Here is a 230,686-nt window from a genome sequence, read left to right as displayed (position 1 = left end):
TCTGATCATGAAAAGTTACTATACCTTCCTGAGGATTGCAAAACCGCACTACATAAGAAGAACTGACACAAGTAGCACTATGTGTAATCACAGATTTATAACGACAATAACCATCATATTTAGGTTTTTCTCCATTTTTTATTTGATTTGATCGTAATAAAGCTAACCTTTCCGACGAACAATAACATTTATAAGCCATACCATGTTGAATCATATAATTTATTACACTATTATAGCGATGAAATCGATTAGTTTGAAAATAAGGACCTTCGTCCCAATTTAAACCAAGCCAATTCATACCCGAAATAATCAACTCAACAGCATCATTTACAGAACGTTGTAAATCAGAGTCTTCTATACGCAACAAAAACTTACCGCCTTGTTTACGAGCAAATAACCAAGAATATAAAGCAGTACGAATATTTCCAATATGTATAGAACCTGTAGGACTAGGCGCGAATCGAGTTTTAATATCCATAAAGATCACATATCTAATTATGTATAACCATGTAAAACTTATGTAAATTATACAAACATTAAATTTGATTTCAAATTAATAAAATATAATTAAAAACTCTATTTTTATAAAAATCCGTTGACTCATATCAATGAATCCATATAATTCAATTCAACAGAAAAGGTGATTAGCTCAGTTGGTAGAGCATCTCCCTTACAAGGAGAGGGTCGGCGGTTCGAATCCGCCATCACCTATTTATTTTTTAATTTTATTGGGTCGTTAGCTCAGAAGGTAGAGCAGTTGACTTTTAATCAATTGGTCGCAGGTTCGAATCCTGCACGACCCAACAATCGATTATTTTCATTATCATATCAACAATATTATTAATCAACTATCAAATTAATAATATTTCAACCCCCCTAACTTTAGGTTACACATTCTCACATAATACATGCATCTCATAATGCAGCACAAAAAACACATCTTCTGAGGAGGTAATAAAATATTCATTTAATCAATCTAATCTAGAAATCTTGAAAATTTATCTAAAGATGTTTCAATGACACACGCTATTTTAGTTTTAACAATACCTATTGTTTCATATCATTTAATTACTCAAATAATACTACTTAGTTGAATCCCAATAGCAGGATCAATTAAATCCTGAACATTTTTCAAATTATCTGGGTTTTTAAAAAAATAATATATATTATTAGCTATAATTGGTCCTACATTTTTTACATTAGATAATGACTGTAAATCAGCAGCAACCACATTTTCAATATTTCTATATACAACGGCTAAATTATTAGCTACTATTTCACCTACACCATGAATGCTTAATGCATAAATAAAACGAGCCAAAGTAATTTTTTTAGAATTCTCAATAGCTCTTAATAAACGTTCAGTATATTCTATCCCACATCCTTCTAAACAAAGTAACTTATTTTTATTTAAACGAAAAAAATCAACCGGAGTAGATATCAACTGTCGACTAACTAATTGTTCAATAACTCTATTTCCCATACCACAAATATTCATTGCTTTTCTGGAAACAAAATGTTCTAGTGTTGCTTTTCTTTGAGCAAGACATGCTAATCCGGACGTACAGCGCAATACTGATTGATGATACCATGTTCTAATAGTAGATCCACATACCGGGCAAACCTTCGGTAATTCTATAACTTTTACATGATTAGCAGCACGTTCTGACAAAACTACTTCTAAAATTTTAGGAATAACATCGCCAGATCTTTGTATACGAACTGTATCACCAATCATTAATCCCAGTCTCTTAACTTCATTTATATTATAAATATTTACTTTTCTTATTGTAACATCAGAAAGTATAATAGGTTTCAAATAAGCTATTGGCGTAATAATACCTGTTCGCCCAACCTGGAAAATAACATTTTCCACCTTAGTACACCTTATATCCATAGGAAATTTATAAGCAAACGCCCAATTAGGGGCTTTAAAACTACAACCTAATTTAGCCTGATATTTACAGTTGTTTACTTTAACAACTATTCCATCAATATTAAACTCTAAATCAGCTCGTATTTTTTTTATATAAGAATAATACTCTAATACTTTGTCAACTCCTCTAACTAAACAAATATGATTACTAATTGGTAACCCCCAGTTCTTACATAACTGCAATCGTTTCAAATGACTATCTGGTAACTCTTGCCCTCCAGAATAATCGCTGATACCATAACAATAAAAACTCAATGGACGTTTAGCTGTGATACTAGGATCTAAGTGACGCAATGAACCAGAAGCAGCGTTTCTTGCATTAGAAAAAGGTTTATTACCTTGTTGCGTTGTTATTCTATTCAATTTCAAAAAACATAACTTAGATATAAATACTTCTCCTCTGATCTCTAATAAATATGGTAGACTATAATGGTTATTAGTATCAATTTTTAAATACATGGGTACCGAACTAATAGTGCTTATATTCTTGGTAATATCCTCCCCAATTCTTCCATCACCTCGAGTTGCCGCACAAATCAATTTCCCTTCTTTATATAATAAACTAGCCGCTACTCCATCTATTTTCAGCTCACAACAATATGACATAATGTGATTATCATTAAGTTTAATTTTTGTTCGTTTATCAAATAAAAACAATTGAGATGCGTCAACAATACTATTTAAAGACAACATTGGCGCCTTATGCCGTATTTTATTAAAATTTTGTTGCAAAACACCCCCTATACATTGAGTAGGAGAATTTTCTGTAATCAAATGTGGATAAATTTTTTCTAACTGATTTAATTCTGCTAATATTGCATCATATTTTTCATCAGATACTGCAGATTCATTTTTTGTGTAATATAAAAATTCCCAATGATGTAACTTTTTTCTTAAGTTTTTTATTTTTTGTTTAACAAATTTCATAATATGTGGTATCTCAACGATATAAGTTTTTAATAATTAATCTACACTCAAAATGATTCTTTACATTTATATGCGATTAACAGTTTATGATACTAATGTTTTAGACATATGATTATCTATTGTAACTGATTACTTAAATATCAATAATATTCAATTAACTGTCATAAATTATTTATATCTTAAAAACATGATATCAATATTATTGATATTAATTAAATATACGTACATGTAAAATAATATGTAATAATTAATTAACTTCTAATATTTATATCAGGGTGCAAAAGTTCATATTTTATTTAATCCAGACTATCTTTAATAAGATATTCAACTTCAAAACAAACATATTATATAATGACACATGACGACTGAGGAAAATTAAGCATGTATAAAATTTATCAAGATAATTCTTACACTATCGGTCATACTCCATTAGTCCGGCTTAATAACATTGGTAATGGTTATATTATGGCTAAGATCGAATCTAGAAATCCTAGCTTTAGTGTTAAATGTCGTATTGGCGCTAACATGATTTGGGATGCAGAAAAAAAAAATTTACTGCAACCAAACACAAAACTTATAGAAGCAACCAGCGGTAACACCGGAATTGCTCTAGCTTATGTCGCGGCTGCACGACATTACAAATTAACCTTAACCATGCCAGAAAATATGAGTATCGAACGCCTTAAATTAATTAAAGCTTTAGGGGCTAAAATTATATTAACAGCAGGACACAATGGAATGAAAGGAGCTATCGCCAAAGCAGAAGAGATTGCAGCTTCTGATCCTAAACGTTATTTATTATTAAAACAATTTAATAACCCTGCAAATCCAGAAATTCATGAAAAAACCACAGGACCTGAAATTTGGAACGATTCTAATGGAAAAATAGACATATTTGTAGCCGGAGTTGGCACAGGAGGCACTATCACAGGAGTTGGAAGATTTTTTAAACATACAAAAAAAAATAAAAAAATTATTATTGTTGCAGTAGAACCAAAAGATTCTCCAATAATTACACAGACATTATCCGGACAAAGTATAAAACCAGCACCGCATAAAATCCAAGGTATCGGTGCTGGTTTTATTCCAAAAAATCTTGATTTAACTGTAATTGATCACGTAGAAACAGTAAGTATAGATGCAGCTATTAGCTATGCTAAGCATTTAATGGAAAAAGAAGGAATTTTAGCTGGTATTTCTTCAGGTGCTGCACTAGCAGCAGCAATAGAATTACAAAAAAATAAAGCTTACGCTACCAAAAATATAGTGGTTGTACTCCCATCATCTGCTGAACGATATTTAAGTACCGTATTATTCTCAAACCTATAACAATAGAAATCTATTTTTCTATTAATGTTAAATAACGTAGAAAACGCTTGTTTAAAGTGTTTTCTATGTTTGTTTTACACAGATAAAACGTTATATATTTTTTTATTCTTTAAGAAATTTATAAAAACATTGAATTAATTACATTATGTAAATAGAATACTATATTTTCTAATATCCTAAAAATTTTAAGAATTTATGAAAAAATATCTTTAGTTCATATTCTATTTTGAATGTGATATACATAAAAGAAGGAATAAAAAAAATTAGAAATAATTTAATATAATATTTTCACTCGCCTACATTCATAAAAAAAAGTTTCAATTTAATAAATTCGAGTGAAACGTTATTTTCATCATGTTATTTTAATTAAATGGAGATAAAAATGTATCAAAAAGAAATTATAATTACTGCTGCCAATGGTTTGCATACTCGGCCAGCTACTCAATTTGTAAAAGAAGCAAAAAACTTTAATTCTGAAATTACAGTAATATCTAATGGAAAAAAAGCAAATGCTAAAAGTTTATTTAAACTACAAACACTAGGTTTAAGTAAAGGATCTATAATTGTCATTTCCGCTAATGGTACAGATGCCGAGCAAGCAGTACAACATTTAATTAAATTCATTGCTGAACTTAAATAATACAAAACATTAACCAATCAATTACAGATATAAACTATTTATGACTCTAATGCAGGTAGAATTATGATTTCAGGAATCTCAGTATCACCTGGCATCGCCTTCGGAAAAGCGTTGCTATTACAAGAAAAAAAAATTCTCATTAATTCAAAAAAAATTAACATTGATACCATTGATCGAGAAATCAATCGGTTTCTTTCCGGACGCGCTGAAACATCCAAACAATTAAAAAAAATTAAAGAGAAAGTAAAAAAACAATTAAACACAAAAAAAGAAGCTATTTTTGAAGGCCATATTATATTACTAGAAGATGAAGAACTTGAACAAGATATTATCACTCTTATCAAAGAAGAGCTATTTAGTGCCGATGCTGCCGTACATTCAGTAATTGAAGCTCAAGCAAAAGCCTTAGAACAACTAGAAGACGAATACTTAAAAGAACGTTCTACTGATGTACGAGACATTGGAAATCGCTTATTAAAGAATATTCTAGGCATCCCAATTGTTGATTTAAATGCTATTAATGAAGAAGTAATCATTATTGCAGTAGATCTTAGCCCATCAGAAACTGCTCAATTAAATTTAAAAAAAGTGTTAGGATTTATTACTGATGCTGGTGGCAATACCTCACATACCTCTATTATGGCGCGTTCTTTAGAATTACCAGCTATTGTAGGAACTGGTGTTATCACAAAACAAGTTTCTAATGGAGACTTTATAATACTCGATGCTTTAAATAATAAAATTTACATTAATCCAACTCCAAAAACTATTGAAAATCTCAACGCATTAAAAAAGAAATATATTTCTGAAAAATATGAACTAACCAAATTAAAGAATCTCCCAACTATTACTCTTGATGGACATCAAGTGCAAATATGCGCCAATATTGGTACGATACATGATATAATTAGAGCTAAAAAACATGGAGCTGCAGGCATAGGATTATATAGAACTGAATTTTTATTTATGAATCGTAATACATTACCTACAGAAGAAGAACAATTTAAAGCTTATAAAAATGCAGCCGAATCAATGATTAACAAAGCAGTAGTTATACGTATCATGGATATTGGAGGTGATAAAAATTTACCATACATGCATCTCCCACACGAAGAAAACCCATTCCTTGGATGGCGCGCAATTCGCATTATGTTAGATAGAAAAGATATATTACATACTCAATTACGTGCTATCTTACGAGCTTCTTTTTTTGGGAAATTACGCATAATGTATCCTATGATTATCTCGGTAGAAGAAATAAAAGCTTTAAACACAGAATTAAATTTTTTAAAAACACAACTTCGCAAAGAAAATAAAAAATTTGACGAAAATATTAAAGTAGGTATTATGATTGAAACTCCTGCTTCTGCAATCATAGCTCATCATTTAATTAAAGAAGTAGATTTTTTTAGTATTGGAACTAATGATTTAACTCAATATACTCTTGCAGTAGATCGCGGCAACAAATTAATTTCTCATCTATATAATCCTATATCTCCGTCTATTTTAATATTGATTAAACAAGTCATCGAAGCCTCACATGCTGAAGGAAAATGGACAGCTATGTGCGGAGAAATGGCAGGAGATGAAAGAACTACCCTGCTACTATTGGGAATGGGGCTAGATGAATTCAGTATGAGCTCTATATCTATTCCACGTATCAAAAAAATAATCCGTAGCTCATATTATCACGATGCAAAAAAAATAGCACAAAAAGCACTAAATTATTCCACCACAGAATCATTAATACATTTACTTGCAAATATGCACAAATTGAATGACAATCAAAAATGATAACATCATGTTCCATTGAAACAATAAACATTATAAATGTACAATTTTAAACACCAAAATATTTATAATTTCTATAAATTATTATCGATTACATGATTATCAAAAAAAAATCAAACCTACGTCTATGCACACATTTAACAAATACATAAAATAATTTATATAATATATATAAATATATATCTTTACTATACAGATACAAAATATATTAAAAATTTTTATTTCACTCTCTCTATATAACCTTACAGAATTTCTCACAATCTGCTGAAATAGACACTTTAAAAATCACAAACTTATGGATAAAACCAATATTTACATACACAACGCTAAAATATAAAAACCACTAATCATTTACCCTTATATCAATACAACATATATAAATTAATAGTATATTAATCTATACTCATCCATCCTACACATCCTATATAATGCACAAGATATCAAAAAATCACAATAGTATCTCTCCTGAGTATATTCGTGCATTACGACCACTTAAATAACAACATACGCCACATTCTGGAACACCAAAAATGTCCTTAATTCCTAAAATTATAGTCAATAAATCTTGATGCCAACCTAAAGGTTCTACACTCAATTGCCAATAATAACCATGTAAACTAACATTAACAATCTTAGCCGGTAATGGATATAACACATTAGATTCCTTGCTAATATCCATTTCCCATGGACGAAAAAACAATTCTACTTTTCCTTGCAAAGCAGGCATATATGGTAAAGCCCAATGATAAGACCCAATAAACAATTCCGATCCACACACTACCCCTTGAATACAATTAACTTCGCTTAAAAACTCTAAAACAAAACGAGTCGCCGGAAGACACCAAATATCTTTAGGAGTACCTATTTGCTCAATGATTCCTCTATTCATAACTACTATTCTATTAGCCACTTCCATAGCTTCTTCTTGATCATGAGTGACAAAAACACTAGTGAACTTAAATTCATTATGTAGCGTACGAATCCAACGACGTAATTCTTTTCGCACTTGAGTATCTAATGCGCCAAATGGTTCGTCTAATAGCAAAATTTCTGGTTCAATTGCTAAAGAACGAGCTAAAGCTACACGTTGCTTTTGCCCCCCAGAAAGCTGCATAGGGTATCTATTTGCTAAATGTCCCAGTTGTACCATATTTAATAATTGTGTAACTTTTTTACTAATTAGATTAGAACTTGGACGATTACGACGTGGTAGCATTCTTATACCAAAAGAAATATTATCTGATACTGTCATATGACGAAACAAAGCATAATTTTGAAAAACAAAACCAACACGACGATCACGTGCATTAAGTTGACTTACATCTTTACCTCTAAAACGTAAAACACCGCTATTATGATGTTCTAACCCAGCAATAATACGCAATAATGTTGTTTTACCAGAACCAGATGGCCCTAATAACGCTATTACTTCTCCAGATTCGATATGTAAAGAAATATTAGTCAATATTTTATCATGACCAAAAAACTTAGTGATTCCATCTATCTCAATACTCATGTATTATCCTGAATCCATAATATTAATTAATATATTTTAAACGACTTTGTAAATAATTCTTTATAAACAACATAATAATTGAAATGAAAGCTAATAACGATGCAGCAACAAATGCACCTACAATGTTATAATCGTGATATAATAATTCTACATATAATGATAAAGTATATGTTTCACCACGTATTAACCCCGATACTATAGATACCGCTCCAAACTCACCAATAGCGCGAGCATTAGTAAGAATAGCTCCATATAATAAAGCCCAACGAATATTTGGAAAAGTAACATAACGAAACATCATCCAACCAGATGCTCCAAGAAGTATCGCTGCCTCATCTTCCTGTTTTCCTTGATTAATCATTACAGGAACCAGCTCATGTACTACAAAAGGACAAGTAACAAAAATAGTAACTAATACTAATCCTATCCATGTAAATATTATTTGTATATCATATAAATTAAGCCAATTTACTATTATATTATTATTCGTATAAAATAATAAATATAATAAACCAGCAATTACAGGAGAAACAGCAATAGGTATATTTAAAGAAATATATAACAACTGTCTTCCATAAAATTTAAAACGAGTTACTAACCAAGCTATTAACACACCAAAAAATACATTAATAGGTACCGTAAATAACGCTACAACAATTGTTAAAAAAACGGCATGTACCATTTCTGAATTTATTAAATTTATTATCACTATTTTAAAACCTTCTGAAAAAGCAGCCACAAAAATCATAATTAAAGGCACTAACAATAATATTATCGAAATAAACATAGTTACAATAATTAAAATCCATTGATTCCATTTAATATTATTGTTATAGCTATTACTATTTCTATTAACACAATGCTTTAATATGCTTATCATTAAGACCCTTTAAACCTTCGGCTTATTCGTAATTGAAATATATTAGTAAGAAATAATAATAATAGAGAAATAATTAAAATTACAGAAGCAACAGCACTAGCTGCTGGATAATCAAATTCCTGCAAACGAATAAAAATAATTAACGATATAACTTCATTCTTCCAGGCAATATTTCCCGCTATAAAAATTACCGCACCAAATTCACCTAAACTACGTACAAACGATAACACTACACCAGATAACCAAGCCGGCGCCAATTCTGGAAAAATTACATTATAAAAAATTTGCCAATAATCCGCTCCAAGAGTTTCTGCTACCTCTTCATATTCTACAGTACATTCCTCCAACACCGGTTGTACAGTTCGCACTACGAATGGAATACTAGTAAAAATCATCGCAATAGATATTCCTATCCACGTATAAGATACTGTAATACCTACTCTAGACAACCAGTTACCATACCAACCTGATGTTGAAAACAATGTCGCCAAAGTTAACCCTGCTACTGCTGTAGGTAAAGCAAAAGGCAAATCCATTAATGCATCTAATAATTTTTGACCAGGAAATTGATATCTAGTTACCACCCATGATACTAACATACCAAAAATAGCATTAAATAATGTTGCTGATCCAGCAGCTAATAAAGTGATTTTATAAGAGACTAATAATGCTGGGTCCGTAATTACATCCCAATATTGAGATAAGCTCATATGAGCGAGTTGCATAATCAAAGCACTTAAAGGTAATAATATAACTAAACAAACAAATAACAAACTACTGCCAAATGCTATTCCGAACCCAGGTAACGTATATTTAACTGAAAAAAATAACATTAACGACGTCCTATTGATAACAATTGATCCAATTCACCACCACGCTTAAAGTGCGTGTTCATAATAGTATTCCAATTACCACATTCTTGATCCTCTATTCTAAATAATTGAGCCTCAAAAGATCTATTCTGATATACTTTCATAATATCGGCTATGTTTACACGATATCCAAACTTAGTAATAATCTTCTGCGCTGAAGGAGTATAAAGATAAGCTAAATAAGCACGCGCTATATCCTCCGTGCCATTGCGAATAACATTTTTATCTATCCAAGTTACTGGGAATTCAACTAAAATATTCGGTGTCGGCATAATAACCTCATAATTATCAGACCCATACTGCCTTTGAACTAACTTTATTTCGGATTCAAAATTAATTAATACATCTCCTTGCTTACGATCAACAAAAGTAGAGGTCGCAGCACGTCCTCCAGTATCAAACACTATTACATTTTTTAAAAATTTTTCCATCCAAACTCGAGTTTGCAATATATTTCCGTCATTATTTTTCAAAAACACATTCCAAGCAGCTAAATAAGTATAACGTCCATTACCAGAAGTTTTGGGATTAGGAAATACTATTTTCAACCCTTCATTAGTTAAATCATACCAATTATAAATTCCTTTTGGGTTTCCTCGTCGCACCAAGAAAGCCATGGTAGAATAAAATGGTGAACTACGATGTGGCAACCTATTCTGCCAATCTTCAGGAATCAAGTGTCCGCGTTCATATAAAATTTGTACATCTATTACTTGATTATAAGTGACTACATCTGCACGCAGACCTTGTAATATAGCCATAGCTTGTCTGGTAGATCCTGCATGAGATTGACGAATAACCAATGTATCTTCAGGACACTTATCCTTCCAATATTTAATAAAATCAGAATTAATTTCTATAAATAATTCTCTAGATACATCATACGAACTATTTAATAAAATCCTTCCATAGACTGGAATATGAAAAACATAACACAATAACACTATTATTTTAATGAATTTTAAAATAATATGTATAATAATTATATATCTACACACAAACACATCCGTCCAAATAGAAATTATTCTTTCAGTTAAAATAATATCTCATATAATATACATATAATTGCAACATAGCCCGTCCATAAATTTTATATTTACATATGAATTTTTGTAACTAATTATTAATATATAAATAATATCTTTTATTGTACAAATTAACTTTAATACCGCTGAATTATTAATTAATGAAAATTTATGTTTTTCACATATTACAAAAAAATAAATCACTATAAATATAGTAGTTTATTTAATAATTTTTATTAAATAAATATCATCCGTACTATTATCTACAAAAGAACTACCATATTCAATATTATAATTTACAATAACATAGAAATAGAATATTATTCTATTTCTTTTTAAGATACATAAAATAATATTTTATAAAATTAATAGATAATTAAAAAATGATTCTATATAGCATATATAGAATCATCAATACCATCAAAACATCGAATTATAATTATTAATTATTATAATTATAACTAAAATCTTTTTATTATAAAAAAATAATTATTTTCTGCACATAACCCCATTAATATAATTAATTGCTTTTTATATAATTAAACAACTCTAATTACAACTAGAGTTAAATTTGTATGATAATTACGATCTAAAAATATACTCTTTTAAAATAAAAATCGCTGTTATAAATAAATTTAAACATTATCACGCTATTAATTAATTCTGTTTTACATAATCATGTAAATTTTTACGTACCAAAGATCATATAATACAAAAAATAAAATATTAAATTGTCCATATGATTTTAAACAAAAATTATATAGTATAAAATATATACTGTAACATCTATGATTACATATTATAATATGCAATCATATAATATATACATTATTATCTACCCCTAAAAATTAATAATTATACTAATTGAATATTAAAAATACTACCACATCATCGTGATCTTTATAATTATTCCAATCAAAAATTACATCTAAATATTAATTACTATTAATTATAATAAATTTACTATTCTAATAAAAAATTGAATATAAAAAATTATATTTTATATACTAATTAACAAATCATTTTTTAAATATATACAGTCTCTACATATCATATTGTGATGTATAATACAAAATTATAGATAATACATATCTGTTTCCAATAAAACACATTTTTATAAATATAAAATATATGATTGCATAATATTTAATGATAAATAAATTATATTTTATAAATTTAAACTAATTTTAAATATCATGAACACCATTCAACTATAACATCACACAGAGTCAACAATGAATCAATTAAACAGTTAAAAATTTTCTGAAGTTGTAAAGAACAACGTGAATATTGATATCATTTATTACTGCAATCCAAACAATGCTATCATTCTCCATTTATTACTTACCTTTTGAAAAGAATTCTTTTTAATTCTTATGGCACATCGCTTAAATATACTTTAGAATATCTTAAAGAGGGGAATGATAGTGTTGATCCTCATACAATTGATACGAGCAATACATTAATAACTAATATTAACGCTAATGTTTTAGACAATGTTTTAAACGCATTTCTATAGAAGTAGAAATAAATTACCCCCCTTCCAAAAAGAAGTTATAATAATAAAAGTATCGTAAACTCATAAAAGTCTATCTACAACCAGATACAAAAGAGCATTTCATTATTATTATTTTTATTAAAATTTCTAATAATTATTCTTATTAAATAAACACTAAGACAATAGAAAAAATTAGAAATATCTCATCTCCGGATTAATTTAATAATTTTTATTCCCCTTGACTCAAAAGTACGTGTACGCTAAATTATATATACCTTTAGTTGTTTCAATTGTAGGGCTCATTTATAATTGGCATAATAGATTTCATTTATTCAGCAAATAAAAATTTTTATAACTACCCTGGATATGTGGATAATAAATACGAATTATCTTAACCATAAACACTATTGTTTTAATAATATCATTATAAACTTTAATTATAATGCAACTAAAAACCCATAGACATAAACAAATATAATTATATAACCATTGCTATTTAAATAACAAAAAATCATTAAACTTTCATGCACAGCCTATCAAATATAGAATATTTCCTTTTAGAAATAAAATTTTATAAAAAACCTATTTCCGTATATCAATCAATTTTTTTATAACATAATCTAATAAAATGAGCATATAAAAAAATTAACTTCATGTATTCAAAAATTCTCTAGGAATCAACAGAAAAATTTTCTTTTAATTAAAATATTCAACATAGGAACACACTTTATGTTATCAGAAAGAATATTAGCTAATGCTATACGTATATTAAGCATAGACGCCATACAACGAGCTAATTCTGGACATCCAGGATGTCCCATGGGGATGGCCGATATCGCTGAAGTACTATGGAGAGACTACTTAAATCATAACCCTAACAATCCAAATTGGATTAATAGAGATCGATTTGTTTTATCTAATGGACACGGGTCAATGTTACTTTATAGCGTACTACACTTAACTGGATACAACATATCTATAGAAGATCTAAAAAATTTTAGACAATTACATTCTAAAACACCGGGCCATCCAGAATACGGACACACTGAGGGAGTTGAAGTTACAACAGGTCCATTAGGACAAGGTCTCGCTAATGCTGTAGGATTCGCCATTGCTGAACGCACACTAGCAGCTCAATTCAATCGCGCGCAATTTAATATCATTAACCATTATACCTATGTATTTTTAGGAGACGGATGCATGATGGAAGGTATTTCACATGAAGCTTGCGCGTTAGCCGGAACTATGAAACTAAATAAATTAATTATGTTTTATGATAATAACGGAATCTCTATAGACGGAGATGTAACAGAATGGTTTACGGATAATACTGCCATGCGCTTTGAATCTTATGGATGGCATGTAATACGTAATATAGATGGCCATAATAGAAACGCGATTAAAGTTGCGATTGATCAAGCCAAAGCCATATTAGACAAACCATCGTTATTAATATGCAATACTATTATTGCTTTTGGAGCTCCAAATAAAAGCGGAACACACAACGCCCACGGCGCACCATTAGGAGAAGAAGAAGTTGCCGCCACTCGAAAAGCACTTCATTGGAATGAGCCTCAATTTATTATACCAAAAGAAATATATAAACTATGGAATGCTACTATACTAGGTCAAACAAAAGAAGATACTTGGCAACAACTATTTTATAAATACGAAATCACTTATCCTAATTTAGCAAAAGAACTAATAAGACGAATACAACGAAAATTACCTGATAATTGGCATAAAAAAACACAAAAATTCATTACAAATTTACAAATGAATCCTCAAAACATTGCTACACGTCACGCTTCTCAAATTGTAATTGAATCCTTTTCTAAAAAATTACCAGAACTTTTTGGTGGATCAGCAGATTTAACACCTAGCAATTTAACCACTTGCTCTCAATCTTCTTCTATTATAAAAAATCCTGCCGGAAATTACATTCATTATGGTGTACGCGAATTTGGAATGACTGCAATTGCAAATGGAATTGCTCATTACGGAACCTTTTTACCCTACACTGCTACATTTTTAACATTTGTTGAGTATGCACGTAATGCTGTTCGTATGGCAGCATTAATGAATAGCCACCATATCATGATTTATACTCATGATTCTATTGGATTAGGGGAAGACGGCCCGACTCATCAACCTATAGAACAATTAGCCAATTTACGCATGACTCCAAATCTAATAGTATGGCGTCCCTGTGATCAAGTAGAAACAGCTGTCGCCTGGAAAGCAGCAATCGAACATCACGGACCAACCGCACTGATTTTATCAAGACAAAATCTCATGCAACAAGAACGCACAGAAACTCAAATTAATAACATTGCTCGTGGGGGATACATTCTTAAAGACTGTCAAAATATCCCTGAATTAATTATAATTGCTACTGGATCAGAAATAACATTAGCAATAAATTCATACTATCGCTTAACTGAAGAGGGCTACAAAATACGAGTTATTTCTTTACCTTCTACTAACATATTTGATCGGCAAGATAAATCATACCGTGAATACATATTACCAAATGCAGTAATTAATAGAATAGCTATTGAAGCTAGCAGTATTGATTATTGGTATAAATATGTTGGATTATATGGTGAAATTATCGGCATGAATACATTTGGAAAATCAGCTCCATCAAATCAATTATTTAAATTTTTTGACTTTACTGTAGATTATATAATCAAAAAATCATATAAACTATTAAAAAATCTTAAATAAACAGGCAATCAAAAACATGCAGTTTCATAAACAAATTTTATATGCTTATAAATATGAATAATTTATTATTTCAATATCACATATGATTGAATGTATATTCAATCATATGTGATATTGAACTTGCGATACCGTACTAAGCACAACTATTGTAATTAGGAAAATACTACATGAATGATTCACCGCTAATAACACTAGCTCAAAAATTAATTCAGCAACCTTCAGTAAACCCCAAACATCATATTTGTCATGAAATTATTACAAATTATTTACAAAAACTAGGTTTTAATATAGAACTAATGCATTTTAATGATACTCTTAATCTTTGGGCATTTCATAGTTGTAAAAGAAATCAAAAACGCACATTATTATTTATCGGGCATACTGATGTGGTAGATCCTGGAGATCTGCAGTGTTGGAATTACCCCCCGTTTTCAGGATTAATCAATGATAATACATTAAATGGAAGAGGTACAGTGGATATGAAAGGCGCGTTAGCAGCTATGTTAGTAGCGGCTAACAATTTCATCACTCAAAATTCTAATTACCAAGGACGACTTGCGTTTCTCATCACTTCTGACGAAGAAGGAACTGGTATCAACGGAACCACAAAAGTTGTAGATACTCTAATAATGCGCAACGAACACATAGATTATTGCATAGTAGGTGAACCATCTAGTCAACAACAATTAGGCGATGTTATAAAAAATGGAAGACGCGGTTCACTTACTGCGAAATTAACAATACACGGGACACAAGGACATGTAGCGTATCCTCAATTTTCTAAAAATCCAATACATTTAGTTATTCCAGCATTATCAAATCTCTTAAAAACTACATGGGACAAAGAAATAAGTAGATTATTTCCTCCTACTGCTGTTCAAATTAGCAATATTTATACTAATAACAATAATAATAGCAATAATGTCATACCTCAAAACGTTATACTAAACTGTAATTTTCGATTTAATGACAAATGTCCTATTAATAAAATTAAAAAGTATACGAATGAAATATTCAGACACCATACTTTAAATTATCATGTTGATTGGAAACTTTCTGCAGAACCTTATTTTAGCAAACCTGGAAAATTAACTAATGTTGTAATCAATGCAGTGAAATATTATCAAAAATTTACACCTCGCTTAGAAACTACAGGCGGTACTTCTGATGGACGCTTTATTGCTAAGATGGGAGCAGAAGTCATAGAATTAGGCGCACGTAATCATACTATTCATAAAATCAACGAGTATATCGATCTAATCGATTTAAAATTACTTCATTCTATATATCAAAAGATCATAGAAGATATACTACTAACACATGATTAATATTAATCTCATAATATATCACAAAAATGCTAAGATTGGTTGTGTATAATCATCATTATATAATTATCGTTTTTATACAATACTCTGCGCACATCCAAAGATAAAGGTATACAAGATGCAGATTTAACTCCAAAATTAATCTTCAATGTTAATCAAACAAGATTCATGCAATATATCTGTAGATAAGACTGATGGAGGACATATATTCAATTGCTTACCTACTTTTTGAGTACTAGAATTAAATTTTTTGATAACAGGGACAACATAGTCATCATATGATATGGGTAATATAACATCCAAATCTTCTGGTAAATTTAATTCAGCCAAGGGTGTAGTATTTAAATACCCTAAATTACCATTAAGTCTACAACGATCTTCCTGATATGGTCCAAAAGAACAACCTGACAATAATATCACACACAAAAAAATCTCTAAAAAATTAAAATAATCACCCTTATATAAGGGGTTACTTGTAATTTCATTTAACATGAAATAATCCTGCATTAATTAAAGCTTTCTTTAACACATTACGATGTACTTCAGATAAAGAGGTCATAGGTAAACGTAAAGTATAATGTGATATCAATCCTAATTCCTTACAAGCCCACTTCACTGGTATAGGATTAGAATCAATAAATAATGCTTGGTGCACAGGTATCAATTTACGGTTAATATGTTGCGCATGTGAAAAATCATTTTCATTTGCTAATTTACACAACTCAGCCATTTCCTTTGCCGCGACATTTGCTGTAACAGAAATTACCCCCGAACCCCCCAATTTCATAAAATCTAATGCGCTTACATCATCTCCACTTAATAACATAAAATCTTCATGCACTAATTGTTTTAATTGATTTACTCGACTTAAATTTCCTGTTGCTTCTTTAATACCGACTATATTTTTTATCTTTGCTAAACGAGAAACAGTTACAGGCAACATATCACAACCAGTGCGTATCGGAACATTATATAATATCTGTGGTAATTCTGTACTTTCCGAGATAGCTTTGAAATGTTGAAATAACCCTTCTTGATTAGGACGATTATAATAAGGAGTGACACTTAAACAAGCTGCTATATTACTACCATTAAATTTATTGGTTAATGCAACAGCTTCTACAGTCGAATTTGCACCAGTACCTGCTATAACAGGCAATCTACCATCGCTAAACTCTAAAGTCCACATCACTACGTCAACGTGTTCTTCATGTGTAAGCCCAGACATTTCTCCAGTTGTACCGACAGAAACAATAGCTGATGTACCACTAGCCACATGATGATCAACAAGTTTCTTTAAACTCATTCTATCTACAGCACCTGTTAAATCCATGGGGGTAATTAATGCTACTATACTTCCCGTAAACATGAGCTATTATCTCCAAATAATAAAACTACAAAACATTTTTATTCAATAAAAAGTAACTATTAAAAAATAATAAAAAAATTAAATAAAATATTAACTATTCTCTACATATTATAAATATAAAATTTACAATTTTATAATTATATAACAAACATGAACAAATTAATTCAGCTGTATATCCTTAAGAAGGATATACAGCTCTATATCACATTCTATATTTATGCGGTGAATACAGATACCTTTTACTGCTGTTTAACATTTTAAATTAATTAAAAACCATTTTCATTATATTTTTGATTATTAAGTAAATTATGATTCTTTAAAAAATGTTTAAACGCACAATAACACTTAAAACAAAATTTTTACTTCTTTATATTAAACTCTAATTTTTTATCATTATTATATTACAAATGTAAAATATTTTTATTAAATAATTCAATTATATTCTATACAAAATGAAAAATAGTATTAAAATTAATTGTAAGTTAGTCAATTTATATAATATAATTAATAATTAAAGGAATATTAATATGAAGTTATTACAACCTGGAGATATAGCACCACCATTTAATTTACCTAACCAAAATGGTATTTTTATTACTCTTAATTCTTTTACAGGAAAAAAAGTTCTTATTTATTTCTATCCTAAAGCCATGACACCAGGTTGTACTATACAAGCATGTAAATTACGAAACAATATGAATATATTCAAAAAAGTGGGTATAGAAATTATAGGAATTAGTAACGATGAACCAGAAAAACTTTTAAAATTTTCTCAAAAAGAAACGTTAAATTTCACTTTACTTTCTGATGAAAATAATCAAATTACCAAGAAATTTGGAGTATGGGGAGAAAAAAAATTTATGGGGAAAACATATAAAGGCATACATCGTATCAGTTTTTTAATAAACCAAACTGGTACTGTCGAACAAGTATTTAAATGTTTTACACCCACTGATCATCATAAGATTATATTAAACTATATAAATGATACACAATAAACACATAAGCATACACATACTTACATCTACATCTCCTGTAGATTAGAAAAAATATATAAAAAAGATGCTATTAATTTTTAATAACATAATCTAAATTAGACAAACTATTATGGAAAAATATATAACGAATAAATTGAAAAAATCATAAAATTTTGTAACACTATTTCAATGCATATTATTTTTTAGTAAAATCTGCGAACAATTTTTTTAAATAAACATTTTGTAAATTACATAAAGATTTTTATATGTCATTTCGTTCCAAATGTTTTATCACCGGCATCACCAAATCCTGGTATAATATACCCGTGTTTATCAATTTTTTGATCTATAGAAGCCAAATATAATTCAATATCTGAATGTTTTTTTTCCAAAGCTTCGATTCCTTCTGGAGCTGCTACTATTGATAAAACTTTTATATTATTACATCCAAATTTTTTTAATAAATCAACAGTAGCAATTATAGATCCACCAGTAGCTAACATAGGATCTAATACCATAGCTATACGTGCATGAATATTAGAAACAAATTTATGAAAATATGGAATTGGCTCAAGAGTAATTTTATTACGATACATCCCTATTATACTGATACGAGCATTAGGAAGATGTTCTAACACACCATTCATCATACCCAATCCAGCTCGTAAAATTGGTACCACTGTTATTTTTTTTCCTTTAATACGTGAAATTTCAACTAACCCACACCATCCTTTAATAGTTACTATTTCCATCTCTAAATCATCGGTAGCTACATAAGCTAATAAACTTCCTAATTCTGAAGATAATTCTCTAAAACGTTTAGTGCTAATATCACAAGTGCGCATTAATCCTAATTTGTGCTGTACTAATGGATGTTTTATCTCAACTATTTTCATATCAATTTCATTCTCCATAAAATCAAATACTCAACCTTGAGAAATTACACTTTATAATTACAATTTATAATAATATCCTATATTTATTGGATAAATATAGGATATTATTAAATTGATTTTTTTGTAGAATCTTTTTCATAACATAAAAAACCACATAGATACATTAAATTATTTATTTTTAATACATATACAATCAAGTTTAAATACTAAAACGATAGAATATAATTTATTTGTGCTATTACTATTATTTAAATCAATAAATATTTACAATAAATTATAATGACAATGTGTAGATCCAAATTCAATTAATATAAAAACCATCAATTAACCTATCAAAAAATATAAATACCTATTATTAATATTTAATATAATTTTAGCAATTATTAAAAACCTATATATTTATATATAACATTAACTATATCAACATAAAACATAATAAATAACTTAAAAAATATTAAATAATTAATTCCTACACCATATCAATTAATCATCTTAAAAATAACTAATTCTTATTAATTTAAATCTAATACTTTTAAATCAAAAATAATATTTCTCATAACAAAATATATACTACAATAATATATTTCTAATAAAACAAACAATTCTTTATAATTAAATAAAAATATATACTTTATAGAAAATTTATAATATTATGACTAAAAATGTTTCATTAAAACTATTTCAACAAATTGCTAATTATTTTCATGAAAAAAAAAAAATACACATTATCAAATGGATATTATTAATCAGTTTTATGATGTTATTTGCTAGGTTAATCTACGCTTCTATAAATGCTTGGAATTATTATAAATACAATCATAATAACCCTATTATACTAAAAGATAAAATATAATTATACCTCTAACGCTTACTATATTTAATTTATAACAATTTACTTCTAAACAGAAACACCCATTTGCAAAATATTTTAAAGTAAAGATATGAAAATATGCAAAAAATAACCATAATAAAAAATATACATATATTTTAATTATTTATATAGATGTCATTACATATCCATTATTAAGGCAACATTACCATCAACACACTCTTAATATAATCAGATTTTAAATTATAAAAATGATCGTTTCATCATAATAAAATCGATAACAGATTGAACACCATAACCTGTTTTCAAATTAGTAAAAGACCATGGCAGTTTTTTACGCATATGATTTGTATCTCGAGCCATGATTTCCAATGATGCTCCTACATACTCAGCTAAATCAATTTTATTAATTATTAAAAAATCAGAACGTGTAATACCTGGTCCACCTTTCCTAGGTATCTTATCACCTGCAGCTACATCAATAACATACAAATTCAAATCTGATAATTCCGGGCTAAAAGTGGCACTTAAATTATCTCCACCACTTTCAATAAAAATAATGTCCAAATTCTTAAATTTACATGTTAATTCTTCCACAGCTAATAAATTCATAGAAGCATCTTCACGAATAGCAGTATGCGGACATCCTCCAGTCTCTACACCGACAATACGATCAGCCGATAAAACATTTGCATCTGTCAAAATACGCTGATCTTCTTTAGTATAAATATCATTTGTCACTACTGCTAATTGATAATTAGCCTTCATACTTTTACATAACACTTCAAGCAACGCAGTCTTACCTGACCCTACCGGACCACCTACCCCTATACGAAATGGTTTACTATGTTGATAGTGTAACAAAATATATTCCTAAAATCAAAATTAACTTTCATATAATATATGATACTACATACATTTCTACTGAAATCAAGTAATTTAAGAACGGAATAATCGCGAATATTGTGTCTCATGGCAAGAAGATGCGATAGATTGCAATGGAAAACTACTTCCTAATTCATGATCTGTTATCATATGTGCTTTTTTCCAAGCATTCGGCAAAAACTCTATTAAATATCTCAATAGTCTCTGAGCAGTTTTTTGACCAAAAGGTATCAACTTCAACCCCACCATTACAGAAGATTCTAACATATTATAAGCATATCCTAATGCCAAATGTTTTAAGGGAATACCCCACATACATCCTAACCATGATAAAGATGCTAAACCACTCTGTTCTAAAGCTGATAACCAAATTTTATCATCAATAAGTGGATACCATTGTTGTATTATTTTAGTTAATGCCTTTCCACGCTGTTGTTCTTCTAATCTAAACTCTCGAGTATCACGATATGACAATATTTGTGATACACATTTTGAAAAACTCATTTCATCTTTAATTTTAGTATAATAATAACAACGTTTAAGCATAGGCCACTCTAAATAGACCAATGGTCCATCAATCCATTGTTGTTGCCAATCAATAAAAGCGTCTATAGAATTCACCCATTTATATTCAATAGCCGATTCTAAACCTCGTGAATAAGCAAAACCTCCCAAGGGGAAATTAGAACTAATTAATTGCATTAAAGACAATAATGTATTAACGTTGTTAGTAGTATACATAGTGCCCATTTTAATACAAATCACCAATAAACTATTAAAAAATTATTTTTATTTAAATTCTTTTAAGTAAAAAACATCATAAATTTAGCTCAATTTTCTACTCCATGATATATTACATATATAATCAATTTTATAAAAAATATATTTCATTAGGATAAATAATACGACCTTATAATATACAGACTATCAAAACACATACAAAAAAATACAAAAATTCAAACCAAGTCCTCACATTTTTTATACTATAAATATCTATCCAATAAATGTACTGTGAACGCAATACCCATAATACCCTCACATGCATAACTTTTATCATACAACACAACTGCAAAAAAAAATTGACTAAATATCACTCAACATTATACATTATATTACAGTTTATTATTATTATCAAACTTACCAGTACCTATAATTATATTATTGTCTAACAATCAAAAAGACAATTTTCAGCATCTAACTACTGCACAATATTTTACATGTCATATATATTAAGAAATAATACTATTTCATATTAAAACAAAAAATAACGTTGCGTCATTGGTAATACAGATGCAGGATCACAAGTTAATAACTCTCCATTTGCGCGTACTTGATAAGTTTGTGAATCTACTTCAATAATTGGTTGCCAAGAATTATTAATCATGTGCTTTTTTTGAATATTTCTACATTTACAAACTTCACCAATCAAACTAACCAACTGCAAACAATTTATCAATTCTGAATTATACGCAACATGAGATACAAATGTCATACGTGTAGAATGTTTTGCACTACCACGTGCTCCAAACATTAATCGATAATGCACTGGTTGTGGAGTAGGTATAGAAGCATTAGGATCTCCCATAACAGAAGCAACAATCATACCACCTTTTATTATTAATTCTGGCTTAACTCCAAAAAAAGCAGGAGACCACAATATTAAATCCGCTAATTTTCCAATTTCAACAGAACCAACTTCATGAGAAATGCCATGAGTTATTGCTGGATTAATAGTATACTTAGCTATATATCTTTTTATACGAGTATTATCATTATATTTATCATCACCTAATAATGAACCACGCTGTAATTTCATTTTGTGTGCTGTCTGCCAAGTACGCAAAATAACTTCTCCAACTCGCCCCATAGCCTGAGAATCAGAAGAAATCATGGACAAAGCTCCAAGATCATGTAGTACATCTTCAGCTGCAATTGTCTCCCTACGAATTCTAGATTCTGAAAATGCCATATCCTCAGGAATATTGGGATCAAGATGATGACACACCATCATCATATCTAAATGTTCATCTATCGTATTAACAGTGTAAGGCATGGTAGGGTTAGTAGACGATGGCAACACATTATTAAATCCACACATACGTATAATATCCGGAGAATGCCCACCACCTGCACCCTCAGTATGATAAGCATGGATCGTCCTATCCTTAATCGCAGATACAGTATCCTCAAGAAATCCTGATTCATTTAAAGTATCAGTATGAATAGAAACCTGCACATCAAACCGATCAGCCACATCCAAACAACAATCAATAACAGCAGGCGTTGCTCCCCAATCTTCATGCACCTTTAAACCAATCGCCCCAGCAATTATTTGCTCTTCTAAAGCATCAGGTAAAGAAGCGCTACCTTTACCGGTAAGCCCAACATTAATAGGTAAAGTATCCGCTACCTGCAGCATACGAGATAAAAACCAAGGGCCTGGAGTACAAGTTGTTGCATTACTCCCTGTTGTTGGACCAGTACCCCCTCCAATAAATGTAGTAACTCCAGAACACAGCGCTTCTTCTGCTTGTTGAGGGCAAATAAAATGAACATGAGAATCAATACCTCCAGCTGTAACAATTTTCCCTTCTGCTGCTATTACTTCTGTACCTGGTCCAATATATATCGTTACATCTGGTTGCACATCTGGATTTCCTGCTTTTCCAATACCTGATATACGACCATTATTTATACCAATATCTGCTTTTACTATCCCCCAATAATCAATAATCATTGCATTAGTTAATACTAAATCAACACAATTTGCACTACTCATTTGCCCTTGACCCATACCATCTCGTATGACCTTACCTCCCCCAAATTTCACTTCTTCTCCGTAAACAGTAAAATCCTTTTCTATCTTTATCCACAATTCAGTATCTGCTAAACGTACAGAATCACCAACAGTTGGGCCAAATAAAGAAGCATAATCATATCTAGATAATATCGTATTCATAATTAATTTCATTCACCCATAATTTCTTTACAAAATCCATAAATTTTACATGCTCCTGCATACTTTACAAGTTCTACAGTCCTAGACTGTCCTGGTTCAAAACGTACTGCTGTTCCCGAGGGAATATTTAAGCGAAAACCACGAACAATAGCTCGATTAAATTTTAAAGCAGAATTAACCTCATAAAAATGAAAATGTGAACCAATTTGTATAGGTCTGTCTCCATAATTCACAACAGTTACCAACACCCGCTCCCTTCCAACATTTAATTCTATTTTTCCACAAGAAAAACGTAATTCACCTGGAATCATATTATTTCTATCTTCACTAATTCATTATCAAATTATTGGATCATGTATCGTCACCAATTTAGTTCCATCAGTAAAAGTAGCTTCTACTTGTATATTAGTGATCATTTCAGGTATTCCCGTCATAACATCATCCCTAGTCAACACATTTTTACCTATATCCATCAATTCAGCAACAGTTTTCCCTTCGCGAGCACCCTCTAAAATTATAGAACTAATCAGTGCTATTGCTTCTGGATAATTTAATTTTAATCCACGATTACGACGTCTTTCCGCTAATAATGCTGCTATAAATAACAATAATTTATCTTTTTCACGGGGTAATAACTTCATATAAATAAATATTCCTTATTTATGTCGACCAAATGCGAGGTACAGTAACTTCTCTCCCAATTATAACAGGACGTATAGTATACCAAATACAATGCAACAAACTTTTTAAGTATTGATTATCATTACCTAATAATCGTACTACAAGAATCTCATCCAACAACGTAGCGCCTCCAATTTGAAAATGTTTAACCGATGTAATTAGTTTGCGTACTTTATTTAATATCTCTTCATCTGATGGAATAGCGAAAAGTAAAGCACTTATTTGAAATCCACCTAATTTAATAACACAATTTAATTTGTTTATTCGCAAACGTTCTTGTAAACCAACAGAATTATATAAAAAAACATTCAAACAAATATCTACTTCTTCTGGATAAACATCTGCACCCAATGACACATTTCCAAAATGTAACATTTCAAAAGATATAACTTTAGATCCTTGTTCTATAATAAAAGTAGTATCTACTTTTGCTTTTGTTTTAGGAAAAAAAATACTGCTCTGCGGAACCCATTCAAAAGCAGTATTACCTTCCAACTTAAACGTATTTTTCTGTACTGCACACATTCCGTTACTGCTATAAAATTTAGCAGCACCAGGTGTCGTTAACAATGCACGACTCCCTGATTCTAATTGAACGTCTAACATCAATTTATCTCCTCCAACTAATCCACCAGGAGGATGCAATAAATATACGTGCGGAGTATTATCATTATCTGAATAAAAACTTTTTTTCACGTAAAATGGACCAACATGTTTACATTTTGTCAGTACACTACGTCCCTTACGCACGGCAAAATTTAACTCTAACTCCCCTAACCAACCTTCAAATAATTTCTGATATAATTCAGTGCTCATTAAAATCTAATATAAAATATTTTTAAAAACTACAACAACAAATCCATCTACATATAAAAATCATTATTACAATAAAACACTATACCTAATTCTATCAAAAACAACAACATAACTTAAACAATTCGTATATATATATATATATATATTTAAAACATTATAAATCCATATAAATAACAGTCCATATAATATATATCTCAGTATAGACAACACTTACTCTTAATCCTCATTGTTTCAATTTTTTATCAATAATACATACAAAAAAAATCAAACAATCTTAAAAAATCACTATATAATACAAATCTTTCTCAACTGTTTATTTTATAGACGACATAAATATACAAACCTTAACATTTAAACTTATATGTTTATTCCCATTCAATAGTAGCTGGAGGTTTAGAAGAGATATCGTACACTACACGAGATACCTCCTCAACTTCATTAACAATACGATTAGATACCTTATTTAAAAAATCATAAGATAAATAAACCCAATGTGCTGTCATAAAATCTACAGTTTCTACCGCGCGCAGTGCTATCACCCATTTATATTTACGTCGATCACCTTGTATCCCTACTGAATATATAGGTAAAAACACTGCAAAAGCCTGACTAACTTTGTAATACAAATTATCACGCTTCAACTCCTCAATAAAAATAAAATCTACTTTACGTAAAATGTCGCAATATTCCTTTTTTACCTCACCTAATATTCTAACAGCTAAACCAGGACCTGGAAATGGATAACGATAAACTATATCATAAGGCAAACCTAAATCTACCCCAATGTTACGAACTTCATCTTTAAATAAATTTCTTATAGGCTCCAATAACCGAATACCCATAATTCCAAAAAAACCACCTACATTATGATGTGATTTAATTACATTTTTACCAGAAGAAAAGGTCCTACCAGATTCAATAACATCTGAATATATCGTGCCTTGAGCTAACCATTTCACTCCTACTAAACCACGAATTTGTTCTTCAAACACTTCTGTAAAAACCCTTCCAATTACTTTTCTTTTTTCCTCTGGATCAACAACTCCAATTAAAGCATTTAAAAATTGTTGTTCTTTAGATACATAAATAACATCCAAATTATAATTTTTAGCACATACATCTCTAATCCTGTTAAATTCATAATTTAATAACAATCCATTATCAATAAAAATACAAATAAATTGACGGCCAATTGCACGTCGTAGTAACAAAGCTGTAACAAGAGAATCAATCCCACCTGACAAACCAAGCACTACTTTATCCTTACCCACTTTCATCCGAATATCCATAACAACATTATTTATAATATTAGTTATTTTCCAAGAAGATTGACAACGACAGATACATGTAATAAAACGCTCCAAAATAAATTTTCCTTTTTTAGTATGAGTAACTTCCGGATGAAATTGTACACCATATAAACGACGATCTTCATTGGCCATAATAGCAACTTGATTATATTTATTAACACCAATAATACTAAAACCTTTAGGAACAGTAGTAATAACATCTCCATGACTCATCCATACATCAAGCGTTAAACGCCCTGTCACACCATCAACACAATCATAAATGTCATTTATAAGAACATTTTCAGAAAGAATTGTTATCTGAGAACAACCAAATTCACGCTGTACAATTGCATGTGTTACTTGCCCACCCAATTGCAACGACATAATCTGCATACCATAACAAATACCAAATATAGGTACACCTAATTGAAAAAAAAATTCAGGAATATACGGAGCATGCCTTTCGTTAACACTATGAGGCCCTCCAGAAAGAATAATACCTTTAGGATTAAAGGCAAATACTTGGGATTCACTAATATTCCACGAACAAAGTTCAGAATATACCCCCAGTTCACGAATTCTTCTCAATAGCAACTGAGTATATTGAGATCCGAAATCTATCACTAAAATACGATGGTCATTGTATTTTATACTATATCTTTTCCTTCGATTTACATTCATCATTCATTAATTAACCACATGTTTAGTGACTAATAACACCGACTACACCACGTGAATAACATATTTATTTATACATACGTAACATTTTCATCATTAATCATCTTACACGATAATTGGGTGATTCTTTTGTTATCATTACATCGTGCACATGACTTTCTCTCATACCAGAAGGACTAACACGCACAAATTTAACCTGTGTTCTTAAATCATTAATAGTAACGCAACCTGTTAAACCCATACAAGAACGTACGCCTCCCATTAATTGATGTATAATTGCCTCCAAATTTCCTTTATAAGGAACACGTCCTTCTATACCTTCCGGTACCAATTTATGACTAATAACAGAATCCTGTTCTTGAAAGTATCGATCAGCAGAACCTTGATACATAGCTCCTAAAGATCCCATACCCCGATAAGTTTTAAAAGACCTACCTTGATAAAATTCTATATCTCCTGGCGATTCCTCTGTACCTGCTAGTAACGAACCAATCATTACACAATGCGCGCCAGCCGCTATCGCTTTAGCAATATCCCCCGAAAAACGAATGCCTCCATCCGCAATGACTGGAACACTCATATTTTTTAATGCTTCCGCTACATCAGAAATAGCTGTAATTTGAGGAATTCCTACACCAGTAATGATACGAGTAGTGCAAATAGAACCAGGCCCAATACCGACTTTCACTGCACTAGCACCAGATTTTACCAGCGCTAAAGCCCCCTCTTTCGTAACAACATTACCCCCTATGATAGACAAATCAGGATACATATTTCGAATAGTTTTAATACAATCTAAAACCCTATCTGAATGTCCATGAGAAGAATCAATAAGCAATACATCTAAACCAACAGCAACCAATCCTTCAACACGTTCTTTATAATCATTTCCTACCCCAATAGCAGCACCAACACATAATCTTCCATAATCATCTTTGCAAGCATGTGGCTTACGTTTTGCTTTTTCAAAATCTTTTGCCGTAATCATACCTTTAAGATGAAATAAAGAATCAATCAATAAAATTTTTTCTACTCTCTTATCATGCATTTTACTCAATACTATTTCCCTATTTTCTTCTTCTCGTACTGTAACTAAACGTTCTTTAGGAGTCATAACAGAAAACACTAAATTTGATAAATTGTTAACAAATCTAACATCACGACTTGTAACAATACCCACCAATTCATTCGTATTCATAACAACTGGATAACCAGCAAACCCATTACAAGCAGTTAACTCTTTCACTTGCAGCAAGGTCGTATCAGGAGTAACACACTTTGGATTAGTTACCACTCCACTCTCATAACGTTTAACTCTACGTACTTCATTAATTTGTTTCTCTACGGACATATTTCTATGAATAAAACCTAAACCACCCTCCTGAGCTAAAGCAATGGCCAAATCTGATTCAGTCACCGTATCCATTGCTGACGATACAATAGGAATATTTAAAGCAACAGAACTAGTAAGCGAACTTTTTAAAACCGTTTCCGTAGGAAGTACTTTTGAACAAGACGGAACGATTAAGACATCATCAAAAGTTAAAGCCTCTTTAATACAACGTAACATGAAATTATCTAACATAACGAATAACTAAATAAATTACACCACTATACACTACAGTATAGTTCCATCATTATACTTTAAGACTATCCAAATATAACACACAATACCTTAACCAATCTCGCCCATATTAATATTAAAACTCACCATTAACTCAACCCACAACCAAATAATCAAGACCAACACCTTAAGCTCATTAAATCACATTATGTATAATACAATATCTAAAAATGTCATTTTTAGCATAAATTATGTAATTAATCAAGTTTTAACATGTAAGTTGCAAAAATTTATCATGACAAATTCTATCAAAGTTATACATATTGATATGATAATCATCAACAAATATATTGTTATATATAAAGTTTATATAAAAAAATTATATTTTTGACCTGATAACAAGCTATTATATTAATAATATCTTTATATTTGATAATTTTAAATTTAATTGAATAGTAGTTTTATTATATTTTTATAACTTATTTATGCTCTTGTCAAAAAATAACTTAATTACACTAAAATTAAAAGTAGATTAATTACATTAAAAAGCTTACTATATGACAAATAATTTATATTATCATACTAAAAGTTTTATTTTTTTTATTATTAAAAATCAAAAAAGACGCTAAATATAATTTTATTAAGTTATAAAAATGAGTAATACTGATGTTTTCACTAAACAACATCATTTAATTAAAATTACATCTCATGCAGATGTAGTGTTGATTGGTGCTGGAATCATGAGTGCAACTTTTGGTATGTTTTTAAGAATTCTTGAGCCAACTTGGAAGATTCATATATATGAACGTCTTCACAAACCAGCACAAGAAAGCTCTAATGTATGGAACAATGCTGGCACTGGACATGCAGCATTTTGTGAACTCAATTACACTCAATATAACCACAAAGATTACTCCATTGACATCTCAAAAGCTATTGCCGTTAATGAAGCATTTGAAATATCACGGCAATTTTGGGCATATTTAGTACAAACACAAGTAATTAAGTGTCCCAGTTCTTTTATCAATAGTGTCCCACACATGAGTTTTGTATGGGGTGAAGAAAATGTTTATTTTTTAAAAAAACGTTTTCAAGCATTGCAAAGCAGTATTTTATTTAGTGGTATGGTTTTTTCTGAAGATCTACAGCAAATTCATCAGTGGATTCCTCTTGTTGTTAACGGTCGTAACACATCTCAAAAAATAGCAGCTACTCGCATGGAGATGGGTACGGATGTTAATTTTGGAGCACTTACTCAACAGTTATTGAACAAATTAAAAAAAAGTTTAAATTTTAATATGTATGTACAACATGACGTTGAATGCATAAAACATAATAACGACACAACTTGGAATGTACATATAATTGATCAACAATCTAAACAAAGAAAATGTATTCACACAAATTATGTCTTTGTAGGAGCAGGAGGAAGATCCCTTAGCCTGTTACAATCTTCTGATGTTCCAGAAATTAGTGGATATGCTGGATTTCCAGTAGGAGGCCAATTTTTAGTCACAAAAAACCCAAAAATAGTGACACAACATTTAGCTAAAGTATACGGGAAAGCATCCATTAACACACCCCCAATGTCAGTTCCTCATATGGATACTAGAATATTAAATGGTGATAAAATTTTATTATTCGGTCCATTTGCTACTTTTAGTAGTAAATTTTTGAAATATGGGTCATGGTTAGATCTATTTCATTCTTTCAATAAACACAATTTTATTCCAATGCTTCAAGCTGGAATAGATAATTTTGATTTACTTAAATATTTAATTCATCAATTAACTATGTCAGATATGAAACGTATTGACGAACTTAAAAAATATTATCCAACAGTTAATCCATCAGATTGGACTTTAATAAAAGCAGGACAACGTGTTCAAATTATTAAAAAAAATAATAAAAACAGAGGCATACTACAATTTGGAACAGAAGTAGTCAGTTCTAATGATCGTACTTTATCAGCACTCCTTGGCGCATCTCCAGGGGCATCTACTGTAGTGTCAATAATACTAGAGCTTTTAGATACGATGTTCAATGATAAAATTGATAGTGATACATGGAAAAATAAACTTATAAATATGATCCCATCATATCCTAATAATTTAAACAATAATATTATTTTAGTAAATAAAATTAGACGCTATACTTGCAATATTTTGAAATTAAATTACATAGAAGCAACAGATCATCAGCACCCAACGTGCTGATTTATTAGATAAATACTAATTTATGATTAATTGTATGCTTATATATTTTTACTTATTAAGAAATGGATTAATAGTATCCTTAAAACGTACATGTAATAAAACACCTGGAATATTTAGCATACAATAAAAATAATTTTTTAAATATCGTTTATAATCAACAGGTAATTTACTAACATGAGTACCATGGATTATTAGAGTTAGTGGTTCGTGTTTACCAATATGAACATATTTAGGTTTAATTCTACTACCATATAAAAATGGAGGAGGATACTTAGATATAGCTGCATGCATTATACGAATCAAACGTGCTGTATTAATAATTTTTGTAGCACGAAAAAAAGGATATGTTTTTTCAATTGATTGAAATAATGTTTTCATGCCATTTCCGTATAATGCTGAAATAAAATATATTTGAGTAAAATTAACAAAATTTATTTTTTCATATAATTCATTCTTAGTTTTATTACGTAAATTTGGAGATATTTTATCCCATTTATTAAAAACGATGATTAAAGATTTACCATTATTTACAATAAATCGTAATAAAGATAAATCCTGATCAGATATCCCCACATTTACATCTCCTATGAACAACAGGAGCGGGACGGTCTTAATAATCTGCAATGTCTTTACAATAGAAATTTGCTCTGCTGTATTCTTTATTTTTTTCCTTTTTCTCACACCTGCGGTATCAACCAATATATATTGTTGATCATTATATATTATAGGCACATACACACAATTTCGAGTAGTTCCTGGTGTACTGCAGGTAATCATTCGATTTTTCCCTAACATATGATTAACAAAAGTAGATTTACCGGAATTAGGTCGGCCTACAACAGCTAATGTAATAGTAGGATCTGTTTTATCCCAAAAAGAACCTATATTGCTATGATAAATAACATTATTTACATTGATTTCAGATGTATTATTTCTGTGAAAAAATATATTTTTTGAAACAAATGAAGATATTTTTTCTAATAAATTATCCATTCCATGTCCATGAATTGCAGAAATAAAAATAACATTTTTTATACCAAAAGAATAGTAATCCCATATCATGGTATGTATATGGTATGGGATATCATCAATTTTATTAATGATAACAAATATAATTTTTTTTAATTTTTTTAAAAAATTTACAATATCATAATTTATAGACGACTCTACAGATTGTCTATCCATCATAAATAGTACAATATCAGCTTCTTTTATTGCGAGAGTTGTTTGATAGGTTACATGATTTTCAATACTTTCTATGTGTATATTATATAATTCGTCAATACCTCCAGTATCAACAAGAATACATTTACATTGTTTATATAACATATAACCATATTGTCGATCTCGTGTTAATCCTGGATAATTAGATATTAAAGCATCATGCGTACGTGTTAATTTATTAAACAATGTAGACTTACCTACATTCTTCTGCCCAACTATTGTAATAACAGGTAACATTATTTAATCATCTATAAATAACATATGTACATATTTACCTGCGATAATTTCAATATTATATGCATAATACGGTTATTCCTATATTTTAAGTAATTTATTTATAAAAAAAACAATATAACTCGCTGAAATAACAATTTTTTTTATAATCAGTAATTATAACGCAATAGAAAAAAAATAGCTTTATAATATTTAAAATTATATATAGTCATTTAATATTTATAACTTTATTAATATCCATATAATCTTATTTTTTCTGAAATAATTGACACTCATATTATACTTACTTATGATAAACAAGTTTATGCGTAGCATGTAATATATGCTTTAATCTTGCGGACACCGCGTGGTGTTGTAATATTTCTTGAGTTCCTAATTGTAAATCTTTTAGAATAATCGTTTTTTCAAGAGCATTCTTCTCACTCATGATTAATACCACTTGTGTCTTATATTTATTAGCATAATAAAATTGTTTTTTTATACTACCACCTCCATGATGTACCATTAATCGTATAGATGGCAACATTGAACGAATATGTTCAGATAGTAGCATTGAATGTTTTTGAGAATTACGCCCTAAACTAATCAAATATACATCAATGTATATATTTTTATTCAAAATAGTGCTGTCATTAATTTTCTGTAGCAACAATATCACACGTTCTAACCCTATAGAAAATCCTACTGCAGGCATCGAATGTCCTCCTAATTCCTGCACTAATTCATCATAACGGCCACCAGCACAGATAGTCTTTTTTACTCCTAAACTATTAGTAACCCATTCAAAAACTGTTCTGTTATAATAATCTAAACCACGTACTAAATACGGATTAACTGCATACGGAATCCCTAAGAAATCTAACAGTTGACATAATTCAGAAAAATGAACATGTGAAGCATCATCTAAATAATCACTTAACATAGGAGCATGTAGCAATAATTCTTTAATCTTGCTATTTTTAGTATCTAATATTCGCATTGGATTGGAATATAAACGACGTAAAGCATTATGATCTAAATTTTTTAAATTTTTTTCTAAAAAAGTTATTAATCTTTTACGATAATTTATTCTAGATGATAATGAACCAATTGAATTTAATTCCAACGATAAATGATGATTGATTCCCAATTTCTTCCAACAACGAGTAGTAATTAAAATTAATTCAGCATCTATATCAGGTCCTATTTGACCAAAAGCTTCAGCACTAAACTGATGAAATTGTCTATAACGCCCCCTTTGAGGACGTTCATAACGAAACATTGGTCCAAGATACCATAGACGCTGCTCTTGATGATAAAACAATCCATGCTTGATGCCCGCTCGAACACATCCAGATGTTCCTTCTGGACGTAATGTTAAATTATTACCGTTTCGATCATTAAAATTATACATTTCCTTCTCTATTACGTCTGTAATTTCCCCAATTGAACGTTTAAACAAATCTGTATTTTCAACAATAGGAAACCGGATTTCCTTATATCCATAACTTTCTAATATAGTTATAAGCACATTTTCTATATACTGCCATATGACCGTATCTTTTGGCAAATAATCATGCATACCACGAATAGATTGGATATTTTTTTTCATATTTAATCCGTCATATTTTTAATCATTTATTCATTGTATGTGACACAGGATGACTATTTTCACTTAACAACTTAGATTTAGCTCGAATACGACGTTCTAATTCTTCAACTATTGATATGTTATCACAACGTTTTTTTTGTCGTATACCATCTTCATATATACCACTTTTATTATGTGCGCCAGCAACTCCAATCGTTGATTTCAATGCTTCTCCTGGTCCATTAACTACACATCCAATAATAGATACATCCATAGGTGTTGTAATATCACTTACTTTTTCTTCTAAAGCATTCACTACATTGATCACATTAAATTCTTGTCGCGCACATCCCGGGCAAGCTATAAAATTAATACCATGAGCACGAATCTTTAAAGCTCTTAAAATATCAAATGCCACCTTTACCTCTTCTACAGGATCTGTAGCTAACGATACTCGTATTGTATCTCCAATACCTTCATTTAATAAAAAACCTAAAGCTATTGCAGATTTTACCGTACCATTACGTAAAGCTCCAGCTTCAGTAAGACCTATATGTAGAGGTTGATCTATTTTTGATGCTAATGCACGATATGCTTTCATTGTTATTTGTACATCAGAAGATTTAACACTGACTTTAAATTGATGAAAATTTAGTTTATCTAAAATATCTACCTGCCTCATTGCTGATTCTAATAAGACATATTCTGTTGGATTACCATCATATTTTTTTTGTAAATCACGTTCAAGAGAACCAGAATTTACACCAATTCGAATAGATATATTTTTATCTTGAGCGCAATGCACTACAGCTCGAATACGTTTATCATTCCCGATGTTACCAGGATTGATACGTAAACATTCTGCTCCGTACTCAGCTGCTTTTAATGCAATACGATAATCAAAATGAATATCTGCTACTAGTGGAACATTGGTTATTTGTCGTTTAATTACTCTGAAAGCTTCAGCTGCATCCATAGTAGGTATTGATATTCGAACGATATCCACTCCCGCCTTTTTTAAGGCATTGATTTGAGTAATTGTCTCTAATACATTTGTGGTACGAGTGTTTACCATAGATTGAACCGCAATAGGCGCTCCATCTCCAATAGGAACATTACCAATATAAATGCGTGTAGATTTTCGACGAACAATATTCGTAATCTTATTCATATTTTCTCCGGTATTTTCATGTTTTAAAAACATAAATACATGACTATATAAAACATAAGTATATATAATCATATACTTATGTTGCAAACAATTATATTTATTTAAATTTATTTGTTATATAAAGTAAGGATGTTGTGTGATTTTCTCACAGAAAATTATAATTTTTACAAGTTTCGATACATACTACGTACGATACACACAATTATTATCGGATTCATTATTTTAATTTTAGTATAAACAAGATCAAAACCACATACATTGAAAATATTATATATACCTGTTTTATTAATTTATCTCATGATATTTGATCAGTGTTATCTATTTTTTCACAAAAAAACGTATTACAACAATGCATACGGTTAATTACTTCTCCTGTCAATTGTCCACAGGCAGCATTAATATCCACGCCTCTTATTTTTCGTATAATGGTTACTATATTATGTTGTAATAGAACCTTAAGAAATGAATGTATACGAATGCGAGAACTACATGTGTATTGTATATTTGGAATTGGATTCCATGGAATTAAATTAATTTTACAAGGAATACCTTGAAGTTGTTTCGCTAATTGATGAGCATGTAAAACATCGTCATTAATATGATTTAATAACACATATTCTATTGTTACTCGGCTATGATTATATTTATTTTTTTTCACATAATTACGCACCGCTTCTAATATACTATTAATATTATACTTTTTATTAATTGGCATTATCTTATTTCTAATAACATCATTTGGAGCGTGTAAAGATATAGCTAACGGTATATCAATCATATCTTTTAGTTTTTTTATACCTGGAACGACACCAGCAGTAGAAAGAATAACATGTCGTTTCGATAATCCAAACCCAAAATCATCTAATATAAGTTTTATCGCTGACACAACATTAATAATATTTAATAAAGGTTCTCCCATCCCCATAAACACTACATGAGTAATAGGAAATCTATTTGTTATTTCTTTTTTTCTATTAAGAGTAATATATTGTGCTGCTCTCCAAACTTGACCAATAATCTCTGATATTTGCAAATTTCTATTAAAACCCTGTTGAGCTGTTCCACAAAAACTACATCCTAAAGGACATCCAATTTGAGATGAAACACATAATGTAGTTCTTATATTTTCAGGAATATAAACTGTCTCAATTTGTTGTTCATCAATTTTCATAGCCCATTTAATCGTACCATCTAAAGATAATTGCTCTGTTGTAATTATTGGAGCACGAATTTCTGCCACTTGATTCAATTTTTTTTGCAAAGATTTACTTAAATTTGTCATCTGATTAAAATCATCACAATAATAATGATATACCCATCTCATCACCTGATAAGCACGGAAAGATTTTTCGCCTAATTTAGAAAAAAAAATTAGTAGTTCTTCTTTGCTCATATTAAGGAGATTAACCTTTTTTGGATACATAATAAAACATCTTTCACTATCTTAGTATTTCACGTAAAACAAACTATCTTCCACCTTCTATTGGCATGAATTTAACAGGAAAAAAATTAAACCAGCATATTATTTTCATGCTTAAAGCTCTTTTTTAACAAACAAACACTTATTTTTTATTCATAAATGCTAAAATATCTATACGTACTGATCATTTAAATATCAAAAAAATAAGAAATCTCACGTGCAGCAGATTGCTTAGAATCTGACCCATGAATAGCATTTTTAGTACAATTGTACCCGTAATCAGATCTAATTGTACCAGCTAATGCATGCATGGGATCGGTAGCGCCCATAATTTCTCTATTACGTTGTATTGAATTATGGCCTGCTAATATTTGTACAAATATTAAACCCGAAATCATAAAATTTATTAAATTTTCAAAAAAAGGTTTATTTTGGTGCTCACAATAAAACTCAGAAGCTTGTGTATATGTTAATTGTAACATTTTAGCTCCTATCACCATAAAACCAGCAGTTTCAAATCTATTAATTATAGATCCAATTATATTTTTAGCAACTGCATCTGGTTTAATGATTGATAATGTATTTTCTTTAGAAGATATCAACATTGCCATTAATTCCTATTTATATTATTACACAAAAAATAAAAATCACTTACCTTAAATAATATCACTGTATCTTATTTACATTGTACAAAATCTATGTTATAAATGAAGTATTATTCCTTAAATCAAAATAATAAAAATACATTAATCAATTACATCATACCCATATTTTATAACGAAACATTTTTTAACTATTAATTATATGAGTTGAACGATTTTTATCCATAAAATCTTACTATTTACAATATAAATAAAACAAATATTCAGTATTAATTTAAATAAAATATCTAAATATATGTGAAATATCACTAACTACCAAAATATTCAATAATAAAAATATAAAAAATAAAATAATGACCATCTAATATATCAAAGATAACCCTTAAAAACATCACTTTTTTTATTTATATAATCGAACAACATAAATAAAATTATCAAATTCTTTATAGATACATTGTTTGGTATGCGCAAATTCACGTATAAAATAAATCATTTTATTTTTCTATAAAAATTATAATAAATTTAGCATAGCGTTTAACTTCATCACGGTAGTAGTTATATGATGAATGGCATATTCTATTTCTTCCTCGGTTGTAAAGCGCCCTATAGAAAATCTAATAGAATTATATGCTAATTCACTATTTCTTCCCAAAGCTTGTAATACATGTGATGGATTTAAGGCACCAGAAGTACAAGCAGAACCAGAAGATAATGCAAAATCTTTCAATGCAATCATTAATGTTTCACCATCAATATTACTGAAACTAATATTTAATAATGTACCTACACTATGATCTAAATCACCATTAATTAATATTCCCTCAATTTGTTGTAAACCTTGCCATAAACGATCTCTCATTTTTTTTAAATAAATCATTTCTGTTACCATTGTTTCTTTAGCTAAACGATACGCTTCAGCCATTCCAACAATTTGATGAACCGGCAATGTACCAGCACGTATGCCGTATTCATGTCCGCCGCCATGTATTTGAGCAGTAATACAAATTTTTGGATCTCTATGTTGTCGTATATATAAACCACCAATACCTTTTGGGCCATATAATTTATGACCGTTAAAAGACATTAAATCTACTGGTAAAACAGATAAATCAACATGTAATTTACCAACACTTTGAGTTGCGTCTACGTGAAATATTATGTCATGTAGACGACATAATTTCCCAATCTTGGTAATATCTTGGATTACACCAATTTCATTATTTACATGCATAATAGATAATAAAATTGTATTATCTCGTAATGCATCACTAATTTGATCAAAATCTATTAATCCATTAGGTTTTGGAATTATACGAGTAATTTCAAAACCTTTATTTTCAAGATACTGACAGGTATCTAACACCGATTTATGTTCTGTCATACTAGTAATAATATGCTTACCCTTATTACAATAAGCTTGAGCTATCCCCTTAATAGCTAAATTTACTGATTCAGTAGCTCCTGAAGTAAAAATGATTTCATGTGGTTCAGCTCCTATCAACTGAGCAATTTGTTTACGAGATATATCTACCGCTTCTTCTGCTTTCCAACCATAATAATGAGAACGAGAAGACGAATTACCAAATATGCCATCTAGGGTAAGATATTTTACCATTTTTTCTACTACTCTGGGATCCACAGGAGTAGTAGCAGCATAATCAAAATATATTGGCAACTTCATCTAATACACTCCAAAATAAAAAATTCGTTCTAACATAGAAAATGTAAAAATATTATATAATCAACACCATTTATATAATATAAAAAAATTAAATATTCTAAATATATATCTATTCTTAAGTTGTATGTATATCTTGCATAAACACATTGTGCTATATGATTATTATTTGTTACTATAGAAAACATTAAAATTTACTTTATATTTTATATTATTGTACACACTTACTTTAGATGTAAACGAACACATACTCTACTGCATTATTTAATTAAATATACTTCTTATGTTATAAACACGTTGCAAACCATTTAATTTAGTTAATTTAAAGAAGACACAATTTATGTTATCATTATATGCACATTTCTCTACATACGATATATTTTTCAACAAAATTAATATAATAATAAACCATCAACAATATTAATATTGTTTGTGACAGCAAAAAAATAATTATTATAAACACCATTTTCATCAAAAATGAATATATCCTTCTAATAAAAAATTAAAGATGATTGTAAACCATATACATAATACACAACTATTTACCAAAATAACTATATAAAGTTCTTAATTTCAATTAAGTTTAAAAATTGAATTGTTTATTTTCATTAGTATACATATCATTATATTTATAATAAAAAATATTTTTATTTATAATAATAAATTTCAAAGATCTTTAGTGATCATTATTTAGACGTATACATTATATAATAAACACATAGATGCTATGTCTATGTTACTGTAAAAAATATAATTTTATAATGAATAGTCAATTTTTATATATGTTATATTTTATTCTAATTTATAATAAATTACCGGATGAATAATGTATGCACCCCTTGCTTAATATCGCTATTCAAGCTATAAGAAAGGCAGGAAGCTTTATCGTGAAACAATATGAATTTTTTAATAAAAACTGTATACAATCCAGTCATGCTAACGATTTTATTGCCAAAATAAATGAAGAAACATATTATATTATTACAACAATCATTCGAAAATTTTACCCCTTACATACTATTCTTACTACATGGAATAAACACAAAGTTAACGATCTACAACATAAAAAAAGTATTTGTTGGTTAATTGGATCTATAGATAATGATATTAATTTTATTAAACAATTTCCTTTCTTTGCATTATCTATTGCTGTTTTCTTTAAAGGACATATCGAAATAGAAGTAATATATGATCCTATCCATAATGATTTATTTAGCGCATGTCGTGGAAAAGGAGCTTATCTTAATGGTTATCGGATTCGTGTAAGTACCACTAAGAATTTATACAAAGCTATTATTGCTATATCTTGTTCTCGTGAAAAACAACATATGATTGCTGATCTACTTAAGAAATTCAGCAACCAATGTATATATTTTCGTTATACTGGAGCAACTGTTTTAGATTTAGCCTACGTTGCGGTTGGACGGGTAGATGGATGTGTTGCTATTTTTTTGAGCAATATTAACTACAATAATGATTTAATTATCGGTACCTTAATCATTCGTGAATCAGGAGGTTTAATTATTGATTTTACCGGAACCAATAACTATCTATTATCTGGAAATATAATTGCAGGTAACATGAAAATAATTAGGACTATTCTACCAATTATACAATGAACTCAATAAAATACCTCAATCAGATCAATGAATTTTCTTTATTTCAAAAAACACAAGTTTTACATAATAAACATTATGTACTCTACTTATAGTGATATTATGTAACTGATTTTTCATAATATTGATTATATATCGGATACTGTGCGCATATACGCAAGACTTTGATTTTTGTAGACAAAATAATTTCATTGTTATCGATATGATTCAATATATCACAGATCCAATGGGACAACTTTTGCGCATCATTTTCATTAAAATTACGTCTAGTTATGGCTGATGTTCCAATACGTATACCAGATGTAATATAAGGATTTCTAAAATCATTTGGTATGTTATTTTTATTAACAATGATATTAGCTCGTTCTAAAGCTATACTCGCATCTCTTCCGGTGATATTTTTATTGCTTAAATCTAATAAAAAAAGATGATTACAAGTTGTACCAGAGATTACCTTAAATTCTCGTAATAAAAATTCCTTCACCATTATCTTAGCATTTTGCACAACTTTTTTCTGATATAACTTAAAAGATGGATCCATAGCTTCTTTTAAAGCAATTGCTTTAGCTGCAATAACATGCATTAAAGGCCCTCCTTGAGAACCGGGAAAAACTGAAGCATCTAGTTTTTTATACAATTCAGAATTACCCCCGCTAGCTAAAATTAAACCACCTCTGGGTCCTGCTAATGTCTTATGAGTGGTGGCAGTTACTACATGTGCATGTGGTAATGGATTTGGATATATACCTGCTGCAACTAATCCCGCGACATGAGCCATATCAATAAATAAATATGCTTGAACTGCATCAGCAATTTGACGCATTTTAGACCAATTTACAACACCAGAATATGCGGAAAATCCTCCTACAATCATCCTCGGTTTATGTTTTGAGGCTAAATAATATAATTTTTCATAATCAATGTAACCAGTTTCGTCAACACCGTAAAATATAGACTTATACAATTTTCCTGAAAAATTTACTGGCGAACCATGCGTCAAATGTCCTCCATGATTTAGATGCATACCTAAAATCATATCTCCAGGGTGCAATAAAGCATTATAAACAGAAAAATTAGCTTGAGATCCAGAATGCGGTTGTACATTTGCATAATCTGCAGAAAATAGTTTTTTAGCTCGTTTAATACCTAATTCTTCGATTAGATCAATATTTTCACATCCTCCATAGTAACGTTTCTTTGGATAGCCTTCAGCATATTTATTCGTAAGTTGCGAACCTTGTGCATTCATAACCTGAGGGCTAACATAATTTTCAGATGCTATCAACTCAATATGTTCTTCTTGTCTGACGATTTCTTTTTTTATTATTTCCCATAATTCAACATCATAATTTGTATATATGGACATATATAACCGCCTATTTTTAATCAATCAAAATACATTATATGTATAAAACATAAAATTATTTCAATTACAATAAAACAATATTTTTAAAAATTTTAAACAAACAAATGCAATTAATAACCCCTCTTTTTCATAAAATAATCTTAAAATTATTGTGTATTTTTATATGCTTAAAAATATTTAAAAATATGATCATATAATAATATCTTATTATATGAAAATAATTTCTATTAAAAAAAATTAAACATTATATACCAATACATAACACAAAAAATTATATATAAATATACGATTCAACTACACAATCAATATTATTAATATTTTATAATAAGATAAAAGCTTAACGTTGACGCTCAAAGAATTTATTCAATTGATAAGTACATTCTCGCTCTAATACTCCGGTGGTCAAAGACACATAATGATTATTCATGGGATGATAGAGTGTATTTTTTAGCCATGATCTTCTTCTAGTTTTTTTATTTTTTGCTCCACAAACTAATCGATAAATACGAGCATGAATGATTGCTCCAATACACATCATACATGGCTCTAAAGTAACATATAGAGTAGTACCTAATAATCGGTAATTACCTAAAACCCCTCCTCCCATACGCAACGCTATAATTTCTGCATGAGCACTTGGATCATGATGTATAATAGAAGAATTCCACCCACAACTTATAATTTTTCCATCTCGAACTAAAATAGCTCCTACTGATATTTCTCCAATAATTTCAGCATATTTAGCTAATGTAATAGCATAACGCATCCATATTACATCTATATTTTCTATGTCATACATACAATTTTCTCTGTCTCACACCTAATAAATATAACAATACAAATGGGATAAATAATCTTTTCGAGTTTATATTTAGATATTCATTTTGTGTCACAGTACAATACCAGAATCATTTATAATTATGTAATCAATTAATGTTTATCCATATTATGTACGTCCTATTTGATTTATCGTTCCAATACAACAAGCGCACACGCATATGATCTGGTATCAGATAAAGTAATATGCATTTTCTTTAATGATAATTCATTAGCTAATAACGCTGCATACGAGAACAAATGCAATATCGGTTTTCCTAGTTTATCATTAAAAACTTCAATTTGCCTAAATGCTACTCCTTGACCCATTCCAGTACCAAATGCTTTAGATACTGCCTCTTTTGCGGCAAAACGTTTTGCTAAAAAATGTACAGAATTTTTTTTATATTTATATATTTTCCATTCTGATTCACTTAGCACTCGGTTGGCTAGTTTATCTCCGCTATGTGTTATTATTTTTTTTATTTTCTTAATATCAACAATATCTATACCAATTCCATGAATCACTATTAACCCCTTCTTGAGTCTTGTATTAATCTCTTCATCTCCTGAATGGCTTTAGATAATCCACAAAACATTGATCGACTCATTATAGCATGTCCTATATTTAATTCTTGTATTCCTGGTAGTATCGCAATAGATTGTACATTATGATAATTAAGGCCGTGTCCAGCATTAACTTTTAAACCACTATCTACAGCATATTGCACACTTTTTTTAATACGTTTATATTCTAAATCTTGAGTCGTAGGATCTATAGCATTAGAATACATACCAGTATGTATTTCTATATAAGACGCACCGATGTTGTATGCAGCATCAACTTGTTGTTCATTAGGATCAATAAACAATGAAACCCTAATTCCAACCTCAGTAAGCTTAAATATCATATTTTGCAATTTATTTGTTTTCTCAGTTACATCTAAACCACCCTCTGTTGTAAGTTCTTGACGTCTTTCAGGTACTAAACAACAATAATGTGGTTTTAAAATACATGCCACATTAACCATCTCCTCTGTTGGTGCTATTTCCAAATTCATAGCTGTTTGTATAGTACCACGTAACATCTTAACGTCACGATCTGTAATATGACGACGATCTTCTCTTAAATGCACAGTAATACTATCTGCTCCCGATTGTTCTGCAATAAATGCGGCATATACAGGATCAGGATATACTGTATTTCTTGCATTACGTAGTGTTGCAACATGATCGATATTTACACCTAACAATAAATTAGACATTATAATATACTCGTAAATGTAGTATTTATTACTTACTAAATATATAGTATATATATTTAAGCATATCTTTCTTTTATTTCTAAAAAATCAAAACATATTACATTGCGATGTTATCTATTAAAATATTAACATAATATATAAAAATGTTATTTTTGTTAAAAACTATAAATTTTTTACATAATTCTTAATGGTTGAATGCATTTCTCAAGATTTATAATGTAACTGCATAAAAACATTACTACAGCCATATAAATTTAATTTACAATAAACATTGTAATATAAATTACACCTACTATTTTAGAAATATTAATCATAAATTTTAGCAATTATTATTATTTGTTAAATAACACAAAAATCATATTGTTAAGAACAATAACACAATACAACTAATATTTACAACACTAAAGTAAAAATGTACAATCATGTTACATATAATTTACATAATTTTTTAAAGAATATAAGTAATTAGTAATTTATCTCATCAATTGGATATTAATACTTATAAAATCGTACTTTAAAAAAATAAGTACGATTTTATTTAACAACCACATATTTCTCTGTTCAATTAATCCATTGCATTAGCTTTAAATTATTCTTGTATATCTAAATATATACATATCAAAATTATAATAAATAATAATCTTATCAAATCATCTACTATCGTTATATTCTAATATTTTTAAAACTTTTTCCGCTGCATTTTGTTCAGCTCTACGTCGACTAGAACCGCGTCCAATAATTGGCTGTATTAATTCACTGACTTGACAATTTATGCTGAATTTTTGATTATGTGCCTCTCCAACTATTTGATTAACCCAGTATACAGGTAGCGGCAAACGACGATGTTGCATATATTCTTGTAAACGAGTTTTTGGATCTTTTTGTTTATCATAAGGATCTATTTGATTTAAACGAATTCTGTACCAATTAATAATTAACATTTCAACAGTTTGAATATCACTATCTAAAAAAATACCACCTATTAACGCTTCTATTGTATTAGCTAAAATAGATTCGCGTCGATACCCACCGCTTTTTAATTCCCCTTGTCCTAATTTTAAATAATTTCCTAAATCAAATTCTCGAGCCAATGTCGCCAAAGTATTTTCACGCACTAAACTTGCACGCATTCTACTCATTCCTCCTTCGGTAATACAAGGAAACTTATGATATAAAATATTAGTAATCACATAATTTAATATAGCGTCTCCCAAAAATTCTAGTCTTTCATTATGTTGCGCACTAGAACTTTTATGAGTAAGTGCCTGTAATAATAAATCACACCGAATAAAAATGTAACCAAGTTTTTTCTGAAGTGTTTCAACAAACATGATATTGATCGTGTCATACATTATACATTATAATGCATACAATAGAATTACCTTTTATTAAAAATAAATTTAAAAACAAAATTTATTAAAACAATATAATAAAAAATAAATTTTTTATTTATAAACATCAAACATAAATATTTTATTCTATATTACCAATTCTATCGAGTTGTATGGCTATTGGCCAAGTTGTGTCTTTTTGTTTTTTTATATTCATCCAAATTATTGTTGCTTTTCCTATTATATTGCGTTCAGGAACAAATCCCCAGTAACGACTATCTGAGCTGTTATCCCTATTATCTCCCATTACAAAATACTCATCTGTAGGCACCACCCATTCAGATACTAAATTTTTTGTATGTTGATCGTACATTTTTATTAAGTTTTGATCACCCGGTGGTATCATCGTTAATATATTATGTGCCACACCATTCAATGATTCCGTAGTTCGAATTAATCGAATGCCATGAGAACATGTTTGATTCGGTCTTATTTGAAGAAAAGTAGACTCGACCTTTCCATTTGTATCGCTATTAAATACTTGCACAAAATTACTAGGAATAATATTATCATAGGCAATAGGTAACTGTTGTATATATGTAGTCCCGTTGCCACTGTTAGGATATATTGTTAACTGTTTAGTGATAATATTGTAGATTACTTTATCTCCTGGTTCTCCAATAACTCGTTTAATATAATTTAACGCTGGGTTTTTAGGATACTTAAAAACTATTATATCCCCACGTTTTGGATGACCAACATTAATTAATGTTGTTTGAGTAATAGGATTTTTAATACCATATATGAATTTCTTTACCAAAATAAAATCTCCTATTAATAAAGTTGGCATCATAGATCCAGATGGTATTCGGAATGGTTCAAAAACAAATGATCGTATTATAAATACTAACAATAATACAGGAAAAATTGAGGAAATAAATTCAGAAATTTCTGAAAAATATGAAATTATTAATGAATAAGTATTATTTGGTTGTTGATAAATATTATTTGATTTTTGAAAGAATATTTTTTTATGTCTATAATGATTACACATTATTATACGTAGTTTTTTTACACCCCAGAAAATACCTGATACTCCCGTAATAATTGCTAAGATCAAAGAAAATGTGCTCATCATATAAATACAATCCTTTAGTTATTTTTGTTGTTATTAACATCAAATATTGCTAAAAAAACAGTATGCGGTAAATTAATATTACCTATTTCTTTCATGCGTTTTTTTCCTTCTTTTTGTTTATATAATAATTTTTTCTTTCGGGTTATATCGCCTCCGTGACATTTGGCTAAAACATTTTTTCGCAATTGCTTTACAATATTACGTGATATTATTTGTTTACCGACAATCGCTTGAATCACAATATCGAATTGTTGCCTAGGAATTAATTTCTGTAATTTATTCACCAATACATGACCAAGATATATAGATCTTTCTTGATGTGCAATTACTGCTAATGCATCAATACGTTTTTTATTAATTAATACTTCTATACAGACTATATTTGACACTTGAAAACGACTAAACTTATATTCAAATGAAGCATATCCATGAGATGCCGATTTTATTCGATCAAAAAAATCTAACATTATTTCAGACATAGGTAATTCGTAAGTTAGCAAAACTTGGGTATTATGGTACACCATAGAAATTTGAGTACCTCTTTTTTCAATACATAAAGAAATAATTTCTCCAAGACATTTTTTTGGAAATAATATATTACATAAAACAATAGGTTCGCGTATTTCTTTAATTTTCGTTAAAGAAAGCAATTTTGATGGACTATCTACATATATTGTTTGGTTATCAATGGTTAATATTTCGTACACCACCACTGGAGCCGTAACAATTAAATCCAGCGAATATTCACGTCTTAACCTTTCTTGTATAATTTCCATATGCAATAATCCAAGAAATCCGCAGCGAAAACCCAACCCTAAAAACTCTGATCTTTCTGGTTCATAAAATAAAGAAGCATCGTTTAAACTAAGCTTATACATAGCATCATGAAAAATTTTTTGATTTTTAGAACCGATAGGAAATAATCCTGCATACACATAAGGCTGAAGTTTTTTAAATCCATGACAGACGCTATTTGCAGGACAAGTTGACAAAGTCAATGTATCTCCCACAGAAGTTTTTCGTATAATATTTTTGTTAGCACAAACTAACCATCCTACTTCCCCGCAAGCTAACATGTCACGTTTTACTTGTTTTGGAGTGAATATGCCTATTTGATCAACAATATATTTTTGACCTGTATTCATAGATTGCAATACATCACCTTTATATAATTTTCCATTTTTAATACATATTAATGATACGACACCTAAATATTTATTAAACCAAGAATCAATAATTAATGCTTGCAAAGGAGCGGATAAATTTCCTTGAGGATGAGGAATATTATGAATCAAACATTCTAATAATTCTGGAATACCATAACCAGTTTTAGCCGAGCATTGTATTGCATCATCCGCATCAATACCAACGATGTTTTTGATTTCTTGAGATACTCGGTCAGGATCTGCTGTTGATAAATCAATTTTATTTAATGCCACAATAACCTTTAGATTCATTTCTGTAGCAATTTGATAATTAGCCATAGTTTGTGCTTCAACCCCCTGAGTAGCATCTACTACTAACAAAGCACCTTCACATGCCGCTAAAGATCGAGACACCTCATAAGCAAAATCAACATGTCCAGGAGTATCAATAAGATTTAATTGGTATGAGTGACCATTTTTAGACATGTAATTGAGCGTTACATTTTGAGATTTTATAGTAATACCACGTTCTCGTTCCAATTCCATAGAGTCTAATACTTGAGATGTCATTTCACGCACATCTAATCCACCACAAATTTGAATAAATCGATCAGATAATGTTGATTTCCCATGATCAATATGCGCAATAATAGAAAAATTACGTATGTATTTAATCATAACTAATATTAATTGAATACAAAAAATAAATTTAATTAGTATAAATTGTAATCAATTAGTGTATAATAAGATGCTATGAATAGATAGAAAAATAGATTGTATTATTAAACTTAGGACCGATTTGTAAACATTACTCACAATATATACAATAAGACATAGAATATTCGTCATATTAAACAATTAGAGCTTAATTACATAAACAGTGAATAACTCATATATATATATATATTTTTTTTAGTGTAGATACATTGTTATATGTTCAAATAACACTTATACTAAAACCAAAAAATATTAACATAATCACTGATATTCACTTGATCTCATAAATTTCAGTAGTCAATAAAATTAAAAATAATAATTAACAAAGATCTATTTACACGATGATGAATGCGTAACACATTATACATATGGAAATATACAATGATAAAAGAATTAACTTGGCAGTATTTTTTATCAAAGGAAAAAAAACTATCATATTTTAAGAATATATTATTTATTGTGGAGGAACGCAAAAAAAAGGGAATCATAGTTTATCCACAAAAAAAAGATATTTTCAATGTGTTTCGTTTTACTAGTTTTAAATCCGTTAAAGTTGTTATTATCGGGCAAGATCCTTATCACGGACCAGGTCAAGCACACGGACTTGCTTTTTCTGTATTACCCGGCGTTTCATTGCCTCCTACCTTACGAAATATATATAAAGAACTCAGATCTGATATACCTAACTTTACAACACCAAATCATGGTTTTTTAAAAAGTTGGGCGCAGGAAGGAGTATTATTACTTAATAGTATTTTAACTGTCGAAGCAGGGAAAAGTTGTTCTCACGCTAATATTGGATGGGAACTTTTTACAGATAAAACAATACATACATTAAATCTTTATAAAGAAAAGATTATATTTATGTTATGGGGAAGATATGCTCAGAAAAAAGGAAACATCATTAATCGAAAAAAACATCATATTTTAAGCACATCACACCCGTCCCCTATGTCAGCTCAACATGGATTTTTAGGATGTCGTCATTTTTCTAAAGCTAATATGTTTTTATTACAACAAAACAAACAAACTATCAACTGGCAACCTAAAATAGGTGACTAAAAAAATCAACAAAAACTAAAATTTTTCATACAAGTATTACTCTTATGTATTAGAATAATAATAACTTACTCTATTGTTATATATTTACATTCTTTTATATTTTATATTTTTAACACAATATTTATGTATTGTAATATATATATTATAAACTAATAATTTATAATATATATATTAAAAGATAATTTATACTTTAATAATTAATTAGCAAAATAATTTTAATTAATTAATAAATTATATTTATTCTATTTTTATAACAATATCATGACACCCTACCACGTTTCATTTAAGTTTCAATCATAACTTACCAGACGACTTTACGTGTAACATAAACACATGAAATACATACAGTAAAAAATATATTCATATCAGAATTTTATATCAATTATATATAGTATTTATTTTATGTTGAACATTTAATTTGTGATACAGTCACCATAGCAGGTCGAATTAATCTACCGTTAAGAATATATCCTTTTTGAATAATTGTTAATACCTGATTTGGTTGTTGATCTTCAGATTCTACCATGGATATTGCCTGATGTATCTCAGGATTAAATGGAACATAAATTTCATGTATGGATTGCAATCCAAATTTACCTACAGTATCTAAAAATGATTTTAATGTCAGTGTAATACCCTCTATTACAGTAGTAAATAAAGCATTAGAATTATCTGAAATATTCAGCAGCGTACGTTCCAAATTATCAATAACTGGTAATAATTCAAAAATAAATCGTTCTAATCCAAATTTATGTATTTTTTCTATTTCTTGAGCATTACGTCGACGAATATTTTCTATTTCCGCTGTAAGACGCAATACAGTATTACGTTCATGTTCTTGAAGTTGAGCTAATTTTATTTTTAAATTAATAATTTGATTATTTTTTGGATCAGTAATGTTATCTGTTGTGGAAACAGATTCTAATAATTCTTCGTTTTTGTTTTTTTCATCTTTTGAAATATGCTCATCAACATTATTTTTCATATTATTGTCTATCATAAATTTTCTCCTTCGTTTCTTGATTATATGTTTTATAATTCAGTTATTATAAGGATGAACAACAAGTATTCAAGACATCATTTATGACGCATAAAGTTATAACAAAAACAGAAAGGATTCAATAACAACATGATTTCTTCCATTTTTAATACTATTGGCATTATAGGATACTCTCGTTATCCGAAAGCTATACATACATATAATATTTTATATCATTGGTTATGCGATAAAGGGGTTACAGTAATAATTGAACATCATGTTGCTAAATTATTAAACGCACAAACAACAATTGTAGGTGATTTAAATGATATAGGTAATTACGCAGATCTAGCTATAGTTATAGGTGGAGATGGAAACATGTTAAGAGCTGCAAATATTCTAGCAAGATATAATATTAAAGTTATTGGTATTAATCGTGGCACTCTTGGTTTTCTTACTGACTTAGATCCTAATTCAGCATTGATAGAATTATCTGACGTTTTATCAGGTCATTTTATTAATGAAAAACGTTTTTTATTAGATGTGACAGTACAAAGTTATAATAACATTAATAAAATAGGTAGTGCTATTAACGAAGTTATTTTACATACAAACACAATTAGACGTATGATTGAATTTGAGTTATATATTGATGATAATTTTATTTTTTCCCAAAGATCTGACGGATTGATTATCTCTACTCCGACTGGATCAACTGCATATGCTTTATCCGCTGGAGGACCTATTCTTAGCCCGGCAATAGATGCTATGGTATTAGTGCCGATATGTCCTCATACTTTGTCATCCCGCCCAATTGTGATTAACAGTAAAAGTATAATCTGTTTAAAATTTTCTAAAACAACATCTGAATTTAAAATAGGATATGATAATCAAACTCCTATTTTTGTGCATAAAGAAGAAGAAATTTTTATTCAACGTAGCAACTATTATCTTGATTTAATTCATCCTAATAACTATAACTATTTCAAAACACTGAATATTAAACTTGGTTGGTCGAAAAGCATTTCTAAAAAAAAATGATGTAATAACAAAATAATATTATTATTAATTATAAAAAATCAACAGATATGATTAAATAATAATTATATAAATATTATTTTATACTATAAACAGCAAGAAAATTAAGTAGGAATTATGTATTTTAAAGTTTTATACAACACGTTAAAAACCATCGTTATTGCAATAACGATGGTTTTTAACGTGAGTTGTGCTGTATTGCAATATGCACCCCAATCTTTTAATATCAAACAAGGTAATTATCTAAATGAACAAGATGTTAAAAAAATTCATATTGGCATGACAAAATTAGATATTTCTTTCAGTATTGGAGCGCCAACATTACAAGGATTATTAGAGCCAAATATATGGTATTATATTTTTTACCATCGTAGCGGTAAAAAAATAATAGAGCATCAAATTTTAGAACTAAAATTTGATGCTCATGATATTTTAACAACTATCAACAAAAAATAATAATTAACTCTTAAATTACAAAATTATTCATAACTAATATAATTTTCAGAATCATGTTCTATCGAACATAAATATAAAACATACATTATGTACGTGCATATCCTTTATATTATTAAAAGTAATAATAATACTTACCAGTTTTTATACAATTATCTATATCATGTACCGTATACTGCGTAAGCTCTTGCAACGAACGATTGGATTATTGTTTGGTATTTTTTTTTAAAAGAAAGATTAAAAATCTTTTCAATAAATATTGATTTAAACTCATAATCAGAAGTATATTCAATTCTACTAATAGAAGAAGTAATAGGAATAAATTTCCAACACCCATAAAATGATTTGAACGGCCCTGTTATTAAAAAAATTTTAATACTTTTATTATTTATAATAAAATTATGAGTCACTAATGAACTAACAATTCCGTTTGTAACTATACTCATTTCAGCAATTAATTCATTATTATTTTGTCTGAAAATTTTTATCGAATTGCATCCAGGAAGAAATTGAGCATAAGAATCAATATCATTCACTAAATGAAACATCTGTTCAACACTATATGGAACTGAAACAAAATATTCGATTTGCGACATATAAACCAATTCTTACAGATTTTTTAATCTTATGTTTATATTAGTAATTAACTATACAGAACATGACATTTGATTGTACCATAAAATAGATAATATATAATACTTAACGATATATTTATTTTTAAACGATAAAAATAAAAAATTTTCTTAAAAATTTATTATGAATCAATTAATTTTAAAAAAAATTACACAAAATAAACGTGTATACCATGAATATTTCATTGAAAAACAACTTGAATCTGGGATTGCATTATTAGGATGGGAGGTAAAATCTGCACGCTCTAATACAGTAACTATTGATAACAGTTACATATCATTTTGTAATCAAGAAGCGTATATTTATAATTCTATATTTCAACCAAATATCACTCAATTCTATAACGAGACACAGCATTCAATTCGTATACGTAAATTATTATTAAAAAAACACGAACTATTATTTTTAACAGAAAAAATTAACCAACAAGGATACACTGTAATTATTTTGGATTTACATTGGAAAAATTCTTGGATTAAAGCAAATATTGGGGTTGTTAAAGGGAAAAAAAAACATGATAAAAGAAATATAATACATATGAAAAAATGGAAAAAAGAAAAAATACATATCTTAAAACATAGAAAATAAATAATACTTGCATATACAGTATTGTGATGATAAGATACCTTATATTTAATACGAAAATGGGGCTGATTTTGGATTCGACAGAATACCTTATTATTTACAGTGCATGTCGAGGTGAGGTAGGCCTCGTAAAACAACCTCAAAAAAATAACTGCAAATAGTACATACAATGAATCTGCTGATTTAGCAGCGTGATCAGATTAATACCCTGAAGATTCCCTCTCTAGTTTTAATGTTCACTCTTAAACATTAAAACAAATAAATAAGAGAGGTCATACAAATAAGAGCGCACGCATGACTTGCTTCTAGCCATGCGTTAAATGTATAAAGAAGCTAGTTGACTTAGTGATTGGTCTTAGTATATCTAAGTTAACAAAATACAGTATAAGACCTAAACATGTAGGTAACTGCAAATAAAAAGAATTTTGGACGCGGGTTCGAATCCCGCCAGCTCCACCGCAATTTTAGACCTGTAATTAATATAGCAATTAAATTGAATGCTAAAAGATACTTATTGTTTTGTATGTTTAATCACAAATATATAAAGTGAATAAAAATAAAATTGATAATGAATAAAGTTTATATTCTGGTTTGTTTGTATATTTTTTATAATTTATTATTTAACACATATGCAATTATTTTCTTACTGTTCCGCTCAAACATCAATCTAATAAAATAATGTTTATTTTCTTATTGTTATCATTAAATACAAATACATCTATAATATGTAATTAAGTTTTTGAGAATAAAGAATGAAATTATATGGACTATTTATATTTATTTATTGCTATTCTTTCAGAAGTTATTGCTACTGCTTCCTTAAAAGCATCTGAAGGATTTAGCAAACTATATCCTGCTATTGTAGTAGTAATTGGTTATACTCTTTCTTTTATATTATTATCTTTAGTATTACAAACAATACCAATGGGTATTGCATATTCTTGTTGGGCTGGGCTTGGTATTATTTTTATTACCGTAGCAGGATATATATTTTATGATCAAAAATTAGACCATTTAGCTATTATTGGTATCGCTTTAATTATTATCGGTGTTATATTAATCAATGTATTTTCTAAAACAATAGAACACTAATTATATAAATTTTTAGGTTTAAAAAATAATTTTTATAATTTATATATTTGTAAAGATATATAAAAATCTAAATTAGAGATATTGTGTTTCATACATGAATGATAATACCAAGTGTTATTTATAAATAACTTACTTTTGTACTCTACAAATAAAAACATTTATTATAAATACAATACAAAAAAATATGATCTCATTACTACCTATTGTAATCTTCATTATTCCATAATTCATTCATTTGTAAACATTTTACTACTGAAAATTATTATCTATAAATTTCACATAGATCATGTGCGTATCATATGATACAGTATTGAATATATAATCAGTGAGAATTTAATAAAAAAATCAAAATTATTTCAAAAAAATTTAAAATCTCCGATGTTTATTCTTTTCTCTCTAGATATAATACTTATTTTGTTCATTAGAACATTAATTTTATATTGAAATTGCCAGTATATTTAAATATATATTATTAAAATTCAGATAAAATATTTTATTTATTATGATAAGAAGTAAAAAATATAATAAATCGGATACATACGATAGTCATCAAAAATTTCTTATGGAATTACCTAAAATTATTCAAAAAATAGATCATTTTAAAATTTTATATAGTCCTAAGGAATTTAGCGATGAATTACTATACTCTATTTCCAAAGCATATAATCATATCTGTTTAGTAACACTTTATTTAGACGGAGATCAAGGAGGAAAAAAAATCATTGATGCTTTACTGCAAGTCAAAAAACTTCGTCCACAAATTAAAATTAAAATTTTAGTAGATTGGCATCGTGCACAGAGAAATCGCATTGGTTCATCTAAAGAATACACAAATATGGATTGGTACGCAGATATCGTTAAAAAATATCCCAATACTGAAATAGCAATATATGGAATACCAATTAATATAAATGAAATATTAGGAGTACTACATTTAAAGGGGTGTATTATTGATGATAAAATATTATATAGCGGAGCCAATTTAAGTGATGAGTATTTACATATAAACACTAAATATCGATATGATCGATATCATGTAATACGCAATCAACAATTATCTGATAGTATGTTAAATTATATTGATGAAGCTCTATTATCTTCAAAAGCAACTAATAATTTAGGATATGAACATTCTTTAAAGAAATTAAGCAAAAATAGGAACAGAATTCGTTTACTACGTCGTAATTTACGAAAGATTTGTTATTGTTATCATGGCAATGCCGAATTTAACGAATTAGCAATTGCTCCATTAGTTGGTTTGGGTAAAAATAGCACACTCAATCAAACAATTTACCATTTGATTTGTTCAACAAAAAATAAAATTATATTGTGTACACCTTATTTTAATATTTCTAATGCGTTGATTCGTACCTTCATTTGTCTGTTGAATCAAGGCATAAAAATGGAAATTATTGTAGGAGACAAAATTGCTAATGATTTTTATGTTCCTGCACATCAGCCATTTACATTAATGAGTTCTTTGCCATATTTATATGAATTAAATTTACGTTATTTTTTAAAAAAGTTGCAAAAATACATTGATAATAAACAATTAACCGTACGTATGTGGAGAGAAGGCAATAATGGATATCACGTTAAAGGTATTTGGATAGATGATGAGTGGCAGTTACTTACAGGAAATAATTTAAATCTTAGAGCTATAAGATTCGATCTAGAAAATGCCTTACTTATACATGATCCATGCAAAGCATTGCTTCAGCAAAAGAACAAAGAATTAAATAATATTCGTACACATACAAACATCATTACACATTACGCATCATTGCAACAAATATCTGATTACCCCACAAGGGTAAGACAATTACTTTACAGAATGCATAAAATTAGATTTGATCGGTTAATTATTCGTATTTTATAATAAACAAAAAGATATGTATTTCTTATCTTTATATTTCTAAAAAATTCATATATATAATTCCACTATTTAAAAATCTCAGGTATTGCGAAGTTAAGTTCTCACGGGTCATTAGTATCGGTTAGCTTAACGCCTCACAACGCTTACACACCCGACCTATCAACGTCATCGTCTTTAACGTCCCTTCAGGAGGACTTTATTAATCCTCAGGGAAGACTCATCTTGAGGCAAGCTTCCCGCTTAGATGCTTTCAGCGGTTATCTTTTCCGCACATAGCTACCGGGCAATGCCATTGGCATGACAACCCGAACACCAGTGGTGCGTCCACTCCGGTCCTCTCGTACTAGGAGCAGCCCCTCTCAATCTTCCAACGCCCACGGCAGATAGGGACCGAACTGTCTCACGACGTTCTAAACCCAGCTCGCGTACCACTTTAAATGGCGAACAGCCATACCCTTGGGACCTACTGCAGCCCCAGGATGTGATGAGCCGACATCGAGGTGCCAAACACCGCCGTCGATATGAACTCTTGGGCGGTATTAGCCTGTTATCCCCGGAGTACCTTTTATCCGTTGAGCGATGGCCTTTCCATACAGAACCACCGGATCACTAAGACCTGCTTTCGCATCTGCTCGAATTGTCATTCTCGCAGTTAAGCTAGCTTATGCCTTTGCACTAACCTCACGATGTCCAACCGTGATTAGCTAACCTTTGTGCTCCTCCGTTACTCTTTGGGAGGAGACCGCCCCAGTCAAACTACCTACCAGACACTGTCCTTAATCCGGATAACGGATCTAAGTTAGAACATCAAATATTAAAGGGTGGTATTTCAAGGATGGCTCTATAAAAGCTAGCGCTTTTACTTCGTCGCCTCCCACCTATCCTACACATCAAGATTTAATATTCAGTATCAAGCTATAGTAAAGGTTCACGGGGTCTTTCCGTCTTGCCGCGGGTACGCCGCATCTTCACGGCGAATTCAATTTCACTGAGTCTCGGGTGGAGACAGTCTGGCCATCATTACGCCATTCGTGCAGGTCGGAACTTACCCGACAAGGAATTTCGCTACCTTAGGACCGTTATAGTTACGGCCGCCGTTTACCGAGGCTTCGATCAAGAGCTTTTCTTTTTTCAAAACAAGATAACCCTCTCAATTAACCTTCCGGCACCGGGCAGGCGTCACACCGTATACGTCCACTTTCGTGTTTGCACAGTGCTGTGTTTTTAATAAACAGTTGCAGCCAGCTGGTATCTTCGACTGGTTTCAGCTCCAAAAGCAACATTTAGTTGTTCTTTCACTTACATGCCAGCGTGCCTTCTCCCGAAGTTACGGCACTATTTTGCCTAGTTCCTTCACCCGAGTTCTCTCAAGCGCCTGAGTATTCTCTACCTAACCACCTGTGTCGGTTTATGGTACGATTAGATATAATCTGAAGCTTAGAGGTTTTTCCTGGAAGCATAGCATCAATTCCTTTGCCATGAATATGGCTAGTCATTACGCCTCGGCGTAAGAAAGAATGGTTTTCCCAGATCTTTCCGCTTACACGCTTAAACCGAGACTACCGATCCTCGGCGAACCTAGCTTTCTTCGTTACCCCATCGCAATTACATCTAGTACAGGAATATTAACCTGTTTTCCATCAGCTACGCCTATTGGCCTCACCTTAGGGGTCGACTTACCCTGCCCCGATTAACGTTGGACAGGAACCCTTAGTTTTTCGGCGAGCAGGTTTTTCACCTGCTTTATCGTTACTTATGTCAGCATTCGCACTTCTGATACCTCCAGCATGCTTTACAACACACCTTCTCAGGCTTACAGAACGCTCCCCTACCCAATAAATTTTTATGCTTAAAATTTTTATAAACTCAAAAAAATATCTAATCATAAAATATTTATTGCCGCAGCTTCGGTGCATGATTTAGCCCCGTTACATCTTCCGCGCAAGCCGACTCGACCAGTGAGCTATTACGCTTTCTTTAAATGATGGCTGCTTCTAAGCCAACATCCTGGCTGTCTAAGCCTTCTCACATCGTTTCCCACTTAATCATGACTTAGGGACCTTAGCTGGCGATCTGGGTTGTTTCCCTCTCCACGACGAATGTTAGCACCCGCCGTGTGTCTCCCGTAATAACATTCTTTGGTATTCGTAGTTTGCATCGATTTGGTAGTCTGGGATGGACCCTTAGTCGAAACAGTGCTCTACCCCCAAAGATGAATTTACGAGGCGCTACCTAAATAGCTTTCGGGGAGAACCAGCTATCTCCCGGTTTGATTGGCCTTTCACCCCTAACCACAAATCATCCGCTAATTTTTCAACATTAGTCGGTTCGGTCCTCCAGTTAGTGTTACCTAACCTTCAACCTGTTCATGGTTAGATCACCGGGTTTCGGGTCTATATCCTGCAACTTAACGCCCAGTTAAGACTCGGTTTCCCTACGGCTCCCTTATTCAGAGTTAACCTTGCTACAGAATATAAGTCGCTGACCCATTATACAAAAGGTACGCAGTCACGCAATAAACAATAATTTACGCTCCTACTGCTTGTACGTACACGGTTTCAGGTTCTATTTCACTCCCCTCACCGGGGTTCTTTTCGCCTTTCCCTCACGGTACTGGTTCACTATCGGTCAGTCAAGAGTATTTAGCCTTGGAGGATGGTCCCCCCATCTTCAGACAAGATATCACGTGTCTCGCCCTACTCTTTGAATCATTATAACTAATATATTTTCAGATACGAGGCTATCACTCTATACTGCTAATTTTTCCAAATTATTCTCCTAATATATTAGAAATATTACATAATTCTGGGCTGATCCCTGTTCGCTCGCCACTACTAAGGGAATCTCAAATTGATTTTTATTCCTCAGAGTACTAAGATGTTTCAGTTCCTCTGGTTTGCTTCATTCAGCTATGAATTTACTGAATGATAATGCACAATTTAAATTGCATTAGGTTTCCCCATTCGGAAATTACCGGTTAAAACGCTTCACATCAGCTCACCGATACTTTTCGCAGATCAGCACGTCCTTCATCGCCTTTGACTGCCAAGGCATCCACCGTGTACGCTTAAATTACTTAACTTCGCAATCCTCAGATTTCTAATTTTTTATTATATAAATTATACATATTTAAAACATAACAACACTAATCTTTATTATATTTCATAATAACATAATTTACATTTATATTGATCACTTTACACATATATAAATAAAACCGTTATCAAATCATATTTTTTAGAGATATAAAATTATAAAACTTATACTTATAAATAAATACATATAGTATAACGTTTATACCAACACTACTAAAATATGATTTTAAGTTTTTTCCTGATTGTTAAAGAACAAAAATACCAAATTTTCATTTATAAATATAATAATAAATTACCACTATAAAACCCTACACTCATAATGTCCCCTAGGGGCTTCGAACCCCTGTTGCCGCCGTGAAAGGGCAGTGTCCTAGACCTCTAGACGAAGGGGACCAAGCTCTCTAGTAACAAAAAAATTAAAACTTGGTATTTATAAATACAACAATAATATTTTAATCGTCCAAAAACATGTTAGACAATTTATGTGGGCACTGTGCTCATATTATTTGATAAGTAAGGAGGTGATCCAACCGCAGGTTCCCCTACGGTTACCTTGTTACGACTTCACCCCAGTCATGAATCACAAAGTGGTAAGTGCCCTCCCGAAGGTTAAACTACTTGCTTCTTTTGCAACCCACTTCCATGGTGTGACGGGCGGTGTGTACAAGGCCCGGGAACGTATTCACCGTGACATTCTGATCCACGATTACTAGCGATTCCGACTTCATGGAGTCGAGTTGCAGACTCCAATCCGGACTAAGACGTACTTTGTGAGGTTTGCTTGCTCTCGCGAGTTTGCTTCTCTTTGTATACGCCATTGTAGCACGTTTGTAGCCCTACTCATAAGGGCCATGATGACTTGACGTCATCCTCACCTTCCTCCGGTTTATCACCGGCAGTCTCCTTTGAGTTCCCGACTTCACTCGTTGGCAACAAAGGATAAGGGTTGCGCTCGTTGCGGGACTTAACCCAACATTTCACAACACGAGCTGACGACAGCCATGCAGCACCTGTCTCAAAGTTCCCGAAGGCACTCACATATTTCTATGTAATTCTTTGGATGTCAAGAGTAGGTAAGGTTCTTCGTGTTGCATCGAATTAAACCACATGCTCCACCGCTTGTGCGGGCCCCCGTCAATTCATTTGAGTTTTAACCTTGCGGTCGTACTCCCCAGGCGGTCGATTTAACGCGTTAGCTCCGAAAGTCACAGATCAAAGTCTACAACCTTCAAATCGACATCGTTTACGGCATGGACTACCAGGGTATCTAATCCTGTTTGCTCCCCATGCTTTCGTACCTGAGTGTCAGTTTTCGTCCAGGGGGTCGCCTTCGCCACTGGTATTCCTCCAGATCTCTACGCATTTCACCGCTACACCTGGAATTCTACCCCCCTCTACGAAACTCTAGCTTGCCAGTTTCAAATGCAGTTCCTAAGTTAAGCTCAGGGATTTCACATCTGACTTAACAAACCACCTACGTACTCTTTACGCCCAGTAATTCCGATTAACGCTCGCACCCTCCGTATTACCGCGGCTGCTGGCACGGAGTTAGCCGGTGCTTCTTACATGGGTAACGTCAATTAATATTGATATTAGCAATATTAAATTCTTCCCCATTGAAAGTGCTTTACAACCCGAAGGCCTTCTTCACACACACGGTATAGCTGCATCAGGGTTTCCCCCATTGTGCAATATTCCCCACTGCTGCCTCCCGTAGGAGTCTGGACCGTGTCTCAGTTCCAGTGTGGCTGATCGTCCTCTCAGACCAGCTAAGGATCGCAGCCTAGGTGGGCCATTACCCCACCTACTAGCTAATCCTATCTGGGTTCATCCGATGGTATAAGGCCCTCCTTCCTTTATAAAGGAAAGTCCCCTACTTTGGTCTTAAACGACTTTATGCGGTATTAGCTATCGTTTCCAATAGTTATCCCCCTCCATCAGGCAGATCCCCAGACTTTACTCACCCGTTTGCCGCTCGCCAGTCAGACCAGCATAGAATGCTGGTCTCTGTTGCCGCTCGACTTGCATGTGTTAAGCTTACCGTCAGCGTTCAATCTGAGCCATGATCAAACTCTTCAATTTAAATCAGTTTCCATTTATAAAAAATAAACGATTAATTTTTATATCTCACTACCATTCAATCATTTTCTTCATTTTTTATAAACAATATTATACTACATCTTATACTTGCCTAAGTGCCCACATAAATTATCTAAAGAATCCAATTTGTTAAAGAACTATGTTACTCAACTATATAAACTCATACTATTCTACAGTAAAACAAATATATCATTATCATTGATTTGATCTGATGTCAATAGTATTTATACCATTTCTATAATTTGATAGTTTTATTTCAAAATATTTAATTATATTTTCATAATTATGCAATGATGATAAATAATTTTACATCTTAAAAAATGATATATAACAATATTATAATTATGTTACCATATGTAATATTTGCTACACTGCATAAATATCGTAGTTTAATTATTATTATGAGGACATTATGACACAATCATCATTGTTAATTCGTCGTGTACTAATTAGTGTATTTGACAAATCCAATGTTTTAGAATTTGCTCAATCATTAGTCCAACGGGGTATTGAATTATTATCAACTGAGGGTACAGCTCGAATATTATCTGATGCTGGACTACCAGTACGTAAAATTTCCGATTATACCAAACTACCTGAAATAATGAACGGACGAATCAAAACATTACATCACAAAATATACGCCGGAATTCTTGGTAGAAGAGGATTAGATGATACTGTCATGCATCAATATAATATTCAACCAATTGATATGGTAGTGGTGAATTTTTACTCATTTACTTCTGAGCTTATAAAAAACAAAAAATACTCTCAAGAAGAAATATTAGAATATATCGATATCAGTGGCCCAAGTATGGTGAGAGCAGCTGCAAAAAATTATAAAAATGTAGCCATTGTAGTCAACAATAATAACTATAAAAAAATTTTAGATGAAATCAATCGTTGCAACGGATTACTCAGTTTCAAAACTCGTTTTTATTTAGCTGCAAAAGCATTTCAATATGTTACTGAATATGATAATGCCATTTCTGATTATTTTAATCATCAATTAAAAAATAATTACAACACATCCATTACTAATAATCACAATAATACTCAAGTTCATCATTATTTTCCTAAAAATTTAACCTTTATGAATCTTAAATTTATAAAAAAACAAGACATGCGTTATGGAGAAAATCCACATCAACGAGCAGCGTTTTATGTAGATACATATACGAAACACACAGGAACTATTGCTTCTGCTCAACAATTACAAGGAAAACCATTATCTTATAACAATGTTATAGATATGGACACAGCTTTAGAATGTGTAAAAATGTTCAACGCACCAACCTGTGTAATTGTAAAACACACTAATCCATGTGGCGTAGCTACATCTGATACTATTAGTTCCGCGTATGCTAAAGCTTATCAAGCAGATCCTATTTCTGCATTCGGAGGAATCATTGCTTTTAATCGATCTTTAGATAAAGATACAGCTCAAGCCATTATTAAACAACAATTTGTAGAAGCAATTATTGCCCCAAATATTAATCAAGATTGTCTCAATATTTTATCTATTAAAAAAGATATACGAATACTACAGTGTGGTATGTGGTCCCCAAGAATATCAGATATAGATTGTAAACGAGTTAATGGTGGATTATTAGTACAAGATTACGATATTATGATGAATTCAAAATACTTAGAAATAGTTACTACTTGCCAGCCAACAAAAGAAGCTATGAAAGATGCACTATTCTGTTGGAAAATAGTTAAATTTGTCAAATCTAATGCAATTGTTTGCGCTAAAAATCATCAAACTACTGGCATCGGAACCGGGCAAATGAATCGAGTACATGCAGTAAAAATAGCTACCTCTTTCAAAAAACAACAATGTACATTGAATATGAAAGGATCAGTGATGGCATCTGATGCTTTTTTCCCCTTTTCTGATGCGATACATATCGCATCAGAAAAGGGGATTAATTGCATCATACAGCCAGGAGGATCTATTCGAGATCAGGAAATCATTAATACTGCTAACCAATATGGTATTGCGATGATTTTTACACATATCCGACATTTTAGGCATTAATTATTTAAAAATTGTTACATATCCCCTGAGAAACATATAAATAGAAACGTTTTAGTAACCAAACAATGAACATTCACAAAAAATAATAAAGAATTCTCATTAATTCAAATATCATATTTGATTAAAAATCACAGTTCATATCATTAATAAACGATAAATAATGCAGTAAAACAGTTATTAGTTCCTTTTTTATATTTATACTGTATTTGACTATATTTTTAATGTACTTAGGCTCATTGTGTTTTTTTATAAAAAATAAAAATTTTTAATACAATTATAGTATCTCTTGAAACTTTCAAATATGAAAATATATATATAAAATATAAGTCAAATCACTCTGTATCAAATCATATAATAATATACCATATTAAATGCAAAACATAATGATTCCAATAGACAACCTAACATAAATTTATTTTAAAGGAGTTGCATTTAATAATTCAGTTAAATTTGCTGATGCTTCATCCGCTGTAATTTGAACAGAAATATTTGTTTTTATAGATTGTTGTTCTGTTTCACTTTTATTACTAACATGACGACGACACATACGTTCCTGATGATAAGAATAACCCGTTCCAGCCGGAATCAATCTACCAACTATAACATTTTCTTTCAGACCACGCAACTCATCTCTCTTTCCAGCTACAGATGATTCTGTTAATACACGAGTTGTTTCCTGAAAAGACGCCGCAGAAATAAATGACTCAGTGGCTAATGATGCCTTAGTGATACCTAATAAATTACGTATAAAACTTACCTTGACTTTTCCTTCATTTTCTAGTTTTCTATTGGCAATTTTAATACGTGAATATTCTACCTGTTCACCTACTAAAAAATCAGAACTTCCTGATCGAATCACAGTAGCTTTTCGTAACATTTGACGTACAATAACTTCAATATGTTTATCATTAATTCTTACTCCCTGTAAACGATAAACATCTTGTACTTCATTTACAATATAACGAGTTACTGCATGTACTCCACGTAATCTTAAAATATCATGCGGAGATTCCGGGCCATCAGAAATAACATCTCCACGATCTACGTATTCACCTTCGAAAACATTAAGGTGACGCCATTTTGGAATCATTTCCTCATAAACATCACCACAATCGTCCATGGGAGATATCATTAAACGACGTTTACCTTTAGTTTCCTTTCCAAAAGAAACTATCCCACTAATTTCCGCTAAAATTGCTGATTCCTTTGGGCGACGTGCTTCAAAAAGATCAGCAACACGAGGTAAACCACCAGTAATATCTTTAGTACCACTACTTTCATGCGATAATCTCGCCAATACATCTCCAGAAATAATTCTGGATCCATCAACTAATTGAATAACACTTTTACCAGGTAAAAAATATTGGACAGGAACATCTGTCCCTGGAATAAAAATATCATAACCATTAACATCTACTATTTTTAATGTAGGTCTTAAATCTTTAGCTCCACTCACACGCTCAGAAGTATCTAATATCACAATAGAGGTTAATCCTGTGAGTTCATCCGTTTGTTTAAAAATACTCTGTCCATCTATCATGTCAATGAATCGAATAAATCCACTTACCTCCGCAATCACCGGCATAGTATGTGGATCCCAATAAGCTACTATTTCTCCGTGAGTTACTTCTTCACCATTTCTCTTAGTTATTATAGCTCCATAAGGTACTTTATAGCTCTCTTTAGTTCGAAAAAATTGGTCAACAATTTTTAACTCAGTATTACGAGATGTAACTACTAATTTTCCTTCTCCATTTATCACAGATTTTATATTTTTAAAATTAATAGTACCCTTATTTTTAACTTGAATACTTGATTCTAAAACAGAGCGAGAGGCTGCTCCACCAATATGAAAAGTACGCATAGTTAATTGAGTACCTGGCTCTCCAATAGATTGAGCGGCAATAACACCAACCGCTTCCCCTTTATTTACAAGTTGACCTCGAGCCAAATCTCTACCATAACATTTAGAACATACACCAAAATCAGTATCACAAGTTACAACAGATCGTACTTTGACAGTATCAACTGAATGTTCATCTAAAATATCACACCAGTATTCATCTAATAAAGTATTACGCGCAATTAATACTTTATTATTTTCATTAGACTCTAAGATATCTTCCGCCAAAACTCTACCTAATACACGTTCTCGCAATGGTTCTTTTACATCTCCGCCTTCAATAACAGGACTCATTACGATACCATAAAATGTATTACAATCATCTTGTGTAATTACTAAGTCTTGTGCTACATCTACTAAACGACGTGTTAAATAACCAGAATTAGCTGTTTTTAAAGCAGTATCAGCTAATCCTTTACGCGCTCCATGTGTAGAAATAAAATACTGTAATACATTTAGTCCTTCCCTAAAATTTGCAGTGATAGGTGTCTCAATAATTGATCCATCTGGTTTTGCCATTAAACCACGCATACCAGCAAGTTGTCGGATTTGTGCTGCCGATCCACGAGCCCCAGAATCTGCCATCATAAAAATATTATTGAATGACGCCTGAGTTTCTAATTGTCCATTTCTATTCATCACTGTTTCAGTGGCTAAATTATCCATCATTGCTTGAGCAACACGTTCGTTAGCCGCGGCCCAAATGTCAATAACCTTATTATAACGTTCTCCAGCTGTCACTAATCCGGTTTGGAATTGTTCCTGTATTTCAGCTACCTCAGATTCTGCTTCATCGATTATATCAGCTTTTTTTACAGGAATAATCATATCATCAATACCAACAGAAGCTCCAGAACGAGCAGCATACGCAAAACCAGTATACATAATTTGATCAGCTAAGATAACAGTAGCTTTTAATCCTAGCAAACGATAGCAACTATTCAACATTGTAGATATAGCTTTCTTCCCTAATACTTGGTTAACCAATATAAATGGCAACCCTTTAGGAACGATCATCCAAAATATAGCACGTCCTATTGTACTATTTACAAGATTCCTTTTTTCTAGGCACTCTCCATTTTTATCATATTCATATTCAGTAATACGTATTTTAATACGAGCATGTAACTCAGCCACACCTAAACGATACAGATATTCCGCTTCTTTTGGGCCAGTTAATATCATCCCCTCACCTTTAGAATTTGCACGTTCACGAGTCATATAATACAAACCTAATACCACATCTTGTGATGGTACAATAATAGGCTCTCCATTAGCAGGAGATAAAATATTATTGGTGGACATCATTAAAGCCCTAGCTTCTAATTGGGCCTCTAAAGTTAACGGTACATGCACTGCCATTTGATCTCCATCAAAATCAGCGTTATAAGCAGCGCAAACTAATGGATGCAATTGAATAGCTTTTCCTTCTACTAATACCGGTTCAAAAGCTTGAATTCCTAATCTATGTAATGTAGGAGCACGATTTAACATAACTGGATGCTCTCTAATTACATTATCCAGGATATCCCATACCACAGATTCTTCTCGATCTACCATTTTTTTAGCGGCTTTAATAGTACTAGCAAATCCTTGCAGCTCTAATTTTCCATAAATAAATGGTTTAAATAATTCTAACGCCATTTTTTTAGGTAATCCACATTGGTGCAATTTTAAATATGGCCCAACAGTAATCACTGAACGACCAGAATAATCAACACGTTTTCCTAAAAGATTCTGACGAAATCTACCTTGTTTACCTTTAATCATATCAGCTAAAGATTTCAAAGGACGTTTATTGGAACCAGTAATTGCACGACCTCTACGCCCATTATCTAATAAAGCATCTACCGCCTCTTGCAGCATTCTTTTTTCATTACGTACTATAATGTCTGGAGCAGATAAATCTAGTAACCGTTTTAATCTGTTATTTCTATTAATAACACGACGATACAAATCGTTTAAATCAGAAGTAGCAAAACGTCCTCCATCTAAAGGAACTAATGGTCTTAAATCTGGAGGTAACACTGGCAATACATTTAATATCATCCATTCAGGCTTATTTTCAGAATAAATAAATGATTCAATTAATTTTATACGTTTTGTTATTTTTTTACGTTTGGTCTCAGAATTACTGTCTTCTAATATTTCCCGTAAGAATTCGCATTCATTTTTTAAATTTATATTTTTTAATAAAATTTGAATAGCTTCAGCTCCCATTTTGGCTTCAAATTCATCTCCAAATTCCTCCAATGCATCTAAATACTCTTCTTCAGTTAATATCTGACGGCATTCAAGATTAGTCATGCCACTTTCAACGACCACATAAGATTCAAAATATAAAACACGTTCTATATCACGTAACGGCATATCCAATAATAAACCAATACGTGATGGTAAAGATTTCAGAAACCAAATATGAGCAGTAGGAGATGCCAATTCAATATGTCCCATACGTTCACGTCTTACTTTGCTTTGCGTTACTTCTACTCCACATTTCTCACAAACCACCCCACGATGTTTTAGACGCTTATATTTACCACACAAGCACTCATAATCTTTAATAGGCCCAAAAATGCGTGCGCAAAACAAACCATCTCGTTCAGGTTTAAAAGTACGATAATTAATAGTTTCTGGTTTTTTTACTTCACCAAAAGACCAAGATCTAATCATGTCTGGAGAAGCAAGTGCAATTTTAATAGCATTAAATTCTTCTATTTGCGTATGTTGTTGTATATTAAAAAATCTAAGTAAATCTTTCACAGAAGAGCCTTTATTAGAGTTATACCTGTTGCATACATAAATACTATATAATTAAATACAATATATTCATATATATATATCACTTAAAAATATTAATCTTCTAGTTCAATATTAATTGCCAAAGAACGAATTTCTTTTAATAATACATTAAAAGACTCAGGCATCCCAGGTTCCATTGTATGATTTCCATCAACAATATTTTTATACATTTTAGTACGTCCATTTACATCATCTGATTTTACAGTTAACATTTCTTGCAAAGTATATGATGCACCATACGCTTCTAACGCCCATACTTCCATTTCACCAAAACGTTGACCACCAAATTGAGCTTTTCCGCCTAACGGTTGTTGAGTCACTAAACTATAGGATCCAGTAGAACGTGCATGCATTTTATCATCTACTAGATGATTTAATTTCAACATATACATATAACCTACAGTAACTTGTCTTTCGAATACTTCTCCTGTACATCCATCAAATAATGTAATCTGACCAGAAGTAGGTAAACCAGATAATTGTAAAAGGTCTTTAATTTCCTTTTCTGTAGCACCATCGAATACTGGAGTAGCAATAGGCATGCCTTTTTTTAAATTATTAGCTAACTGTAGTATTTCTACGTCCGAAAATTTACTAAGATCAACACGTTGACGTGATCCTTCTCCTAAATTATATGCTTGTTGAATAAACTTTCTTAATTGATTTGCTTCTTTATGTTGTTGCAGCATGAAATTTATTTTATCTCCAATACCTTTTGCTGCCATACCAAGATGGGTTTCTAAAATTTGGCCAATATTCATTCGAGACGGTACTCCAAGAGGATTAAGCACTATATCTACCGGTACACCGTGTTGATCGTACGGCATATCTTCAATAGGATTAATCTTAGAAATTACTCCTTTATTTCCATGTCGACCTGCCATTTTGTCACCAGGTTGGATCTGGCGTTTTACAGCTAAATATACTTTAACTATTTTTAATATACCAGGAGCTAATTCATCTCCTTGAGTAATTTTACGATATTGAATTTCTGTTTTTTTTTCAAATATACGTTTTAAATCGAAGTACTGTTTAGTTAACTGAGATAATTGATGTTGTTTATCTGCATCTGATAATACCAGGTTAAACCAAGAGTTACGGGTAATTTCAAACAATTTCTTTTTTTCAAATCCACTAGCAATCAATATATCATAGACACGCTCAAATAAAGCTGATTCAAAAATTTGTAATTCTTCACTTAAATCTTTTTGAACTTGCTCTAATTTTAAAGATTCAATTATTAACGAACGTTTATCTTTGTTAATGCCATCTCTAGTAAATATTTGTACATCAATTACAGTTCCACATACTCCATTAGGAACACGCAAAGATGAATCTTTCACATCAGAGGCTTTTTCACCAAAAATAGCACGTAGTAATTTTTCTTCTGGTGTTAATTGAGTTTCTCCTTTGGGTGTAACTTTTCCAACAAGAATATCTCCTCCAATCACTTCTGCCCCAATATAAATAATTCCAGATTCATCTAATTTAGATAAAGCTGTTTCTCCTACATTTGGAATATCAGCTGTAATTTCTTCAGATCCCAATTTAGTATCACGAGAGACACAAGTTAATTCTTGAATATGTATACTTGTAAATATATCTTCTTGTACCACACGTTCTGATACTAACATCGAATCTTCAAAATTATATCCATTCCAAGGCATAAAGGCTATGCGCATATTTTGACCTAAAGCTAATTCTCCTAAATCAGTAGATGGACCATCTGCTATAACATCTCCATGTTCTACTAATTCCTCTAAAGACACACAAGGTCGTTGATTAATACAAGTATTTTGATTAGATCGAATATATTTTGTTAAACGATAAATATCAATACCTGACCCTTCAGTATGTATTTCAACTTGATTGACATGTATCACAATACGTGATGCATCTACATATTTCACGATACCACCACGTTTAGCTACTACAGTAACACCGGAATCTATAGCCACAGCACGTTCCATTCCAGTACCTACTAATGGTTTTTCACTACATAAGACAGGAACAGCTTGACGTTGCATGTTTGCGCCCATGAGAGCGCGATTAGCATCATCATGCTCAAGAAAAGGAATTAATGAAGCAGCAACGGAAACTATTTGTTGCGTAGAAACATCCATGTAGTCAACTTGATCTTTTTTAAAAAGACCAGATTCTCCTTTATTTCTACAAGTTACTAAATCATCAATAAATTCCCCTTTTGAATTCAAATTTGTATTTGCTTGGGCAATAACAAAATTACCCTCTTCAATTGCAGATAAATAATGAATGTCGTTACTAACAACACTATTTTGAACTTTACGATATGGAGTCTCTAAAAATCCATACTCATTAGCTCGAGCATATACAGATAATGAATTAATTAAACCTATATTTGGTCCTTCTGGCGTTTCTATTGGACAAACTCGACCATAATGTGTAGGATGGACATCACGTACTTCAAATCCTGCACGTTCTCTAGTTAAACCTCCTGGTCCTAAAGCAGATATACGACGTTTATGAGTAATTTCTGACAATGGATTATTTTGATCCATAAATTGAGATAATTGACTAGAAGTAAAAAATTCTCTTATTGCAGCTGAAATAGGTTTAGCATTAATTAAATCTTGAGGAGTCAGTATATCTAAATCACTTAAAGATAATCGTTCTTTTACCGCACGTTCTACCCTAACTAATCCAATTCTAAATTGATTTTCTGCCATTTCACCCACAGAACGAATACGTCGATTTCCCAAGTGATCAATATCATCTACTTCTCCTTTACCGTTTCTAATATCAATCAATTTTTTTATCACATCAACAATATCATCTTTTTTTAATACTCCGACACCTTCTATGTGTACTCGTTGTAATGAACTATTAAATTTCATTCTTCCTACAGCAGATAAATCGTAACGCTCTTCTAAGAAAAACAAATTTTCAAATAAATATTCAGCGGCTTCTTTAGTAGGAGGCTCCCCAGGGCGCATCACACGATAAATTTCTACCAATGCATCAAATCGATTAGTAGTTGTGTCAATACGCAAAGTTTCAGATATATAATTACCGTAATCTAAATCATTACTAAACAACGTTTCTATAAAATTATAGCCTGATTGAATTAAATTATGCAATATATCCTCAGATATTTCTGTATTAGCTGTAACAATAGGTATGTTTGTATTTTTATTAAAATAATCTTTTATAACAACCTTACCAATTATATAATCTTTGGGTACTTCAATCTTTGAAATATTATCTTTTTTTAATTGATTAATATGTTTGGCTGTAACACGACATCCCTTTTTTACATATATCACATCATTAACAACAATATCAAAAGATGTTGTTTCACCACGTAATCTTTCAGGCACCAAATGCATATATAATATATTATTCTGGATTTCGTATACTACTTTATTAAAAAACATATTTAAAATTTGATCAGTAGTATAATTTAAGGCGCGTAACATTACTGTTACTGGTAACTTTCTTCTCCTATCAATTCGAACAAATAGATTATCTTTTAAATCAAATTCAAAATCTAACCAAGATCCACGATATGGAATAATACGTGCATTGTACAATACTTTACCAGATGAATGTGTTTTACCTTTATCACTATCGAAAAATACACCAGGGCTCCTGTGTAACTGAGAAACAATCACTCGTTCAATACCATTAATCACAAAAGTACCATTATTCGTCATGAGTGGAATTTCACCCATGTATACTTCTTGTTCCTTAGTATTTTTAACTACACTGTCCAATCCATCCCGTTCATAAACAATTAAACATAAACGCACACGTAAAGGCGCAGAAAAAGTGGCACCACGTGTCTGACATTCTTTTACATCAAATGCAGGTTCTCCTAATTGATAGTTTATATATTGTAGTTCAGCATTGCCATTATAGCTTTTAATGGGAAAAATAGATCTAAAAGCTGCTTCTAATCCATATTGTCCTTCTGGATCTTTTTTGATAAATTTTTGAAAAGAATCTAGCTGAATAGCAAGAAGATACGGAATATCCAATACTTGAGGACGTTTTCCAAAATCTTTACGAATGCGTTTCTTTTCAGTACAAGAATATACCATACAGTTCCTCAATTAATTAATATGGACTATCATTTCCAAATAAATAAGTTGGCTACTGTTATACAGTAGCATAGTTGTATAGTTTACTATCTATTAACTTAAATTCAGATACATAAAGCGTTCACATACTTTTATTTTTAATATACTAAAATATTGCAATGCCATAATTCATTCACTGTGCACTAAACATCGCATTCTATACATAAAATGGTATGAAAACCCCATAATCAATAAACCAATAAACCAATAAACCAATAAGAAATTATATTATTAATTTATCTTCATTTAATTTCGACAGAGGCACCTACTGTTTCCAAAGTTTTTTTTAGAATTTCAGCGTCATCTTTACTTATTGATTCTTTTAAAATAACAGGAGCAGATTCCACTAATTCTTTTGCTTCTTTTAACCCTAAACCAGTAATACTGCGCACAGTTTTAATCACAGGAATTTTATTATTACCAATAGCAGTTAAAAAAACATTAAATTCGGTTTGCTCTTCTTTTATAATTGCCTCTGATGTATCAGGCTCAACAGTAGTAGATGAAATAGCGGGAACTCCAAATTTTTCTTCCATCATAGAAGTTAACCGTACTATTTCCATAACAGACATATTGGAAATAGCATCTAAAATTTGTTCTTTTGTAAGAGACATAAAAATCTCCAAAAATATAAAATATTAAAAAATATCACATAATCAAAGCACTATTTATTAAAAAACATCCATAATATTTTTAATAAATTATCATTTAATGTTTTTGATTAGAAAATATGTATAAAATTCGTATTAAATTTCCTATACTACTTATTTTCATAACCGTCATTAATCTAAAAATCGCTTCCTTACGATTAAGTAAATTAGATAAGAAATTTATTTTTGATGCGGGAATTAATCTATCTTCAAAAACTGCACCTTTTATTTTAAAACATTCATTACTTTTAGAAAAATTCACAAAAACACACGCAGAATCACGAGGTTGATGTACAGAAAATGCAATAATGTTTTGTCCTGTCAAAAACTTTTCTAAACACGCCAAAGGTGTATGTTCAATTACTCTCCGCATTAATGTATTTCTAACAACGTACACACACACACCAAGATCGCGTGCTGCCTTTCTTAATTTGGTGATATCATTAACAGCAACACCATCTAAAGATGCTACCACAGTAGATACAGCTTTTTGAGCTATTTCTCGCATTTTAAAGACAATTTTTTCTTTTTTTTGAAGGCTTAATGCCATTAATAACACCGATTTGTAATTTAAATTTATATATATGCAACACGACAACTATAACACGCCTAAAGCATACAATAATTGTATAAATATGTTTAATTTCAATTTTTCATATTATATTATAAAAGATACTTCTTTATTAATGTTTACTGCTATCTACTACTTAAACTACATAACAAACACATGATAATTAAACGCGTTAAATTCCAACTATATATATCTACTATATAAATCAACCCTATTGTTTTTACATAACAATGTGATTAAATTTTTTTTAAAATTTACCATAGATTATAGTATATTATTGTCATTAAAAATTACAAAATTTATATTAACATACCAAAAATAAAATAATAAACACCCCAGTTTAATCCATATTAAACTAATCACAAATTATATAAAGAACATGCCAATTAAATCAATTAAAATTAGTTGATTGTAACACATAAACTACTTTGATCAATAGTTATCGATCTACTCATAGTAGTAGAAATAGTTACTTTTTTGATATACGTTCCTTTATATAAAACTGGTTTAGCTTGTCTTAAAGATACTATTAAAGCTTCCAAATTTTCCTTGAGTTGTATAGTATCAAAATCAATTTTTCCAATAGTAGCATGAATAATACCATTTTTATCATTTTTATAACGTATTTTTCCTAATTTAAAATTTTTAACCGATTCTGCTATATCATGAGATATAGTACCCATTTTAATATTAGGCATTAAACCTTTCGGCCCCAAAATAGGACCTAATTTACTTACTACATGCATGACGTCAGGAGATGCAATAACCACATCTAAACGATATTTTTCCTTTTTTATTTGATCATATAAATCTTCTAAACCAACTAAATCAGCTCCCGCATTTTTAGCTAATACTATATTAGAACCTTGAGTAAAAACAGCAACGTAAATATCACGTCCAATACCATGTGGCAAAATCACGTTACTACGTACGTGTTGATCAGATTTACGCGCATCAATTCCTAAATTGATAGCTATATCAACACTTTCAACAAACTTAACTCTTTTCATTTTTTTTAACAATTCTAATCCATCCAACACATTGTATTGCACAGATATATCTGCATAATTTTTTATCATACGCATTCTTTTACTTAACTTCTTAATCATATCTCAATTAATCTTCCACTTCGAGGCCTATAGAACGAGCTGTACCTATAATAGAACGTGATACCGATTCTATATTAGCACCTGTCATATCAATAGCTTTAATTTTTGCGATCTCATAAATTTGATCACGCGATATTTTACCAATGTTTATTATATTTGGTTTTCCAGATCCAGATGAAATATTTGCAGCTTTCTTTAACAATATTGAAGCAGGAGGAGTTTTAGTAACAAAGGAAAAAGAACGATCATTATACACAGTAATAACAACTGGTATTGGCAGCCCTGTTTCAAGTGTCGCGGTATTAGTATTAAATGCTTTACAAAATTCCATGATATTCACACCTTGTTGACCTAAAGCAGGTCCAACAGGAGGGCTAGGATTAGCAGCTCCAGCAGAAATTTGCAGTTTAATACACGCTTTTACCTTTTTTGTCACCATATTCATTATCCTAACAAATAATAATCAATAACATTTCAGATTTTATTTTGATACTTTACATAATAATTACAACCACAAAAATAATTAACTTTTAATCGTATATGCTTAAATACATAAATACATAATTTTCTCAAAAAATATACAACTAAGATTTTTCAACTTGAGAAAAATCCAACTCTACAGGAGTAGCTCGACCAAAAATAGACACTGATACTTTTAACCGATTTTTTTCATAATCTACTTCTTCTACTACAGCATTAAAATCAGAAAAAGGCCCATCACTGACTCTAATAAGTTCACCAGGTTCAAACAATGTTTTAGGACGAGGTTTATCTCCTATTTGCTGTAATCTATAAACGATAGCATCAACTTCCTTGTCTCCGATAGGAGCAGGTTTATCACACGTTCCTCCAACAAATCCCATAACACGCGGAATACTTTTTACTAAATGCCAACTAGAATCATTCATTATCATTTGGACTAACACATAACCAGGAAAAAATTTACGTTCACTTTTTCTACGTTGACCAGCTCTCATTTCAACTACTTCTTCCGTTGGCACCATAATATCACCAAACATTGTGCCCATATTACGTAATTTAATATGTTCACGTAAAGAATGAGCCACACGATTCTCAAATCCAGAAAATGCCTGAATAACATACCAACGTTTCTTAACAGTATCAGCCATATTATAACCTTAACCCAAATGATACAACATGAACTAAAATAGTATCTAATCCCCATAATAACAATGACATAATTGTAGTGGCTCCTATCACAATTAGAGTAGTATTTAATCCATCCCTATAAGTAGGCCACACCACTTTTTTCAACTCAGTACGTGATTCATTTCCAAATATAACTATTATTTTTCCTATTTTAGTAATTAACACAATATACATAGCAACAGCAATAATAATAAAAACCACTATACTCCGAACTAAAACATTAACATCACGATATAAATAATTTCCAACAATAGAAATTACAAGTAATCCTATAATACTAATCCATTTAACTATCTCTAATATATATATATTTTTTTTATTTTCATTTTTTATTTGCATATAAACACACTAGTACATCTTTATAAATGTATTTTTTATATAATTATACTTATAAACATTTATACAATCAGGATATAATTTTGGACACAATGCCAGCCCCTATAGTGCGACCACCTTCTCTAATAGCAAAACGCAACCCATCATTCATAGCTATCGGAGCAATTAAGTTCACAACCATTCTAATATTATCGCCAGGCATTACCATCTCCACCCCTTCCGGTAATTCAATAGTACCAGTAACATCTGTAGTACGGAAATAAAATTGAGGGCGATAACCCTTAAAAAACGGTGTATGCCTTCCTCCTTCATCTTTATTTAAAATATACACTTCTGACTCAAAATGAGAATACGGTTTGATATATCCAGGTTTAGACAATACCTGGCCGCGTTCTACCTCATCTCGTTTAGTACCACGTAATAAAACACCAACATTTTCTCCAGCACGTCCTTCGTCCAATAATTTTCTAAACATTTCTACTCCAGTACATGTGGTTTTTATTGTATCTTTTATACCGACAATTTCTATTTCTTCTCCTATTTTGATAACACCACGTTCAATACGGCCTGTCACAACAGTACCACGCCCAGAAATGGAAAACACATCTTCAATAGGTAATAAAAACGGTTGATCCACTGCACGTTTAGGCTCTGGAATATAATTATCTAACACATCTGATAATTCTAAAATTTTATTAGACCATACTTCATCATTTTCCAATGCTTTTAAAGCAGATCCACGAATAATTGGTGTATTTTCTCCTGAAAAGTCATATTGAGATAATAATTCTCTCATTTCCATTTCAACCAATTCTAATAACTCTTCGTCATTCACCATATCACACTTATTCATAAACACAATGATATGGGGTACTCCTACTTGTCTAGCTAATAAAATATGCTCACGAGTTTGCGGCATAGGTCCATCAGTAGCAGCGACTACCAAAATTGCACCATCCATTTGCGCAGCTCCAGTTATCATGTTTTTTACATAATCAGCATGCCCAGGACAATCAACATGAGCATAATGTCGATGTAAAGTATCATATTCAACATGAGAAGTATTTATAGTAATTCCTCGTGCTTTTTCCTCTGGAGCATTATCAATTTGATCGAAAGCCCGAGCAGAACCACCATAATATTTAGATAAAACAGTAGTTATAGCAGCAGTTAAAGTAGTTTTCCCGTGATCTACATGACCAATGGTTCCTACATTAATATGTGGCTTGACACGTTTAAATTTTTCTTTGGACACCTCTAAACTCCTTAGGTCTTTTTACCATTTTTTAAAAATATTTTAACCTAAATATTATTTGTTATTACTTGATTTACGAGAATTTATAATAATTTGCGCTATATTGTTGGGTACTTCATTATATTTTAAAAATTCCATAGAATAAGAAGCACGTCCTTGAGTTTTTGAACGCAAGCCAGTAGCATAACCAAACATTTCAGATAAAGGAACCTGAGCAAAAACTATCTTTCCACCAATAGTAGAATCTTCTAAATCACTAATTGTCCCGCGGCGACGATTTAAATCTGCAATAACATCCCCCATATAATCCTCAGGTGTTTCAATTTCTACATTCATAATAGGTTCTAACAACACAGGATGAGCCTTCATGAACCCTTCTTTAAATGCTATGGATCCTGCTATTTTAAACGCTATTTCTGAAGAATCAACTTCGTGATAAGAACCATCAAAAATAGCCACACAAATATCTACAATCGGATACCCAGCGAGAATACCGTTACTTATTTGTTCCTGTATACCTTTATCCACAGCAGGTATATACTCCTTAGGTACAACTCCTCCTACAATTTCATTTAAAAATTTATAACCCTCTTCATGAGGATACATCGGTTCAATACGTAACCAAACATGCCCGAATTGTCCCCTACCTCCTGATTGACGAATATATTTACCCTCTTGCTTTACACTAGTACGGATAGTTTCACGATAAGCAACCTGAGGTTTTCCTACATTCGCTTCAACATTAAATTCCCTTCTCATACGTTCTACAAGAATTTCTAAATGTAATTCACCCATCCCGGCAATAATCGTTTGTCCGGAATCTTTATCAATCCATACACGAAATGATGGATCCTCTTGTGCTAAACGATTTAAAGCTACACCCATTTTCTCTTGATCTGATTTAGTTTTAGCTTCAACCATCACAGAAATAACTGGTTCTGGAAATTCCATACGTTCGAGAATAATCGGAGAGGATGGATCACATAAAGTATCTCCAGTATCAACATCTTTTAAACCGATAGCTGCAGCAATATCGCCTGCATAAACAGCTTTAATTTCTTCCCGTTTATTTGCATGCATTTGTACTATCCGACCAAATCGTTCACGTTTTTCTTTTACAGGATTCAAAACACTATCTCCAGAGTTTACAACACCTGAGTATACTCTAAAAAAAGTTAAATTTCCCACAAATGGATCAGCAGCTATTTTAAATGCTAAAGCTGAAAATGGTTCATTATCTTTAGCGTGACGTTTAACCTGAATAGATCCATCCTTTAATACACCCGTAATAGATGTTACATCACTTGGCGATGGTAAATACTCTACAACCGCATCCAACATCGCCTGCACCCCTTTGTTTTTAAAAGCGGATCCACACGTCACTAACACAATTTCATTACTTAATACTCTCTGACGCAACGCTTGTTTAATCTCTTGTTCTGTTAGTGCATTACTATTAGACAAATATTTATCCATTAACTCCTCAGACTCTTCAACAGCAGACTCTATTAAGTGTTTACGCCATATATTTGATAGTTCTATTAAATTATCAGGTATTTCACTGTAAGAAAAAGTAACACCTTGATCTGTTTCGTTCCAACGAATTTCTTTCATCTTAATCAAGTCGACAATTCCAGTAAATTTATCTTCTGAACCTACAGCTAATTGGATAGGAACAGGATTAGCAAATAACCTAGTTTTTAATTGTTTTACAACTCGTAGATAATCTGCACCTATTCGATCCATTTTATTTATAAATGCAATACGTGGTACCTTATATTTATTTGCTTGCCGCCATACTGTTTCAGATTGAGGTTGTACGCCTCCTACAGCACAATAAATCATTACTACACCGTCAAGAATACGCATAGACCGTTCTACTTCAATAGTAAAATCCACGTGTCCAGGAGTATCTATAATATTAATGCGATGTGGTTCAAATTGATTGGCCATGCCTGACCAAAAACAAGTAGTAGCTGCAGAAGTAATTGTTATTCCCCGTTCCTGCTCTTGTTCCATCCAATCCATAGTTGCAGAACCAGTATGTACTTCTCCAATTTTATGATTCACACCTGTATAAAATAAAATACGTTCGGTAGTAGTAGTTTTTCCAGCGTCAATATGCGCACTGATTCCAATGTTACGATACCGTACGATCGGTGTTACACGAGCCATTAATATCCTCAATAATATTATTATAATTTAAATAAAAGATATCTATTATGTTTCCATAATACTCTTTTAACAACATTCAAATATATTTAAATGCACAATTACTTAATAATTCAGCAATCATTAAAAATTTTAAAAAATTGAATACTATCCACCATCCCAAATAAAACCGTGTTACCAACGATAATGAGCAAAAGCTTTATTAGACTCTGCAATACGGTGTATTTCTTCACGTTTTTTAACAGCATATCCTTTACCTTCTATCGCATCTAAAAACTCATTGGCTAAACGTAATTCCATAGATTTATCATTTCTTTTCCGAGCAGCTTCAATTATCCACCGCATAGCGAGAGTATTTCTACGAGCAAGACGCACTTCTACTGGTACTTGATAAGTAGAACCACCAACACGTCTAGATTTTACTTCTACAACTGGACGTACATTATTTAAAGCTATCTCGAATGTTTCCAAACAATCTTTATTAGATTGTTTTAATAGCATATCCAAAGCAGAGTATACTATAGTTTCTGCTACAGATTTTTTTCCGTTTAACATCAAAATATTGATAAATTTCGCCAAAAGATTAGAGCCAAATTTTGGATCTGGAAAAACATTACGCTTCATAACTATGCGACGACGTGGCATGAATTATAACCCTCTTTTACCAATTAATTCTTTATTTAAAAATAAGCATTAAAATTACTATATCTAAAACTAGTAGTACCCCGCTTTATATTTAAAAATATAATTAAATCAAAAATAAAAACATCATACTTTTTATTTCTTAGCATATTATTATTTTAATTTTTTTGTTCCATATTTGGAACGACTTTGCTTGCGAGAATTAACTCCTGCACAATCAAGGGCTCCACGCACAACATGGTATCTAACACCTGGTAAGTCTTTAACACGACCCCCTCTGATTAAAATTGAAGCATGCTCCTGTAAGTTATGACCTTCCCCTCCGATATAAGAAGTAACTTCTAATCCATTAGTCAAACGAACACGACACACCTTTCTCAACGCAGAATTCGGTTTCTTTGGAGTAGTAGTATATACACGTACACACACTCCTCTTTTTTGTGGACAAGACTCCAACGCTGGCACATTACTTTTGACAATTTTTGTAAGACGTGCATTACGAACAAGTTGATTGATTGTTGTCATTGATACAATCTCCAATCTTTTTGTATGAAATAAACCATATCTAATATCACACTATTTAAATAGTACCTCTTAACTCAAATAAAGACCGCTATTATATTATTACTAATTATATGTTCGATAATAATTGCAGACACAGCACTATTATCTACTAAATTTGATATAAAATGTAGCATCTTCTAAATATAATACATAACCAAAACATATAATTTTTTTTTAAAATACATTCTAATAAATTAACATTAAACAATTTTCATTATTACATATAAAAAAGAGTAACATCAGTCACCGTATAATAAAATTATTTTATTACATAATATAACAGAATATAACATTCCTTTGTTATAATATTATATTGTATTGTTTAAGATAACTAAAATAGAAATAACATATTTTAAAAAATTATACTTCTCTATAAGAAGAGTGATATTTCAATCCTATAAATAGTTAAAATTTATAGTTAATATATGAAACACATACAGTTTTCTAATTGAAAAAAAAATCATATCTAAATTTTTCAATGGTTTTGACACCTTTTTAAATTAACAAATAATACCAGTAAGAGCAAGAGAAACAATAAAAATGAATAAAATAAATTTCACAAACAAAGATTTCATAATTTTTACCCTTCCATAACAACAGTTTCTATTTTACGTAATTATAGTATATTGTAAATTATTGCTGTTTAAGCATATATAATCTATATAATTTTTTATAATTAAACTAACTATTTAATATATTAGATCTATAAAAAGTTTTAAAGTTCACACAATAATAGACAAAACATCTAAGAACATTCACTATAATATTGATGATTTTGACACAATAGACAATATCTATATATTACATAAATCATTGCGATTGCAACAATCTAGAATTAAAAAATGAAATCTCATAAAATATATATTAAAAAATTATTCACTTCCATATTTCTATGTTAACTGAAAATTAAAAAATTTTTACTTTTAATTAATTATTTTATTGTAAAATATTATATAAATCATCATTAAACTTACATAATAATTTTTTTATAAAAGGACATAAATGAGATGTTATATATATGACTATACTATTAATGAAAAATCGACATAATTTATCAATATCCAATTCTTAAACTGTTTCAAAATTAAATTCTAACATGATCTCTATAACTAATTTAATTCATGTAAACTACATAATAAATTAAATTTTAATAAATAAATACATGTATAAGAATTAGTTTGAAAATATTCGAATATATTATATATATAATATATTAGTATTTATGTATAACATAAATAATTTAAAAATATTATATTTTTTGGTAAAAAATAATTATAAATAACACATACAACTGCTTAAAATATTGTGTATATGTTGTTTCACATATAACATATAGAGCATCATACGTTTTGAATTGAGTTATAATTACTATTATTTATCCTAAATAAAACATACTATTTAATATATCATGTATCTTCTCTTATAAAAAAACTAATATATAAATTTATGTGTAAATCATGTTATAAAAATACAATACATACATATAATTATCATACGAGATATAAACAATAAAAAATGCTATTATTTTTCATACATTTCATATTTACTATTACATAAACAAAAAAAACAAATAAAAATTTTAATATTATTTAATCAATGATTTTATTAGAAACACTAAAAAAATCAATTAAAAAATACATATATATAATTGCATTGAAAAATATTTTTTTATCATATATTTTTTAAAATAAATAATATTAAAAATTAAGATTTAGGTTACCATTGATCTTATTATGAAATCTCATCCAAGATAATATTTAAATATTAATACAACAACATATAACTATCAAAAATATGTCACAGTACTTACCAACAACCTTATTGTTATAGGAACTATAATTTTTATATATTAAAAATATATATATATATTAAACTTATATTACTATATCTACATAATATTTATATTTTACCCCAACAAATTTATTAAATTTTAAAAATTAATAATTCATGAAATTAGCTAACATTTGGTATCCTTGTTCGCTTAATATACTTTCTGGATGAAATTGCACGCCTTCTATAGCTAACTTACAATGACGAATCCCCATGATTTCACTATACTCATCACTGCATGCACTCCATGCAGTTATTTCTAAACATGCTGGAATAGTGCTTCCATCAATCACTAAAGAATGATATCTAACTACATTTAAAGGTTGTGTTAATTTATTAAATATTCCACTTGCATTATGGTGTATTAAAGAAGTTTTACCATGCATTATGTCTCTCGCACATTTTAATTTAGCTCCAAAAAATTGAGCTATAGCTTGATGCCCAAGACATACTCCAAGAATAGGTATCCTACTATGAAAATAACAAATTGCATCTAAAGAAATACCTGCATTATCTGGGGTCCCAGGTCCAGGAGAAATTACTAAACGCTCAGGAGACAATCGTTCAATATCTGTGATATTAACAGCATCGTGTCTTCTAACTTCCACCATACCACCCATTTCTCGAAAGTATTGATAAAGATTCCAAGTGAAAGAATCATAGTTATCGATAATAAGAATTTTGTTCATTATGATTGATGATCAAACGCAATTATTAACTGATTATGTAAGTACACTAAAAAATAGTTTTTTAAAATAATTTTTCATCAAGCGTTAGCAAAAAATTTAATACGATGATTATAAACATATTTATACATATATTTGTTAAGTAACAAGACCATGAAAACTTCAAATGCGTAACTCTTTTTATATAAGTACAATGTTATAATTAAATATAATTATAGTTATTTATAGTATGAGTTTTTATTATATTTAAATATCTAAATTACTATAAATGATCAATTTTCCTATACTCTACAATATATATAATGTATAGGCAATATACTATAATAGTATCTATAGTAGTATAACGTTCAATGATAGATTTAAAAAATATTTTATTTTTATTATTTATACATCTACATACATACGGTTATAATTAATATCATAATATTAAACTCAATTATTAATCACTAAGAAGTCCTATCGCTTGATGCACTTTTCTTAAAGTAATGCTAGCTTGTTTTTGTGCTTTTTTTGCCCCTATATGTAATATATAACGTAATCTATCTTCATTAGAGCGTTCAGCATAATAACGATCCTGCAGTTTTATCAAAACCGATGACATTGATTGCACAAGTTCATTTTTTAATTGAGAATATGTTTTTTCTTTAAAAATTTCCTCTAAATATGAAATAGGTTGTTCATTTATTCCAGAAAAAATATCTAATAAATTAGAAATACCAGGTTTATTAATAGGATCATACTTAATTATTGGAGGTTGATCAGTATCAGTAATAGCATGTTTAATCTTTTTTGATACTACTTTAATATCATCTAAAAGAGCAATAAAATTGTCAGAATTATAATCTGATTTAGACATTTTTTTATTTGGCTCTAGCAAGGACATGATACGAGAACCACATACAGGTATCGATACTTCTGGCACAACAAAAATTGTACCATATGTATAATTAAAGCGTTTGGCAATATTACGTGTTAATTCCAAATGTTGCTTTTGATCAGAACCTACTGGAACTAAATTCGTTTGATATAACAAAATATCTGATGCCATCAATACTGGATAATTAAATAATCCAATGTTAACATTCTCCTTGTGTTGTACTAGTTTTTCTTTAAATTGGGTCATGCGATTCAACTCTCCAAAATACGTGTAACAATTTAATAACCATTGTAATTGACTGTGTTCTGGGACATGGGACTGAATAAATATAGTAGTATTATTTGGGTCAATACCACATGCCAAATATAATGCTACTGTATCTAACGATGTTTTATGTAATTGATGTAAATTGCTACGATTTGTAACTGAATGCAAATCCACTATGCAATACATACATTGATAATCATATTGCATTTTTACCCAATGACGTATCGCTCCAATGTAATTACCAATAGTAAGTGCACCTGACGGTTGAACTCCACTAAATACAATTGGTTTATTCATATAAATATATTCCATAATTTTTAAGATAAAACAAATAAACCATTATTATGCTACATGTAATGTAATGACAATTACATATCAATGTAAATATGACAATGTCAAGTGACATGACTTACAACAAAAAATATTTTATAGAATATAAAATATATCACTTCACATGTATATATGAAGCAATTTTTTATTACATTAAATAATATCTGAATCAAACAAAATAACTATGTAACAATAAATAAAACATTTCTTTTAATTTTTTATTTAAAAAATATCAAATATCTTTGTATTATCAATCTGACAAAATAGAACGAAAAACATGCATAACTTCGCAATAATTTGAAGACTCAAAGATGGCTGATCCTACAATAAATATATTTGCACCAGCTTTCAGAATTGACCGTATGTTGTTCACATTAATTCCTCCATCTACCGCTAAATCAATATTACGATTCGTATCATCTATTAATTTACGTGCTTGACGTATCTTATTTAAAATTACAGGAATAAATAACTGTCCACTAAATCCAGGATTCACCGACATCAATACAATCACATCAATATTATGTATCACATATTCCAGATAATTAAGAGTAGTACTAGGGTTGAAAACTAATCCTGCTTTACACCCGTGTTCTTTAATCAATTGCAATGATCTATCAATATGTTCTGTTGCTTCCGGATGAAAACTAATATAAGTTGCCCCAACAGCAGCAAAATCTGATATTAATTGATCTATCGGCTTAGCCATCAAATGAACGTCAATAGGAATACTAATACCATAACTACGTAACGACTGTAATACCATGGATCCCATGCTTAAATTAGGAACATAATGATTATCCATAACATCAAAATGCAATAAATCTGCCCCAGCAGATATAATATTAGTAACATCTTCTCCTAATTTAGCAAAATTAGCTGACAAAATAGATGGAGCTATTAATAAACGCTTCATATCATTTCCATATAAAAACTGTTAATACTATTAAAATATCAATTAATTCAAAAAATTTGTATTCATCAATTTTAATTGCACTAAAATCAAATAATAATATAATTCAAGAGACAATCATATTACTATTTTTACCCAAAAAGATTTATTATATGAATATATAAAGATAGATATTTTTCAACAGAAATTTATATTTTTATATAATTTGTAACCTTAGATTAATTAATATATGATTTTCAGATTTATTTAGTATCCACTAAATATCGTATGTTATGCTATATAAAATTCAAAATAGTAATAATAAAAATATAATAAATATCACTCTGTATTTAGTAATACTAAAAATAGTAGTTCCCTGTAACAACAATATTCTTCATACATTTTTATTCGCACAAACATCACATCACATTAAAAATTTAATAATTTGTTAATTATCAAATATATAATATTTAATTATTAGTATCTTCAATAGAAGAAAATATTAATTCATGATTTACATTAAAAAAAGTTTTTACGTGTCCTATAGCAACGGGTAAAACTAAATTAATTTGCCCTAATATTGTCTTTTTATCACGGATCATATAGTCTAAATAACTTCCTGGTGTCATTTCTTTTGGACCTCGAATCGGTAAATTAGCACGCATTAATAATAACTTTATACGTTTAACATCATTATGACTAAATTGATTCAAACGCAACGCAGTGGTTGCCGCCAGCATAATACCCGCAGCTACAGCTTCACCATGAGACCATCGTGTATAACCTAAATATGATTCAATAGCATGACCATAAGTATGTCCAAGATTCAACGAACTTCTAATGCCTTTTTGATCATACTCATCAATTGAAACTACAGATGCTTTTAATTCACAACAACGACGAATACAATATGTTAAAGATGACGAGTTTAAATTCAATAAGTCATCCAAATGAAATTCTAACCAACTAAAAAAATCGGAATCAAGAGAAACAGCATACTTAATTATTTCAGCTAATCCAGAAGAAAATTCTTTCATAGTTAACGTATGCAAAACATCTAAATTTATCATCACCGCAATAGGTTGATGAAAAGCTCCAATCATATTTTTACCAAGTATATGGTTGATACCAGTTTTTCCACCAATAGACGCATCTACTTGTGCAAGCAAAGTCGTTGGAATTTGAATAAAGCGTATCCCTCGTTTATATATAGCAGCTGCAAATCCAGTTATATCTCCAATGACCCCCCCACCAAGAGCAATAAGTACAGTACTGCGATCATAATTTTGCTGCAACAATTTATTAAATATTGTGTTTAATGTAATTAAAGATTTATTTTTTTCCCCATCTGGTAAAATTAATTGATCAGTAATCATACCTAAATTATCTAGTATGTTAGATAATATATTTAAATAAATCGGTGCTACTCGATCGTTGGTGATAAAGACTACTTTATCACCAACGCTTAAAGGCCAAAAATATGAATCATCATCAAACAATTTTTCTGAAATAATGACTGGATAGCTTCTTTGCTGTAATTTTACAATAATTTTTTCCATAATAAAATTGTGAAAACTTTAAAGTTGTGAACGGGTAATTTACAATAATGAGCCACATGAAGTACTCTGGTTACGAAGAATTATAATTTTATTCACAACGATCCTAATATTTTTTTCATCAGTGGAAATTCTTATATCTGAAATTTCTTCATACAACGGATTGCGTTCTTTAGCTAAGACTTCTAATAATTCCCGAATATTTCCTGAGGTCGATGATGACCTTAATAATGGACGTCTTTTGTCATGTTGCGTTCGCATTAATTGTTTGTCAACAGTTGTTTCTAAATACACTACTAATCCACGATCAGAAAGATTATTTCGTGTTATGCGAGATTTAACAGAACCTCCTCCAGTCGCTAATACAATATCCTTTTTTTTTGTTAACTCATCAATAACTTTTTCTTCACGATCACGGAATCTAACTTCCCCTTCCACATCAAAGACCCAACTAATGTTTGCTCCGGTACGATTCTCAATTTCTTGATCAGAATCAAAAAATTCCATATTTAATTGATTTGCTAATTGACGCCCGATGGTACTTTTCCCAGCGCCCATAGGACCAATTAAAAAAATATTATGCTTTTTTAACATATTTTTATATGAAAACGATTTCTCCATCTTACACACTTCGTCACTTTACGTGAAGATCTCATTGATCTATTAATGCATAATACAAAAATATGAAGTATTATATCATTGTATTTTTATAAATATAAATGCTTATGTAGAATAATACAATCAATACAATAATGCTACTAATTGTTAATATATAACGATATGCGTTTATTGTAATATAAATTCCGAATACAATTCAGAACATAATGCTTATTATAGCGCAAAATATCGATAATAGCTAAATGAACACGAAAAATAACCAGTACAAGTACAGATTAAAATTTAGTGCACATTAAATCAACAATTATATTAGCGTTATAGAGTATGTCTATTACACAAGATTTGCAAAGATGCTTATCTTATTATTGTAATTATTATTATTATTAAAAATAATTTTTTATTTGAATTAATAACCAGAATATTTATTAAATATATGATATAATTATATCATGTGGTTATAAAAAAATCAACGATTGTTTAAAAAAAGTATTACATCACAAATTTTTTAATATTTTAATAGCTGATATTTATCGCAATAATCAATATCAGCAACATTAAATCCCATACCATTCTATAAGTTAAATATAAATTTTCAATTATCAATATATATATTGACATATAAATCCATGTAATTCAAGATTTATATGTTACCTTTATTAAATATGTAAAAAAACAATAAAGTATCCATTCTGAATGTTTATAAACATACCAACGTTCTGAAAATTTTATATATATAATTCATGATACGTTGATATCTTAATGATTGTCATTAAAAGTATTATTTTTTATAAACATAATGGTTAAAAATTTTTGTGTTATACGTAACATTAATACCCATAAATATTATTTAAATTTTAACTGATAACAAAAAATTTTAACATTAACCTGCGTTTAAAACTTTTATTAATTCATATTTAAGAGCATCCATAGTATTTTATAAATTTAATTATCCATAAATTTTTGCGCTACTGTTAACATTCAAATTTTAAATCTATCAATGATAGTACAATAAATAATAAGATTATTATCTTTTTTCATATTACAACTACAAATTATTAAATATTTTTTATTTTTTTAAAAATATAATATATTAAAGTTGTTAATGGAAAATCACTTTGATACAATAGACATATATCTTAATATTATTTTATATTTTAAAGTAGATCTATTTATAATAATATTAAAAGAGTTTGTACATGTAATTAATGCACTTAAATTATATTACGTAGTATATATATAAACTATATGTCGAATATATATATATAAAATACATGAAGATAGATGTACGCTATAATTTAAATAGTTTAAGAAAACGTATAAACTTTAACATTATATATTACTGTATTATTTAATTATTTAGTGTGTAGCATAAATGATTTATATAACTTCTGTTGCTCAAGAGCATTTTACCAAGCTGTTAGCAAATAAAAAACAGGGCACTCAAATACGGATTTTTGTAATAAATCCGGGTACAGTTAATGCAGAATGCGGCGTTCGTTTTTGTCCACCAGAAAAATTTCAGCCCAATGACATTGTTATTAAATTTAAATGCTTTAATGTCCACATTGATAAATTATATATATCTTTTCTTGAAAACGCATGCATTGACGTTGCGATTAATAAACTAGGCGATCAACTTACTATTAAAGCTCCTAACGCTACTAAAGCGTACAACAACACAGAAGATAAAATGAGTAATAATACTCTGGAAGAACAAATAAGACATATATTGCAATTTAAAATTAATCCACAACTGGAAATGCATGGAGGAAGCGTATCTTTAATGCACGTTACTGAAGATTTATTAGCTGTTATTAAGTTCTATGGAGGTTGCAATGGTTGTGCAATGGCTCACCATACTATAAAAGAAGGAATCGAAACCACTTTGAAGAATCTTTTCCCAGAATTAAAAGGAGTACTAGATATTACTCAACATCAACATGGAATGCATTCTTATTATTAAATACTAGTTTCATATTGCAAGCATATAATACAGTAATTGTAAATTTACTTCATTCATTGTATTAAGTATATTTGTTTTTTAATAGTATGTAATTTACTATTTTATTTAATTTTCATATTACACACGGCATACGGCCTAATTTTTAAAATAAGTGGATTTATACCAATTGACGTATTATTCTTCGTAATGGTTCAGCTGCTCCCCATAGTAATTGATCACCCACGCTAAAAGCTGAAATGTATTTATTACTTACATTCAATTTACGTAACCGGCCAATAGGTATCTTTAGTGTTCCAGATACCATAACAGGAGTTAATCTTCCTAATGTTTGTACAATATCATTTGGTATTACTTCTACCCATTCATTATGAGATTGAAGTATTTCTTCTATTTCCATCAGACAAATATCTTTCTTAAGTTTTAAGACAAATGATTGACTATGACAACGTAATGAGCTAACACGTACACATAAACTATCCACTGTTATAATTTCAGAAGTATTGAGAATTTTGTTAGTTTCTGATTGGCCTTTCCATTCTTCTTGAGTTTGACCATCACACGCATCATTACCAATCCACGGAATGACACTACCTACTAAGGGAACTTTAAAACAATCTACTAATAAAGAATCAGTTTTACTAAATTTAGTAATCATATGTTCAATATCTAAAATAGCCATTACAGGAGATTTTAAAAAATCAATTACCAAATTGTACACTTGACCCATTTGTATCAATAACTCACGCATAGCACGTGCTCCATATCCAGAAGCTGCTTGATAGGTAGAGGAAAAAACCCATTCGATCAAATTGTGAGCAAATAGCCCACCTAAAGACATTAACATTAAACTTACAGTACAATTACCACCTACAAAAGTTTTAATGCCATTATTTATACTTTGTTCTATAAATACTTGATTCACAGGATCCAAAACAATAATCGCATCATCATTCATTCTTAAGAGCGAAGCGCTATCAATCCAATATCCTGTCCAACCAATTTTTCTTAGTTTTGGGTAAATAATTTTACTATATGAACTGCCCTGACATGTAACAATAATATCTAAAGAATGAAGAAGTTCAATATTATAAGCATCTTGTAAAAATAATTCTTGTACCCCTCGAATATTTGGCGCATCTTCTCCTACTTGAGATGTAGAAAGAAAAGTGGAATGAAAATAATCAAAATCATGTTCTTCTTGCATACGATTCATTAGCACTGAACCTACCATACCTCTCCAACCAACAAACCCAATATTTTTCATTATCAATCTCTCAATTATTATTAAGCACTGTGTATCAAAAATTATATGTATTCCGAGTATTATGAGATATTGAACATTTATTAAAAATATGTTGATATAATATAATATATTTATAACCAATATTTATAATTTACTTTATAAAAAGTGTAGTGTATACAAAATACACATAACTTCTAGGAAAATAATAATGAATGAAATGATATCAGCTACAGTTCTATTATTTTTAATTATGGATCCTATCGGAAATTTACCGATTTTTATGTCGATACTAAAAGACTTAGAACCAAAAAGACGTCAAATTATAATAATTCGAGAGATGATAATTGCTTTATTATTAATGTTAGGTTTTTTATTTGTTGGTGAACATATTTTAGTATTTCTTAATCTACATACAGAAACAGTTTCAATTTCTGGAGGTATTGTGTTGTTTTTAATTGCTATAAAAATGATATTTCCTTCAGAAGAAGGAAATAACACGGGATTATCAGATGGAGAAGAACCTTTTTTAGTGCCACTTGCTATCCCTTTAGTTGCAGGTCCTTCGATTTTAGCAACATTATTATTGTTATCTCATCAATATCCCCAGCAAATCAATTGTTTAATTTTGGCATTAATTATTGCTTGGGGATTATCCATGTTAATTTTAATGTTATCTAATATATTTTCTCGTCTATTAGGCAATAAAGGTATCAGCGCATTAGAGAGATTAATGGGTTTGTTGTTAGTAATGATTTCTACCCAAATGTTACTTGATGGAATGCACAGTTATTTATGTGCATGATATTAAAAAATTTATTATTTTTTATATAAATATATTTGAATATCTTAATTTTTAATAGTTTCCTATGCATCACACAACAACATTACATTTTTAAAAATTAAATAAAAAATTATAAATTTTTATTATTTATATTAAAATATAAAAAACACTTTCAGTGTAGTGAAGTACATAAAAAAAATAATAACCTTCATAGAAAATTATAATTTGTACTATCATTGATTTTTATATTAGTCTTTTGTTAATAACAATGATTCTTCAATAAATTTATTTGTTATCAAATTATATTTATAGATTAATTGTGAGTATTATAATTATTAATATTTATTATTAACAATATTTCAGATTAATTATGAAAAAAAATACATTGTAAATAGTGGGAAACGGCATCATATTTATTGCTACCAATAATTTCCAATAATGGAAGCGTATCTTTTAGACGTTGTTGAGCATTACTCATAATACACCCCTTTCCTGCCATCGACAACATTTCTTGATCGTTCATGCCATCACCAAATGAAATACAATCTTTAAGTTGACATCCTAATAATTTAGCCACTTTCTCTAAAGCGTGCCCTTTAGAAACCCCTTCTGGCATTACCTCAAGACATGTAGGAAGCGAAAAACTAACATTCACGCGATGCTCCCATCGCGTGTTTAATTCTTTTTCTAAACACAATAATCGCTGATAATTATTACTAGTAAAATATACTTTACAAATACCATCTAAAGGTAATGTATTCTTTTGATAAACATCAAAATTAGCTCCATTAGTCAGCCAACGTGGCTGTAATATTGACTTATTCATCAACAACTTATCATTATAAAAAACATTAGTAATAATCTGAGCATCATGATGTACTATATATAATAAGTCAGAAACAATGTCTGTGTCTAAATTATAAGAAGCAATTAATTTTCCATCAGAATTGTGTATTCTTGCTCCATTAGAAGTAATCATATAAGAGTCAATTTTCAAGTTTTCACGTATTTTCATGACGTTTATATGATGCCGACCAGTAGCAAAAACAAAATGAATATTTCGATTGGTTAATAATTGCAGAATTTTTTTAGTAAAAGATGTTAATCGGTAGTCTGGTGTTAGCAGAGTTCCATCTAAATCAGACGCAACGATGCGAAACATTTATTACCTCGCTTATTACTTTTATTAAAATACACGATAATAATTATTACACACCGATGATTATGACATGATTAATAAAAAAATCGATGTATCATAATAAATATTGTTTCTTACACTAATTTTTTGCATTATTTTTTATACTTCTATATAAAATGATTTTTTTATTCTATAAAAAAATTTTTATAACTATTTTTATAGATCAATTAAATATATTCACACATAAAAGACTCAAAATATTAAATTTATTTAATTTTTACTGTAATATTAAATTACAAAATATACAGAAAATATATTTTCAATATCTAAACTGTACTCGATTAGTATTTATTTAAAAAATTACATATTATAATATAATCAAATTATTAAATTTCATAGCCAATTTTTATATTTAAAATAAATATAAGGAGCAAGTCCTGCTAAAATCATTAAAATAATAGCGCTAGGATAACCAAACGACCATTGTAATTCCGGCATAAATTCAAAATTCATTCCGTAACTAGATGCTATTAAAGTTGGAGGCAAAAAAACAACTGAAAAAATTTTTATAATTCTATTTTGCTCAATATTAATAAAACCCATTGCTGACTGAGTTAAAACACTTACTTGGTGAAATACATATTCATTATGCGGTAATAACAATGTAATATCACTTAAAATATCATTAGCGTATTCTTGTTGTGCTACAGATAATTTTACTTTACGTATTAAAAATTTTATTGCTCTTTCAGTATCTAACAAATTAACACGAATTTTCCAACCTATATTCTCTAATATAGCTAAATCAGAAAGAGCATGATCATATTCATCTATTTGGTCTCCATTCATAATAACAGAACTTAAAGCTTCTAAAGTATTATAAATATGTTCTATCTTATTTGCTAAATCATCAAGCTTTACTTCAAACAAATTTAATAATAATTCATAAGGATTGCCATTAATTAACAAATGATTATGCAAGTATTGCTGATACCTACAGAACACTGGAAATTCTTCTTCACGTAAAGTAAAGAGACATCCATTATAAATGGTAAAAGATACAATGGAATTATTTATTTTTTTTTGGCCATCATATGAAAAGAAAAAAGAACGAATATGTAATCCATTTTTATCTCTAAAAAAACGTGCGATCTTGTTAATATTTTTTAATTCAAAAAATTTCATTTTTTGGTGTAGCAATACATTTTGTATAAAACTATATTCATCATCATTTGAATCTATTATATCAACCCAAATAATATCATTTAAAAATGATATTTTATCTTTCTCATCAACACGAAATAAATGATTATTTTTAAATTGGAATATATTATACATATACCATTGTTTCCTCAACGGATACAAACTAAAATATATTAGATCATAATAATTAAAATTAAATAATAATTGACTATTTTCAAGCCTATAATTTCATAAATACACATTACATAACAGAAAAAGTTATGACAACTGTCATTGAATATAAAACTGTCTATAATGATTCGAAATAATTCGTAGGTGTTTATCTATTTAATAATAAACATAATTTATTATAATGATTAACTACATACCCAATATGAGTTATTTTCTAATTACTATAAATGCAATTTGCATAAATTAGAACACACATATCATATGTAGAATGAAATGATCTTTAGCATTTTACATCTCTTTTTTTTAAAAACAATAATATATCTATATTATATAATAATCTAATGTAATTAGAGCAGTAACTACCTGAAAAATTAAAATAGCAATATAAGTTTATACAATAATCAGTACTAATTTCTGGTAAACAACATCAACATATTTCTAAACAATCTATTGGTAATTCATTAACAAACCTAGATGGCGATTGAACTACCCTCTCTTTTCCATAGATGTAACGAGTTTCTGAATAACTAATTGTTAATTTATGCATAGCACGTGTGATGCCAACATACATCAATCTACGCTCTTCTTCCAATAATGATTGACTAGTCAAAGAAATATAATTTGGAAAAATCCCCTCTTCTAATCCTATAATAAACACTTGAGAAAATTCTAATCCTTTTGCAGAATGCAGCGTCATTAATTGCACCGCATCCGAATATGCATCAGATGAGTGTCCTTCAAATTCTACAGATATATATGATAAAAACTGTTGTAATGGATTTATATTGATCGTTGATTCTAACGAATCATCATATTGCTTACTCATTGCTATTAACTCTTCAATATTTTGCATACGTTCACGATATGTTGGTGCTGATATATTTTTATCATATATACTCCGCAATCCAACCGACTTAATAATATAACAAATTTGTTCATGTAAGGACAATGTTGTAGTTAAAATTTGTTTTTTTAATGAATCTATTAAAGTAATAAATTTTTTTAAAGCAATAGCAGGCCCGCCTTTAATGATCTTTTTGTTTGAAACATATAAACTACTGTTCCACAAACTTAAATGATTTAAGTTAGCGTATGTGTTAATCATTTCTACAGTACTTTGACCAATCCCTCTATTAGGAGTATTAATTATTCTCATATAAGCAGTATCATTACTTTGATTGACTATAAATTTTAAATAAGCCAAAATATCCTTGATTTCTTTACGCTCAAAAAATTGCATCCCTCCATATATTTGATAAGGTATCTTTTTTTTTAATAACATTTCTTCTATCAAACGAGATTGAAAATTATTTCGATATAGAACCGCACACTTATTCAAGTCACCATGTCTTTCCCTCCAATTTACTAGATTATTTGCTACAAATAAAGCTTCATCTGCTACATTAACAGCACAATAAACGGAAATAGCATTCCCTTTATCTTCAAGTGTCCATAAATTTTTTTTTAAACGCATGTTATTTTTACAAATAAGAGCATTAGCAGCTTTCAAGATAGTACTAGTAGAACGATAATTCTGCTCTAATATAACAATCCGTACATGCGAAAAATCTTCTAAAAATCGTCTAAAGTTTTCTACTTGCGCTCCTCTCCAACCATAAATAGATTGATCATCATCCCCCACAATCATTAAATTATTATTATTTCCTGATAATAGCCGTAACCAAGCATATTGAACTTGATTAGTATCTTGAAATTCATCTACTAAAATATTAATAAATCTTTGTTGATAATAACGTAAAATATTTGGATAATTTAAACATAATATATATGCACGTTTTAATAATTCATTAAAATCTACCAATCCAGAACGATTACATATATCTTTATAAGACTGATAAATCTGACACCATACCATTTCTATTGCATCACGATTTATATTTATATTATGAGGAGGAATATCTGAAATTCTATTTTTTTTTATATTAATATAGTGCATAGCTCGATGTGCACTATATTTATTCTCATTTAAGTTAAGTGAACGTATTAACTGTTTCAAAAGTCGAATTTGATCGCCGTGATCGAGTATTTGAAAATCCTTTGGTAAATTTGCATCCACGTAATGAACACGTAACAAACGATTTGCTAATCCATGAAATGTACTAATCCATATATCATTTTTTTTTTGAATACCAATTAAAGATTGTACACGATCACGCATTACTGAAGCGGCTTTATTCGTAAAAGTAATCGCTATTATTGAGGATGGTGCATATTTTTTTACTAATTGTAACCAAACAATACGATTTACTAAAACTCGAGTTTTTCCACTACCAGCTCCAGATACCACCAATATATTTTTATCATTAGAGGTTACCGCCTCTTGTTGTTTATCATTCAATGTATCAAGCACACTATAAACATTCATAAAATATTACAATATATATATATAGTAAATGTTTATTATTGATACTTATCATCAACATAAATATCAACAATCATAACAAATATGTTAAGGATGTTAATTTTGAAATTTTCAAATGTGGTAATAATTTTGCATCAATTAAACAAAATTGACTTAAATTATTATATTGATTGATCCAACAAGCTTGCATTCCAGCATACATTGCTCCTCTCACATCTGTCTGCAAGTCATCTCCTACATGTAAAATATTTTTACAAGATATTCCAAAACGCTTGGAAGCTAAATAATACATATCCTTGTAAGGCTTAGCACGACCATTGATGCCAGCACGTAGTACATCTTGAAAATATTGTTGTAATCCACAAGAAATAAGATTTGCATTACCATTAGTAATTGCAATTAATGGCCATTTAGCACTTAATGCTGATAAGGTTTCATGAGTACTAAGAGGTACATCAATCTTATTACGCCAATATATAATAATTTCCATAGCAGAATCAGCACCTGATTGTGCTTCATTTTTAGTTAACCCTGCCCGTAATAAAGTGTCCTTCAAAGATCTCCAACGCCAATAATTTACATCATGATAAATATCTGGTTCCATCAATCGAAGTATTTTACGTGATTGATAATAATCTCTCATTCGAATTTTTGATAATGCGGGATGATACTGTTGTAAAAATAATACTGATTTCTCTTCAGCCTGATTCATGATAGGATAATTATTATATAACGTATTATCTAAATCTAAGGTTATAGCATGAAAAGGATTTAATACACGGTAAAAATACATAAATCACACCTATATTAATATATACATATAAATCTATTATATTATTTAATAATTATCTGTTTATAAATTAATATTTCCATCATACACATACGATGTTGATCCGATCATATATAACGGATTATTTGTACCTTTCCAAGTTACCAACAAAGTACCTCCAGGTAAATTTACATCCACTGATTCATACAATAACCCCTGCTGAATACCTACAGCGACCGCTGCGCAGGCAGCAGTTCCACAAGCTTTAGTTTCTCCTACACCGCGCTCATATACCCTTAATTGGATATTATTACGATTAACAATTTTCATAAAACTTACATTAACTCGTTCTGGAAAACAATGATGATCTTCTAATGCTGATCCTAATAAAGTAACGTGAGTGGTTTCTATTTTTTCTACTAAAATAATACAATGCGGATTACCCATAGATACTACACCACACAGTATTATTTGTGTAGGCAAAAATAAAATATAAATTTTTTGATATTGTGGTGTATAAAATGGAATAAGTTTCGGATCAAATATTGGTGATCCCATATTAACAGATATACGGTGATCAGCCATTATAGATAACACCATACGATGAGTACGAGTACTAATATGAATATTTCGTTTATTAGTCAATTTTTTAAAGTAAACAAATTTAGCAAAACAACGAATACCATTGCCGCATTGATTCACTTCTGTTCCATCCGCATTATAAATTCGACAATGAAAATCTATTTTTGGATCGTAAGGAGGTTCTACTATTAATAATTGATCAAATCCAATTCCATAATATCGATTCGATAAATATCTAATATCCTCAGAGGTAAGATGTATACTTTGTGTTACGCCATTTATAATTACAAAGTCATTACCCAAACCATTCATTTTTGTAAATTGCATATCTTCCTCATATAATATTAGAAAATAAAATTAGATACATATACTAATCTTTAAAAACCGTTTTAATATTCCATAAATTTAACTATTATGACTTTATTTTTATTTGAACATTTAAATACAATATAGTAATTATTAGTTATACTTAAAAAATAAAATAAATAGTAATTATTATTTACGTATTATAAAAATAAAAAATGTTTTTATTATGATAAAAAAATCTCTTGCTACGAATACAATAAAATCAATAATAGCCACATACATGTAGTCATGATAACATATTATAAGTTTAATATTGCATAACATTTATCTTCTTTTATTATTATTTCTGTTTTACAAAATTTTATTATCATAATCAACACATAATTAAAATTATCTTTTTCCGTTCATTAAATTATGATAAAATTTCTACATTTCATATTATCAATAAAAAGATGTATTTATTAAAGCTTATTAAAATCTATTTTTTTTAATAAGAATGCAGTGATTTTCATATAAAGAAGATCTGTTATAAATTATTTAAATACAACTGATGACGTTTTAAAATAGTAAATATTTACATATTATTTTCTAATAAATAATAAAATTATTTTATTTATATGAAAATACATTCATAATCTGTAATATTGTAGTTATTTGATTTGTTATTTTTTATTCTTAATCAATAATAAAAACATGGTTCAATACATAATTACATTAATTTTTATTAAAAATATAATAATACATAAAACATCCTTACTACTAAATATTTATAAAAATAAACATAATATAAAATATAAATCATAAAAAAATAAAATTAAAACATTCAAGTAATGATATGCTCCGATATTTTTATGATTTATGTATTAAACTACTTTTTAATATTAAATTGTTAAAATTTAAATATTATAGTTTTATATAATAAATTATATATAATTTACAAATTATTTTATATAAATATTTTAATCATAAAAACCATTACAAATCAATTCATTAGTACATATCTATTTATTTTTATAAAATTTTTATAATAGATATATTGATACGTAATTATACACAAAAATATTACAATTAATTAATGTTTATATATTACACGTTCTAGCTTAATGACAATGATGAAAACTAAAATTTTAAGAATTGCTACTCGAAAAAGCCGACTGGCTATTTGTCAGGCTCAATATGTTTATAACGAACTAAAACGTTACCATCCCACTATACAGATAGAACTAATGCCTCTTATAACAACAGGAGATAAATTTATAAATACTGATGCAAACAACAAAATTAAAAAAGGTTCATTTATTAAAGAATTAGAACATGCATTAGTAGATTCTCGTGCCGATATCGCTGTTCACTCTATGAAAGATATTACAGTTCCTTTACCAAAAGAATTAATTCTTCCAATTCTATGTAAACGCAATGACCCACGTGACGCTTTTGTTAGTTTAAAATATTCTAATATCAATGCATTACCTATTGGAAGTATAATAGGTACATCCAGTTTACGCAGACAATGTCAAATACGAGCACAGCGCCCAGATTTAATAATCAGCAATTTGCGAGGTAACATAGACACTAGATTAAAAAAATTACAATACGGACAATATGATGCAATAATTCTAGCTGTAGCCGGATTACAACGATTGAAGCTAAATAAATACATTCGTGCTCATATTGATCCATCTGATCTATTACCGGCTATGGGACAAGGCGCCATAGCCATTGAATGTCGTTTAGCTGACTCAGATATTTTATCATTATTATCACCTTTACATCATCAAGAAACTTCATTACGTGTTACAGCAGAACGTGCTGTTACTACTTATTTAGAAAGTTACTGTCAATTACCAATCGCTAGTTATGCTGAAATTGAAGATGATCAAATATGGTTACGAGCGCTTATTGGATTACCTGATGGCAGTAAAATTATTCGTACTGAAGGACGAGCACCTTTAAATCAAGCTGAAAAATTAGGCTTCATTCTTGCTGAAGATTTATTAATTAGATTTAAAAAGAACATATTTTAACAAAAAATTTATGAAATCAAACAAAATTTAATTCATCAACAATAATCATGAACATTTTAATCACTCGTCCATCTCCGTATGGAGAACAATTGGTAAATAAGTTGCTTTCTTTTGGCATATTCGCGTATCATCTACCATTAATTTATTTTTCTGCCGGAAAAACACTATCATCATTAGAACAACAATTAAATTTACTTTCTAAAGGAGATTTTTTATGTATTGTATCACAGCACGCAATTAAATATGCTCACCGTCAGTTACTCAATGTAGGAATATCTTGGCCTACTAAATTATCATATTATGCTATTGGATATACAACTAGTATCAAGATGTATAAGTTGTCAGGAATTTTAGTAAAATATCCCATAGGCCAAGCGAGTAGTGAAAATTTATTACGACTACCTGAATTAATGTATAGTGATGGAAAACGTGCTCTGATTTTAAGAGGTAATAATGGACGCACCATTCTAGACGATACTCTTGAAAAAAGAGGAGTATTAGTTTCATCCTGCGAATGTTATCGTAGACAACTGTTACAGTATAACGGGGAAGAAGAATCGCATAAATTATTAGAATTAAATATTACAACTGTAGTAGTTACCTCGGGAGAGATACTGAAACAACTATATTATTTAGTTCCTCAATTTTATCGTACATCTTGGTTAATACAATGTAAACTAGTAGTGGTAAGCCCACGTTTAGCTAAATTAGCTAAATATCTAGGCTGGAAAAATATCATTATAGCACAATCAGCACATAACGATGTACTCACTCATGTCTTAATCAAAAATTCATAACGTACAACAAAACAATCTGTTCACATAATTATTTTCATCTACACATAAATAGATACACATGAAAATTCTGTAAAATAATAGTATATAATCATTCTTATATGATGTATAAGAATCGGCGAGAGAGGATTTGAACCTCCGACCTCCTAGTCCCAAACCAGGAACGCTACCAAACTACGCCACTCGCCGATTCTTATACATCATATACAATCAACTTCCAATCATATATACCCTACTTAAAAATATATTACTCCAATATAACCAACAATTTACTACATAATAATTATGCTGAACCTTCCTATTGCGAAGGAAGGGGTTTGAACCCTCACGTCTTTATAAAGACACTAACCCCTGAAATCAGTGCGTCTGCCAATTCCGCCACCTTCGCTTTGTATCATCCTTATAATTCCTTATTTTAATAAAAATAATGGGTGATTGATGGGATTCGAACCCACGACTTCTGGAACCACAATCCAGAGCTCTACCGACTGAGCTACAATCACCATATCGATCAACTCTAATTGTTTGTTGTTTATATATAAGCATATGTAAAATAAATCCACTGCGTCCGACAGGATTTGAACCTGAAACCTTCACCTCCGGAGGGTACTGCTCTATCCAATTGAGCTACGGACGCTAATGTAGCGTATATATTTAATTTAGACCTATGTTAACCCCAAAATATGTTTAATTCATCACCAAATAATTGTTATTATATAAAAAAATACTAATTAAGTATCAGTAAAACAAACAATATACAATAATAATTCTTATAAAAATAAAAATTATTCAATAATATCATATGCTGTATCACTAACAACATATATAAAAAATAAAATGAAGATAATCGTCAACATTGATACATATAAATAGTGAATTAATTATTACTGACATATGAAGATACTAAAAACACTTAACTATATAATTTCTAAAATTATTTATATATTCAACTTATAAAAAATCAAAATAATTATATGATAAAAATCAGTGTATACTGATAGCATAAGGCAATACAATATAATACTAAAATAAATCAACAACGTTTCATCATATCAAAGAATTCATCATTAGTTTTAGTCATAGATAATTTGTTCATCATAAACTCCATTGCATCAATTTCACTCATTGGGTGAATAATTTTGCGTAAAATCCATATTTTTTGCAGTTCATCTTGAGTTGTTAATAATTCCTCTTTTCTAGTTCCAGATCGATTATAATCAATAGCTGGAAAAACACGCTTTTCAGCTATTTTTCTCGACAAATGTAATTCCATATTACCAGTACCTTTGAATTCTTCATAAATTACTTCATCCATTTTTGATCCAGTATCTATTAAAGCAGTAGCTATAATAGTTAAACTGCCTCCTTCTTCCATATTACGAGCAGCCCCAAAAAAACGTTTCGGACGATGCAAAGCATTTGCATCAACTCCTCCTGTTAACACTTTTCCAGATGAAGGCACAATAGTATTATAAGCTCTAGCCAATCGAGTAATAGAATCTAACAAAATAATAACATCTTTTTTATGTTCTACAAGTCGTTTAGCTTTTTCAATAACCATTTCAGATACTTGCACATGACGAGACGCTGGTTCATCAAAGGTAGATGCAATCACCTCTCCATGCACTAAACGTTGCATTTCGGTAACTTCTTCTGGACGTTCATCTATTAAAAGTACTATTAATACACAATCTGGATAATTATGACTAATACTTTGTGCAATATTTTGTAAAAGTATAGTTTTTCCAGCTTTAGGAGGCGCCACAATTAATCCGCGCTGACCACGCCCAATAGGTGATGCTAAATCCAACACTCTTGCGGTCAAATCTTCCGTAGAACCATTGCCTCGTTCCATACGCAATCGTGAATTAGCATGTAATGGAGTAAGATTTTCAAATAAAATCTTACTACGAGCATTTTCTGGTTTATCATAATTCACATCATTTACTTTAAGTAATGCAAAATAACGTTCACCTTCTTTTGGAGGTCTAATTTTACCAGAAATAGTATCTCCAGTACGTAAGTTAAAACGACGAATTTGACTAGGAGACACATAAATGTCATCTGGACCAGCAAGATAAGAACTATCACTAGACCTAAGAAATCCAAAACCATCCTGCAATATTTCTAAGACACCATCACCAAAAATATCTTCCCCAGTTTTAGCATGTTGTTTAAAAATAGCAAAAATAATATCTTGTTTACGCATACGTGCTAAATTTTCCAGACCCATGCCTTCTCCAAGATGCACTAACTCAGAGACTGGTATGTTTTTTAATTTTGTAAGATTCATAATTATGGATGCTTAAATTGGAATTATATATACTGTTGGCCTTACAGACATAAGGTGCATGTAAAACATAATGTTAATAATTTCCCTTACAATCAAACCTCAATAACTCATCCCATTTCCAATAACACTAAACATAGACCAACACAAAATTTTATTTATTATCGGATTACACAGAAACATAAACTTATAAAAAACCACCAATAATCTCATCGCGATATTAGAACACATCCATGTTAAACCTTCTCTAATTACAGTATATGATCATTGTTTTCACTATTATAATTATACTAATACATCCTGATTCCATTAAAATTAAATATTTGTAATTAATCATAAACGACACACAGTTATTCTACTGTAATCGAAAAGAAACGTCTACTAACATATTAAATATTTTTAAAAATTACAAAATTTTAAAAAAATCACAACTTATCTATACATCTTTAAAAATTCCTGTAATTTTTGTTTGGATAATAATCCTACTTTAGTAGACAACACCGTTCCATGACGAATTAACAACAAAGTTGGAATACTCCGAATTCCATAATTTTTAGTAGTTACTGGATTTTCATCTATATTTAATTTTGCTACTTTTAATATATCATCAAATTCAACCGCTATATCTTCTAAAATAGGTATCATCACCTTACAAGGATTACACCATTCGGCCCAAAAATCAACTAAAAATAACTTACTTTCTTGATTGACAGAATTGAGCACTATTTCTTTAAAATTAGAATCTGTCAGCTGTACAATAATTCTACTCATTTATACTCCTTATAATTTATTTGCTACTAATCATTATATATTGATTATTATTATTTTTATTCGTTGTGTATATAGACTAGACTACTAATCAAAGTGATTCACATAACTAATTATACAATATAATTTTTACCTTTTTTATTTCAAAAAATATTTGCATTATTCAATCCATCATCCAAATAACCCTCTCTAATAACAAGGGTACTGTAGTAGCAAATAATCATAATTCTTTTTGTATATGTTGATAATTAGAAAACGATAAACTTTTCATATTTTGCATATAATTTCTCAATTTAATTCCAACTTTTTCTATTGCATGATTTCTAATCATATCATTGGTGTTACGCAAAGTAATATTGTCTATCTTAATATTTTTAAATGATATACCTAAATCCCCTTCCTTTAAATTAGATACTATAGTGTTTTTTAACAAAGACACTACTGTGTTACAAAACAAATAATTACCATATTCTGCGGTATCAGAAATAACCATATTCATTTCGTATAATTTTTTACGAGCTATAGTATTTGTAATCAAAGGCAATTCATGTAATGATTCGTAATATGCTGATTCTGGCGCTATTCCAGCTTTTATCATTGTATCAAAAGATAGCTCCACACCTGCTTTTATTATAGCAACCATTAATGTCCCATTATCAAAATATGTTTGCTCCATAATCTCCTGTTGACAATTTGGTACTCTTTCTAATAAAAGTTGACCTGTTTCCTTGCGCCAAGCAAGCAATTTAGCATCATTGTTTTTCCAATCCAAAATCATTTCCTCAGAAAATGTTCCATTCAGTATATCTTCCATGTGTTTTTCAAAAACTGGCTTCAATATATTTTTTAATTGCTCAGATAATACAAAAGCACGTATTTTAGCAGCATTTGATAATCGATCCATCATTAATGTAATACCTCCTTGCTTTAATGATTCAGTTATAACTTCCCAACCATACTGAATAAACTTCCCTGCATATCCAGAATCAATGCCATTACTAATCATGTAATCAAAACAAATAATTGATCCGGCTTGTAACATTCCACATAAAATAGTTTGCTCCCCCATAAGATCTGATTTCACCTCTGCTACAAATGAAGATTCTAATACTCCAGCACGATGACTACCAAGAGCAAATGCCCACGATTTTGCTACGGACATACCTATATTATAGGTATTATTTTCTTTGTGTACGGCAATCAAAGCAGGTACTCCAAATCCTCTCTGGTATTCCTGACGTACCTCTGTACCAGGACATTTTGGAGCGACCATTATAACAGTAATATCTTTGCGAATTTTTTCTCCAACCTCTACAATATGAAATCCATGTGAATAACCTAATATAGATCCATGTTTCATCAAAGGTTCTATTTGCTGTACTACTGACGTATGATATTTATCTGGAGTTAAATTAATCACAACATCTGACTTTGGAATAATTTCATCGTACGTTCCGACAGGAAACTCATTTCGTATTGCTCTTATCCAAGACTCCTTTTGGTTAATAATAGATTCACGGCGCAAAACATATGAAACATCTACGCCTGAATCCCTCATATTTAAACCTTGATTTAAACCTTGAGATCCACAGCCTATTATTGCCACTTTTTTAGATAATAATGCCTGAATTCCATTGGAAAATTCATTATGAGCCATAAACCGACATTTTCCTAAATGCTTTAATTTTTGTATAAAAGTCAATGTATTAAAATAATTAGCCATAAAATATCTCTTTTAAATAAAGTTAAAAACAATTTCATAATTTTTAGAAAAAATATTCTTATTAATTTAAAAATACTTCAAATACCGGATTAGTTGTAACATCATGCCATTCATATCCTAATTTAGATAGATACTGTTCAAATTCCGATTTTTTTTGGTTATATAATTCAAATCCAGCTAAAACACGTCCATAATCAGTACCATGATTGCGATAATGGAATAAAGAAATATTCCAATTAGCACCTAAAGTATGAAGAAATTTTAGTAACGCTCCCGGAGCCTCTGGAAACTCAAAACTAAAAATCCGCTCTTGTAAAGGCTGGAATAAACGTGCTCCCACCATGTATCTAACATGTAATTTTGCCATTTCATCATCAGATAAATCTACAACATGAAACCCATGATCAAGTATTTCTCGTACTATCATTTTTCTTTCAGAACGTCCGTGTTTCAAACGTATACCAATAAAAATACAAACATTTTTAGAACCATTATACCGATAATTAAATTCTGTCACTGATCTATTACCTAATATTTTATAGAACTCTAAAAAACTACCTTTTTTTTCCGGAATGGTAATTGCCATTAACGCTTCTCGTTGTTCTCCTAGTTCACAACGTTCTGAAATATAACGCAATTCATGAAAATTTATATTAGCACCCGAAAGTACATGAGCCAATCTTTCACCACGGATGGCATATTTTTGAATATATTTCTTCATTCCAGCTAATGCTAAAGCACCTGAAGGTTCAGCGATAGCACGTACATCTTCAAATAAATCTTTTATTGCGGAGCAAATAGCGTCATTATCTACTGTAATCACATCATCCAAATATTCTTGGCATAAACGAAATGTTTCGTCTCCAACGCATCGTACAGCTACTCCTTCAGCAAATAAACCTACTTTATGCAACCATACTGGCATCCCTGCTGACAATGCAGCACATAAAGAAGCAGATTCTGATGACTCAACGCCTATAACTTTTATTTGAGGCATAAGATGTTTAATTAACACAGAAACACCTGCAGCTAAACCACCTCCTCCTACTGGCACAAAAATACGATCTAAATGAGCATCCTGTTGTAATAATTCCATTGCTAATGTTCCTTGGCCTGCAATCACTGTTGGATGATCAAACGGAGGAATAAACGTTAACCTATGTTTATCAGCTAAATACATAGCTTTAACCTTAGCTTCATCAAAATTAGATCCACATAACAGTGGTTTTCCTCCAAAACTACGTACTGCGTCTATTTTTATATCAGCAGTATTTGTAGGCATTACAATCAAAGATGCGATTCCTAGATGAGTGGCAGAAAAAGCTACACCTTGAGCGTGATTACCTGCTGAAGCCGTAACAACCCCAGAAGATTTTTGTGTTTCATTAAGACTTGAAATCATAGCATACGCCCCACGTAGTTTAAAACTATGTACTGGCTGTCTATCTTCACGTTTGACTAATATTGTATTTTCAAGACGTTGGGATAGTTTATTCATAATTTGCAATGGAGTTATTTGCACTACTTCATATACATGAGAACGCAAGGCAATACACAAATATTCTGCAGGACATGGCTTATGATAAAAAGAACGCAATTTTTTCATCTAGTATATATTACCCTAATAATTTAGATATATCACGAACTGCTCCCTTATCTGCACTTGTTACCAAATGCGCATATGCTTTCAAAGAAGTGGATACGTTTCTATTTCTATTTTTTGGGGTCCATGCTTTAGTGCCTCGAGCAACTTCTGCTGCATACCTTATTTTCAGTATATGTTCAGATACTTCTAAGATAATACTACGTGCATTAATATCAATATTAATTATATCTCCATCATGTACTAATCCTATCAATCCTTTATTAGCGGCTTCAGGAGATATATGACCAATAGATAACCCTGATGTCCCCCCTGAAAATCTACCATCTGTAATTAAAGCACAACATAACTCCAAACTCACAGATTTTAGAAAAGATGTTGGATACAGCATTTCTTGCATACCTGGTCCACCTTTTGGGCCTTCATATCGAATGACAATGATGTCTCCAGGACGTACATTTCCTGTTAAAATTGCTTGAACAGATTCTTCTTGACTCTCATAAACTTTAGCCGGTCCGCTAAATTTTTGAAGGTTTAAGTGTACTCCGGCTGTTTTTACAAGACAACCATCTATAGCAAGATTTCCGTACAAAACCGCTAATCCCCCATCTTGACTATATGCGTATTCACGAGAACGAATACAACCAGAACATCGATCTACATCTAATGATATCCATCTGTTGTTCTGAGTAAATGCCTGTACAGTGCGTATTCCTGCTGGAGCTGCAGAATACATATTTTTTGATTCTAAATTATCGCATGAAATAATATCATAGTGTGACAACGTTTCTAATAAAGATTGATTTAACACGTTACGTGTATTGCCATGTAATAAACCACAACGATATAGTTCCCCAAGCACACCCATTACTCCCCCAGCGCGATGAAAATCTTCCATATGATATCTTTTAGTATTTGGAGCTACCTTACACAAATGTGGTACTTTTCGAGATAATCTATCAATATCTTCCATAGTAAAATCTATCTTTCCTTCCTGAGCAGCTGCCAGTAAATGCAATACAGTATTAGTAGAACCACCCATTGCAATATCTAACATCATTGCATTTTCAAAAGCAAATTTATTAGCTATATTACGCGGTAAAATAGAAAAATTATTCTCTTCATAATAAGATTTAGCCAAATACACAATATATTTACCGGCATTTAAAAATAATTTTTTACGATCACCATGAGTAGCCAACAACGACCCATTACCCGGTTGAGCTAATCCTAACGCTTCAGTTAAACAATTCATAGAATTTGCAGTAAACATTCCTGAACAGGATCCACATGTAGGACACGCTGATTTTTCAATATTTTCTTTATCAACATCAGATATATTAGGATTTTCGGAAGAAATAATTGCATCAACTAGATTTAATTTAACATTTTGATTAGATAACATTATTGTTCCAGATTCCATTGGGCCACCGGATATAAAGATAGCTGGAATATTTAAGCGTAATGCTGCCATTAACATTCCAGGTGTTATTTTATCGCAATTAGAAATACATACCATAGCATCAACACAATGAGCATTAATCATATACTCTACGGAATCAGCAATAAGATCCCTAGATGGCAATGAATATAGCATACCACTATGGCCCATGGCGATACCATCATCTATTGCAATAGTATTAAATTCTTTCGCAACTCCTCCATGAACATTAATTTGTTCAGCGACCAATGTACCTACATTTCGTAAATGTATATGACCAGGAACAAATTGAGTAAATGAATTAACCACAGCAATAATCATTTTATCAAAATCTTCAGTAGTCATACCTGTAGCACGCCATAATGCTCGAGCCCCAGCCATATTACGACCACGTGTAGTAGTAGTAGAACGATATTGAGGCATATTTAAACTCCTCCATCCAGTATTCTATTATTATATATGTTATATCGAATGTTCGATTCTTTAAGAATTAAAATGCGTAATATTAATCAATATTTTTGTAAACTGGATCCAGCCAATCCCATTGATCTACAGTGACCCCAGTAAATAAATCAAAAAACAAACACTGTAATTTTTTAGTAACAGGTCCACATGTACCAGTACCCACTTGAATTCCATCTACACTACGTACTGGGGTAATTTCAGCAGCAGTACCAGACATAAATATTTCATCAGCTACATACAAAGATTCACGAGATAAAATTTGCTCCTGCACTTCTAAACCAATGTTTGATGCTAATTTAATAATAGCATCACGTGTGATTCCAGGTAAAATAGAAGAAGCACATGGTGGCGTTAAAATAATGTTATTCTTAACCTCAAATAAATTTTCACCAGCACCTTCAGAAATATAACCGTATATGTCTAATCCTATTCCTTCCTGATAGCCATGCCGATGGGCTTCATTACTAATTAACATGGATGATAAATAGTTCCCTCCGGCTTTAGCTGAGCTTAAAAGGGTATTTGCCGGAATCCTATTCCAAGAAGATACCATAATGTCGATTCCTTTTTTTAAAGCATCCTTTCCTAAATAAGACGACCAAGAAAAAGCCGCTATAGCAACATCAGTTGTATATCCAGGAGTTGGATTAATTTGTAATCCTACATTTCCAATAAACACTATAGGCCGAATATATGCATCGATTAAATTATTATTACAAATAACAACTCTACAAGCATGCATTAAATCATCAATACTCCAGGAAATAGGCATACGATACATTTTTGCAGAGTTACATAATCTTTGTATATGTGCGCGATGACGAAATATCACCGGACCTTTATAAGAATTATAACATCTCATGCCTTCAAATATTGACGATCCGTAATGCAAAGAATGCGACATTACATGCACTGTAGCTTCCTTCCATGGTATAACATCTCCGTTCAACCAAATAAAATTTGCTGTATTCATCTGATCTCGCCTCGAGAAATAGTCTAAGAAAATATAAATTAATCTATAATGTTAAACTATTTAATTTCAATACAATACACATCCATCAGTTTATTTAATTGAGTAGATAATAAATATATTGCTTTATTACTAGAAACAGTCAAAAAAATATTTATTTTCTTGTTATTTAATTTATCATACGACAACATATTTAATGTATGTAACTCAAAACCGCGATGACGAATAACTCGGAGAATACGTTCAAGTACCTCTGGGCAAAATCTAGCTTTGATGCATAAAGAATAATAAGTCATCATATTACTGCTCCAACATAGCATCATTTGAAGCACCCGGTGGTACTAACGGCCAAACATTTTCTTGTGCATTAATCAGTACATGTAGTAAAAAAGGCCCTGTATGCGTAAATAACAGATTAATTGCATCTAGCATTTGAGCTCTATGAGCAATACATATTCCATGGATATCAAATGCTTTAGCCAAAACAATAAAATCAGGGTTATCTGTCAATATAGTTTCACTATAACGTTTATTAAAAAATAATTGTTGCCATTGACGTACCATCCCCAAACGTTGATTATCTAACAAAACGATCTTAATAGGTAAATTCCTGCGCTTTATAGTAGCTAGTTCTTGTACGTTCATCATAAATGAGCCATCGCCAGAAATACATATCACCATATGCTTAGGTCGACCAATTTGTGCTCCAATAGCTGCTGGTGTGCCAAATCCCATAGTTCCAAGCCCTCCAGAAGTAATAAAATTCTCTGGACGAGTAAATTGCATATGTTGAGCAGCCCACATTTGATGTTGCCCAACATCTGTTGTAACCACAGTATCATAAGGAGCATTTTCACTAATTTCTCTTAATAAAGTTGGTGCGTAAATTTTGTCATTAGATGATGGATAAACCCAACGATACTTTAATTTTAAAGATATTACTTTTTTCCTCCATGCATCAATAGACAAAGATTGTGTCAATTTAGATAGCAAATCATTTAAATTTCCCAACAAAGAAACATGAGCCAAGCGTAATTTACCGAATTCTGAAGGATCAATATCCAAATGAATTATTTTTGCTTGTGGAGCAAAAGTATGTAATCGTCCAGTTACTCGATCATCAAATCGAGCACCGATTGCAATTAATAAATCACATTTTTGTACTGCTAAATTAGCTGCTTGATTACCATGCATTCCTAACATTCCTAAATAACAATCTTCTGTATAATCCGGGGCACCGAGTCCCTTTAATGTTACTACAGTAGGTATTTTTGTCTTAGAAATGAATGTACGTAATGCGGTCACTGCTCCAGCCATGCCCACGCCTCCCCCTACATAAAGTATAGGTTGATGTGCTTGAAGTATTAGCACACGAGCTTTTTCTATATCACCTTCAATATTACAAATATGTTTTTTGTTCGCACAATAGTTCAATGTCAATTTTTCAGTGGATAATTGAATATCTTTAGGTACATCTATTAGCACTGGACCTGGTCTTCCTTCAGAAGCAATAAAAAATGCTTCATCAATAATCTTAGGTAACATATTTAATGAATGCACTAAAAAACTATGTTTAGTGCACGCTAAAGATAGTCCCAATACATCTATTTCTTGAAATGCATCCGTACCAATCATTTCTAATCCTACCTGACCAGTAATAGCTACTATAGGGACAGAATCTAATAACGCATCAGCCAAACCAGTGATAAGATTAGTAGCTCCTGGACCAGAAGTCGCAAAACATACACCAACTTTTCCAGTGGCCCTAGCATATCCTATGGCAGATATAATTGCTCCTTGTTCATGTCTACACAATAAATGCTCTACTTCAGAATCAAACAATGCATCATATATTGGCATAATAGCGCCACCTGGATAACCAAAAATAATATCTACACCTTTTTCTCTCAGTGCTTTTATTATCCACTGAGCTCCGTTCATACTTATTTCCTCGTGTGATTTTTATAAATGAAACAATGGTTTAATCAAGCTATTCATATAAATAAATCTATTTTTAATCCATTATAAATATGTAGAAATTACATATTGTTTATTAGATTCAAATGAATTAAAATTTTTATAAAATGTTGTAGACAGAATATTAAAATAATTTTTATTTTAATAAAATAATTATTCACACCCATATCTGCAATATAAATATACGCCTTGTATTACATATTAATTTTAAAAAATAATTTTACTTCTAAAAAATAAATATAATAATTTTCTGATTTAAAAAAACACGTTGTTTGTCTTATAAATACATTTACTTTATATACTGCATATTATATTATTTTTAATAATCAAATCAGCAAAAAAAATCTATTTTTTTATATGTTTTATTAAAAATTAACAATAATGTTATAAAAAAATGATTTCTACGTTTTTAATTATAAATATGTAATATTATTATTGTTAATATTATTCGTTAGGTTATTGAATTCATTGAACAATAAAACCAGTGTACAATGACACTAATAAAAAGGCAAATATTAAATATTCACAATATTAATAAAATAAAAAAACTTTATTTTATTTAAATACTTTTTAGTAAATGCTTTTTCTGTTATATAGTATATGTCTTTCTTAAGTATATGGTATATTGAATTATATTTTATATGTGTTATATATATATCGATATTTAGCAATCATTTTACTAATAAAATAATATCGTGTATAATTGTGGATTCATAATTATTATCTAATTTGATCTTTATTAATGCTCTATTATTGTAATAACTACACTTATCACATATACTAATAACATTTATATCATCAAAAAAATTAAATAATAATCCTATTTATTTAAATAAATAGGATTTAAATCTTGGATGTAACTATAATTTTTTTAATACTTGAAACTTTAATCTACATAAATAATTTATTATGTTAAACCATACCTAATAATAATTTTCCAAATGTATAAAATATAAACAAGATACACACAACTTATACAATTTAGTTACTAATTAAACATATTATGAATAAAATAAAAAATTTATAAAACACTGAATTAAACAAGTGAATTACATAAATAATCATATATGTCATATTTTGAAAAATTAAACACACTCACCTAACATAATATTAAAATGTTACTAAATTTCTATTGAAAAATACAAAAATAAAAATAAGTGTATCACATTGTGTATTTTTACAGATTATATAATGTAATAGCTCATTATATCATTTACAAGACCCTTGATATGCGTTTTATATATTGTAGTCTTTTATAGTTTACAGGGGTGAAGAGACTTGAACTCCTAACACCCGGTTTTGGAGACCGACGTTCTACCTGTTTGAACTACACCCCTTGCATTCACAATGATACAGTGCGGTGCGGACGGGATTTGAACCCGTGACCCCCGGCGTGACAGGCCGATGTTCTAACCATCTGAACTACCGCACCATTACCAATAATTATACGATAATCATAATCACTACTCAGCATGTTTAAAATTTATTAATCATTCTATATACAATTTTTTTATTTTTTTATACAATACACTGCTGTTCAACGATTAATTTCAAATTATCAACAAATGAATAATCATATTGACAATGGAGCTAAGCGGAATCGAACCGCTAACCTTCTGCGTGCAAAACAGATGCTCTCCCAGTTGAGCTATAGCCCCGCATCGATTAGTCACATTGTAACAATTTTCGAATAAACATGCAAATTAAAATAAAATAATCACAAGGTTTAATTATCTATAATGAAATCCATTTTCAATAAGATTTTTTAATTTTTCTATCATATAAAATATTATCCATCCCATATATTATTAATTAAATACCCAGTAAAATTGGAATAATATTACCGTCGTTAATTAAATAATTATTTTTTAATTAAAAAAAATCAATTTATAGTTTAAATTAAATCTGTAAGCGCACTTCAATAGTGTTGAATTAAATTAAAATATTTATATATATACATATATATGTTTTAGATTTAAAAAAATATCTACATTTAAATAAAACCTGATGAAATAATCTAACAATAAAAAATCATTATTATATATTGATATATAGCATAAATATTCTGTATTTTTAATACATAACAATTAAAGTTTTAGATTTTTATTCTAACACTAACAAATATATATATAAAATTTATACCGATAGTACTTCTAAAGAAAAAAAATCATAATGGGATGATAATATAGATTTTAATTTGATAACTTCTGTAGTACTCATAGAACAATAAACTTTATTTGTTCTAAAAGAATAAGAATTATTTATAGGATCATTAATATTCTTACGTAGTAAACGTAAGCTATGCTTAGCAACCGAACGCCTAGAATCTATTAAATAACTATTTGAAGATAATACCGAAATTAATTCTTTTTTCAATAAAGAAAAATGAGTACATCCAAGCACTATAGCATCAGGAAGTTGTTTCATCTCTAACCAAGGATTAAGAATATCACGAAATATTGATATCGGCATTTTTTTACCGTACATTTTAGACTCAGCCAAATTTACTAATTCAGATGTGCCCAATAACATAACTTTATATTTATTTGCAAAACGTTTTATAAGACTCCAAGTATAACTATGATTTACGGTACGGTGTGTTGCTAATACTCCAATAATGCCGTTTCTTGTTAATTTAGATGCTAATTTAATTGCAGGTATGACTCCAACAACAGGACATATAAAATAATTCTGTAATATTTTTAATGCAACCACACTAGCAGTGTTACAACCAATAATTATAAGATCTAATTGATGTCGACTTTGCACAACTTTAATAATAGAGATTACACGATTGATAATAAATGTTTCTGAATGTTCACCATATGGAAAAGCCTGATTATCCAAAAAATATATATAGCATACATATGGCAACATTTTTCGTATCGCGGTATAAATAGATAAACCACCTACTCCAGAATCTAATATTAAAATTATTGGTTGTTTGTATATATTTTTAAAAAAATAAGTCATATATTTTATTAAATATTTACTTTGTACCCCATACATATAAACTAGTATGGTCAAATATACAACACATAAAATACGAGGTTACTTGTAACTTCTCTCCATAACAGAAAGAATATATATATCTTTTCTTAAATAAGTCATTATCTTATATAAAAAATGCTATATTGAACGTTATATCTACATTTTCATACAAACATTGTACACAACTAATGTTCTTGCGTCTTTATTTATAATTATACAGATACTATAATATATAGATCGTATAATAATTAATAATTATCGTTAATGCAATATGTATTATTTATATAAAAAAACATAAAACATACATATCTTTCGGTACACATAAAAAATAGATCTATATTAAGATACTTATTAAGACATCATGTTTAATTATAACTAATCGCAAAAGAAAAGTAGTTTATAATTGTTTAATTAGTTATAAAAATATCATTCATAAATTAATTACGTTATGCATTTTTATTTTTTGTCCCTAAAGTGTGACATATTGCATATGTTAAATCTGATCTGTTAAGAGTATAGAAATGAAAATTTCTTACTCCTTCCTTAATAAGAATTCTAATCATGTCTATTGCCACAAATGTTCCAAGCATTTTCTGTGTGTCTACATCATGATCTAAACCATGAAAAATTACATACATCCAATCTGGTATCTTCACTTTAGTAAAAGTAACAAAATGTTGTAATTGACGAAAATCAAAAATAGGTAATATTCCAGGAATAATTTCTGTATTAATTCCAACAGAGACGCAAAGATCTCTAAATCTTAAATATTGTTCTACATCAAAAAAAAATTGAGTGATTGCTCGACTAGCACCAGCATCTATTTTTTTTTTTAAGTTAATTAAATCTGATTGTGCGTTCTTTGCTTCTGGATGTACTTCTGGATACGCAGCCACTGAAATATCAAAATTTCCAATTTTTTTTAATAAACATACTAAATCTGCAGCATACATAGATGATTGATGATTTTTTTTTATTTTATCCCCTCGCAATGCAACAATATTATGAATACCATTATTCCAATATTCTTGAGCAATCATTTGTAATGCTTGAGGAGTTTCATTAATACACGTTAAATGAGGTGCTACTATTAACCCAGTACGTTTTTTTATTTCTTTAGTGATTTTGTCAGTATAATTTCGCGTTCCAGAATTAGCACTATATGTTACAGAAACAAAAATAGGATTCAATGTACTTAACTTATTTATAGTTTCCCATAATATTTTTTCCATTCCGTCACTACGTGGAGGAAAAAATTCAAATGAAACATTAATATCTCCTTGTAACTCAGCTAAATATTGATTTAATACTTTCTGTTGAGTGGCATGAAACATACTCATGTTTCACCTCCCGCACTATTCTATAAATGAATACACATAAAACATTTTAGACATGGGGTGTTCATATATACACGCCATGTCTATTTTAAAAAACATCATTTATTACAATAAATGAAACCCTTTAAAGGAATAAACTAAAAACTATATTATAAATGCTTTACTCATATAATTAATAAATAACAAAAATATTTTTTATCAACTAATTAAATATCTTTATTATATCCTAAATTATAATAATGAATTTATTACTTCTCTATATCCTACATAAAAACTATATAACTGAAATTTGCATTAAGTATATATATGAATATCTATTTCAAATATCCACTTATATATCTTACATAAATTTTGTGCCTATTTAATTAATCAATATTACCAGTAAATAATACTTCCACATATATTTATTAACAAGTGCTTTATTAATAAAGCACTTGTTAATAAATATATTATACTTTACTGTATTGAGCTAAATGCCTGTTCTAAATCAGTAATAAGATCATCACTATCTTCTAGTCCTACTGAAACACGAAGCAACATATCACTAATTCCAGCACGTTTTCGAACGTTTTCTGGCATAGCAGCATGAGTCATAGTAGCTGGATGAGCAATCAAGCTTTCCACCCCTCCAAACGATTCTGCTAATGTAAATAATTTTAATGATCGTAAAAATCGCAGTAACACATTTTTATTCCCTTTGAGCTCAAAGCTAAATATTGATCCAAATCCGCTCTGTTGTTTACACGCAATGGCATATCCAGGATGAACAGATAATCCTGGGTAATATAATTCGTTAATTTGAGGCTGTTTTTGACAAAAAGCAATAATACTTTTTGTATTATTTTGTTGTTGATGAACACGAGGAATTAAAGTACGTATACCACGCAACAACTGATAACTATCAAAAGCACTGCCAGTAATACCAAGCGTATTACCCCACCAGGCTAATTTATCAGAAATATATGCATCTTTAGAAATTACTACGCCTGCAATTAAATCTGAATGTCCGTTTAAATATTTACTACAAGAATGCACTACTAAATCCGCACCTAAAATTAATGGATTTTGAAACACTGGAGTCATAAATGTATTATCTACAACATATAAGGTATCTTTTTGAGACTTGCAAATAGCATAAATATCTACTATTCGAAGCATAGGATTACTTGGAGTTTCTATAAAAATTAATTTAGGTTTATATGCTAATGATTGTAAAAACATTTGTGTATCATTTTGGTTAATAAATAATACTTTACATGTGCCTTTTTTATTTAAAGCATCTAATAATCGATAAGTACCTCCGTAGCAATCATGAGGCGCTATCAATAAATCATTTGGTTTAAGCAAAGCGGAACATATTAAATAAATAGCAGACATACCACTGCTTGTCATGATTGCATGCGTTCCACATTCTAAATCTGATAAAGTTTTTTGAGCTACATCACGCGTAGGATTTTTTCGTCGTGAATAATCATAAGGACGAGGCTTATTTAATTCAAAAAAATTATAAGTAGTTGAAAGAGTGATAGGAGGCACAACACAACCATGTTGCGCATCACTATTTAAACCACTTCTCACGCTGATTGTAGATTTTTTCATAATAATAACCTACTTGTTTATATTTTTAAAAATATAGTTAATTTTTTTATTTATGCATATAAAGATGCTTTTTATAATTAAATTTTTATACATTTATTCAACAAGAATCTATGTTACTTTATAAATTATTTATAATAATCAAAATTTCATATGTATATCAAATATAAATTACTCACAGTAATAACACGTGATGACATATGTTGCTTGTTATAGAATTGATGCTTTTTTTTACTACGCTGCATACATGTATACATAGAGAAATAATATTCATCAATTATCTATGTTTCTTCAATTTTTTATCAACAAGTAAAAAATCAGCATCACCAACCACATTAAAACGCTTGTTAAAAATACTTACACGCCCACGTGTATCTACTATACGTTGCGTACCTGTATAAAATGGATGACATAAATTACAAATATCTAAATGTAAGTTATGATTTAGAGTGGATCTAATGTTAATAATATTTCCGCATGAACAACGTGCAGATATCTCACCATATTTTGGGTGAATATTTTTCTTCATTATAATATTCTCGCGCTAATTAATACTAAATTTCTGTTAATTAATAAAACAACATAACAAATATAAATTATAAATTTATTCCATGTTTGTTTAAAAAACTCAACATTATATAGTAGCCACATCTATAACCAAGTAATTTTATTATTAACTATTATATGTACATGACTATAATAATCTATGACAATAAATTTAAAATTTATAAAGTACTTATTATTGACATGTATAAATCCATTTTCATAAAATTTTATATAAAATTTACGCATTTATTACATCTACTTATAAATATAAGTAAATAAAAATATTGAAGATGTACATAATACACATTATGTTGTACATGTGATTAACTAAAAATTATAATCCACTCTAGTTATTAGCTATATTTAGTCTGCAACTAAAACTTTCGATGAATTTATACACAAAGACCCACGCATGCATCAAATCAACCACTTATTAAAATGATCATAATGCTAATAACAGCATCGATATGATTTATGTAATCACCATAAAAATAATATTTAGTTATATTTATATAATGTATAACATCCTAATTCTATCAAACACTCGAGTATTTATAGTAACCATAATTATGACAAACCAATAGTGCTCATATTTAATTTTTAGACCAAATTAAGTATACAAACTATATCATATAGCTATTTATCTACTATTAAGTTATAAAACAAAACATTTAACACTTGTTAATTAACTCTAATAATTACATGACATGTACATACCTGTAACATTCAATTAAGATATTTCATATAATTCATACGAAGTCTTATGTATTCTAAAATCAAAAAGTTGATGTATCAATTACAAAACAATTATATAAAATATTAAAATAATTGATAAATTATTAAAGCTATCCATATATAATTCAGTACGGTAAATATAATCCACACTCAATTGCAATTTCATCTAGTATAAAAGAATAGATTTCTCATTATTTATGCTAAAATCACACTAAAAGCTACATAAATTATTATACGAATTCATAATATCATTTTTTGGGATAAACGGTAATATAAAATATTTTGCAATAAAATAATATTTGAAAAACTACAATATATTAGATAAACGATATTATCGTGGCAAAATATTTCTATTAATAATCATTTGTTTATTATAGTAACATAAATGCATGAATGATATTTATCATATATGAATTCATAAATTTTATATCCAACCATAATTAAAAATTATTAAAATACATAAGTAATATAACACAATGACTATTATGTGATATATGTACGTAATATTACAAATAAGAAATTCTACATACAGAATGATTTTTTATAAAACTTACAGTTGAAATATCTGACTAGATATATAAATGTCTTATATTATGAAATTATAATTAACCCAATAAAACAGTAATTTGAAGATATTTATATGTTTATTTCTTATAACAAATTTTTATAAAAATACTGTATATTAGATTTATATATAAGATTCAAGCAACAGATACACATTATTTTAATGATGATTATCATCACATCAATGAAATAATTTTATACAATCAAACATTGAAATATAATTAAAATTATAGGTAAACTCTATGATTACATGGGTCACCGGAAAAATTATTGATATAAAACACTGGAAAAATCGATTATTTAGTCTTATTGTGCACGCCCCAGTCAATACATTTACTGCAGGACAATTCACTAAAATAGGCATCAACATCAATAATATGATTATTCACCGTGCCTATTCATATCTTAATGCCCCACGTAATCCAAATTTAGAATTTTATATAGCTACTGTGCTAACAGGAAAATTTACTCCATTATTATGTACTTTATGTCCCGGTGACACTCTTATGCTTACCAAAGAATCGTATGGACGTTTTGTGCTAAATGCAATTCCAAATTGCGAAAATTTATGGATGTTAGCTAGTGGAACAGGAATTGGTCCATACTTATCAATACTTGAAGATCAAGATGAACGGCTGCATCAATTTTCAAATATTGTATTGGTACATGCAGTACGATTTTTTAAAAATTTAAATTATTTATCTCAAATGCAAAAATTAAAAATTTTTTATAATGGAAAATTGCATATACAAACAATTATAAGTCAAGAAAAATATCCTAATTCACTTTTTGGACGCATACCTACCTTAATAGAAAATGATTCTTTAGAAAAAAAAGTAGGATTACAATTAAACATTGATAATAGTCATGTCATGTTATGTGGGAACCCACAGATGATACATGATACTAAAAAAATATTAAACAAAAAATATGGAATGACAGATCATATACTATCCAAACCAGGGCATGTTACCCAAGAACGTTATTGGTAACGTAAATGTTTCTAATTTATGTAATTACACTTACAATACATTTTTAAATTGATATTAAAATTGCAAATGATTTTAATATCAATTTACTACAACACACAACCGATGCATTTTTAAATATTTAACTATCATATTGCAAAAATATATAGCATTATTCTTAGGTATATTTATCAATATTAACACATCATAATTACTATGTAGAATATGATGTTCGTAGGAGAAATAATGTGAAGCATCCATTAATTGTCGGAAACTGGAAATTAAACGGTAATAAGAATACCATAACTAATTTAATTATTGCATTAGTTAATAATCTTTCTAACATTTCTAAATGTAATATAGCTGTAGCTCCCCCCGTGATGTATTTAGATATAGTTCGACATTATTTACTAGATAGCCACATTCAGTTATGCGCGCAAAACGTTGACGTTCATTTTTCTGGATCTTTTACTGGAGACATTTCTGCAGAAATGCTAAAAGATCTTCATACACGATATGTTATTATAGGTCATTCTGAAAGGAGAATACATCATAAGGAAAACGATGTATATATTGCTAAAAAATTTTCTATATTAAAAAAAATTGGATTAATTCCTATTTTGTGTATAGGAGAAAATAAAAATGAATATGATTCTGGATACACCCAATCAATATGTATTAATCAAATTAAGACAATAACTAAATTAATTGGTGTAGAAGCATTAAAAAATTCGGTTATCGCGTATGAACCCATATGGGCTATAGGAAGTGGTAATAGCGCATCTCCAGAAAATGTACAAGCAGTGCATAAATTCATCCGAGATTACATTGCAAGTTGTGATGTATCCGTAGCTAATACAATCACAATGCAGTATGGAGGATCTGTAACACCAGAAAACGTCATTCAATTTTTAAATCAAAAAGACATTGATGGTGTATTAGTAGGAGCTGCTTCTTTAAAAGCGGATAGTTTTGCTGCGATTGTACAAATAGCTGAAAAATATGAGCAACTCCATCATTCTTAGTAATATCATATAAACCGCATGAATTTTATATTATAAACATATATCATATAATATTAACAGCTAACAACATACACAAATATATATAATAAATGTTCATAAGATAAATACATCATTATGATAATTTACAATTTAGAATAACTTTTTAGCCGTTTTTAATAAATCTTGACGAAATGGGCGTTGCATATGTTGTATTGCATCATTAATATCATAATGTACTAGTTTTTCGTTTTGCACTCCAATGCAATGCCCCACATAACCCTGTAAAAGAAGTTCAATAGAATATGCTCCCATCCTAGAAGCTAAAATACGATCATAAGCAACAGGCTTACCTCCTCGCTGAATATATCCCAAAACAGTAGCACGGGTTTCCCTGCCAGTTTTTTCCTCAATATACTGTGCCAAATAAAATATATTACAAATACGTTCTGTAATAGCTACTATTGCGTGTTTTTTTCCTTTAGAAATACCAGATTTAATTTCATTTACTAGATCTTGTGCATTAAATTCGACTTCTGGGACTACAATGAACTCACAGCCTCCAGCTACTGCCGCTGCCATAGTCAAATCACCACAACAACGCCCCATTACTTCTACAATAGAAATACGTTGATGTGAAGAAGATGTGTCACGTAATCTATCAATTGCATCCACAATTGTTTCTAAAGCTGTAAAATAACCAATAGTGTAATCAGTTCCTGCCACATCATTATCAATAGTACCAGGCAACCCAATACAAGGAAACCCCATATCACTCAAACTCCGAGCGCCTAAATAAGACCCATCCCCTCCAATTATTATGAGAGCATCAAGATTACGTCTATGTATGTTATTAATGACTCTCGTTCTAATGGTATCTTCTTTAAATTCAGGAAAACGAGCAGAACCAAGAAAAGTACCTCCGCGATTTATTATATCTGAAACACTGCAACGACTCAATGGTATCATTCGATCCTGAAATAATCCCAAATAACCATCATATATTCCATAAATTTCTAATCCTTCAGATAAACCTGCCCGCACTACACCTCGAATAGCCGCATTCATTCCCGGAGAATCACCCCCACTTGTCAGTACTCCTATTTTTTTTATCATAGATAGAAAACTCTATTATATTGTTACTAACAACAGACCATAACCATATTTTTTATATAAAACATAATAATAGAAAATAATCGTTTTATGAAATAAAAATATGAACGACTACATTAAATATATATAATTATATCTAAAATTACAGCGAATTTTCACACTATTATGCTTGTAATTAAATTAAAAAATTTAGTCAATAATATTTTTTGATATTAAATATTGGAACACTATTTATTTATTACGATGATTTTATCACATCATATACACTGATCATGAAGTACATTAGTTTTTATAAGTTTATAAAATTACTTACTTATATTATATATATAACTGTATTAACACACAACTTCAATTATATATATCATATAATAAAAATTATTTTAAAAAGAAAAACCAAAAAAATACATGTACATGTTGACAATATAATTATATATATCTGACATATCACTGCTTTAAATGATATAAATGATATGAAGCTTTATGAATAATAATTATTTAATAAAATTGAATGGTTCATTATAATACGTCTTTATTTCTAATAAACGTTATCAATTTATGCCCGTCTAAAAATATATATCTGCAATAACTAATTATTGCATATAAATAACACTATTTTTAAATATTTAATAATATAGTATTTACATTTATATTCCATAACTGTAACAAACTCAGGTTTATATATATATTTGTTTTTAATACGAAAACTATTGTAATTTATTAAATTTTTTGATAACCTTAGCAGGTTTTCCTGCAACTGTAGAATGAGGTGGTACGGAATGTAGTACAACAGAACCCGCTCCAATTTTCGCTCCATACCCTATTTCAATATTTCCTAAAATAATAGCACCTGCACCAATCATAACTCTTTGTCTAATTTTAGGATGACGATCACCTATTACTTTACCAGTTCCACCTAAAGTCACAGACTGCATGATAGATACATTATTTTCTATAATTGATGTTTCTCCTATTACTACTCCAGTAGCATGATCTATCATAACACCACATCCGATACTTGCAGCAGGATGGATATCTACATTAAAAACCGTGGAGATATGATTATAAAAATACATAGCCAATTCTTGACGATTATGATTCCATAACCAATGAGAAATACGATGCGCTTGCAATGCATGAAATCCTTTTAAATACAAAAAAGGAGTAAAATACTTAGTTATAGAGGGATCATTTAAACGTATTGCATGAATATCTTGCGCAGCAGAAATAATAATTTTATCATCAGCACTGTATATATCTTCTAATATCTTAGTTACATCAATTACAGGTATATCTGCATTAGTTAATTTTTTAGACAATATATAAATTAAAGCATCTTTAAAATTTTTGTGTTTTAACAAAGTTACATACATAAAATTAGTTAATATCGGTTCAGAATCAATTAATAATCTCGCTTCAACCTTAATATTGCTCCAAACTATTTCTAATACATTTAAAGACATAAATTTACCTAACCATTTTATGGTATTAATAATAATTAAAACATTACACTATTAATTGCACTAACTATTCATTTTTTCTGCTTTTTGTGTGCGTCCTAATAAAGAACACACTGCTTCATGGATATTTTTATTTTGATACAGTATCTGATATATTTGTTCAGTAATCGGCATATCTACCTTATATTTAATAGACAGCATATATACTTCCTTTATGGAATACAATCCTTCTATTACTTGACCAATATTTTTTTGAGCATGACATATATTTAAACCTTGTCCCAATAATATTCCAAAACGACGATTACGTGACTGATCATCAGTGCAAGTCAATACCAAATCTCCTAACCCAGCTAATCCCACAAAAACATCTGAGGTCGCTCCCATTGCTATTCCCAATCGAGACATTTCCACTAAACCACGTGTAATTAATGCCGTTCGCGCATTTGATCCCAGCCCTATTCCATCAGAAATACCTGCCCCAATAGCAATGATATTTTTTACTGCTCCAGCTACTTGAATACCAATAGTATCTGTATTGCTATATATTCTAAAATTTTTACTACAATGTAATATACCTTGCAGATCATAACCCAATATAGTATCATTCGAAGCTAATGTTATTGCAGCAGGTAATCCCAATGCCAATTCTCTGGCAAAAGTTGGTCCAGATATAATCGCGAGAGGGATATCTTTTCCCAAAATTTGATATGTCACATCTTGTAATAAACGTCCAGTTTTCGGTTCTAATCCTTTAGATGCTATAATAATACGAGTATCATTCCTTAAATTTGGTTTCATCCGCATTAAGACATGACTAAATACACAACTTGGAACCGCAATTAATAAATTTCGACAAGTTGATAAAGCTACAGATAAAGACTGTTCCAAATACAACGATGATGGAAAAGTGATACCTGGTAAATAGGCTTGATTACATCGATTAATTTTAAGTCTTTGAATATGATCAGAACTATGACCCCACAACAACACTGTATGACCATTACTAGATAAAGCAATAGCCATGGCCGTTCCATAAGACCCCGCTCCAATTATAGTTACAATAGGACGTATAATAGACACAATAATTAAAACTAACTATTTTAATATATTAATTTTTAAGCGTATCATCATATTTGTTTTTTAAAGACCTAACAAATAAAGTATCAAAATTAATTGGATCTAAATTAATTTGAGGAAAAGTTCCCCTAGAAACTTGGTTACTTATACATTCCCTAGCATAAGGGAACAAAATACTCGGGCAATGCGCACTTAGGCAATGTATCATTTGAGTACTGTCAAGCCCTGAAATATCAAAAATTCCAGCTTGCTTAACTTGACATAAAAAAGCCGTATCTTCTCCAATTCTTGCGGTAACAGTGATACACAACACTACTTCATATATATTCAGATGTATTTTCTTATAATTACTATTTAAGTCTACCTTAATTCTTGGATGCCACGTTATTTTAAAAACTTCAGGAGTATTCGGAGCTTCAAATGAAATATCTTTAGTGTATATTCTTTGCACATGAAATAATATATCATTACTGTTTCTTTCTGCCACTAAACACACCTTACTATCTTTGATCCTAACAAACAAAAACTACTATTTATTCACTGTTTTTATTCATTACAATTAAATCTAATTTTCCCTGATTATTTAAAAACTCTAAATCATCTGATCCGCCAATATGCAACCCATTTATAAAAATCTGTGGTAATGTAGTACGACCGCCAGATCGTTGTCTCATTTCTATACCTATACTATCATCTGAATCATTAATATCTACAGGAATTTCTTTAAAATCTAGAGATTTTTTTTTAAATAATGCTTTAGCTCGATCACAGTAAGGACAATGTTTCTTTGTATAAATTTCAATATAAGCCATTTTAGTTCTCATTATTTCAATATTTTATCTTTTAATAATAAAGGAAAATTTTCAGCTTTCCAACCAACTATACCCCCATGAAGCACATATACCTCTTCAAACTTTAATTTACACAAACGTTGTTTCATTGAATGAGCTAGTATATTATTGTCATGTACTACAATCAATGGATGCTTTCTAAATCTTTTTAATTTATAAATATTACCATTTTTAATATCTTCTATTGAAATATTAACACTGTTTGCTATATGTCCTAAACGATAATCATCTTGACTACGAATATCTATTACTATTGCATTTTTTTTGTTTATTAAAAAAATTGCTGTATCACGTAATATTTCAGAATATCTACATAACCAACTGTTAATTGTAGTATACAATACTGCAATTAACAAAACCATCCATACAACACTTAAAATCGTATGTTGTTGTAAAAATATCGCTATTTCCTGTTTATACATGGATTATGAGACCTATTAAAAATAATACTAGACATGAAACGTATCTGCATCATACACAATAATACAGTCTTTAATGACTCAACAATATTATGAATAATTATGAAAAATTTCATTAATACATATTTTTTAATTTAATAATGTTTAGATAAAAACAATAAAAACAACATTCAATATCAAACATAAAAAAAGACATCACATTATACCATAAAAATTTTAAAAAAATAATATATTTTCACTGTGACAAAAACTAATATATTTTAAGAATATATAAAAAAGATATATTATTTCTTGATGCACTTTTCAGCTTTTTATTAATTAAATATAAAAAATAGTTGTTCTATGGGGAAATATTTATTTCCCATAATGATACATTAATGACATAATATACGGTTATATATAACAACTTCTGATTAAATAGATAAAATAAATACTAAATTTGGAAATATAATAATATTTAGAATATATTAAAATATATATATATAAATTATACTTAATGTATCTGCAATTATATGAGCGATGTATGATTATAGTAACTGGTGGAGCAGGGTTTATCGGTTGTAATATTATTAAAGCATTAAATAAAATTTCATATAACAATATTCTAGTAGTAGATAACCTAAAAAATGGTAGAAAATATAAAAATTTAACAAATTTATATATTTCAGACTATATGGATAAAAATTTATTTATTAAAAATCTACTTAATAATTCTATCAATTCTTATATTAAAGATATAGATGTAGTATTCCATGAAGGAGCTTGTTCTTCTACTACTGAATGGAACGGTAAGTACTTGATGGAAAATAATTATCAATATTCTAAAGATTTATTGATTTATTGTATCAAATACAATATTCCCTTTATATACGCTTCTTCCGCATCAGTATACGGAAAAAATACTAGTATGATTCTAAGCTCTCAGAAACACGAGCAACCCATAAATATATATAGCTATTCTAAATATTTATTTGATCAATATATACGTACTATTTTACCTAAAGTTACATCTCAAGTTTGTGGATTAAGATACTTTAATGTTTATGGGCCCTATGAAGCGCATAAAGGTAACATGGCAAGTATAATATTTCAATTATATAAACAAATTAAAAATAAAAAAAATCCAAAACTGTTTACTGGAAGTAAACAGTTACAACGAGATTTCATCCATGTTGAAGATATAGTTGACATAAATCTTTGGGCTTGGAGTAATAACATATCTGGAATTTTCGATTGTGGAACTGGTCAATCCGAATCATTTGATTCAATCACCAATATTGTGTTAAGTTCTTTAAATAGCAATATAACTATTAAATATATTTCTATACCAAAAAAAATACGGGATCATTATCAAGTATTTACGCAGGCAAATCTGTCTCAATTAAAAAAAGCAGGTTACCATAAGCAATTCATTAATATTAATCAAGGTGTACGTCAATATTTAAACTGGTTATCATGCAATGATATTGATCATTATAATATACAATAAATAAAACATTAAATTGTGAAAATATTAATTATTAGTCCTTCATGGATCGGTGATACCATCATATCACATAGTCTGTATCGCTTACTTATTAAAAAATATGCTTCCAATATAAAAATTGACGTAATTACCCCAACATGGTGTAAAGATCTATTTAATCATATACCTGAAGTTAATCGAACATTATTCACTCCTTATGAACATGGAGTATTAGAATTACCGAAATGTTATCGTCTCATAAAATTTTTAAAAAAAGAAAAATATCAACAAGCAATAATATTACCTAATTCTTTTAAATCCGCTCTAATACCATTTTTCGCAGATATCCCGATTCGAACGGGATGGCGTGGAGAAATGAGATACGGCGTGTTAAATGACTTAAGAATACTTGACAAAACATTGTTGCCGTTAATGGTACAACGTTATGCCGCTTTAGCGTATGATCATAATACTATAAAACAATTTTTTAATTTACCTAACCCCCTGCCATGGCCTCAACTAGACATAAAAAAAAAGAAATCGTAGATGTATTGTGCAAATTCAATTTAAACAATCACAGAAAATTACTGATTGGCTTATGCCCGGGTGCAGCATTTGGATTAGCTAAGCGCTGGCCACATTATCATTACATAACGTTAGCCTTGCAACTGATTGATTATGGATATCATGTAGTGATTTTAGGGTCATCTAAAGATCAACTAATTAATAAATATTTTGAGTACAGCATTCTTAAGAATTTAAAACAACACTGGAACAATCTTATAGGAACTACATCATTAAACGAAGCTATTGCTATTTTAGCAGCATGTAAAGGAATTATTAGTAATGATTCTGGCTTGTTGCATATAGCCTGTGCATTAAAACGCCCTGTAGTTGGATTATACGGTCCTAGCAATCCTAAATTCACTCCACCTTTATCCTCTCGATCTGTTGTAATCCAGCACATTCAAGAAAATCATACCATGAAGAAAAACTACAGTCTATATGATTATCATCATAGTCTAATCAATATTACTCCAGAACAAGTTTTAAAAGCGCTAAAAACATTACTACATTAATTTAATCAATAAATAAAATCATCATGAGAGTTTTGATCATAAAAATTTCTTCTATGGGTGATATAATACACACTTTACCTGCAGTTACTGATGCATCAAATGCTATACCAAATATATTATTTGACTGGGTTGTAGAAGAAACTTTTTCAGAGATTCTTAATTGGCATCCAGCAATACATCATATTATTCCTATAAACCTTAGATTTTGGATAAAAAATTGGTATAAATTTTCTTCATGGAAAAAATATCATAAATGTATCACACAATTAAAAAAAAAAGAATATGACGTAATTATTGATGCACAGGGTTTATTAAAGACATCATTATTAATAACATGTATTACACGCGGTAAAAAACATGGAATGGACTACGCAAGTGCCCGGGAACCCATCAGTTCCTGGATGTATCATAACCAATATTATATCAATACAAATCAACACGCTGTAGAACGCATTAGACAACTTTTTTCTCTCAGTTTGCAATATCCTGCACCGTCTTATATAGGGAAATACAATATTAATCACTTATTTCCACTTCAAAAAAGTAATCCCCCTTATTTAATATTTTTTCATTCTACTACCAAATCTAAGAAACATTGGCCAGAATTTAATTGGAATATTATTGCACAATATGCTATTAATGCAGGATATTGCATCAAATTACCTTTTTGGTCAAAAAATGAAGAATTTCGTGCCAACCGATTAGCAACACTATGCAGCAAAAAAATAATAACATTACCAAAAATGACACTAAAAGAAATTGCTCTTCAAATTTCTGGAGCAACAGCAGTAATATCTGTTGACACCGGACTGAGCCATTTAACAGCGGCGCTCGATTGTCCTAATATAACATTATATGGACCAACTAACCCTAAATTAATTGGAACATATGGACATAACCAAGTTACTTTACAATCTTCCACTAAAAAAATGAAACATTTAACTCCCATCCAAGTTTGGAAAGCATTTCAAAAAATTTAAATTTAAAATATTCTAAAAACATTTTAATTGTATTGATTACAGTTTTTATAATAACTGTACCATAACTAATTGCAAATTAATATTTGTTGAAAAATAATATTACCACTTATTATAATTTTAACATATACACTTTATATATATACGATCATTCTCCAATACCATTCAACATCCAAAACATGATATATATTTATAAATATATATCATTATTTTTATTCAAATAACACAATACCCAATTATAAATTACTCATAACTATTGGATTTAATGTTTAAATACATAATAACATGTCTTTATTATTAAATTTTTAATAAAACTAATTAATGTAATTCACTACCTTTGCAATAATAAAAATTATTAAATTGAAATCAATGATGTTGCTGTATCCATATGCACAAATATACATTCAGTAATGTATAAATAAAATTACTATACTTAATTTTATTAATCAGATCTCATCGCATAAATATAATTAATAGATACAATCGGTAATATACATACTTACATACACAATATATTATATAAATATAATTAATGTTTATTTATATATATAGTTTAAGTTGCAATATTTTACAATAAAAATCACATTAATAATTGTATGACCACATAAAACTATTACATACTATTATTTAATTATCATTAAATACAAAATTATTTTTGCACTTTTAATGTAAATAAAAATATGCTATTTTATACACAATAATTATTCCAAACATTAAAAATACTAAAAAATAAAATGCTTTAACATAATGTACGCTTATACAAATAATTGATCATTTTTCATTTCAGACAAGAAATAAGAAATATACGTAATTTTAATTAAAAAATTTACCTGATATTAATTATCGTGTAAATAAAACTCCATATTACAATATGCAAGTTAATTGCAATGTTACTTACTAAATAAGTCAAATTACCTTTTTGTAATAATAGAACTATTATTTAATATTAAATAATTAAATACAGTACATTTATACATCAATATAATATTAAAAAAATTAATATTTTTTATTTTTGTGTCCTTATAAATTTTAAATAAATTAATCTTTTCTTCAAACATAATACGTATTATACAGCAAACGAAAAACTATTTTAAAAAATAGTTCTTACTTTACTCACACATATTAATAAAATTATAAAATTATTTCAATGTATCAATATTATTGAACATACTATAACTATCTAATAAATTTTAGATCAACAATGAAATATGTACCTAAAATTCAAACAAATTATCAAGACAAAAATGGAACTTTTCTACACAATATATATTGTATTTATACTAATTAATATGATAATTATCAAACTTATGAAGAATTAATTTATTTATGATCTATAATATAATTTATTTTTATATATGTAATATTAATAGCATCATTTTTTACCAATTATAAACATAACTAACAAATTAATTGAATTATTACACAAAGTAATAATAAGTAACTAATAGTTTTATCTACACAATATAAAAATGTGATTTTTTTACAAAAGTTTATAAATTTTGTTCTACTTTTTAAGTAAAAAAGTATTTATAGTATAAAATTAAAACAACAGAGATAACATAAATAGTTGCTTTAAACACATTATTTTAATTTATTTAAAAACAGATCATTGAAATATATTCAATGAGCCATAACCATATTGATATATAATTAAATATATATAAAATAATTAAATTAATAACAATACATGTATTAACTGACCACTTTGAAATATTATATATTTGTACTATATATTTCAATATATAGTATCATTATGTATATCGCACAGCCTATAATATGGATACGATTACTATGGCGTAGTAGGCGGACTCCGTTATATCGTAAGCGTTGGTTAGAACGGTATGGATTTTACCAAAAACCTATCAAATCTGATGGTATTGTTTTACATGCCGTATCCCTTGGAGAAACACTAACAGCCATTCCTCTAATACATGCTCTACAACAACGTTATCCAAAAATAACTATTACTTTAACTGCGATGACTCCAACAGGCATAGAATTAGCACAATCTAAATTCAGTCATAATATAATACATTGTGGTTATTTACCTTACGATTTACCTGGTTCTATGAAACGTTTTATTAATCAAATTAGACCTAGATTGGTTATTGTCATGGAAACTGAACTATGGCCAAATCTTATAAATATATTATATCAACGTAATATTCCTTTTATTATTGCTAATGCACGTCTATCATTTCGCTCCTTTATTGGGTACAAGAAATTCAGTTCTTTTGTTTCATTAATAATGGAACGTATCGCTTTAATTGCTGCTCAAAATAAAGAGGATGCTTCCCGATTTCTTAAATTAGGATTAAAAAAAAATCAATTGTTTATTACAGGTAATTTAAAATTTGATATTGCAATGACTCAAGATTTATTAAATAAAATTTCATTTTTAAAAAAAACTTGGATTAAAAAACGACAAGTTTGGATAGCTAGCAGCACTCACGCAGGAGAAGAAATATTGTTATTGCAAGCCCATAAACATCTTTTAACAAAATTTCCTAATTTATTGATGATTTTAGCTCCACGGCATCCAGAACGTTTTATTAATGTTAAAAACATGACTGAACAAGCAGGATTATCCTACATCATGAGAAGCAGTGGAATTACTCCATCTAAAAAAACACAAGTAATCATTAATGATACTATAGGAGAATTAATGTTACTATACGGTATTTCAGATATAGCCTTTGTTGGAGGTAGCTTAGTAAATCATGGAGGCCATAATCCATTGGAACCAGCAGCACATTCTATTCCATTAATTATGGGACCGTATACTTTTAATTTTCATGACATTTGCGTTAAATTACATGAATCAAATGGATTAATTACAGTAACTGACACAGAATCCTTAGTAAAAGCTGTTATTATGTTACTAACAAACCAACAATGTCGCTTGAACTATGGTTATAGAGCTATTAAAGTGCTTAAACACAATCAAGGAGCACTACAACAATTATTATATTTATTAGATAATTATTTACTAATTGAAAGATAATCTACCATATTAATAAATTATAAACATTTTATATGTTGTAATTTGCTAATATAACAAATATTGATAACATATATTTATATACATGTTATCAATATTTCTGTGTTAACTCAATTTATAATATAAAATGAAATTACAAAATTGAAAAAAAATAGAGTGTTGCAACATACTTTAATATAATCGTATCTTTTATTTATGAACAATACTAATAAATAAATAATTTTTACCGATTTTTATTAAATCAAAAGAATTTGTTCAACTGTTAAAAATATATATACAACATTATATATACATAATGTTAGAATCACTTTTATTTTAAAGATATATAATTTTTATAAAAAATTAAATTAACTGCATAATATAAAAATTTTTTTATGATACTGCTATTAGATACACATATAATATTTTAATAATTATTACATTTTATTAGATTTATAAAAAATGACTAAAATATTATAGTAATAACGTATTGTATACGTCCATATTATCCAAAATACGATCATTACGAGCGTTAGAAATATCGATTTTCAACATAAATTATATTGCAAAATCAACAAAATTTAGTACAGTATATTGTATTTGAATATACCTATTTTGTAATCTCCCATATTCTAATTTACTAGAAAGCAATTATTTATATATCATGACAATTCAGGCTATGTATCCAGGCACTTTCGATCCATTAACTTATGGACATTTAGATATAATCATTAGATCTCATAAAATTTTCGATAAAATTTTTTTAGCGATCGCTGAAAATCCACAAAAAAATCCCCTATTTAGTCTTGAAGAACGTGTAATATTAGCAAAACAAGCAACTAAAACATTAACTAATGTAACAGTATTTGGATTTAATGATCTAGCAATAAACGTGATGAAAGAAAAAAGAATAAATATCTTAATTCGTGGTTTAAGAACTAGATCAGATTTTGAATATGAAATACAGCTTGCAAAAATTAATCATTATCTCGAACATGAAGTAGAAACTATGTTTATGATATCGACAGGTATATGGACATATCTTTCTTCTAAATTAGTAAAAGAAATAGCACAATACGGAGGAAAAATAGATAATTTTATCCCTAATTTTATTGCTGAAAAAGTTATAGAAAAATTACATAATACTTCAAAAACAAAACAGATCCTGCCTAATCTTTAAAATCCTATATCTATAAACATTATAATTCATATATTCTGCACACAAACTGTAATTATCATTTGACTAATATTATACTATGGACAATACGTGAAGAAAGCCTACAATTTTTATGTGGCAGTTTTATCCTTTAATCATCTCAGGCAAAATATCAGATGTTCTTATTTGTATTGAATCACAGCATAGTGCAATACATTATTAAAATATGCAAACTAACATAATACAACTATTTACTATTTTTAGCTTCTATATATACTACATGTTTTCGTATATAAGGATCAAACTTGTTTAATTTTATTTTATTAGGATTAGTTCGTTTATTTTTTGTAGTACTATAAAAATGTCCATTATTAGAGGAAGAAAATAAACAAATGGTTTCTCTTGTTTCTTTAGCCATTACATTGTACCTGTGAAATATTATTTATGTTTAGAATATATTTTAGAGAAAAAATATTCAACCCCTAATTTATCAATTAATCGCATACCTTTAGCAGATATCCGTAATACAAAGAAACGATTCTGACTTGCTATCCAAAAACGATGAGAATGAATATTAGGTGCAAACCAACGTTTAGTTGCATTCATTGCATGAGAACGTTTATTTCCTCTCATTGGACTTTTTCCAGTAATCTGACATACTCGCGCCATATTTATCCTCCTAATAGATATCATGCATAACCATCCTACATCAGCATCAAAAACAATTTCTATTCATAACTATTTATAAATTTCATAAATGTTTACATTATTGATCATCTAATTGAGATTTGATAAATATATAATAATTACTGATTTACATCTTCATTCTTCAGTATTAATACAAATAACAAATAACTCTAAAAATTTAAATAACAAGTATGTATAAAACAAGAGAATTACAGTCACAAATTTAAATTATCACTATATATATATATAAAATTCTTTATATAAAATAGTTAAAGCGTATTATATGGAGATATTACGTTATACACAATAATATTATAATAAATTTTCCTGAAATTTTCGTTTAATAAAAAATTGATTAATTTTATTTATACCATAAAAATCGATAATTTTTATGGTATAACACATAAAACTACAATTATAAAAATTATGTGAAATATAATATGACGGGCTTAATCGATAAACATATCATATTAGGAATAAGCGGTGGTATCGCTGCATATAAAACTATAGATCTTGTGCGATGTTTGAAAGAAAAAGGTTCAGAAGTTAAAGTGATAATGACGAAATCTGCAAAAAAATTCGTTACTCCTCTAAGCTTGCAAACAATATCATGTAATCCAGTATTAGATAATTTCATTACTCCTCAAATAGAAACAACAATGCCACACATAAAGTTGGCTAAATGGGCAGATTTAGTTTTACTTGCTCCAGCTACAGCTAATTTATTAGCTAGATTATCTGTAGGATTAGCTAATGATTTATTATGTAGTTTATGCTTAGCCACAACAGCTCCTATTGCTGTTGCACCATCCATGAATCAACAAATGTATAAAGCTATTGCGACTCAATCAAATTTAGATATTCTAAGAAAAAGGGGAGTTTTAGTATGGGGCCCGGATTATGGATATCAAGCTTGCAACGATATTGGTTACGGACGCATGACTAATCCAAAAGTACTCGCTGAAAATGTAGAACATTATTTTTCTCATGACAATTCTTTAAGCCATCTTAATATCATGATTACCGCTGGTCCTACTCATGAAGCTTTGGATCCTATCCGTTTTTTTACTAATTACAGTTCAGGAAAAATGGGATTTGCTATCGCACAAGCTGCAGCAGATAAAGGCGCTAAAGTTACATTAATTTCAGGCCCAGTAAATTTAAATACTCCTACTCGAGTACAACGTATTAACGTTATCTCAGCATTAGACATGAAAAAAGCAGTTATGCAAAATGTTAAAAACCAACAAATTTTTATTGGTTGCGCGGCAGTATCAGATTATCGTATTTGTCATACTTCTCTTGAAAAAATCAAAAAAGATAAAAACACCTTAAAAATAATTATGATTAAAAATCCTGATATTGTGGCAGAAGTAGGATCATTAATGAAACAACGTCCTTATGTTGTTGGATTCGCTGCCGAAACCAAAAACATCGAAAAATATGCTCAAAACAAACGTATTAATAAGCATTTAGATTTAATTTGTGCTAATAATATTTCTAACATAAATCAAGGATTTAATAGTGACAATAATGCTTTGTATTTATTTTGGAATAAAGGAAGCGTTATATTACCTTTAAGAAAAAAAAAATTATTAGCGCAACAACTTATTAACGAAATTGTTAATCGCTATAATGAAAATAATTAATATCAAAATTATTGATAATCGTATTTATAATCATTTTTGTTTTCCTAAATATGCTACATCAGGATCTGCCGGATTAGATTTACCAGCTTGTTTAGATATGCCTTTAACCATTTATCCCGGAAAAACTCATTTGATTTCCACTGGTATTGCGGTATACATTTCTGATTCAAAAATAGCAGGGATTATTTTACCTCGTTCAGGTTTAGGGCACAAATACGGTATTGTCTTGGGAAATTTAGTGGGACTTATTGATTCAGATTACCAGGGAGAGATAATGGTATCTTTATGGAATCGTGGATCAAAAAAATATATTGTGTATCCTGGAAAACGAATAGCACAATTAGTTTTTATACCAATAATTCAAGTTAAATTTTCTGTGGTCAAATCATTTATTCCTACTGAACGTGGATCTGATGGTTTTGGACATTCAATGTAAAATATTATTTTTATCAAAACAATAATAATATTGTTTCATTTTAATTATATTTTCAAATAAAGTTTATATTTATATATATAAATGGATAGAGTTATATCTCACCTCTAGAATAAAACGTTATTACTTCATCAAAATAAATTTCAAAAAATTTTTATTTTTTTATATACATAAATTACCTTATTGATATTATTTAATTATAATAATAAATATTATGAATTAATTTTGATCAAAAAATAACTTTATTTCTTTTATAAAAAAATTAAATATTAATTATTTATTAAAATAATATTTAATTAATTTATTACATCATATAAATTATATTATTTTAAATAAACATACTGGAAGCATATATGTTGAAAATATTATATTTGATATATTTATTTTATCATTTTACTAAATTAGTAATATTAATTCTTTTATAAATAAAAAACAATATATTTTTATTGTTTTTTATTTTATTTTAACATAAACAAGAATTTTAAAAATCATTATTAATTATAGTACCTCCATGTTATTATTTATTATTCAATAAATAATACAATTATTATAATTAATTTTTTCATATAAACATACATGACAGAATAAAACTATTATACTTTTCTAAATTTAAAAAACTTTGACTTTATTATATATTAACACAATTTAGGTGATGTTATGGTTCATAGTATGACTGCTTTTTCAAGACATGAAGTAAAATATACATGGGGTAATGTTATCTGGGAAATTTATTCTTTAAACCAACGTTACCTAGACATTCATATTGATCTACCCAAACATCTTTATGATTTATCACGGATAATTCGAAAAAATATTAAAGATTCTCTTGTTAGAGGAAAAATAGAATGCATTTTACGTATTAAAATGAATAATAATGACAATAACACAGATACATTTACTGTTAATAAACAATTGGTTCATCATCTTATTTCATACGCAAAATGGATAAACACACTAATAAATGAAGGGCAAATGAATCCGCTAGATATTTTATTTTGTCCAGGAGTAATAACATATGAACAAAATAATTTTAATAATATAAACAATATTCATACTGAGTTATTGCTATGCTTTAAAGAAACATTACATAATTTGATACAAGATAGAGCAAGAGAAGGGGATTTTTTAAAAACTAAAATTATAGAAAGATTACACCTAATATACGATGAAGTTAATAAAATTCGTCAATACATGCCTAATGTATTAGAATGGAAACGCAAAAAACTTTTAGAACAAATGAAAGACGTTTGTATCTACACTGACCCAATACGATTAGAACAAGAGTTATTAATAATAGCTCAAAAAATTGATATTTCAGAAGAAACAGATCGATTAATAAGCCATATCAAAGAAATGCATCATACCTTGGACAAGCCAGGATCCATTGGTAGAAGACTAGATTTTATAATACAAGAATTACACAGAGAAGCTAATACATTAACTTCAAAATCTATAAATTCTCATATTACTCAATTAGCGATTTCTTTAAAAGTATTCATTGAACAAATTCGAGAGCAAACCCAAAATATTGAGTAATACAAATATATTATATATTTGAATAGATATAACTTTAATCAACATTACATTTAAGCAATGATGTTATAATTATCATTTTATTCTCAAAATCTTCATTTTTATATCACAACTATTATTACAATTCTTAATCACATCATATTATTTTTAATAAAATATATTTAATAAAATAAAATTTATATGATTTTATGTTGCGTCTATTTTATTAGATAAATATATACATTTATATAGTAAATATTTTACTATAAATTAACTGATATATATATATCATTTAAAAAATAAATCATTTTTATATACCAATGTCGAAGTAAATGTAAAAATATATAATTACATGTAAAAAATATTTATTATAAAATATAAATTTTATATTTAAAATTATTATAAAAAATAAAATAGAAATTTTATTTTTTATAATAATTTTAAATATAATTACGATATAGACTGATTTAATTCAAGATATATAGAATTTTTAAATAAAAAATAAATCAAAAAAAATTAAAAAAAATATTTCTAAAAAATTTTTCAAACAATTTCTTTTTCCAATAGTAATATTTCAAATTTAAAAAAACTCCGATAAAATAAAACATAAATTAATATAAATTAAACATCTAAAATTCATATATTCTAAATTATCAATATCTACCATTTTTAATAAAAACAAGATATTAATTTAATAAATTCACAATAAATTTAGGAGATATAAACCACAGCAATTAATTAAAAAATAATTAACTATTAAGTAACAACATGTTCCGAAAATTATTATCTTAATAAACAAATCTTTTGATGATAAATTTCTAATTTTAGACTGTTGCTAATTGCACTAACACCATTAAACACAGTTCTATTATCGTTATTAATTCAATATAGAGACATATAATTATGAATAGATTAGCAGATATATCAAACATGGTAGAATCCTTATCCCGAATTTACCACCGTTTACGTAAAGAAATAAACAGTCAATTAATTAATGAAGGCCTTTCAATGTCCAAAATGAAAATATTACATCTTATTACTACCGGAAAAACCAGCGCAACAGATATTAAAAATTATATGGGATTTTCATCAAGAACTGTAGTAACAGTTCTTGATGCATTAGAAAAAGATGAAATGTTACGTCGACAACAAAGTTTTACAGATCGCAGAGTTAAATACGTTTATATTACAGAAAAAGGACGTAATAAACTGCATATCGCTGAAGAAACACACAATATTATTTTAGAGCGCATGTTTTCTCTTTTATCTGATATACAACTTAAAAATTTTAAAGAAGTATGTAGTTTGCTGGAAACAAAACAAAAAACAACACATAAAAATAATATATAAAATAGTATATATGTTGTACATTATTATTAATGAATCAACTCCGTGATAACACACATTTTATAATTTACTTATATTTAAGTATAGTTTATGTCATCAAATATTAAAAATTTCTCAAGTTTTATCACGGAGTTGATTCAAAAAAAAATCTATATAACACAAATATATCTATAAAATAATAATTTTGATAAACTATATGTCCATATATAAATATATAATCTATTCAAGTAAATACATATACATTCAATACATGTACTATTTATACAATCAAATTATACGTTTTATTTTATGATAGAACCTTTAGGAACATTATGTATCATATCCGCTCCAAGTGGCACAGGAAAATCCACTTTAATTAAAAATTTAATGCAATATAACCATTTTATTCAAACAACTAAACTATCTATCTCTCATACCACACGGGTTAAAAGATCTGGAGAAATACATGGAAAAGACTACTACTTTATTTCAAAAAAAACATTTAAAGATATGATCAAAAAAAACATGTTCTTTGAATACGCTAAAATCTTTAATCATTACTATGGTACCACAAAAAATAATATTGAGGCTATGTTAAAAACTGGTATACATATTATACTAAACATTGATTGGAAAGGAGCTCAACAAATTCGAAAAAAAATATCACACAACATCTATACTATCTTTGTTTTACCACCATCCAAAAAAGAATTAGTACGTCGATTACATCTTAGAGGAAAAGACACAAAAAAAATTATTACCATTCGCATGAAGAAAACAATGAGTGAAATTAATCATTTAAAAGAATATGATTATATCATAATAAATGATAACTTTAATATCGCATTAACACATTTACAATCAATTGTATTATCTGAACAATTACGAATAACACATCAAAAAATACGTCATGCAACATTAATAAACAATTTATTATTACCAGATAAGTAGATAGTAAATAAAATAATATATAACACATAATCCAAATATATAATCTAATAATCAATATCAATAAATAAAAAAATCACATATATGGTGAACAAAAATGGCACGTATAACTGTACAAAATGCTGTAGAAAAAATTGGTAACAGGTTTGATTTAATATTAGTTGCAGCACGACGCGCAAGACAAATGCAAATTGGAGAGAAAGAAACATTAATAAAAAAAAATAATAATGACAAATATACTGTACTTGCTCTCAGAGAAATAGAAGAAAATTTAATTACCAAATAAATATTCACATATTTATATACAAAAAAATCAACACTATATAAAGTATAAAACCATATTATAAAACAACTTCCATAAAATTAAACAACATTAAAAAATAATAAAAATTGATAATTTGTTTTATTTTTAATATGAGCATCAATATTTATACAATATATAATAATTTACATATTTACAAAATAATAGCTCCACTGTAATATACATATTAATGTTTAAAAATGCTTTAGCATCTCTACCCATATTTACACTATTAATATATTATATACATATATGCAGAATAATAAACTTATTAAAAATTATTAATTTTTTAAAATTATAAAAATAAACTACTATTATTATAAATGATATTCATCATTTATAATAAAATAAAATATTATGGTTATAATAAAAATTTTGATATACTTCGTTATAATACATATAATTCATATATATACACAATTAATACAAAGCATGAACCAAATGTTTTATTTTCGTTAAATTAGATTTCTGTAAAACAATAACAATATAATATTATATTAAAAGTTTTAAATCTCAAGAAAAGGTTAAAAAATCCATTTAAATACATACATACTAATACAAAAATTAATAACAGCAATATGAACTTTTTAATTAAAAAAGTTGTTAAGAAATAATTTATCACTATTAATCTTAATACAGCTTAATCCTGACCTATATTATAGTGTAACAAATTTATTATCATATGATCTATAATGGCTGAGAAAATAAATATGAAAGACATTGAACAAATTTTTTCTATTATTAATGAAAATCACATCAAATTTGCTGATTTACGTTTTACCGACACAAAAGGAAAAGAACAACACATCACTATTCCTAAGACTCAAATTAATGATCATTTATTCAATTATGGTAAAATCTTTGATGGATCTTCCATCAAAGGATGGAAAGATATTAATGAATCAGATATGATATTAATGCCTGATCCTACTAGTTTTATAATAGATCCATTTTATGAAGATGCTACAATAATTATACGTTGTGATGTTCTTGAACCCCATACTATGAAAAATTATGACAGAGACCCGCGATCTATCGCTAAACGAGCAGAAATGTTTTTATATAACTCTGGTATTGCCGATACTGTAATGTTTGGCCCTGAACCCGAATTTTTTTTATTTGATGATGTTCGTTTTGAAACAACAATATCAGGGTCTTACGTAATCATTGATGATAAAGAATCAACATGGAATAGTGGTAAATTTTATAAAGATGGCAACAAAGGTCATCGTCCTAAAACAAAAGGTGGATATGCTCCAGTACCTCCAATAGATTCTTCTCAAAACTTGCGGTCTACTATGTCTTTAATAATGGAAAAAATGGGATTAATTGTAGAAACTCATCATCATGAAGTCGCAACATCTGGTCAAAATGAGATAACGACTCGATTTAATACTCTTACCAAAAAAGCTGATGAAATACAAATATATAAATATGTTGTACACAATGTTGCTTATAATTCTGGGAAAACTGCAACTTTTATGCCAAAACCCATTATAAATGATAATGGATCAGGTATGCATTGTCACATATCTCTACATAAAAAAAATACTAATTTATTTTCAGGTATCCAATACGGTAATCTTTCTGACACTGCCTTATTCTATATTGGAGGCATCTTACAACATGCAAAAGCATTAAATGCTATAACTAATCCAACTACTAATTCATATAAACGTTTAGTTCCAAATTATGAAGCTCCAGTAATGTTAACTTATTCTGCTTTCAATCGTTCTAGCGCAATTCGTATTCCATCATCTATCGGAAAAACAAAAAAAAACAACACATCATCATGCCGTATTGAAGTTCGTTTTCCCGATCCAGCTGCTAATCCCTACCTAGCTTTTTCTGCATTACTTATGGCTGGATTAGATGGCGTTATTAATAAAATTCATCCAGGAGAACCTAGAGACAAAAACTTATACACTATTTCTGAAAAAGAAGCTTTATCCATACCACATATGGCTAGATCTTTTGACGAAGCATTACAGTCTTTAAGTGAAAATCATAAATTTCTAACACGAGGAAATGTCTTTACTAAAGACTACATCAATGCATATATTCTATTGTGCAAAGAGGAAAATAAAGTAGTATGTACTACCCCACACCCTATAGAATTTGATTTATATTATAGTGTATAATAAATCAAAAAATAATAAAATATAAAACGTGCGAATATATAAGTAGCATCATGCATTACATTTATAATAATGCAAAATAAAATATATTGAAAACTAAAAATAATCAACTCCATATTTTATATATATTCACCTCAATATTACAAAATTTGTTTAAATAAATTAATAAAATTTATTCATATTAATATTCACAAACCATAAAATTTTAAGTAATTCATTTTAATATTATTATAACTATAGATAATGTATATATATTATGACATATAATTATTATGCTACTCGTTTCTTGATAAGTGTTCCTAAAATTTACTGTTTACCCGATGAAAAAATAGGGATGGAAGTAGCTTTCGTTGGTTATTCTAACAGCGGGAAATCCAGTACTATTAACGCTTTAACTTATCAAAAAAAACTAACTAAAGTAAGTAAAATACCAGGATGTACGCAACTTATTAATTTATTTGAAGTAAGCCCAGGTATTCGTCTCATTGATTTTCCTGGCTACGGTTATGCTAAAGGAGTAAAAAATAGAAAAAACTACTGGCATGAGGCCATATGTGAATACTTAAAAAAAAGAGAAAATTTGAAAGGATTAATATTAATCATGGATATCAGGCATCCAATAAAGAAATTAGATAAAGAAACTATTAAAAATGCACTTTCTATGAACATTCCTATTTTTACTCTATTAAATAAATCAGATAAAATTTCTAAATATATTTTACAAATCACCTCTCAAAAAATACTGCAAGATATGAAGATAATATTTACAACATGTATACAAGCTGAACCTTTTTCTGCTCTTAAAAAATATGGAATAGAATCATTAAAAAAAACTCTTAACAATTGGCTGAAATAATTGAAATAACATATCTATAAATTTATTAATATTATTTTTATATATTTTTAAAAACATAGATTTATATAGATTAATTATCCCATCATTATGACAAAAAACTATATTCATTATATTTTATAATATTAATTGATGATCAAATCAATATAATTAATGTGCTTGCTCCCAATTTTTCCCAACGCCAATATCTACCTTTAGTGGTACATCTATAATAAAACATTCCTCCATTAATTTTTTTATTTGTTTTACAACAGAATTTACAATATCATGATGTACTTCAAATACTAATTCGTCATGTACTTGCATAATTATACGCGCTGGAATTGCATCTCTTTGTAACCAATTATCAACGGATATCATTGCTTTTTTAATAATATCAGCAGCGCTTCCTTGCATAGGTGCATTAATCGCTGCTCTTTCAGCGCTTTTTTTTCGCAAAATATTAGTAGAATAAATATCTGGCAAATATAGCTTCCGTCCATCTAATGTAGACACATAACCATGCTTATTAACATGTTCTCGAATATATTGCATATATTGCATAATACCAGGATAACGCTTAAAATAACGATTTACATAATTTTGAGCTTCCTTACATGTTACCGATAATTGACGTGCTAATCCAAATGCGCTCATTCCATAAATTAATCCAAAATTAATAGTTTTAGCTTGTTGCCTTTGTTCATCAGTAACCAAATGTAATGCGGTAACAAATATTTCAGAAGCTGTTGCAGTATGAACATCTTTTTCAGAAAGAAAATCATTAATTAATTTGATATCTTGAGAAAGATGCGCCATAATTCTTAGCTCTATCTGTGAATAATCTGCTGCTACAATTAAAAAATCTGCTGGAGCAATAAAAGCCTGACGTATTTTTCTCCCATCATGATTTCTATTGGGAATATTTTGTAAATTAGGATTAGTAGAAGAAAGACGCCCTGTAGAAGTCCTAGTTTGATTATATGAAGTATGCACTCTATTCGATTGTGTATTAATCATAGAGATCAATTTATTAGTATAAGTTGATTTTAATTTAGCTAAACTACGATACTGTAATAGTATTTTTGGTATTGGATATTTTTTTGCTAATTTCTTCAATACCTCTTCATTAGTTGAAGGAGCACCGCTAGGTGTTTTTTTTAAAATTGGCAATTTTTGTTTATTATACAATATTTCTTGTAACTGTTTAATTGAATCAAGATTAAAAGGAGCGCCTACTAATCGGTATGCTTCTAGCTCTAATGCATTAAGCCTATAATCTAATTCTACCGCATGAGCATTAAGTAATTTTTTATCAATTAAAACACCATAACTTTCAATACGAGATAAAATAGATATTAAAGGCATCTCTATTTCTTCAAAAATTTTTTTTAATTTATTATTTGCTTCTATTTTTGACCATAAAGCATGATGCAGATTAAATAAGGACATAACAAATTTAGCAGCATGTAAGGATTGTATTTGCATGTTCTGTACATCTAATATTGCATTATTTTCGTTATAACTATCATAGTTTTTTTTAAAATTTGTAACAGCATCAAATGTATCCTTATCCAAAAATTTTTTTATATCTTGACAATTAACAGTGCCATACAGTATATATAATTCCAATATAACATCATATGCCATACCCACTAAATTAATGTTATAACGCCTAAAGATGGCATAACTAAACTTTAAATGTTGACCAACTTTTTTTATTTTTGAATTTTCTAAAACTGGCCGTAAAGTTGATAATATTTCTTCAAGACACAAAAAACTCTGATGATTATTAATTGAATTATTTTTTATAGGAATATATGCGCTTTCTTTAGTATCAATAGATAAACATATACCTACTATATTAGCTGTAGCAACATTAAATATATCTGTATATATACTGAATATAAAAAACTTAGCTATATTAATTTTATTAACCCAATGATATAACATTTCAGCATTATGTATTATCTTAACAATTTTTTTTTCTCCAGAATAATCTGATAGTAAGTTATTTTTTTTGCACAAAGACATATTATGAAACCATTGATTTGATGGCATATTCTTTAAAAATCGATATTTATCTAACCACTTCCCTAATTTTAAATCTATTAACCAATTTTTAAATTCATACTGTGTAAATAACAATGACAAAACATTAATATTTTCTTGTTGTATTAACAATTGATAATCAAATATATTTAAAGATATATCTGTTTTAATTGTTGTCAATTTATACGAAAGAAATGCTATTTCTTTATTGACCTGTAATGCATTTTGTATCGCTCTAGCACCACGTAAACCCAATGTGCTAATTTTATCTAAATGGTCATATAATACCTTTAAATTACCTATTTTATTTAATAATAATTGAGCCGTTTTTTTGCCCACTCCAGGAACACCAGGAATGTTATCAGAACGATCCCCTATTAATGCCAAATAATCAGCCATCAGAGTTGGTGGTACTCCAAACTTTTTTTCTATTTCTTTAGGAGTGAAAATAATATTCGACATAGTATTGAGAAGAGTGATCTGAGATGATACTATTTGGGCCATGTCTTTATCTCCCGTACTAATTAGCACAGAATTACCTGATCGCGCACAAGATATAGCTAATGTACCTATTACATCATCCGCTTCTACATCAGGTACTCTGAGTATTGGTAATCCCATCGCTTCTATTATTTCGCATAATGGACCAATTTGAATATACAAATCTTCAGGAGTCTTAAAACGATTAGCCTTATACTTTTCAAATAGATTATCACGAAATGTTTTTCCTGGTGCATCAAAAACAACTGCCATATGAGTAGGTTGATATCGTATTAATAAACTTCTTATCATATTAATTACCCCATATATCACCCATACTGGCGTTCCGTTACTAGTAATCAATGGTGGAAATGCATAATACGCGCGGTATATATAACAAGAAGCATCTACTAAAATTATCGGACTGTTTATAACTGCGATCATAATGACATTTTATATAATGATGTAATCTTACAGAAAAGGTAAAAGAATATTAGATACTTGCTTAATAAGACTATTAACTATAATACTATATTATAAACAAGAAAATGATAAAATCAAACGAAGTTATTTTAAAAGCAAAATAACTATAAATATAGTATACAAAATAACTTTTGTTAACTTACCAATAAAACACAATATACAACACCTCACAACATCATTGTTATATTAGGTATATACATATTATGCTTTGTCTATGAGTAAATTTAACAACTCGCAAAACTGTTTAATATAAGCATTCACTGATGATACATCCAATTTTTCATTTTTTACCATATATTTCCCATTAACAAATATTGAAGGCACTCCTTTCAAATGAAAATTTATTGCTGCTTGTTCTTGATCTAACACTAAAGATTTCACTAAAACACTATTCCAAGTAGCATCAAACTCTTCTGCATCAACACCAGATTTAATAAATATTTTTCGAATATCCTCCACAGTATGAATAGATTGCTGTTGCTGTATCGCTATGAATAATATAGGACTAATTCTATTTTCTATTCCTAATGCTATTGCTACAGCCCAAGCGTGCGTCAACTGTTTTCCTAAATTACCTAAAAAATTAACATGATATTTATAAAAACTTATATTTTTAGGTAATGTTTGTGCTATATTATTGGAAATGTGATAAATTTGCTCAAACTGATAGCAATGTGGACAATAAAAAGAAAAAAATTCTAGCAATTGAGGAGCATTATGAATAGTCTTATTTAGACGAATATATTGTCTCCCTTCGATAATTGAAGATGAAATGCTATCACATGATAAAAATATAAAAGCAATTACTATCACAATAAGATGTAATCTTTTCATACCTCTCTCCCAATAACCACCTGAATATTTTATATGAACATACGAACTATTTTAATTTTTACAAATAGAATACTATTCTAATTTAGAATAATGTTAATTTAATTATTTATATTAATTTTAACTATGATACATGTTCTTATGTAAGAAGAATATAAATGGGTGTGGTTATTACAAGTTAACAAACACATGCTTTACTATAGTAAGCAGATACTTAATAAATATAAATAATTTGATCTATTCAAGATTAACGTCATGCAAAAATATTTTTTCATGACAATATAATATTATCGAACAATTCGTTTTTATATTAAAATTTTAAAATTAGAACACATCTAATATATGTAGATATTTTATAAAATATACCAATAAACAAAAAATTACTTTTATGCATTACATTTATCATTAAAAATAATAAATATCTATACCTTTATACAATAAAAAATCCCCGCACACACATTCATATTTAATGGCAAGAATAATACATATAGTATTTTTTGTATAATTACAATATACCTTTTTATTTTCTTATTATCACTAAAAATTGTAAATATCACTATGTAACTAAAAATAATATTGAATTTATTTAATTATCATTATTTTTATTATGAAATATATCTAACTTCTCCCAAATACTATCAATATAACGACGTACTGTATCATGCATGTGAATTGGCATACCCCATTCTCTTTCAGTTTCTCCAAGCCATTTATTTGTTGCATCCATAGCTATTTTAGAGCCTAATCCAGATATTGGACTAGAAAAATCAAGATAATCAATTGGAGTGTTCTTTACTATTATAGTATCCCGATCAGGATCCATACGTGTAGTTATAGCCCATACTACATCATTCCAATCCCGCGCATTAATATCATCGTCACATACAATAATAAATTTAGTATACATAAATTGTTTCAAGAAAGACCATATTCCAAAAATTATACGTTTAGCATGCCCAACATATTGTTTCTTTATAGTTACAATAGCTAATCTGTATGAACAACCTTCAGGAGGTAAATAAAAATCTATAATTTCTGGAAATTGTTTTTGTATAATAGGAATAAATACTTCATTCATTGCCATCCCAAGAATTGCAGGCTCATCTGGCGGGCGACCAGTATATGTAGAATGATAAATTGGATTATTTCTTTGAGTAATATGGGTAATAGTGCAGACTGGAAATTGATCAGTAGTATTATAATACCCTGTATGATCTCCAAAAGGACCCTCTAACGCTGTTTCACCTCGCTCTAAATATCCCTCCAATATAATCTCAGAATTAGCTGGAACATCTAAGTCACACGAAATACATTTGATGACTTCAGTTTTACAACCTCTTAATAAGCCAGAAAAAGCGTATTCTGATAATGTATCAGGAATAGGGACTACTGCTCCTATTAAAGTAGCTGGATCAGAGCCCAATGCTACGGCAACAGGAAATCTTCTTTCTGAAGTATTTTTACACCATTCTTGAAAATCTAATGCCCCACCACGATGAGATAACCATCTTATAATAATTTTATTTTTAGATAATACTTGTTGCCTATAAATTCCAAGATTTTGTCGTTTACTTCTTAGACCACGAGTAATTGTAATACCCCAAGTGATTACAGGAGATACATCTTTAGGCCAACAACGCATTATTGGCATATGCGTAATATCCACATCTCTATTGCACCAAACATTTTCTTGGCACGGAGCCGTGCTAACACGCTTAATAGGCATATGTAGAATATTACGGAAATGAGGAATTTTAGAAAAAAAATCACGTATTCCTGTTGGAAGTTCAGGTTCTCTTAAAAAAGCAAGCAATTTTCCAACATCACGCAACGATAGAATACTTTCTTTTCCCATGCCTAAAGCTATTCTACTAAAGGTACCAAACAAATTACACAAAACAGGTATTGTATATCCTTTAGGATTTTCAAAAAAAAGTGCTGGCCCTTCAGATTTAACAGTACGATCGGCAATTTCTGTTATCTCTAAATCAGGATTAATAGGAAAAGAAATTCTTTTCAATTCGCCTCTGTGTTCCAAAATTTTAATAAAATCACGCAAATCTTTATATTTCATAAAATTTAAATAAATATTAAACTGTTTTTATAATTAAATAATTTGACTTACTTCTATTATAATCAGTACAAGATCACAAATATCTATATTTTATGTTTAAATTTAGTATAATTTCATACTTAATAATCACATCAATTATCAGATTCTGTTGTGAATAAATTCACTGCATACATAACTTTTCTTTAAATTATTTGAATGATCTGTAATTATAAATAAAATTACTACAATTATTGATAATTATAATTATATTATTGCATAATACGCTTCCATCCTATTGTCCAAATGTAAATCCCAATTACAAATAAAAAAACAGAAAAAATTTTTAAATATTTATCCTGTACATATAAAAAAATACTACTAATCACTAAAGTTGCTCCAATACCAAACAAAAATAACGCTTGGCTGTGATTAGTACGCTGTATTCTCAATTCTGTTATTAAAATTTCTATTTTTTTCTGTAATATACAAGAATGTTTAAATTCATTGGATAATGCAGTAGATAATTCTGGTATTTTACCTACCCAATAAGGTATTTTATCTTTTAGGGCACATATTGCCGTTGAAAATTTTAACTGATCCTGCATCCATCTTTCCAAAAAAGGTCTGACAGACTTCCAAATATTTAAATTAGGATACAATTGCCTAACTATTCCTTCAACATATAACAAAGTTTTTTGCAATAAAATTAATTGAGGTTGTATTTCCATATTGAAATATCGTGCAGTATTAAATAAATACAGCAATATTTTGCTAAAAGGAATGTTTTCTAATGGTTGTTCAAAAATAGGCTCAAATACTGTTCTCATAGCACATTCAAAATCTTCTACATTAGTATCCATAGGTATCCAACCTGAATCAAGATGTAATTCAGCAATTTTTCTATAATCACGATTGAAAAATGCGATAAAATTTGCTGCTAAATAATATTTATCTTTTTTATTTAACGAACCAACAATACCACAATCAACGGTAATATATTTTGGATCCTCTGGATATTTATAACTAATAAATATATTACCAGGATGCATATCTCCATGAAAAAAACTATCTCTAAAAACTTGAGTAAAAAAAACCTCTATTCCGCGTTCTGCTAACAATTTCATATTAATTTTTTGCTTTTTTAATGCAACTATATCATATACAGGTATGCCATAAACACGCTCCATAACCATAACATTTTCACTACAAAAATCTACATACACTTTTGGTATATATAGTATCTTACTTTTTTCAAAATTTCTTCTTAATTGAATAGTATTAGCTGTTTCTTTCATCAAATTAAGTTCATCAAAAAGATTTTTTTCATATTCTGCAACAACTTCTGAAAATTTAAATCTTCGTCCTTCTGGTAAAAATTTATAAATCCAATGAGCTAATCTATACATTAAAGATATATCCAATTTAATAATAGACAAAAGACCTGGACGAATCACTTTTATTACTATATCTTTGTTGTTTTTTTTTAATCTAGCAGAATGTACTTGCGAAATAGATGCAGATGCTAATGGCACTTCTTGAAAATCTTTAAACCATGTTTCTAATGTATTACCAATGGCATGCTCTATATACTTTTTAGCAATAAATCCATCAAAAGGTGCCACACGATCTTGCAGTATTGCTAACTGATCTGCAACAGAATCTGTAAATATATCACGACGCGTAGAAAGCATTTGACCAAATTTAATCCAAACTGGACCTAATTCTTGTAATGCTAAACGAAATCGTTCTCCTAAAGTTAATTGAGAATGCTTATTTAAAATACGTAAAAAAAATCTGCTGCCTATTCTCAGTGGAAAAATTAATCGATGAGTAGGGACAAAATCACTTAATCCATAATTTAATATTGTTTTAATTATGGAATACAGTCGATATAGTTCATCAACAATCATTAGATTTCCTATAATTCATTTGAATATCAGATAAATATTGTAATTTTATATTCAAATGTCATATTTTTCTATAAATTATTATAACTCTAATAAATTTGAAATACGTTATTTTATAGAATATAGTTAAATTAGACATTATCAAATGTATCATTTCTATAACAGGAAATTAAAAATTATTAAATTATACTATTGAATATTTCTAGTACGATACAGTCAAGAAAAAGACATCAAAGATCAATAATGTTAAGTCAGATATCATATAAACTACTCGATCACATTTTTTACTAATTCTATATTAGCACTAATTATGTAAAACAAATATATTTGATATATTGTACTATAATACGGTCTTTTATTGATTTAAATAAACATGTCATATTACAATATATATATTATACAAAGTAATTTTTTTTTAAACACTCAAATACATATAGTTATATATATTAGCTTTTTAAACTTAAAATTATAATATTTCTGAATAAAAGGCTAATAAATAATTCAATAATCCTGATAACGATCACAAATATTATTAAATATAATGTTTCAATAATTCACGTAACGCAAATATTTTTATTTTAATATTTATACGCACAATGTAACACAGCAATACCACCAGTCATATTAAAATATTTAACGTTCTTAAATCCTATTTGTATTATCATATCCTTCAAGGTTTCTTGATCTGGATGCATACGAATAGATTCCACAAGATAACGATAACTATTGGTATCTTTCGCTATACATTCACCCATTTTAGGTAAAATATGAAATGAATATAAATCATATATTATATTCAGTAATTTAAAGGTAGGAACCCCAAAATCTAAAATTAACAATTTTCCTCTAGATTTTAGCACTCTATGTATTGAAAATAATGCTTGCTCTTTATTTGTAAAATTTCGTAAACCAAAAGAAACAGCAACACAATCAAAAGTATTTTCAGGAAAAGGTAAAAATTCAGCATCCGCTTGTATATATATAACATTATTAATTATACCTAAATTACGTATTTTTTTTCGTCCTATATGTAACATTGAATCATTAATATCTACTAGTACCACAATTCCTGTATCGCCTACTAATCGGGAAAATTGAATACTTAAATCTCCAGTACCTCCAGCCAAATCCAGCACCTTACATCCAACATACACCCCACTGTGATAAACCATACATCGCTTCCATACTCTATGTATACCAAATGACATTAAATCATTCATTAAATCATACTTTGATGCTACAAGACGAAATATATTAGATACCAACGATGTTTTTTCACATTTATAAACATTTTGAAAACCAAAATGAGTGATATCATCTTCATCTTTATTATGCATATTCATATGATTATCATGATATTTACCGTAATCTCTTTAACAAGTAAATAGATTAAACTTGGTAAAAATAGTATTTTTATTTTATTAATTTATATATTTTTAATGTACTTTATAAAATTTTTTTTAAAGTGTCATGACATATATTGTGAGTAACACTATCTTCACAATTAGATGAATTAGAAGAACTATTATTTTCATCATATACAACCAAAGAATTCGACGTCATCGAACTAGTACCAATTGGTTGTTTTATTTGTACCCCAAGTGTTCGAAAACCTTCTACTTGACTTATAATATTTCCTTTTCCTTCAGAAAATTTATTTCTTGCTGCACTATAAATAACTTCTGCTTTATTCAAATAGAACCCAATTTTATTTAAATCATCCATAAACAACCGTAATTTATCATACAATCGCCCTGCCTTATCAGCAATTTTTTTAGCATGACAATTTTGATTTTCATAACGCCACAAGTTGTTAATAGTACGTAACGCTATTAACAACGTTGTAGGACTAATTAACATAATATTATATCGCATAGCATCTGTTAACAATGATATTTCCTTTTTAATAGCTAACATAAAAGCTGATTCAATAGGAACAAACATCAAAATATAATCTAATGTATTTAATCCAAATAATTTTTGATAATCTTTTTTACTTAATGATTTTATATGAGAGCGCAATGAATGCACGTGATCAATAATAGCTAACCGTCGATCTTCCTCATTATCGCTATTAAAATAACGTTCATAAGCTATTAAAGATACTTTAGAATCAATAATTACATCTTTACCATGAGGTAAATGTATGATTACATCAGGTTGTAATCTATGTCCATCTTTTTGTTTTATGCTAACTTGTACATGAAACTCATAACCTTCACGCATACCAGAAGCTTCTAACGCGCGAGTTAAAATCACTTCTCCCCAACCGCCTTGTGTTTTGTTATTGCCCTTTAATGCTTGTGTTAAATTAATGGTTTCTTGAGTTATTTTTGCATTCAGTTGATGTAAATTACGAATTTCATAAGTTAGAATATTCCTAGATTCCTCTTCTTTTGCAAAACCGTTTTCCATTTGACTTTTAAAACCTTCTAACTGCTCTTTTAATGGATGTAACATCCTGTCAAGAGTAATTCGATTTTGTTGATCTACCTTACATCCATTTTGCTCAAAAATACGATTTGCCAAATTTTCAAATTGCATAGTTAATCGATTTTCACTATCAATAAACAACTTTTGTTTCTCTTCTATTGCTAATTTATATTCTTCTAAACGAATATTTAATTCCTGCAATTTTAATTCTTGAGTATGATTTAAATTTAATTGTAAGCGTAATTCATGATTTAATTGCTCACATTTCTGATGATAATGATCTAATAATTTTAAACGTTCTTCAGCAGTAGACAATTTGCCGTGTAGTTCATATACTATCTGTAATTCATTTTGTAATTTTTGTTCAATATTATAACGTAAAGTAGATTCATTTTTTAAATTTTGTGTCGTCATACATAAAGCATGTTCATAAGCTGTATAGTCATTTTTATATTTTTTAATATAACGTTGTCCTATAATATTAAAAAATATTCCAGATATTAAGACACCTACCAACATGCTAAGAAAATTATATATACAAAACAAAGTAACTGTCATATATTCCCTATCACAAAATATATTTATAAAAACTACGATAATTTATTATTTATCAATCAATATATGTAACATATTAATACTTCAGCAATACAAATAGATAAAAATTACATCATGCGTCAACAATTTATATTTCGACAATATAGTAATATTGAGTTTTGTATGAGATGCTTTTACTTGTTAATAAGTAACATGTTTATCGAAAATTTTTTATAAAACACTAAGTACAAACATAACAAACAATAATAAATCTTATATTTAACAGTTATATAAAATATTTATTTATTACTTGTATGCATCAGAATACGAGCTCCTTCTATTACTACTCTAATTGCCATATTTTCAGCATGATGTATCAAAGAAACATTAGGAATTTCTTTTTGTGTACGATTTATAATGATACCTGTTACAACCCCCGCTTGTAATCCTTGAGTCAAGCACATAGTCAACAATGTTGCAGACTCCATTTCATAACTCATAACTCCCATTTTTTTCCATTCTTCCATAGAACCACTTAATTTTTGAATAACTCGCCCAGAAAATGTATCATATCGTTCTTGTCCAGGATAAAATGTATCTGAAGATACAGTCACACCAGAATATGGTTTAATACCAATTTTTTTAGCAGCTTCAATTAAAGCCATAGTACAAGATAAATCTGCTACCGCCGGAAATTCTAATGGAGCAAAATGTTGACTTGCTCCATCACAACGAACAGCAGCAGTAACAATTAATAAATCACCTGTTTTAATATATTTTTGGATAGCTCCTGCGGTGCCTACACGTAAAAATATACGTATACCCAATTGAGACAATTCCTCCACTACAACGGAAGTAGATGGCCCACCTATACCTGTAGAACAGACAATAACTCTATTATCATCAATACTTGCAGACCAAGTAGTAAATTCACGATAACTTGAAATATATTCTGGTTGATCCATCAACAAAGCGATTTTTTTTACTCTATTGGGATCTCCTGGAAGAATAGCTAAAGTTGCACCTTGCAGATCTCCAATCTGTAAACCTAAATGAAATGTATTAATCATAGTCATATCAGAAATTGTTACGTAACTATTTGAAAGTCACCATAAACCTATTTTTGTAGCTAAAATTAATAAAATTTCTAAAATTCTTATTTTTATGAACAAAAAAAATAGAAATTTTAATGGATTAAAGAATCATGCCTCAAATAAACAATCCATGACTTACTTATAAAAAAACCAACTATTTTAGTCCTAACATTGAATTACTATATAATCCGTTGAAAAAATTATATTAATTACAGTTCATGATGCATAAACTGTTTACGCAATAATTTAGTCGCAGATATTATATTATTCAATGCTCGTCTAACTTCAGGCCATGATCTCGTTTTTAATCCACAATCAGGATTTATCCACAAACGTTGTTTTGGAATATACTGTAACAATTTATTAATTCTTCCTATCAGATCATTTGTACTAGGTTCATTTGGAGAATGAATATCATATACTCCAGGACCAATTTCATTTAAATTTTCTATGATATGTTGTACGGATTGTAATATTTTCTCATCTGATCTAGCTGCTTCTATGCTGATTACATCTGCATCTAATTCCAAAATAGCATGAATAATATCACTAAATTCAGAATAACACATATGAGTGTGAATCTGAGTATTATCTTTCACTGATGATACAGTTATTCTAAAAGCGTTAACTGCCCATTCCAAATATTGTTTTTGATTAGAACGTTTTAAAGGCAATCCTTCTCTTAAAGCCGGCTCATCAATTTGAATGATTCCAATACCAGACTTTTCTAAATCTATCACTTCATCGCGTATTGACAATGCTAATTGTAATGCTATTGTTTCACGTTGTATATCTTCACGTAGAAACGACCAAACCATTATAGTAACAGGTCCAGTAAGTATACCTTTTATCGGTTTATTAGTTAATGACTGAGCATAATTTATCCATTCTGTAGTAATAGGTTTTGAACGACTAATATCTCCTATAATTACCGGAGGTTTTACACAGCGCGAACCGTAACTTTGAACCCACCCATTTTGGGTAAAAACAAATCCATTTAAATTTTCTCCAAAATATTCTACCATATCATTTCTTTCTGGTTCTCCATGTACTAAAACATCTATGTCTAATTTTTCTTGTTCCATAATAATTCGCTTAATATAATTTCTAATACTAATACAATAATCTTCTGTATTAATTCGATTGTTTTTAAAGTCCAAACGAAGCCTACGAATTTCTTCAGTTTGAGGAAATGAACCAATAGTAGTTGTAGGAAATAATGGCAAATTAAATCTTTTACGTTGCAATGCAGCCCGAGTTGTATATGGAGTGTATCGAGTATGCGAAATATTATTAACATGTTCAAGACGTTTTTTCACCCGTACATCATGAATCATACTAGAAGAAGATCTTAAATTATTAGATACATAATATTCATTAAACATATCTTCATATGTCAACTCGCTTGAATTTTTATCATTTAAGGCAACACATAACATTTTTATTTCAGAACATTTTTGTAAAGCAAAAGCAAACCATTCTTTAATATGCTTCTCTAATCTTATTTCCATATCAAGATCAATAGGACTATGCAATAAGGAACAAGAAGAACCTATCCATAATTTTCGCTCTCCTACTAAAGGATATAATTTTTTAAACCAATTATACAAATTAGTTTTCCATATATTACGTCCATTAACCACTCCTGCTGACAAAACCCAATGCTTTGGTATTTGAGCATGAAGTAAAGGTATATTATCAGGATTAGAAACTAAATCTACATGTAAACCATCTACTTTCAGTTGCTTAATAACATCTAATTGATGATATAAACTATCAAAATAAGTGGTTAACAACAACTTAACTTTACCATGAAGTTGTTCATACACTCTTAAATATGCTTCCAACCATTGTAAAGGTAGCTCTAAAACTAATATAGGCTCATCAATTTGTATCCAATCAATATTTTTTGATAACAAAATATCTAATATTTCTTGATATACTAATAACAAATCAGGCAATAGTGATAATCGATCAAATTTTTTTCCTTTTACTGTTCCTAACCAAAGATAACTAATGGGACCAAGTAATATTGGTTTCACTTTATATTTTAGAGACAAAGCTTCATCTATCTCATCGAACAATTGAGTCCAATTCAATTTAAATTCTTGATTTTGAACAAACTCAGGCACTATATAATGATAATTTGTATTAAACCATTTCTTCATTTCTGAAGGTAATATTAATGTTTCACCTAAAGAATAACCTCGACTTATTCTAAATAATGTATCTAAATTAACATTTTCTTGATAAGTGCGATGTCTACCTGGAATATTATTAAGCATCAGGCTAGTAGTTAAAACATGATCATACCATGCAAAATCACCTACTGGAATCCAATCCATACCATAATCTTTTTGTTGTTGCCAATGACGCATGCGTAATGTACGACCTATTTCTAATAACTTATTTTCTTGTATTTTTCCATCCCAATAACGCTCTAAAGCGTACTTTAATTCTCGATGTAATCCAATACGAGGAAACCCTAATGTATGACCAACAACTGTCATAATTTACTCCATGAGTTATTTTCATTGTATGAAGTAATTTTAAAAAATTTAGAATAAAAATATTTTAAAAATAAAACTTAATGTAACATGCTATCATTACATGCAAATGTTTACAAAAAGTTAATGAAAAATAAAACTTATACCATATGTCACTACACATAAATATTTTTTCAACAAAATATCTAATATAAATCATTGAAGATCTTATCAGTACAAATTGTATCAAATTTTTAAACACACAGTCAAATGATTAAAACTATAAACATTATATTTAAAAATTTATATTGCCATTCATTATTATACATAGGATTAAAAAAAATAATCAATTTTGTATAATTGTCCTCATTTTCTTCATGGCATTTTTTTCTAATTGACGTACTCGTTCAGCAGACACACCATATTGATTGGCTAATTCTTGCAATGTACTTTTATTCTCTACATCCAGCCATCGTGCTCGAATAATGTGTTGACTACGTTTATCCAAAGTATTTATAGCCGTATTTAATTTATCGCTAATCTGATCAAGCCATTCATCTTCTTCATTAGAAGTCACAAATTTATCATGTAAATACAACATAGGTGCCATTAAGATTCCCCGATTATCTTCACCTGAAGATTGTTCAAAAGTCATATCTTGCGCTGCCATACGAGATTCCATTTCACGCACATCTTTGCTAGTCACATTTAATGCTTTTGCAACTACTTCTATCTCTCCTGCATTAAACCAACCTAAACGTTGTTTAGTTTTTCTTAAATTAAAAAACAGTTTGCGTTGTGCTTTAGTAGTAGCTATCTTTACAATACGCCAGTTTTTTAGAACATATTCATGAATTTCTGATTTAATCCAATGAACAGCAAATGATACTAAACGAACATCTAATTCTGGATTAAATCGGCGTACAGCTTTCATCAAACCAATATTACCCTCTTGTATTAAATCAGCTTGTAATAATCCATACCCAGAATAATTTCTAGAAACATGAATAACAAACCTTAGATGTGATACAATGAGCTTTTTTGCAGCTTCTAAATCTCCATGATAATATAATTGTTCAGCTAATGCCCTTTCTTCTTCCGTTGTTAACATAGCATAAGCATTAGCTGCTTTTATATAAGACTCCAAGTTCCCTTGAGGAACCAACGTTCCGTTTGTTTGCATATATTTAGGCATCTATTCTCCCAAAATAATTATATACACAGATAATTATGCGTCCTAAAAGGACAATATACCTATATGAAATCACATAAAAAGAACCATATATAAAAAATCCTACCAATAAAATAACATATTGATCATAATACTAAGCACTATATTTTATAACACAATCCTCATTAATTTCATCGTTAATTTAATTATGTTAAAGCACCATCAAATTACTTATTGCAATAAGTCATTACTCTTAATAAGATCAGGTGGTTTATAAATAATTTTAGCAAAAATCAGGATTTAAATTAATATTGATAATGCGTAAATTATATCTAGAACGTACGACTTTTGCGCACAAAGATATTGTCAATATCTCTTATTTAAATATTTTATTGACGATTCGTATTATTTAAAAATTTTTTTAATTTCTATTGCAACTTTTATGACTGTTCACTTTAAAAAAAGTAATGTTTTTATTATTGCATTTATATCACCATATAATAAAAACACTTGATGATGTCGTAGATGATAGTACCATTTTCTACAATAATTATTTACAAAATATTTTTATCATTATTCACGTCAACAACCCTATATATAAATAAATAATTATATACACAGAGACATCTATATTTTTACCATTAATTTTTATTTCTTAAAAATAGCTTCAACAAAATCATGGGATTTAAATGGCTGCAAATCCTCTATATTTTGTCCTATTCCAATATATCGTATTGGAATCAAAAAATGATCAGCAATAGATAAAAGAACACCCCCTTTAGCGCTACCATCTAATTTAGTCATAATTATTCCTGTAATTCTAATTGCCTCATTAAACATACGCACTTGATCGACAGAATTTTGTCCAATATTAGCATCAAGAACTAACATAATTTCATGAGGTGCTTCCACATCAATTTTTTTCATTACTCTAATAATTTTTTTTAATTCTTCCATCGCATATATTTTATTTTGCAATCTCCCCGCAGTGTCTATGATAAGTATATCAACAGATCTTATTTTAGCTACTTTAACAGCATCAAAAATTATTGAAGCAGGATCAGAGTTAGCATGCTCTGCAATTACTACTGCACAACCACTACGTTTACCCAAAATTTCTAGTTGATCTGCAGCAGCTACCCTACATGTATCTCCTGCTGCTAACATTACAGTTTTATTTTCTGATCGGTAATGATGTGCTAATTTTCCAGCAGTAGTAGTTTTTCCAACACCATTAACTCCTACCATCAGAATAATAAAGGGATGTTTTTTTTGTAAAATCAATGGCTTATCTATAAGTTCAACTATTTTTAATACTTCATCACGTAATGCATTATAAAAATATTTTTCATTACAATTAACATTAAGACTAACATAATTTCTCAAATTATTAATAATTTTCTGAGTAGTTTGTATACTTATATCTGCAGTTAACAATTGACTTTCAATTTTGTCCAATATAGTAGTATCAATTTTTTTATTACGAACTAACTCCATTATGGTACTACCCAATTTTTTTCGAGTATACGACAAACTCTGTTTTAATCTACTAAACAAACTATATGAACAATTCATGTATACTTACCTCATAATTACTATTGATATATAGAAATTTTATTTCTTTTACTTATTTTTTCATATTCCTTATACGACACTTTATCAATCAGCTTTTATAAGTATTTCAAATTTGTAGTATCCTCTACAAAAATAAAAAATATCTGATATATTGCACCAATCCTACAGCACAAATACAATCAATCAAGAGTATAACAAATAAATAAGTTGTAGATATATAAAATTCTAACTAATTATAAACTGCAGTTACTGATGTAATTAAAATTCTCTACATGTTTCAACCATCACATAATGCAATTTATAAGTAAACCAGATTATATAAAATAAAGATAGTTAATATCATTGTTGAATAATAGCAATCCTTCTACATTAGAAAATAGAAATCTCTTATAAACTACCACATCACAATTTATAAATATAACATATATATATAAAAATAAACTTTACTGAGTAGATAGATTGAACAGAAAAATTAAGATCATTGGGGGTAAATGGAAAGGACGCAATATACCAATTACTCAATATGCCAAAATACGTCCAACTACTAATCGTATGCGTGAAACACTATTCAATTGGCTTAATCCCATAATTTCTAACACAATATGTTTAGATTGCTTTGCTGGAAGTGGAGCATTAGGATTAGAAGCTTTATCTAGAGGAGCTAGTAAAGTAACTTTTTTAGATAATAATCGTATTTGTATCACAGCATTAAAAATAACCGCACGCTCCTTTTCGGCTCATAACAGTGAAATAATACATACTAATTGTCTTTTCTGGTTAAAGCGATCAATTATGACTTATAATATAATTTTTATTGACCCTCCTTTTCAAGATAATATTATATCCAAAACTATTTTTTTACTAGAAAAATACAATTTATGTAAAAAAGAATCATGGATTTATATAGAAACTTCTAAAAAAAAGAATATTTTTAATATTAATATAATTCCTAATCATTGGTTCTTATATCACAAAAAAAATACTCGAAATGTCACATATTATCTTTTTCTAAGAAAACAACAAAAATATTCATAAAATAAAAAAATATAATTAATATAAATTATTCAAAATATCTACCACAATTAAACATTATTTTTTACAAAAAATAATATTAACTACACCAAGTTTTATAACAATTAATTAACCCATATGTTGAACTATCATGATGTTTAGAAATAATACTTTTACATCTTAATTCCCCTAAAATACCATCAGCCAATTGTTTCCCTAATTCGACACCCCACTGATCAAAGGTATAAATATTAAAAATAACGCCTTGCGTAAATATTTTATGTTCATATAAAGCAATTAAAGCTCCCAAAGTATATGGAGTAATTTTTCTAACTAAAATAGAATTACTAGGATTATTTCCTTTACATACTTTAAAAGGCATCATATCTTGTTCACATATATAATTTTTTTTATATTTTTCACACTCCTGTATTAATTGCTCACATGTATTTCCAAAAGCTAACGCTTTAGTTTGAGCGATAAAATTCGATATTAATTTTTCATGATGATCAGATATAGGATGGTGAGTTATTACTGGTGCTATAAAATCACACGGAACCATTTTGGTTCCTTGATGAAGCAACTGATAGAACGAATGTTGACCATTAGTACCAGGTTCTCCCCATATAATAGGACCAGTTTGATACATAACAGGACATCCATTACGATCTACGCATTTTCCATTAGATTCCATATTTAACTGTTGTAAATATGCTGTAAAACGATGCATATATTGATCATAGGGTAAAATTGCTTCAGTTTCCGCTTGAAAAAAATTGTTATACCAAATACCAATAAGTGCCAAAATCACTGGTATATTTTCATCTAAAGGTGTATAATGAAAATGTATGTCCATATCATGAGCTCCAGTCAATAACAATTCAAAGTTATTAACCCCTAACGATAACATTATAGGTAAGCCAATGGATGACCATAACGAATAACGACCACCTACCCAATCCCAAAGTGTAAACATATTTACTGATGGATCAATGCCAAAAGCACATACTTCTATAGCATTTGTAGACAATGCTATAAAATGCTTAGATATATGTTTTTGATTAGAACTAGCCTTCAAAAACCAACTACGTGCGCTACATGCATTAGTCATAGTTTCTTGAGTAGTAAAAGTTTTTGAAGCTATTATAAATAATGTATGCTCTGGATTTAAATTTTTCAGTGTTTCAAAAATGTGAGTTCCATCTACATTAGAAACAAAATACATATTTAAGTGATTTTGATATGGTTTCAATGCTTCAGTTACCATATAAGGACCAAGATTAGAACCCCCAATGCCTATATTAACAATATCTGTAATAATTTTACCTGTATAACCCTTCCAATCACCTTGAATAACACGATTACAAAATAATTTCATTTTTACTAATACTGCATTTACTTGCGGCATTACATCTAATCCATTTACAAAAATAGGCGTATTTTTTATGTTTCTCAAAGCGATATGTAATACAGCGCGATTTTCACTACGATTAATTTTCTCACCATGAAACATATCCGAAATAGATCCTATAAGATCGCATTCCATAGCCAAAGATATCAGTTTAACAATAGTTTCGTGTGTGATTAAATTTTTTGAGTAATCTACTAAAATTTCATTTTTAAATATTTTAGAAAAACACGAAAACCTATATTTATCTTTATTGAACAAATCAACAATTGATATGCCTTTTATATCATAAAAATGTCTCTTAAGATGTTGCCAAGCCTGTGTGCAACTAGGATTGATATTTTTCATAATCCATTACTTATAATCTATCATAAAAACAATAAATAACAATGAAACCCTAAAACAAACTTACTAATTCATACAATTCATTCAAAAATACTACATCACGCAATATACACTGATCCAAATAATCATATCCCACTATATATATATATATCATAAAAAACTTATAAAAAATAATGAAAAATAACAAACAACTATTTATTTTTATACCAACACTATACAAATTTTTGTATACACATTCAACTCAACATTCTTACATTTATATAAATGCACACCTCATATATCCAAATACATTATTAATCACATTTCTATAACAAACACTAATCTAATTTAATATACAAATAACAATAAATAATTAACACACAATTTTAAAAATTAAATATGTCAAAATATTAATAATTTGTAAATTTAAATTTTGTAAATTAATTGCCTTCAATCAACAAAAACAATCACATCATTCATTCTATCAATTTAAATACAACTTAAATATTTTATGGAACTTGATGTACATAATAATTTAGCCAATTGGAAAACAATAAATACGCATGACTTCTCCAAATTATCTTAGGGATTAAATCAGGATTATCTTGAGGAAAATAATGATCCGGCAACGTTGGACTCAATCCCAATCCTAGATCTCTATGATACTCTCGAGACAACGTTAAAGCATCATATTCCGGATGCCCTGTTACAAATATTAAACGTTTATCTCGACTAATAAGTAAATATACACCTGCCTCATCAGATTCTGCTAAAATTTTTAAATCTGTATTCTGATAAATTAAATCTTTAGGAAAATCTGAATAACGAGAATGGGGTACCGAAAATATTTCATCAAATCCTTTTGTTAAAAGTATACGAGAATTAATAATATTATGTTGATAAACTCCCACCAATTTGTTCTTACGAATAAATTTAGGAACGTTATATAATACTTTTAATGCCGCCTGTACTGCCCAGCAAAAAAACAATATTGAAGTGACATGCTCTTTTGCCCATAAAAATAACTGCTCAATTTGAGGCCAAAAAGTTATATCTGAAAAATCAATTAATCCTAAAGGAGCTCCTGTGACAATCAAACCATCAAATTTCTGATATTGAATATCTACAAAATTACAATAAAAACTATTTAAATGTTCAACAGGAGTATTTTTAGGAACACGATCATCTATACGTAATAATTGAATATCGATGTGTAAAGGAGAATTTGATAATAAACGCAAAAATTGATTTTCTGTCTCAATTTTTTTTGGCATTAAATTAAGAATCAACACTTTTAAAGAACGGAGTTCTTTAAAAGCATCCTGCGACTTTTGCATAATGAAGACATCTTCATTATGCAAAAGCTTCACGGCAGGCAATTCGTCTAATACCCGAACTGGCATAGTACCATAACCTTGATATGTACACATATATGTATCGAACATCATTAATTTTAAACTATTAATAATTTACTATACATATATCACAAATTCCCATAACCCATCATGAACTTACAATAATAATCAACAAAATCAAAATTCCCTAAACATACTCTAATAAAATACAGAAAAATCAAAAATCACAAACAAAAAATCCTAAATTTCCATATCCAAACATAAATACACATATAACTTAAAACATAATACCTAAAACTCATACAACCAACACAAAAGATACTACAAACCTACAACTCATTCATATTACTTTAAAAATTCTTATTATGATTTTTCTTAATATCTACCCAACATAAGATATTAAGAAAAATAGGCCTGAGTGGAATTGAACCACCGTCCTCACCCTTATCAGGGGTGCGCTCTAACCAAACTGAGCTACAAGCCTGTAGTATTAACAATAATACAAAACAAACTATATAATCTTTCATAATCTCCAAGAAAAATTATAATACACATCAATATTCTATTATCAAACCCATCATCAATTCAATATAATAATACACATAAACACATATATACATCACCTACACAAATCACAAATTACTTTTCTACAATAATATACACAAAAATATTTACCTAAAACAACAACACAACTACAAACACCAAACAAAAATCAACAAACAAATAACAACTTTAATTTTTTTTATCTTTAACTCTTTATACTACTACATCAATCCTCAATTGCACAACTAAAATCATCCATTACAATCAAAACCATCATTAAATATCATCACCTAATCATCAATAAACAACAAATATTAATGAAACACCTTAACAAACAATAATTAATCTATTTTTTTATTCTTGAATTTATTAATTCTTTTAAATATAATTGGTATACTGCTCAAACGGCAGTAAAGTATATATATATATGTATGTATGTATGTATGTATGTATGTATGTATGTAAAGCAAAGTATTTGGAGTTGGGGTTTTCTATGTTGTACTGTGGGGATAATAAATTTGTTGTTATGGGAGCTGTTTTTGAGGATGTTTCTGTTAAGGTGGGAGTTATTTGTGCAGTGAGGAGGTTAGCATATGCTCTATCCTACTCGTTTTGATGTTATAGTTGTTGGAGGAGGCCATGCTGGAACGGAGGCTGCAATGGCTGCTGCTAGGATGCAGTGTACTACTTTATTAATTACTCATAATATTGATACTCTTGGTCAAATGTCTTGCAATCCAGCTGTTGGTGGAGTGGGTAAAGGACATTTAGTAAAAGAAGTTGATGCGATGGGAGGAGTAATGGCGAATGCTATAGATCGAGCAGGAATCCAATTTAGAATACTTAATCGTAGTAAAGGAGCGGCTGTTAGAGCAACGCGTGCACAGGCGGATAAAATTTTGTATCGTCAGGTGGTGCGTAATGTACTTGAAAATCAAAAGTTTTTGTTGATCATTCAGGCGTCAGTAGAAGATTTGATAATTGATGGGAAAGAGATTGTTGGTGTTGTTACTCCAAAAATAGGAATGAAATTTCATGCTACGTCTGTAGTGTTGACGACAGGAACATTTCTTAATGGTAAGATGCATATTGGTATGAATAATTTTAGTGGAGGTCGTGCTGGAGATGCAGTGTCGTCAACACTGTTGTCGGAACGATTACAGGAATTGTCTTTAAGAGTTAGTCGTTTAAAAACAGGTACTTCTCCTCGTGTTCATGCTACAGGGATAAACTTTAATCATTTATCTGCTCAATACAGTGATAATCCTGTTCCTGTGTTTTCTTTTGTTGGATCTGTAAATCAGCATCCAAGACAGGTGCCTTGCTATATTACTTATACGAATGAAAAGACACATGATATAGTTAGATCAAATTTACATCAAAGTCCTACATATTTAGGAGTAATAAAAGGAGTTCCACCTCGTTATTGTCCTTCAATAGAAGACAAAATAATACGTTTTTCAGATCGTGATGCGCATCAGATTTTTTTAGAACCTGAAGGTTTGACAACACCTGAGATCTATCTCAATGGTATTTCTACTAGTCTGCCGTTTTATGTGCAAATAAAAATGGTCCGATCTATTAGAGGATTAGAAAATGTTCATATAATGAGACCAGGGTATGCTATTGAATATGATTTTTTTGATCCTCGTGACTTAAAATTAACATTAGAGAGTAAATTTGTTTCTGGATTGTTTTTTTCTGGTCAAATTAATGGTACTACTGGTTATGAGGAGGCAGCTGCTCAAGGATTGTTAGCGGGAATTAATGCGGCTAGATTTTCTAAAAATAAGGCAGGATGGTATCCTAGAAGAGATCAAGCATATTTAGGGGTGCTTGTGGATGATTTATGTACGCATGGTACTGAAGAACCTTACCGTATGTTTACATCTCGCGCTGAATACCGTTTGTCTTTACGCGAGGATAATGCTGATTTACGTTTAACTTCAATTGCAAGGCAATTGGGTTTAATAAATGAGACGCGATGGAAAAATTTTTGCTTTAAGAGAGAAAGTATTGAGAAAGAACGACAAAGATTACGTAATACTTATATTTTTCCGGATAGTGCAGATATAGCGCAATTGAACAGTTTTCTTAAAAATCCTTTAGTACATGAAGTAAATGGTGAAGAATTATTAAGAAGACCGGAAATTAATTATACAAAGTTATCTCAAGTAGGTACTTTTGGCCCGTTTATATTGGATAGTCAAGTATTTGAGCAAATTGAAATTCAAATAAAATATGAAGGGTATATTCGTCGTCAACAAGAAGAAATAGAGAAATCTATTTGTAATGAGAATATATTGTTGCCGATTGATATAGATTTTAATATTATTTCCGGGTTGTCTCAAGAAGTAATATATAAGCTTAACAATTGTAAACCTTATTCTATTGGACAGGCTTCTAGAATTTCTGGTGTTACTCCTGCAGCTATTTCTAATTTACTAGTTTGGTTAAAGAAACAAGGTTTATTAAGTTATAGTATGTGTTAGTTACATTGCAGATGGGTTGATTGTATTAATATGAAGTATGAATTGTCTATACTATGGGTGTTAGTATGTTGTTATGTTATTGAATGGACATGAGTTTTAAATTGGTTTATATGTATATGGTTGTATTTTATTTGATTTAAATATATTTAATTTTTAAAATATTGAGATTATTGTTGAGCTGTATTTTATTTTATATAAGAGTTTGTAATTTATCAATATGCAGTACGTGTATGTGCTATTAATGAATACTAGTTGAAAAAAAATAATTCTTTTAAAATGTAATGTGTATATTAGGTGTATATTTGTATCTTATAAGTATATGGGGTAATTGTGTGACTTTTGTTAATTTAGATTGTTATTTGTAGTTGATTTTAATTGATGATATGTGGAATACATTAAATATGTCAGTGTTCGTTATGCTATAACTAACATAAAGAACATGTGATATTTCTTTTATGAAGACTTTAATTAAATCGTTTTTTATTGTTTCAGAATAGAGGATGTTTCTGTAAATTTGTGCATAGTGTAATTTGTTTTAATGTTATTATACGATACATGAATATTATATTTTTCAAGGTGGTTTATGTCAGGAGTTAAAGATACAGTTCAGGAGTATATTGGACATCATTTATCTCATTTACAATTTGATTTGAGTACTTTTTCATGGGTAGATTCAAAGAACATATCATCTTTTTGGGTGTTGAACGTAGATTCGATTTTTTTTTCAATATTGTTGGCTGTTTTATTTTTATTGTTTTTTGGTTATATAGCTAATATTGCAACTTGTGGCGTCCCTAAAAAGTTACAAGCATTTATTGAATTAATAATATTATTTGTTGATAGTAATGTAAAAGATGTGTTTCATGGTAAAAGTAAATTAATTGCACCATTATCTATGACGATTTTTGTGTGGGTTTTTTTGATGAATGCTATGGATTTATTTCCTATAGATTTTTTTCCTTTTGTAGCTCAATATACATTGGGATTGCCTGCGTTGCGCGTTGTGCCATCTGCTGATATAAATGTCACTTCTTCGATAGCTTTAAATATATTTCTACTTATCGTTTACTACAATATTTATACTAATGGTATTTGTGGTTTTATTAAAGGATTAGTGTATCACCCATTTAATCATCCAATGTGTATTCCTGTTAATTTTGTTCTTGAGGTTGTTGGTTTGTTATCTAAACCAGTGTCACTTAGTCTTAGATTATTCGGGAACATGTATTCTGGTGAGTTGATTTTTATTTTAATATCTGGTTTATTACCATGGTGGGGGCAATGGACATTGAGTTTACCATGGGCTATTTTTCATATTTTGATCGTTGTACTGCAGGCTTTTATTTTTATGGTGTTGACAGTGGTTTATCTATCGGCAGCTCATGATCCATGTTAATCAAAGTACTGTAATTGCAACACAGAGGATTGTAGGTAGGGGGTAATTATGGAACATTTAAGTTTTGATATGTTATATATAGCTGCGGCGATAATGATGGGGTTGGCAGCAATTGGTGCATCAATTGGTATTGGTATTTTAGGTAGTAAATTTTTAGAGGGGGCTGCGCGTCAACCAGATCTTATTCCTATTTTGCGTACTCAATTTTTTATTATTATGGGATTAGTCGATGCGATACCAATGATTACTGTGGGCCTTGGTTTATATGTGATGTTTTCTGCAGTTTAACGATTAATCATTGGATACATTGTGTTAGTTATTGATTATTAAATATCAGGATTTTTGCTGTGAATCTTAATGCAACGATATTGGGGCAAGCTATTTCGTTTGCTTTGTTTGTTTGGTTTTGTATGAAATATGTATGGTATCCGTTTATGTCTACTATTGAGAAACGTCAGAAAGAGATCTCTGACGATTTGGCTTCGGCTGCTCGTGCTAAAATAGAATCTGAACGTGCTAGCGCTGAATCTTTACTTTGTTTGACGCAAGCTAGACTTAAAGCCCAGGAAATTATAAAACAAGCTAATCAATATAAAGTAAAAATAATTGATGATGCTAAACATGAAGCAGAAAAGGAACAAAATAGAATTTTATCTCAAGCATTAGAACAGATTGTTCATGAAAGAAAACGTGTCGCTGATGATTTAAGAAAACAAATGAGCAAACTTGTAATTGAGGGTGCAGAGAAAATTATAGAGCATTCTATAAACGAAACAATTGATATAGATCTCGTAGATAATATTATTAATACGTTGTCGTATGAGGACTAAATGTCTAGTGTATTTGTAGTTGCTCGTATATATGCTCAAGCTATATTTGATATAGCGGTAGAACAAAGAAATATAAGCGAGTGGGAGTTAGTTCTTAATTTATTTTCTAAGATAAGTAAAAATGATTTAGTACACTCTTTATTTTTCAGATGTTTAGAGTCAAAAAGATTGTCAGATATATTTATTGCTATTTGTGAAGATTATCAACAAAAATCAATCGATATTTGTAGTAAAAATATAATTTATATCATGGCAGAAAATAATCGTTTATGGTTGTTACCAATTGTTTTTAAAGAATTTACGCATATACATACTATGTATATGCGTACCGTAGAAATAGAGGTTGTATCCGCTTGGCCTTTATGTTCTAAACAATTAAACAAAATTACTACTATGATGACCAAGCGTTTATCTAAAAAGGTGAATTTAGTATCTAAAATAAATAAAGATATACTGGCTGGAATAGTGATTCGTATTGATGATATTGTGATTGATGGAAGTATGCGTGGACGTATTTTGCGCTTAAATCGCATACTACAGTCTTAATGTGTGTTGAAATAATAGGTGTAAGTGAATAATATTATGCAATTAAATTCAAATGAAATTAGCAATTTAATTAAGCGACGTATTGCTCAATTTGATATAACGTGTGAGACTCGCAACGAAGGTACCATTACTACTGTAAGCGATGGGGTGATCCATATACATGGTTTGACAAATGTAATGCAAGGTGAAATGATTGCTTTGCCCTCGGATCAATTTGCTATAGCATTAAATTTAGAACGTGATTCTGTCGGTGCTGTGGTTATGGGTTCATATTTACATTTATCCGAGGGAATGGTAGTAAAATGTACAGGAAATATATTGCAAGTTCCTGTTGGAACGGGATTGCTAGGAAGAGTAGTGAATACATTAGGTGTTCCTGTGGATAATAAAGGAGCACTACAATGTTCTTGTTATCTTCCAGTGGAGGCTATTGCGCCTAGTGTAATTGATCGGAAATCGATAGATGAACCGATTCAAACCGGATATAAATGTGTTGATTCTATGATACCTATTGGCCGTGGTCAACGTGAACTAATTATAGGAGATAGGCAAACTGGAAAATCTGCATTAGCGATTGATACTATTATTAATCAACGTTATAGTGGAGTTAAGTGTATTTATGTTGCTATTGGTCAAAAAGCAACAACTGTAGCTAATGTTGTAAAAAAATTAGAAGAACATAATGCATTATCTAATACTATTATAGTTCTTGCATCTGCTTCTGAATCCGCTGTATTGCAGTATTTAGCGCCTTATGCTGGATGTGCTATGGGTGAATATTTTAGAGATCTTGGAGAAGATGCTTTAATTGTGTATGATGATCTTTCTAAACAAGCTATAGCTTATCGTCAAATTTCTTTATTATTACGACGTCCTCCTGGACGAGAAGCATATCCAGGAGATATATTTTATTTACATTCTCGTTTATTAGAAAGATCTTCTAAAGTTAGTTCTGATTATGTTGAGAGACGTACTTGTGGGAAAGTAATGGGAAAAACCGGTTCTTTGACTGCGATACCTATTATTGAAACTCAAGCAGGGGATGTTTCTTCATTTATTCCAACTAATGTTATTTCTATTACTGATGGTCAGATTTTTTTAGAATCTCATTTATTTAATTCAGGAATTCGTCCTGCGGTAAATCCAGGAATTTCAGTATCAAGAGTTGGAGGAGCTGCTCAAACTAATATTATGAAGGTGTTGTCTGGTGGAATTCGCACTGCTTTAGCTCAATATCGTGAATTAGCTGCTTTTTCTCAATTTGCTTCAGAATTAGATGAGATTACACAAAAACAATTGAAACATGGTCAAAAGGTGACCGAGTTACTAAAGCAGAAACAATATGAGCCTATGTCCATTGCAAGTCAGTCTATCGTTCTGTTTGCAGCAGTATATGGTTATTTAGAAGATATTGAGATTGCAAAGATAAGCCACTTCGAATCCGCATTAGTATTATATATGATTTATACAGAAAAGGAACTAATTAAAAGTATTGATCATGGTTGTGTATATGATATTAATATTGAAAATAAATTTAAAAGTATTATTGAAAATTTTAAATTAAACCAATCTTGGTAGGTTTCATTGTTATTATGGGATTTAAAATATGTCTGGTTCACAAGAAATACGTGGAAAAATAGATAGTATACGCAATATACAAAAAATTGCTAAGGCTATGGAAATGATTTCTGCTTCTAAGATTTATAAAACGCAGAAGCGTATGTTAGTCAGTAAACCGTATTCAGAAACTATTCGTAAAGTTATTAATCATATTTCTTTAGGAACATTGGAATATAAACATTCTTATTTTTTAGAACGACGAAAAATTCAATCTGTTGGTTATTGGATAATATCAACGGATAGAGGATTAACAGGAGGGTTAAATATTAATTTGTTCAGAAAATTATTATGTGATTTTGATAAATGGAATAATTTAGGAACAAATATAAAATTAGCTATGATTGGATCAAAAGCTGCTTCTTTTTTTCATTGCATGAAACCAATGAAGATAGTCAGTTGTGTTTATGGAATTGGAGATGCTCCGGAAATGTCATCGCTCATTGGTTCAGTGAGGATAATGTTGCAGTTATATGATAATAATCAAGTGGATAGATTGTATTTAGCATATAATAAATTTGTTAATACTTTATCTCAGATTCCTCAAGTTTTACAAATTTTACCGATCGTTTCCGTAGATAAAACTACGTTACGTACTAGATATTGGGATTATTTATATGAACCGGATTCTAAAACATTATTAAATAGTTTGTTGCAACGGTATATTGAATCACAAGTGTACCAAGGAGTAGTAGAAAATTTAGCTAGTGAACAGTCTGCTCGTATGATGGCGATGAAAACTGCTTCAGATAATGGAGAAGTTATTATTAATGATTTAAAATTATTTTATAACAAAGTTAGACAAACTAAAATTACAGAAGAACTTACAGAAATTGTTTCAGGAGCTTCTGTAATGTAAACAGAAGATATAGTTAGAGGTGTAATTAATATGAGTTCTGGAAAAATCATCCAGGTTATTGGAGCAGTGGTTGATGTTGCGTTTAAGCAAGATGTGGTGCCTACTGTATACCATGCTCTTGAAGTGAATATTGATAATTTTAATAAAAGGTTAATATTAGAAGTAGCGCAACAGTTAGGTGGAGGTATAGTACGCTGTATTGCTATGGGCAATACAGATGGTTTACGCCGTGGATTGATAGTTATTAACCTAAAACATCCTATTGAAGTCCCAGTAGGAAAGGAAACTTTAGGTCGTGTAGTGAATGTTTTAGGCGATCCAATTGATATGAAAGGACCGATTAAAGAAAAAGAAAAATGGGCTATTCATAGATCTGCTCCGTTGTATTCTGAATTGTCCACTGATCAAGAACTTTTGGTTACTGGTATTAAAGTGATTGATTTAATGTGTCCATTTGCTAAAGGAGGTAAAATTGGTCTTTTTGGAGGAGCAGGAGTTGGAAAGACTGTAAACATGATGGAGCTTATTCGAAATATTGCTGTAGAACATTCTGGTTATTCAGTATTTGTTGGTGTTGGGGAACGTACTCGTGAGGGTAATGATTTTTATCATGAAATGATTAATTCTCATGTTATTAGCAAAGTTGCTTTAGTATATGGCCAGATGAATGAACCACCTGGCAATAGATTACGTGTAGCTTTGACCGGTCTTACTATGGCGGAAAAATTTAGAGATGAAGGGCATGATGTATTGTTGTTTATAGATAATATATATCGTTATACTCTAGCTGGAACTGAGATTTCTGCATTGTTGGGTCGTATTCCTTCAGCAGTAGGGTATCAATCGACATTATCAGAAGAAATGGGTATTTTGCAAGAGCGTATCACTTCTACGAAGCGAGGTTCAATTACTTCTGTACAAGCGGTGTATGTCCCCGCAGATGATCTTACTGATCCATCTCCAGCTACTACTTTTTCTCATTTAGACGCAACTATAGTTTTAAGTCGTCAAGTTGCTGCTCTTGGTATTTATCCTGCGGTAGATCCATTAGATTCTAACAGTCAACAATTAAATCCTCTTATTATAGGACAAGAACATTACGATGTGGCTTGTAGTGTTAGATCTATCTTACAGCGTTATCAAGAGCTTAAAGATATTATTGCTATCTTAGGTATGGATGAATTATCAGAAGAAGATAAATTAATAGTATTACGTTCTAGAAAAATTCAAAGATTTCTATCGCAACCGTTTTTTGTCGCTGAGGTGTTTACTGGATTCTCTGGAGCATATGTTTCTTTAAAAGATACTATTCGAGGATTTAAAGAAATAGTAGAGGGAAAATATGATCATATTCCAGAACAAGCATTCTATATGGTAGGAACTATAGAAGAAGTTATAGAAAAAAATAAAACGTTTTAAATTGTCGTTATATTGCAGGCAATGTTGAAAAGGTACGGATATGTATAGGCATGATTATTATTTAACCGTTGTTTCTGTTGAAAGGCAGATATTTTCTGGTGCAGTTCAGAAAATTCAAATAATGGGTATTGAAGGTGAAATGGGTATTTTTCCGGGTCATGCTCCATTACTTACTTCGATTAAGCCGGGGGTTTTACGTATAGTGCATTCGTGTGGTAATGAAGAATATATATATATATCTGGAGGTATACTTGAGGTTCAGAAGAATATAGTGACAATATTAGCGGATACAGCCATTCGCGCTGAAGAATTAGATGAAAAAAAAGCTAAAGAAGCTAAACATAAAGCTGAGAAATATATTAAAGGTACACGATATAGTGATGATATAGATTATATTAAAATAGCTGCAGATTTATCTAAAGCTATTGCAAAACTTAGATTGATTGAATTAACTAAAAGAAATAATCATATGTAATTAATGATTATAGCATAAAAACAATTTTTTATTTGTATGAGTGTAATTGTGTATTGCGGTCTAGTGATAAGTTAATTTATATATAAAAATTAAAAGAGATATGTAGATTATGGTGCATATTAATTGTAGTGCAATTATTCTTGCTGCCGGTAGAGGCAATAGAATGTTGTCTGATACACCAAAAGCATTATACCAAATTGGTGGTAAGTTTATATTGCAACATCTGATGGATTCTGTAATACAGGTTGGTGTTAAGTCCGTATATGTAGTTTATGGTTATAAAGGGGCAGCAGTAATGGAAAACATTAATACGGATAAGTTTAAAATTCCTGTATATTGGATATTACAAGATGAGCTTATTGGGACTGGCAATGCTGTTCAGAGAGTATTACCAGTTATCAGTGATAGTGAAGAAGTGCTTATTTTATATGGTGATGTTCCTTTTATTTCTTATCAAACATTACAACGATTACATTCTATTAAATCACAGTGTGATATAAGTATTTTAACAGCTACATTACCTAATCCAAATGGGTACGGACGCATAATTCGGAACCAAGAAGGTAGTGTTGTTAGTATCTTAGAACATGATGATATTGTTAATGATGATCAAAAACAAATTAAAGAAATTAATACTGGTATTTTTATTGCTGTTTCTGGGCATTTAAAGTTTTGGTTAAATACATTAACGCCTCATAGGTTAACAAATGAATTTTATTTAACAGATATTGTCCATATAGCTTATCAGTCAGGTTACGTTATACATACTATGTGTTCTACTGACACATTTGAAATTATGGGGGTAAACAGTAAATCAGATTTAGTTTATTTAGACAGACAGTATCAAAAAAGACAAGTACAATATTTGTTATCATCGGGATTAATAATAACTGATCCTAATAGATTTGATTTAAGAGGAACGTTAGTGCATGGAAAAGATGTGAATATAGATGTAAATGTTATTATTGAAGGACATGTGTCTTTGGGAAATAGAGTGAAAATAGGAGCAAGTTGTATACTAAAAGATACAGTTGTTGAAGATGATGTAGTAATATATCCATTTTCAATCATTGAAAATGCAAAAATAAGTTTTCAAAGTAAAGTTGGGCCATTTGTTCGATTGAGACCAGGAACTGAATTAAAAGAAAAAAGTCATGTGGGAAATTTTGTTGAGATAAAAAATACTCGATTGGGCGAACGATCAAAAGTTAGACATCTTAGTTATTTAGGTGATGCAAATATTGGTACTCAAGTCAATATTGGGGCGGGCACTATTATTTGTAATTATGATGGTATTAAGAAGCATCATACTATCATCGGCGACAATGTTTTTATTGGTGCTGATAGTCAATTGGTAGCTCCAGTAACTATTGGAAAAAGAGCGATTATTGGAGCTGGAACTACAGTCACAAAAGATGTGCCAGCTGGTGAAACTATCATTAGTAGAATACGACAATTTTCTATTTTAAATTGGAAGCGATCAAAAAAGAAAAAATGATTCTATTTTTTATTTATTTCATTTGTATAAGAAATAATTATTGTGTTTATTCTTTATTATAGTTGTATTATGTAGTTGATTTTTTATATTAATTGTGAATATATATTATACCAAGTATAGAATTTTTTATGTATTAGTATGTAAAGTACTTTGTAACATCAAGTTATTTGAAGAACATATATTTATATGAATCAATGTGAGTTTGTTTATGAAGTTAATATATTTTTATTTTCCAATACAAAATGTGGAAAATATTTTTTGTAATAAGTCTTCAGAGGTAAATTTTCCAAAAATTTTACTTAGTTCATTATGTGCTAATTTAAGATCTTCTGCAAAAAGTTCATTGATTATCGTACCAGATAATAGTTGATTATAAGCGGAAAGAAGATATTGGGAAGATTTTTCAAGAGCATCTAAATGACGTCTACGTGCGATAAAATTCCCTTGGTTTTCAGTAGAATTGTAAGGATGATTTTTTTGTATTTTAGACTGTATATTTTTACTTAAATGTTCTCTTACAAAATTTATTCCATCGTCAAACAAAGCTGATAGTGTGATAATTGTATAATTGTTGATTGTGCTCATTCCGGTTTTATTTTTAGTTAAATCAGATTTATTATGTATAATTGTGATGGGGATCTTTTTATTTTTTGATAATAATATTTTTTCTACATGTTGTAATGTGATAATATTTGGATATTCCATATTCATATTATTATTATTATTGGAATCAATTACCCATAATATATGATCTGCGTTACTTAATTCGTTCCATGCGCGTTTTATGCCAATTTGTTCTATTTCATTATCGCTTCTTTTTTGTAACCCAGCGGTATCAGTAATATGGAACGCTACTCCATCTAATTGAATGCATTCGTGTAATGTATCTCGAGTAGTTCCAGATATTGTACTTACAATTGCTCTGTCAATTCCAATTAATGAGTTAAATAAACTAGATTTTCCAGCATTTGGTTGTCCAGCAATCACTATTTTTATCCCTTCACGTAATAAAACACCGTGACAGGCTAATTTGTATGTTTGTTTCATATTATTTGTAATACTTTTTAATTTTTTTTTAATTTCATCATGTGAAATGATATTAATTTCTTCTTCTGAAAAATCAATAGAAGACTCTATGTATGTGCGTAAAGTACTAAGTTGTTCTGATATTATACGTATTTTACGAGAAAAGATTCCTTTTAAAGAGTTTGCCGCTGATTTGGCGGCTTGTTGTGAAGTGGCATCAATAATGTCGGCGATTGCTTCTGCTTGAATGAGATCTATTTTGTTATTTAAGAATGCTCGTTTACTAAATTCTCCTGGATGTGCTATTCGAATAGTAGGGGATATTTTTAAAATTCGTTCTAACAAAATATCTAAAATTATTTGACCACCATGTCCGTGAATTTCTAATATGTTTTCTCCCGTAAAAGAATTGGGCTCAGGAAAAAATAAAGCTATTATTTTTTCTAATATGGATCCATCTGTATCTAAAAATGGTAAATATTCTGCTTTTCTAGGTTCAGGTGTTTTGCCTAATAATTGAGGAATAATTGTAGGAACTGATTTTCCGGACATTCGTATAATCCCAATTCCTCCGCGTCCTGGAGGGGTAGAAATAGCAACTATTGTATCAACTAAATAGTTCATATAAAATTTTTTGTTACTTTAAAACGTGTTGGAATATGAAAATATGCTTATTCAATGATTGTTTAAATACTATTATAAATCATTTTTTATTATGTAATCCTTTTTTTTCTAATCCTTGATAAATCATTTGTTGTTGAATGATGGTAATTACATTGCTTGCTATATAATATAATACTAAGCCAGATGGGAACCATAAAAAGAATATAGTAAAAATTATCAACATGATAGTCATCATTTTTTTTTGTATTGTATCAGTAATCGTAGTAGGTGACATTTTTTGTATAAAAAACATAGTAATTCCCATCAAGATCGGTAATATATAATAAGGGTCTTGAGCGGATAAGTCATGAATCCAGAAAGCAAATTTAGCGTGCCTCAATTCTACAGAACCTGATAACATGTAGTATAGGGCTAAGAATATTGGCATTTGAATTAATAAAGGTAAACATCCGCCTAATGGGTTTACTTTTTCTTCTTTATATAATTCTATGGTTTTTTGATGATATTGATGTTTGTCATGTTTATATTCTTCTTGTATTGAAGATAATTTAGGTTGTAACATGCGTATTTTTGCCATAGAAGTATATTGTGCTTTAGTTAAGGGATACATAATTAAACGTATAATTAATGTTATTATGATAATAGATATACCCCAATTTCCTATGTAGTTATAAATAAAACTTAGTAATTTAAATAATGGTTGGGCAATGAACCACAACCATCCATAGTCAATGATTAAATCTAAATTTGGAGCTGTTGCTCGCATTTTTTCTTGAATTTTTGGCCCTATCCATAATATAGATGTTAGTTCACCTTTTTTTCCTGTAGGAATATATAATGAATCGGATTGAAAACCTATAGAAACACTATTGTTGTCATGATGAGTAGTATAAAATGTAATGTTTCCTTGAGTGAGGGGGATCCAAGCTGTCGCAAAGTATTTTTGTGACATTGCTATCCAACCTTTAGAGGTATTAATATTTAAGTTTATATTTTTTATATCTTTGAAGCTATATTTTTGATATTTTTTTTTATCCGTAGAATACGCTGATCCTCTATAAGAGTATAAAGGGAAATTATCTTCGTTGTTACTATTATCATGTGATTTAGGATAGTGTATAGATTGCACTAAATTACCAAATAATTTAATTTTTAATGGGTGAGTACTTATATTATTGATTGTATAATATACATATATGGAATAGTTATTTCTACTAAAAATATAATTCTTAGTATATATAATTCCATTGGAGGCGTGATGTATTAAATTTAATTGTAATTTATTTTCATTTTCTGGTAGTGTGTATATATTTTGATTGGTTTTAGTGGTATATAATAGTTTTTTATTATTAAGTGATTTATCTTTTGGTATATTTTCTATTATTAGTCCACTGTTCGTTTGGTATATAAATTCTTGCGAAGTACTTAGTAAGTGAAAAGGTTCTTTAGAGTTTAAATTTTTCAGATAATTCAGTAGATATGCTTCTTCAATATCTCCTCCATAAGTATTTATTTTGAGTAAAAGTACATCTGTTTTTATTGTAATCACATGACTGGCATTGTTAATATATTTTATTTCATCATTATTTTTAGACTGAATCAATGGGCATGTGTTTACATCTATATTTATGTTTTTAACATTCATTCTTTGATGATATTCTGTTTGCCATGTTTGCCATAGTAAAAACGACACAATTAAAAAAATTGTCACAAAGAAATTACGTTGTAAATCCATATTTATTATGCCCTGAATACGTGAGTATGAAGAATATTTAAATTTTTTATTGTTGTTGACAGTTAAAGGATGACACTGTAATATGCGCATGCATGTTATACAAATACCTCGTAACATTCCGAATTTATGTATTGACTCGATCCCATATTGAGAACATGTTATTTTAAAACGGCAATGATGACCTAATATAGGGCTGATACTGATTTGGTATCCATATATTAACCATATTATGCTTTTTTCTATTAACGCAAATGGTGATACCATAATTTTTCAAGTTCTTTTATCAGTGCATTGTTTGTCAAATAAATAATATCTTTTGAGCGAATAGTTAGCACAAAGTCTTTTGCCGATAAGTTATGTTGATATGCGCGAAAAGTTTCGCGCATATGTCTTTTTATTTTATTGCGTTCATGAGCGTATTTAATATATTTTTTCGAGATAGCTAATCCAATGCGAGGATATCCTAAGTGATTAGGTCTACTTAATAAAGTTATTTTGGTTGTTTTAATACGTTCTGGTTTTTGAAAAACAAAAACAAACTCATTTAAATTTAACAATCGTGCCTGTTTAGGTAAACATTTTTTATTCATCTGGTTGCATTAATAGTTTTTATTGAACATTTAAAAAGATACAACCAATCGCACACGTCTCTTAGCTCTGCGTCTTGATAATATTTGACGCCCTTGTCTACTTGACATTCTTGCTCTAAATCCGTGTGTTCTATTACGTTTTAATACGGAAGGCTGAAAGGTGCGTTTCATATTTAAATTTTTGTATGTTTACTTAGTAACAAAAGTAATTTTCAATTTTTTATTTAGTTAAAATATGTATAAACCAGTATGTATATTACTGTATAGTATATATAAAGTCAAAAAAAAATTAAAGTTTGTTTTATCATTTTATGATTAATCTATTTTGAAGAACAGATTAATGAAAGATGAGTGTGTACGTGGTTGTATTGTGAAGTTTTTATTAGTTTATTAATGTATTTATATTTTATATTTCGTATAGTATTCTACTATAGTATACGCTTGAAATGTTAGTAAAAAATCATCATCAATTAATTAATTAAAATACGATATAAAATAAAGTTTAACTATGAATTTTATAATAGATAGAAAGTCATTATATCAACCTTTGCAAAAATTAGTGAGTATCATCAGTGGGCGGCCAAGGATGCCAATATTAAACCACGTGTTATTAGAAGTCAGTGACAACTATTTGTTTATTACTGCTACAGATTTAGAAATAGAAATAACAGTTCGAGTAATGTTGATGAATAAATATTCCGTTGGGTCTATTACAGTACCAGGACGTAAGTTTTTTGAAATTTGTAGGAGTTTACCTGAGTCATCAAAGATTTCTATAACATCAAAAGATGATAAACTAACCATTTGTACTGAATATAGTACATTTCATTTTTCTATGTTTTGTTCATCAGATTTTCCTAAATTAGAGGAATGGGATAGTAAATCAAAATTAGTTATATCACAAACTATTTTAAAAAAAATGATTGAATTAACTCAATTTTCTATGGGGCATCAAGATGTACGTTATTATTTAAATGGTATATTTTTTGAAACTAAAGAACATGTGTTGCGTATCGTAGCAACAGATGGTCATCGTTTAGCAAGTTGCGAAACAACTGTGGATACATTGTTACCATATCAATCGATCATCATACCTCGTAAAGGGGTTATTGAAATATTGCGTTTGTTAAGCGTTAGAGAAAAATTAGTTGATATTCAAACAAATCATAACAGTATTCGTATAAAGATAGATAATTATATTTTTACTTCTAAATTAATTGATGCTGTATTTCCAAATTATCGTAATGTTTTTTTAAAAGGTTCTGAAAATGTTTTGGAAGTAGCATGTGATACTTTAAGAAATGCTTTAAAACGAGCAGCTATTGTTTCTCATGCAAAGCTTCGTGTTATTCAATTTAAGTTAGTTAATAATCAGTTAAAAATAACTGCACATAATTTTGAACATGAAGCATCAGAAGAAATTTTAGATGTTTTGTATTCAGGGCGAAATATGGAAATCTCTTTCAATGTAGACTATTTACTTGATATACTTCATGTAATGGATACCGAAATCTTACATTTTTTTTTTACTAACGAAATTTCTAGTGTTCAGATTGAAAGTACAGTAAAATGTTATGGTGCAACATATATCGTCATGCCAATTCGAACATAATAAGATTTTCGGATTGTAATGTAACATATATTTTACTATTAAAATCGTGTGTTAGATTTTGGGTGGAAGTTAATAATAACAGTCAGAATAAATCGTTATGTATATGTAATTACATATTACAATTATTATATGTATGTTTATTATTTCAATATAATACTGATGACATGAGCAAGATGATATGCGTGTGCATGTGTATATAATTTAGTAGGATTTAAAGCTCGATGATAACGATCTTCGATATATATATATATATATAAACTAATTTGATAATTTTATGTTATACAGGAACACGATTATGTTGAGCGCTTATGATTCTTCAAGTATTAAGATCTTAAAAGGATTAGATGCGGTACGAAAACGTCCTGGGATGTATATTGGAAATACTGATGATGGAACAGGGTTGCACCACATGGTATTTGAAGTCGTGGATAATGCGATTGATGAAGCGATTGCGGGATATTGTAAAAAAATAATGGTAATAATTCATCAAGATAATTCAGTGTCGGTCAAGGATGACGGACGTGGTATACCTACAGGTATACATGAAGAAGAAGGAATATCTGCTGCTGAAGTGATTATGACTATACTGCATGCTGGGGGTAAATTTGACAATAATAATTATAAAGTATCAGGAGGATTGCATGGCGTTGGAGTGTCAGTAGTTAATGCATTGTCGGAACGATTAGAATTGATAATAAAAAGAGATTTTAAAATCTATAAACAAGTATATTGTGAAGGAAAACCCCTATCATCTTTAGAAGTGATAGGGGACAGCAAACGAACTGGCACTATGATACGTTTTTGGCCAAGTCTTAAAACGTTTACGAATAAGACTGAATTTCAATATGAGATTTTAGCTAGACGTTTTAGGGAGCTATCATTTTTAAATTCTGGGATTATAATTATTTTACGTGATTATCGTAGTAATAAAGAGGAAAACTTTCATTGTTCAGGTGGATTGAAAGCTTTTGTGAAATATTTGAGTATCAATAGAACACCGATTCATCCTAATGTATTTTATTGTTTAGGAAAAAAAGGGGATACTTACATAGAAGTTGCATTGCAATGGAATGATAATTTTCAAGAAAAAATATATTCTTTTACTAATAATATACCTCAACGTGATGGTGGGACTCATTTAGCAGGATTGAGATCTGCTATTACAAGAACAATGCATTTTTATATAGATAAAGAGGGGTATAACAATAGAAAAGTTAAAGTTGTTACTATAGGCGATGATGCTAGAGAAGGTTTGGTAGCTATATTATCCATTAAAGTACCGAATCCAAAATTTTCTTCTCAAACTAAAGATAAATTAATTTCATCAGAGGTGAAAACTGCTGTTGAGTCATTAATTTATGAAAAGTTAATAGAGTTTTTTTTAGAGAATCCAGTAGATTCTAAAAATATAATCAATAAAGTTATAGGAGCTGCTCGTGCTCGAGAAGCAGCAAGAAAAATTAGGGATGTGACGCGTCGTAAAGGATTATTTGATATTTCGACTCTTCCAGGTAAGTTAGCTGATTGTCAAGAAAAAAATCCAGTTTATTCTGAGTTGTATTTAGTAGAAGGGGATTCTGCTGGCGGGTCTGCAAAGCAAGGTAGAAATCGTAAAAATCAAGCAGTGTTGCCACTAAAAGGTAAGATATTGAATGTAGAAAAAGCACGTTTTGATAAAATGTTGACCTCTCAGGAAGTAATGACATTGATTACTGCTCTTGGATGTGGAATAGGTCCAAATGAATATAATCCAGATAAATTGCGATATCATAATATTATAGTTATGACGGATGCAGATATCGATGGAGCTCATATTCGTACTTTATTGTTGACTTTTTTTTATCGTCAGATGCCAGAAATTATTGAAAGAGGGTATGTATTTATTGCGCAGCCTCCTTTATATAAAGTGCAGAAGGGGCATAAAGAGCAATATCTGAGGGATGAAGAAGAAATGAATAGATATCAAATATCAATAGCAATAGGTAATGCTTTTTTTTATATTAATCCTGATATTCCTCCGTTGAGAGGAAAAATTTTAGAGCAGTTGATTTTTGAATATTATTTAATACAAAAAATCATTGTTCGTATGGAACGTCAGTTTCCAAAGTTATTACTTGATAGATTAATTTATCATTCAGTTTTATCTGAGAAACAGTGGTATTGTTATGAAAGCGTTAAAATATGGGCAAGATCATTAGTTAATTCGTTGAGTAATTTTGAAGAATATGGTAGTAGTTATAATTTTATTATTGTACAAAATCATAAGCACAAATATTTTGAACCGATACTACGTGTAAGAACATATGGTATTAATATAGATTATGTATTAAGTATGGATTTTATAAATAGTCATGAATATAAAAAATTGGTGTCTTTCGGAATGAGAATGAATGAATTGTGTCTTTCAAATGCGTATGTAGAATATGGAGCATATCGTAAACAGGTGCATTCTTTTGACCAAGCAGTGAAATGGCTCATGCAGGAGTCTCGAAAAGGATTAATAATACAACGTTACAAAGGATTAGGTGAAATGAATCCGGATCAATTATGGGAAACGACTATGAATCCAAAAAATAGGTGTATGTTGCGTGTAACAATAAAAGATGCGATAGAAGCTGATCACTTGTTTACAACACTTATGGGTGATTTAGTTGAACCGAGACGTGCATTCATTGAAGAGAATGCGTTAAAAGCGACGAATGTGGATTATTAAATTGTTTATTATATCTGGATAAATTTTTATATATATAGCAGTATATTTTTGTATTCAATAGACAGCGTTATTATGTAATAATATGGTTGAAAATACAGGTATATATAGTACTATAATATGGTGGTAATATTATTGTAAAAACACAGTTATTATGTCTATACTTTTGAATTTATAAAAGTTAGTAATTATTTTTTTTGGAGTGTTATATATGCGTAATTTTGATTTTTCTCCATTATACGGTTCTGTCATTGGATTTGATAGATTAGTTAATTTTTTGGAGGTTGGACAAAGTAATGATGATTATCCTCCTTATAATGTTGAGTTAGTTAGTGAACATAAATACTGTATTTCTATTGTAGTAGCCGGTTTTACGAATAGTGAGTTGGATATTACAATGCATGATAATATGTTAGTAGTCAAAGGAATACATGTTGATTCTCATCAAAATTCTAAAAATTATTTGTATCAAGGTATTACTGAGCATAATTTTGAAAGAAAATTTCAATTAGCTGAACATATTCAAATAACAGGTGCAAATTTGGAATATGGAATTCTTTATATACATTTGGAAAGAATATTGCCAGATACATTAAAACCAAGGCGTATAGAAATTAAATAGAGTAATTATATTTATTATTGTAATTATGTTCAATAAAATCACACCGGTCTTTATCTGTGATGTATATAAAGACCGGTGTGATTTTATTGATTTATTGTATATTTCATGGTTCTTGGTTACTTAATAATATTAAGTAAGTTGTCATATCAAAGTATTGGTTGTTAAATTAATTTTTTTAAACGTAGCTCGGTTTTTAAGTAAGCATAAAAAATAGGAGCTGCTATTAAACCTTCTAGTCCAAATATCGATTCTAGCAACAGCATTGAAAGTATCAACTCCCAGGGATTAGCATTGATTTTATTTCCAATGATTTCGGCATTAAGAAAATATTCTAATTTGTGAATTAAAATTAGATAAATAAGCATTGTCACTCCAATACTTAACGAGACAGATAAAGCAGCAATCGTAACTATAACATTAGAGATAAGATTACCTATAATTGGTAACATACCTAAAATGAAAGTAATAATAGTTAAAGTTTTTCCTAATGGTAAAGTTTGTCCAATTAATGGCAATAAAATAAAAATCATAATAGATGTTAATAATGTGTTGATTGAAGAAATCTTGATTTGAGCAAAAACAATATTACGAAATGCTTGAGATAGATTATATATACGTTCTGACATTTGGATAGTAAAATATGTATCGTTAGTATGTTTGTTTTTAGATTTACTGCAAGATACTAAGACACCAACTACTAATCCTACTAATAAACTAATAAATCCGTGTAGAAAAGTATGGCCCATATTGCGAATAAGAATGAAGTTTGACTCAATCCAATTAAATATTTGATCTTTTAGTTCTTCGGTGGTATTTGGTAAAAAGGAAGGTAAAAAATCAGGAAGTCTTTTTTTTAAATCAGAAAAAATTCGATTAACCTCAATAGAGATATTAACTTTATTAATATCTTCTGTAAAAAAGTTAGTAAAACTAATAATTCCTATAGTGATAATAATAGTTATACTTATAACAATGAGTATTACTGCAATCCAACGAGCGTGACTAATTCCAATAAAACGTTTTAAGTAAGACGCAAAAGATACTATAATTTCATAAGTTAAAAATCCAGAAAAAAAACAAGGAAATAAACCTAACGGTATCACAGTCATTAAACATATAGATATTATTAAATAAGAGATGGTTATGATTGATGTTGCCTGAGAAATCATTTTTATGTCCTAATGCATGTATCTGTCATTAACATACAATTCCTTGTTAGGGTATAGGATAAATTAGAGGTTCTCAAATTTTGAGCATATAATTTTTTTCATTTAGTTATATAGCCTATTTATAAAATTAATTATAGAATTAATGTGTTGCAATTATTTGATGTAGATTGTTATGTAATTTATATATAACAAAAATAATATATTTAAAACTTAATAGATATCAGCGTGTATATTTTTTTTTGAAATCTTTCTTGGATCTATATTATGTATCAATACATATATTGAGTTGTAATTTAAGATGTTTTAATCATATGATGAGAATATTACTTTTTTAAATATAAATCCATGTTTATTATGAATAATCGTTATACTGTAACAAATTTAAAACACGGTAATTTTTTAAATAAATAAGAAAAATGTACGATAACAATAATTCAAAAACTTTTCAAGGATTAATACGGACGTTGGAAAATTATTGGGAACGCTGTGGTTGTCTTATCGCGCAACCATTAGATATAGAAGTTGGAGCAGCTACTTCTCATCCGATAACTTTTTTTAATGCTATTGGTCCAGAGCCTGCGGCTTTTTCTTATGTTCAGGTCTCCCGTAGACCTATGGATAGTCGATATGGTCAAAATCCAAATAGATTACAGCAATATTATCAGTTTCAAGTAATTATGAAACCTTCTCCAAGAAATATGTTGCAGTTGTATTTAGATTCTTTAAAAATGATTGAACTAGATCATATAAAAAATGATATTTGTTTTATAGAAGATAATTGGGAAAATCCTACGCTTGGAGCATGGGGTTTGGGCTGGGAAATTTGGTTGAATGGAATGGAAATAACACAATTTACTTATTTTCAGCAAATAGGTGGATTAGAATGTAAACCTGTTACTGGAGAAATAACCTATGGTTTAGAGCGTTTATCTTTGTTCTTACAAGGAGTAGATAATATTTATGATTTAGTTTGGAGTCATGGTGTATTAGGATCTGTTACATACAGAGACCTTTTTTATCAAAATGAATTAGAACAATCAATTTATAATTATGAACATACTGATATTAAATCTTTGTTTGAAATTTTTAATCAATATGAGAACGAAATCAAATATTTAATTACTATGACGCGACCATTACCTTTTCCGGCATATGAACGCATTTTAAAAGCAATACACATTTTTAATTTGTTAGATGCTAGAAAAGTAATTTCTGTTACAGAAAGAAAAAATTATATTTTACGTATTCGTGCATTATCAAAAATGATAGCCGAAGCTTATTACATATTTCGTAAAAAATTGGGGTTTCCTATGTGTATGAAGAAATTATAATATAATGCAAAAGGATAATTTTGTAATGAAAGTATGTACTTTTTTAGTAGAGATTGGTACTGAATCGTTACCATCTAAAATTTTAAAAAGGTTAGGGAAAGATTTTTTTTGTCAAATTATTAGCGGTTTAAAAAAAAATAATTTTGTTTGTGATAAAGTTAATTGGTTTGCTTCTTCATGTCGTTTAGCAGTTAAAGCTAATATAATAATAACAGATGATTTAAATATTAATATTGCATGTGTTAATCAATTAAGTAACATCGATACATATGATAAGTATTTTAAAAGTACATATCCCCGAATTAATCCTGTAGTTAATAAGATGGATATTGAGTACAATAATAAATCTCAAGAAATATTGGAATGTGATAAAAATGTATTAATACATAAAAATTTAAAATATTTGTTCTGTAGCGTAATTAGTTTTGCTTTAGAAAAATTGAAAAATTATGAAATGATGCGTTGGAGTGATATAGATATTTCATTTATTCGACCTGTTCGTACTATGACGATATTATTGGATAAATATGTTATTCCAAGTTATTTTTTTGGTATAAAGACAGGTCGAGTTTTGTATGGTAATAGATGCATGGAAGAAGAAAAAATTATTATTGAACATGCCGATCTTTATCCAGATATTTTAACTAAAAAAGGTTGGGTAATAGCAGACTATGCTAGAAGAAAAAATATTATACGTGTGGAGGTAGAAAAAGAAGCTAAAAAAATTGGAGGAATTGTAGATATTCAGGATGAAAGTTTATTGGAAGAGGTTACTGCATTAGTAGAATGGCCTATAGTTCTTTCTGGTCGATTTGATCAGAAGTTTTTAGTATTACCACGTGAAGTAATACTTCATATTATGAGATATGATCGAAAGTATTTTCCAGTATATCATTCTATTAGTGGAGAACTATTACCATATTTTATTTTTGTAACGAATACGATTTCAGATAACTATAAAAAAATTATTGTTGGACATGAAAATGTAATAACTCCACGTTTAATGGATGCAGAATTTTTCTTGAAAAAAGATAATAAATGTCGTTTAGAGGATTATATACCTAAATTAGGTGATGCGTTATTTCACAGAAAACTTGGTACTTTGTGTGATAAAAGTTGGCGTATAAAGAAATTATCTGGATGGATAGCGGAGCAAATAGGTATAGATATACGACAAGCAAAACGTGCTGGATATTTGTGTAAGTGTGATCTTATGAGCAATATGGTTTTTGAGTTTCCTTCAACTCAAGGAACTATTGGTATGTATTATGCTCGTCGGGATGGTGAAGCAGAAGAAATAGCATTAGCTCAAAAAGAACATTATTTACCACGTTTTTCTAAGGACAAGTTACCTGCCACTCGTATTTCTTGTACTGTGTCTATTGCAGATAAAATAGATACTATATCAGGTATATTTGGCATTAAAGAATTACCAAAAGGCAACAGAGATCCATTTGCTTTAAAAAGAGCCGCTATTGGAATTTTGCTTATCCTTATGTACAAAAAGTTTCCATTAGATTTACTTCATCTAATACAAAAATCGGTAGAGTTATATGGTTTACAATTAACTAATGTGACAGTAATTAATGATATATATAATTTTATATATAATAGGTTATCTTCGTGGTATCGATCAAGAGGCTATAAATTGGATATTATTAGATCGGTGTTAAATGTGAAAAATTCTAGTGTAGTAGATATTGATGCCCGAATAAAAGCAGTAACTGCTTTTTGTAATCTACAAAAAGAGGAAAATTTGAAATTAAATTTAATGTATAAACGTATATCAAATATTTTATTAAAAAAACAAATATCTTATAGTGATGATGTGCAATATTCTTTATTAAAAAATCCGGAAGAAATACATTTAGCTATGGAGGTAATGTCGATAGGAAAAAGATTAGAGATATTATGTGCACAACATCGTTATTATGATGCATTAATTGTTGTTATGACAATATTTAGTTCAGTAAATATGTTTTTTGATAATGTTATGATTATGGATGCTAATGAAAATATACAAATTAACCGTTTAACTTTGCTAAATAAAGTTAAAAATCTATTTTTACAGGTGGCAGATATTTCTTTGTTGCATGTTTAGTTATTTCTGTGTATCTATTGTTTTGGTTGTGTTCAGTTAGCTCATCATGAGCTAACTGAACTTTTGTTGTATTTAAAAGAATTTTTATTAAATCTGTCAGTGAATAAAATTTGTGATTATGACAGTATTAGAATAAATACTGTAGTACGATATAATCATGCTGACAAAATGTTAGTTTAGTTCATAAAAAATACATGTTATGTTTGATTGAATTGTATGTGTACTTCATCCCAATTAACTACATTCCAAAATGATTTAATATAATCTAGTCGACGATTTTGATATTTTAAATAGTAAGCATGTTCCCAGACATCTAGCCCAAGAATCGGGTATCCATTTGCTCCAGAGATATCTTTTCCCATTAATGGATTATCTTGGTTGGCAGTGGATACTATAGATAACATATTATGTTGTTTTACTAACCATATCCAACCAGATCCAAAACGATTCATAGCAGTTTTTTCAAAATGATCTTTAAAAGAAGAGATGCTTGAAAAGTTGTGTTCTATTGCATCTTTTAATGATCCTTGAGGTATAGTACCTTTCTTGAGGTATTTCCAAAACAGACTATGATTAGTGTGTCCTCCGGCATTGTTGCGTAATATATTTTTTTTATGATCGGGTAAATGGTTTAATTTTTTTATTAGTTCTATAACAGATAAATTGGAGAATTCAGGTAAATCATTTAATGCTGTATTAGCATTATCAATATATGCTTGATGGTGTTTTGTATGATGAATTTTCATAGTTTTTTCGTCAAAAAATGGTTCCAAAGCATCATATGGATAAGTTAAAGAAGGTAATATAAAGCTCATGATAAAATTACTCCATAATTGTATGAACGTTAAAATAATAATTTTAAAAATAATTAAAAATTATATATCTATAATAAAGAGGTTATAGTGTTAGATTGTTTATTAATATAATATAAATTTTATATTATCTTCTCTTTATATGTAGAATAGAAATGTATTGTATCAATTTCTATTCTACATATAAAGAGAAGATAATATCTTTAAATAATTATATTTATTAAGTGTTTTTATTTATATTTTTTATTGCTTTAGGTGCTAATGTATAGCATTATAATATATAATTCATATAATTTTATATATTTATTTCAATGGTGTTATTATTAACTAAAATTAAATTAGTGATATTTATAGTTTGATGTATTGATACTATGATCCATAAGAATAAGAATATTTATATGTAATAAAATTGTATATATGGTGATATCATTGCATATGGTACGGTCAGTGGCGTAGTTTGGTAGCGCAATACGTTCGGGACGTATAGGTCGGAAGTTCAAATCCCGTCCGCACCGATGCAGTAGATGATGATATATTTATTTAATAATTTTTATATTTTACGATTAATGATTATGCTTAATTTTTATTAATATAGTGTATGGATATATATATTTGTATAGTCAAGGATTTTAAAAATAAGTGTATGTCGCAACATTTTAGGTTTACTGTATGGATGAAAACCCATTATTAGATTATTCTATTTTTCCATCATTTTCTTCTATTAGTCCCAAACATGTAAAAGAAGCTATACAAAAAGTGTTGACTAATTGTTATAATACAGTAGAACAGATTGTTTCCAAGAAATACATCACTTGGGATACGTTACATTATCCGTTAATGGTGGCAGAAAATGAGTTGCAACGTACTTGGTCTCCGATAACACATTTGAATTCTGTGCAACACAGTTTAGAATTACGTAAAGTGTATGAAGAAAGCTTATTATTTATATCTGAATATAGAAATTGGATGCATCAACATTATGGATTGTATAAATCTTACAAGTTATTACAGAATGGAGATTCTTATCAGCAGTTGAGTATAATACAAAAAAAAGTTATAAATAATATTTTACGTAATTTTATGTTATCAGGAGTTTATTTGTCTTCGAAACAAAAAAAAATGTATACGTACATAACTTCTAAATTAGCATGGTTAAGCTCAAATTATGCAAATAATGTATTTGACGCGACGTTAGGTTGGAGCAAATTAGTTACTGAAAAAAATCTATTATCTGGTATACCAGATTATAATTTGAAGATTGCTCATTCGGAGGCACAAGCTCGTGGACAAACAGGATGGTTATTTACGCTGAAATATCCTAGTTATTCTGCAGTTCTTTTATATTGTGATACTCAAAATCTTAGAGAAGAATTATATTGGGCTTTTAATACTCGTGCGTCTGATCAAGGACCTAATAGTGGAAAATGGGATAATACTTTAATAATGGATGAAATTCTTGCATTACGTTATGAGTTAGCACAAATATTAGGCTTTAGCACTTATCTTGAAAAATCTTTGGCGAAAAAAATGATACACGATCCAAAGAAAGTATTTGATTTTCTTATGAATTTATCTATTCAGATACGTTGTTGTGAATATAAGGAATTTATAGAAACCCAAAGTTTTGCTAAAAAACAATATTCTTGTGTATCTTTAAATCCATGGGATATTGCATATTATAGAGAGAAACAAAAAAAATATCTTTTTTCTATTACAAATGAACAATTGCGTTATTATTTCCCTGAAAAAAAAGTGCTTTGTGGAATGTTTTCGGTAGTGAATTGTATTTATGGTATTACCATTAAAGAAAATTATGATGTAGAAACATGGCACTCTGATGTACGTTTTTTTGATATTTTTGATGATAAAGATGAGTGGATAGGTGGATTTTATTTGGATATTTATATTAGAGATAATAAGTGTGAGGGCGCGTGGATGGATGAGTTAGTAGGTTTGATGGATCAAAATAATAATACTCATACTATTAGTCAAAAACCTATTGCATACTTAACTTGTAATTTTGGTCGTTCAGAAAATAAAAAATTATCATGTTTATTTACACATCATGATGTAATAACTTTATTTCATGAATTTGGACATGTATTACATCATGTTATGACGCGTATTAATATTCCGGAAATATCTGGAGTGAATGGAGTGCCGTGGGATGCAGTAGAATTACCTAGTCAACTTATGGAAAAGTTTTGTTGGGAACCTGAGGTATTACAATTGATTGCTATGCATTATTACACAGAAGAACCATTATCTGACTACATAATAAGTAATTTATTGAAAATAAAAACATATCAATCATCATCTCATCTTTTGCAACAAGTGATATACGGGTTATTTGATTTACGAATACACCATGAGTATGTTCCAGGAAAGCAAGGGAGTATACTAAAAATATTTAACGAAGTAATAAAAAAAATGTCGACACATAATCTATCAATGGATTGGGATCGTTTTCCCAATTCTTTTTTACATATTTTTTCTGATGATTATGCTGCAGGATATTATAGTTATCTATGGGCAGATATGTTGGCGTCTAATGTCTGGTATCGTTTTCAGGAGTCAGGTGTTCTTGATGCAGAAATAGGAAAATTATTTCTTAATAATATCCTTGCATTAGGGGGGGGCATTGATTTGAAAAAATGTCTTGTAGAATTTTGTAAACATGCTATCACAATAGAACCGATGTTACGGTATTATGGGATCCCTGTATCTATTAATAATTCTGTATTAATATAATATTATATATAAATTATGAAAGTATATATTTTTAACATACGAATAATCGATAAAATAACTGTGATGCTTTAGTTTTGTTTAATTATGATTATAGATACAACGTGTTTTTTATTTTTTGTGATTATTGTATTGATAGTTAAATGTAATTTATTAAATTGATAATGTTATCTTTAAGTGTAAATTTATTGATTTAGAATAAAATTATAGCATTGTTTATTTTTGATAATTAAAAATTGTTAGTGTTAGAGTGTTGTTTTTAGTTGATATATTAATTGTTAATAAGAAAATGCGGGAATAAAGTGACAAAGATTGTCATTTAAATTTTGTTTGTATTTACTTTATTTTATATTTGAATATTATTATGTAATAAATGCAATGTAATCCAATAGAAACTTCCGCTTAATGCGATAGAGACAGGTAAGGTTAATGACCAAGTTATTAATATATTTTTTATTGTTTTCCCTTGTACTCCCCAACCACGAATTAGCATGCTGCCCGTAATGGATGAAGATAACACATGAGTAGTAGAAACAGGCATTCCGGCATAACTTGCTGTACCTATAGATATGGCTGTAGTTAGTTGTGCAGATAGACCTTGTGCATAAGTCATCTCTCTTTTTCCTATTTTTTCTCCGATAGTGGTAGCAACTCTTTTCCATCCAATTATCGTACCTAAAGATAACGATAATGCAACAGTGAAAATAATCCAAGTTGGCGCGTACTCAATTGTATTTAATAAATGTTTTTTTAAATTTTTGAGAAAATGTTTATTTTTATATGAAGTTTCTGGCAGTGCTGTTACTTGATCTAGAATATCTACTATATAAATAATTAACTGTCTCATTTGGGAACGTTGCTCTATATTCAATTGAGCATAACTATCTAAATTTTTCAGTAATAATGAAGCATTATTAATAATAGTAATAGTTAATGGTAAATCATGGAAAATTTTTCTTATTTGTGTCTCTGTTTCTGAAGAATATAAATATTTATTGTAACATACCGTATTATTGTTATCATTATTATTGTTTGCGAAAATCTGTGTTTCCTCTTTGAAGGAAGGAATGATAATTGCTAATTGATTTAATGCTGTTGATATGGGCATAGATGCCATTTCTGATGGTATGATGATTTTAAATGTGTTACCGTGTTGAGTATAATATTCATAAAAATTGTTTACTGCATCTCGAGTACGAGATATATCGTGACTATTAGCATGCATATTAAGCATAAAACTTGCTGGAGCTACTCCTATTAAAAGTAACATAACCAGACCAATTCCTTTTTGTCCATCATTTGCTCCATGAGAAAAGCTGACTCCAGCTGCGGATAAAATTAATATAACACGAGTCCATAACGATGGTTGAGGTCTGCCGTGTTCTTGCATTTGTTGAGTAGGAGTTGTATGAATGTTTTTATTTTTTTTATTATTATTATTCCAGTATCTACATAATATTAACATCATTATTTTAGCTATTATCAAGCCTATTATAGGTGATATTATTAATGATAAAAAGATATTAGTTAATTTTGGAATATTTAATCCTTGCGTCATTGGACAATGTGTGATCATTGCGTTAACTAATCCGATTCCAATTAATGTTCCAATAAGAGTATGAGAGCTGGAGGTAGGCACTCTGAAATACCACGTGCCAAGATTCCATAGTATTGCCGCAAATAACATAGAAAAAATCATAACTAGAATATGATTAGCGTTAGTATTCATAAAAAAATATGTAGGAAGCAAGTGGATAATTGCATATGCAACACTTAAACCACCGAATATTACTCCTAAGAAATTAAATATACCTGACATTAATACTGCGCTATGGGAATTCAATGCACAGGTGTAAATTACGGTAACGACAGAATTAGCGGTATCATGAAAACCATTAATAGCTTCATAAATAAACACAAGAATTAATGCAAGAATCAACATAATACTGATGTGTATTTCTAAGTTGAACAGAAAATGTGACATAAGAAAATACGCCATTATTAAAATGCTAAATTCGTATTATTTATGAGAATCTATGTATAGAAAAGGAAAATTATATTTTTTTATGATGATCATACATATATATGATATATTTTGCTGTTACATAATTATGTTTTTTTTTAAAATATTTCATTTTTATTTCCTATTATTACGGTTTAGTATTTATAAATGTAATAAGTTTTCAATAGATACGATGTATTGATATATAATTATCTCCATTAAATATTAATGAAATCAATGTGTTTAATACTATTCTATATATTATGATAAAGATATTAATCATAGATAGTATTATTGCTAAATTTGAAACGATTATATTATTTATTAATTTTATGTCAAACAGGCTTTTTTTTATCAAAAAGTGTTACAACTTAGCACAGTTGATGCGTTTTAATCAACCTATTGGATTTTTTCTATTACTGTGGCCCACTTTATGGGGTTTATGGCTATCGAATAGAGGCATACCCGATAATATTATTTTGATAGTTTTCGTTGTTGGTGTATTATGTATGCGTTCTGCAGGTTGTATCATAAATGATTATGTTGATTGTGATATTGATGGTTGTGTTGAGAGAACTAAGACGCGTCCTTTACCATCTGGAATGATTAAAAAAAAAGAAGCATTGGTGATGTTAGCGATACTTTTGTGTATTGCGTTAATATTAGTTTTACGTTTTAATTTAATCACTGTTTTTTTATCTTTAATAGCGCTTATATTATCTGGAGTATATCCTTATCTTAAAAGATATACTTATTTACCACAAGTAATGTTAGGAATATTATTTAGCTGGCCTATTTTAATGGCGTTCACTTCCATTGATCATCCTGTAGATAGTACAGCTTGGTTATTATTTTTGATGAATACTTTATGGGTAATAGTATATGATACACAATATGCTCTGGTAGATCGTGAAGATGACATATGTATTGGTATAAAGTCATTTGCTGTATTACTTGGAAACATGGACAAATTTATCATCGGAATATTTCAGTTATTTATTGTATTAATATTGGGAATTATTGGTTGGAAGGAGCGATTTGTTGCAGTGTTTTACTTTTTTTCGTTATTTGGAGTGATCATATTATTTGTGTGGCAACAAATATTAATTAATAAGAAAAGAAAAATACGATTCTTTCAGGCTTTTTTAAGCAATAATTATATAGGTATGTTAGTTTTCATAGGTATAGTATTGAGTATGTAGTAGTTTAAATAGAATAGATTTTATCTATAACAATAAAAATATAGGATGCATGTATTTACTATAAAAATAACTAATACCCGTTATTATATATTACCCTAAAATGGTATGTATATTATTTTTAAAATAATCGATATAGAAGTTATATATAAATTATGAAGTATTAATTATCAGAAAATAATATTTTTTATCTTGAGAAAAAACGTATATTTATAAGCTATTTGATTAATGTTATGCATTTATAAATAATTAGGCCTAAAATGTGAATGTTATTTAATATTAATACATTTTGGACATAGTCCATGCGCTTCAATAATGTTATTAAACATAATAAATCCTGTAATTTTAGCCATATTTTTTAAAATTTCTTCGATATCTTTTGTTGTTTGTTCGGTGACTTGTTTGCAATTGCTACAAATAAAAAAAGCAAAGTTATGTGATAACTCAAAAAGATAATGACATAGTACAAAAGTGTTGGTAGATTCAATACGATGAATAAATCTTTGTTCTAATAAAAAGTTTAAGGAACGGTAGATGGTGGAAGGTTTTGCATTAGGTAATGAAGATTGTCTTAGCAAGTGTAGTAAGTCATAAGCGCTTATAGCTCCGTTACATTGAGATATTAATTGTAGCACCGCTAAGCGTTGCGGGGTTAAACGTACACAACGTTGTTCGCATATTTTTTTAATTTGAGTTAACATTTTTTGGATATTAGTATTCATATTGTTCCTTCAATTATTAATTATATAGTCATGTTACTATCAGTATAGGAGGTGTAAATAAAATATGTTTGGTATTAAAAAAAATAAACTGATGCTATAAAGCAATTATATAACATATGAAAAAGTAGAGGTTTAAATAATAAATTTCATTTTTTTTATGGTTATAAGTATGTTATATGAATAACATTCAGGAATATTATTACAAGATAATCATATATAAATCATGATATTTGATATGTATTAATATGATTGTATATTTTTTATACTTTTGTTATACCTGTATCAAGCGCTCATTATGTGTATTACATGATATTAATTAGTTTAATTAATTTAGGTATTTTTATGGTATTATTGTGATAATAGATTTTTTAATATTTAAATGTTTAGAATATTGATTGTTACAGAAAATAAAAGTTTATGTTAGGAAAAATATTAAAGCATGCATGTTTCTTGTGATGAACAAGTAAGTAGTATAAAAATACCACCGTATTCATTAGAAGCTGAACAATCAGTATTGGGTGGTTTAATGCTGGATAATACTCGGTGGGAGTATATATCAGGACAAGTTGATTCTGATGATTTTTTTAATTATGCTCATAGAATAATTTTTAATGAAATGAAACGTTTGTTAGAAATAAGTAAACCTGTTGATTTAATAACACTATCAGAATCTCTTGAAATTCAAGGAAAATTGGAATTGGTAGGGGGATTTGCGTATTTAGCAGAATTGTCAAAAAATATTCCTAGTGTTTCTAATGTAGTTGCATATGCCGAGATAGTACGTGAACGTTCAGTAATACGTGCAATGATTGCTATAGCAAATAAAATTGCTGATGCTGGGTATAACCCTCAAGGTCGCAGCAGTGATGAACTATTAGATTTAGCTGAATCTCTTGTTTTTCAAATTTCACATAGTAAAAGTACTTACAATTCTAAACCAAAAGGAATAGATCATATTTTAGAGAACACAGTTGCTCACATTGAGCGGGTATGCAATAGATCAAAATATGGTGTTACGGGTGTGTCTAGTGGGTATAAAGATCTTGATAAAAAAACTGATGGTTTGCAAAAATCTGATCTTATTATTATTGCTGCGCGTCCTTCTATGGGAAAAACTGCTTTTGCTATGAATTTATGCGAACATGCTGCAATGACTGAAAAAAAACCAGTATTGATATTTAGTTTAGAAATGCCTGGTGATCAAATTATGATACGTATGTTGGCTTCATTGTCTCGGGTAGATCAGGTACGTATTCGTACGGGACGGTTGAATCATGAAGATCGAGAAAGAATTACCAGTGTAATGGCACTTCTTTTAGAAAAACGCAATATATATATCGATGATTCTTCATGTTTAACGCCTACTGAGGTTCGTGGGCGTGCCCGTAGGTTGTTCCGTGAACATGATGGTTTAAGTTTAATCATGATTGATTATTTACAATTAATGAGAGTTCCTTCTTTGTCCAATAATCGTACTTTAGAAATTTCTGAAATTTCTCGATCATTAAAGGCTTTAGCCAAAGAATTAAAAGTACCGGTTATAGCAATTTCTCAGTTAAATAGAGGATTAGAGCAACGTACAGATAAGCATCCTGTTAATTCAGATTTACGCGAATCTGGAGCAATTGAACAGGATGCTGATCTTATTTTATTTATTTATCGTGATGAAGTCTATCATGAAAATAGTGATATGAAAGGTGTTGCTGAAATTATTGTGGGGAAACAACGCAATGGTCCCATTGGTACTATACGTTTAATTTTTAATGGACAATGGTCTCGATTTGATAATTATGTCAAACCTGGTCAATATTGATTGTTATTAGTGGTGTGATTTTGTTATATACATTATCATGTGTAATATAAAGTATGGTAGTCTATGATTGAATTTTGGTATTTATTCTGATGAAATATAAGAAATATTTGATATGTATTATATTGAGTAATATATCTGATATTAAAATAAACATGATAACTTTGAATTAAGTTATTGTTTAATGCTTATTGTTCTATATATAAGTTTAGGTTCAATATTAAATATTAAAGTAAAGATAAATTAATGGCGATATTACTTGTTGTATTGAATAGGGTGTTTGTGGGGAATATTAGTGAGGAATATCGATGATCTAAATGTGAGGAGATTAACTATATTATATAGTTTTATTTTCAATAAAAAAATTAAAAATTTTTAGGATTATTATTATATATGATGTAATTATTTGGTTATTAACGGAGGAATTTGTGGCAAATAGAGGGATTAATAAAGTTATTTTAATTGGTTATCTCGGACGAGCCCCAGAGGTTCGTTATATGCCTAGTGGTAATATGGTTACTAATATTTCAGTGGCTACTACTGAATCTTGGAAAGATAAACAAACTAATGAATTTAAAGAAAAGACTGAATGGCATCGTGTGGTATTGTTTGGAAGATTAGCAGAAATTGCTTCAGAATATCTTCAAAAAGGTTCTCAGGTATATATTGAAGGATCATTAAAAAGTAGAAAATGGCAAAATCAAAATGGACAAGATCGGTATGTTACTGAAATTATTGTGAATATTGGTGGGACAATGCAAATGTTGGGTAGCCGTCATGTAGACGAAAGTATGCCATCAGTAGATAATCAGAATATAATAAATAGTGGTGATGAAACGATATCGGACGATTCCTCCAATGTTAATTTTGATGACGAAGATATTCCGTTTTAGAAAATTTAGGTGTATTGAAATTGTTTTTTTAATTGATTTTTTTGTATAAATTCATCAGTGTAGTGTGTAGATTCTTATTATGCTATCTTAATTATAAAGATCAGTAAGATATGGATCTGATTTTTTTTTTACACTGTTATTTAATGCACTTAATTGTGTTGAGTGTTTTTGACATTCTCAATAGTATTGAGAATGCATATTTTAATGTATTAATATAGTCAGGATGTATCATTTGATATTTTATTTACTATATTTACTAAATGTATTTAAACAATAAGTTTGAAATTTATGTTATCAGAATAAGCATAAAATATGGCATTGCTTATTAATGGCATATAATACAGTGATTACATGTAAATATGTGTATAGATTTGTTATTTATTTAAAATATTATATATGTACCATGCTTGTACAAAAATATAAAGTATATATACACCTTAATACTCTACTCTTATAGAGTATAATATTCATTTTTTGGGTATAGTTGAGATTTAAAGCATGGAGATTTTTTTTACAATTCTTATTCTTACTTTAGTGGTCTCCATTTCAGGAGTGATAACACGAATTTTGCCATTTCAAATGCCATTGCCTTTAATGCAAATTGTATTGGGAGCTTTATTAGCTTGGCCTAAATTTGGATTACATGTAGATTTTAATCCTGAGTTATTTTTATTGCTTTTTATTCCCCCGTTATTATTTTCTGATGGTTGGAAAACTCCAATGCGTGAGTTTTTACGTCATGGAGGGGAAATTGTTATATTAGCATTGGTATTAGTTATCATTACCGTGATTGGTATTGGATATTTAATTCATTGGATGATACCAGAAATGCCACTTGTAGCGTCCTTAGCATTAGCAGCGGTTTTATCTCCAACTGATGCAGTAGCTCTTTCAGGAATTGTAGGGGAGGGACGTATTCCTAAAAAGCTTATGGATATTCTTCAGGGAGAAGCTTTGATGAATGATGCATCAGGTTTGGTTTCTCTTAAATTTGCGATTTCAGTAGCCATGGGTACTATGGTATTTAGTGTAGGCGGAGCTTCCATAGAATTCATCAAAGTATCTGTGGGTGGTTTATTAGCCGGTACGATCATTACTTGGGGATATAGTAAATCGTTAAGATTTATCACTCATTGGAGCGGTGGTGATCCTGCTACTCAAACGATACTTCTTTTATTATTGCCTTTTGCTGTATATTTAGTTGCCGAACATATTGGTGTATCTGGAATATTATCTTCAGTTGCTTCAGGTATGACTATTGGTCAGTCTGGAATTATTCGAAACGCTCCATTAGCTATGCGGTTACGGGGAAACAGTGTGTGGACAATGCTAGAATTTGTATTTAATGGTATGGTATTTATTATGCTTGGGTTGCAATTGCCAGATATTTTATCCACTTCTATTTCGCAGGCAGCAATGGATCCAACTATTAAAACGTGGATGTTATTTGTATATGTAATTCTTATTTATACTGCGTTAATGATCCTTAGATTTGGATGGTTATGGTTAATGAAAAATATTAGTTTATATTGCATGGTTATGCGTCCAATGGTATTTAGTGAATACAGTGTACGGGAAATTTTAATTGCTTCTTTTGCTGGAGTGCGTGGTGCTATTACATTAGCGGGAGTGCTTTCAATACCACTTTTTTTAAGAGATGGATCGGTTTTTCCGTTTCGTTACCAATTAGTTTTTATCGCCACTGGTGTTATTTTATTTTCTTTGTTATGCGGTGTAATTGTTCTCCCATGGTTGTTACAAGGAATTGTAGTATCTGATAAATTGTTACAACAAAAAGAAGAACGTATGGCTCGTGCTATAGCAGCAGAAGTAGCTATTGAAAGTTTATATAAATTTGAAGAGCGGTTAATGTATAGTCAAGAAGAAAATATTGATAGTCAATTGATCAGTGAAGTAAGTGCGCGTGTTATAGGTAATTTGCGTCGTCGCATAGATGGCAACAATGATGCTCATTTTATGTTAACTGAAGAGTTGGAGAGACGGATGAGGTTAAATGCATTACGTGCTGAACGAGGAGAATATTATCATTTACGTGCACAACAAAAAATTAGTAACGCAACATTAACGAAATTGTTACGTGATCTAGATTTCCTAGAAGCTTTGTTAGTAGAACATGAGTAATTTTAAGTTTTTATAATTTGTGACTGTAGTTTTTATTAGAGATTAATAGGTGTTAGTTTGTTTGTATATAGTTAATTTATGAGTGTGTATTGAAAATGCATATAATTGATAGTGAGGAATTTTGGGAAAAATAAATAGATCAGATGTAATTATTAATTATGGAAATATATTACCATAATGATGGTAGTACTATATGTAGGTTGGAGATGTAAATATTTTTATATTTATTAAGTAATTGGGTGGTATATGTTATGTTGTGAGGTGGAATGTCAATTGATTAATAAAATAAGATTAATTTTGAAGATATTTTGTTATGTATAGTTGACTTAAACAATGGATGACTTTATTCTCTGGAAAAGTAATTTGTAATTTTAAGTGTTTTTGTATTTTAAAAAGTTAGTAATATTTGAATAAACATTATAATCATCACATATAATTATATGTTTTAATAAATAGTTAATATATAATTTTACACATTAAGTTTGTATATTACTCAATGCACATGAATATATGTCGCGTTGAGTTTTGTTTTTTTCGTAATAATGTTTTTAATATAGGATGTATGGATGTGCAGTATTTTGAATATAAAGATTAAGTAATTTTTATATCAACTGATTCATAGTTTTTTATTGATGGTCTTTGATGTATGTTTGGTTTTTTTTGTAGGAATTTCTTAAAGAGACATTTTTAACTGTTTTAATATAACTAATTTTAGATTGATTGGAATTAAATAGTAATAAAATCATTTATTTTAATTAAGGGGTAACTATGATGATGAAAAAGTTTAAAATTACCCTTGCTTGGAAAATTTTTTTTGCTTTAAACTTGGGTATTGTGTTAGGAATTGTATTGCATAATCAAACAGAATTGAAAGATTGGATGATTATCACATTTCTTTCTCCAGCTGGAGAAATTTTTATCCGTATGATAAAAATGATTGTAGTTCCTATTGTAATGGCTACATTAGTAGTTGGTATTGCTGGGATTGGAGATGCTAGAAAGCTTGGAAGTATTGGTTTAAAAACTATTATTTATTTTGAGGTAATTACAACACTTGCTATAATACTTGGTGTTGCTTTCGCTAATTTGCTTCATCCAGGTTATGGAATCGATATGTCTGTGTTATCTAAAACGGATATTTCTATGTATGAGCAAACTACATCTGAAATACAGTCGAATTTAATAAATACTATGTTATCATTGATTCCTTCAAATGTTATTAATTCTATGGCTAGAGGAGATATGTTACCAGTTATTTTTTTCTCAGTAATTTTTGGGCTTGGATTGGCTACATTGCCAGAGAAAAAGAAGACCCCATTGTTAGATATTTTTAATTCCGTAGCGGATACTATGTTTGAAGTAACACATATAGTTATGCGGTATGCGCCTATAGGCGTTTTTGCTTTAATTTCAGTCACAGTTGCTACTTTTGGTTTTAGCTCTTTATTGCCTCTTACTAAACTTGTTTTATTGGTCTATGGTGCGATTGTGTTTTTTGCGTTAGTGGTATTAGGTATAGTGGCTCGTATATGTAATCTTAGAATTTGGAAATTAATTTGTATTTTAAAAGAGGAACTTATTTTGTCTTTTTCTACTGCTAGTTCAGAAACTGTATTACCTCGTATTATAGAAAAAATGGAAGCTTATGGAGCTCCATCGACTATTACTGGATTTGTAGTGCCTACTGGTTATTCTTTTAATTTAGATGGATCAACTTTATATCAGAGTATTGCTGCTATTTTTATTGCACAATTATATGGTATTGAGCTCTCTTTAAGTCAAGAAATCATTTTAGTATTGACTTTAATGATAACTTCTAAAGGTATTGCTGGAGTTCCTGGGGTTTCGTTTGTAGTATTATTGGCTACATTGGGTAGCGTTGGTATTCCATTAGAAGGATTAGCTTTCATAGCGGGAGTAGACAGGGTGTTAGATATGGGTCGTACAGCTTTAAATGTCATAGGCAATGCTTTAGCAGTGTTAGTAATTGCAAAATGGGAAAATCAATATGATACAAAACGAGCGTTGATATATGAATCAGAGATGTTATCTAATAAATAATAAATTAAATAGTAATTTGTTTACAATAATTGTTTTTGTGAACAAGAATCGTGAAAGTGTTATTATTTTATTCTAAAAAAAAGAAATGTGTGTGACATCTATGATGATAGATCCATTATTATAATGTAAATAATATGCTATTTTTTGTTGTTGTTAAATCAAATAGATAGAGAAATGAATTGGTTTGTATTGTAGATATATATGTATATAGTTTTATATTGTTTGATTTTGCATAGGTAGTTCTACAGGAGTATTTTTAGAACAATAAAATTTATGCCCAGTTTTTTAATATATGTGTTTTATATTAAGAGATTAATAATTTATAAAAAACGCATTGCGGTGGCTTCAATTTCTATCTTGGCGTTTTTTGGTAATTTAGATACTTCTATACAGGAACGTGTAGGAAAGATTGTGTTTTCACAAGAAGAATTTGTGTGTGTATTGAAAAATTTCTTGTAGCTAGTATTTATTTCAGATAAATCGTTAATATTAACGATAAATAGTGTAATCTTAATGATATTATTTATTTGAAGGCCAGTAATTTCTATAATGTTTTTAATATTTTGTAATGATTGGTATGTTTGACAATAGATACTATCAGATATAATATTTGTATCCGGGCAAATTCCTATTTGCCCGGATACAAATATTATATTTCCTGTATCTATTGCTTGAACATAAGGTCCAAGAGGAGTGGGAGCTGTTTTTGTTCTGATAACACGGCGCATATAATTTTTCCTAATGATAATGTGTTTGTATTTGTAATAAATAATAAGATATTAAATGTTAGGGTTTATATCAAAATATAAATTGTATACTTATTGAAAATTTTGTGACCTGAATCAATCAGGTAGTAGTGTTGCCATAATCAACGCTTTAATAGTATGCAAACGGTTTTCAGCTTGATCAAATACTACGCTATGTTGAGATTCAAATATGTCATTTGTTATTTCTAACCCATTATTTAGATTATATTTTCTTGATATTTTTTTACCAACAGTAGTTTCATTATTATGTAATGCTGGTAAACAATGTAAAACTTTTACATTTGGATTACAGGTATTTTGAATCATACTATGATTTATTTGATAAGGAGATAATAAAGAAATACGTTGTGTCCACACTTTTTCATTTTCTCCCATAGATACCCATACATCAGTGTACAAAAAATCTACATCTTTTACTCCATTGCAGATATCTTCGGTAAGTATAATATTTCCATTATTATGTTGCGCAAGATTTTGGCAATTTATAAATAATTCCTGTGTCGGCCAAAATATCTTAGGTGATACTAGTCGTAAATCAAATCCCATTATTGCTGCAGCTTCTAATAAGGAATTGCTAATGTTATTTTTTGCATCTCCTACATAGGCTAGTTTCATTTGATGAAAGGTTTTATGGGGCAGTTGTTCCTTCATAGTCAGGAGATCAGCAAGTAATTGTGTTGGATGAAATTTTGTGGTAAGTCCATTCCATACTGGTACTCCAGAGTATTGTGCAAATCTAGTCACTGTATCTTGATTATAGCCACGATATTGAATACCATGGTACATTCGTCCTAATATTTTAGCAGTATCTTTAATAGATTCTTTATATCCAATTTGACTAATATTTGGAGTTAGGCAGGTGACACACGCGCCCTGATCAAATGCTGCTACTTCGAAGGCACATCTTGTTCTAGTAGAATGGTTTTCAAAAATGAGTATGATATTTTTTCTATTTAATTTTTGGATTTCAGTGTGTGTATTTTTTTGATGTTTTAAATGATTTGATAATTTTAATAGATATTTAATTTCGTCCGATTTAAAATCTATTAATCGTAGAAAAGATCGTTGATATAATTGGTTCATGTAATATTTACCTGAAAATGGTTGGTCTATAGATAACGTGATTTTCTTATATAAATTAAAAAATAATTTTAAAAATGAAGTTTTTTTATAATAAAAACATTTTTTAAACATATGGAAATTAGTTTTGATCAAAAAAAATAGTGTTACAATTAATTATAATTAATTAGAATAACAAAGTAAGTTTGTTGATTGATTTTAGTGATTTATGATTAATATACTAATCAATTAACTTTATTGTTGAAAATTGTTCTAATTTATCATTTTATATAAAATGATCACAGTTTTTATTATAATATATTAGTCATCAATTTATTCCTAATGTTTTCATAATAATGTAAAAATTATTGTTTATTTTTGTATAATAGATGTCGGTGTATAATTTGTGGCATTGTAGTATTCTAGTGGTTTTTTGTGTTGTTTTAATTTTGTGGTTTATTGATTACAATCTTTTTAATTTGTTTACTTCAATTGTGTTATTGAGTCTTTTTCTGGTATATGTACTAATAGTTCTGTTGAATCTAAGGGTATAGTAATTGATTTCGGATGATGTATTTTGTTCTTTGATATAAAGTCTATGCTTTCTAATTGAGCAATATTGCACAAAATTTTAGAATTTTCTGTAATACGTTTTTTAATTTCTAATGGAGTGTTTCTAAATATTGCTTGTAAAGGCGTGTTGTATGCTATATTCATATTTACACGAATAGCACGGATCGCTACTATCACATGTTTGATCCATTCTAAATCTGTAATAGATTTAGTGTCAATTATGGATGCATCATATTTTGGAAACGGTTGTAACATGATAGTTTCTCCATTATTTTCGGTAATTACTTTAACTTCTTGCCAAATTTTTTCTGTAATAAAAGGAATAATTGGATGTGCTAATCGTAGTAATGATTCTAGTAATGTAATTAATGTGTAACGAGTACCGCGTATTTCTAATATATTTCCATGAAAAAGTATTGGTTTAGTTAACTCTATATACCAATCACAAAACTGATGCCAAATAAATTCGTGTAAAATATTTGCTATTTTGTCAAAACGATAAATTTCAAGTTTTTTATGAACAGTGTTTACTGTTTGATGAAATTTTGTAATAATCCAACGATCTGCTAAAGAAAATGATTTTTCCTTGGTGAATATACCGCAATCTTTATTTTTAGTATGTATTAGAACGAAGCGGCTAGCATGCCATAATTTATTACAAAAATTACGATAACCTGCTAGTCTTTTCATATCCCAGTGTATATCGCGCCCAGATGATGCTAATGCTGTTAAAGTGAATCTTAAAGCATCGGTACCATATGGTTTGATCCCATTGGGAAATTGTTTTTTAGTGTATTTTATAATTTTTTTAGCAAATTGTGGTTGTAACATGTGTTTTGTGCGTTTTTTTAATAAATTTTCTATTGAAATGCCATCTATTATATCTATTGGATCAATGATATTTCCTTTAGATTTAGACATTTTTTGTCCTAATTCATCACGTATGAGCCCAGTAAAATATGCAGTTTTAAAAGGAATTTGAGCTGATCCGTTTTTGTTTTTAATGAAATACATGGTCAACATAATCATTCGGGCGATCCAAAAAAATATGATATCGAATCCACTGATTACAACATCAGTGGGATGAAAAATATTTAATAAATTGGTATCTTTAGGCCAACCTAAGCCAGCAAATGTCCAAAGACTTGAAGAAAACCATGTATCTAATACATCGTTATCTTTATGTAATATTATGTTATTATCTAATTTGTTTTGTGTTCTGATATCTTTTTCACAGTGGCCTACATATATTTTTTTATTGTTATCATACCAAGCAGGAATTTTATGTCCCCACAAAATTTGACGGGAAATGCACCAATCTTGTACATTATTCATCCAACTAAAATACATATTTTTATATTGTTTTGGGACAAAATTAATTATATCTAGTTGTACTGTATGTATTGCTTGTTGCGCTAAATTTTGAGCGCGTAAATACCATTGATTAGTTAACATGGGTTCAATTATAGCACCAGTACGATCACTACATGGTATGATTAAATTCTTAGATTCTATATTATGCAGCAACCTGAGCGTGTTGCATTCGGAAATTATTTTTTTTCTTGCATGATCACCATCAAGATCTTGGAATATTTGGGGAATATCACAGTGTAATGTATTATTAGGTTGTCCGTAACTATCGAATACTTCTGGTTTTTTAAGAATTTTTCTATCAAGTGATAAAATATTTATCATGGGTAACTTGTGTTTTTTGGCTATAGTGTAATCATGAAAATCATGAGCAGGGGTGATCTTGGCACAACCGGTTCCTTTAAACATATCTATATCTTTGTCAAAAATAATAGGAATACGTCTATTAGTAATTGGTACTATAACGTATTGCCCTATTAAATTTTTGTAGCGGGGATCTTCTGGGTGTACTGCAACGGCAGTATCACCTAATATAGTTTCTGGGCGTGTTGTTGCAACAATTAAATGTTTTGAATTGGTTATAATATTAGTAGAATGATCTAATTTATAATATAAATACCACATGGAACCTTTCATCGGTTTATTTACAACTTCTAAATCAGAAATAGCGGTTTGTAATTTATAATCCCAATTTACTAGTCTTTTTCCTCTGTAAATTAAATTGTTTTCATATAAACGAATAAACGCTTCTTTTACCGCGTAGGACATTTCTGAATCCATGGTGAAACGTGCTTTTTTCCAACATACTGAATTTCCTAATCGTTTCATTTGGTAATTAATAAATTTTTCAGATTGATTTTTCCATATCCAAATTTTTTTTATTAATTCTTCATTTGTATAATCATGTTTATTTTTACCTGTATCATTATAAATTTTATGTTCTACTAGCAGTTGTGCTGCAATGCCAGCATGATCTGTGCCTGTTTGCCATAATGTGTTTTTTCCGAGCATTCTTTGATAACGAATTAAAATATCCATGATGGTTTGTTGAAAGGCGTGCCCGAGATGTAATTGTCCTGTAATATTGGGTGGAGGCATCATGATGCAATAATTTTCTCGAGATATATCCTCATCATGGGGATCGAAGTAGTTTCCTTGCTCCCAAAATTTATAAATTGGTTCTTCTATGTTTTTAGGGTTATATGTTTTTTCCACGATATCATTACTCATGAAATTGGGTGTGAATAACATTCATTTTGAATCCATTTTTTTTATAAGATTGATATCTATGTCTTGCTTTTTTTTTTAACATATCAGTTATGGGCACGAAATCTATTATTTCGTTAAAATTAAAAAAAAAGTCCATATTTTTTAGCATAAGATTAATTAATAAGTCTCTTGAATTATTGTCATAACAACATTGGTTCCAGTATATAGTTATTGGAGTATGGAGGGATTTTTTTTCAAACAGATTATGAGGCAGGAATGAATTTTGATCAAATATCCATAGTGCTTTGTCTATTTTTTTTGCTTGATGTTTATTTTCGCAAGCTACTAATATGCTTTTATCAGACCTCCAATGTGTACTTATTAATTTACAAATCAGCTTTTCTAAGTAGTTGAGTTCATCTTTTTGTTTAAATTCTTGAGATAGCAAATAAAAAGTTCCTTGTTTCATATGTTATTATGGTTGATTAAGTTTTATAGTTACTTTAATGTTTATTAGTTTAAATCAACTTAAGTATATTTTATATATCATTTTAGTACAGTTTATGTGATTAATAAAAATAAATTAAATGTTATGAGATGATCTATTTAATAGATATTGTGATAAAAGTGCAACGGGGCGTCCCGTTGCACTTTTATCACAATGATTAGATATCCATGCTGTTCCAGCAATATCTAGATGGGCCCAATTATATTTATCAGTAAATTTTTGAAGAAAACACCCAGCTGTAATGGCACCGCCAGATTTACCCCCTACATTTGTCATATCCGCGTAGTTAGATTTTAATTGTTTTTGAAATACATCGTCTAATGGTAATTTCCATACATAATCTTTAGATTGTTCTGCAGCTATAATTAAATCATTAGATAGATCTTCATTATTAGACATTAATCCACTAAAATGATGCCCTAAAGCGACAACACAAGCTCCGGTTAATGTGGCTATATCGATAACAACATCAGGTTTATAACGTGCTGCATATGTTAATGCATCACATAGTACCAAACGTCCTTCAGCGTCGGTGTTTAATACTTCTACTGTTTGTCCTGACAAAGTAGTCAGAATATCACCTGGACGAAAGGAAGCATGATTAATCATATTTTCAGAAATAGCAAGTATTCCTATAATGTTTAATGGTAGATGCAGTTCTATAGCTATACACATGACTGCATATACTACAGCAGCTCCACACATATCATATTTCATTTCATCCATTTTGTTTGATGGTTTAATAGAAATTCCCCCAGAATCAAAGGTTAATCCTTTTCCTATAAAGACAATAGGAGCGACATTCGGTCCTTCAGGATGACCGTTATATTTAATTATAGGCATGGTTGGAGAGTAACTAGATCCTTGTCCTACTGCTAAATAAGCATACATACCTAATTTTTTCATTTTTAAAGCATCAATGATATTTATTGTGACATTAGTATGATTAGATAATTCATGAACCTTATTGACTAGATAGTCAGGTGTGCAAAAATTAGGAGGCATGTTTCCTAAATCTTTAGCTATTTTTATTCCTTGCGCGATAGACAATCCATCTTTAATAGATTGTTTGCAGGATGGTAATTCGTTTTTATGAGGTATATGTAATATTATTTCATGTAGTGTGGTATTTAATTTAGTTTTGTTTTTTTTAAATTTATTAAAAACGTATAATTCTTCATTAATTATTTCTATTGTTTGTCTGATTTTCCAATAATTATTATATCCTTTTATATTGAATTCACTTAAACAACATAATATTCTAAGTATAGAAATTTCTTTGCAAAAGAGGATCATTTTTCTAATCAATTTTTTATAACAATTTTCGTTAAAATCAGATTTTTTACCGCAACCAATTAATATAATGTGTTTGTTTGGTAAATAAGGGATATCGTATAATAAAAGTGTTTGCGCTACTTTTCCATTTAATACATTATGATTTAACAATGCACTAATATATCCTTTGCTTATGTCATCTATTTTTTTTGTTGATGGAAATAGACGTGTTTCTTCAAATATACCACTCACGACGCAACTACTAGGATATGATTCTAAGTGATTTTCGGTAACGCTAAACTCTATCATAATTTTTCCTGTATATAAATATGTCAAATGATGTATTAAAAAAAATAAGTCAGCGGAATATTCATTATAATATACTTTGTGTAAAACAGTTAAGTATATCATTATAAAATATGATTGTTTCTATAATTCAATACAAAATATTATTGTATCATCAATAAATTGATTATATATGTTATTTTTTTTTAAAAATTATAATCTGTTATCATTACGATACTGATTTTTTATGTAAAAACAAGGTTTTTAGTTAAAATAATGATATTTACTAAATACATATTAAAAGAAATATTTAAGAATCAGTTGATTATTTTAATATTATTATTTTTTGTTTGTTTTTGTCAAAAATTAATTAAAATGTTGAGTTTGATAATAGATAGTAATATATCAATGCACTTAATTTTTTTATGCCTTGGGTTAAATATACCAGAGGTAGGAAAATTGCTTGTTCCCTTAAGTGTATTTTTGAGTGTACTAATTACTTTTTATCGATTACATATTCATAATGAAATTATCGCCATGTATTCTTGTGCTGTAGATAAATATATTCTTATAAGGAGTGTATTTTTTTTTAGTGGGATCGTTGCGATATTTGCTATAATCAATATAGCGTGGTTATCTCCTTATTGCGCAAACTATCAAAGTAGATTGTCATATGAAATTAAGAGAAATATTAATGTATCTGTTTTTTCAGAAAAAAAATTTCAACTGTTGGTTGATAAATATTTAATTTTGTTTGTGAATAGTATTCAGGGAAATAAATTAAAACAAATTTTTTTAGCAAAAACAAATCAAGATAAAGACAGTAATATATTTACAATTATTACTGCGGATCAAGGTAATGTTTATCAACAGGTTGATGGTTCTCGGTCAATAATTTTAGAAAAAGGCACATGTTACAATATTTATAATAAATGTGAGTTGTTTAAAAATATATGTGTTACTGATTTTTCTCAGTATAAAATGTTGTTTAGTAATACTTTTGACTCATTTTTACAAGAAAATAAGTCTGTTAATCAGATGTCGATGTGTCAATTATGGTGTTCCTCTGAACCAGAAATGCAGGTAGAGTTGCATTGGCGTTTCACTTTATTAATATCTATTTTTATTATGCCAATGATTACGACATTATTAATTATTACTGTTTCACATAATTATTTAACAAATTTGTTTTTAACAGTGGTTTTGTATACAATTTTTTTTATTTTGCATATTTTTTTGCGCTCCTATGCTCTTCTAGAAAAAATCAATCCTATAGTGTGGGTATGGGTTATCAATGCTGTTTACTTATTAATAGTTTTATTGCTTAATTTATGGGATACTTCTTGTATTAAAAAATTAGTTTTAACAGGATATTATCGTAGTCATATAAAAATATAGTATATATGTATAGTGTTTTAAATTATTACATTAGAAGAGTGATTATATCAAATATAACAGTGGTGTTTTTAGTATTGTTATCTCTATCTAGTATAATGAGATTAGTTGATGAGTTACGTAAAATAGGAGAAGGAAATTATTCTGTTTGTGATATTGTTGTTTATATTATCCTAAATGTACCAAAAGACTTTGAATTATTTTTTCCTATAGCAACTTTGCTAGGTGGTCTTTTAGGTTTAAGTGTTCTTGAGATGCATAATGAATTTATAGCAATGCAAGTCTCTGGATTTAGTAGGTTACAAATTATTTTATCAGTAATAAAAGCTTCTATTCCTGTGTTATTATGTAGTTTTATTTTTAATGAATGGGTAGTACCTAATAGTGAAAAAATAATGTGTGCGTATCGTAATCAGTTACAATATGATACTGGTTTATTTCCTATAAAGATTAAAAATTTGTGGTTTATAGATAATAATGATTTTGTTTATGTTGAGTGTGTAGCAGATTATGACGAATTATTAGGAGTAAAGCTGTATAATTTTAGTCAGGAAAAAAAGTTGAAAAAAATATTTTATATTGAGAGAGCGGTATTTATTAATAAAATTTGGCATTTGATTGATGTGAATGAATTGGATATTTCTTCAGAAACCTGTTTTACTAATAAAAAAATACCACATTCTGAATGGCACCCTATTTTAACTCCGTATAGATTATCTATGATGATTACTCATCCTAATGTTTTACCTATATCTAAGTTATATCACTGTGTTAAATATTTTGATAAGATTGGTCAAAGTTCTAAATATTATCAGATAATTTTTTGGAATAAAATATTATCTCCTATTTCCGGATCAGCTATGATTTTAATGGCATTAGCGTGTACTTTTGGGCCATTGTGTAAAAAAAATATGGGTGTTAGATTATTCGTAGGAAGTATAGTGGGTTTTTTATTTTATATTTTAAATCAAATTTTTGGAATATTAAGTGGTATATATAGTGTTTCACCGATAGTTGGATCGATATCGCCTAGTATAATTTTTTTAATTATTAGTATAGTTATTATATGTATATATTTATGATTTCATAATCTCATCATAATTGACTCAAAAACATATTTTTAGTAAATTCTCGTAACCATTTATGAGCGGGAGAATGGTTGAATTTAGAATGCCATGCTTGAATGACATTTTTTTTTCCTAGGTTAAAATCTGTATTAAAATGTGTTACTGGTATGTTTAATCGCTGTGCAATTATTAATACAAATTCAGGGATTATTGCTAACGCATCTGAATGAATGACAGCGTTTACGGTAGCAATATATTCCGGAGTAATGCCAATTAAGTTGCGTTCTTTCCAAAAATTTTTATTATATTCATTAGAATTGGTGAAATATTCATTCTTAGTTTTAATAAATTGATATTTTAATAAATTATCTATATTTTTATTTTTGGAGAGGATAGGATGATGATTTCTACATATTAGGTAACATTTGGATACGTAAATAGTTCTGATGGTTATTTCAGGGTTAAGTGCGCGCATTTCTCCTATGTATAAATCAATGGTATGATTTCTTAAGAAGTCATCGTCGTAATCTGAGTCGTTGACTAGATTGATAAATGTATTGGGAGCTTTATTTTGTATTTCTTTAAACAAAATAGTGCTAAGAATAATAAAAATAGAATTATTTGATGCAATAGTAAATGATATGGAAGTAATTTTGGGTTCAAATAGTATGTTATTATTAAATATTGATTCCATGCGATTCACTAATTCTTTAATATTTTCTTTTAGATCGATGGCTTTAGGTGTTGGAATTAATTTAGTGCCACTACGAACTAAAATTTGATCATTAAATAAAATGCGTATTTTATTTAGAGATTTGCTAATGGCTGGAGCCGTGACGTTTAATTTTTTTGCTGCTAAGTTTACGCTATTATTTTCTAGTAATGCATTGAGTACTACTAGTAAATTGAAATCAAAATTATTCATATAATAAAATTGTCATATAATATTTATTTTACCAAGTATTATAATATATATCTATATAATAGTAAAATATATTAATGTAATCAACCATAATATTATTATCAATAATAGATACATCAGGTAAAAATATAATATGAACATTTATATGAAATAGGAAGCATAAGTGATGAGTGTATTAGATATGAATAAGAATTTTTGATACGTTATTGTTGAAGGTGATATGGAGAATGTTTATTTTGATAATTGCTCCTATTATTCATGCGGATAATATAGATGAGTGTTTTAATATTTTTCTTTTCATTTAATAAAGGTTAAAGTAGTTACTATAAATATTATATATTAATGATTGTAAAAAATTGTTTTTTTATATTAAATAATATCTTGTAAAATTTGGTAAAGTTTGGTAATTATGTGGTTGTGTTAAAAACATGGGTCATAAATATATGCATATGTATTTATTTGGCCGAAGTGGCGAAATGGGTAGACGCAATTGATTCAAAATCAATCACCTTAACGGTATGCCGGTTCGAGTCCGGCCTTCGGCAGTTGATATAAAATAAGGTTACAGTGAATACTTTAAATGAACAAATATTTTTAATTTTTTAACTTTGAATATTACATTTTTATAATTAAAGAAATAAGTATATTTTTAATAATATAAAATTGATGTGTTCTATGAAAATAGGTTACATATTCTAATTATGGATTAGAGCGTTTTAGTGATAATAGAAGTATTAGGATGAAAATTAACAATCTTTTATATGATGTATATATTATGTATTAATTAAAAATTTTTAGTGAAAGTATGTGGATTTTTTTTTGAAGGAAAGGGAAAAAATTGGAGGGTTTTAATTAATAAAAGTTATGTTATAACATAACTTTAAAAGTTAAAAAATACCATGCTGTCATTTTATTCTACACGACGTCTTTCTATTAGTATGAGATTATTTATTGCGTCAGGTTTAGTTCGTATGCTTATAGTTCTGGTGGTCTTATTGTGTTTATGGGTTGCTATTTTTTGGTCTTCTTTGTTACCATGATATAAGATATATAAATCTATGATGACATTATATAATTTAATAGTGGGTTACTACGGGCGTAACGTTAGTCCATCCGTAAGTGGCCGGATTAAGCATGGTAGTATGATTGCAATTATGGGTCCCAATGGGATAGGTAAATCTACTTTATTAAAAACATTAGCTGGATTGTTGCCTCCAATAGCCGGTCGATTAGAATTTGGAAAAAAAGGTAGACCTCGCATGAGTTATTTACCTCAGGATACAACCATAGATCATCATTTTCCATTAACCGTATTTGATGTAGTCTCCATGGGTTGTTGGCCAAGAACAAATTTATTTCAAAAACTCAATTGGCATCAAAGAGCTGTAATCTGGCGTTCTTTAGAGCAGGTAAGATTGTTAGATGTACTACATCAATATATAGAAAACTTGTCTGGCGGACAAGTACAACGTATGTTATTTGCTAGAATATTGGTGCAACAAGCATCTTTAATTTTGCTGGATGAGCCATTTCAAGGAATTGATATAAATACTTGTAGAATCATGATACGTGCGGTAAATTTATTGTGTAAGCGTGGGTGTACTGTGATTGCTGCGTTACATAATCATGAATTAGTAACTGAATATTTTCCTAATACATTATCATTAACTTGTTCTTGTAGTATTTGGAATGCGACTATATAAGCAGAAAATATAATTTTGAGTATTTTTAATTTTTATATGTATATTGTATTAATGTGAATATTTGTTTTTTTAAGAAAAGAAAAGGTTTTATGATTGTTCATATGTTGTTTGATCCTTTTATTGATTATGGGTGTATGCGAAGAGCTATAGTCGCATGTTGTGTATTGTCTATTAGTACAACACCAATAGGTAGTTTTTTAATGTTAAGACGTATGAGTTTAGTGGGAGATGTATTATCTCATGCTATATTACCAGGAGTGGCTATAGGGTATTTTTTTGCAGGCATGTCATTTTTCGTTATGAGTATAGGTGGTTTTATTTCTGGTTTAATTGTTGCGATATTGTCTAATTGGATTAGTGATAAAACATTGTTGCAGAAAGATGCGAGTTTTGCGGGACTTTATCTTGGATCATTAGCTTTTGGGATAATACTGATGTCGTTACATGGTTCTAATGTAGAAGATTTATTGAGTTTATTATTTGGATCTGTTTTATCTGTAAATTTGTTACATTTAAAGTGTATTGGAGTAATTAGTACAGTAACGTTGATTTCTGTTGCATTGTTTTATAGAGCTTTGATTATTGAAATATTTGATCCAGATTTTTTAAAAGGAAATGATGCCGAGGCATCGAGATTTATTCAAATATTTTTTTTATCAATAGTTATGTTGAATTTGGTAGCAAGTTTCCAAATTACCGGTACTTTAATGTCTGTTGGATTGATGATGTTGCCTGGGCTTTCAGCTCGATATTGGGTTAAAAGTTTAATAAATATGCTATTATTGTCAGTATTTATTGCTGTGTTGTGTTCATGGATAGGATTACTTGGGGCATTTTATATGTCTTTGCCTGCAGGTCCTGCTATAGTGTTATGTGGTAGTATAGTTTTTTTGATTTCGGTATTTTTTGGAATAAATAAAGGTATTTTATTTTCTATGTATCACAAAGGTTAAAATGTTTGTGTATTGATTAAATTGTTTATTTTATATTGAAAAAGGCGTTAAATATTTTTAAAAATTTAAATTTTGTTAGATATAGATGTATGATAATGTATAGATACATGAACTGTGTGTAGCCTTATGTAATATATATAATTAATATACATATAAATATGTTCATGTTAACAGTGTTTTTTAATTAAATTTAAAAAAAATGGAACTTTTAAAGTATGTAATTTTGTTCAAAGAGGTATGGGGTAGTAATAAAATGGTCAGTTTTAAGTGAAAATATAATGACTATAAATAAGATACTGTACGCTAATAAAAGTATTTATATGGTATAGAAATATAGTGAGTAATGTGTGTAAATGTGTTAATTTATAGTTGATAATATATTAATGATGTTTTTGTATTTATTTTTGATTGAAATTATTGATTTTATTATTTGTGGATTAATTTAAGTGGTAATTTTTATATTGATAATATATTTAAATTAAATTTGAAGTTATTAGTTTTTGAACTTGAAAAATTTTTATTTTTGATAATAATATGTATTATATATAATATGTATTCTACTAATTTTTTTATAGTTTAGATATATTCCCTAGATATACTTTTTGCACGTGTTTGTTATCCCATATCTCATCAGGAGATCCGTGAGCAATTGATGTTCCTTGATTAACGATATATGCCCGTTCGCATATACGTAATGTTTCTCTTACATTGTGATCAGTTATTAATATTCCGAGATTGCGTTCTTTAAGTTGTTTAATAGTTTTTTGTATGTCTGTTATTGAGATGGGATCTACTCCAGAAAAGGGTTCATCAAGTAGTATAAATTTAGGATTAGCTGCTAATGCTCGTGCAATTTCTACGCGCTTCCGTTCGCCTCCAGATAATGTTTGGCCAATATTATTTTTTAGATGACTGATGCGAAAGTTTTTCATCAATTCTATAATGAGTTTATTGCGTTTTATTGCATTAAGATTTTTCTGGGTTTGTAATATGGCCATTAAATTGTCAAATACAGTTAATCGTCTAAAAATCGAGCTTTCTTGAGGTAAGTAGCCAATTCCTAATCGGGCTCTAAGATAAATTGGTAGTACACCAATATCTTTTTTATCAAGTAAAATACTACCGGAATTATGTTGAACGATGCCTAATATCATATAAAATGTTGTTGTTTTTCCTGATCCATTTGGACCTAATAATCCAACAATCTCTCCAGAAGTTATATATAAATTTATATTTTTAACTACATATCTGCCTTTATAAATTTTAGACAGATTTTTTATAGTAAGTGTTGTCATGTCATTAAAGTATAATCAATGATATAGCATATATACAGTGTTCTGTTAGATTGATTTTTTTGATAAAGTGGTAATCACTTTATTTCCTTGATGGGAGATAGCTTTCATTTTTTTGTTTTTTATTGAATATATGATTTTATCACCTTGTATGGAATTGCCTGATTGTTCTATATAAGCATGACCAATAAAAATAATAGTATCATTATCAGCATTATAATGCATTATTAATGATCGAGCAAGTATTGTATTTCCTATTTCTTGATGCTGTTTTAGAGTGACAGGATTTCCATGCGCTTCTATCTTAGATAGATTATGTGTATCTTTTGTATGAGCAATTAATATTTTATCTGCATTAAGATCAATATTTTTATATTTAAGAGTAACTTGACCTGTAAAAACTATTGTATTAGTTAACATATTAATTGACTGACGTGAAGAATAAACTTGAACTATTTGAGGATTTTTATGTGTTGAAGCGTGAGAGTGTGTAAAAATCAAAAATATATTAATATAAGTACATATTATTTTGTATTTACCATGCATGTTGAATGTCATAATAAATTTGTGTATTATCAATTAATTTTGCTGTTTGTGTATGTAAATTAGCATCCATTTTCATCCCGATAGAATAAAAACAATGACCATGTATAATTACTTTTTCATTTGAAATGAAATCTTGGGTTATTAAGTTAATTGTTGCTTGATTTGTTTCAATGGATTGAAAGCATGCGTTATTTTTTAAATTTGTAACATAAACGTATTCGTATAAATGTAATATTTTTTCATAACTTAGTTTAGCTTGATTTGCCGTAATTTTCCATGTTGGAATGTTTTTTTCGTCAAAAGCAGTAACATTAGGATATATGAACCAAGTAATTTGTTGGTCTGAAAAATATTGAATACAATGTGCTGTTAATTTGAACTTAAGTTGTCCTATTTTATTATATATGTTGATTACTACATTGTTACCTTGACGGGTGCATATTCCGTGATTAGTGAATGAGTGCGATGATACATTAGGTATGATTAATGATTTATTTATAATAATAGATAAAAGAATTATTATTAATATTAATGAAATTAATATTAAAGTATATTTTTTTATTTTTTTTTTATCTTGCATTGTGTTTATCGATTTATATACCTAAAATGTTATAGGGGATAGAATGATATAAATTAAAAGTTATTTTTATAATTATAAAAGTGTTAATATTTTTATGATATATGGTATCTAAAATATTAGATATTGTAAGTTTATATAATTAAATTTTTACAGATGTTATCTTTATAATATGTATAAATATTTTGTATGGTTCAATGTTATTGAAATGAAAGTTATAAACAAACAGTTTTTTGTGTAAAATGATCAAAAAAATGTTTTTCAATATATACACTTGTATAAATCAATAATTTGTATTGTTTTATTTATACTAATGATTTATAACATGGTATATTTTATTTAAATATTATACATTTATTTATTTTTATGTGTTTTTCAATTGTGGTTTGTGTTGGCTTATTGTGGTTTTTCATTGTTTTTAATTTTAAAAATTATATGAATAATATGTATTATATATTATTTTGACATGTGTAAATTTTAAAATCTCTTTATTTTTTATTAAGAGTGTATTTATGTATGTAATATGAATTATTTTTATATTAATCAATACAAATATAATATAAAAATCATGTAATTATTAAATGGCTTATGTGTGTTGTAGTGATTATACCAATTAATTGGATAATTTAAATTTATTTTCTTATAAATTTATTGATGCAGTATAATTTATACTATGTATTTCTAATATGCAATACAAATAAAAATTTGAGAATATATTGTAACAGTATAACAAATGCATTTATTTTTAAAGAAAAAAATCGAAAAATTTTTTATAAAAGAACTATATTTTTGGATTTGGAATATGGAACAATAAAGAATGTTTTTATATTGTAAAAGTATGAAAATATATATCTCTATATAAGATCTGTTTTTATTATTTTTTATGTTGTATTGGATAGTATAGTTTTAATCTATTTATTTATTAATATAGTAGATAGATATTTATGGTAGTATATGTATTTTGTGATTTTGAAATAAAAATATTAAAGAAATTATATATTTTTTATGTAATTAAATTGTTTGGATTTAGATATATTAATTTTTATACGAATTTACTAACTTTAATAGCATTAATTATTCATATGGTGGTATATTTATTATAGCGTAATAAATAAAAGTGGGTTGTTATAGAATTGGAAATGTGGGAGTTGCATTACAAAATTTAAGTATAAAGCAGTGTCTTTTGTAAAAGTATTGTTATTTATAGTCGTTCATGTTAATAGAAAATTAATTTTTAAAAAATAGTTATTATAAGTACTATAAAAATAGAAATTATAAATGTCATACTGTATTTATGTTAGTAATTGGATGATTTAAATGTTCTTTATTTATTTAATAACAACTATTTTGAAATTAAAATTTATGTGAGTAATGGTATTATTGCTGATTAGCATTACTAAATATAAGTGTATATTCTGACAGTAGTTGGATGCTGTATATCAGTACAATAAATATTGTTTAAAATTTATTAATTATAGTTGATGATATTATCATGAGCTGAATAATAATTTCATATATTATTTTAATGTGTTATTATGAGAATAATATTTCATAATGATGATTGTGTACAAAAAAATTTTTTATCTTTTTATATTTTTTAATAATAGATATAAGATTTTTTATATAAAATATATATAGAATATCATTGTATTTTATTTTTTAAGTTTTATCATCAAGATGATATGCATAATTGTGATGATATTTAACATCTTAATTTTCTAATTTTTTGATTATATAATTGAGGGTAGATTTTTTATCATTAGTAAAAAAATTGATTTTGATTATATAACATGTCATTTTATTTTTAATCTCTTATTTAAAGATATTATATAGTATTAATATATGAGTAATTTTTTTTGGAAATTTTATTAAAGTTTATGGTATTGATGTTATCAATGATCATAATTATCATTATGGCAAGATCATATATTTGTGTTGTATATATTTAGCAATATGTGGTGATAAAAACGTTTTCAGGATGCAATGTTATAGAACAGATAGAAAAATTAATAATTTATCTTGAAAAAGATAATACACAATTTTATTGTTAAAGATAAACAATAAAATTGTGTATTTGGATTTGCTTTTATATTTGAATGAGAAATAGTATCAACACTGATTTAATTATAATGAAAAGCAGGGATATATGTGAAAATTTTAATAATATCGAATATTGATTCTTATTAGTGTATTTTGTGTATCTCATATATTTTATGTTATAATTCATTTTTATTTGAATTTTTCAAATAGTAATGGTAGTGACTGCATATTGTTTTTAATAGTATAAATAATCATTGTTTGGTTTATATGAGCTAAAAATTGTATGATATTTTTCACTTAAAAATTTATAGTATAATAATTATCAGATATAAAAAATATGAAAATATAATTTTTTTGAGTTATTATTGTGGTTATTTTTACTAGAATGGTTTGAAAATTATGAATGTAGATGAAGTGAAAAGTATTTTATTACAGCATTTATCATTAGATGAAGTGTATGTTACTCTTTATGAGGATAATTATCAAATTGTTGCTATAGGTCATGTTTTTTATGATATGAATGAATTAGAACGTCATAAAATTATATACGCTCCTCTTATGAAATATATATTAAATAATGAAATTCATGCTATATCTATTCAAGCGTTTAACCCTGAAGAATGGAACGAGAAGCGTCGGTTGTGTAGTATATCAAGTAGTTGTTAATTCTTATAGTATTAATATATGATTGATGTTAAATGATGATAATGGATAGATTTTATATTCATGGTCCTACTCCTTTAAGCGGGGAAGTGAATATATCAGGGGCGAAAAATTCTGCATTACCAATTTTGTTTGCTACGTTGTTAACTGAAGAACCGGTGGAAATTTTTAATGTTCCTAAATTGAAGGATATTGATGTTACTGTAAAATTATTACAACAATTTGGAGCAAAAGTGGAACATTGTGATGTGGTCTTGGTGGATGCCAGTAGTGTTAATGCAAGTTGTGCTTCTTATGATTTAGTTAGGTCTATGCGTGCTTCTATTTGGGCATTAGGACCATTAGTAGCTCGATTTGGATATGGAAAAATTTGGTTACCTGGGGGATGTTCGATTGGAAAAAGATCAGTAGATTTACATGTTAATGGTTTAAAACAGTTGGGAGCAACCATTATATTAGAAGAAGAGTATGTTATAGCTTCTGTGAATGGTAAATTACATGGTGCTCACATTGTAATGGATAAAATTAGTGTTGGTGCTACGGTTACTATCATGAGCGCTGCTGCTTTAGCAGAAGGGACTACTGTAATTGACAATGCTGCTCGTGAACCAGAGATTGTTGATACTGCTAATTTTCTTATTATGTTAGGAACCAATATTAATGGAGCTGGAAGTAATAGAATTACTATTGAGGGAGCTCAAAAATTAGGCGGTGGAAAATATTATATTATGCCAGATCGCATTGAAACTGGAACTTTTTTAGTTGCTGCTGCTATTTCACGCGCAAATGTAGTTTGCTTAAGATCTCGTCCAGATACTTTGCATTTTGTTTTAAAGAAATTAAGTGAATCTGGAGCTGATATTAATATTGGCAAGGATTGGATTGGATTGAATATGCATGGGAAAAGACCGAAAGCTATTACTATATGCACTAAACCATATCCAGGATTTCCTACTGATATGCAAGCACAATTTACTTTATTAAATATAGTGTCTGAAGGTACAGGAAAAATTATAGAAACAATATTTGAAAATAGATTTATGCATGTACCAGAGCTTATTCGCATGGGAGCTCGTATTGAAAAATCAAATAATATGATTGTTTGTCATGGTGTTGATTCATTAATTGGTACGCAAGTTATGGCAACGGATTTGAGGGCTTCTGCAAGTTTAATATTGGCCGGCTGTATTGCAGAAGGATTAACGATAGTTGATGGCGTATATCATATTGATCGTGGATATGATCATTTTGAAAGAAAATTAAAAGATATGGGGGCTCATATTGAGCGTATTACTAGTTATAAGAAATAACTTGATTATTAATTTTTCTTGATTTATATTTTAACATACAAAAAGTATTTATTTTTATCAAAAATTTGAACAATACAGGATGTATTATTTTTTTTGCAGTTGCATTTCTTTTCAAATAATATTAGACTTATCGGAGTAATAAAAAGATATTTGTATCTCCACGAACGATGTTAAGCGCAATGATTGGTGGTTTTTCGTTTAAAATTTTCCGTAATTGAGATAGATTATTGATTTTTGCGCGATTTAATCCGACTATTATGTCGCCTTTTTGTAGTCCAATAGAATAAGCTGGAGAATCTTTTATTACTTCTTCAACTTGTACTCCTTTTGTTCCATCTTTTAAATATCCATTACTTAAGGAAGCTCCTTGTAATGCTGGAGTTAACATTTCTTCACTAGTACTAACGGAGGTGCTGTCATCTAATAAGACTGATACTGTCTGTATTCTTCCGTCTCGCAATAATCCTAGCGTTATAATTTTACCTGGAGTAGTAGTACCAATTTTAACCCTTAACTCTGCAAAATTTTTTATTGGTTTCCCTTCTATAGATACGATAATATCTCCTGCTTTGATATTTGCTTTAGCGGCTGCAGTACCTGGTAGAACTTCGCTAACGAATGCACCACGTTGTGCATCTATGTTAAGTGCTTTGGCTATATCAGCAGTTAATTCTGTTCCTTTTATTCCTAATTGTCCTCGTTTTACTTCTCCAAATTCGATTAATTGTTGACTTAAATTTTTTACAATATTACTAGGAATAGCAAAACCAATACCAATATTTCCTCCTCCGGGTGCTAAAATGGCAGTATTGATACCAATTAATTCTCCATGCAAGTTAACCAGAGCGCCTCCAGAATTTCCTCTATTTATGGAAGCATCAGTTTGTATAAAATTTTCTAATCCTTCAAGGTTTAAACCGCTTCTTCCTAATGCTGATATAATTCCAGAAGTTGCTGTTTGACCTAATCCAAATGGATTGCCAATTGCAACAGCAAAATCACCAACTTTTAAAATATCAGAATCAGCCATTTTTATTTCAGAAAGATTTTTAAACTTCAATAATTGAAGTAATGCCAAATCAGTTTGTTCATCATGTCCTACTAATTTGGCATTAAATTCTCGACCATCATTAAGTTGTATCTTAATTTTATCTGCGCCATTGACAACATGATTGTTAGTAATAATATATCCTTTGTTAGCATTAATAATTACTCCTGATCCTAGTCCTTCGAATGGTCTAGCTCCGAAGTTGCCTCCAGGAATGTCTGGTCCAAAAAAATATTTAAATTCTTTAGGTAAAGTAAGTCTTTTTGCAGGTTGCATGCCTTCTACATGTACACTTACAACAGCTGGCAGTACGGTATCTAACATGGGAGCTAAACTTGGTAATACTTCCGATGATATTCCTGTAGAGAATGTGGTATGATTTATGGAAGATTCAGAACATGACATTCCTAATATAAAGAATATACTTAATATATTAAATAAATGTGTTGTTTTCATAAATAATTAATTTGATTAGTTATCATTTTAAAAAATGATGTTTTATTTTAATTGTTGTTAAAAAATTTAATGCTAAATTATGTACATTTTATATCTAGAATTCATGTTTCATTCTTCATGGATTATAATACTAGAAGAATTATATTGCTTATATGTATATAGTGTGTGATGTATTAGGTCCTTTATGTAAAATAGTGGAATTTTTATGTTATTTATCGTCATGATTTTTTAGAATATTTTTAGTATTGCTAGAGTAATCTAATGGTGCTTCTATTGGTAATTGTTCATTTTTTGTTTTTGTTCTTTTTATATTAAATGTGTACATATTATCTTGAGTATGTATATTTGGTAAAAAAAATTTAGCGCTTTTTTTGACATTACGATATAGATGATGGTAATCTTCTGCCATTTTATTCAGTAATTCTATAGTGTGGACAAAGTGATTATTTAATTCTTTTTGATATTCATTTAGTTTAATTTTGTTATTTTGTAATTCATTATATAAAGTTTTTTGATCATGTAATAAATAACGTGCTTTGTAATACATTATAGATGCTCCTATAACAATTCCAATCATTAAGCTTACGAGTATGTATATCCATACCATGAGAATACTCCTAAATTTGTTTTATGTGGTGTATTGTTGTGTTGCTCATTGGATGATATGTGATCATTTTTTATTGATATTTATTGTATAAATGCAACGTTATCCGTATATAAAGAATAATGTAACTATTTATTTGGTTAATGTATATGTTGTTCGAAACGATTTTATTCTACTTGATTTTCTTTATCAATAAGTATTCATGTATAATGCTATGAAGCAAATGGATAAATAATTAAATCTAGTGGTATTTTCAAATAAGTACCCCAGTGTTTTTAAAAAATTAAACGATAGTAACAATCATATTTCAAAATATAAATTATTATTTTATTTATTGTAAAGATATAAGAATGATGTATTCAGTGTTAAATGTAATTTTAATAATATTTTTTAATTATTTTATCAATTAATTTATGTTATGATATACGGATTGAGGTATTTCATGAATTAAATATTAATGCCTACTGATTGTAGGGTATAAACAATTAGAGAAATTTTATTTTTTTTATAAAAGTAAACTGTGGTAACATGTATGGAATGTACGGCGTTGTGTGGTATATTCAATCGTTTCTTTTTGGTTAGTAATAAGTTTGAATATTTATATTGAATTGAGTGTATTATTTCCATGAGAACTTTTATGGTAAAAACAAATGTAATTAGGCGAACATGGCATATTATTGATGCTAAAAATAAAATACTTGGTCGTCTATCTACTGTAATTGCTAGATATTTAATTGGTAAGCATAAAGTGGAATACACTCCTCATGTTGACATGGGAGATTATGTTATTGTTTTGAATGCAACAGAAGTATCTGTGAGCGGTCATAAACGTGACTGCAAAATTTATTATCATCATACTGGATATATTGGAGGCATTAAGCAATCTAATTTTAAAAGGATGATAAGTAGACATCCTGAGAAGGTAATTGAAATTGCAGTAAGAGGCATGTTGCCTAAAGGTCCTTTAGGTCGCATGATGTATGGTAGACTTAGAGTGTATTCAGGTAGTGTTCATGCACATGCTGCACAAGTACCTCAGTATATAGATTGTTAATGAGTAAATAGGATGGAAAATAATAAAACCATAACTTTTAATAATCAATATTATTATGGTACTGGACGAAGAAAGAGTGCTTCTGCTCGAGTGTTTCTTAAATTAGGAACGATGAATAATGGAAAAGTTATTATAAATAAACGTACATTAGATCAATATTTTCCTAAAAATAATGTTCAATCAATTATTATGAGACCTTTGAAAATTACTAATTTATCCAATAAATTAGATGTATATATTACCGTAAAAGGTGGCGGTGTATCTGGGCAAGCTGGAGCGATATGTCATGGGGTGACTCGGGCATTATTGCAGTATGATGAGAAATTGCGTGGTGTATTACGTTCAGTTGGATTAGTGACTAGGGACTCTAGAGAGGTGGAAAGAAAAAAAGTGGGTTTACGTAAAGCACGTAGACGCCCTCAGTTTTCTAAGCGTTGATATCTATTAAATATAGTCTTGCGTTTGCATTAGTGAATGAGTAGTAGGATTTATTTATTTTTTATATTACTATGTTAGTAATTTTTGAAGTGAAATATAAAATTTTTATTAAGAATAAAAAACGTAATAAGTGTTGGACTTAATTATATTGGCATAGTTTGATGAGTAAGATGATGGCAATATTAGGTTGATGATGGTATGGTTGATATAATTTTGATGTATTGAATCAGCATTTATTGTAATTTGGTAGATAAATATTTTAGAGAAGATCAGGATAGGTTGTCTGTTTATATTAGTTATTTAACAAATTTTAGTGTGAATTTAGAGAAAATACAGTGTTTTTGTGTGTTTAATCAAATGATTTTTAAATTCAGGTGGCTATTTTTAGTTGTTGATTGTAACAGTAATTAGTTATATAATAAGCATTATAGTTTTTTATTTCTTATATATTTGATCAATCAAATATATAAAGTTAGTGGTAAATTCTTTTATTGGAAGAGGATAAAAATAATTATGGTAGAGTAATCGTATATAATAATATACGAATTAATTTTTGTTATCTTGGAATGTAAGATATTTTTAATAGTTATTGTTTTAAATAAAAGTTGGTACATGATGGTGATTGGTTTTTATATTAATAATGTAAATAGTAAATTGTGGCAATTTGATTATGTTTATAACTATATTATCATGAAGCAAATATTCTCTTGTTCTTAACGAGATTAGAGTTAATTTAATTTGAGTGAGTATCGATATATGTATTGATTAGGAACAAATTTGTGACAATTTCAAGCTAAATTTAGTAATATGATTTAAATGTGTATGTGGGGTTAGATGTTTTTATAAAGTCATATAAATGTGTGATTGTAGTTCAGTTCCGTATACATTGATATTAGGAAATGTAATTGGGTTATTGAATGGGGGATTGAATCATCAGATACAACATGAAAAATTTTATTTTATATAAATAATCTATATATTTATTATTGTTTTATGTTAATTATTGTATATGTTTATAGATTGTAAATTATGGATGGATAGTGGAAAAAGGTTGTATTATTTAGTTGTGATTTTTGTATATTTATAAATATGTTATTTTTTAAGTGTTTATGGGTGATATTTAAAGTAACATTAATTTATAAATATATATTATAATGTATTAGATGTATTTTTTATCAGTAACTTTCTATATTTAGAATTTTTTTTGATGTAGTTTTTAATTATGTCTCGTATTTTATGTATAAGAAAACACAGTAAATACATTTTTTACTCCGTTTACTGAATTCGCAATTTTTTTGGTATATTTATTTTCTTCATGGGTAACAATTCCTAAAAGAAATACTTCTTTGTTTTCTGTAATTATTTTAATATTAGCAGTATTTATACCTTTTTTAATAAATAGATTTAAGCGTATTTGACTGCTAATCCAGATATCTATTAGAATAGATCGTGTGCATATTGGTGTATTTTGACGAATTGCATTATAAATATTTTTTGTTCCGTTAATTTGCATGACTATTTGTATGGCTTCTTCAGCAATAGAAATAGAAGAAGTTTGTCCAGTTAATAATACATTGCCTTGATATACAGTACTTTTTATTCTTGATGATTTTTTGATATGTTGATTTTTATGAAGAGCATGAGCAATATGAGCTTTCAAAATACTATCATCCAATTGAGTACCAATAGTACGAGGATCATTCCATGTTGTGGTTATTAACGCAGCAGAACCAATAGTTAGGATGCTTGAACAGCAAGCATGTAACGTTAATACAAAAAATGAAATTAATAATGTTTGAATAATTATATGATATTTAATATTCATTTAT

General features: G+C 28.9%; 170 protein-coding genes, 12 tRNA genes, 2 rRNA genes, 1 other RNA gene and 2 pseudogenes (1 of these 187 running past the window's edge). 69 read left to right on the top strand and 118 right to left on the bottom strand.

Annotated features, from left to right (window positions below; translation table 11 throughout):
* Nucleotides 1-478, bottom strand: the 5' end (the start) of a protein-coding gene (gene gltX, locus GN161_RS02410; RefSeq protein WP_159715213.1) for a glutamate--tRNA ligase. The gene continues 941 nt to the left of window position 1, outside the view; the window shows 478 of its 1,419 coding nt (coding positions 1-478); its start codon is at nucleotides 476-478; its stop codon lies off the left edge, out of view.
* Between the two features lie 160 nt (nucleotides 479-638).
* Here gltX and GN161_RS02405 point away from each other — a divergent pair.
* Together GN161_RS02405 and GN161_RS02400 are read left to right on the top strand one after the other, a co-directional pair.
* Nucleotides 639-711, top strand: a tRNA-Val gene (locus GN161_RS02405).
* Between the two features lie 19 nt (nucleotides 712-730).
* A tRNA-Lys gene (locus GN161_RS02400) sits at nucleotides 731-803 on the top strand.
* A gap of 269 nt (nucleotides 804-1,072) precedes the next feature.
* Here the strand turns inward: GN161_RS02400 and ligA are convergent.
* A complete protein-coding gene (ligA, locus tag GN161_RS02395; protein ID WP_159715211.1) occupies nucleotides 1,073-2,863 on the bottom strand; it encodes an NAD-dependent DNA ligase LigA in 1,791 nt (596 codons plus the stop codon).
* 381 nt (nucleotides 2,864-3,244) lie between these two features.
* On the opposite strand from ligA, the gene cysK reads away from it, so the two are divergent.
* The 3 genes from cysK to ptsI all read left to right on the top strand — a co-directional run bounded on the left by cysK (nucleotide 3,245) and on the right by ptsI (nucleotide 6,626).
* Nucleotides 3,245-4,192 (top strand): cysteine synthase A, encoded by a 948-nt coding sequence (cysK, locus tag GN161_RS02390; RefSeq protein WP_159715209.1) that lies wholly within the window; start codon nucleotides 3,245-3,247, stop codon nucleotides 4,190-4,192.
* A gap of 382 nt (nucleotides 4,193-4,574) precedes the next feature.
* Entirely contained in the window at nucleotides 4,575-4,832 is a 258-nt protein-coding gene (locus GN161_RS02385; RefSeq protein ID WP_159715207.1) for an HPr family phosphocarrier protein, read from the top strand.
* A 63-nt stretch (nucleotides 4,833-4,895) separates the two neighbouring features.
* On the top strand, nucleotides 4,896-6,626 hold the full coding sequence (ptsI, locus tag GN161_RS02380) for a phosphoenolpyruvate-protein phosphotransferase PtsI (protein ID WP_159715205.1): 1,731 nt from the start codon (nucleotides 4,896-4,898) through the stop codon (nucleotides 6,624-6,626).
* A 445-nt stretch (nucleotides 6,627-7,071) separates the two neighbouring features.
* Here ptsI and cysA read toward each other — a convergent pair whose 3' ends face one another.
* Genes cysA through cysP form a run of 4 tightly spaced genes read right to left on the bottom strand, consistent with a single transcriptional unit; the run spans nucleotide 7,072 to nucleotide 10,841 of the window.
* Nucleotides 7,072-8,139 carry a sulfate/thiosulfate ABC transporter ATP-binding protein CysA gene (cysA, locus tag GN161_RS02375; RefSeq protein WP_159715203.1) on the bottom strand — a complete coding sequence of 356 codons (1,068 nt, stop codon included), beginning with the start codon at nucleotides 8,137-8,139 and terminating at the stop codon, nucleotides 7,072-7,074.
* Nucleotides 8,140-8,161: 22 nt separating this feature from the next.
* Entirely contained in the window at nucleotides 8,162-9,019 is an 858-nt protein-coding gene (locus tag GN161_RS02370) for a sulfate ABC transporter permease (RefSeq protein WP_159715201.1), read from the bottom strand.
* Nucleotides 9,019-9,852 (bottom strand): sulfate/thiosulfate ABC transporter permease CysT, encoded by an 834-nt coding sequence (gene cysT, locus GN161_RS02365; RefSeq protein WP_159715199.1) that lies wholly within the window; start codon nucleotides 9,850-9,852, stop codon nucleotides 9,019-9,021. Before cysT ends, GN161_RS02370 begins: the two co-directional genes overlap by 1 nt.
* Nucleotides 9,852-10,841, bottom strand: coding sequence for a thiosulfate ABC transporter substrate-binding protein CysP (cysP, locus tag GN161_RS02360; protein ID WP_236840131.1), 990 nt, complete (start codon nucleotides 10,839-10,841; stop codon nucleotides 9,852-9,854). Before cysP ends, cysT begins: the two co-directional genes overlap by 1 nt.
* A gap of 2,302 nt (nucleotides 10,842-13,143) precedes the next feature.
* On the opposite strand from cysP, the gene tkt reads away from it, so the two are divergent.
* Together tkt and dapE are read left to right on the top strand one after the other, a co-directional pair.
* The gene (tkt, locus tag GN161_RS02355; protein ID WP_159715197.1) at nucleotides 13,144-15,144 is read left to right on the top strand and encodes a transketolase; all 2,001 of its coding nucleotides are present in this window, start codon (nucleotides 13,144-13,146) and stop codon (nucleotides 15,142-15,144) included.
* Between the two features lie 167 nt (nucleotides 15,145-15,311).
* On the top strand, nucleotides 15,312-16,472 hold the full coding sequence (gene dapE, locus GN161_RS02350; RefSeq protein WP_159715195.1) for a succinyl-diaminopimelate desuccinylase: 1,161 nt from the start codon (nucleotides 15,312-15,314) through the stop codon (nucleotides 16,470-16,472).
* Between the two features lie 135 nt (nucleotides 16,473-16,607).
* Here the strand turns inward: dapE and bamC are convergent, their stop codons facing one another.
* Together bamC and dapA are read right to left on the bottom strand one after the other, a co-directional pair.
* Nucleotides 16,608-16,961: an outer membrane protein assembly factor BamC gene (gene bamC / locus GN161_RS02345; RefSeq protein ID WP_159715193.1), complete on the bottom strand. Its 354-nt coding sequence runs from the start codon at nucleotides 16,959-16,961 to the stop codon at nucleotides 16,608-16,610.
* Nucleotides 16,951-17,838 carry a 4-hydroxy-tetrahydrodipicolinate synthase gene (gene dapA, locus GN161_RS02340; protein ID WP_159715191.1) on the bottom strand — a complete coding sequence of 296 codons (888 nt, stop codon included), beginning with the start codon at nucleotides 17,836-17,838 and terminating at the stop codon, nucleotides 16,951-16,953. Before dapA ends, bamC begins: the two co-directional genes overlap by 11 nt.
* 527 nt (nucleotides 17,839-18,365) lie before the next feature.
* On the opposite strand from dapA, the gene bcp reads away from it, so the two are divergent.
* Entirely contained in the window at nucleotides 18,366-18,836 is a 471-nt protein-coding gene (gene bcp, locus GN161_RS02335) for a thioredoxin-dependent thiol peroxidase (protein WP_159715189.1), read from the top strand.
* A 248-nt stretch (nucleotides 18,837-19,084) separates the two neighbouring features.
* Here the strand turns inward: bcp and upp are convergent, their stop codons facing one another.
* From upp to guaB, 9 genes are all read right to left on the bottom strand, one after another.
* Nucleotides 19,085-19,711, bottom strand: coding sequence for a uracil phosphoribosyltransferase (gene upp / locus GN161_RS02330; protein WP_159715562.1), 627 nt, complete (start codon nucleotides 19,709-19,711; stop codon nucleotides 19,085-19,087).
* A gap of 1,072 nt (nucleotides 19,712-20,783) precedes the next feature.
* Complete coding sequence (ureG, locus tag GN161_RS02320; RefSeq protein ID WP_159715185.1) at nucleotides 20,784-21,404, bottom strand: urease accessory protein UreG; 621 nt, start codon at nucleotides 21,402-21,404, stop codon at nucleotides 20,784-20,786.
* Between the two features lie 75 nt (nucleotides 21,405-21,479).
* On the bottom strand, nucleotides 21,480-22,190 hold the full coding sequence (locus GN161_RS02315; RefSeq protein ID WP_236840086.1) for an urease accessory protein UreF: 711 nt from the start codon (nucleotides 22,188-22,190) through the stop codon (nucleotides 21,480-21,482).
* Between the two features lie 487 nt (nucleotides 22,191-22,677).
* Nucleotides 22,678-24,384, bottom strand: a complete 1,707-nt coding sequence (gene ureC, locus GN161_RS02310; protein WP_159715183.1) for an urease subunit alpha — start codon at nucleotides 24,382-24,384, stop codon at nucleotides 22,678-22,680.
* An 8-nt stretch (nucleotides 24,385-24,392) separates the two neighbouring features.
* Nucleotides 24,393-24,695, bottom strand: a complete 303-nt coding sequence (locus GN161_RS02305; protein WP_159715181.1) for an urease subunit beta — start codon at nucleotides 24,693-24,695, stop codon at nucleotides 24,393-24,395.
* A gap of 27 nt (nucleotides 24,696-24,722) precedes the next feature.
* The gene (locus GN161_RS02300) at nucleotides 24,723-25,025 is read right to left on the bottom strand and encodes an urease subunit gamma (protein ID WP_159715170.1); all 303 of its coding nucleotides are present in this window, start codon (nucleotides 25,023-25,025) and stop codon (nucleotides 24,723-24,725) included.
* A 19-nt stretch (nucleotides 25,026-25,044) separates the two neighbouring features.
* Nucleotides 25,045-25,881 (bottom strand): urease accessory protein UreD, encoded by an 837-nt coding sequence (locus GN161_RS02295; RefSeq protein ID WP_159715168.1) that lies wholly within the window; start codon nucleotides 25,879-25,881, stop codon nucleotides 25,045-25,047.
* A gap of 365 nt (nucleotides 25,882-26,246) precedes the next feature.
* Nucleotides 26,247-27,854: a glutamine-hydrolyzing GMP synthase gene (guaA, locus tag GN161_RS02290; protein ID WP_181950848.1), complete on the bottom strand. Its 1,608-nt coding sequence runs from the start codon at nucleotides 27,852-27,854 to the stop codon at nucleotides 26,247-26,249.
* Nucleotides 27,855-27,951: 97 nt separating this feature from the next.
* Nucleotides 27,952-29,421: an IMP dehydrogenase gene (guaB, locus tag GN161_RS02285; RefSeq protein ID WP_159715556.1), complete on the bottom strand. Its 1,470-nt coding sequence runs from the start codon at nucleotides 29,419-29,421 to the stop codon at nucleotides 27,952-27,954.
* A gap of 647 nt (nucleotides 29,422-30,068) precedes the next feature.
* On the opposite strand from guaB, the gene mqo reads away from it, so the two are divergent.
* Nucleotides 30,069-31,631, top strand: a complete 1,563-nt coding sequence (gene mqo, locus GN161_RS02280; protein WP_159715166.1) for a malate dehydrogenase (quinone) — start codon at nucleotides 30,069-30,071, stop codon at nucleotides 31,629-31,631.
* A gap of 48 nt (nucleotides 31,632-31,679) precedes the next feature.
* On the opposite strand, the gene der is transcribed toward mqo, so the two are convergent.
* The 6 genes from der to GN161_RS02250 all read right to left on the bottom strand — a co-directional run bounded on the left by der (nucleotide 31,680) and on the right by GN161_RS02250 (nucleotide 39,533).
* A complete protein-coding gene (gene der / locus GN161_RS02275) occupies nucleotides 31,680-33,092 on the bottom strand; it encodes a ribosome biogenesis GTPase Der (protein ID WP_159715164.1) in 1,413 nt (470 codons plus the stop codon).
* Between the two features lie 280 nt (nucleotides 33,093-33,372).
* Nucleotides 33,373-34,680: a histidine--tRNA ligase gene (gene hisS / locus GN161_RS02270; protein WP_159715162.1), complete on the bottom strand. Its 1,308-nt coding sequence runs from the start codon at nucleotides 34,678-34,680 to the stop codon at nucleotides 33,373-33,375.
* 22 nt (nucleotides 34,681-34,702) lie between these two features.
* Entirely contained in the window at nucleotides 34,703-35,830 is a 1,128-nt protein-coding gene (gene ispG / locus GN161_RS02265; protein ID WP_159715160.1) for a flavodoxin-dependent (E)-4-hydroxy-3-methylbut-2-enyl-diphosphate synthase, read from the bottom strand.
* A 295-nt stretch (nucleotides 35,831-36,125) separates the two neighbouring features.
* Nucleotides 36,126-37,253, bottom strand: a complete 1,128-nt coding sequence (rlmN, locus tag GN161_RS02260; RefSeq protein WP_159715158.1) for a dual-specificity RNA methyltransferase RlmN — start codon at nucleotides 37,251-37,253, stop codon at nucleotides 36,126-36,128.
* 185 nt (nucleotides 37,254-37,438) lie between these two features.
* On the bottom strand, nucleotides 37,439-37,855 hold the full coding sequence (gene ndk, locus GN161_RS02255) for a nucleoside-diphosphate kinase (RefSeq protein WP_181950847.1): 417 nt from the start codon (nucleotides 37,853-37,855) through the stop codon (nucleotides 37,439-37,441).
* Between the two features lie 508 nt (nucleotides 37,856-38,363).
* A complete protein-coding gene (locus tag GN161_RS02250; RefSeq protein WP_159715156.1) occupies nucleotides 38,364-39,533 on the bottom strand; it encodes an IscS subfamily cysteine desulfurase in 1,170 nt (389 codons plus the stop codon).
* A gap of 827 nt (nucleotides 39,534-40,360) precedes the next feature.
* On the opposite strand from GN161_RS02250, the gene GN161_RS02245 reads away from it, so the two are divergent.
* Nucleotides 40,361-41,149 (top strand): inositol monophosphatase family protein, encoded by a 789-nt coding sequence (locus GN161_RS02245; RefSeq protein ID WP_159715154.1) that lies wholly within the window; start codon nucleotides 40,361-40,363, stop codon nucleotides 41,147-41,149.
* A 97-nt stretch (nucleotides 41,150-41,246) separates the two neighbouring features.
* Here the strand turns inward: GN161_RS02245 and glyA are convergent, their stop codons facing one another.
* From glyA to lepA, 7 genes are all read right to left on the bottom strand, one after another.
* Entirely contained in the window at nucleotides 41,247-42,512 is a 1,266-nt protein-coding gene (gene glyA, locus GN161_RS02240) for a serine hydroxymethyltransferase (RefSeq protein ID WP_159715152.1), read from the bottom strand.
* Between the two features lie 337 nt (nucleotides 42,513-42,849).
* Complete coding sequence (gene tadA / locus GN161_RS02235) at nucleotides 42,850-43,311, bottom strand: tRNA adenosine(34) deaminase TadA (RefSeq protein ID WP_159715150.1); 462 nt, start codon at nucleotides 43,309-43,311, stop codon at nucleotides 42,850-42,852.
* A gap of 167 nt (nucleotides 43,312-43,478) precedes the next feature.
* Nucleotides 43,479-43,859 carry a holo-ACP synthase gene (gene acpS, locus GN161_RS02230; RefSeq protein WP_236840130.1) on the bottom strand — a complete coding sequence of 127 codons (381 nt, stop codon included), beginning with the start codon at nucleotides 43,857-43,859 and terminating at the stop codon, nucleotides 43,479-43,481.
* Nucleotides 43,859-44,593 (bottom strand): pyridoxine 5'-phosphate synthase, encoded by a 735-nt coding sequence (gene pdxJ, locus GN161_RS02225; RefSeq protein ID WP_159715146.1) that lies wholly within the window; start codon nucleotides 44,591-44,593, stop codon nucleotides 43,859-43,861. The genes acpS and pdxJ overlap by 1 nt, the downstream gene beginning before the upstream one ends.
* 650 nt (nucleotides 44,594-45,243) lie before the next feature.
* Complete coding sequence (gene rnc / locus GN161_RS02220) at nucleotides 45,244-45,924, bottom strand: ribonuclease III (protein WP_420021881.1); 681 nt, start codon at nucleotides 45,922-45,924, stop codon at nucleotides 45,244-45,246.
* A 142-nt stretch (nucleotides 45,925-46,066) separates the two neighbouring features.
* Entirely contained in the window at nucleotides 46,067-47,062 is a 996-nt protein-coding gene (gene lepB, locus GN161_RS02215) for a signal peptidase I (protein WP_159715144.1), read from the bottom strand.
* 14 nt (nucleotides 47,063-47,076) lie between these two features.
* A complete protein-coding gene (gene lepA / locus GN161_RS02210; RefSeq protein WP_159715142.1) occupies nucleotides 47,077-48,885 on the bottom strand; it encodes a translation elongation factor 4 in 1,809 nt (602 codons plus the stop codon).
* A 420-nt stretch (nucleotides 48,886-49,305) separates the two neighbouring features.
* Between lepA and ung the strand changes: the two genes are divergently transcribed.
* Nucleotides 49,306-49,986 (top strand): uracil-DNA glycosylase, encoded by a 681-nt coding sequence (gene ung, locus GN161_RS02205; protein ID WP_159715140.1) that lies wholly within the window; start codon nucleotides 49,306-49,308, stop codon nucleotides 49,984-49,986.
* Nucleotides 49,987-50,386: 400 nt separating this feature from the next.
* Here the strand turns inward: ung and grpE are convergent, their stop codons facing one another.
* Entirely contained in the window at nucleotides 50,387-50,986 is a 600-nt protein-coding gene (gene grpE / locus GN161_RS02200; RefSeq protein ID WP_159715138.1) for a nucleotide exchange factor GrpE, read from the bottom strand.
* 129 nt (nucleotides 50,987-51,115) lie between these two features.
* Here grpE and nadK point away from each other — a divergent pair, with 129 nt between their 5' ends.
* Both nadK and GN161_RS02190 read left to right on the top strand, forming a co-directional pair.
* The gene (nadK, locus tag GN161_RS02195; protein WP_159715136.1) at nucleotides 51,116-52,006 is read left to right on the top strand and encodes an NAD(+) kinase; all 891 of its coding nucleotides are present in this window, start codon (nucleotides 51,116-51,118) and stop codon (nucleotides 52,004-52,006) included.
* Between the two features lie 114 nt (nucleotides 52,007-52,120).
* Nucleotides 52,121-52,459, top strand: coding sequence for an outer membrane protein assembly factor BamE (locus GN161_RS02190; protein WP_159715134.1), 339 nt, complete (start codon nucleotides 52,121-52,123; stop codon nucleotides 52,457-52,459).
* A 158-nt stretch (nucleotides 52,460-52,617) separates the two neighbouring features.
* Here the strand turns inward: GN161_RS02190 and GN161_RS02185 are convergent, their stop codons facing one another.
* Nucleotides 52,618-53,052, bottom strand: a complete 435-nt coding sequence (locus GN161_RS02185) for a type II toxin-antitoxin system RatA family toxin (RefSeq protein ID WP_159715132.1) — start codon at nucleotides 53,050-53,052, stop codon at nucleotides 52,618-52,620.
* A gap of 160 nt (nucleotides 53,053-53,212) precedes the next feature.
* Between GN161_RS02185 and smpB the strand changes: the two genes are divergently transcribed.
* The 4 genes from smpB to pssA all read left to right on the top strand — a co-directional run bounded on the left by smpB (nucleotide 53,213) and on the right by pssA (nucleotide 56,645).
* Nucleotides 53,213-53,677 (top strand): SsrA-binding protein SmpB, encoded by a 465-nt coding sequence (gene smpB, locus GN161_RS02180; RefSeq protein WP_159715130.1) that lies wholly within the window; start codon nucleotides 53,213-53,215, stop codon nucleotides 53,675-53,677.
* A gap of 58 nt (nucleotides 53,678-53,735) precedes the next feature.
* Nucleotides 53,736-54,133: a transfer-messenger RNA gene (gene ssrA, locus GN161_RS02175) on the top strand.
* 303 nt (nucleotides 54,134-54,436) lie between these two features.
* The gene (locus tag GN161_RS02170) at nucleotides 54,437-54,766 is read left to right on the top strand and encodes a DMT family transporter (protein ID WP_159715118.1); all 330 of its coding nucleotides are present in this window, start codon (nucleotides 54,437-54,439) and stop codon (nucleotides 54,764-54,766) included.
* A gap of 502 nt (nucleotides 54,767-55,268) precedes the next feature.
* Nucleotides 55,269-56,645 (top strand): CDP-diacylglycerol--serine O-phosphatidyltransferase, encoded by a 1,377-nt coding sequence (gene pssA / locus GN161_RS02165; protein WP_159715116.1) that lies wholly within the window; start codon nucleotides 55,269-55,271, stop codon nucleotides 56,643-56,645.
* A gap of 87 nt (nucleotides 56,646-56,732) precedes the next feature.
* Here the strand turns inward: pssA and GN161_RS02160 are convergent.
* From GN161_RS02160 to GN161_RS02150, 3 genes are all read right to left on the bottom strand, one after another.
* A 23S ribosomal RNA gene (locus GN161_RS02160) occupies nucleotides 56,733-59,723 on the bottom strand.
* 334 nt (nucleotides 59,724-60,057) lie between these two features.
* Nucleotides 60,058-60,130: transfer RNA gene (locus tag GN161_RS02155), tRNA-Glu, on the bottom strand.
* Between the two features lie 121 nt (nucleotides 60,131-60,251).
* Nucleotides 60,252-61,819 (bottom strand): 16S ribosomal RNA (locus tag GN161_RS02150).
* Together the 16S and 23S rRNA genes with 1 tRNA gene alongside form the textbook arrangement of a ribosomal RNA operon.
* Before the next feature lie 430 nt (nucleotides 61,820-62,249).
* Here GN161_RS02150 and purH point away from each other — a divergent pair.
* A complete protein-coding gene (gene purH / locus GN161_RS02145; RefSeq protein ID WP_159715114.1) occupies nucleotides 62,250-63,878 on the top strand; it encodes a bifunctional phosphoribosylaminoimidazolecarboxamide formyltransferase/IMP cyclohydrolase in 1,629 nt (542 codons plus the stop codon).
* A gap of 412 nt (nucleotides 63,879-64,290) precedes the next feature.
* Here the strand turns inward: purH and rpoC are convergent, their stop codons facing one another.
* The 17 genes from rpoC to aroK all read right to left on the bottom strand — a co-directional run bounded on the left by rpoC (nucleotide 64,291) and on the right by aroK (nucleotide 88,202).
* Complete coding sequence (gene rpoC / locus GN161_RS02140; RefSeq protein ID WP_159715112.1) at nucleotides 64,291-68,544, bottom strand: DNA-directed RNA polymerase subunit beta'; 4,254 nt, start codon at nucleotides 68,542-68,544, stop codon at nucleotides 64,291-64,293.
* 92 nt (nucleotides 68,545-68,636) lie between these two features.
* Nucleotides 68,637-72,662 carry a DNA-directed RNA polymerase subunit beta gene (gene rpoB / locus GN161_RS02135; protein ID WP_159715110.1) on the bottom strand — a complete coding sequence of 1,342 codons (4,026 nt, stop codon included), beginning with the start codon at nucleotides 72,660-72,662 and terminating at the stop codon, nucleotides 68,637-68,639.
* Nucleotides 72,663-72,943: 281 nt separating this feature from the next.
* The gene (rplL, locus tag GN161_RS02130) at nucleotides 72,944-73,315 is read right to left on the bottom strand and encodes a 50S ribosomal protein L7/L12 (protein WP_159715108.1); all 372 of its coding nucleotides are present in this window, start codon (nucleotides 73,313-73,315) and stop codon (nucleotides 72,944-72,946) included.
* Nucleotides 73,316-73,409: 94 nt separating this feature from the next.
* Nucleotides 73,410-73,901 (bottom strand): 50S ribosomal protein L10, encoded by a 492-nt coding sequence (rplJ, locus tag GN161_RS02125; RefSeq protein ID WP_159715106.1) that lies wholly within the window; start codon nucleotides 73,899-73,901, stop codon nucleotides 73,410-73,412.
* Between the two features lie 422 nt (nucleotides 73,902-74,323).
* Entirely contained in the window at nucleotides 74,324-75,028 is a 705-nt protein-coding gene (rplA, locus tag GN161_RS02120; RefSeq protein WP_236840129.1) for a 50S ribosomal protein L1, read from the bottom strand.
* Between the two features lie 10 nt (nucleotides 75,029-75,038).
* On the bottom strand, nucleotides 75,039-75,467 hold the full coding sequence (gene rplK / locus GN161_RS02115) for a 50S ribosomal protein L11 (protein ID WP_181950846.1): 429 nt from the start codon (nucleotides 75,465-75,467) through the stop codon (nucleotides 75,039-75,041).
* Nucleotides 75,468-75,615: 148 nt separating this feature from the next.
* Nucleotides 75,616-76,161 carry a transcription termination/antitermination protein NusG gene (gene nusG / locus GN161_RS02110; RefSeq protein ID WP_159715100.1) on the bottom strand — a complete coding sequence of 182 codons (546 nt, stop codon included), beginning with the start codon at nucleotides 76,159-76,161 and terminating at the stop codon, nucleotides 75,616-75,618.
* Nucleotide 76,162: 1 nt separating this feature from the next.
* On the bottom strand, nucleotides 76,163-76,540 hold the full coding sequence (gene secE / locus GN161_RS02105) for a preprotein translocase subunit SecE (RefSeq protein WP_159715098.1): 378 nt from the start codon (nucleotides 76,538-76,540) through the stop codon (nucleotides 76,163-76,165).
* A 67-nt stretch (nucleotides 76,541-76,607) separates the two neighbouring features.
* Complete coding sequence (gene tuf / locus GN161_RS02100) at nucleotides 76,608-77,792, bottom strand: elongation factor Tu (RefSeq protein ID WP_159715096.1); 1,185 nt, start codon at nucleotides 77,790-77,792, stop codon at nucleotides 76,608-76,610.
* 54 nt (nucleotides 77,793-77,846) lie between these two features.
* Nucleotides 77,847-79,967, bottom strand: coding sequence for an elongation factor G (fusA, locus tag GN161_RS02095; protein ID WP_159715094.1), 2,121 nt, complete (start codon nucleotides 79,965-79,967; stop codon nucleotides 77,847-77,849).
* A 171-nt stretch (nucleotides 79,968-80,138) separates the two neighbouring features.
* Entirely contained in the window at nucleotides 80,139-80,609 is a 471-nt protein-coding gene (gene rpsG, locus GN161_RS02090; protein ID WP_159715092.1) for a 30S ribosomal protein S7, read from the bottom strand.
* 150 nt (nucleotides 80,610-80,759) lie between these two features.
* Nucleotides 80,760-81,131, bottom strand: a complete 372-nt coding sequence (gene rpsL, locus GN161_RS02085) for a 30S ribosomal protein S12 (RefSeq protein WP_159715090.1) — start codon at nucleotides 81,129-81,131, stop codon at nucleotides 80,760-80,762.
* Between the two features lie 1,976 nt (nucleotides 81,132-83,107).
* Nucleotides 83,108-83,689, bottom strand: coding sequence for an anthranilate synthase component II (locus tag GN161_RS02080; RefSeq protein ID WP_159715088.1), 582 nt, complete (start codon nucleotides 83,687-83,689; stop codon nucleotides 83,108-83,110).
* A 436-nt stretch (nucleotides 83,690-84,125) separates the two neighbouring features.
* A complete protein-coding gene (trpS, locus tag GN161_RS02075) occupies nucleotides 84,126-85,127 on the bottom strand; it encodes a tryptophan--tRNA ligase (RefSeq protein WP_159715086.1) in 1,002 nt (333 codons plus the stop codon).
* A 283-nt stretch (nucleotides 85,128-85,410) separates the two neighbouring features.
* Nucleotides 85,411-86,076: a ribulose-phosphate 3-epimerase gene (gene rpe / locus GN161_RS02070; protein WP_159715084.1), complete on the bottom strand. Its 666-nt coding sequence runs from the start codon at nucleotides 86,074-86,076 to the stop codon at nucleotides 85,411-85,413.
* Between the two features lie 446 nt (nucleotides 86,077-86,522).
* Nucleotides 86,523-87,611, bottom strand: a complete 1,089-nt coding sequence (gene aroB, locus GN161_RS02065; protein ID WP_159715082.1) for a 3-dehydroquinate synthase — start codon at nucleotides 87,609-87,611, stop codon at nucleotides 86,523-86,525.
* Nucleotides 87,612-87,650: 39 nt separating this feature from the next.
* On the bottom strand, nucleotides 87,651-88,202 hold the full coding sequence (aroK, locus tag GN161_RS02060; protein ID WP_159715550.1) for a shikimate kinase AroK: 552 nt from the start codon (nucleotides 88,200-88,202) through the stop codon (nucleotides 87,651-87,653).
* A gap of 1,396 nt (nucleotides 88,203-89,598) precedes the next feature.
* Between aroK and GN161_RS02055 the strand changes: the two genes are divergently transcribed.
* Complete coding sequence (locus GN161_RS02055; RefSeq protein ID WP_159715080.1) at nucleotides 89,599-90,189, top strand: NfuA family Fe-S biogenesis protein; 591 nt, start codon at nucleotides 89,599-89,601, stop codon at nucleotides 90,187-90,189.
* 157 nt (nucleotides 90,190-90,346) lie between these two features.
* Here the strand turns inward: GN161_RS02055 and asd are convergent, their stop codons facing one another.
* Entirely contained in the window at nucleotides 90,347-91,453 is a 1,107-nt protein-coding gene (asd, locus tag GN161_RS02050; RefSeq protein ID WP_159715078.1) for an aspartate-semialdehyde dehydrogenase, read from the bottom strand.
* A 187-nt stretch (nucleotides 91,454-91,640) separates the two neighbouring features.
* On the opposite strand from asd, the gene GN161_RS02045 reads away from it, so the two are divergent.
* Nucleotides 91,641-92,234 carry a YhgN family NAAT transporter gene (locus GN161_RS02045; RefSeq protein WP_159715076.1) on the top strand — a complete coding sequence of 198 codons (594 nt, stop codon included), beginning with the start codon at nucleotides 91,641-91,643 and terminating at the stop codon, nucleotides 92,232-92,234.
* A 343-nt stretch (nucleotides 92,235-92,577) separates the two neighbouring features.
* Here GN161_RS02045 and yigL read toward each other — a convergent pair whose 3' ends face one another.
* From yigL to dapF, 5 genes are all read right to left on the bottom strand, one after another.
* Nucleotides 92,578-93,375, bottom strand: a complete 798-nt coding sequence (gene yigL, locus GN161_RS02040; protein ID WP_159715074.1) for a sugar/pyridoxal phosphate phosphatase YigL — start codon at nucleotides 93,373-93,375, stop codon at nucleotides 92,578-92,580.
* Nucleotides 93,376-93,744: 369 nt separating this feature from the next.
* The gene (gene corA, locus GN161_RS02035; protein WP_159715072.1) at nucleotides 93,745-94,689 is read right to left on the bottom strand and encodes a magnesium/cobalt transporter CorA; all 945 of its coding nucleotides are present in this window, start codon (nucleotides 94,687-94,689) and stop codon (nucleotides 93,745-93,747) included.
* A 463-nt stretch (nucleotides 94,690-95,152) separates the two neighbouring features.
* A complete protein-coding gene (locus GN161_RS02030) occupies nucleotides 95,153-97,111 on the bottom strand; it encodes a UvrD-helicase domain-containing protein (RefSeq protein WP_159715070.1) in 1,959 nt (652 codons plus the stop codon).
* Nucleotides 97,112-97,181: 70 nt separating this feature from the next.
* The gene (gene yigB / locus GN161_RS02025) at nucleotides 97,182-97,901 is read right to left on the bottom strand and encodes a 5-amino-6-(5-phospho-D-ribitylamino)uracil phosphatase YigB (RefSeq protein WP_159715068.1); all 720 of its coding nucleotides are present in this window, start codon (nucleotides 97,899-97,901) and stop codon (nucleotides 97,182-97,184) included.
* Nucleotides 97,902-97,961: 60 nt separating this feature from the next.
* On the bottom strand, nucleotides 97,962-98,786 hold the full coding sequence (dapF, locus tag GN161_RS02020) for a diaminopimelate epimerase (protein WP_159715066.1): 825 nt from the start codon (nucleotides 98,784-98,786) through the stop codon (nucleotides 97,962-97,964).
* Nucleotides 98,787-99,877: 1,091 nt separating this feature from the next.
* Between dapF and hemC the strand changes: the two genes are divergently transcribed.
* The gene (gene hemC, locus GN161_RS02015) at nucleotides 99,878-100,789 is read left to right on the top strand and encodes a hydroxymethylbilane synthase (protein WP_159715548.1); all 912 of its coding nucleotides are present in this window, start codon (nucleotides 99,878-99,880) and stop codon (nucleotides 100,787-100,789) included.
* Nucleotides 100,790-100,836: 47 nt separating this feature from the next.
* The gene (hemD, locus tag GN161_RS02010; RefSeq protein WP_159715064.1) at nucleotides 100,837-101,586 is read left to right on the top strand and encodes a uroporphyrinogen-III synthase; all 750 of its coding nucleotides are present in this window, start codon (nucleotides 100,837-100,839) and stop codon (nucleotides 101,584-101,586) included.
* A 112-nt stretch (nucleotides 101,587-101,698) separates the two neighbouring features.
* Here hemD and GN161_RS02005 read toward each other — a convergent pair.
* The 19 genes from GN161_RS02005 to rpmE all read right to left on the bottom strand — a co-directional run bounded on the left by GN161_RS02005 (nucleotide 101,699) and on the right by rpmE (nucleotide 119,273).
* Nucleotides 101,699-101,772 (bottom strand) — tRNA-Pro (locus GN161_RS02005).
* Between the two features lie 113 nt (nucleotides 101,773-101,885).
* Nucleotides 101,886-101,971: transfer RNA gene (locus tag GN161_RS02000), tRNA-Leu, on the bottom strand.
* Between the two features lie 42 nt (nucleotides 101,972-102,013).
* A tRNA-His gene (locus GN161_RS01995) sits at nucleotides 102,014-102,086 on the bottom strand.
* 60 nt (nucleotides 102,087-102,146) lie between these two features.
* A tRNA-Arg gene (locus GN161_RS01990) sits at nucleotides 102,147-102,220 on the bottom strand.
* 396 nt (nucleotides 102,221-102,616) lie between these two features.
* Complete coding sequence (gene rho, locus GN161_RS01985; RefSeq protein WP_159715062.1) at nucleotides 102,617-103,876, bottom strand: transcription termination factor Rho; 1,260 nt, start codon at nucleotides 103,874-103,876, stop codon at nucleotides 102,617-102,619.
* Nucleotides 103,877-104,305: 429 nt separating this feature from the next.
* Nucleotides 104,306-104,644 carry a thioredoxin gene (gene trxA / locus GN161_RS01980; protein WP_159715060.1) on the bottom strand — a complete coding sequence of 113 codons (339 nt, stop codon included), beginning with the start codon at nucleotides 104,642-104,644 and terminating at the stop codon, nucleotides 104,306-104,308.
* 217 nt (nucleotides 104,645-104,861) lie between these two features.
* Nucleotides 104,862-106,364, bottom strand: a complete 1,503-nt coding sequence (gene ilvC / locus GN161_RS01975) for a ketol-acid reductoisomerase (RefSeq protein ID WP_159715056.1) — start codon at nucleotides 106,362-106,364, stop codon at nucleotides 104,862-104,864.
* A gap of 61 nt (nucleotides 106,365-106,425) precedes the next feature.
* The gene (ilvA, locus tag GN161_RS01970) at nucleotides 106,426-107,970 is read right to left on the bottom strand and encodes a threonine ammonia-lyase, biosynthetic (protein WP_159715054.1); all 1,545 of its coding nucleotides are present in this window, start codon (nucleotides 107,968-107,970) and stop codon (nucleotides 106,426-106,428) included.
* Nucleotides 107,971-107,980: 10 nt separating this feature from the next.
* On the bottom strand, nucleotides 107,981-109,831 hold the full coding sequence (gene ilvD, locus GN161_RS01965) for a dihydroxy-acid dehydratase (RefSeq protein ID WP_159715052.1): 1,851 nt from the start codon (nucleotides 109,829-109,831) through the stop codon (nucleotides 107,981-107,983).
* Nucleotides 109,832-109,913: 82 nt separating this feature from the next.
* Nucleotides 109,914-110,846, bottom strand: coding sequence for a branched-chain amino acid transaminase (locus GN161_RS01960; protein WP_159715050.1), 933 nt, complete (start codon nucleotides 110,844-110,846; stop codon nucleotides 109,914-109,916).
* A 56-nt stretch (nucleotides 110,847-110,902) separates the two neighbouring features.
* Nucleotides 110,903-111,139, bottom strand: a complete 237-nt coding sequence (ilvM, locus tag GN161_RS01955; protein ID WP_159715546.1) for an acetolactate synthase 2 small subunit — start codon at nucleotides 111,137-111,139, stop codon at nucleotides 110,903-110,905.
* A 4-nt stretch (nucleotides 111,140-111,143) separates the two neighbouring features.
* Nucleotides 111,144-112,784, bottom strand: a complete 1,641-nt coding sequence (gene ilvG / locus GN161_RS01950) for an acetolactate synthase 2 catalytic subunit (RefSeq protein WP_159715048.1) — start codon at nucleotides 112,782-112,784, stop codon at nucleotides 111,144-111,146.
* A gap of 1,299 nt (nucleotides 112,785-114,083) precedes the next feature.
* Nucleotides 114,084-114,157 (bottom strand) — tRNA-Trp (locus GN161_RS01945).
* Nucleotides 114,158-114,178: 21 nt separating this feature from the next.
* Nucleotides 114,179-114,252: transfer RNA gene (locus GN161_RS01940), tRNA-Asp, on the bottom strand.
* Nucleotides 114,253-114,405: 153 nt separating this feature from the next.
* A tRNA-Ala gene (locus tag GN161_RS01935) sits at nucleotides 114,406-114,478 on the bottom strand.
* Between the two features lie 478 nt (nucleotides 114,479-114,956).
* On the bottom strand, nucleotides 114,957-115,793 hold the full coding sequence (gene murI / locus GN161_RS01930; RefSeq protein ID WP_159715046.1) for a glutamate racemase: 837 nt from the start codon (nucleotides 115,791-115,793) through the stop codon (nucleotides 114,957-114,959).
* A 464-nt stretch (nucleotides 115,794-116,257) separates the two neighbouring features.
* Nucleotides 116,258-117,151, bottom strand: coding sequence for a methylenetetrahydrofolate reductase (gene metF / locus GN161_RS01925; RefSeq protein ID WP_159715044.1), 894 nt, complete (start codon nucleotides 117,149-117,151; stop codon nucleotides 116,258-116,260).
* A gap of 453 nt (nucleotides 117,152-117,604) precedes the next feature.
* Nucleotides 117,605-118,753: a cystathionine gamma-synthase gene (gene metB, locus GN161_RS01920; RefSeq protein WP_159715544.1), complete on the bottom strand. Its 1,149-nt coding sequence runs from the start codon at nucleotides 118,751-118,753 to the stop codon at nucleotides 117,605-117,607.
* A 268-nt stretch (nucleotides 118,754-119,021) separates the two neighbouring features.
* Nucleotides 119,022-119,273, bottom strand: coding sequence for a 50S ribosomal protein L31 (rpmE, locus tag GN161_RS01915; RefSeq protein ID WP_159715042.1), 252 nt, complete (start codon nucleotides 119,271-119,273; stop codon nucleotides 119,022-119,024).
* 1,558 nt (nucleotides 119,274-120,831) lie between these two features.
* Here rpmE and GN161_RS01910 point away from each other — a divergent pair.
* Both GN161_RS01910 and tpiA read left to right on the top strand, forming a co-directional pair.
* A complete protein-coding gene (locus tag GN161_RS01910; RefSeq protein WP_159715040.1) occupies nucleotides 120,832-121,581 on the top strand; it encodes a ferredoxin--NADP(+) reductase in 750 nt (249 codons plus the stop codon).
* A gap of 224 nt (nucleotides 121,582-121,805) precedes the next feature.
* Nucleotides 121,806-122,582 carry a triose-phosphate isomerase gene (gene tpiA / locus GN161_RS01905; protein WP_159715038.1) on the top strand — a complete coding sequence of 259 codons (777 nt, stop codon included), beginning with the start codon at nucleotides 121,806-121,808 and terminating at the stop codon, nucleotides 122,580-122,582.
* Between the two features lie 129 nt (nucleotides 122,583-122,711).
* Here the strand turns inward: tpiA and pfkA are convergent, their stop codons facing one another.
* From pfkA to GN161_RS01875, 6 genes are all read right to left on the bottom strand, one after another.
* Nucleotides 122,712-123,674: a 6-phosphofructokinase gene (gene pfkA / locus GN161_RS01900; protein ID WP_159715036.1), complete on the bottom strand. Its 963-nt coding sequence runs from the start codon at nucleotides 123,672-123,674 to the stop codon at nucleotides 122,712-122,714.
* A 701-nt stretch (nucleotides 123,675-124,375) separates the two neighbouring features.
* Nucleotides 124,376-125,131 carry a serine O-acetyltransferase gene (gene cysE / locus GN161_RS01895; RefSeq protein WP_159715034.1) on the bottom strand — a complete coding sequence of 252 codons (756 nt, stop codon included), beginning with the start codon at nucleotides 125,129-125,131 and terminating at the stop codon, nucleotides 124,376-124,378.
* A gap of 60 nt (nucleotides 125,132-125,191) precedes the next feature.
* Nucleotides 125,192-126,211, bottom strand: a complete 1,020-nt coding sequence (gene gpsA, locus GN161_RS01890; protein ID WP_420021880.1) for an NAD(P)H-dependent glycerol-3-phosphate dehydrogenase — start codon at nucleotides 126,209-126,211, stop codon at nucleotides 125,192-125,194.
* A 28-nt stretch (nucleotides 126,212-126,239) separates the two neighbouring features.
* Entirely contained in the window at nucleotides 126,240-126,695 is a 456-nt protein-coding gene (gene secB, locus GN161_RS01885; RefSeq protein ID WP_159715540.1) for a protein-export chaperone SecB, read from the bottom strand.
* Between the two features lie 46 nt (nucleotides 126,696-126,741).
* Entirely contained in the window at nucleotides 126,742-127,020 is a 279-nt protein-coding gene (gene grxC / locus GN161_RS01880) for a glutaredoxin 3 (RefSeq protein WP_159715032.1), read from the bottom strand.
* Nucleotides 127,021-127,031: 11 nt separating this feature from the next.
* Nucleotides 127,032-127,481, bottom strand: coding sequence for a rhodanese-like domain-containing protein (locus GN161_RS01875; protein WP_159715030.1), 450 nt, complete (start codon nucleotides 127,479-127,481; stop codon nucleotides 127,032-127,034).
* A 520-nt stretch (nucleotides 127,482-128,001) separates the two neighbouring features.
* On the opposite strand from GN161_RS01875, the gene rfaD reads away from it, so the two are divergent.
* From rfaD to coaD, 5 genes and pseudogenes are all read left to right on the top strand, one after another.
* Entirely contained in the window at nucleotides 128,002-128,967 is a 966-nt protein-coding gene (rfaD, locus tag GN161_RS01870; RefSeq protein ID WP_159715028.1) for an ADP-glyceromanno-heptose 6-epimerase, read from the top strand.
* A 15-nt stretch (nucleotides 128,968-128,982) separates the two neighbouring features.
* Nucleotides 128,983-130,022: pseudogene (gene waaF, locus GN161_RS01865) on the top strand (lipopolysaccharide heptosyltransferase II).
* Between the two features lie 23 nt (nucleotides 130,023-130,045).
* Nucleotides 130,046-131,002, top strand: coding sequence for a lipopolysaccharide heptosyltransferase I (gene waaC / locus GN161_RS01860; RefSeq protein ID WP_159715026.1), 957 nt, complete (start codon nucleotides 130,046-130,048; stop codon nucleotides 131,000-131,002).
* A gap of 1,750 nt (nucleotides 131,003-132,752) precedes the next feature.
* Complete coding sequence (gene waaA / locus GN161_RS01855; protein WP_236840085.1) at nucleotides 132,753-134,003, top strand: lipid IV(A) 3-deoxy-D-manno-octulosonic acid transferase; 1,251 nt, start codon at nucleotides 132,753-132,755, stop codon at nucleotides 134,001-134,003.
* Nucleotides 134,004-134,643: 640 nt separating this feature from the next.
* Nucleotides 134,644-135,159 (top strand): pantetheine-phosphate adenylyltransferase, encoded by a 516-nt coding sequence (gene coaD, locus GN161_RS01850; RefSeq protein ID WP_159715024.1) that lies wholly within the window; start codon nucleotides 134,644-134,646, stop codon nucleotides 135,157-135,159.
* A 223-nt stretch (nucleotides 135,160-135,382) separates the two neighbouring features.
* Here coaD and rpmG read toward each other — a convergent pair whose 3' ends face one another.
* Nucleotides 135,383-135,553 carry a 50S ribosomal protein L33 gene (rpmG, locus tag GN161_RS01845; protein WP_159715022.1) on the bottom strand — a complete coding sequence of 57 codons (171 nt, stop codon included), beginning with the start codon at nucleotides 135,551-135,553 and terminating at the stop codon, nucleotides 135,383-135,385.
* A 20-nt stretch (nucleotides 135,554-135,573) separates the two neighbouring features.
* On the bottom strand, nucleotides 135,574-135,804 hold the full coding sequence (rpmB, locus tag GN161_RS01840; protein ID WP_159715020.1) for a 50S ribosomal protein L28: 231 nt from the start codon (nucleotides 135,802-135,804) through the stop codon (nucleotides 135,574-135,576).
* Between the two features lie 458 nt (nucleotides 135,805-136,262).
* Here rpmB and coaBC point away from each other — a divergent pair, with 458 nt between their 5' ends.
* From coaBC to yihA, 8 genes and pseudogenes are all read left to right on the top strand, one after another.
* Nucleotides 136,263-137,471, top strand: coding sequence for a bifunctional phosphopantothenoylcysteine decarboxylase/phosphopantothenate--cysteine ligase CoaBC (gene coaBC / locus GN161_RS01835; RefSeq protein ID WP_159715018.1), 1,209 nt, complete (start codon nucleotides 136,263-136,265; stop codon nucleotides 137,469-137,471).
* A complete protein-coding gene (gene dut, locus GN161_RS01830) occupies nucleotides 137,455-137,907 on the top strand; it encodes a dUTP diphosphatase (RefSeq protein ID WP_236840127.1) in 453 nt (150 codons plus the stop codon). Before coaBC ends, dut begins: the two co-directional genes overlap by 17 nt.
* Nucleotides 137,908-138,561: 654 nt before the next feature.
* Nucleotides 138,562-139,440, top strand: coding sequence for a YicC/YloC family endoribonuclease (locus GN161_RS01825; RefSeq protein ID WP_159715014.1), 879 nt, complete (start codon nucleotides 138,562-138,564; stop codon nucleotides 139,438-139,440).
* An 879-nt stretch (nucleotides 139,441-140,319) separates the two neighbouring features.
* Nucleotides 140,320-140,766, top strand: coding sequence for a MarR family winged helix-turn-helix transcriptional regulator (locus GN161_RS01820; RefSeq protein WP_159715012.1), 447 nt, complete (start codon nucleotides 140,320-140,322; stop codon nucleotides 140,764-140,766).
* A gap of 285 nt (nucleotides 140,767-141,051) precedes the next feature.
* Complete coding sequence (gene gmk / locus GN161_RS01815; protein ID WP_159715011.1) at nucleotides 141,052-141,693, top strand: guanylate kinase; 642 nt, start codon at nucleotides 141,052-141,054, stop codon at nucleotides 141,691-141,693.
* A 94-nt stretch (nucleotides 141,694-141,787) separates the two neighbouring features.
* Nucleotides 141,788-141,967: pseudogene (rpoZ, locus tag GN161_RS01810) on the top strand (DNA-directed RNA polymerase subunit omega); the annotation flags it as partial.
* A gap of 734 nt (nucleotides 141,968-142,701) precedes the next feature.
* Nucleotides 142,702-144,132 (top strand): type I glutamate--ammonia ligase, encoded by a 1,431-nt coding sequence (gene glnA, locus GN161_RS01805; protein WP_159715009.1) that lies wholly within the window; start codon nucleotides 142,702-142,704, stop codon nucleotides 144,130-144,132.
* Nucleotides 144,133-144,385: 253 nt separating this feature from the next.
* Nucleotides 144,386-144,985, top strand: coding sequence for a ribosome biogenesis GTP-binding protein YihA/YsxC (yihA, locus tag GN161_RS01800; protein ID WP_159715008.1), 600 nt, complete (start codon nucleotides 144,386-144,388; stop codon nucleotides 144,983-144,985).
* Between the two features lie 147 nt (nucleotides 144,986-145,132).
* On the opposite strand, the gene polA is transcribed toward yihA, so the two are convergent.
* The 10 genes from polA to ftsY form a co-directional block, all read right to left on the bottom strand.
* On the bottom strand, nucleotides 145,133-147,937 hold the full coding sequence (gene polA / locus GN161_RS01795) for a DNA polymerase I (RefSeq protein ID WP_159715007.1): 2,805 nt from the start codon (nucleotides 147,935-147,937) through the stop codon (nucleotides 145,133-145,135).
* 240 nt (nucleotides 147,938-148,177) lie between these two features.
* Nucleotides 148,178-148,810 (bottom strand): thiol:disulfide interchange protein DsbA, encoded by a 633-nt coding sequence (gene dsbA / locus GN161_RS01790; protein ID WP_159715006.1) that lies wholly within the window; start codon nucleotides 148,808-148,810, stop codon nucleotides 148,178-148,180.
* A gap of 583 nt (nucleotides 148,811-149,393) precedes the next feature.
* Nucleotides 149,394-150,881, bottom strand: coding sequence for a 4-hydroxy-3-polyprenylbenzoate decarboxylase (gene ubiD, locus GN161_RS01785; protein ID WP_159715005.1), 1,488 nt, complete (start codon nucleotides 150,879-150,881; stop codon nucleotides 149,394-149,396).
* 248 nt (nucleotides 150,882-151,129) lie between these two features.
* A complete protein-coding gene (gene ubiB / locus GN161_RS01780) occupies nucleotides 151,130-152,770 on the bottom strand; it encodes a ubiquinone biosynthesis regulatory protein kinase UbiB (protein WP_159715004.1) in 1,641 nt (546 codons plus the stop codon).
* Nucleotides 152,771-153,345: 575 nt separating this feature from the next.
* A complete protein-coding gene (gene ubiE, locus GN161_RS01775; protein ID WP_181950845.1) occupies nucleotides 153,346-154,104 on the bottom strand; it encodes a bifunctional demethylmenaquinone methyltransferase/2-methoxy-6-polyprenyl-1,4-benzoquinol methylase UbiE in 759 nt (252 codons plus the stop codon).
* Nucleotides 154,105-154,213: 109 nt separating this feature from the next.
* Nucleotides 154,214-155,758 (bottom strand): DNA recombination protein RmuC, encoded by a 1,545-nt coding sequence (gene rmuC, locus GN161_RS01770; protein WP_159715002.1) that lies wholly within the window; start codon nucleotides 155,756-155,758, stop codon nucleotides 154,214-154,216.
* A 275-nt stretch (nucleotides 155,759-156,033) separates the two neighbouring features.
* Entirely contained in the window at nucleotides 156,034-156,810 is a 777-nt protein-coding gene (gene udp / locus GN161_RS01765) for a uridine phosphorylase (protein ID WP_159715001.1), read from the bottom strand.
* A 227-nt stretch (nucleotides 156,811-157,037) separates the two neighbouring features.
* Complete coding sequence (gene metE, locus GN161_RS01760; protein ID WP_159715000.1) at nucleotides 157,038-159,338, bottom strand: 5-methyltetrahydropteroyltriglutamate--homocysteine S-methyltransferase; 2,301 nt, start codon at nucleotides 159,336-159,338, stop codon at nucleotides 157,038-157,040.
* A 322-nt stretch (nucleotides 159,339-159,660) separates the two neighbouring features.
* Nucleotides 159,661-160,509, bottom strand: a complete 849-nt coding sequence (rpoH, locus tag GN161_RS01755; protein WP_159714999.1) for an RNA polymerase sigma factor RpoH — start codon at nucleotides 160,507-160,509, stop codon at nucleotides 159,661-159,663.
* 624 nt (nucleotides 160,510-161,133) lie between these two features.
* The gene (gene ftsY, locus GN161_RS01750) at nucleotides 161,134-162,060 is read right to left on the bottom strand and encodes a signal recognition particle-docking protein FtsY (RefSeq protein ID WP_159714998.1); all 927 of its coding nucleotides are present in this window, start codon (nucleotides 162,058-162,060) and stop codon (nucleotides 161,134-161,136) included.
* A 459-nt stretch (nucleotides 162,061-162,519) separates the two neighbouring features.
* Between ftsY and rsmD the strand changes: the two genes are divergently transcribed.
* Nucleotides 162,520-163,095: a 16S rRNA (guanine(966)-N(2))-methyltransferase RsmD gene (gene rsmD, locus GN161_RS01745; RefSeq protein WP_159714997.1), complete on the top strand. Its 576-nt coding sequence runs from the start codon at nucleotides 162,520-162,522 to the stop codon at nucleotides 163,093-163,095.
* A 76-nt stretch (nucleotides 163,096-163,171) separates the two neighbouring features.
* Here rsmD and pgi read toward each other — a convergent pair whose 3' ends face one another.
* The 3 genes from pgi to GN161_RS01730 form a co-directional block, all read right to left on the bottom strand.
* Nucleotides 163,172-164,827 carry a glucose-6-phosphate isomerase gene (gene pgi / locus GN161_RS01740; RefSeq protein ID WP_159714996.1) on the bottom strand — a complete coding sequence of 552 codons (1,656 nt, stop codon included), beginning with the start codon at nucleotides 164,825-164,827 and terminating at the stop codon, nucleotides 163,172-163,174.
* 485 nt (nucleotides 164,828-165,312) lie between these two features.
* Complete coding sequence (locus GN161_RS01735; RefSeq protein ID WP_159715536.1) at nucleotides 165,313-166,206, bottom strand: homoserine O-succinyltransferase; 894 nt, start codon at nucleotides 166,204-166,206, stop codon at nucleotides 165,313-165,315.
* Nucleotides 166,207-166,567: 361 nt separating this feature from the next.
* Nucleotides 166,568-166,642: transfer RNA gene (locus tag GN161_RS01730), tRNA-Ile, on the bottom strand.
* 652 nt (nucleotides 166,643-167,294) lie between these two features.
* Between GN161_RS01730 and mnmG the strand changes: the two genes are divergently transcribed.
* The 10 genes from mnmG to glmU all read left to right on the top strand — a co-directional run bounded on the left by mnmG (nucleotide 167,295) and on the right by glmU (nucleotide 177,833).
* Complete coding sequence (gene mnmG / locus GN161_RS01725) at nucleotides 167,295-169,193, top strand: tRNA uridine-5-carboxymethylaminomethyl(34) synthesis enzyme MnmG (RefSeq protein ID WP_159714995.1); 1,899 nt, start codon at nucleotides 167,295-167,297, stop codon at nucleotides 169,191-169,193.
* 583 nt (nucleotides 169,194-169,776) lie between these two features.
* Complete coding sequence (atpB, locus tag GN161_RS01720) at nucleotides 169,777-170,589, top strand: F0F1 ATP synthase subunit A (protein WP_159714993.1); 813 nt, start codon at nucleotides 169,777-169,779, stop codon at nucleotides 170,587-170,589.
* Nucleotides 170,590-170,637: 48 nt separating this feature from the next.
* Nucleotides 170,638-170,877 carry a F0F1 ATP synthase subunit C gene (gene atpE / locus GN161_RS01715; protein ID WP_159714991.1) on the top strand — a complete coding sequence of 80 codons (240 nt, stop codon included), beginning with the start codon at nucleotides 170,638-170,640 and terminating at the stop codon, nucleotides 170,875-170,877.
* Nucleotides 170,878-170,936: 59 nt separating this feature from the next.
* Nucleotides 170,937-171,419, top strand: a complete 483-nt coding sequence (atpF, locus tag GN161_RS01710) for a F0F1 ATP synthase subunit B (protein ID WP_159714989.1) — start codon at nucleotides 170,937-170,939, stop codon at nucleotides 171,417-171,419.
* On the top strand, nucleotides 171,420-171,965 hold the full coding sequence (locus GN161_RS01705) for a F0F1 ATP synthase subunit delta (RefSeq protein ID WP_159714987.1): 546 nt from the start codon (nucleotides 171,420-171,422) through the stop codon (nucleotides 171,963-171,965).
* Nucleotides 171,966-172,001: 36 nt separating this feature from the next.
* Nucleotides 172,002-173,543, top strand: coding sequence for a F0F1 ATP synthase subunit alpha (gene atpA, locus GN161_RS01700; protein ID WP_159714985.1), 1,542 nt, complete (start codon nucleotides 172,002-172,004; stop codon nucleotides 173,541-173,543).
* A gap of 28 nt (nucleotides 173,544-173,571) precedes the next feature.
* A complete protein-coding gene (atpG, locus tag GN161_RS01695) occupies nucleotides 173,572-174,441 on the top strand; it encodes a F0F1 ATP synthase subunit gamma (protein WP_159714983.1) in 870 nt (289 codons plus the stop codon).
* Between the two features lie 30 nt (nucleotides 174,442-174,471).
* Nucleotides 174,472-175,860, top strand: coding sequence for a F0F1 ATP synthase subunit beta (gene atpD / locus GN161_RS01690; protein ID WP_159714981.1), 1,389 nt, complete (start codon nucleotides 174,472-174,474; stop codon nucleotides 175,858-175,860).
* Nucleotides 175,861-175,900: 40 nt separating this feature from the next.
* Entirely contained in the window at nucleotides 175,901-176,335 is a 435-nt protein-coding gene (locus GN161_RS01685) for a F0F1 ATP synthase subunit epsilon (protein WP_159714979.1), read from the top strand.
* 109 nt (nucleotides 176,336-176,444) lie between these two features.
* Nucleotides 176,445-177,833 (top strand): bifunctional UDP-N-acetylglucosamine diphosphorylase/glucosamine-1-phosphate N-acetyltransferase GlmU, encoded by a 1,389-nt coding sequence (gene glmU / locus GN161_RS01680; RefSeq protein WP_159714977.1) that lies wholly within the window; start codon nucleotides 176,445-176,447, stop codon nucleotides 177,831-177,833.
* A gap of 225 nt (nucleotides 177,834-178,058) precedes the next feature.
* On the opposite strand, the gene mnmE is transcribed toward glmU, so the two are convergent.
* The 4 genes from mnmE to rpmH all read right to left on the bottom strand — a co-directional run bounded on the left by mnmE (nucleotide 178,059) and on the right by rpmH (nucleotide 181,979).
* Nucleotides 178,059-179,483, bottom strand: a complete 1,425-nt coding sequence (gene mnmE / locus GN161_RS01675; protein ID WP_159714975.1) for a tRNA uridine-5-carboxymethylaminomethyl(34) synthesis GTPase MnmE — start codon at nucleotides 179,481-179,483, stop codon at nucleotides 178,059-178,061.
* 79 nt (nucleotides 179,484-179,562) lie between these two features.
* Nucleotides 179,563-181,482 (bottom strand): membrane protein insertase YidC, encoded by a 1,920-nt coding sequence (gene yidC / locus GN161_RS01670; RefSeq protein ID WP_159714973.1) that lies wholly within the window; start codon nucleotides 181,480-181,482, stop codon nucleotides 179,563-179,565.
* Nucleotides 181,461-181,808, bottom strand: a complete 348-nt coding sequence (rnpA, locus tag GN161_RS01665; RefSeq protein ID WP_159714971.1) for a ribonuclease P protein component — start codon at nucleotides 181,806-181,808, stop codon at nucleotides 181,461-181,463. Before rnpA ends, yidC begins: the two co-directional genes overlap by 22 nt.
* A gap of 30 nt (nucleotides 181,809-181,838) precedes the next feature.
* Nucleotides 181,839-181,979 carry a 50S ribosomal protein L34 gene (rpmH, locus tag GN161_RS01660; protein WP_159714969.1) on the bottom strand — a complete coding sequence of 47 codons (141 nt, stop codon included), beginning with the start codon at nucleotides 181,977-181,979 and terminating at the stop codon, nucleotides 181,839-181,841.
* A 337-nt stretch (nucleotides 181,980-182,316) separates the two neighbouring features.
* Here rpmH and dnaN point away from each other — a divergent pair, with 337 nt between their 5' ends.
* The 3 genes from dnaN (at nucleotide 182,317) to GN161_RS01645 (ending at nucleotide 186,752) form a co-directional block, all read left to right on the top strand.
* The gene (gene dnaN / locus GN161_RS01655; protein ID WP_159714967.1) at nucleotides 182,317-183,420 is read left to right on the top strand and encodes a DNA polymerase III subunit beta; all 1,104 of its coding nucleotides are present in this window, start codon (nucleotides 182,317-182,319) and stop codon (nucleotides 183,418-183,420) included.
* 295 nt (nucleotides 183,421-183,715) lie between these two features.
* Nucleotides 183,716-186,133, top strand: coding sequence for a DNA topoisomerase (ATP-hydrolyzing) subunit B (gene gyrB / locus GN161_RS01650; RefSeq protein WP_159714966.1), 2,418 nt, complete (start codon nucleotides 183,716-183,718; stop codon nucleotides 186,131-186,133).
* Between the two features lie 208 nt (nucleotides 186,134-186,341).
* On the top strand, nucleotides 186,342-186,752 hold the full coding sequence (locus GN161_RS01645; protein ID WP_159714965.1) for an Hsp20 family protein: 411 nt from the start codon (nucleotides 186,342-186,344) through the stop codon (nucleotides 186,750-186,752).
* Between the two features lie 161 nt (nucleotides 186,753-186,913).
* On the opposite strand, the gene GN161_RS01640 is transcribed toward GN161_RS01645, so the two are convergent.
* Nucleotides 186,914-187,921, bottom strand: coding sequence for an AI-2E family transporter (locus GN161_RS01640; RefSeq protein WP_159714964.1), 1,008 nt, complete (start codon nucleotides 187,919-187,921; stop codon nucleotides 186,914-186,916).
* Nucleotides 187,922-188,337: 416 nt separating this feature from the next.
* Here GN161_RS01640 and glyQ point away from each other — a divergent pair, with 416 nt between their 5' ends.
* Complete coding sequence (glyQ, locus tag GN161_RS01635) at nucleotides 188,338-189,252, top strand: glycine--tRNA ligase subunit alpha (protein WP_159714963.1); 915 nt, start codon at nucleotides 188,338-188,340, stop codon at nucleotides 189,250-189,252.
* Between the two features lie 4 nt (nucleotides 189,253-189,256).
* A complete protein-coding gene (glyS, locus tag GN161_RS01630; RefSeq protein WP_236840122.1) occupies nucleotides 189,257-191,353 on the top strand; it encodes a glycine--tRNA ligase subunit beta in 2,097 nt (698 codons plus the stop codon).
* Nucleotides 191,354-191,550: 197 nt separating this feature from the next.
* Here glyS and GN161_RS01625 read toward each other — a convergent pair whose 3' ends face one another.
* Nucleotides 191,551-192,168 (bottom strand): Fe-Mn family superoxide dismutase, encoded by a 618-nt coding sequence (locus GN161_RS01625; RefSeq protein ID WP_159714962.1) that lies wholly within the window; start codon nucleotides 192,166-192,168, stop codon nucleotides 191,551-191,553.
* Nucleotides 192,169-192,834: 666 nt separating this feature from the next.
* On the opposite strand from GN161_RS01625, the gene GN161_RS01620 reads away from it, so the two are divergent.
* Nucleotides 192,835-194,916 carry a M3 family metallopeptidase gene (locus tag GN161_RS01620; RefSeq protein ID WP_159714961.1) on the top strand — a complete coding sequence of 694 codons (2,082 nt, stop codon included), beginning with the start codon at nucleotides 192,835-192,837 and terminating at the stop codon, nucleotides 194,914-194,916.
* A gap of 343 nt (nucleotides 194,917-195,259) precedes the next feature.
* Here the strand turns inward: GN161_RS01620 and GN161_RS01615 are convergent, their stop codons facing one another.
* Nucleotides 195,260-196,897 (bottom strand): inorganic phosphate transporter, encoded by a 1,638-nt coding sequence (locus GN161_RS01615; protein WP_159714960.1) that lies wholly within the window; start codon nucleotides 196,895-196,897, stop codon nucleotides 195,260-195,262.
* 350 nt (nucleotides 196,898-197,247) lie between these two features.
* Between GN161_RS01615 and ubiA the strand changes: the two genes are divergently transcribed.
* Nucleotides 197,248-198,117, top strand: coding sequence for a 4-hydroxybenzoate octaprenyltransferase (gene ubiA / locus GN161_RS01610; protein WP_159714959.1), 870 nt, complete (start codon nucleotides 197,248-197,250; stop codon nucleotides 198,115-198,117).
* A 266-nt stretch (nucleotides 198,118-198,383) separates the two neighbouring features.
* On the opposite strand, the gene zur is transcribed toward ubiA, so the two are convergent.
* Nucleotides 198,384-198,836, bottom strand: a complete 453-nt coding sequence (gene zur, locus GN161_RS01605; RefSeq protein ID WP_159714948.1) for a zinc uptake transcriptional repressor Zur — start codon at nucleotides 198,834-198,836, stop codon at nucleotides 198,384-198,386.
* 439 nt (nucleotides 198,837-199,275) lie between these two features.
* On the opposite strand from zur, the gene dnaB reads away from it, so the two are divergent.
* The 4 genes from dnaB (at nucleotide 199,276) to gltP (ending at nucleotide 205,742) form a co-directional block, all read left to right on the top strand.
* Complete coding sequence (gene dnaB, locus GN161_RS01600) at nucleotides 199,276-200,649, top strand: replicative DNA helicase (RefSeq protein WP_159714946.1); 1,374 nt, start codon at nucleotides 199,276-199,278, stop codon at nucleotides 200,647-200,649.
* A 425-nt stretch (nucleotides 200,650-201,074) separates the two neighbouring features.
* Nucleotides 201,075-201,539 carry a single-stranded DNA-binding protein gene (ssb, locus tag GN161_RS01595; protein ID WP_159714944.1) on the top strand — a complete coding sequence of 155 codons (465 nt, stop codon included), beginning with the start codon at nucleotides 201,075-201,077 and terminating at the stop codon, nucleotides 201,537-201,539.
* A 498-nt stretch (nucleotides 201,540-202,037) separates the two neighbouring features.
* Nucleotides 202,038-203,681 (top strand): Na+/H+ antiporter, encoded by a 1,644-nt coding sequence (locus GN161_RS01590; protein ID WP_159714942.1) that lies wholly within the window; start codon nucleotides 202,038-202,040, stop codon nucleotides 203,679-203,681.
* 774 nt (nucleotides 203,682-204,455) lie between these two features.
* Complete coding sequence (gene gltP / locus GN161_RS01585) at nucleotides 204,456-205,742, top strand: glutamate/aspartate:proton symporter GltP (RefSeq protein ID WP_159715534.1); 1,287 nt, start codon at nucleotides 204,456-204,458, stop codon at nucleotides 205,740-205,742.
* Between the two features lie 320 nt (nucleotides 205,743-206,062).
* On the opposite strand, the gene GN161_RS01580 is transcribed toward gltP, so the two are convergent.
* From GN161_RS01580 to GN161_RS01560, 5 genes are all read right to left on the bottom strand, one after another.
* Nucleotides 206,063-206,470 (bottom strand): Rid family detoxifying hydrolase, encoded by a 408-nt coding sequence (locus GN161_RS01580; RefSeq protein ID WP_159714940.1) that lies wholly within the window; start codon nucleotides 206,468-206,470, stop codon nucleotides 206,063-206,065.
* Nucleotides 206,471-206,584: 114 nt separating this feature from the next.
* A complete protein-coding gene (argF, locus tag GN161_RS01575; RefSeq protein ID WP_159714938.1) occupies nucleotides 206,585-207,592 on the bottom strand; it encodes an ornithine carbamoyltransferase in 1,008 nt (335 codons plus the stop codon).
* A 459-nt stretch (nucleotides 207,593-208,051) separates the two neighbouring features.
* Nucleotides 208,052-210,727: a valine--tRNA ligase gene (locus tag GN161_RS01570; protein ID WP_236840121.1), complete on the bottom strand. Its 2,676-nt coding sequence runs from the start codon at nucleotides 210,725-210,727 to the stop codon at nucleotides 208,052-208,054.
* Between the two features lie 7 nt (nucleotides 210,728-210,734).
* Nucleotides 210,735-211,190, bottom strand: a complete 456-nt coding sequence (locus GN161_RS01565) for a DNA polymerase III subunit chi (protein WP_159714936.1) — start codon at nucleotides 211,188-211,190, stop codon at nucleotides 210,735-210,737.
* A 114-nt stretch (nucleotides 211,191-211,304) separates the two neighbouring features.
* Nucleotides 211,305-212,810 (bottom strand): leucyl aminopeptidase, encoded by a 1,506-nt coding sequence (locus tag GN161_RS01560; protein ID WP_420021888.1) that lies wholly within the window; start codon nucleotides 212,808-212,810, stop codon nucleotides 211,305-211,307.
* 255 nt (nucleotides 212,811-213,065) lie between these two features.
* On the opposite strand from GN161_RS01560, the gene GN161_RS01555 reads away from it, so the two are divergent.
* Nucleotides 213,066-214,187 (top strand): LptF/LptG family permease, encoded by a 1,122-nt coding sequence (locus tag GN161_RS01555; RefSeq protein WP_159714932.1) that lies wholly within the window; start codon nucleotides 213,066-213,068, stop codon nucleotides 214,185-214,187.
* A gap of 5 nt (nucleotides 214,188-214,192) precedes the next feature.
* The gene (lptG, locus tag GN161_RS01550; protein ID WP_159714930.1) at nucleotides 214,193-215,266 is read left to right on the top strand and encodes an LPS export ABC transporter permease LptG; all 1,074 of its coding nucleotides are present in this window, start codon (nucleotides 214,193-214,195) and stop codon (nucleotides 215,264-215,266) included.
* 13 nt (nucleotides 215,267-215,279) lie between these two features.
* On the opposite strand, the gene GN161_RS01545 is transcribed toward lptG, so the two are convergent.
* On the bottom strand, nucleotides 215,280-216,176 hold the full coding sequence (locus tag GN161_RS01545) for a LysR family transcriptional regulator (protein ID WP_159714928.1): 897 nt from the start codon (nucleotides 216,174-216,176) through the stop codon (nucleotides 215,280-215,282).
* Between the two features lie 459 nt (nucleotides 216,177-216,635).
* Here GN161_RS01545 and GN161_RS01540 point away from each other — a divergent pair.
* From GN161_RS01540 to GN161_RS01525, 4 genes are all read left to right on the top strand, one after another.
* A tRNA-Leu gene (locus tag GN161_RS01540) sits at nucleotides 216,636-216,718 on the top strand.
* A gap of 354 nt (nucleotides 216,719-217,072) precedes the next feature.
* Entirely contained in the window at nucleotides 217,073-217,213 is a 141-nt protein-coding gene (locus GN161_RS01535) for a hypothetical protein (RefSeq protein ID WP_159714926.1), read from the top strand.
* Between the two features lie 18 nt (nucleotides 217,214-217,231).
* Nucleotides 217,232-217,876: a metal ABC transporter ATP-binding protein gene (locus tag GN161_RS01530; protein WP_159714924.1), complete on the top strand. Its 645-nt coding sequence runs from the start codon at nucleotides 217,232-217,234 to the stop codon at nucleotides 217,874-217,876.
* 89 nt (nucleotides 217,877-217,965) lie between these two features.
* Nucleotides 217,966-218,829: a metal ABC transporter permease gene (locus tag GN161_RS01525; RefSeq protein WP_159714922.1), complete on the top strand. Its 864-nt coding sequence runs from the start codon at nucleotides 217,966-217,968 to the stop codon at nucleotides 218,827-218,829.
* Nucleotides 218,830-219,398: 569 nt separating this feature from the next.
* Here the strand turns inward: GN161_RS01525 and lptB are convergent.
* From lptB to lptC, 3 genes are read right to left on the bottom strand one after another with little or no spacing between them, the layout of a single operon-like run.
* Nucleotides 219,399-220,124, bottom strand: coding sequence for an LPS export ABC transporter ATP-binding protein (gene lptB / locus GN161_RS01520; RefSeq protein ID WP_159714920.1), 726 nt, complete (start codon nucleotides 220,122-220,124; stop codon nucleotides 219,399-219,401).
* Nucleotides 220,125-220,169: 45 nt separating this feature from the next.
* A complete protein-coding gene (lptA, locus tag GN161_RS01515) occupies nucleotides 220,170-220,622 on the bottom strand; it encodes a lipopolysaccharide transport periplasmic protein LptA (protein WP_236840120.1) in 453 nt (150 codons plus the stop codon).
* Between the two features lie 34 nt (nucleotides 220,623-220,656).
* Entirely contained in the window at nucleotides 220,657-221,247 is a 591-nt protein-coding gene (gene lptC, locus GN161_RS01510) for an LPS export ABC transporter periplasmic protein LptC (RefSeq protein WP_159714916.1), read from the bottom strand.
* A gap of 2,436 nt (nucleotides 221,248-223,683) precedes the next feature.
* Between lptC and GN161_RS01505 the strand changes: the two genes are divergently transcribed.
* Nucleotides 223,684-223,950, top strand: a complete 267-nt coding sequence (locus tag GN161_RS01505) for a BolA family protein (protein ID WP_159714914.1) — start codon at nucleotides 223,684-223,686, stop codon at nucleotides 223,948-223,950.
* Between the two features lie 41 nt (nucleotides 223,951-223,991).
* Complete coding sequence (murA, locus tag GN161_RS01500) at nucleotides 223,992-225,257, top strand: UDP-N-acetylglucosamine 1-carboxyvinyltransferase (protein WP_159715533.1); 1,266 nt, start codon at nucleotides 223,992-223,994, stop codon at nucleotides 225,255-225,257.
* A 127-nt stretch (nucleotides 225,258-225,384) separates the two neighbouring features.
* Here the strand turns inward: murA and GN161_RS01495 are convergent, their stop codons facing one another.
* Nucleotides 225,385-226,761 (bottom strand): Do family serine endopeptidase, encoded by a 1,377-nt coding sequence (locus GN161_RS01495; protein ID WP_159714912.1) that lies wholly within the window; start codon nucleotides 226,759-226,761, stop codon nucleotides 225,385-225,387.
* A 208-nt stretch (nucleotides 226,762-226,969) separates the two neighbouring features.
* A complete protein-coding gene (locus GN161_RS01490; RefSeq protein ID WP_159714910.1) occupies nucleotides 226,970-227,368 on the bottom strand; it encodes a Z-ring associated ZapG family protein in 399 nt (132 codons plus the stop codon).
* A 622-nt stretch (nucleotides 227,369-227,990) separates the two neighbouring features.
* Between GN161_RS01490 and rplM the strand changes: the two genes are divergently transcribed.
* Nucleotides 227,991-228,419 (top strand): 50S ribosomal protein L13, encoded by a 429-nt coding sequence (gene rplM / locus GN161_RS01485; RefSeq protein WP_159714908.1) that lies wholly within the window; start codon nucleotides 227,991-227,993, stop codon nucleotides 228,417-228,419.
* Nucleotides 228,420-228,431: 12 nt separating this feature from the next.
* Nucleotides 228,432-228,857 (top strand): 30S ribosomal protein S9, encoded by a 426-nt coding sequence (gene rpsI / locus GN161_RS01480; protein ID WP_159714906.1) that lies wholly within the window; start codon nucleotides 228,432-228,434, stop codon nucleotides 228,855-228,857.
* 1,234 nt (nucleotides 228,858-230,091) lie between these two features.
* On the opposite strand, the gene dolP is transcribed toward rpsI, so the two are convergent.
* The gene (gene dolP / locus GN161_RS01475) at nucleotides 230,092-230,682 is read right to left on the bottom strand and encodes a division/outer membrane stress-associated lipid-binding lipoprotein (RefSeq protein ID WP_159714904.1); all 591 of its coding nucleotides are present in this window, start codon (nucleotides 230,680-230,682) and stop codon (nucleotides 230,092-230,094) included.
* Nucleotides 230,683-230,686 lie beyond the last annotated feature (4 nt).

This window comes from Blochmannia endosymbiont of Camponotus nipponensis (assembly GCF_009827135.1).
In the GTDB taxonomy this organism is placed as follows: Bacteria; Pseudomonadota; Gammaproteobacteria; order Enterobacterales; family Enterobacteriaceae; genus Blochmanniella.
This window is presented reverse-complemented; position numbering and strand designations above follow the sequence as displayed.

What these genes read in the sequence shown, in the direction of transcription:
- ligA (WP_159715211.1), bottom strand. Translation starts at nt 2,863, where the DNA reads ATGAAATTTGTTAAACAAAAAATAAAAAACTTAAGAAAAAAGTTACAT.
- cysK (WP_159715209.1), top strand. Translation starts at nt 3,245, where the DNA reads ATGTATAAAATTTATCAAGATAATTCTTACACTATCGGTCATACTCCA.
- GN161_RS02385 (WP_159715207.1), top strand. Translation starts at nt 4,575, where the DNA reads ATGTATCAAAAAGAAATTATAATTACTGCTGCCAATGGTTTGCATACT.
- ptsI (WP_159715205.1), top strand. Translation starts at nt 4,896, where the DNA reads ATGATTTCAGGAATCTCAGTATCACCTGGCATCGCCTTCGGAAAAGCG.
- cysA (WP_159715203.1), bottom strand. Translation starts at nt 8,139, where the DNA reads ATGAGTATTGAGATAGATGGAATCACTAAGTTTTTTGGTCATGATAAA.
- GN161_RS02370 (WP_159715201.1), bottom strand. Translation starts at nt 9,019, where the DNA reads ATGATAAGCATATTAAAGCATTGTGTTAATAGAAATAGTAATAGCTAT.
- cysT (WP_159715199.1), bottom strand. Translation starts at nt 9,852, where the DNA reads ATGTTATTTTTTTCAGTTAAATATACGTTACCTGGGTTCGGAATAGCA.
- tkt (WP_159715197.1), top strand. Translation starts at nt 13,144, where the DNA reads ATGTTATCAGAAAGAATATTAGCTAATGCTATACGTATATTAAGCATA.
- dapE (WP_159715195.1), top strand. Translation starts at nt 15,312, where the DNA reads ATGAATGATTCACCGCTAATAACACTAGCTCAAAAATTAATTCAGCAA.
- bamC (WP_159715193.1), bottom strand. Translation starts at nt 16,961, where the DNA reads ATGTTAAATGAAATTACAAGTAACCCCTTATATAAGGGTGATTATTTT.
- dapA (WP_159715191.1), bottom strand. Translation starts at nt 17,838, where the DNA reads ATGTTTACGGGAAGTATAGTAGCATTAATTACCCCCATGGATTTAACA.
- bcp (WP_159715189.1), top strand. Translation starts at nt 18,366, where the DNA reads ATGAAGTTATTACAACCTGGAGATATAGCACCACCATTTAATTTACCT.
- upp (WP_159715562.1), bottom strand. Translation starts at nt 19,711, where the DNA reads ATGAAAATAGTTGAGATAAAACATCCATTAGTACAGCACAAATTAGGA.
- ureC (WP_159715183.1), bottom strand. Translation starts at nt 24,384, where the DNA reads ATGAATACGATATTATCTAGATATGATTATGCTTCTTTATTTGGCCCA.
- GN161_RS02305 (WP_159715181.1), bottom strand. Translation starts at nt 24,695, where the DNA reads ATGATTCCAGGTGAATTACGTTTTTCTTGTGGAAAAATAGAATTAAAT.
- GN161_RS02300 (WP_159715170.1), bottom strand. Translation starts at nt 25,025, where the DNA reads ATGAAGTTATTACCCCGTGAAAAAGATAAATTATTGTTATTTATAGCA.
- GN161_RS02295 (WP_159715168.1), bottom strand. Translation starts at nt 25,881, where the DNA reads ATGAGCACTGAATTATATCAGAAATTATTTGAAGGTTGGTTAGGGGAG.
- guaA (WP_181950848.1), bottom strand. Translation starts at nt 27,854, where the DNA reads ATGAATGTAAATCGAAGGAAAAGATATAGTATAAAATACAATGACCAT.
- guaB (WP_159715556.1), bottom strand. Translation starts at nt 29,421, where the DNA reads ATGTTACGTTGTATTAAAGAGGCTTTAACTTTTGATGATGTCTTAATC.
- mqo (WP_159715166.1), top strand. Translation starts at nt 30,069, where the DNA reads ATGAGTAATACTGATGTTTTCACTAAACAACATCATTTAATTAAAATT.
- der (WP_159715164.1), bottom strand. Translation starts at nt 33,092, where the DNA reads ATGTTACCTGTTATTACAATAGTTGGGCAGAAGAATGTAGGTAAGTCT.
- hisS (WP_159715162.1), bottom strand. Translation starts at nt 34,680, where the DNA reads ATGAAAAAAAATATCCAATCTATTCGTGGTATGCATGATTATTTGCCA.
- ispG (WP_159715160.1), bottom strand. Translation starts at nt 35,830, where the DNA reads ATGAATAAGATTACGAATATTGTTCGTCGAAAATCTACACGCATTTAT.
- rlmN (WP_159715158.1), bottom strand. Translation starts at nt 37,253, where the DNA reads ATGTATCCAAAAAAGGTTAATCTCCTTAATATGAGCAAAGAAGAACTA.
- ndk (WP_181950847.1), bottom strand. Translation starts at nt 37,855, where the DNA reads ATGTTGATATCTTCTAAAGAAAATACATTATCAATCATTAAACCAGAT.
- GN161_RS02250 (WP_159715156.1), bottom strand. Translation starts at nt 39,533, where the DNA reads ATGAAGTTGCCAATATATTTTGATTATGCTGCTACTACTCCTGTGGAT.
- GN161_RS02245 (WP_159715154.1), top strand. Translation starts at nt 40,361, where the DNA reads ATGCACCCCTTGCTTAATATCGCTATTCAAGCTATAAGAAAGGCAGGA.
- glyA (WP_159715152.1), bottom strand. Translation starts at nt 42,512, where the DNA reads ATGTCCATATATACAAATTATGATGTTGAATTATGGGAAATAATAAAA.
- tadA (WP_159715150.1), bottom strand. Translation starts at nt 43,311, where the DNA reads ATGTATGACATAGAAAATATAGATGTAATATGGATGCGTTATGCTATT.
- pdxJ (WP_159715146.1), bottom strand. Translation starts at nt 44,593, where the DNA reads ATGTCTAATTTATTGTTAGGTGTAAATATCGATCATGTTGCAACACTA.
- rnc (WP_420021881.1), bottom strand. Translation starts at nt 45,924, where the DNA reads ATGTTTGTTGAAACACTTCAGAAAAAACTTGGTTACATTTTTATTCGG.
- lepB (WP_159715144.1), bottom strand. Translation starts at nt 47,062, where the DNA reads ATGATGAGCACATTTTCTTTGATCTTAGCAATTATTACGGGAGTATCA.
- lepA (WP_159715142.1), bottom strand. Translation starts at nt 48,885, where the DNA reads ATGATTAAATACATACGTAATTTTTCTATTATTGCGCATATTGATCAT.
- ung (WP_159715140.1), top strand. Translation starts at nt 49,306, where the DNA reads ATGATAAAAGAATTAACTTGGCAGTATTTTTTATCAAAGGAAAAAAAA.
- grpE (WP_159715138.1), bottom strand. Translation starts at nt 50,986, where the DNA reads ATGATAGACAATAATATGAAAAATAATGTTGATGAGCATATTTCAAAA.
- nadK (WP_159715136.1), top strand. Translation starts at nt 51,116, where the DNA reads ATGATTTCTTCCATTTTTAATACTATTGGCATTATAGGATACTCTCGT.
- GN161_RS02190 (WP_159715134.1), top strand. Translation starts at nt 52,121, where the DNA reads ATGTATTTTAAAGTTTTATACAACACGTTAAAAACCATCGTTATTGCA.
- GN161_RS02185 (WP_159715132.1), bottom strand. Translation starts at nt 53,052, where the DNA reads ATGTCGCAAATCGAATATTTTGTTTCAGTTCCATATAGTGTTGAACAG.
- smpB (WP_159715130.1), top strand. Translation starts at nt 53,213, where the DNA reads ATGAATCAATTAATTTTAAAAAAAATTACACAAAATAAACGTGTATAC.
- GN161_RS02170 (WP_159715118.1), top strand. Translation starts at nt 54,437, where the DNA reads ATGGACTATTTATATTTATTTATTGCTATTCTTTCAGAAGTTATTGCT.
- pssA (WP_159715116.1), top strand. Translation starts at nt 55,269, where the DNA reads ATGATAAGAAGTAAAAAATATAATAAATCGGATACATACGATAGTCAT.
- purH (WP_159715114.1), top strand. Translation starts at nt 62,250, where the DNA reads ATGACACAATCATCATTGTTAATTCGTCGTGTACTAATTAGTGTATTT.
- rpoB (WP_159715110.1), bottom strand. Translation starts at nt 72,662, where the DNA reads ATGGTATATTCTTGTACTGAAAAGAAACGCATTCGTAAAGATTTTGGA.
- rplL (WP_159715108.1), bottom strand. Translation starts at nt 73,315, where the DNA reads ATGTCTCTTACAAAAGAACAAATTTTAGATGCTATTTCCAATATGTCT.
- rplJ (WP_159715106.1), bottom strand. Translation starts at nt 73,901, where the DNA reads ATGGCATTAAGCCTTCAAAAAAAAGAAAAAATTGTCTTTAAAATGCGA.
- nusG (WP_159715100.1), bottom strand. Translation starts at nt 76,161, where the DNA reads ATGGCTGATACTGTTAAGAAACGTTGGTATGTTATTCAGGCATTTTCT.
- secE (WP_159715098.1), bottom strand. Translation starts at nt 76,540, where the DNA reads ATGCAAATAAAAAATGAAAATAAAAAAAATATATATATATTAGAGATA.
- fusA (WP_159715094.1), bottom strand. Translation starts at nt 79,967, where the DNA reads ATGGCTCGTGTAACACCGATCGTACGGTATCGTAACATTGGAATCAGT.
- rpsG (WP_159715092.1), bottom strand. Translation starts at nt 80,609, where the DNA reads ATGCCACGTCGTCGCATAGTTATGAAGCGTAATGTTTTTCCAGATCCA.
- rpsL (WP_159715090.1), bottom strand. Translation starts at nt 81,131, where the DNA reads ATGACAACAATCAATCAACTTGTTCGTAATGCACGTCTTACAAAAATT.
- GN161_RS02080 (WP_159715088.1), bottom strand. Translation starts at nt 83,689, where the DNA reads ATGAACAAAATTCTTATTATCGATAACTATGATTCTTTCACTTGGAAT.
- trpS (WP_159715086.1), bottom strand. Translation starts at nt 85,127, where the DNA reads ATGAATAAACCAATTGTATTTAGTGGAGTTCAACCGTCAGGTGCACTT.
- rpe (WP_159715084.1), bottom strand. Translation starts at nt 86,076, where the DNA reads ATGAAGCGTTTATTAATAGCTCCATCTATTTTGTCAGCTAATTTTGCT.
- aroB (WP_159715082.1), bottom strand. Translation starts at nt 87,611, where the DNA reads ATGGAAAAAATTATTGTAAAATTACAGCAAAGAAGCTATCCAGTCATT.
- aroK (WP_159715550.1), bottom strand. Translation starts at nt 88,202, where the DNA reads ATGTTAAAAAAGCATAATATTTTTTTAATTGGTCCTATGGGCGCTGGG.
- GN161_RS02055 (WP_159715080.1), top strand. Translation starts at nt 89,599, where the DNA reads ATGATTTATATAACTTCTGTTGCTCAAGAGCATTTTACCAAGCTGTTA.
- asd (WP_159715078.1), bottom strand. Translation starts at nt 91,453, where the DNA reads ATGAAAAATATTGGGTTTGTTGGTTGGAGAGGTATGGTAGGTTCAGTG.
- GN161_RS02045 (WP_159715076.1), top strand. Translation starts at nt 91,641, where the DNA reads ATGAATGAAATGATATCAGCTACAGTTCTATTATTTTTAATTATGGAT.
- yigL (WP_159715074.1), bottom strand. Translation starts at nt 93,375, where the DNA reads ATGTTTCGCATCGTTGCGTCTGATTTAGATGGAACTCTGCTAACACCA.
- corA (WP_159715072.1), bottom strand. Translation starts at nt 94,689, where the DNA reads ATGTATAATATATTCCAATTTAAAAATAATCATTTATTTCGTGTTGAT.
- GN161_RS02030 (WP_159715070.1), bottom strand. Translation starts at nt 97,111, where the DNA reads ATGAATGTTTATAGTGTGCTTGATACATTGAATGATAAACAACAAGAG.
- yigB (WP_159715068.1), bottom strand. Translation starts at nt 97,901, where the DNA reads ATGTATTTTTACCGTGTATTAAATCCTTTTCATGCTATAACCTTAGAT.
- dapF (WP_159715066.1), bottom strand. Translation starts at nt 98,786, where the DNA reads ATGCAATTTACAAAAATGAATGGTTTGGGTAATGACTTTGTAATTATA.
- hemC (WP_159715548.1), top strand. Translation starts at nt 99,878, where the DNA reads ATGAAAACTAAAATTTTAAGAATTGCTACTCGAAAAAGCCGACTGGCT.
- hemD (WP_159715064.1), top strand. Translation starts at nt 100,837, where the DNA reads ATGAACATTTTAATCACTCGTCCATCTCCGTATGGAGAACAATTGGTA.
- rho (WP_159715062.1), bottom strand. Translation starts at nt 103,876, where the DNA reads ATGAATCTTACAAAATTAAAAAACATACCAGTCTCTGAGTTAGTGCAT.
- trxA (WP_159715060.1), bottom strand. Translation starts at nt 104,644, where the DNA reads ATGAGTAGAATTATTGTACAGCTGACAGATTCTAATTTTAAAGAAATA.
- ilvC (WP_159715056.1), bottom strand. Translation starts at nt 106,364, where the DNA reads ATGGCTAATTATTTTAATACATTGACTTTTATACAAAAATTAAAGCAT.
- ilvA (WP_159715054.1), bottom strand. Translation starts at nt 107,970, where the DNA reads ATGAAAAAATTGCGTTCTTTTTATCATAAGCCATGTCCTGCAGAATAT.
- ilvD (WP_159715052.1), bottom strand. Translation starts at nt 109,831, where the DNA reads ATGCCTCAATATCGTTCTACTACTACTACACGTGGTCGTAATATGGCT.
- GN161_RS01960 (WP_159715050.1), bottom strand. Translation starts at nt 110,846, where the DNA reads ATGAATACAGCAAATTTTATTTGGTTGAACGGAGATGTTATACCATGG.
- ilvM (WP_159715546.1), bottom strand. Translation starts at nt 111,139, where the DNA reads ATGACTTATTATTCTTTATGCATCAAAGCTAGATTTTGCCCAGAGGTA.
- ilvG (WP_159715048.1), bottom strand. Translation starts at nt 112,784, where the DNA reads ATGAACGGAGCTCAGTGGATAATAAAAGCACTGAGAGAAAAAGGTGTA.
- murI (WP_159715046.1), bottom strand. Translation starts at nt 115,793, where the DNA reads ATGACTTATTTTTTTAAAAATATATACAAACAACCAATAATTTTAATA.
- metF (WP_159715044.1), bottom strand. Translation starts at nt 117,151, where the DNA reads ATGAGTATGTTTCATGCCACTCAACAGAAAGTATTAAATCAATATTTA.
- rpmE (WP_159715042.1), bottom strand. Translation starts at nt 119,273, where the DNA reads ATGAAGAAAAATATTCACCCAAAATATGGTGAGATATCTGCACGTTGT.
- GN161_RS01910 (WP_159715040.1), top strand. Translation starts at nt 120,832, where the DNA reads ATGATTACATGGGTCACCGGAAAAATTATTGATATAAAACACTGGAAA.
- pfkA (WP_159715036.1), bottom strand. Translation starts at nt 123,674, where the DNA reads ATGATAAAAAAAATAGGAGTACTGACAAGTGGGGGTGATTCTCCGGGA.
- cysE (WP_159715034.1), bottom strand. Translation starts at nt 125,131, where the DNA reads ATGTCTTTAAATGTATTAGAAATAGTTTGGAGCAATATTAAGGTTGAA.
- grxC (WP_159715032.1), bottom strand. Translation starts at nt 127,020, where the DNA reads ATGGCTTATATTGAAATTTATACAAAGAAACATTGTCCTTACTGTGAT.
- GN161_RS01875 (WP_159715030.1), bottom strand. Translation starts at nt 127,481, where the DNA reads ATGTATAAACAGGAAATAGCGATATTTTTACAACAACATACGATTTTA.
- rfaD (WP_159715028.1), top strand. Translation starts at nt 128,002, where the DNA reads ATGATTATAGTAACTGGTGGAGCAGGGTTTATCGGTTGTAATATTATT.
- waaC (WP_159715026.1), top strand. Translation starts at nt 130,046, where the DNA reads ATGAGAGTTTTGATCATAAAAATTTCTTCTATGGGTGATATAATACAC.
- waaA (WP_236840085.1), top strand. Translation starts at nt 132,753, where the DNA reads ATGTATATCGCACAGCCTATAATATGGATACGATTACTATGGCGTAGT.
- coaD (WP_159715024.1), top strand. Translation starts at nt 134,644, where the DNA reads ATGACAATTCAGGCTATGTATCCAGGCACTTTCGATCCATTAACTTAT.
- rpmG (WP_159715022.1), bottom strand. Translation starts at nt 135,553, where the DNA reads ATGGCTAAAGAAACAAGAGAAACCATTTGTTTATTTTCTTCCTCTAAT.
- rpmB (WP_159715020.1), bottom strand. Translation starts at nt 135,804, where the DNA reads ATGGCGCGAGTATGTCAGATTACTGGAAAAAGTCCAATGAGAGGAAAT.
- coaBC (WP_159715018.1), top strand. Translation starts at nt 136,263, where the DNA reads ATGACGGGCTTAATCGATAAACATATCATATTAGGAATAAGCGGTGGT.
- GN161_RS01825 (WP_159715014.1), top strand. Translation starts at nt 138,562, where the DNA reads ATGGTTCATAGTATGACTGCTTTTTCAAGACATGAAGTAAAATATACA.
- GN161_RS01820 (WP_159715012.1), top strand. Translation starts at nt 140,320, where the DNA reads ATGAATAGATTAGCAGATATATCAAACATGGTAGAATCCTTATCCCGA.
- gmk (WP_159715011.1), top strand. Translation starts at nt 141,052, where the DNA reads ATGATAGAACCTTTAGGAACATTATGTATCATATCCGCTCCAAGTGGC.
- glnA (WP_159715009.1), top strand. Translation starts at nt 142,702, where the DNA reads ATGAAAGACATTGAACAAATTTTTTCTATTATTAATGAAAATCACATC.
- yihA (WP_159715008.1), top strand. Translation starts at nt 144,386, where the DNA reads ATGACATATAATTATTATGCTACTCGTTTCTTGATAAGTGTTCCTAAA.
- polA (WP_159715007.1), bottom strand. Translation starts at nt 147,937, where the DNA reads ATGATCGCAGTTATAAACAGTCCGATAATTTTAGTAGATGCTTCTTGT.
- dsbA (WP_159715006.1), bottom strand. Translation starts at nt 148,810, where the DNA reads ATGAAAAGATTACATCTTATTGTGATAGTAATTGCTTTTATATTTTTA.
- ubiD (WP_159715005.1), bottom strand. Translation starts at nt 150,881, where the DNA reads ATGAAATATAAAGATTTGCGTGATTTTATTAAAATTTTGGAACACAGA.
- ubiB (WP_159715004.1), bottom strand. Translation starts at nt 152,770, where the DNA reads ATGATTGTTGATGAACTATATCGACTGTATTCCATAATTAAAACAATA.
- ubiE (WP_181950845.1), bottom strand. Translation starts at nt 154,104, where the DNA reads ATGCATAATAAAGATGAAGATGATATCACTCATTTTGGTTTTCAAAAT.
- rmuC (WP_159715002.1), bottom strand. Translation starts at nt 155,758, where the DNA reads ATGACAGTTACTTTGTTTTGTATATATAATTTTCTTAGCATGTTGGTA.
- udp (WP_159715001.1), bottom strand. Translation starts at nt 156,810, where the DNA reads ATGACTATGATTAATACATTTCATTTAGGTTTACAGATTGGAGATCTG.
- metE (WP_159715000.1), bottom strand. Translation starts at nt 159,338, where the DNA reads ATGACAGTTGTTGGTCATACATTAGGGTTTCCTCGTATTGGATTACAT.
- rpoH (WP_159714999.1), bottom strand. Translation starts at nt 160,509, where the DNA reads ATGCCTAAATATATGCAAACAAACGGAACGTTGGTTCCTCAAGGGAAC.
- ftsY (WP_159714998.1), bottom strand. Translation starts at nt 162,060, where the DNA reads ATGAATTGTTCATATAGTTTGTTTAGTAGATTAAAACAGAGTTTGTCG.
- pgi (WP_159714996.1), bottom strand. Translation starts at nt 164,827, where the DNA reads ATGAAAAATATCAATCCTAGTTGCACACAGGCTTGGCAACATCTTAAG.
- GN161_RS01735 (WP_159715536.1), bottom strand. Translation starts at nt 166,206, where the DNA reads ATGCCAGTTCGGGTATTAGACGAATTGCCTGCCGTGAAGCTTTTGCAT.
- mnmG (WP_159714995.1), top strand. Translation starts at nt 167,295, where the DNA reads ATGCTCTATCCTACTCGTTTTGATGTTATAGTTGTTGGAGGAGGCCAT.
- atpB (WP_159714993.1), top strand. Translation starts at nt 169,777, where the DNA reads ATGTCAGGAGTTAAAGATACAGTTCAGGAGTATATTGGACATCATTTA.
- atpE (WP_159714991.1), top strand. Translation starts at nt 170,638, where the DNA reads ATGGAACATTTAAGTTTTGATATGTTATATATAGCTGCGGCGATAATG.
- GN161_RS01705 (WP_159714987.1), top strand. Translation starts at nt 171,420, where the DNA reads ATGTCTAGTGTATTTGTAGTTGCTCGTATATATGCTCAAGCTATATTT.
- atpA (WP_159714985.1), top strand. Translation starts at nt 172,002, where the DNA reads ATGCAATTAAATTCAAATGAAATTAGCAATTTAATTAAGCGACGTATT.
- atpG (WP_159714983.1), top strand. Translation starts at nt 173,572, where the DNA reads ATGTCTGGTTCACAAGAAATACGTGGAAAAATAGATAGTATACGCAAT.
- atpD (WP_159714981.1), top strand. Translation starts at nt 174,472, where the DNA reads ATGAGTTCTGGAAAAATCATCCAGGTTATTGGAGCAGTGGTTGATGTT.
- GN161_RS01685 (WP_159714979.1), top strand. Translation starts at nt 175,901, where the DNA reads ATGTATAGGCATGATTATTATTTAACCGTTGTTTCTGTTGAAAGGCAG.
- glmU (WP_159714977.1), top strand. Translation starts at nt 176,445, where the DNA reads ATGGTGCATATTAATTGTAGTGCAATTATTCTTGCTGCCGGTAGAGGC.
- mnmE (WP_159714975.1), bottom strand. Translation starts at nt 179,483, where the DNA reads ATGAACTATTTAGTTGATACAATAGTTGCTATTTCTACCCCTCCAGGA.
- yidC (WP_159714973.1), bottom strand. Translation starts at nt 181,482, where the DNA reads ATGGTATCACCATTTGCGTTAATAGAAAAAAGCATAATATGGTTAATA.
- rnpA (WP_159714971.1), bottom strand. Translation starts at nt 181,808, where the DNA reads ATGAATAAAAAATGTTTACCTAAACAGGCACGATTGTTAAATTTAAAT.
- rpmH (WP_159714969.1), bottom strand. Translation starts at nt 181,979, where the DNA reads ATGAAACGCACCTTTCAGCCTTCCGTATTAAAACGTAATAGAACACAC.
- dnaN (WP_159714967.1), top strand. Translation starts at nt 182,317, where the DNA reads ATGAATTTTATAATAGATAGAAAGTCATTATATCAACCTTTGCAAAAA.
- gyrB (WP_159714966.1), top strand. Translation starts at nt 183,716, where the DNA reads ATGTTGAGCGCTTATGATTCTTCAAGTATTAAGATCTTAAAAGGATTA.
- GN161_RS01645 (WP_159714965.1), top strand. Translation starts at nt 186,342, where the DNA reads ATGCGTAATTTTGATTTTTCTCCATTATACGGTTCTGTCATTGGATTT.
- GN161_RS01640 (WP_159714964.1), bottom strand. Translation starts at nt 187,921, where the DNA reads ATGATTTCTCAGGCAACATCAATCATAACCATCTCTTATTTAATAATA.
- glyQ (WP_159714963.1), top strand. Translation starts at nt 188,338, where the DNA reads ATGTACGATAACAATAATTCAAAAACTTTTCAAGGATTAATACGGACG.
- glyS (WP_236840122.1), top strand. Translation starts at nt 189,257, where the DNA reads ATGCAAAAGGATAATTTTGTAATGAAAGTATGTACTTTTTTAGTAGAG.
- GN161_RS01625 (WP_159714962.1), bottom strand. Translation starts at nt 192,168, where the DNA reads ATGAGCTTTATATTACCTTCTTTAACTTATCCATATGATGCTTTGGAA.
- GN161_RS01620 (WP_159714961.1), top strand. Translation starts at nt 192,835, where the DNA reads ATGGATGAAAACCCATTATTAGATTATTCTATTTTTCCATCATTTTCT.
- GN161_RS01615 (WP_159714960.1), bottom strand. Translation starts at nt 196,897, where the DNA reads ATGTCACATTTTCTGTTCAACTTAGAAATACACATCAGTATTATGTTG.
- ubiA (WP_159714959.1), top strand. Translation starts at nt 197,248, where the DNA reads ATGTCAAACAGGCTTTTTTTTATCAAAAAGTGTTACAACTTAGCACAG.
- zur (WP_159714948.1), bottom strand. Translation starts at nt 198,836, where the DNA reads ATGAATACTAATATCCAAAAAATGTTAACTCAAATTAAAAAAATATGC.
- dnaB (WP_159714946.1), top strand. Translation starts at nt 199,276, where the DNA reads ATGCATGTTTCTTGTGATGAACAAGTAAGTAGTATAAAAATACCACCG.
- GN161_RS01590 (WP_159714942.1), top strand. Translation starts at nt 202,038, where the DNA reads ATGGAGATTTTTTTTACAATTCTTATTCTTACTTTAGTGGTCTCCATT.
- gltP (WP_159715534.1), top strand. Translation starts at nt 204,456, where the DNA reads ATGAAAAAGTTTAAAATTACCCTTGCTTGGAAAATTTTTTTTGCTTTA.
- GN161_RS01580 (WP_159714940.1), bottom strand. Translation starts at nt 206,470, where the DNA reads ATGCGCCGTGTTATCAGAACAAAAACAGCTCCCACTCCTCTTGGACCT.
- argF (WP_159714938.1), bottom strand. Translation starts at nt 207,592, where the DNA reads ATGAACCAATTATATCAACGATCTTTTCTACGATTAATAGATTTTAAA.
- GN161_RS01565 (WP_159714936.1), bottom strand. Translation starts at nt 211,190, where the DNA reads ATGAAACAAGGAACTTTTTATTTGCTATCTCAAGAATTTAAACAAAAA.
- GN161_RS01555 (WP_159714932.1), top strand. Translation starts at nt 213,066, where the DNA reads ATGATATTTACTAAATACATATTAAAAGAAATATTTAAGAATCAGTTG.
- lptG (WP_159714930.1), top strand. Translation starts at nt 214,193, where the DNA reads ATGTATAGTGTTTTAAATTATTACATTAGAAGAGTGATTATATCAAAT.
- GN161_RS01545 (WP_159714928.1), bottom strand. Translation starts at nt 216,176, where the DNA reads ATGAATAATTTTGATTTCAATTTACTAGTAGTACTCAATGCATTACTA.
- GN161_RS01535 (WP_159714926.1), top strand. Translation starts at nt 217,073, where the DNA reads ATGCTGTCATTTTATTCTACACGACGTCTTTCTATTAGTATGAGATTA.
- GN161_RS01530 (WP_159714924.1), top strand. Translation starts at nt 217,232, where the DNA reads ATGATGACATTATATAATTTAATAGTGGGTTACTACGGGCGTAACGTT.
- GN161_RS01525 (WP_159714922.1), top strand. Translation starts at nt 217,966, where the DNA reads ATGATTGTTCATATGTTGTTTGATCCTTTTATTGATTATGGGTGTATG.
- lptB (WP_159714920.1), bottom strand. Translation starts at nt 220,124, where the DNA reads ATGACAACACTTACTATAAAAAATCTGTCTAAAATTTATAAAGGCAGA.
- lptC (WP_159714916.1), bottom strand. Translation starts at nt 221,247, where the DNA reads ATGCAAGATAAAAAAAAAATAAAAAAATATACTTTAATATTAATTTCA.
- GN161_RS01505 (WP_159714914.1), top strand. Translation starts at nt 223,684, where the DNA reads ATGAATGTAGATGAAGTGAAAAGTATTTTATTACAGCATTTATCATTA.
- murA (WP_159715533.1), top strand. Translation starts at nt 223,992, where the DNA reads ATGGATAGATTTTATATTCATGGTCCTACTCCTTTAAGCGGGGAAGTG.
- GN161_RS01495 (WP_159714912.1), bottom strand. Translation starts at nt 226,761, where the DNA reads ATGAAAACAACACATTTATTTAATATATTAAGTATATTCTTTATATTA.
- GN161_RS01490 (WP_159714910.1), bottom strand. Translation starts at nt 227,368, where the DNA reads ATGGTATGGATATACATACTCGTAAGCTTAATGATTGGAATTGTTATA.
- rplM (WP_159714908.1), top strand. Translation starts at nt 227,991, where the DNA reads ATGAGAACTTTTATGGTAAAAACAAATGTAATTAGGCGAACATGGCAT.
- rpsI (WP_159714906.1), top strand. Translation starts at nt 228,432, where the DNA reads ATGGAAAATAATAAAACCATAACTTTTAATAATCAATATTATTATGGT.
- dolP (WP_159714904.1), bottom strand. Translation starts at nt 230,682, where the DNA reads ATGAATATTAAATATCATATAATTATTCAAACATTATTAATTTCATTT.